The 210,198-nt window shown below is 41.3% G+C and carries 215 protein-coding genes, 4 tRNA genes and 2 riboswitches (1 of these 221 only partly in view); of the genes, 54 read left to right on the plus strand and 165 right to left on the minus strand.

Features of this window, described 5'->3' with window-relative positions; genetic code table 11:
- Positions 1-547, minus strand: the 5' portion of a protein-coding gene (locus tag AC0VYJ_RS21000; protein ID WP_194218337.1) for a dicarboxylate/amino acid:cation symporter. 686 nt of this gene lie to the left of the window's left edge; only the first 547 of its 1,233 coding nucleotides appear in the window; its start codon is at positions 545-547; the stop codon falls past the left edge of the window.
- A 409-nt stretch (positions 548-956) separates the two neighbouring features.
- Between AC0VYJ_RS21000 and lipL the strand changes: the two genes are divergently transcribed.
- Complete coding sequence (gene lipL, locus AC0VYJ_RS21005) at positions 957-1,793, plus strand: octanoyl-[GcvH]:protein N-octanoyltransferase (RefSeq protein ID WP_475366170.1); 837 nt, start codon at positions 957-959, stop codon at positions 1,791-1,793.
- A 43-nt stretch (positions 1,794-1,836) separates the two neighbouring features.
- Here lipL and pta read toward each other — a convergent pair whose 3' ends face one another.
- A complete protein-coding gene (pta, locus tag AC0VYJ_RS21010) occupies positions 1,837-2,811 on the minus strand; it encodes a phosphate acetyltransferase (protein WP_194218335.1) in 975 nt (324 codons plus the stop codon).
- Between the two features lie 430 nt (positions 2,812-3,241).
- Here pta and hemQ point away from each other — a divergent pair, with 430 nt between their 5' ends.
- The 3 genes from hemQ (at position 3,242) to gerQ (ending at position 5,057) form a co-directional block, all read left to right on the plus strand.
- A complete protein-coding gene (gene hemQ, locus AC0VYJ_RS21015) occupies positions 3,242-3,988 on the plus strand; it encodes a hydrogen peroxide-dependent heme synthase (protein WP_283153320.1) in 747 nt (248 codons plus the stop codon).
- Positions 3,989-4,155: 167 nt separating this feature from the next.
- Positions 4,156-4,587, plus strand: coding sequence for a cell wall hydrolase (locus tag AC0VYJ_RS21020; RefSeq protein ID WP_283153319.1), 432 nt, complete (start codon positions 4,156-4,158; stop codon positions 4,585-4,587).
- 20 nt (positions 4,588-4,607) lie between these two features.
- The gene (gerQ, locus tag AC0VYJ_RS21025; RefSeq protein WP_283153318.1) at positions 4,608-5,057 is read left to right on the plus strand and encodes a spore coat protein GerQ; all 450 of its coding nucleotides are present in this window, start codon (positions 4,608-4,610) and stop codon (positions 5,055-5,057) included.
- A gap of 199 nt (positions 5,058-5,256) precedes the next feature.
- On the opposite strand, the gene AC0VYJ_RS21030 is transcribed toward gerQ, so the two are convergent.
- From AC0VYJ_RS21030 to flgB, 33 genes are all read right to left on the minus strand, one after another.
- Positions 5,257-5,625: a DUF423 domain-containing protein gene (locus AC0VYJ_RS21030; RefSeq protein ID WP_194219551.1), complete on the minus strand. Its 369-nt coding sequence runs from the start codon at positions 5,623-5,625 to the stop codon at positions 5,257-5,259.
- Between the two features lie 98 nt (positions 5,626-5,723).
- Positions 5,724-6,971: an ABC transporter permease gene (locus tag AC0VYJ_RS21035; protein WP_475366171.1), complete on the minus strand. Its 1,248-nt coding sequence runs from the start codon at positions 6,969-6,971 to the stop codon at positions 5,724-5,726.
- The gene (locus tag AC0VYJ_RS21040; RefSeq protein ID WP_475366172.1) at positions 6,968-7,666 is read right to left on the minus strand and encodes an ABC transporter ATP-binding protein; all 699 of its coding nucleotides are present in this window, start codon (positions 7,664-7,666) and stop codon (positions 6,968-6,970) included. Before AC0VYJ_RS21040 ends, AC0VYJ_RS21035 begins: the two co-directional genes overlap by 4 nt.
- Positions 7,667-7,714: 48 nt before the next feature.
- On the minus strand, positions 7,715-7,957 hold the full coding sequence (locus AC0VYJ_RS21045) for a helix-turn-helix domain-containing protein (RefSeq protein WP_430245210.1): 243 nt from the start codon (positions 7,955-7,957) through the stop codon (positions 7,715-7,717).
- A 2-nt stretch (positions 7,958-7,959) separates the two neighbouring features.
- On the minus strand, positions 7,960-8,106 hold the full coding sequence (locus AC0VYJ_RS21050) for a YvrJ family protein (RefSeq protein ID WP_194218329.1): 147 nt from the start codon (positions 8,104-8,106) through the stop codon (positions 7,960-7,962).
- Positions 8,103-8,666 (minus strand): sigma-70 family RNA polymerase sigma factor, encoded by a 564-nt coding sequence (locus AC0VYJ_RS21055; protein WP_430245207.1) that lies wholly within the window; start codon positions 8,664-8,666, stop codon positions 8,103-8,105. The genes AC0VYJ_RS21050 and AC0VYJ_RS21055 overlap by 4 nt, the downstream gene beginning before the upstream one ends.
- A 156-nt stretch (positions 8,667-8,822) precedes the next feature.
- Positions 8,823-9,260, minus strand: coding sequence for a YaaR family protein (locus tag AC0VYJ_RS21060; RefSeq protein WP_194218327.1), 438 nt, complete (start codon positions 9,258-9,260; stop codon positions 8,823-8,825).
- Complete coding sequence (locus tag AC0VYJ_RS21065) at positions 9,257-9,694, minus strand: DUF6115 domain-containing protein (protein WP_430245205.1); 438 nt, start codon at positions 9,692-9,694, stop codon at positions 9,257-9,259. The genes AC0VYJ_RS21060 and AC0VYJ_RS21065 overlap by 4 nt, the downstream gene beginning before the upstream one ends.
- 14 nt (positions 9,695-9,708) lie before the next feature.
- The gene (locus tag AC0VYJ_RS21070) at positions 9,709-10,494 is read right to left on the minus strand and encodes a FliA/WhiG family RNA polymerase sigma factor (RefSeq protein ID WP_475366173.1); all 786 of its coding nucleotides are present in this window, start codon (positions 10,492-10,494) and stop codon (positions 9,709-9,711) included.
- Positions 10,495-10,524: 30 nt separating this feature from the next.
- Entirely contained in the window at positions 10,525-11,388 is an 864-nt protein-coding gene (locus AC0VYJ_RS21075; protein WP_475366174.1) for a MinD/ParA family protein, read from the minus strand.
- On the minus strand, positions 11,381-12,550 hold the full coding sequence (gene flhF / locus AC0VYJ_RS21080; protein ID WP_475366175.1) for a flagellar biosynthesis protein FlhF: 1,170 nt from the start codon (positions 12,548-12,550) through the stop codon (positions 11,381-11,383). The genes AC0VYJ_RS21075 and flhF overlap by 8 nt, the downstream gene beginning before the upstream one ends.
- The gene (flhA, locus tag AC0VYJ_RS21085) at positions 12,547-14,580 is read right to left on the minus strand and encodes a flagellar biosynthesis protein FlhA (protein ID WP_303532516.1); all 2,034 of its coding nucleotides are present in this window, start codon (positions 14,578-14,580) and stop codon (positions 12,547-12,549) included. Before flhA ends, flhF begins: the two co-directional genes overlap by 4 nt.
- 2 nt (positions 14,581-14,582) lie before the next feature.
- Positions 14,583-15,683, minus strand: coding sequence for a flagellar biosynthesis protein FlhB (gene flhB / locus AC0VYJ_RS21090; protein WP_475366176.1), 1,101 nt, complete (start codon positions 15,681-15,683; stop codon positions 14,583-14,585).
- A gap of 4 nt (positions 15,684-15,687) precedes the next feature.
- Positions 15,688-16,464 (minus strand): flagellar biosynthetic protein FliR, encoded by a 777-nt coding sequence (gene fliR / locus AC0VYJ_RS21095; RefSeq protein ID WP_475366177.1) that lies wholly within the window; start codon positions 16,462-16,464, stop codon positions 15,688-15,690.
- Between the two features lie 2 nt (positions 16,465-16,466).
- Positions 16,467-16,736 (minus strand): flagellar biosynthesis protein FliQ, encoded by a 270-nt coding sequence (gene fliQ, locus AC0VYJ_RS21100; RefSeq protein WP_098445458.1) that lies wholly within the window; start codon positions 16,734-16,736, stop codon positions 16,467-16,469.
- 11 nt (positions 16,737-16,747) lie between these two features.
- Positions 16,748-17,431 (minus strand): flagellar type III secretion system pore protein FliP, encoded by a 684-nt coding sequence (gene fliP / locus AC0VYJ_RS21105; protein ID WP_226615792.1) that lies wholly within the window; start codon positions 17,429-17,431, stop codon positions 16,748-16,750.
- Complete coding sequence (locus AC0VYJ_RS21110; protein ID WP_475366178.1) at positions 17,431-18,009, minus strand: flagellar biosynthetic protein FliO; 579 nt, start codon at positions 18,007-18,009, stop codon at positions 17,431-17,433. Before AC0VYJ_RS21110 ends, fliP begins: the two co-directional genes overlap by 1 nt.
- A gap of 15 nt (positions 18,010-18,024) precedes the next feature.
- Positions 18,025-19,155 (minus strand): flagellar motor switch phosphatase FliY, encoded by a 1,131-nt coding sequence (gene fliY, locus AC0VYJ_RS21115; protein ID WP_475366179.1) that lies wholly within the window; start codon positions 19,153-19,155, stop codon positions 18,025-18,027.
- Positions 19,145-20,128 (minus strand): flagellar motor switch protein FliM, encoded by a 984-nt coding sequence (fliM, locus tag AC0VYJ_RS21120; protein ID WP_475366180.1) that lies wholly within the window; start codon positions 20,126-20,128, stop codon positions 19,145-19,147. Before fliM ends, fliY begins: the two co-directional genes overlap by 11 nt.
- Before the next feature lie 22 nt (positions 20,129-20,150).
- Complete coding sequence (locus AC0VYJ_RS21125; protein WP_303532536.1) at positions 20,151-20,342, minus strand: flagellar FlbD family protein; 192 nt, start codon at positions 20,340-20,342, stop codon at positions 20,151-20,153.
- Between the two features lie 41 nt (positions 20,343-20,383).
- Positions 20,384-21,136, minus strand: a complete 753-nt coding sequence (locus AC0VYJ_RS21130; protein WP_226615797.1) for a flagellar hook-basal body complex protein — start codon at positions 21,134-21,136, stop codon at positions 20,384-20,386.
- A 73-nt stretch (positions 21,137-21,209) separates the two neighbouring features.
- Positions 21,210-21,572, minus strand: coding sequence for a TIGR02530 family flagellar biosynthesis protein (locus AC0VYJ_RS21135; RefSeq protein ID WP_475366181.1), 363 nt, complete (start codon positions 21,570-21,572; stop codon positions 21,210-21,212).
- Position 21,573: 1 nt separating this feature from the next.
- Positions 21,574-21,990, minus strand: a complete 417-nt coding sequence (gene flgD / locus AC0VYJ_RS21140; protein ID WP_430245173.1) for a flagellar hook assembly protein FlgD — start codon at positions 21,988-21,990, stop codon at positions 21,574-21,576.
- 10 nt (positions 21,991-22,000) lie between these two features.
- Positions 22,001-23,275, minus strand: coding sequence for a flagellar hook-length control protein FliK (locus tag AC0VYJ_RS21145; RefSeq protein WP_475366182.1), 1,275 nt, complete (start codon positions 23,273-23,275; stop codon positions 22,001-22,003).
- A gap of 14 nt (positions 23,276-23,289) precedes the next feature.
- Positions 23,290-24,135 carry a MotE family protein gene (locus tag AC0VYJ_RS21150; protein ID WP_475366183.1) on the minus strand — a complete coding sequence of 282 codons (846 nt, stop codon included), beginning with the start codon at positions 24,133-24,135 and terminating at the stop codon, positions 23,290-23,292.
- A 12-nt stretch (positions 24,136-24,147) separates the two neighbouring features.
- Positions 24,148-24,600, minus strand: coding sequence for a flagellar export protein FliJ (fliJ, locus tag AC0VYJ_RS21155; RefSeq protein WP_475367535.1), 453 nt, complete (start codon positions 24,598-24,600; stop codon positions 24,148-24,150).
- A 2-nt stretch (positions 24,601-24,602) separates the two neighbouring features.
- The gene (gene fliI / locus AC0VYJ_RS21160) at positions 24,603-25,922 is read right to left on the minus strand and encodes a flagellar protein export ATPase FliI (RefSeq protein ID WP_475366184.1); all 1,320 of its coding nucleotides are present in this window, start codon (positions 25,920-25,922) and stop codon (positions 24,603-24,605) included.
- Complete coding sequence (locus AC0VYJ_RS21165; RefSeq protein WP_475366185.1) at positions 25,912-26,709, minus strand: FliH/SctL family protein; 798 nt, start codon at positions 26,707-26,709, stop codon at positions 25,912-25,914. The genes fliI and AC0VYJ_RS21165 overlap by 11 nt, the downstream gene beginning before the upstream one ends.
- Positions 26,702-27,715 (minus strand): flagellar motor switch protein FliG, encoded by a 1,014-nt coding sequence (gene fliG, locus AC0VYJ_RS21170; RefSeq protein WP_430245159.1) that lies wholly within the window; start codon positions 27,713-27,715, stop codon positions 26,702-26,704. Before fliG ends, AC0VYJ_RS21165 begins: the two co-directional genes overlap by 8 nt.
- Before the next feature lie 9 nt (positions 27,716-27,724).
- Positions 27,725-29,365 carry a flagellar basal-body MS-ring/collar protein FliF gene (gene fliF, locus AC0VYJ_RS21175; RefSeq protein WP_475366186.1) on the minus strand — a complete coding sequence of 547 codons (1,641 nt, stop codon included), beginning with the start codon at positions 29,363-29,365 and terminating at the stop codon, positions 27,725-27,727.
- A gap of 21 nt (positions 29,366-29,386) precedes the next feature.
- On the minus strand, positions 29,387-29,677 hold the full coding sequence (gene fliE, locus AC0VYJ_RS21180) for a flagellar hook-basal body complex protein FliE (RefSeq protein WP_303532558.1): 291 nt from the start codon (positions 29,675-29,677) through the stop codon (positions 29,387-29,389).
- A gap of 22 nt (positions 29,678-29,699) precedes the next feature.
- On the minus strand, positions 29,700-30,143 hold the full coding sequence (gene flgC / locus AC0VYJ_RS21185; RefSeq protein ID WP_226615807.1) for a flagellar basal body rod protein FlgC: 444 nt from the start codon (positions 30,141-30,143) through the stop codon (positions 29,700-29,702).
- Between the two features lie 5 nt (positions 30,144-30,148).
- Positions 30,149-30,538, minus strand: coding sequence for a flagellar basal body rod protein FlgB (flgB, locus tag AC0VYJ_RS21190; RefSeq protein ID WP_430245157.1), 390 nt, complete (start codon positions 30,536-30,538; stop codon positions 30,149-30,151).
- A 243-nt stretch (positions 30,539-30,781) separates the two neighbouring features.
- Between flgB and AC0VYJ_RS21195 the strand changes: the two genes are divergently transcribed.
- Complete coding sequence (locus AC0VYJ_RS21195) at positions 30,782-31,603, plus strand: flagellar hook-basal body protein (RefSeq protein WP_303532564.1); 822 nt, start codon at positions 30,782-30,784, stop codon at positions 31,601-31,603.
- Between the two features lie 11 nt (positions 31,604-31,614).
- Complete coding sequence (locus AC0VYJ_RS21200) at positions 31,615-32,412, plus strand: flagellar hook-basal body protein (protein WP_475366187.1); 798 nt, start codon at positions 31,615-31,617, stop codon at positions 32,410-32,412.
- 49 nt (positions 32,413-32,461) lie between these two features.
- Here the strand turns inward: AC0VYJ_RS21200 and flgL are convergent, their stop codons facing one another.
- The 15 genes from flgL to fliW all read right to left on the minus strand — a co-directional run bounded on the left by flgL (position 32,462) and on the right by fliW (position 42,719).
- Positions 32,462-33,340 (minus strand): flagellar hook-associated protein FlgL, encoded by an 879-nt coding sequence (flgL, locus tag AC0VYJ_RS21205; RefSeq protein ID WP_475366188.1) that lies wholly within the window; start codon positions 33,338-33,340, stop codon positions 32,462-32,464.
- A 19-nt stretch (positions 33,341-33,359) separates the two neighbouring features.
- A complete protein-coding gene (flgK, locus tag AC0VYJ_RS21210) occupies positions 33,360-34,739 on the minus strand; it encodes a flagellar hook-associated protein FlgK (protein ID WP_475366189.1) in 1,380 nt (459 codons plus the stop codon).
- A gap of 30 nt (positions 34,740-34,769) precedes the next feature.
- Positions 34,770-35,243 (minus strand): flagellar protein FlgN, encoded by a 474-nt coding sequence (locus tag AC0VYJ_RS21215; protein WP_475366190.1) that lies wholly within the window; start codon positions 35,241-35,243, stop codon positions 34,770-34,772.
- Between the two features lie 14 nt (positions 35,244-35,257).
- The gene (gene flgM / locus AC0VYJ_RS21220) at positions 35,258-35,518 is read right to left on the minus strand and encodes a flagellar biosynthesis anti-sigma factor FlgM (protein WP_194218296.1); all 261 of its coding nucleotides are present in this window, start codon (positions 35,516-35,518) and stop codon (positions 35,258-35,260) included.
- Between the two features lie 111 nt (positions 35,519-35,629).
- Positions 35,630-36,061: a flagellar basal body-associated FliL family protein gene (locus tag AC0VYJ_RS21225; RefSeq protein WP_475366191.1), complete on the minus strand. Its 432-nt coding sequence runs from the start codon at positions 36,059-36,061 to the stop codon at positions 35,630-35,632.
- Between the two features lie 18 nt (positions 36,062-36,079).
- On the minus strand, positions 36,080-36,865 hold the full coding sequence (motB, locus tag AC0VYJ_RS21230) for a flagellar motor protein MotB (RefSeq protein ID WP_475367536.1): 786 nt from the start codon (positions 36,863-36,865) through the stop codon (positions 36,080-36,082).
- Positions 36,855-37,673 carry a flagellar motor stator protein MotA gene (gene motA / locus AC0VYJ_RS21235; protein WP_226615816.1) on the minus strand — a complete coding sequence of 273 codons (819 nt, stop codon included), beginning with the start codon at positions 37,671-37,673 and terminating at the stop codon, positions 36,855-36,857. Before motA ends, motB begins: the two co-directional genes overlap by 11 nt.
- A gap of 24 nt (positions 37,674-37,697) precedes the next feature.
- Positions 37,698-38,069, minus strand: coding sequence for a flagellar export chaperone FliS (gene fliS, locus AC0VYJ_RS21240; RefSeq protein WP_303532581.1), 372 nt, complete (start codon positions 38,067-38,069; stop codon positions 37,698-37,700).
- 11 nt (positions 38,070-38,080) lie between these two features.
- The gene (locus AC0VYJ_RS21245) at positions 38,081-38,461 is read right to left on the minus strand and encodes a hypothetical protein (RefSeq protein WP_303532584.1); all 381 of its coding nucleotides are present in this window, start codon (positions 38,459-38,461) and stop codon (positions 38,081-38,083) included.
- A 3-nt stretch (positions 38,462-38,464) separates the two neighbouring features.
- Positions 38,465-39,934, minus strand: a complete 1,470-nt coding sequence (gene fliD, locus AC0VYJ_RS21250; protein WP_475366192.1) for a flagellar filament capping protein FliD — start codon at positions 39,932-39,934, stop codon at positions 38,465-38,467.
- Between the two features lie 112 nt (positions 39,935-40,046).
- On the minus strand, positions 40,047-40,385 hold the full coding sequence (flaG, locus tag AC0VYJ_RS21255) for a flagellar protein FlaG (protein WP_475366193.1): 339 nt from the start codon (positions 40,383-40,385) through the stop codon (positions 40,047-40,049).
- A 32-nt stretch (positions 40,386-40,417) separates the two neighbouring features.
- Positions 40,418-40,594, minus strand: coding sequence for a YjfB family protein (locus AC0VYJ_RS21260; RefSeq protein ID WP_475367537.1), 177 nt, complete (start codon positions 40,592-40,594; stop codon positions 40,418-40,420).
- A gap of 70 nt (positions 40,595-40,664) precedes the next feature.
- Positions 40,665-41,795 (minus strand): flagellin N-terminal helical domain-containing protein, encoded by a 1,131-nt coding sequence (locus AC0VYJ_RS21265; protein ID WP_475366194.1) that lies wholly within the window; start codon positions 41,793-41,795, stop codon positions 40,665-40,667.
- Between the two features lie 225 nt (positions 41,796-42,020).
- Positions 42,021-42,269, minus strand: coding sequence for a carbon storage regulator CsrA (gene csrA, locus AC0VYJ_RS21270; protein ID WP_194218289.1), 249 nt, complete (start codon positions 42,267-42,269; stop codon positions 42,021-42,023).
- A complete protein-coding gene (gene fliW, locus AC0VYJ_RS21275; protein WP_427391409.1) occupies positions 42,270-42,719 on the minus strand; it encodes a flagellar assembly protein FliW in 450 nt (149 codons plus the stop codon).
- A gap of 197 nt (positions 42,720-42,916) precedes the next feature.
- Between fliW and pxpB the strand changes: the two genes are divergently transcribed.
- Genes pxpB through AC0VYJ_RS21290 form a run of 3 tightly spaced genes read left to right on the plus strand, consistent with a single transcriptional unit; the run spans position 42,917 to position 45,326 of the window.
- A complete protein-coding gene (gene pxpB / locus AC0VYJ_RS21280) occupies positions 42,917-43,642 on the plus strand; it encodes a 5-oxoprolinase subunit PxpB (RefSeq protein ID WP_475366195.1) in 726 nt (241 codons plus the stop codon).
- Positions 43,639-44,406: a LamB/YcsF family protein gene (locus AC0VYJ_RS21285; protein ID WP_475366196.1), complete on the plus strand. Its 768-nt coding sequence runs from the start codon at positions 43,639-43,641 to the stop codon at positions 44,404-44,406. Before pxpB ends, AC0VYJ_RS21285 begins: the two co-directional genes overlap by 4 nt.
- On the plus strand, positions 44,403-45,326 hold the full coding sequence (locus AC0VYJ_RS21290) for a 5-oxoprolinase subunit C family protein (RefSeq protein WP_475366197.1): 924 nt from the start codon (positions 44,403-44,405) through the stop codon (positions 45,324-45,326). Before AC0VYJ_RS21285 ends, AC0VYJ_RS21290 begins: the two co-directional genes overlap by 4 nt.
- Here AC0VYJ_RS21290 and AC0VYJ_RS21295 read toward each other — a convergent pair.
- Positions 45,323-45,601, minus strand: a complete 279-nt coding sequence (locus tag AC0VYJ_RS21295) for a hypothetical protein (RefSeq protein ID WP_194218284.1) — start codon at positions 45,599-45,601, stop codon at positions 45,323-45,325. The genes AC0VYJ_RS21290 and AC0VYJ_RS21295 overlap by 4 nt on opposite strands.
- A gap of 146 nt (positions 45,602-45,747) precedes the next feature.
- Here AC0VYJ_RS21295 and AC0VYJ_RS21300 point away from each other — a divergent pair, with 146 nt between their 5' ends.
- Both AC0VYJ_RS21300 and AC0VYJ_RS21305 read left to right on the plus strand, forming a co-directional pair.
- Positions 45,748-47,205: an aldehyde dehydrogenase family protein gene (locus AC0VYJ_RS21300; RefSeq protein WP_475366198.1), complete on the plus strand. Its 1,458-nt coding sequence runs from the start codon at positions 45,748-45,750 to the stop codon at positions 47,203-47,205.
- A gap of 167 nt (positions 47,206-47,372) precedes the next feature.
- On the plus strand, positions 47,373-47,885 hold the full coding sequence (locus AC0VYJ_RS21305) for a GNAT family N-acetyltransferase (RefSeq protein ID WP_475366199.1): 513 nt from the start codon (positions 47,373-47,375) through the stop codon (positions 47,883-47,885).
- A 38-nt stretch (positions 47,886-47,923) separates the two neighbouring features.
- Here the strand turns inward: AC0VYJ_RS21305 and AC0VYJ_RS21310 are convergent, their stop codons facing one another.
- A complete protein-coding gene (locus AC0VYJ_RS21310; protein WP_475366200.1) occupies positions 47,924-48,220 on the minus strand; it encodes a DUF5327 family protein in 297 nt (98 codons plus the stop codon).
- 93 nt (positions 48,221-48,313) lie between these two features.
- On the opposite strand from AC0VYJ_RS21310, the gene AC0VYJ_RS21315 reads away from it, so the two are divergent.
- Entirely contained in the window at positions 48,314-48,862 is a 549-nt protein-coding gene (locus AC0VYJ_RS21315; protein ID WP_404683744.1) for a beta-class carbonic anhydrase, read from the plus strand.
- A 44-nt stretch (positions 48,863-48,906) separates the two neighbouring features.
- Here AC0VYJ_RS21315 and AC0VYJ_RS21320 read toward each other — a convergent pair whose 3' ends face one another.
- Positions 48,907-49,428 (minus strand): type 1 glutamine amidotransferase domain-containing protein, encoded by a 522-nt coding sequence (locus tag AC0VYJ_RS21320; protein ID WP_475366201.1) that lies wholly within the window; start codon positions 49,426-49,428, stop codon positions 48,907-48,909.
- 179 nt (positions 49,429-49,607) lie between these two features.
- Between AC0VYJ_RS21320 and AC0VYJ_RS21325 the strand changes: the two genes are divergently transcribed.
- A complete protein-coding gene (locus AC0VYJ_RS21325) occupies positions 49,608-50,432 on the plus strand; it encodes a TerC family protein (RefSeq protein WP_194218275.1) in 825 nt (274 codons plus the stop codon).
- A gap of 37 nt (positions 50,433-50,469) precedes the next feature.
- Here AC0VYJ_RS21325 and AC0VYJ_RS21330 read toward each other — a convergent pair whose 3' ends face one another.
- The gene (locus AC0VYJ_RS21330; protein WP_475366202.1) at positions 50,470-50,850 is read right to left on the minus strand and encodes a DUF1499 domain-containing protein; all 381 of its coding nucleotides are present in this window, start codon (positions 50,848-50,850) and stop codon (positions 50,470-50,472) included.
- 194 nt (positions 50,851-51,044) lie between these two features.
- Here AC0VYJ_RS21330 and AC0VYJ_RS21335 point away from each other — a divergent pair, with 194 nt between their 5' ends.
- The gene (locus AC0VYJ_RS21335) at positions 51,045-51,392 is read left to right on the plus strand and encodes a YflT domain-containing protein (protein ID WP_475366203.1); all 348 of its coding nucleotides are present in this window, start codon (positions 51,045-51,047) and stop codon (positions 51,390-51,392) included.
- A gap of 56 nt (positions 51,393-51,448) precedes the next feature.
- Here the strand turns inward: AC0VYJ_RS21335 and AC0VYJ_RS21340 are convergent, their stop codons facing one another.
- Positions 51,449-51,937, minus strand: coding sequence for a pentapeptide repeat-containing protein (locus AC0VYJ_RS21340; protein ID WP_475366204.1), 489 nt, complete (start codon positions 51,935-51,937; stop codon positions 51,449-51,451).
- Positions 51,938-52,165: 228 nt separating this feature from the next.
- On the opposite strand from AC0VYJ_RS21340, the gene AC0VYJ_RS21345 reads away from it, so the two are divergent.
- Entirely contained in the window at positions 52,166-52,357 is a 192-nt protein-coding gene (locus AC0VYJ_RS21345) for a hypothetical protein (protein WP_098445502.1), read from the plus strand.
- Between the two features lie 413 nt (positions 52,358-52,770).
- On the opposite strand, the gene fumC is transcribed toward AC0VYJ_RS21345, so the two are convergent.
- The 6 genes from fumC to AC0VYJ_RS21375 form a co-directional block, all read right to left on the minus strand.
- On the minus strand, positions 52,771-54,159 hold the full coding sequence (fumC, locus tag AC0VYJ_RS21350) for a class II fumarate hydratase (protein WP_194218270.1): 1,389 nt from the start codon (positions 54,157-54,159) through the stop codon (positions 52,771-52,773).
- Positions 54,160-54,352: 193 nt separating this feature from the next.
- Positions 54,353-56,305 carry a TRAP transporter permease gene (locus AC0VYJ_RS21355; protein WP_475367538.1) on the minus strand — a complete coding sequence of 651 codons (1,953 nt, stop codon included), beginning with the start codon at positions 56,303-56,305 and terminating at the stop codon, positions 54,353-54,355.
- Positions 56,306-56,345: 40 nt separating this feature from the next.
- Positions 56,346-56,900: a DUF1850 domain-containing protein gene (locus AC0VYJ_RS21360; protein ID WP_475366205.1), complete on the minus strand. Its 555-nt coding sequence runs from the start codon at positions 56,898-56,900 to the stop codon at positions 56,346-56,348.
- Positions 56,901-56,938: 38 nt separating this feature from the next.
- Positions 56,939-57,913, minus strand: coding sequence for a TAXI family TRAP transporter solute-binding subunit (locus AC0VYJ_RS21365; RefSeq protein ID WP_226615837.1), 975 nt, complete (start codon positions 57,911-57,913; stop codon positions 56,939-56,941).
- 236 nt (positions 57,914-58,149) lie between these two features.
- On the minus strand, positions 58,150-58,509 hold the full coding sequence (locus AC0VYJ_RS21370; protein WP_475366206.1) for an SLAP domain-containing protein: 360 nt from the start codon (positions 58,507-58,509) through the stop codon (positions 58,150-58,152).
- On the minus strand, positions 58,493-59,554 hold the full coding sequence (locus AC0VYJ_RS21375; RefSeq protein WP_283153281.1) for an FUSC family protein: 1,062 nt from the start codon (positions 59,552-59,554) through the stop codon (positions 58,493-58,495). Before AC0VYJ_RS21375 ends, AC0VYJ_RS21370 begins: the two co-directional genes overlap by 17 nt.
- A gap of 100 nt (positions 59,555-59,654) precedes the next feature.
- Between AC0VYJ_RS21375 and AC0VYJ_RS21380 the strand changes: the two genes are divergently transcribed.
- Positions 59,655-60,281, plus strand: a complete 627-nt coding sequence (locus AC0VYJ_RS21380; protein ID WP_475366207.1) for a DUF429 domain-containing protein — start codon at positions 59,655-59,657, stop codon at positions 60,279-60,281.
- Between the two features lie 24 nt (positions 60,282-60,305).
- Here the strand turns inward: AC0VYJ_RS21380 and AC0VYJ_RS21385 are convergent, their stop codons facing one another.
- The 3 genes from AC0VYJ_RS21385 to AC0VYJ_RS21395 all read right to left on the minus strand — a co-directional run bounded on the left by AC0VYJ_RS21385 (position 60,306) and on the right by AC0VYJ_RS21395 (position 62,139).
- Entirely contained in the window at positions 60,306-60,500 is a 195-nt protein-coding gene (locus AC0VYJ_RS21385; RefSeq protein WP_194218264.1) for a hypothetical protein, read from the minus strand.
- Between the two features lie 55 nt (positions 60,501-60,555).
- The gene (locus tag AC0VYJ_RS21390) at positions 60,556-61,029 is read right to left on the minus strand and encodes a glutathione peroxidase (RefSeq protein ID WP_371017887.1); all 474 of its coding nucleotides are present in this window, start codon (positions 61,027-61,029) and stop codon (positions 60,556-60,558) included.
- 63 nt (positions 61,030-61,092) lie between these two features.
- Positions 61,093-62,139, minus strand: a complete 1,047-nt coding sequence (locus AC0VYJ_RS21395; protein WP_475366208.1) for a class I SAM-dependent methyltransferase — start codon at positions 62,137-62,139, stop codon at positions 61,093-61,095.
- Positions 62,140-62,296: 157 nt separating this feature from the next.
- On the opposite strand from AC0VYJ_RS21395, the gene AC0VYJ_RS21400 reads away from it, so the two are divergent.
- The 3 genes from AC0VYJ_RS21400 to AC0VYJ_RS21410 all read left to right on the plus strand — a co-directional run bounded on the left by AC0VYJ_RS21400 (position 62,297) and on the right by AC0VYJ_RS21410 (position 66,552).
- Positions 62,297-64,042, plus strand: coding sequence for a B12-binding domain-containing radical SAM protein (locus AC0VYJ_RS21400; RefSeq protein ID WP_475366209.1), 1,746 nt, complete (start codon positions 62,297-62,299; stop codon positions 64,040-64,042).
- Between the two features lie 143 nt (positions 64,043-64,185).
- On the plus strand, positions 64,186-65,634 hold the full coding sequence (locus AC0VYJ_RS21405; RefSeq protein ID WP_475366210.1) for an amidase: 1,449 nt from the start codon (positions 64,186-64,188) through the stop codon (positions 65,632-65,634).
- 24 nt (positions 65,635-65,658) lie between these two features.
- On the plus strand, positions 65,659-66,552 hold the full coding sequence (locus AC0VYJ_RS21410; protein ID WP_475366211.1) for a DMT family transporter: 894 nt from the start codon (positions 65,659-65,661) through the stop codon (positions 66,550-66,552).
- Between the two features lie 78 nt (positions 66,553-66,630).
- Here the strand turns inward: AC0VYJ_RS21410 and AC0VYJ_RS21415 are convergent, their stop codons facing one another.
- The 4 genes from AC0VYJ_RS21415 to AC0VYJ_RS21430 are packed head-to-tail and all read right to left on the minus strand — an operon-like array spanning position 66,631 to position 70,239.
- Positions 66,631-67,377 (minus strand): IucA/IucC family C-terminal-domain containing protein, encoded by a 747-nt coding sequence (locus AC0VYJ_RS21415; protein WP_475366212.1) that lies wholly within the window; start codon positions 67,375-67,377, stop codon positions 66,631-66,633.
- Entirely contained in the window at positions 67,367-68,167 is an 801-nt protein-coding gene (locus AC0VYJ_RS21420; RefSeq protein ID WP_475366213.1) for an ABC transporter ATP-binding protein, read from the minus strand. Before AC0VYJ_RS21420 ends, AC0VYJ_RS21415 begins: the two co-directional genes overlap by 11 nt.
- 15 nt (positions 68,168-68,182) lie before the next feature.
- Positions 68,183-69,232 (minus strand): FecCD family ABC transporter permease, encoded by a 1,050-nt coding sequence (locus AC0VYJ_RS21425; protein WP_371017893.1) that lies wholly within the window; start codon positions 69,230-69,232, stop codon positions 68,183-68,185.
- Entirely contained in the window at positions 69,229-70,239 is a 1,011-nt protein-coding gene (locus AC0VYJ_RS21430) for a FecCD family ABC transporter permease (protein WP_371017894.1), read from the minus strand. Before AC0VYJ_RS21430 ends, AC0VYJ_RS21425 begins: the two co-directional genes overlap by 4 nt.
- Positions 70,240-70,405: 166 nt before the next feature.
- Here AC0VYJ_RS21430 and AC0VYJ_RS21435 point away from each other — a divergent pair, with 166 nt between their 5' ends.
- The gene (locus AC0VYJ_RS21435) at positions 70,406-71,362 is read left to right on the plus strand and encodes an ABC transporter substrate-binding protein (protein ID WP_194218257.1); all 957 of its coding nucleotides are present in this window, start codon (positions 70,406-70,408) and stop codon (positions 71,360-71,362) included.
- 158 nt (positions 71,363-71,520) lie between these two features.
- Positions 71,521-72,438 carry a zinc dependent phospholipase C family protein gene (locus AC0VYJ_RS21440; RefSeq protein ID WP_194218256.1) on the plus strand — a complete coding sequence of 306 codons (918 nt, stop codon included), beginning with the start codon at positions 71,521-71,523 and terminating at the stop codon, positions 72,436-72,438.
- A gap of 174 nt (positions 72,439-72,612) precedes the next feature.
- On the opposite strand, the gene AC0VYJ_RS21445 is transcribed toward AC0VYJ_RS21440, so the two are convergent.
- The gene (locus tag AC0VYJ_RS21445; RefSeq protein ID WP_430245543.1) at positions 72,613-73,899 is read right to left on the minus strand and encodes an MFS transporter; all 1,287 of its coding nucleotides are present in this window, start codon (positions 73,897-73,899) and stop codon (positions 72,613-72,615) included.
- Positions 73,900-74,061: 162 nt separating this feature from the next.
- On the opposite strand from AC0VYJ_RS21445, the gene AC0VYJ_RS21450 reads away from it, so the two are divergent.
- The gene (locus tag AC0VYJ_RS21450) at positions 74,062-74,370 is read left to right on the plus strand and encodes a hypothetical protein (protein WP_194218254.1); all 309 of its coding nucleotides are present in this window, start codon (positions 74,062-74,064) and stop codon (positions 74,368-74,370) included.
- A gap of 93 nt (positions 74,371-74,463) precedes the next feature.
- Here AC0VYJ_RS21450 and AC0VYJ_RS21455 read toward each other — a convergent pair whose 3' ends face one another.
- Positions 74,464-75,339 carry an NAD(P)-dependent oxidoreductase gene (locus AC0VYJ_RS21455; protein ID WP_475367539.1) on the minus strand — a complete coding sequence of 292 codons (876 nt, stop codon included), beginning with the start codon at positions 75,337-75,339 and terminating at the stop codon, positions 74,464-74,466.
- A 77-nt stretch (positions 75,340-75,416) separates the two neighbouring features.
- Between AC0VYJ_RS21455 and AC0VYJ_RS21460 the strand changes: the two genes are divergently transcribed.
- Positions 75,417-76,373 carry a YndJ family protein gene (locus AC0VYJ_RS21460; RefSeq protein ID WP_475366214.1) on the plus strand — a complete coding sequence of 319 codons (957 nt, stop codon included), beginning with the start codon at positions 75,417-75,419 and terminating at the stop codon, positions 76,371-76,373.
- Positions 76,374-76,419: 46 nt separating this feature from the next.
- On the opposite strand, the gene AC0VYJ_RS21465 is transcribed toward AC0VYJ_RS21460, so the two are convergent.
- Positions 76,420-76,869 (minus strand): MarR family winged helix-turn-helix transcriptional regulator, encoded by a 450-nt coding sequence (locus AC0VYJ_RS21465; protein ID WP_276511785.1) that lies wholly within the window; start codon positions 76,867-76,869, stop codon positions 76,420-76,422.
- Positions 76,870-76,950: 81 nt separating this feature from the next.
- A complete protein-coding gene (locus AC0VYJ_RS21470; protein WP_475366215.1) occupies positions 76,951-77,397 on the minus strand; it encodes a MarR family winged helix-turn-helix transcriptional regulator in 447 nt (148 codons plus the stop codon).
- 162 nt (positions 77,398-77,559) lie between these two features.
- Here AC0VYJ_RS21470 and AC0VYJ_RS21475 point away from each other — a divergent pair, with 162 nt between their 5' ends.
- Together AC0VYJ_RS21475 and AC0VYJ_RS21480 are read left to right on the plus strand one after the other, a co-directional pair.
- Positions 77,560-77,982 (plus strand): organic hydroperoxide resistance protein, encoded by a 423-nt coding sequence (locus tag AC0VYJ_RS21475; protein ID WP_475366216.1) that lies wholly within the window; start codon positions 77,560-77,562, stop codon positions 77,980-77,982.
- Positions 77,983-78,306: 324 nt separating this feature from the next.
- The gene (locus AC0VYJ_RS21480; RefSeq protein ID WP_475366217.1) at positions 78,307-79,035 is read left to right on the plus strand and encodes an MBL fold metallo-hydrolase; all 729 of its coding nucleotides are present in this window, start codon (positions 78,307-78,309) and stop codon (positions 79,033-79,035) included.
- On the opposite strand, the gene AC0VYJ_RS21485 is transcribed toward AC0VYJ_RS21480, so the two are convergent.
- The 3 genes from AC0VYJ_RS21485 to msrB all read right to left on the minus strand — a co-directional run bounded on the left by AC0VYJ_RS21485 (position 79,032) and on the right by msrB (position 82,162).
- On the minus strand, positions 79,032-80,081 hold the full coding sequence (locus AC0VYJ_RS21485; protein WP_475366218.1) for a GGDEF domain-containing protein: 1,050 nt from the start codon (positions 80,079-80,081) through the stop codon (positions 79,032-79,034). The two genes, AC0VYJ_RS21480 and AC0VYJ_RS21485, sit on opposite strands and share 4 nt — an antisense overlap.
- 135 nt (positions 80,082-80,216) lie before the next feature.
- Positions 80,217-81,215 (minus strand): NAD(P)/FAD-dependent oxidoreductase, encoded by a 999-nt coding sequence (locus tag AC0VYJ_RS21490; protein ID WP_475366219.1) that lies wholly within the window; start codon positions 81,213-81,215, stop codon positions 80,217-80,219.
- On the minus strand, positions 81,212-82,162 hold the full coding sequence (gene msrB, locus AC0VYJ_RS21495) for a peptide-methionine (R)-S-oxide reductase MsrB (RefSeq protein ID WP_475367540.1): 951 nt from the start codon (positions 82,160-82,162) through the stop codon (positions 81,212-81,214). The genes AC0VYJ_RS21490 and msrB overlap by 4 nt, the downstream gene beginning before the upstream one ends.
- Before the next feature lie 265 nt (positions 82,163-82,427).
- Here msrB and AC0VYJ_RS21500 point away from each other — a divergent pair, with 265 nt between their 5' ends.
- A complete protein-coding gene (locus AC0VYJ_RS21500) occupies positions 82,428-83,660 on the plus strand; it encodes an aminopeptidase (RefSeq protein ID WP_475366220.1) in 1,233 nt (410 codons plus the stop codon).
- A 139-nt stretch (positions 83,661-83,799) separates the two neighbouring features.
- Positions 83,800-84,744 (plus strand): ATP-grasp domain-containing protein, encoded by a 945-nt coding sequence (locus AC0VYJ_RS21505; protein ID WP_475366221.1) that lies wholly within the window; start codon positions 83,800-83,802, stop codon positions 84,742-84,744.
- A gap of 31 nt (positions 84,745-84,775) precedes the next feature.
- Here AC0VYJ_RS21505 and AC0VYJ_RS21510 read toward each other — a convergent pair whose 3' ends face one another.
- Entirely contained in the window at positions 84,776-85,897 is a 1,122-nt protein-coding gene (locus AC0VYJ_RS21510) for an HD domain-containing phosphohydrolase (RefSeq protein WP_475366222.1), read from the minus strand.
- Between the two features lie 301 nt (positions 85,898-86,198).
- Here AC0VYJ_RS21510 and AC0VYJ_RS21515 point away from each other — a divergent pair, with 301 nt between their 5' ends.
- On the plus strand, positions 86,199-87,308 hold the full coding sequence (locus tag AC0VYJ_RS21515; protein WP_475366223.1) for a DUF2515 family protein: 1,110 nt from the start codon (positions 86,199-86,201) through the stop codon (positions 87,306-87,308).
- A gap of 52 nt (positions 87,309-87,360) precedes the next feature.
- Here AC0VYJ_RS21515 and AC0VYJ_RS21520 read toward each other — a convergent pair whose 3' ends face one another.
- The 3 genes from AC0VYJ_RS21520 to AC0VYJ_RS21530 all read right to left on the minus strand — a co-directional run bounded on the left by AC0VYJ_RS21520 (position 87,361) and on the right by AC0VYJ_RS21530 (position 90,077).
- On the minus strand, positions 87,361-87,816 hold the full coding sequence (locus tag AC0VYJ_RS21520; protein WP_194218241.1) for a hypothetical protein: 456 nt from the start codon (positions 87,814-87,816) through the stop codon (positions 87,361-87,363).
- 1 nt (position 87,817) lies between these two features.
- Positions 87,818-88,630 (minus strand): DUF3100 domain-containing protein, encoded by an 813-nt coding sequence (locus tag AC0VYJ_RS21525; protein WP_475366224.1) that lies wholly within the window; start codon positions 88,628-88,630, stop codon positions 87,818-87,820.
- 214 nt (positions 88,631-88,844) lie between these two features.
- The gene (locus AC0VYJ_RS21530; protein WP_475366225.1) at positions 88,845-90,077 is read right to left on the minus strand and encodes a dicarboxylate/amino acid:cation symporter; all 1,233 of its coding nucleotides are present in this window, start codon (positions 90,075-90,077) and stop codon (positions 88,845-88,847) included.
- A 225-nt stretch (positions 90,078-90,302) separates the two neighbouring features.
- On the opposite strand from AC0VYJ_RS21530, the gene AC0VYJ_RS21535 reads away from it, so the two are divergent.
- Complete coding sequence (locus AC0VYJ_RS21535; RefSeq protein ID WP_194218238.1) at positions 90,303-90,590, plus strand: hypothetical protein; 288 nt, start codon at positions 90,303-90,305, stop codon at positions 90,588-90,590.
- A 62-nt stretch (positions 90,591-90,652) separates the two neighbouring features.
- Here the strand turns inward: AC0VYJ_RS21535 and AC0VYJ_RS21540 are convergent, their stop codons facing one another.
- The 3 genes from AC0VYJ_RS21540 to AC0VYJ_RS21550 form a co-directional block, all read right to left on the minus strand.
- Positions 90,653-91,285 carry a class D sortase gene (locus AC0VYJ_RS21540; RefSeq protein ID WP_475366226.1) on the minus strand — a complete coding sequence of 211 codons (633 nt, stop codon included), beginning with the start codon at positions 91,283-91,285 and terminating at the stop codon, positions 90,653-90,655.
- 72 nt (positions 91,286-91,357) lie between these two features.
- Positions 91,358-92,266 carry a DUF6612 family protein gene (locus tag AC0VYJ_RS21545; RefSeq protein WP_475366227.1) on the minus strand — a complete coding sequence of 303 codons (909 nt, stop codon included), beginning with the start codon at positions 92,264-92,266 and terminating at the stop codon, positions 91,358-91,360.
- A 312-nt stretch (positions 92,267-92,578) separates the two neighbouring features.
- Entirely contained in the window at positions 92,579-93,616 is a 1,038-nt protein-coding gene (locus tag AC0VYJ_RS21550; RefSeq protein ID WP_475366228.1) for an aldose epimerase family protein, read from the minus strand.
- A 363-nt stretch (positions 93,617-93,979) separates the two neighbouring features.
- On the opposite strand from AC0VYJ_RS21550, the gene AC0VYJ_RS21555 reads away from it, so the two are divergent.
- From AC0VYJ_RS21555 to AC0VYJ_RS21570, 4 genes are all read left to right on the plus strand, one after another.
- The gene (locus AC0VYJ_RS21555) at positions 93,980-96,085 is read left to right on the plus strand and encodes a BglG family transcription antiterminator (protein ID WP_475366229.1); all 2,106 of its coding nucleotides are present in this window, start codon (positions 93,980-93,982) and stop codon (positions 96,083-96,085) included.
- 14 nt (positions 96,086-96,099) lie between these two features.
- Positions 96,100-96,375: a PTS sugar transporter subunit IIB gene (locus tag AC0VYJ_RS21560; protein ID WP_160918338.1), complete on the plus strand. Its 276-nt coding sequence runs from the start codon at positions 96,100-96,102 to the stop codon at positions 96,373-96,375.
- 4 nt (positions 96,376-96,379) lie between these two features.
- Positions 96,380-97,759 (plus strand): PTS ascorbate transporter subunit IIC, encoded by a 1,380-nt coding sequence (locus AC0VYJ_RS21565; RefSeq protein WP_475366230.1) that lies wholly within the window; start codon positions 96,380-96,382, stop codon positions 97,757-97,759.
- A 174-nt stretch (positions 97,760-97,933) separates the two neighbouring features.
- Positions 97,934-99,592 (plus strand): IS1182 family transposase, encoded by a 1,659-nt coding sequence (locus AC0VYJ_RS21570; protein WP_430247159.1) that lies wholly within the window; start codon positions 97,934-97,936, stop codon positions 99,590-99,592.
- A gap of 22 nt (positions 99,593-99,614) precedes the next feature.
- On the opposite strand, the gene AC0VYJ_RS21575 is transcribed toward AC0VYJ_RS21570, so the two are convergent.
- From AC0VYJ_RS21575 to AC0VYJ_RS21585, 3 genes are all read right to left on the minus strand, one after another.
- On the minus strand, positions 99,615-99,752 hold the full coding sequence (locus AC0VYJ_RS21575) for a hypothetical protein (RefSeq protein ID WP_475366231.1): 138 nt from the start codon (positions 99,750-99,752) through the stop codon (positions 99,615-99,617).
- A 73-nt stretch (positions 99,753-99,825) separates the two neighbouring features.
- Positions 99,826-99,993 carry a hypothetical protein gene (locus AC0VYJ_RS21580; protein WP_194218232.1) on the minus strand — a complete coding sequence of 56 codons (168 nt, stop codon included), beginning with the start codon at positions 99,991-99,993 and terminating at the stop codon, positions 99,826-99,828.
- Between the two features lie 198 nt (positions 99,994-100,191).
- Positions 100,192-101,616 (minus strand): aldehyde dehydrogenase family protein, encoded by a 1,425-nt coding sequence (locus tag AC0VYJ_RS21585; protein ID WP_283153259.1) that lies wholly within the window; start codon positions 101,614-101,616, stop codon positions 100,192-100,194.
- A gap of 199 nt (positions 101,617-101,815) precedes the next feature.
- Between AC0VYJ_RS21585 and AC0VYJ_RS21590 the strand changes: the two genes are divergently transcribed.
- Positions 101,816-102,538, plus strand: a complete 723-nt coding sequence (locus AC0VYJ_RS21590) for a 3-ketoacyl-ACP reductase (RefSeq protein WP_475366232.1) — start codon at positions 101,816-101,818, stop codon at positions 102,536-102,538.
- 71 nt (positions 102,539-102,609) lie between these two features.
- Here AC0VYJ_RS21590 and mmuM read toward each other — a convergent pair whose 3' ends face one another.
- The 5 genes from mmuM to AC0VYJ_RS21615 all read right to left on the minus strand — a co-directional run bounded on the left by mmuM (position 102,610) and on the right by AC0VYJ_RS21615 (position 108,621).
- On the minus strand, positions 102,610-103,554 hold the full coding sequence (gene mmuM, locus AC0VYJ_RS21595) for a homocysteine S-methyltransferase (protein ID WP_475366233.1): 945 nt from the start codon (positions 103,552-103,554) through the stop codon (positions 102,610-102,612).
- A complete protein-coding gene (gene mmuP, locus AC0VYJ_RS21600) occupies positions 103,529-104,932 on the minus strand; it encodes an S-methylmethionine permease (protein WP_475366234.1) in 1,404 nt (467 codons plus the stop codon). Before mmuP ends, mmuM begins: the two co-directional genes overlap by 26 nt.
- 82 nt (positions 104,933-105,014) lie before the next feature.
- A riboswitch (SAM riboswitch) is annotated at positions 105,015-105,117 on the minus strand.
- A gap of 85 nt (positions 105,118-105,202) precedes the next feature.
- Positions 105,203-106,435 (minus strand): SGNH/GDSL hydrolase family protein, encoded by a 1,233-nt coding sequence (locus tag AC0VYJ_RS21605; RefSeq protein WP_475366235.1) that lies wholly within the window; start codon positions 106,433-106,435, stop codon positions 105,203-105,205.
- Positions 106,436-106,848: 413 nt separating this feature from the next.
- Positions 106,849-108,024 carry a GNAT family N-acetyltransferase gene (locus AC0VYJ_RS21610; RefSeq protein ID WP_475366236.1) on the minus strand — a complete coding sequence of 392 codons (1,176 nt, stop codon included), beginning with the start codon at positions 108,022-108,024 and terminating at the stop codon, positions 106,849-106,851.
- Positions 108,025-108,039: 15 nt separating this feature from the next.
- Complete coding sequence (locus tag AC0VYJ_RS21615; RefSeq protein ID WP_475366237.1) at positions 108,040-108,621, minus strand: hypothetical protein; 582 nt, start codon at positions 108,619-108,621, stop codon at positions 108,040-108,042.
- Between the two features lie 180 nt (positions 108,622-108,801).
- On the opposite strand from AC0VYJ_RS21615, the gene AC0VYJ_RS21620 reads away from it, so the two are divergent.
- Positions 108,802-109,086 (plus strand): spore morphogenesis/germination protein YwcE, encoded by a 285-nt coding sequence (locus AC0VYJ_RS21620; RefSeq protein WP_194218224.1) that lies wholly within the window; start codon positions 108,802-108,804, stop codon positions 109,084-109,086.
- Positions 109,087-109,179: 93 nt separating this feature from the next.
- On the opposite strand, the gene qoxD is transcribed toward AC0VYJ_RS21620, so the two are convergent.
- From qoxD to qoxA, 4 genes are read right to left on the minus strand one after another with little or no spacing between them, the layout of a single operon-like run.
- On the minus strand, positions 109,180-109,506 hold the full coding sequence (qoxD, locus tag AC0VYJ_RS21625) for a cytochrome aa3 quinol oxidase subunit IV (protein ID WP_194218223.1): 327 nt from the start codon (positions 109,504-109,506) through the stop codon (positions 109,180-109,182).
- A 1-nt stretch (position 109,507) separates the two neighbouring features.
- Positions 109,508-110,116 (minus strand): cytochrome aa3 quinol oxidase subunit III, encoded by a 609-nt coding sequence (qoxC, locus tag AC0VYJ_RS21630; RefSeq protein WP_194218222.1) that lies wholly within the window; start codon positions 110,114-110,116, stop codon positions 109,508-109,510.
- Positions 110,117-110,130: 14 nt separating this feature from the next.
- Entirely contained in the window at positions 110,131-112,074 is a 1,944-nt protein-coding gene (gene qoxB / locus AC0VYJ_RS21635; RefSeq protein ID WP_194218221.1) for a cytochrome aa3 quinol oxidase subunit I, read from the minus strand.
- A gap of 17 nt (positions 112,075-112,091) precedes the next feature.
- Positions 112,092-113,027 (minus strand): cytochrome aa3 quinol oxidase subunit II, encoded by a 936-nt coding sequence (gene qoxA / locus AC0VYJ_RS21640; RefSeq protein ID WP_475367541.1) that lies wholly within the window; start codon positions 113,025-113,027, stop codon positions 112,092-112,094.
- A gap of 331 nt (positions 113,028-113,358) precedes the next feature.
- Here qoxA and AC0VYJ_RS21645 point away from each other — a divergent pair, with 331 nt between their 5' ends.
- On the plus strand, positions 113,359-114,150 hold the full coding sequence (locus AC0VYJ_RS21645; RefSeq protein WP_194218219.1) for an SDR family NAD(P)-dependent oxidoreductase: 792 nt from the start codon (positions 113,359-113,361) through the stop codon (positions 114,148-114,150).
- Between the two features lie 51 nt (positions 114,151-114,201).
- On the opposite strand, the gene AC0VYJ_RS21650 is transcribed toward AC0VYJ_RS21645, so the two are convergent.
- The 3 genes from AC0VYJ_RS21650 to AC0VYJ_RS21660 form a co-directional block, all read right to left on the minus strand.
- On the minus strand, positions 114,202-115,647 hold the full coding sequence (locus tag AC0VYJ_RS21650) for a glycoside hydrolase family 32 protein (protein WP_475366238.1): 1,446 nt from the start codon (positions 115,645-115,647) through the stop codon (positions 114,202-114,204).
- Positions 115,648-115,713: 66 nt separating this feature from the next.
- Positions 115,714-117,108 carry a sucrose-specific PTS transporter subunit IIBC gene (locus AC0VYJ_RS21655; RefSeq protein WP_475366239.1) on the minus strand — a complete coding sequence of 465 codons (1,395 nt, stop codon included), beginning with the start codon at positions 117,106-117,108 and terminating at the stop codon, positions 115,714-115,716.
- Positions 117,109-117,284: 176 nt separating this feature from the next.
- Positions 117,285-118,274: a LacI family DNA-binding transcriptional regulator gene (locus tag AC0VYJ_RS21660; RefSeq protein ID WP_194218216.1), complete on the minus strand. Its 990-nt coding sequence runs from the start codon at positions 118,272-118,274 to the stop codon at positions 117,285-117,287.
- A gap of 229 nt (positions 118,275-118,503) precedes the next feature.
- Here AC0VYJ_RS21660 and AC0VYJ_RS21665 point away from each other — a divergent pair, with 229 nt between their 5' ends.
- Complete coding sequence (locus AC0VYJ_RS21665) at positions 118,504-119,901, plus strand: MFS transporter (protein WP_194218215.1); 1,398 nt, start codon at positions 118,504-118,506, stop codon at positions 119,899-119,901.
- Between the two features lie 39 nt (positions 119,902-119,940).
- Here AC0VYJ_RS21665 and AC0VYJ_RS21670 read toward each other — a convergent pair whose 3' ends face one another.
- Together AC0VYJ_RS21670 and AC0VYJ_RS21675 are read right to left on the minus strand one after the other, a co-directional pair.
- Entirely contained in the window at positions 119,941-121,272 is a 1,332-nt protein-coding gene (locus AC0VYJ_RS21670; protein WP_475366240.1) for an NAD(P)/FAD-dependent oxidoreductase, read from the minus strand.
- 87 nt (positions 121,273-121,359) lie between these two features.
- Complete coding sequence (locus AC0VYJ_RS21675; RefSeq protein ID WP_430245475.1) at positions 121,360-121,725, minus strand: hypothetical protein; 366 nt, start codon at positions 121,723-121,725, stop codon at positions 121,360-121,362.
- A gap of 232 nt (positions 121,726-121,957) precedes the next feature.
- On the opposite strand from AC0VYJ_RS21675, the gene AC0VYJ_RS21680 reads away from it, so the two are divergent.
- On the plus strand, positions 121,958-123,034 hold the full coding sequence (locus tag AC0VYJ_RS21680) for a CotH kinase family protein (protein ID WP_475366241.1): 1,077 nt from the start codon (positions 121,958-121,960) through the stop codon (positions 123,032-123,034).
- A gap of 82 nt (positions 123,035-123,116) precedes the next feature.
- Here the strand turns inward: AC0VYJ_RS21680 and AC0VYJ_RS21685 are convergent, their stop codons facing one another.
- From AC0VYJ_RS21685 to AC0VYJ_RS21705, 5 genes are all read right to left on the minus strand, one after another.
- Complete coding sequence (locus tag AC0VYJ_RS21685) at positions 123,117-125,009, minus strand: cation:proton antiporter (RefSeq protein WP_475366242.1); 1,893 nt, start codon at positions 125,007-125,009, stop codon at positions 123,117-123,119.
- Between the two features lie 351 nt (positions 125,010-125,360).
- A complete protein-coding gene (locus AC0VYJ_RS21690) occupies positions 125,361-127,523 on the minus strand; it encodes a DNA topoisomerase III (protein WP_430245469.1) in 2,163 nt (720 codons plus the stop codon).
- 164 nt (positions 127,524-127,687) lie between these two features.
- Positions 127,688-128,596: an HD domain-containing phosphohydrolase gene (locus AC0VYJ_RS21695; protein WP_303532725.1), complete on the minus strand. Its 909-nt coding sequence runs from the start codon at positions 128,594-128,596 to the stop codon at positions 127,688-127,690.
- Between the two features lie 105 nt (positions 128,597-128,701).
- On the minus strand, positions 128,702-129,184 hold the full coding sequence (locus tag AC0VYJ_RS21700; RefSeq protein ID WP_475366243.1) for a hypothetical protein: 483 nt from the start codon (positions 129,182-129,184) through the stop codon (positions 128,702-128,704).
- Positions 129,185-129,400: 216 nt separating this feature from the next.
- Complete coding sequence (locus AC0VYJ_RS21705) at positions 129,401-131,062, minus strand: glycoside hydrolase family 13 protein (protein ID WP_283153243.1); 1,662 nt, start codon at positions 131,060-131,062, stop codon at positions 129,401-129,403.
- A gap of 210 nt (positions 131,063-131,272) precedes the next feature.
- Positions 131,273-131,374, plus strand: a riboswitch (purine riboswitch).
- A 40-nt stretch (positions 131,375-131,414) separates the two neighbouring features.
- Between AC0VYJ_RS21705 and ade the strand changes: the two genes are divergently transcribed.
- Positions 131,415-133,130 (plus strand): adenine deaminase, encoded by a 1,716-nt coding sequence (gene ade, locus AC0VYJ_RS21710; protein ID WP_475366244.1) that lies wholly within the window; start codon positions 131,415-131,417, stop codon positions 133,128-133,130.
- A gap of 47 nt (positions 133,131-133,177) precedes the next feature.
- Here the strand turns inward: ade and AC0VYJ_RS21715 are convergent, their stop codons facing one another.
- Together AC0VYJ_RS21715 and AC0VYJ_RS21720 are read right to left on the minus strand one after the other, a co-directional pair.
- Entirely contained in the window at positions 133,178-134,341 is a 1,164-nt protein-coding gene (locus AC0VYJ_RS21715; protein ID WP_475366245.1) for an iron-containing alcohol dehydrogenase, read from the minus strand.
- 66 nt (positions 134,342-134,407) lie between these two features.
- Positions 134,408-135,379 carry a Gfo/Idh/MocA family protein gene (locus tag AC0VYJ_RS21720; RefSeq protein ID WP_475366246.1) on the minus strand — a complete coding sequence of 324 codons (972 nt, stop codon included), beginning with the start codon at positions 135,377-135,379 and terminating at the stop codon, positions 134,408-134,410.
- 173 nt (positions 135,380-135,552) lie between these two features.
- Here AC0VYJ_RS21720 and AC0VYJ_RS21725 point away from each other — a divergent pair, with 173 nt between their 5' ends.
- Entirely contained in the window at positions 135,553-136,038 is a 486-nt protein-coding gene (locus AC0VYJ_RS21725; protein ID WP_194218204.1) for a CarD family transcriptional regulator, read from the plus strand.
- A gap of 346 nt (positions 136,039-136,384) precedes the next feature.
- Here the strand turns inward: AC0VYJ_RS21725 and gntK are convergent, their stop codons facing one another.
- Together gntK and gnd are read right to left on the minus strand one after the other, a co-directional pair.
- Positions 136,385-137,917 (minus strand): gluconokinase, encoded by a 1,533-nt coding sequence (gene gntK / locus AC0VYJ_RS21730; RefSeq protein WP_475367542.1) that lies wholly within the window; start codon positions 137,915-137,917, stop codon positions 136,385-136,387.
- A gap of 208 nt (positions 137,918-138,125) precedes the next feature.
- Entirely contained in the window at positions 138,126-139,025 is a 900-nt protein-coding gene (gene gnd, locus AC0VYJ_RS21735) for a phosphogluconate dehydrogenase (NAD(+)-dependent, decarboxylating) (RefSeq protein WP_475366247.1), read from the minus strand.
- A gap of 154 nt (positions 139,026-139,179) precedes the next feature.
- On the opposite strand from gnd, the gene AC0VYJ_RS21740 reads away from it, so the two are divergent.
- On the plus strand, positions 139,180-140,037 hold the full coding sequence (locus AC0VYJ_RS21740; protein WP_194218202.1) for a MurR/RpiR family transcriptional regulator: 858 nt from the start codon (positions 139,180-139,182) through the stop codon (positions 140,035-140,037).
- Positions 140,038-140,189: 152 nt separating this feature from the next.
- Positions 140,190-141,302, plus strand: coding sequence for an NADH-dependent flavin oxidoreductase (locus AC0VYJ_RS21745; protein ID WP_430245614.1), 1,113 nt, complete (start codon positions 140,190-140,192; stop codon positions 141,300-141,302).
- 42 nt (positions 141,303-141,344) lie between these two features.
- Here the strand turns inward: AC0VYJ_RS21745 and AC0VYJ_RS21750 are convergent, their stop codons facing one another.
- The 3 genes from AC0VYJ_RS21750 to AC0VYJ_RS21760 all read right to left on the minus strand — a co-directional run bounded on the left by AC0VYJ_RS21750 (position 141,345) and on the right by AC0VYJ_RS21760 (position 144,702).
- A complete protein-coding gene (locus tag AC0VYJ_RS21750; protein WP_475366248.1) occupies positions 141,345-141,662 on the minus strand; it encodes a DUF1330 domain-containing protein in 318 nt (105 codons plus the stop codon).
- Entirely contained in the window at positions 141,634-143,904 is a 2,271-nt protein-coding gene (locus AC0VYJ_RS21755; protein WP_475366249.1) for a molybdopterin-dependent oxidoreductase, read from the minus strand. The genes AC0VYJ_RS21750 and AC0VYJ_RS21755 overlap by 29 nt, the downstream gene beginning before the upstream one ends.
- A 102-nt stretch (positions 143,905-144,006) precedes the next feature.
- Positions 144,007-144,702: a helix-turn-helix domain-containing protein gene (locus AC0VYJ_RS21760; protein WP_194218199.1), complete on the minus strand. Its 696-nt coding sequence runs from the start codon at positions 144,700-144,702 to the stop codon at positions 144,007-144,009.
- A 135-nt stretch (positions 144,703-144,837) separates the two neighbouring features.
- Here AC0VYJ_RS21760 and AC0VYJ_RS21765 point away from each other — a divergent pair, with 135 nt between their 5' ends.
- The 3 genes from AC0VYJ_RS21765 to AC0VYJ_RS21775 are packed head-to-tail and all read left to right on the plus strand — an operon-like array spanning position 144,838 to position 148,506.
- A complete protein-coding gene (locus tag AC0VYJ_RS21765) occupies positions 144,838-145,728 on the plus strand; it encodes a R2-like ligand-binding oxidase (RefSeq protein WP_283153239.1) in 891 nt (296 codons plus the stop codon).
- A gap of 18 nt (positions 145,729-145,746) precedes the next feature.
- A complete protein-coding gene (locus AC0VYJ_RS21770; RefSeq protein ID WP_475366250.1) occupies positions 145,747-147,273 on the plus strand; it encodes an aldehyde dehydrogenase family protein in 1,527 nt (508 codons plus the stop codon).
- An 18-nt stretch (positions 147,274-147,291) separates the two neighbouring features.
- On the plus strand, positions 147,292-148,506 hold the full coding sequence (locus tag AC0VYJ_RS21775; RefSeq protein ID WP_475366251.1) for an iron-containing alcohol dehydrogenase: 1,215 nt from the start codon (positions 147,292-147,294) through the stop codon (positions 148,504-148,506).
- A gap of 33 nt (positions 148,507-148,539) precedes the next feature.
- Here the strand turns inward: AC0VYJ_RS21775 and AC0VYJ_RS21780 are convergent, their stop codons facing one another.
- Together AC0VYJ_RS21780 and AC0VYJ_RS21785 are read right to left on the minus strand one after the other, a co-directional pair.
- A complete protein-coding gene (locus AC0VYJ_RS21780; protein WP_194218195.1) occupies positions 148,540-149,157 on the minus strand; it encodes an NAD(P)-dependent oxidoreductase in 618 nt (205 codons plus the stop codon).
- A 77-nt stretch (positions 149,158-149,234) separates the two neighbouring features.
- On the minus strand, positions 149,235-150,431 hold the full coding sequence (locus tag AC0VYJ_RS21785) for a class I SAM-dependent rRNA methyltransferase (protein ID WP_475366252.1): 1,197 nt from the start codon (positions 150,429-150,431) through the stop codon (positions 149,235-149,237).
- A gap of 134 nt (positions 150,432-150,565) precedes the next feature.
- Here AC0VYJ_RS21785 and AC0VYJ_RS21790 point away from each other — a divergent pair, with 134 nt between their 5' ends.
- A complete protein-coding gene (locus tag AC0VYJ_RS21790) occupies positions 150,566-150,688 on the plus strand; it encodes a hypothetical protein (RefSeq protein WP_255622932.1) in 123 nt (40 codons plus the stop codon).
- A gap of 86 nt (positions 150,689-150,774) precedes the next feature.
- Positions 150,775-152,109 carry an MFS transporter gene (locus tag AC0VYJ_RS21795; RefSeq protein WP_475366253.1) on the plus strand — a complete coding sequence of 445 codons (1,335 nt, stop codon included), beginning with the start codon at positions 150,775-150,777 and terminating at the stop codon, positions 152,107-152,109.
- Between the two features lie 81 nt (positions 152,110-152,190).
- Here the strand turns inward: AC0VYJ_RS21795 and AC0VYJ_RS21800 are convergent, their stop codons facing one another.
- The 3 genes from AC0VYJ_RS21800 to AC0VYJ_RS21810 all read right to left on the minus strand — a co-directional run bounded on the left by AC0VYJ_RS21800 (position 152,191) and on the right by AC0VYJ_RS21810 (position 156,301).
- Positions 152,191-153,822: a hypothetical protein gene (locus AC0VYJ_RS21800; protein ID WP_475366254.1), complete on the minus strand. Its 1,632-nt coding sequence runs from the start codon at positions 153,820-153,822 to the stop codon at positions 152,191-152,193.
- Positions 153,819-154,613 (minus strand): ABC transporter ATP-binding protein, encoded by a 795-nt coding sequence (locus AC0VYJ_RS21805; protein ID WP_194218191.1) that lies wholly within the window; start codon positions 154,611-154,613, stop codon positions 153,819-153,821. Before AC0VYJ_RS21805 ends, AC0VYJ_RS21800 begins: the two co-directional genes overlap by 4 nt.
- A 161-nt stretch (positions 154,614-154,774) precedes the next feature.
- Positions 154,775-156,301: an RQC-minor-2 family DNA-binding protein gene (locus tag AC0VYJ_RS21810; protein WP_475366255.1), complete on the minus strand. Its 1,527-nt coding sequence runs from the start codon at positions 156,299-156,301 to the stop codon at positions 154,775-154,777.
- A gap of 165 nt (positions 156,302-156,466) precedes the next feature.
- On the opposite strand from AC0VYJ_RS21810, the gene AC0VYJ_RS21815 reads away from it, so the two are divergent.
- Both AC0VYJ_RS21815 and AC0VYJ_RS21820 read left to right on the plus strand, forming a co-directional pair.
- Positions 156,467-157,921, plus strand: a complete 1,455-nt coding sequence (locus tag AC0VYJ_RS21815) for a phospholipase D family protein (protein WP_475366256.1) — start codon at positions 156,467-156,469, stop codon at positions 157,919-157,921.
- Between the two features lie 265 nt (positions 157,922-158,186).
- Complete coding sequence (locus tag AC0VYJ_RS21820) at positions 158,187-158,555, plus strand: VOC family protein (protein ID WP_194218189.1); 369 nt, start codon at positions 158,187-158,189, stop codon at positions 158,553-158,555.
- A gap of 48 nt (positions 158,556-158,603) precedes the next feature.
- Here the strand turns inward: AC0VYJ_RS21820 and AC0VYJ_RS21825 are convergent, their stop codons facing one another.
- Entirely contained in the window at positions 158,604-158,834 is a 231-nt protein-coding gene (locus AC0VYJ_RS21825; protein ID WP_194218188.1) for an excisionase family DNA-binding protein, read from the minus strand.
- A 138-nt stretch (positions 158,835-158,972) separates the two neighbouring features.
- Here AC0VYJ_RS21825 and liaG point away from each other — a divergent pair, with 138 nt between their 5' ends.
- Entirely contained in the window at positions 158,973-159,827 is an 855-nt protein-coding gene (gene liaG / locus AC0VYJ_RS21830; RefSeq protein ID WP_475366257.1) for a LiaG family protein, read from the plus strand.
- A gap of 423 nt (positions 159,828-160,250) precedes the next feature.
- Here liaG and AC0VYJ_RS21835 read toward each other — a convergent pair whose 3' ends face one another.
- Genes AC0VYJ_RS21835 through nagA form a run of 4 tightly spaced genes read right to left on the minus strand, consistent with a single transcriptional unit; the run spans position 160,251 to position 163,689 of the window.
- Positions 160,251-161,000, minus strand: coding sequence for an SIS domain-containing protein (locus AC0VYJ_RS21835; protein ID WP_194218186.1), 750 nt, complete (start codon positions 160,998-161,000; stop codon positions 160,251-160,253).
- Between the two features lie 21 nt (positions 161,001-161,021).
- A complete protein-coding gene (locus tag AC0VYJ_RS21840) occupies positions 161,022-161,744 on the minus strand; it encodes a GntR family transcriptional regulator (protein WP_194218185.1) in 723 nt (240 codons plus the stop codon).
- A gap of 15 nt (positions 161,745-161,759) precedes the next feature.
- Positions 161,760-162,494 carry a glucosamine-6-phosphate deaminase gene (gene nagB / locus AC0VYJ_RS21845; RefSeq protein ID WP_475366258.1) on the minus strand — a complete coding sequence of 245 codons (735 nt, stop codon included), beginning with the start codon at positions 162,492-162,494 and terminating at the stop codon, positions 161,760-161,762.
- A complete protein-coding gene (nagA, locus tag AC0VYJ_RS21850; RefSeq protein WP_475367543.1) occupies positions 162,481-163,689 on the minus strand; it encodes an N-acetylglucosamine-6-phosphate deacetylase in 1,209 nt (402 codons plus the stop codon). Before nagA ends, nagB begins: the two co-directional genes overlap by 14 nt.
- 185 nt (positions 163,690-163,874) lie before the next feature.
- On the opposite strand from nagA, the gene nagE reads away from it, so the two are divergent.
- Positions 163,875-165,740 (plus strand): N-acetylglucosamine-specific PTS transporter subunit IIBC, encoded by a 1,866-nt coding sequence (nagE, locus tag AC0VYJ_RS21855; protein WP_194218182.1) that lies wholly within the window; start codon positions 163,875-163,877, stop codon positions 165,738-165,740.
- Between the two features lie 47 nt (positions 165,741-165,787).
- Here nagE and AC0VYJ_RS21860 read toward each other — a convergent pair whose 3' ends face one another.
- The 4 genes from AC0VYJ_RS21860 to mqo all read right to left on the minus strand — a co-directional run bounded on the left by AC0VYJ_RS21860 (position 165,788) and on the right by mqo (position 170,067).
- On the minus strand, positions 165,788-166,351 hold the full coding sequence (locus AC0VYJ_RS21860) for a hypothetical protein (protein ID WP_194218181.1): 564 nt from the start codon (positions 166,349-166,351) through the stop codon (positions 165,788-165,790).
- 12 nt (positions 166,352-166,363) lie between these two features.
- Complete coding sequence (locus AC0VYJ_RS21865; protein WP_194218180.1) at positions 166,364-167,551, minus strand: ParM/StbA family protein; 1,188 nt, start codon at positions 167,549-167,551, stop codon at positions 166,364-166,366.
- A gap of 482 nt (positions 167,552-168,033) precedes the next feature.
- On the minus strand, positions 168,034-168,294 hold the full coding sequence (locus tag AC0VYJ_RS21870) for a DUF4190 domain-containing protein (RefSeq protein ID WP_194218179.1): 261 nt from the start codon (positions 168,292-168,294) through the stop codon (positions 168,034-168,036).
- A gap of 210 nt (positions 168,295-168,504) precedes the next feature.
- Complete coding sequence (gene mqo, locus AC0VYJ_RS21875) at positions 168,505-170,067, minus strand: malate dehydrogenase (quinone) (RefSeq protein ID WP_194218177.1); 1,563 nt, start codon at positions 170,065-170,067, stop codon at positions 168,505-168,507.
- Positions 170,068-170,644: 577 nt separating this feature from the next.
- Between mqo and AC0VYJ_RS21880 the strand changes: the two genes are divergently transcribed.
- Positions 170,645-171,643, plus strand: a complete 999-nt coding sequence (locus AC0VYJ_RS21880) for a tRNA dihydrouridine synthase (protein ID WP_475366259.1) — start codon at positions 170,645-170,647, stop codon at positions 171,641-171,643.
- A gap of 394 nt (positions 171,644-172,037) precedes the next feature.
- Positions 172,038-173,483 (plus strand): DEAD/DEAH box helicase, encoded by a 1,446-nt coding sequence (locus tag AC0VYJ_RS21885; protein ID WP_475366260.1) that lies wholly within the window; start codon positions 172,038-172,040, stop codon positions 173,481-173,483.
- Between the two features lie 209 nt (positions 173,484-173,692).
- Here the strand turns inward: AC0VYJ_RS21885 and rlmH are convergent, their stop codons facing one another.
- From rlmH to AC0VYJ_RS22020, 27 genes are all read right to left on the minus strand, one after another.
- A complete protein-coding gene (gene rlmH / locus AC0VYJ_RS21890; protein ID WP_194218174.1) occupies positions 173,693-174,172 on the minus strand; it encodes a 23S rRNA (pseudouridine(1915)-N(3))-methyltransferase RlmH in 480 nt (159 codons plus the stop codon).
- A 108-nt stretch (positions 174,173-174,280) separates the two neighbouring features.
- Complete coding sequence (locus tag AC0VYJ_RS21895; protein ID WP_475366261.1) at positions 174,281-174,445, minus strand: CxxH/CxxC protein; 165 nt, start codon at positions 174,443-174,445, stop codon at positions 174,281-174,283.
- A gap of 81 nt (positions 174,446-174,526) precedes the next feature.
- Positions 174,527-175,738: a S1C family serine protease gene (locus AC0VYJ_RS21900; protein ID WP_371017936.1), complete on the minus strand. Its 1,212-nt coding sequence runs from the start codon at positions 175,736-175,738 to the stop codon at positions 174,527-174,529.
- A gap of 84 nt (positions 175,739-175,822) precedes the next feature.
- Positions 175,823-176,617, minus strand: a complete 795-nt coding sequence (locus AC0VYJ_RS21905; RefSeq protein WP_475366262.1) for an MBL fold metallo-hydrolase — start codon at positions 176,615-176,617, stop codon at positions 175,823-175,825.
- Between the two features lie 14 nt (positions 176,618-176,631).
- Complete coding sequence (locus AC0VYJ_RS21910) at positions 176,632-177,534, minus strand: two-component system regulatory protein YycI (protein ID WP_194218170.1); 903 nt, start codon at positions 177,532-177,534, stop codon at positions 176,632-176,634.
- Positions 177,521-178,906 (minus strand): YycH family regulatory protein, encoded by a 1,386-nt coding sequence (locus tag AC0VYJ_RS21915; RefSeq protein ID WP_194218169.1) that lies wholly within the window; start codon positions 178,904-178,906, stop codon positions 177,521-177,523. Before AC0VYJ_RS21915 ends, AC0VYJ_RS21910 begins: the two co-directional genes overlap by 14 nt.
- Before the next feature lie 2 nt (positions 178,907-178,908).
- Positions 178,909-180,711 (minus strand): cell wall metabolism sensor histidine kinase WalK, encoded by a 1,803-nt coding sequence (gene walK, locus AC0VYJ_RS21920; RefSeq protein ID WP_194218168.1) that lies wholly within the window; start codon positions 180,709-180,711, stop codon positions 178,909-178,911.
- Positions 180,712-180,718: 7 nt separating this feature from the next.
- Positions 180,719-181,426, minus strand: a complete 708-nt coding sequence (gene yycF, locus AC0VYJ_RS21925; protein WP_098445599.1) for a response regulator YycF — start codon at positions 181,424-181,426, stop codon at positions 180,719-180,721.
- 269 nt (positions 181,427-181,695) lie between these two features.
- A complete protein-coding gene (locus AC0VYJ_RS21930) occupies positions 181,696-183,102 on the minus strand; it encodes a peptidoglycan DD-metalloendopeptidase family protein (RefSeq protein WP_475366263.1) in 1,407 nt (468 codons plus the stop codon).
- Positions 183,103-183,395: 293 nt separating this feature from the next.
- Positions 183,396-183,471: transfer RNA gene (locus AC0VYJ_RS21935), tRNA-Phe, on the minus strand.
- A gap of 178 nt (positions 183,472-183,649) precedes the next feature.
- A tRNA-Asp gene (locus AC0VYJ_RS21940) sits at positions 183,650-183,725 on the minus strand.
- A 131-nt stretch (positions 183,726-183,856) separates the two neighbouring features.
- A tRNA-Met gene (locus AC0VYJ_RS21945) sits at positions 183,857-183,933 on the minus strand.
- A 171-nt stretch (positions 183,934-184,104) separates the two neighbouring features.
- Positions 184,105-184,180 (minus strand) — tRNA-Lys (locus tag AC0VYJ_RS21950).
- Positions 184,181-184,298: 118 nt separating this feature from the next.
- Positions 184,299-184,736 carry a PilZ domain-containing protein gene (locus AC0VYJ_RS21955; RefSeq protein ID WP_194218166.1) on the minus strand — a complete coding sequence of 146 codons (438 nt, stop codon included), beginning with the start codon at positions 184,734-184,736 and terminating at the stop codon, positions 184,299-184,301.
- A gap of 128 nt (positions 184,737-184,864) precedes the next feature.
- The gene (locus AC0VYJ_RS21960) at positions 184,865-186,151 is read right to left on the minus strand and encodes an adenylosuccinate synthase (RefSeq protein ID WP_194218165.1); all 1,287 of its coding nucleotides are present in this window, start codon (positions 186,149-186,151) and stop codon (positions 184,865-184,867) included.
- A 244-nt stretch (positions 186,152-186,395) separates the two neighbouring features.
- Positions 186,396-187,757 carry a replicative DNA helicase gene (gene dnaB, locus AC0VYJ_RS21965; RefSeq protein WP_194218164.1) on the minus strand — a complete coding sequence of 454 codons (1,362 nt, stop codon included), beginning with the start codon at positions 187,755-187,757 and terminating at the stop codon, positions 186,396-186,398.
- A gap of 48 nt (positions 187,758-187,805) precedes the next feature.
- Entirely contained in the window at positions 187,806-188,249 is a 444-nt protein-coding gene (gene rplI, locus AC0VYJ_RS21970) for a 50S ribosomal protein L9 (RefSeq protein WP_194218163.1), read from the minus strand.
- On the minus strand, positions 188,246-190,222 hold the full coding sequence (locus AC0VYJ_RS21975) for a DHH family phosphoesterase (protein ID WP_194218162.1): 1,977 nt from the start codon (positions 190,220-190,222) through the stop codon (positions 188,246-188,248). The genes rplI and AC0VYJ_RS21975 overlap by 4 nt, the downstream gene beginning before the upstream one ends.
- Before the next feature lie 15 nt (positions 190,223-190,237).
- Positions 190,238-191,164, minus strand: coding sequence for a YybS family protein (locus tag AC0VYJ_RS21980; protein WP_194218161.1), 927 nt, complete (start codon positions 191,162-191,164; stop codon positions 190,238-190,240).
- Between the two features lie 841 nt (positions 191,165-192,005).
- A complete protein-coding gene (locus AC0VYJ_RS21985) occupies positions 192,006-192,305 on the minus strand; it encodes an HPr family phosphocarrier protein (protein WP_475366264.1) in 300 nt (99 codons plus the stop codon).
- Between the two features lie 157 nt (positions 192,306-192,462).
- Positions 192,463-192,699 (minus strand): 30S ribosomal protein S18, encoded by a 237-nt coding sequence (gene rpsR, locus AC0VYJ_RS21990; RefSeq protein WP_048311135.1) that lies wholly within the window; start codon positions 192,697-192,699, stop codon positions 192,463-192,465.
- 63 nt (positions 192,700-192,762) lie between these two features.
- A complete protein-coding gene (gene ssb / locus AC0VYJ_RS21995) occupies positions 192,763-193,275 on the minus strand; it encodes a single-stranded DNA-binding protein (RefSeq protein WP_194218159.1) in 513 nt (170 codons plus the stop codon).
- A gap of 26 nt (positions 193,276-193,301) precedes the next feature.
- Positions 193,302-193,598 carry a 30S ribosomal protein S6 gene (gene rpsF, locus AC0VYJ_RS22000; protein ID WP_194218158.1) on the minus strand — a complete coding sequence of 99 codons (297 nt, stop codon included), beginning with the start codon at positions 193,596-193,598 and terminating at the stop codon, positions 193,302-193,304.
- A 276-nt stretch (positions 193,599-193,874) separates the two neighbouring features.
- Positions 193,875-194,975 (minus strand): redox-regulated ATPase YchF, encoded by a 1,101-nt coding sequence (gene ychF, locus AC0VYJ_RS22005; RefSeq protein WP_194218157.1) that lies wholly within the window; start codon positions 194,973-194,975, stop codon positions 193,875-193,877.
- Positions 194,976-195,170: 195 nt separating this feature from the next.
- A complete protein-coding gene (locus AC0VYJ_RS22010) occupies positions 195,171-195,368 on the minus strand; it encodes a DUF951 domain-containing protein (protein ID WP_430244397.1) in 198 nt (65 codons plus the stop codon).
- A gap of 13 nt (positions 195,369-195,381) precedes the next feature.
- A complete protein-coding gene (locus AC0VYJ_RS22015) occupies positions 195,382-196,266 on the minus strand; it encodes a mechanosensitive ion channel family protein (protein ID WP_475366265.1) in 885 nt (294 codons plus the stop codon).
- Positions 196,267-196,291: 25 nt separating this feature from the next.
- Positions 196,292-197,314 (minus strand): YkvI family membrane protein, encoded by a 1,023-nt coding sequence (locus AC0VYJ_RS22020; protein ID WP_194218154.1) that lies wholly within the window; start codon positions 197,312-197,314, stop codon positions 196,292-196,294.
- A gap of 125 nt (positions 197,315-197,439) precedes the next feature.
- On the opposite strand from AC0VYJ_RS22020, the gene yyaC reads away from it, so the two are divergent.
- Complete coding sequence (gene yyaC / locus AC0VYJ_RS22025; protein ID WP_430244392.1) at positions 197,440-198,069, plus strand: spore protease YyaC; 630 nt, start codon at positions 197,440-197,442, stop codon at positions 198,067-198,069.
- Positions 198,070-198,204: 135 nt separating this feature from the next.
- Here yyaC and AC0VYJ_RS22030 read toward each other — a convergent pair whose 3' ends face one another.
- The 13 genes from AC0VYJ_RS22030 to rpmH all read right to left on the minus strand — a co-directional run bounded on the left by AC0VYJ_RS22030 (position 198,205) and on the right by rpmH (position 209,462).
- On the minus strand, positions 198,205-198,918 hold the full coding sequence (locus AC0VYJ_RS22030; protein ID WP_475366266.1) for a DUF554 domain-containing protein: 714 nt from the start codon (positions 198,916-198,918) through the stop codon (positions 198,205-198,207).
- Positions 198,919-198,931: 13 nt separating this feature from the next.
- Positions 198,932-200,080: an aminotransferase class V-fold PLP-dependent enzyme gene (locus AC0VYJ_RS22035; RefSeq protein WP_430244388.1), complete on the minus strand. Its 1,149-nt coding sequence runs from the start codon at positions 200,078-200,080 to the stop codon at positions 198,932-198,934.
- 76 nt (positions 200,081-200,156) lie between these two features.
- Positions 200,157-201,005 carry a ParB/RepB/Spo0J family partition protein gene (locus tag AC0VYJ_RS22040; protein WP_475366267.1) on the minus strand — a complete coding sequence of 283 codons (849 nt, stop codon included), beginning with the start codon at positions 201,003-201,005 and terminating at the stop codon, positions 200,157-200,159.
- Entirely contained in the window at positions 200,998-201,783 is a 786-nt protein-coding gene (locus tag AC0VYJ_RS22045; protein WP_371017943.1) for a ParA family protein, read from the minus strand. The genes AC0VYJ_RS22040 and AC0VYJ_RS22045 overlap by 8 nt, the downstream gene beginning before the upstream one ends.
- A gap of 170 nt (positions 201,784-201,953) precedes the next feature.
- Positions 201,954-202,793 carry a nucleoid occlusion protein gene (gene noc / locus AC0VYJ_RS22050; protein WP_194218148.1) on the minus strand — a complete coding sequence of 280 codons (840 nt, stop codon included), beginning with the start codon at positions 202,791-202,793 and terminating at the stop codon, positions 201,954-201,956.
- A 118-nt stretch (positions 202,794-202,911) separates the two neighbouring features.
- On the minus strand, positions 202,912-203,625 hold the full coding sequence (gene rsmG / locus AC0VYJ_RS22055) for a 16S rRNA (guanine(527)-N(7))-methyltransferase RsmG (RefSeq protein ID WP_226615958.1): 714 nt from the start codon (positions 203,623-203,625) through the stop codon (positions 202,912-202,914).
- An 18-nt stretch (positions 203,626-203,643) separates the two neighbouring features.
- A complete protein-coding gene (gene mnmG / locus AC0VYJ_RS22060) occupies positions 203,644-205,527 on the minus strand; it encodes a tRNA uridine-5-carboxymethylaminomethyl(34) synthesis enzyme MnmG (RefSeq protein ID WP_194218146.1) in 1,884 nt (627 codons plus the stop codon).
- A 24-nt stretch (positions 205,528-205,551) separates the two neighbouring features.
- Entirely contained in the window at positions 205,552-206,928 is a 1,377-nt protein-coding gene (gene mnmE / locus AC0VYJ_RS22065; protein ID WP_430244382.1) for a tRNA uridine-5-carboxymethylaminomethyl(34) synthesis GTPase MnmE, read from the minus strand.
- Positions 206,929-207,215: 287 nt separating this feature from the next.
- Positions 207,216-207,836 (minus strand): RNA-binding cell elongation regulator Jag/EloR, encoded by a 621-nt coding sequence (gene jag / locus AC0VYJ_RS22070; protein WP_430244380.1) that lies wholly within the window; start codon positions 207,834-207,836, stop codon positions 207,216-207,218.
- Positions 207,833-208,600 (minus strand): YidC family membrane integrase SpoIIIJ, encoded by a 768-nt coding sequence (gene spoIIIJ, locus AC0VYJ_RS22075; protein ID WP_303532812.1) that lies wholly within the window; start codon positions 208,598-208,600, stop codon positions 207,833-207,835. The genes jag and spoIIIJ overlap by 4 nt, the downstream gene beginning before the upstream one ends.
- Positions 208,601-208,657: 57 nt before the next feature.
- Positions 208,658-208,879 carry a membrane protein insertion efficiency factor YidD gene (yidD, locus tag AC0VYJ_RS22080; protein WP_194218142.1) on the minus strand — a complete coding sequence of 74 codons (222 nt, stop codon included), beginning with the start codon at positions 208,877-208,879 and terminating at the stop codon, positions 208,658-208,660.
- Positions 208,876-209,250, minus strand: coding sequence for a ribonuclease P protein component (rnpA, locus tag AC0VYJ_RS22085; protein WP_430244375.1), 375 nt, complete (start codon positions 209,248-209,250; stop codon positions 208,876-208,878). Before rnpA ends, yidD begins: the two co-directional genes overlap by 4 nt.
- A 77-nt stretch (positions 209,251-209,327) precedes the next feature.
- The gene (rpmH, locus tag AC0VYJ_RS22090) at positions 209,328-209,462 is read right to left on the minus strand and encodes a 50S ribosomal protein L34 (protein WP_048311109.1); all 135 of its coding nucleotides are present in this window, start codon (positions 209,460-209,462) and stop codon (positions 209,328-209,330) included.
- Positions 209,463-210,198 lie beyond the last annotated feature (736 nt).

The following is a 210,198-nucleotide window of genomic DNA, read 5'->3' on the forward strand; positions in this document are numbered from 1 at the left end:
GATACATCATAACGTCGTTACCCTGTTCAAAAAGATTACTTAAGGCTTTCGTACGCTCGCCAAGAATCGCAAGGGCAAAACCTATGAAGATAGCAAATGCGATAATTTGGAGCATGTTTCCTTCAACCATGGCCGATATCGGATTCGTTGGGATAATATTAATAATGGTATCCAACACAGGAGGTGCTTCTTCTGCTTTAAAATCAGCATTTCCTGAGAATGAACCTTCAACACCCGGTTTAATTAAGTAAGCAAGCGCCATCGCAATGGAAATAGCAATGGTTGTTGTGACAAGGAAAAACGCAACGGTTTTCCCACCCATACGTCCAAGCTTCTTCGGATCGCTTATTCCAGCCGTTCCTACCACGATTGAGAAGAATACAATTGGTACAACAAGCATCTTAATTAAGTTAAGAAAGATTTGTCCAACAGGACCAAATAGATATTGATCGACAGGTCCAAATGCATCTGGTGCAAATAAGTTAAAGATAACACCAACAATAATACCTAGAACTAGACCTGCAATAATTTTAACTGTTAGCTTCATAAACATGTCCCCTTTCGTCAAATCGACGTAAATACCACCGTTTCCTGTTCATGAAGAACGATCCAACGCTGGTTGTTTCTCCTATATGTAGATTCTTCGTATGATCTTAGTCATATATGAAAGCTCTTACATACATTCCCATTTCTTTACTGTATATACCCGCTCGCTCGCTAACTTGAAACTACCGTAATTATGATTATATCATTTTAGACAATTCTCGCAATTTCCTTTTTTTCGTAATAGATATATTTCTTTATAAAATCAAAGTTTTAAAGGGAAAATAAGAAGTAAATTAGGAAAAAAGGACGAGTGTTTTGTCATCACCCGGGAAATACTGTCGGATGATGTCTTATGTCTCATTTCTTCTGCTATAATAAATACGATTAGTTAGTGAAGAAGGGATAAGAAAATGCCAACAAACGATTCCATACTTTTTCAGCCAAAATGGCGGATTATAGATCAATCAACACTAGGCCCATCCTTTGATGCGCTGCAATCTTTTGCGATGGATGATACCCTTTGTAATTCTGCTGGAAGTGGTGAATCCCCACCGATTTTGCGCTCATGGGTGCATCACAATACGATAGTTCTCGGCATACAAGATACACGCCTTCCCAACTTTGAGGAAGCCGTTCACTATTTAGAAAGTTTAGGTTATCGCGTAATTGTGAGAAACTCTGGAGGTCTTGCTGTCGTCCTTGATGCAGGGGTATTAAATCTGTCACTTGTTTTAGCTGAAAAGCAGCAGCATATTGACATTGATACGGGGTACGAAGCAATGGTCGATTTCATTCAGGAAATTTTGTCGCCATATAACCTGACTATTGAAGATAGGGAAATTGTAGGATCTTATTGTCCAGGTCGATACGACCTAAGCATTAACGGCAAAAAATTTGCCGGCATTTCGCAACGCAGACTTCGCGGCGGAGTCGCTGTTCAAGTTTACCTTTGTGTCGATGGAAGTGGATCAGAGCGCGCATCTGTCATTCAGGAATTCTATAAGCGGGGCGTGAACGGAGAACCAACAAAATTCACTTATCCTGAAATTGTTCCCGAAACGATGGCTTCGTTAAGTGAACTCATTGGGGAAGAGCTAAGCGTTTCCGACATCATGATGATAACTCTTAAAACACTTAAGCAGTATACCGAATCATTAACAACGGCACAGCTTTCCATTCCAGAGCTGTCTCTTTACGATTTCAACTACCAGCGAGTGTTTACTCGTAATGAAAAAGCACTTGGCTAATAAATAAAGCCCCTGAAGGCGTGCCTTCAGGGGCTTTCGTTTATTATAGGCTCTGCATTGCTGTAATCAATGCTAGCTTGTACACGTCTTCCTCGCTACATCCGCGAGATAGGTCGTTTACTGGTTTGTTTAATCCTTGAAGGACTGGACCAACGGCCTCATATCCACCAAGACGTTGAACCATTTTGTAGCCAATGTTACCTGCTTCAAGACTTGGGAATACAAATACATTTGCTTGCCCTTTAAGTGGTGATTCAGGTGCTTTCTTTTGTGCTACTTCTGGAACAAAAGCAGCATCGAATTGGAATTCGCCGTCGATCACTAGATCTGGCGCCATTTCTTTCGCTAAACGTGTTGCTTCTTCAACTTTCTCTGTTTCAGGAGATTTTGCAGAACCTTTAGTAGAGAAGCTTAGCATCGCTACTTTAGGGTCCATTCCAAACATTTTTGCAGTTTCAGCACTGCTTACACCGATTTCAGCAAGATCATTGCTGTCAGGAGAAATGTTAATTGCACAGTCAGCAAAAACGTACTTCTCATCACCTTTTACCATTACAAAAGCACCAGATGTTTTCTTCACACCTTCTTTTGTTTTGATGATTTGAAGCGCTGGACGAACTGTATCACCAGTAGAATGAGCCGCACCACTAACAAGGCCATCTGCTTTGCCTGTGTGAACGAGCATTGTACCGAAGTAGTTCACGTTAAGAAGAATATCCTGCGCTTGTTCAGCTGTTGCTTTACCTTTACGACGCTCAACAAATGATTCCACAAGGGCATCCATTTCAGAATACGTTGCTGGATCCATAATTGTAAGGTCGCTGTGCAATGTAAGGCTTAGGCTTGACGCTTTATCCTGGATTGCATTTTCTCCTCCAATAACGATTGGCTTAAGGATGCCATCCTCTGCTAGGCGGTTTGCTGCTGCTAATACGCGCTCATCTGTTCCTTCAGGGAAAACGATTGTCGGATAACCTGCTTTAACCTGGTCTTTCATGTTTGTAAAAAGATCACTCATTGGTTTCACCTCATTATTTTTAATATCCAACTCCTACGATAACCCTTTTTCCCGAAAAACGAAAATAAATCCGCAAGTGTAAGCCTTTGCATGCAAAAGTTCTATTTTTCAGACGAATCAAAAGGGACTATAGTAGTTTTCAATCTTAATTCTCTTCTAAATATAAGCTAACGTAATCGTATTTAAACATTGGTACTGATTTACCATCGGATTTCTGAATATCTTTTTCATTCAATCGTCACTCTCAATCGCTTTTAAAGAGGTACAAGTATTGGTATAGTAGGTAGTGGATATAGGGAAACTTCCATCAAAGTGGGCATTGTTTGATTTGCTCTGATGGTTAGTTGAACCAATCGGACCTTTAGGAGCAGTTGCTGTATAAACGTAACCTGCCTTATTGGTGTGATAAAAGATAAGGAGTGAATCAGATATGAATCAAGCAGCAGTTACTCTTGATGGCTGGTATTGCCTTCATGATTTCCGTACTATGAACTGGACGGCATGGAAACAGCTTTCAAGCGAAGAACGTGATCTTGCGATGAATGAATTTCTAACGTTCCTTGAAAAATGGGAAGTCACAGCAGGCCATAAACAAGGAAGTCATACGCTTTATTCCATCATTGGTCAGAAAGCGGACTTTATGTTAATGCTTCTCCGTCCGACTATGGAAGAGTTAAATGAAATTGAAAATGCTTTTAACAAAACGACTTTAGCTGAATATACGGTGAAAGAATACTCTTACGTATCTGTCGTTGAGCTTAGTAACTATATGGCTGGAAAAGATAGCGACCCTGATAATGACCCGCGCATTCAGGCCCGTTTGAAGCCAGAATTAGCAGAAGCTCCTTACGTGTGCTTCTATCCAATGAACAAAAAACGCGAAGGAAACGACAACTGGTACATGCTTTCAATGGACGAGCGTCGTGAAATGATGCGTAGTCACGGACTGATCGGACGTAGCTATGCTGGCAAAGTAAAGCAGATTATCACAGGCTCTGTTGGCTTTGATGACTGGGAATGGGGCGTTACGCTTTTCGCAGACGACGTGCTTCAGTTTAAAAAGCTTGTCTACGAAATGCGCTTCGATGAAGTAAGCGCTCGTTTTGGTGAATTTGGTAGCTTCTACGTTGGAACGCACCTACCGAAAGAGCGCCTGCCTCAATTCCTATACGTTTAATAGAGAAAATCCCTTCTGACACTTTATTGTCTGAAGGGATTTTTTGTGTATTTGAGTGGTCTATGTCAAAGTCATATTCCTTCAAATCGTACATACAATGAGTTACGTAGAGTCATGGCATCTTTCTTACTTCTTGCACATGGGTACAACTGAGATGAGGTGTTGTTATGGCGGTGATTCAGACGAACGAAAATGATGTAAACCTTTTGGCTCGCTTGATGCGTGCAGAAGCAGAAGGTGAGGGGCAGTTAGGTATGCTGATGGTAGGCAATGTAGGGGTAAACCGTGTAAAGGTGAGATGCCTTGATTTTAAGAACATCAACACGATGAACAACATGGTTTATCAGAGTCCCGGCGGTTTTGAAGCGACTCAGAAAGGCTACTTTTACCAACGAGCACGCGAAAAAGATAAGCGTCTTGCTCGCAAAGCCATCAAAGGGATGAAATACCATCCTGCCAGCAACTCTCTCTGGTTCTTTAAACCAGGCGGCACCTGCCCTGACCAGTGGTATAACCAGTGGAATGCAGGACGCTTCAAATCCCACTGTTTCTACAAGCCTACCGAAAGTGAATGTGCAGACGTGTACAACAGCTTCTAAGAGAATGCTTAAGGAGGGTTATGATGAACAATCAATACTGGAACACTTCACCGTCACAAAACCAGGGGGGCGGCTATGGTCAAATGCCGCAGCAAGGGCAAGGCGGACAGATGGCACAGTATCCTTCAGGCTATCCTCAAGGCCAGCAGGTTCAGGGAGCATCAACACAGGGAGGCGGAGGCTTTCCAGGACAGCTACCCGTCGAGCAATCATACATTGAAAACATCCTGCGCCTAAACCTTGGAAAAATCGCCACCGTGTACATGACTTTCGAGAACAATGAGAAATGGAACGCCAAAGTATTTAAAGGAATTGTAGAAGCAGCCGGAAGAGATCATATTATTCTATCCGATCCTCAAACAGGCAAGCGGTATATTCTACTCATGGTTTATTTGGACTATATTACATTTGATGAAGAGCTTGAATACAACTACCCTCTTCAACAAACGACGCAATATTCTCCGCGTTAGCGGGTATAGAAAAAGCTGCCGGATTTCCGGCAGCTTTTTGTTTTGGCCAATAAAAATGGAATTTGGCTAATATATTTTGATTTTGGCCAATATAATCAGTTTTTGGCCAATATCCTGAGATTTTGGCCAATAAACCGCACCGGCCTGCCACGGTTCGACAAATAGCTGGCGGTGACAGGCACCATCGACCGCCGCACCTCTACGCCTTAAACGCAGCCACAACAACCAAAATCCAGGCTGTAATAAACGCGACGCCGCCTAGTGGAGTAATTGCACCAAGGATCTTAATTCCGCTCAAGCTAAGCACGTACAAGCTTCCGGAAAAGAGGACGATCCCAGCAAACATGAGCCATCCAGCCCATTGCATGAGCCCTGCTGATTGAAGCTTGTCAGCAGCAATGGCTACACCAACTAAACCAAGAGCGTGATACATGTGGTATTGTACACCGGTTTTAAACGTCTCTAGCATTTTTTCTGATAGTCTTCCTTCTAATCCATGTGCCCCAAATGCGCCCAGTCCAACTGCAAGTGCAGCATTAATCGCACCAATAATTAAAAATACCTTTATCACATTATCCGCTCCTTCATCTGAATCTACTCTCCCATCATAGCGGAAAGCGCTTGATCGAAGCAACGAAATCTCGAATTGTTCATACACCTTTCGATTTATGATAAAAAACCTCTATGTGATTGCATGTTTCTATGAACGATCTGGAGACTCTCCTTAAATACAAACCATCCGCCTAGCGGAAAGAGTACAACTCCTAGCCAACCTGGGAAAGCAACCCCTGTCACGATACACAGTAGAAGAAAACTTGGCATCGACACTAGTTTTAATGCTTTTTTCCCCGCTTCCTCTTGGATCGATTGATGCCATTGAAATAGATTGGCATAGCAGCTAGATGAGAATTCACTCCAGTCTGCCCTTGAAAGGCCAATCAGCGCATAGAGCGCAAATAGAAGCACGACCACTTTGACAATAAGAGGTAACAGTAATATCGCCGCTGTACCCCAGCCAATGACTTGTATATAGTACTGAACCTTCCCCATTGATCGAAGAAGCCATTTCAAATAAACGTCTCTCATTCTAACTTCTGGAGACTTTTTCTTACTGATTCGCCCAGATCCTCTAAAAAGCATAGGCTGCTTTCGAGTGAAAAGGGGCATTGGCGCAACACCTACTCGCCCCATCAAAAATTTCGTCACGCTCTGCTTATGCCCGCGCTCCATCACCACATCATGGAAAAAAGTCCCTTGCATATTCATTCGTGCTCGTAACTGAACAAGTAAAAGGAGAAGCAAACTTCCTCCTCCAAGAGCAACTGCCCATTCATACCGCCATCCTATCCCACTCATGAGAAGCAATACGATGATCGAGATCAGGTTCACTAAACCAATCGGGAGCCATTTCACCCAAATAGAAGGAACAAATAACTCTATAAAATACCGGCTAGTTTTTATATTCCAACTGACTAAAAGGACAAATAGGCCTGTGACGGCACATTGCTCTATGCCCAACCCCCATCCTGTAATAAGCAAGGGTAAAACAAGGGTCATTCCAATGATCGTCGCGACCAGTCCTTTTAGAAGAGAATAGCATATTCCCCATTTCTTTAATCCGTCCATAAGACTCACATTTTGCAACAAATAGACTTGATCAGCTTCTTCTGTATACAGTCGTAATGTCCAGAAAGTTGCAACTATAAATAACGGCAGAACCGCCAACTGTTCCGGTACTTCCGCGAGCCATTCAGGCGGAAGAATCCACCAGGAGCGGTAGTACGCCACTCCAATCACGAGACCTGGGATAAGAATATACAGCCATACCGTCCAATCGAGTGCTGAGCGAAGATCTCGGATTTTATAACGCTGATCGTCACGTTCGCGTTGCCACCATAGCTGGAACGACGTCATATTCGTTGCTCCATAAAGGCATCAACACAATCAAGAAGTGAACTTTCCCGAGCGCCTGACTGCTCACGCATGTCTTCAAGCGTACCTTGAGCAAGAAGCGTTCCGTTTGCGAGCAGAACGAATTGATCACAAATTCGCTCTGCCGTATCAAGCACATGCGTACACATTAAAATACCTGCTCCACGAGACCGCTCCTTTTCAATAAGCGCGAGAAAATCCTTCGTAGCGCGCGGATCTAGTCCAAGAAAAGGCTCATCAATGATATAAATATCCGGCTTGAGCATAAAAGCCGTTATGAGCATCACCTTCTGTCGCATTCCTTTTGAAAAGCTTGACGGTAGGTTATGGATTACGTGCTCCAGTTGAAAATAGCGAATCAGTTCTTGAGCTCGCTCTTCCCATTCCTCGTCTCCAAGAACCGCCGCTGCAGCAAGCTCCAAATGCTCCCACAGCGTTAAGCTATCATAGAAGACGGGTTGCTCTGGCACATACGCATAGCGCGACCCTTTCTCAAACGTCACGCTTCCTTTCCACTCTTTCAGTAGCCCTAATATCGTCTTGATTGTTGTGCTTTTCCCAGCTCCATTTGACCCTAATAACCCCAGAAGTTCGCCGCCTTTCACTTCAAATTCGATCAGACGAATGGCGCTATCTTTCTTTTCATAACCTGCTTGTTCGATTTCAACCTTAAGCATCCGCTTCACCTCTACCTCTTTATACGGAAGAAAAAGGGAAAAAGTTTCTTACCCCTTCCCTTTTTGATCTTCAATAAATTGTTCAAAGTTTGGCACATCCTCCATATTGTATTTTTCCACCGCTTCAAGAACTTTTAATACTAATTCCTGACGCAAATCATCTCTGTTTTGAGGGGAAGTTTGCCTGAGCTCTGCTTCAATTTTCTTCTCAAATTGATGAATAATGGCGCCGAGTTCTTCTTTCTCTTCCTGCTTTGCCTGTTGTAAAAGCGTATATAGTCTTTTCTCCATAGTCATCCCTTCTTGTCAGTTTCCTGATCCGCCACCGCACTTGTTAAATCATCAATTTTCTTTTCTAGCCGCACGAGTAAATATAGTGAAACGACGATCGGAAATCCAAGATCTCCAATAATGGCATTAATCACCGTAGTTATGCTCATTTATCCCCCTCCTTTCCTGCTTCTCTTAGCTTCTCAAGCGCACGTTTACGCCTTCTGCTCGCTGCCTGTTGAGAAATCCCCGCCATTTTTGCAATCTCCGTATCAGAAGCTTCATATCGGTAAAAAAGTTCAAGAACTTCCTTCTGTTTTGGCGTTAATCGGGTATATCCTAAATAAAGTGATTTCTGCTGAAAACTTTCGGCAAATGAAATCGTTTCACCACACGTTTCCGTACTTTCAATGAAATCAATCCAGGCATCACCAGACATACCTACAGGCTGATCGAGCATAAGAGGAAAGCGAAGGTGCCCAAGTCTTCGCTTTCGGTCAAAGTTGATGGCCGTGTAGCGAATCAGCTTCGTGACGTAAGCAATAAAACGAATTTCTGTATAGTACTTTTGAAAAAGTGAATTGAGCTTATTTACCGCCTCACGATCCTCTGATGCATATGCCTCCATAAAGCTTGTCCAATGCTTCTCTTCTTGAATGAATGACTTAAATAGGAGATTTCCTTTTAAATCATCATACATTTGATTTGTTAAACGACATCCATTCTTCATCCTCACCTCTCCTTTCTCTGTCTGTAGGAATGAAAGTATCCTGGAAGCAAGAAATCACAACCATCATTTCGAACGTATGTTCTTGTTTTAATTATAGAAAAAACTCATGCAAATGACCATGAGTCAATACTTCCTTTTTTAGATGGGTCGTTTGAACTAGAGAGAAAGATCAACAAGTAGCCCCTTTATTTCACCAACAAGCGATAACAAGGTCATACCATTCTTCTCTTTTTCTCTCATCTCTTCTTGCAGTTCAACGAGCTTGTTCTCTACTGTTTCCACAAGCTTATACGTTCGATTTCTTCCATAATGGTCCATGCTGTTTTTCTCAGATAGCGTTAGCCCCTGACTTACTGCTTCCTCAAGAAACTGTTTCACCATTCGCTTGTATGCCGATAAGTTCTGAAACGTTCGTTCCTTTCCAAGCAGCTCCCCCTGACGATCAATTTGCTGTAGCAGTCGCTTTAGTTCTGCTCCCTTCAGTTCCTTTGATGCTTCCTGAATCACCGATTGAAACGCTACCTGCTTGTTACCTTTTGGGAGATCCATTTTTAAAGAGTCCAGTGACGTTTGGCCATGCTGCTGAATTTTCATCGCTGTTCAGACCTTCCGTGAATATTCACAATCAGCTCAACTTCGCCGACACCACAATTAAGGATTCTTGCAATATCCGTCACCGAAAAACCCTGTGAATGAAGCTGAAGAGCTTTTTGATTGCGTTCGTTGTTAGCAGAAGGGTGCTGGATAATGACCGGCTTCATTTGCTCCTCCACCTCAGGCGATACGGTCTTCCCATGTTCTAACACACGAAGCCGCGTATCAAGCTGGTTTTCACGTTTATCAACGTAAGATTTCACTTCAGTCATCAGTCGATCATTTTCTTCCTCTAGCTGTTCAATATACACTTCCATCCCCGTGGCGATCTCTTCACTTACATCTGAACTCTTCGTTTGCTTTAGAAACAAGAGAACAATACATAGAAAGCTCACGAGATGAAGGGCAATACTTATAAAGATGAATGGATACATGGAAATCACTCCGATTACATTGATTGAACGTGTTCTTTATTAGCTCGGAGGACACCCTTCATCCGAAGGAGCGCTCTCGAGTGTAGTTGCGAAATTCGGCTTGTCGATAAACCTAAGATTCTTGCAATCTCTGTAAGTGTTAACTCTTCAAAATAAACAAGAGAGACAACAAGTTTTTCTTTCTCAGGTAGACGTTCAATCGTTTCAGCTAGTAACTCTTTAATAAAATGTTGGTGCAAATGCTTTTCTGGTAAATCAGCTTGTTCATTTTCAATTACACTATAACGCTCAATTTGCTGCTGATCGTCATCGTGCACGGGCTCGTCTACGGAAACCATTGTAGACAGAGAAGCATCTTGAATCACCCGCTGTACTTCTTCAATTGTCATACCAAGATACTCTGCTACATCATGGTCGCTGCTTGACGTTTTATTTTGCTGTTCTAAAGCAGCGTAGGCTTCTTCAATTTTACGTGCTTTGTCACGAACGGAGCGTGGCACCCAATCATTCTGCCTAAGCCCATCAATGATGGCCCCTTTAATGCGCCAGCTGGCATAAGTTTCAAATTTCAAATCACGTTCTGGCTCGAATTTTTCAAGTGCATCAAGAAGCCCTTGATACGCGAAACTATTAAGATCATCACGCTGAACGGATGACGGAAGAGCTGCCGCATAGCGCTGTACAGCGAAATCAACGAGCGGACGATAAAGGGCAATCAATTTGTTACCAGCCTCTTCATTCTTCTCCTCTTTCCATGCTCTCCAATATTCGATTGTCTGTTTATCCATTTTGGGTTTCATGAAGTTCACCACCTGAAAAATTCTTCCCACTTATTTATGAAACAGCATCTTTGTTAGAAATCCTTTTACACCAAGCTTATAATTTGAAGGAAAATCTAGATAAGCATGAACTAAATCATCTATGGCCTTCGCTGCTCTGGAATTTGGATACTCTAGTAGATAAGGCGACTGAGCAATCACCGCTTTACGAACGATAGGATCATCCGGAATCCATCCGAGTACATCAATCGACTTATTCAAAAATTTTGCAGAGGCTTTTTGGAAATTGCGCGCTGTACGCTCTGCTTCCTCAGTATTAGTAGATCGATTCACAATTAACTTAACAGGTAACTGAGCATTTCTTGTATGTAATGCTTTTAGAACGCCATAGGCATCTGTAATAGACGGTGGCTCTGGATTAATCACAAGAAAAACGTCATCCGCTGCCTGCAAAAACCGGATCCCTTCATAGGAAAGGCCCGCTCCCGTATCGAGAATAATGTAATCGACTTTGCCTTGAAGAGAGCCAAATTCCTGGAAAAAGTGATTCTGCTGATTGCCTGTTATAGTTAGGATCTTTCCAATTCCGTTTCCACCAGCAATGTATTGAAGACCATTTACTCCTGTTTCAATGACAGCATTTAAAGAGAGTTTTTTTTCCAGCATGGAAATAAGCGTTTCTTTAGGCGTTACACCCATGAGCACATCAATATTCGCCATGCCAACATCTAAATCAAAAATCATCACTTTCTTATTAAGCGCTGCAAGACTGAGGGCAAAATTCAGTGATACATTCGACTTCCCTACGCCGCCTTTTCCACTTGTCACAGCAATAACCTTCGTCTTTTTCCCACTAGCATTCGGATGAATTCGCTTCATCACTTCTTCCCGCAATTGGTTTGCCTGATCAGACATTCACTCGCTCCCTCATGACCAGATCAAGAAGGAAATCCGGTGTTGTTGTCACCATATCATCAGGTACATTTTGTCCTGTCGTTAGAACCGAGATCGGAAGTTTGTATTCTTCCATCAAGTTAAAAATGGGGCCGCGAACTTTTGTTTCATCCATCTTTGTCATCATCACCTCAGAAATACCAAGAGAGTGAAAATTATCGGTGATCGATTTCATATCAGAATAGCGATGTGTGAGGCTTAACATAAGCGTGATCGATAATTCTTGACCGGATAGCAGTTCTTCAAGCTGTGAAACGTAGCTGTACTGCTGATAGTTGCGTCCCGCTGTATCCATTAGAATGACATCACATGATGAAAGGTTCGCTAGAGCTTGACCCAAATCCGCAGGAGACTGAACGACTTCTAGTGGAATACCGAGAATATCAGCATACGTCCGAAGCTGTTCAACTGCTGCAATCCGATAAGTATCTGATGTAATCAGTCCCACAGATTGACGCTCTTTTAATAATAAATGACCTGCTAGTTTTGCGATCGTTGTGGTTTTTCCTACGCCTGTTGGGCCAACGAAGCATCTTAGCTTCTTCTTTTTTATTCCTATATCAGGATAATTCTTGATTCGCTTTGCGAATTCCTGTCTTATCCACTCAAAAGCATCTTCTTTCGTGTAAGTAGGGTATGATTTTGATTTAATCAATAGTTCCGCCATCACTCCTGAACGAATCGCATGAGAGAATTCCTGTGCTTCTAAATACGTTTGAACTGGCTTTAACTGTTTTGGTAGCCGTTCATTTTCCATCAGCTGCATCATGATTTCTTTCATAGACTTCAGCTCATCAAGTACATTGGCTTCAAGCGCCTCCCGTCGTGGCGGCGTTTGTTTCTCTTGAATCACCTCTGGACTTTTTTCAACCCGTTCAGGCGTTTCTTCACGACGCTTTTTTTCAGATTGCAATAGCGTGGCAAATTCTCGAGTTTCTTCCTTCTCTACCTTTTTTTCATCAAGGGCAGCGAGCACTTCTAGACGCTGTTTTTGGAAAAAACCAAAGATCCCGCCCACTTTCACCTTTTTTGTATTTAAAATAACGGCTTCCTGACCAAGCTCCTGCCTTATCAGCGGCATTGCTTCGCGAAGATGGCTGACTACATAGCGTTTAATCTTCATGGTAGATTAATCACTCCTACACTTTGGACTTCTACATCGGGTTCTAATTCACTATAGGAAAGGATCATCAGCTCCGGCATGTAACGTTCGAGAAACTGACGTAAATACATGCGTATCGCTGGTGACGTTAGTAGAATTGGCTGAATACCTGACTGCTGCAGGCGGCTTACTTGTTGAAGTACTTCCTGGTAAATGGCCTGTGACGTTTCAGGATCAAGCGCAAGGTAGCTTCCCTGATCAGATTGCTGAACAGATTCTGCGAATCGCTTCTCCAATCTGGCCCCAGCTGTTAACACTTTAACCGCTTCGCCAGGCACGGCGACCTGAGATGTGATTTGGCGTGATAGCGACTGCCGCACGTATTCAGCTAGCACATCCGTATCTTTCGTTCGAACTCCGTTATCAGCTAACGATTCTAGAATCATATCGAGCGAACGAATGGATACTTTCTCCTTCAGTAGTCTCATCAACACCTTTTGAACATCCCCGATTGTAAGGATATTAGGGATTAGCTCCTCAAGCACTGCAGGAGACGATTCTCTCACATTATCAAGAAGATGCTTCACTTCTTGGCGACTTAACAGCTCATGCGCATGACGCTTAATAACTTCCGTTAAGTGCGTTGATACTACAGAAGGTGGATCCACGATCGTATATCCTGATAGCTCAGCGCGATCCTTCATTTCTTCTGTTACCCATAAAGCAGGAAGTCCGAAGGCTGGTTCAACTGTTTCGATCCCTGAGACTGTTTCATCTTCAAGTCCGCTACTCATCGCAAGATATTGGTTTAATAGCACCTCTCCACCTGCAACACGGTTTCCTTTGATTTTAATAACGTATTCGTTTGGCTCAAGCTGAATATTATCGCGGATGCGAATAACTGGAACAACAATTCCAAACTCAAGTGCGATTTGTCTTCGAATCATAATCACGCGATCAAGAAGATCACCGCCTTGCTTTTGATCAGCAAGAGGAATTAATCCGTAGCCAAATTCAAACTCAATCGGGTCGACCTGAAGAAGACTTGTGACGCTTTCAGGCTTCTTCATTTCTTCTACTTCTTCTTGACCAGCAGCTAGCTCAACTTCCTTCGTCTGATCAAGATTCTTCTGCATCGTCCAGCCGCCATAGACGAGTAATCCTGCGATTGGAAAGGTGAGAAGCGGGTTTATGGGAGTTGCAAGTCCAAGGAGCGTAATAACCGCTCCAACAACGTAAAGCAGCTTTGGATATGCAAAAATTTGTGCAGTAATATCTGAACCTAGATTGCCGTCTGATGCCGCTCTCGTTACGACGATACCTGTAGCAGTCGAAATAAGAAGAGCTGGGATTTGACTGACAAGACCATCACCAATCGACAGCAGCGTAAAAGTAGTTGCCGCATCACCAACTGGCATGCCGTGCACAACCATGCCGATAATCAATCCGCCAATAATGTTAATCAACGTAATGACGATTCCAGCAATCGCATCCCCTTTTACGAACTTACTGGCCCCATCCATTGCCCCATAAAAATCAGCTTCGCGCTCAATTTTCTGACGTCTTTCTTTTGCATCGCGATCTGATATCATTCCTGCATTTAAATCAGCATCAATGCTCATCTGTTTCCCCGGCATGGCATCAAGTGTAAATCGAGCACCAACCTCTGCTACTCGTTCGGATCCTTTTGTAATAACGATAAATTGAATAATAACAAGAATAAGAAAAACAAGGAGTCCGATGACAACACTTCCGCCAACAACGAAAGAACCAAACGTTTCAATAACCTGTCCACCTGTTTTATTCGTCAGAATGGATCTTGTAGTCGAGACGTTCAAACCAAGTCGGAAGAGAGTAGTCAGCAATAAAAGCGATGGAAAAATCGAAAATTGTAGCGCTTCTCTCGTATTCATGGCGACAAGGATAATTGTTAAAGCAAGACTAATATTCAGCATAATAAGAAAATCAAGTAGGAGCGGAGGGAACGGAATAACCATCATGATCACAATCATAATGACAGAAACGAGCACGGCATAATCTTTTATTTTCATTGTTAGTTCCCTCCTCCCGGGTAGCCTTTTATGCTATAAACGTACGCGAGCACTTCTGCAACAGCTTTGAAAAGATCCTCAGGGACGCCGTCACCTATCTCTACCTGGTGATAGAGCGCTCGAGCTAGCTGGACGTTCTCTGATGTTATGATGTCATGCTCTTTTGCTTTTTCTTTAATTTTTAGCGCAACGAAGTCCATTCCTTTTGCCACAACTGTCGGTTTATCCATTTCTTTTGGATCGTACTTAAGCGCAACAGCAAAGTGTGTTGGATTTGTAATGACGACGTCAGCATGGGGAATTTCCGAGATCATCCGGTTCATTCCAAGTGCGCGCTGCTTTTCTTTAATTTTTGATTTAATGAGCGGATCGCCCTCGCTCTTTTTATATTCATCTTTAATGTCCTGCTTCGACATTCGGATGTTTTTTTCGAAGTCATATTTCTGATAAACATAGTCTAATAGGGCAAGGAATAATAATAGAATTCCAACAGCTAAGCCCGTTTGAACGATCAATGAACCAACAAGTGCCATTGCTTCACCGATCGACTTTTGCGAAATGAGCATCACTTCGTCTCGTTTATTCCAAAGAACAATGAAGGTGCAAGCTGAGATAAACGTAATTTTTATTAACGACTTTAATAGTTCGACGAGCGTTCGAGCTGAGAATATTCGTTTCGCACCTTTTAATGGGTTAATTCTTTCAAGCTTTGCCTGAAGGGGATCTGTGGAAACGAGAAATCCCACTTGCATATAATTTCCTAGAACTCCCATGACGAGCGAAATTCCCATAAGCGGGGCTGCGATCATTGCCGCCTGCCACACATTTTCTTTCAGCATGCGATCAACATTCTGTTCTGTGAGCGTCCAATCTGTAATCTGAACAAGATTGCCTCGAATCATGGATTCGAGGCTTTCAATCATCCACCCATCAATGAAAGACATAAACAAAAACACACCAATCATCATAAAGGCGGATGGAATCTCAGCACTTCTCGCCACTTGACCCTTTTTACGAGATTCTTGCTTCTTTTGTGGTGTTGCTTTCTCAGTCTTTTCTTGTGAAAAGAATTGGAGATCCATTTGTAAGCGATAAGTTCGCATCGTACTACCCACCCAGTATTTGAATAAGCTGCCCCATCGTAGCGAGCATTTCTTGAAAAATCCCTCGCAGTAAAAAGAAAAATGTAGGAATCGTCACTAGAATAAGCACGAAACCGACAAAGATTTTTAACGGCAAACCGACAACGAAAATATTCACCTGAGGTACTGCTCTCGCAAGAAGGCCGAGCGCCACATCCACAAGAAAAAGGGAAGCAACGATCGGTAGCGCGAGCTGAAATGCTGAGAAGAACATCCCTGCAAATACTTCAGCGATAAACTTTGCAAGGGACTGACTATCCGCCTGACTCAGCAGCTCATCAGCTGGTAGAAGTTCATAGCTTCTAACAAGCCCGTCTAGCATCATGTGGTGACCATCAACGGAGACTAGAAAGAGAAGAGCAAGCATGTATTTGAAATTCCCGATAATCGGTACTTGAGCTCTTGTCTGGGGATCGATTACGTTTGCCATAACAAAGCCCATTTGAAAATCAATAAACGCTCCCGCAACCTGAACTGTATACAGGATAAGGGAGGCAATAAATCCAAGTGATAGCCCGACAAAAAGTTCTTTTAAAATAATGATCACGAACGCGAGATCAAGCGTTAGCTCTGCATCAGAACCTAATCCGGCCGTGACGATTAACGCAAAAAAGAAACCAAGTCCAATTTTGAAGCGGTTTGGAACGCTTCGTGTTGAGAAGATCGGCGCTGTTATAAAAAAAGATGTCGCCCTCATAAACACAAGCAAAAATAAGGGAAGGGCGTTAATGACACTTTCCATATCTAGCCGATAAACCTATAAAGATTTTGATATAAGTTCGTTGTGTAATCGAGTAGCGTTGTGAGCATCCACGGTCCAAACAGAACGATCGTTAACAGAACGGCAACGATTTTGGGAATGAACGCAAGCGTCTGTTCCTGAATTTGCGTCATCGCCTGAAACACACTCACGATTAACCCAACGCCAAGTGCGATTAAGAGAAGCGGAGCTGAAATAATAATCACGGTATAAACAGCATCTTCTGCAAGTGAAATGACCATATCCGGCGTCATCGTCGTCCTCCTTAGAAGCTTAATAGAAGTGATTCGACGACCAAATACCAGCCATCGACAAGCACAAATAGTAGAATTTTAAATGGTAGTGAAATCATGACAGGCGGCAGCATCATCATTCCCATCGCCATAAGCGTTGAGGCCACAACCATGTCAATAATAAGAAATGGAATGAAGATAATAAATCCAATCTGAAACGCCGTTTTCAGTTCTGAAATCGCAAAAGCTGGAACGAGTGCGGTTAACCGAATATCTTCGATCGACTCGGGCTTTTCAAGCTCAGCGTATTTATAAAAAAGGGCAAGGTCTTTCTCTCGTGTATGTCCTGCCATAAACTCTTTAATCGGAAGCTCTGCGGCATCGAGCGCTTCCTCCTGTCCAATCTCTTCGTTTATATAAGGCTGTAACGCCTCGCTATTAATCTCTGAAAGAACAGGGGACATCACGAAAAAAGTTAGAAAGAGTGCTAGTCCGACCAACACTTGATTCGGCGGCATAGATTGTGTTGCGAGCGCCGAGCGTACGAAGGAGAGGACAACTACAATTCGTGTAAAACACGTCATCAATACAAGAATGGCAGGAGCTAGCGATAGCACAGTTAGAAGCAGGACAAGCTGAATCGTAACGGAAACATCTTCTGTAGCGTTTGAACCGAAATCTAGTCCTGGGATCGTTAAGTTTATGAGTAAATCCATCACTTATCGTCCCTTCCGCTTCCGTCATCCCAATAATCCTTACGTTTGTTTCTTTGCTTCTTAAAACTTGCCTGAATCATCTCTTGAATTCCTGCTTGCTTTTGATTCATAAACGTAAAGCCCGACCGCTGTTCTTCAGCTTGATCTAAAATACGCTTCACTTCTTCACCCTGAATTTCCTTAAGAAGGTTCACGTTATCTCCAACCCCAAGCATGTAGAGGGAATCCCCGACCTTGACCATTTGAACGGATTTATTGTTACCAAGCGGTGTTCCACCAATTTGAGTGAAAACGGAATGGTGCTGAAGCTTTTGTTGGCGTTTGGACAGAAAGCGAATCAGCAAATAAATGAGGCCAACCACGACGATCGTATAGAAAACGAGCTTGATTAGTAGAAAGAAAATATTTGTGTTTGAACCTTCCACTTCAGCAGGCTGCTCTTCTATATCAGCAGGGTCTTCCCCGTTTTCCGTGAGCCAGTCTTTCACACTTCCATTATCTGCCGCTGCGATGGCGTTAAGCGGCATTACTAAGACAAGGCTGAGGAGTGTCATGATGCCAATCACAAGGTGTCTCACTTTTAAGCACTCCTTCTAACGCAGCTTTGATAAACGCTCTGCTGCACTTAATATATCCGTTACTCTAACACCAAAGTTTTCATCGATGACGACAACTTCGCCTTTGGCAATGAGTTTACTATTGATCAAAATATCAACTGGCTCTCCCGCAAGCTTATCAAGCTCAAGAATCGATCCGTGTGAGAGCTCAAGAATGTCTTTTACAATACGCTTTGTTCGCCCTAACTCCACCGTTACTTGAAGAGGAATATCTAGGAGCATGTTCAAATTTCTTTGTTCCCCGTACGGATGATCTTGCTGGCTAAAATTTGTGAACTGCACGTTTTGGATATTCGGTTCATGTTCTTTCTCACGCGTCGCAAATGAATCCATCGATTCTCTTTCTTCTTCCTCATGATTCTTTTGTTGATGTGACGATGGGTGCTGTTGCTGCAATTCAGCTTCATGCTCCTTTACCTGCTGTGTCTCTTGTTCCTGCACGGCTTCCCGAAGATCTTCTTCACTTATTAGTAATTCACTCACTTGCTTTGCTACAGATGCAGGTAGGACATGGTGTACAACCGTTTGAACAATCGATCCTATGGAAAGTTCAAACGAAACGTTCATATACACTGATTCAGCGGCTTTTTCCAATAACATAGAATTAGCAGGTTCTGAAACAACTTGAAGATTCATAAATGTTCCTGTAAATGAAGAACCTGATGCCATGCTCAGTCCTTTATGTATGCTCTCCATCATTCCTGTCATAACAGCAGTTAAACTCTTATCAACACTCTCGTCACCTTCATCACCCTTTGCCACAAGCCAGATGTCAGCCATATCTTGGGCATCAGGTGGATTGAGCATAATGATCGATTCGCCGGAAGATGCCCCTTCATAGCGAATCGCGGCCTCAACATAAGGAAGGGCTAATTCTTGTTTAAAGCGATCGTCAGGAAGGATGTTCATCTGAACATTTGATACAAAAACGTCCTGCATGAAAACGGAAGATAATGTTGTTGTAAGGCTTCCGATCGCAACGCTAAAAAGTTCATTTAATGCTTCTTCTTCAATTGAATGAAAATACACGTTAGGTTCCTCCCTTCCTGCTGCTGTCTCTTGAAATAATGCGTTGATTTCATCTTTTGAAAGGCGATTATCCGTCATGGCCTACTTCCTCCTCTTCCTTCACTTCTGTAATTTGTACGGCCATCCGACCTTTCGAAGTCCCTGGCTGTCCATGGAACTTCACCCGGTTATCGACCCTCACAATCAATGGATCTGAGACGGATTGATCCAACCGAATCACATCTCCATCTTCTAGATTTAAAAATTCTTCAATCGTGATTTCAGAGTGGCCTAGCTCAGCGATAATGCCTAAATTAGTTTTCTTAAGTCTCTTCTCAAGTTCCTTACTTTCCTGAGGCTCCCGATCCTTTTTCTGATTCGAAAGCCAGTGATGAGCTGAAAGCCTTGGCATAATCGGCTCAAGTACAACATGTGGAAGACAAAGACGGATATTACCTGTTACTTCGCCTACTTTTACATTCAGTGTCACGGTGACGACTGTTTCATTTGGAGATACGATTTGAAGAAAGTGTGGATTAACTTCAAGCTCTTTAAGCTCAGTTTTTAGCTTCAGTACCGATGTCCAGGCATCTTGAAAGCTTTCTAAGATTTTACCGAAAATCCGCTCAATAACAACCGTTTCAATTTCCGTTAAGTGTGTCAGTTTTTCAGGCTGATTCCCTTGACCTCCAAGCATTCGATCCAGCATTGCATAGGCAAGCTCCGGTGCTACTTCAAGCACCATCTGTCCTTGCAATGGTGAAGCAACAAAGAGACTAAGAATTGAATTCTCTGTAATCGACTGCACAAATTCTTCAAATGGCATCTGATCAACAGAATGAACGGAGGCTTGAATGATCGTCCGAAGCTGAGCCGATGAATACGTCGTCATGAGACGTGCGTAGTTCTCATGGATACGAGTTAAAATTCTGATGTGATCTTGAGAAAAGCGAAGCGCTCTTTTAAAGTCATATGTTTGCACTTTTCTATCCTTCATTGACTTCTTTTGCCCTTTATCGTCGATGGCAGAAAGAAGTGCATCAACTGTTGCTGGCGATAGCATATCAGACAACATGGTCACCCCCGTTCTTCTATTATTTCTCTAATACGTGAATATCACGATAGAATTCCGTAACAAGCTGTTTTACTTCCTCGACTGTCTCCATCACAACGTAGCGTTTTCCATTCGTTAATAGAATCATCGTATCCGGCGTTGACTCAATCGTTTCAATGTAAATGGCATTCAACATCATCGCTTCACGGTTTAATTTAGTTAACGGTATCATATGAACAGAGCAGGCCGAGGAAACTCCTCAGCCCTTACCCCCTATCGTTTTAAATTGACGATTTCTTGAAGGATCTCATCTGAAGTTGTAATCACTCTTGAGTTCGCCTGGAAGCCACGCTGAGCTACAATCATTTCAGTGAACTCTTCGGTTAGGTCAACGTTGGACATTTCGAGTTGACCAGCGACGACGCGTGAGTCTTGAGGAAGCCCTGGTACTGCATCCCCAGATTTTTCTGTTTCACGAAAAAGTGAGTTACCTACTTTATTAAGCCCACCTGGATTTGGCACTGTGCTTATCCCTAGATTCAAAGTTTGTTGTTCATTTCCTTGAGTATCTGTATAAGTGATAACCCCATTACGATCAATACTTTTAATTTCACCGATCTGCTGAATAGGGTTACCTTGATCATCTAACACTGCGTAGCCTTGTGTTGTCACAAGATTTCCTGTCGCATCAACCTGAAAAGACCCAGAACGAGCAAGGTAATCAGTTCCGTCACTTCTTACTGTAAAATACCCATCCCCCTGAATACTCAAATCCGTCTGTACCCCTGTCGTCATTGGTGATCCGGGACTATCTACCATATTAATCGCCGATACGGATGAACCAAGACCTACCTGTTTCGAATTTACGGAGTTTCCTGCCACGCTCTGACTGAGTAGATCTTCAAACAGCACTCTACTTTTCTGGTAACCTACTGTATTTACGTTCGCAATATTATTCCCGATAACATCTAGCTTTGTTTGAAAGCCTCTCATTCCTGAAACGCCTGAGTACATTGAATTTAACAAGTTGTTTCCCCCTCTAATTGTTTCGCTGCTTCAATCGGTCCACAGCGAATCGGCCTCCTGCTCGGTCCGGCCATTATAAAATAAGTGCTGAGTCAATGTTTGTGACGATTTGATTCTCCATACTATCCTGCTTCATAGCAGTAATGACTTTATTGTTTTTGACGCTAACAACAAAGGCGAGATCTTTCATTAACATAAGCGACTCGTTTGATCCTTTTTCTCTCGCTTTTTCTACTCCATCATTTAGCTTTTGGAGCTGATTGTCCGAAAGGGAAATCCCATTTTGCTTAAGTCGAACCTGTGCGTGGTGACTAAATGAAATCTGTGAATCGATCGAATGCTTTAGTTGATCAGCAAAAGAATTTTTTGAATTCTCCTGTTTTGTAGTTAGTTGAATCGGTTGCTTTGGATAATAAACTTGATTGATTTGAACCATACTATTCCCCCGTTTCGATACGCTCTAATAGGGAGATATCTACCTGTTTGCCACTATCAAGTTCTGCGAGTACTTTGCCTTCTTTGTATAAAACAGCTTCTACCTTACCTGCGTTCGCTTCGTTATTCTCCTGCCACTGAACGCTTTTACCAATTAAATGTGCGTAATCCTTCATCGAGCTTTGTAACTGACTATCGAAAAATTTATTCATCGACTTATTCATGTTTGTCATTTGCTCGAGTGAACTAAATTGCGCCATCTGCCCGATAAATTCAGTATCTTGCATCGGCTGCATCGGGTCCTGGTTTGAGAGCTGAGCAACGAGAATTTTCAAGAAATCATCTTTTCCTAACTGACCAGGTGCCTCTGTTTTTTGTGTTTGAACAGCTGATGTTGCTGTGACAGAACCTGTATTCATGTCACCCCTCCTAAATAGCGTAATTAATCCCACTAGATGCGCCTTCTTCTTGCTCATTCGTTACGAGTGGATTCTCTTCTAATTCATATTCACCTTTTCGCCCTTGTCGGTGCTTTCCTTGTTGAAACGCCTGACCCTGCTCCTGGCGACCATCCTGCATGAACGATTGTTGTGAGCCCTGCGGCTGTTGAACGACTTCCACTTTATCAAGTTGGATGCCCTGTTGAATGAGCGTATGACGTAGCTGGTGAAGCTGTGATTCAATCATGTCCTTTGCCCCTGAAGTCGCTGTTATAATGTGCGCTGTCACTTTCCCATCAGAAGTTGTTAGCCGAATATCAAGTTGACCGAGATTTTCTGGAGAAAGCTTAATTCTTATGTTTGTTTCATCTCCATTTTTCGATAGTTGCATGCGCTCGGTAATCATTTCACTTAGCTCCGATGCAACATAACGAGCCGGAACTGGTGTAGTCGATTCCTTGATGGTTGTTTGAGATTCATTACCTTTAGCTAGCGGAAGCGCTTCTGGCTTCTCGTCTATCTGAATTTCATCTCCAGACATTTGATCTGTCACAAGCTTCTCTTGATTATCAGCTACTTCTCCAGATACGCTCTTTTCGACGAGTGCCTTTGTTTCTTCTCCTTCAGGAACACTCTGTTTTGGAGTCTCTACTTGAACTTCAATAACTTCTCCATCTAACTGGACGTTTTGATCGGAGTCCATAACAAGTTTCTGATCTTGTTTCGGTTCAGTCGCCATTCTCTCCATCATTGAAAGAAGCTCTTTCGGCTCTTTCATCTTCAACTCTTGCATAAGCTTCATAACATTAGATGGAAGTTTCGTCTCTACCTCAAACGTTTCAGAAAGAACTTGTTCTTCATTTTGTAAGACTTGCTCGATTTCTACAAACTCACTTTTTGTAAAACCGGGTAGACTTACTTCCTCCTGTATACGATTAGCATTCACTTGTAGTGGTTCACCACTCATGTCAGTTCCTTGTTGGGCAAGCGATTTCGATAAAGAGTTTTGATCATGTTGAACTGGCGGAACATTGACAGCACCCATCATGAGAAGGTGCGCGGGGGCTTCACCACTACTATTTGTTGGCTTATTGTCTCCCTCTTCTAACTCGCTTTCGTTATGTGTCTCTGAATGCTCACTTTCACTCACATTAAGCTTTTTTCCTAAAGCACTTAATAACGTTGAAAATCCAGTTGGACTATTTTCAGTTCGAACCTTAGGCTGAACGATTATGTTTTTTCCAAGTGACTGGATAGCGTTCACTATTTCACCTCCTTTTAATTGGCTAAATCAGCTATGTAACTAGAAGAAATCGATTCTTCCATTTCTCCAAGTAACCCTGTACGCTTCTCTTCATCAAATTCTTTCAGAATGGAAAGCCCTACTTCTTTCTCCTCTTTAGACTGAGCCATCTCCGATAGGATTTGGGCCGCTTCTTCGTCAGTCATTTCTGACAAATTATGAGCTACGTCTGAAACAGAAAGCGAACTATCTTCGCGATCAATCGCATTCATCAGGAGCGTTACTCTCTCTTGCATTGCAGCAATCTCAGGATCGTCTGCTTTTTCAATATCTCTTAACGCGATCGTTAAATCTGCTGCTACAGCTGCATTCATTTTGCCTAGTACAGCGGCTTGCTCTGTGCTTCCCATTGCATCAAGCAGGAGAGCTGCCTCGTTTAACGTAAGGTTTTCCATAATCGTCGCGGACTTCGATGCTGACATTCCTTCATACGTTTTTGCTAACTCCTGAAGCTTCTTCTGACGCTCTTCCTTGTCAGCTAATTCGCTCTTCATTTCTTCAGCTAACGATTCCAGCTCAGACTGTTTTTTCTTCAGCTCGATTTCTTGCTCATCTAACTGCTTTTTCAAGTCTGAGATTTCGCCATCCTTTTGATTGATTTCTTGTTCTAGCACTTCATCTTGATTTTGATCAGTAGCCTCAGCGGTAAAATTATCTTCCACATATGCGATCGGCTTCTTACTAAGTGAAGTGGCCATTGCGAACAGATCGTATCCAAGAAACGGAAGAACAACAAGCATAACCGTAGCGATAAACGCGAGCGGCAAGAGAAAACCGTGGATGATGCGTTCTTTCCATGAACTCTTCTGTCGCTTTCGCATTCCCCTCACCCCTTAGCCGTTTCTTGCAAGCATATACGCACGTACGGTATTTAAATCATCTAGCTCATTTTGTTCAATCATTTTCATATCGTGATAAAACTCTTCTTTTCTCGTCTCTTTGATTGACTGCCACGTTTTCTCTTCTCTTACTTTAGAAGCAAGTGTGTCCTGCTGCTCACTCACTTGATGTTCAACTTGAATCAGCTGATTTCTTTTCTGGTGGAGCTGCCCCTCAAGATAGGTAATATGCTCTTCTTCCTTAAGAAGATCTATAATGGAAACCCCTTCTTGTTGACGCTCTTCCAGTCTCTGACGCATGGAAAGAACCGCTTGCTCAAGATCACGCATGGAATGCTCGATATCCACTTGTGCTTTGAGTGATTCCGCCATGTCTAGCTGTGCCTGTGATTTTTCATTTTCTTTTACATCCAAAATCCGTTGAAATGGGAATTGAAAAGCTGCGATGGTTAGTCATCCTTTCCAAATCGGGATAAAAGCCAGTCCTGACTTTCTTCAAATGAAGCCTGATCATCAATGCCCTGCTTAATATATTTCTCAATCTCCGGATGAATCGAGATCGCTTTATCAATATTGCTGTTCGTTCCAGCTTTATAAGCGCCAATATTAATAAGGTCTTCAGAAGAAACATACACAGCAAGAAGTCGCTTAAATTCTTCTGCAGACTTCATATGCTTTGGAGTCACAATTTCTTTCATCACACGGCTAACACTCTCTGAAACGTTAATCGCTGGATATTGGCCTTTTTGAGCGAGCTTCCGATCCAAAACAATATGCCCATCTAGAATCCCTCGCACCGCATCTGCAATCGGTTCGTTCATATCGTCACCATCAACTAGAACGGTATAAAAAGCTGTAATCGATCCCTGTTCAGCTGTGCCAGATCGTTCCAACAATTTGGGTAAAAGAGCAAATACGCTTGGCGTATATCCCTTACTAGTTGGTGGCTCTCCAATTGCCAGTCCAACTTCCCGCTGTGCCATGGCAAAACGTGTCACAGAATCCATCATTAGCATGACGTTCTTTCCTTGATCACGAAAGAACTCCGCGATCGCCGTTGCCGTAAGCGCCCCTTTGATCCGCTGTAGTGGAGGCTGATCAGATGTTGCCACAACGACAACCGATTTTTTAAGACCCTCTTCACCAAGATCACGCTCAATAAAATCTCTTACTTCCCGTCCTCGTTCACCGATCAAGGCGATCACATTCACATCGGCTTCTGAATTTCGAGCCGCCATTCCCATTAACGTACTTTTTCCAACGCCACTTCCGGCAAAAATACCGATCCGCTGTCCTTGACCGACTGTTAACAGCCCATCAATAGCGCGAACACCAAGCTGAAAGGGGGTCGTAATGCGGGGACGCGTCATTGGATTTGGTGGCTTTCGATTTGTGGATACAGCCTTCAGTCCACCAGGGAGATCCGAGTGATCAAGAGGTCTGCCGCGCCCATCGAGAATCGTTCCAAGTAGTGAATAGCCCACTTTCACTTCAAGTGGCTGTCCTGTCGCCACTACAAGGCAACCTGGACCAATTTCTGATAGGTCATGCATCGGCATGAGCAGAACACGATTTTCACGAAAGCCAACTACTTCGGCTTCAATTGGTTCTTTTGATGGTCCTGGATAAAGGTAGCAAAGCTCACCAATTTTAACCTCTGGACCAAGTGATTCGATCGTTAGCCCAATAACCTGTGTCACCTTGCCATACTTCTGGACCGTTTCCATCGAATGAAGCTGCGAAAGATATGGCTCAACATTAATGCTCATCGACAGTTCGCTCCTCAAACATAGCAAGCAGCTGTTTCTTCATCTCAGAAAGCTGGCTGTTAATCGAAATATCGTACGACCCGCTCGGCGTATGAACAAGTCCTGAACCGACTTCCAAGTCACTCATCGGCACAAGCTTTAAGCTCGCATTCACATCAAGTTGTTTTTCAAGCTCGTCAACCATTGGTATCACATGCTGATAATCTTCTGTTGAAACTTGAACAATGACTTCTCCACGATCCTTTATTTTCTTTAGCGTATCTTTCACCATGCCAAGCAGCGTCTCTGGTTTTTGTTCCATTTCTTTTAAAATGATTTTCTTCGCAATGGCTGTGCTTAGCGATAGAAGAAACGGTTCAGCATCCTGAATTAATTCTTCCTTCTTGTCATAAGCGCCCTTTACCAAGTGTTCCATTTCCTTCTTCTTTTCATCGAGCTCGAAATGAATTTGCTGCATGCCTGCTTCATAACCCGCTGCATATCCGCTTTCTTCTGCTTCTCGATACGTTTTCTTCGTGATTTCCTGCCACTCAAGCTCTTTTTGTTCCTGCTTTTTCTCAAGATTTTGATGAACGTTCGCTTCTTCATCTCCAAGTCTTGTTCGAATTGTATGATAAAGATCCTCTAGCCGGATCATCATCTCAAGAAGCTGCGATTTCTTTTCTTCAATTGTCGTAGTACGAGAAGGTAATATGCGATTTCGCTTTGGCTCTGCGACCGTTCGCTGCTCAATTACTTTCGGAACGGCTCGCTTCTCTCCAGAGGTTTTTCTGATGATATTAGACAATCAGATCATCTCCTCCACCGCGTGCAATCATGACATCACCTGTTTCTTCAAGGTAACGGATGACAGAAACGATGCGTGTTTGCGCTTCTTCCACTTCACGAAGCCTAAGTGGCCCCATCAATTCGATCTCTTCTTTCACCGTATCTACCCGGCGGTTAGACATGTTTCGGAAAATTGTATCCTTCACATCGTCACTCGCTACCTTAAGCGCTATAGAAAGATCTTCATCTTTCACTTCACTAATGACGAGGCGAATGGATCGGTCATCAAGCGTAACAATGTCTTCAAAGACAAACATCCGCTTCTTAATTTCTTCTGCTAGGCTTGGATCATCTTTCTCAAGCGAGCTAAGAATTGTTCTTTCCGTACTTCGATCAACACTGCTTAGAACTTGAACTATTGATTCCACACCACCAGTAAACGCATAGTCCTGCGAACCGCTAGCGTTAAGCTTACCTTCAATGATCTTTTCAAGCTGACTAATCACTTCTGGTGAGGTACTATCCATCAGCGCAATTCTTCTTGCTACATCTGCCTGACTTTCTTGAGGTAGCGAGGATAAAATTTTGGAAGATTGTTTCGCATCAAGATAAGATAAGACAAGAGCGATCGTTTGGGGATGCTCCTGCTGTAAAATGTTTAGAATTTGATCAGGATCTGCTTTTTTTGCGAATGCAAATGGCTTTACCTTTAAATTGATGCTTAAGCGAGACAAAATTTCTTCTGCCCTTTTCGGTCCTAGCGCTTGCTCAAGGATATGTCTTGCGTATTCAATTCCTCCGACGGCAATGTAATCCTTTGCTTTTACCATCTGGATAAACTCATCCACGACGGCTTCTCGCTCATCGGGCTCAACTTTGCGAAGCTCTGAAATGCCAAGCGCAAGCTGATCAATTTCCTTCTCAGATAAGTGTTTAAATGTTTGAATCGAAAGGTCAGCACCTAAAGAAGTGAGAAGGATCGCTGCTTTCTGAGTTCCTGTTAATTCTTCTAAACTACTCACCATCCAATCCCCCTACTCTTCGTTCATCCATAGTCTTAGTAGTTTCACAAACTCTTCCGGATCATTTTTTGCGAGAGTTTCAATTTCATCTTTTCCAATTAGTGCATCAGGGGTCATATCCACTTCACGTTCTTCTTTTTCCCTCGGCAAGTAGTGATCCTCTGGTACACTGTACGCCTGTTCAAATTCCATGAAGTCGTCCTCATCCTTATTTCCTTTTCGGCGGAAGAGAAGAATGATTCCACCAATTAGAAGAATACCAACGCCACCAGCTACCGCATAAATCACCCAGCTTGGAACACTGTCTAGAACAGAAGAAAAGATGTCTGGCTTTGGCTCTTCATAGTCCGTACGCCCTCTAAATTCATTCGCAAATACAGAGATACGTTCTTCAAGAGCAGCATCCTCAAGCGGAACATCACTTTCACTCAAAGACGTACGGACAACATTTTTGAGCACAGTGCGAATATCTTCTATATGAGCTGCTGTTAAACTAGTCATATCGTCAGCGACAGGTGGCTCTACACCAACGTTAATTGTAATATCATCAATCATATAAGGGCTTTCTTCGATTTCTTTATGAATACGATTCACTTCACGATTGATGCGATCTTCTACTTTTTCATAAGAGCCGTCGCCCTTGGCATCTGGGTCATCTGCATTATAGTTTGGAATCTCGCCTTCATCTGTACCCGTTCCATCCTGGGCAGCAGCTTGATCACCAGAATAGGATTCCATGATTTTCTCAACGCTAATATCAATGCCTTCACCTGTTTCTTCATCAACAGGTTCGACAAGGTCTTCCGTGCGCTTTTCTTTTGTGAAATCCACGCTAGCCATTACAGAAACAACCACTTTATCTTGTCCGAGAATCATGCCAAGCATTTGCTGTAATTCTTGCTGCATGTCTTTTTCGATGCCGTTACGAATGTCCTCTTGCTGCTGATAAGCGGATAAAGTTGTATCAACGCCGCCACTTTCGCCGTAATCAAAAGCAGTTCCGTTCTGGTCCATGATGACAATATTTTCAACAGGGAGATTCGGAACACTTTTACTTATAAGATGATAAAGGCCTGTGATTTGGCCCTGGTCAAGCTGAGCACCAGGATCCCTCGTAAGGACGATCGAGGCAGAAGCTGTCTCACCTGTTTCATCAAGCCAAACACTTTCAGCCGGTAGGGTAATCATCACTTTTGATTCCTGAATACCGCCAATTTGCTCAATTAAATAACTCAGTTCATTTTGCATCGCATCTCGCTCTACAACATCGAATTGGCGATCTGTCATCCCCATGCCCATGTTTTCACTAAAGATGCTGTAGTTAACGTTACCACTTTTTGGAATACCCTCAGCCGCTAGACTTACTTTTAAATCAGACGCCTGATTCTTTGGCACGCTGATCGTTGTTCCATCCGCTGAAACTTCTACCGGAATTCCCTTCTGCTCAATGGCCCCTTTGATCTCACCAGCTTCTGTCGGCGTTAAATTAGAATAAATCGGAGTTAAATTAGGTTTAGACATCCAAAAAACAAGGAATAGAAGCAGAAGAAGAGTGACCAGAAAAGTCCCTCCGATGAGCCATTTGGTTTTCGTTGAATAGCTACCCCATGTTTCTTTCCAGCGACTTGTAAAATTTAGTAGTTGTTGGTTCATCTCTTATCCATCCCTGACATACTACATTTGCATACGCATGATTTCTTGGTATGACTCAATAACCTTATTTCTCACTTCTACCGTTAAATTTAGAGATAGTGAGGCTTTTTGTGCTGCAAGCATAACCTCGTGAACATCCTGAACTTCTCCAGTCACAAGCTTATTCGTCATCTGTTCAGATGCCACTTGATTGTTGTTCACCTGTTTGATCGCATCCTGAAGCATCTGACCAAAATCAGCCGTTGCTTCACCCGAAGTAACCTGAGACTTCGCTTGTGTTGGAAGCTGCTGAAGTGCACTAATTGTGTTCATAAGATCCTCCTATGCCCGACCGTTATTTACCAAGTTCGAGCGCTTTCATATACATACTTTTGGTTGCGTTTAACGCTGTTACGTTCGCTTCATAGGAACGAGATGCTGACATCATATCAACCATTTCTTTCACCATATCCACGTTTGGCATTTCCACATAACCTTCTTCATTCGCATCGGGATGAGCGGGATTATAAACTAGTTTATTAGGAGCATTATCTTCTTTAATGTTCGACACTTTCACTCCTGTTGGCGCTTCGCCATTTCCCATTGCGGCTTGAAGCTTACTCTCGAACGAATTTTCCTTAAGCTCTACCACTTTTCGCTTGTATGGCTGCCATTCCCCATCGACGAGCTCAGAGCGAGTCGTTTCAGCGTTTGCGATATTGGATGAAACAACATCCATTCTAAGACGGTTTGCAGTTAAAGCTGAAGCACTCGTATTGAACCCATTAAATAAATTCATATGATTTAGCTCCCTCTAATTGCTTTCTGTAAATCACGGAACTGGCTGTTGGTCTTTTCAATCATCGCATTGTACCAGAGTTGATTTTTGGCAAGTTCGGCCATTTCAACATCCGTGTCGACGTTATTGCCATTTGATTGATTAAGTGTATTTTGATCCGTTTTGACAACGGTCTTTGATGCATTATTTTCGTTACTAAAAGGGACGTGTTTGGGGTTGGATTTGTAGCTCTGCAGATTCTTTGTTGCATCCTGCAGGGTGTCTTGAAATGAAACGGTTTGACGTTTGTAATTAGGGGTGTCAACATTTGATATATTTGATGTGATAGTACGCTGCTGCACCATCGACGCATTCAATGCTTGTTCAAGCGGTCTAATCGATTGAAAAACGTTCACGAAGCTTTTCACACTCCTTGTATAAAACTGTTTTTAAAGTTAAAAAATGGATACAAAACCATAGTTATACTCATTCGACAATTTTTTCGTTAGTGATAGCATAGCATTGTCAAAAATAATAGTAAATGAGTGTTTTAACCTAAAAAACGACTTTTTTCACTTAATTTTCCCATATTTAAACGGTATAATAGAGTTACAAAATTCAATGTACGCGTTCGATAGTACTACGATGGGAGCGAAATAATGTTTAAAGGCATGTATACGGCAACATCCGGTATGATGGCAAGCGAGCGAAAGCAACAATTCTTAACGAATAATTTATCAAATGCCGAAACACCGGGCTTCAAACAGGATGAAGCAACCTTCCGTTCCTTCCCTGAATATCTACTAAAAGAAAGAAATACGAACACACCTACCCCTAACTCTTCCATTGGCACTCTTCAACAAGGCGTCTATACACAAGAAGGCATTCCTAATTTCTCAAACGGTTCCCTTAAAGAAACGAGCAAACAAACAGACATGGCTCTCAACGATGAGAACCTTCCAATTGATGCAGAAACCGGTAAAAAAGGCCTACTTTTATTCGGTGTTCGCCTTGAAGATAATGACATTCGCTATACACGAAATGGAAATTTCTCAGTAAATGAAGATGGATTTCTAACAACGAGCGAAGGATACCAAGTTCTTGGGGAAGATCTTCAGCCAATTCAACTCAATGATGATTCTTTTACAATGACCGACGATGGAACAATTCGTGAAAGAAACGGAAATGAGCAACAAATATGGATTGGCTATACGGGCGATCCATCCAAGCTAGCACAGCAAGGAAATGGTGTCTTCGAATGGGAAGGTAATGAAAATGATGCACCGAGAAATATCCAGACGACAGACATCAACCAGTACGCCGTGAAGCAAGGATTTCTCGAAGGATCGAACGTTGATATGACGACCACGATGACCGATATGCTGAATACTTATCGTTTATATGAAGCAAACCAAAAAGTACTACAAACTTATGATCAAAGCATCGACAAGTCAGTCAATGATGTTGGTCGCGTTTACTAGGAGGGTTACGATTGAATATCCAGATGGCCACAGCCTCTTCTTCACTTAGTCAGACACAAAAGAAAATAGATACAATCGCAAATAATATTGCGAACGTGAATACAGCAGGGTACAAAAGCCGTGAAGCGACGTTTCAAAATCTATTAACTCAAACGTATGCGAACCAAACAGGTGAGGCGACGGAGCCTGGAAGAGAAACACCAGAAAATCTTCGCGTTGGTTTCGGCTCAAAAATCGGCTTAACAACCCTTCGTAATGAACAAGGATCAGCACAAGAAACTGGCAGAGATCTTGACGTCATGCTTGAAGGAGAGAACGTCTATTTCCGAACTCAAAATGGTGATAGTATTCACTACACAAGGGACGGATCATTCGAACTACAAAATCAGAATGGGACTTTGTCACTCGTGAATAGTAGCGGTAACCCGATTCTAGACACGAGCGGAAATGCGATTACATTTAACAGCGATCCGGCTAAACTTGCCATCTCTGATACTGGAGAAATTGTGGGGACGGATGCAACTGGAAATGAACAAACCTATCAACTTAGCATCGCCAAGATTAATCGGCCCGAGGCTCTCACCAATGTGGGAGGAAATGAATTCTCTCTTCAAGATAATGAGCAGCTTGAGCTTGTCGCTCCTGGGGAAGAATTTAAAACGAGACAGGGATTTCTCGAAATGTCGAACGTTGATCTAGCGAACGAAACGACCGAGATGATCTCAACCCAGCGGTTACTTCAATTCCAGAGCCAGGCGATAAAGATGGCCGATGAAATGATGGGACTGGCGAATACGATTAAGAGATAAATGAACTAGATAACCAAAACCCCTCTCACAAATGTGAGAGGGGTTTTGGTTATCTAAGAAAGTCTAATAGAGAAGGCTGAATGATCTTGGCACTTGCCGCAAGGGATGCCTGATAGACGCTTTCTTCCGTTTTAAGTTTCATGATGGATTCCGCAAGATCCACATCTTCATTTTTAGAAAGGAATGATTGAACGGCTAGATTCTCATCCTTCAGACGCTGGTTCATACTTTCCACTCGAGATTGACGAGCGCCCATACCGGTCCAGCTTGTCAGAACCTGTTCTGCGCCTTCTTCTATTTTTCCAAGGACGGTATTCATGCCTTCTTTATCTCCACTTGATAATGCCGTAGAAAATTCATCAAGTACTTTGAATAAATTCACCTGACCATCAAATACTTCCCCCGCATCAACGTTAATCTTCACATCGCTAAATGGAGAAATTCGCTGATTGATGGACTGGTTATCAAAAGATACATTCCCATCCTGGTCAATTCCGACGGGTTGATCCGTTTTCTGTCCATTAAAGATGTATTTTCCATCAAGCTTCGTATTGGCTAAACCTTTGAGTTCTTCCCTTAACTGCTTAAATTCTTTTGCCATTGTTTCCAGCTCTTGAGCTGAATTTGTGCCATTCGAAGCCTGTACGCCAAGCTCACTAGCTCGCTGCATCAAGTTCGAAATACTACTAAGCGATTGTTCCGTCATCTCCATCCATGACATCGCATAATCGGTATTCCTCTCATACTGTTCATTATCAGCCAGCTGCGACGATAGCTTCAGTGATTTTTCCGTACCCATTGGGTCATCAGATGGCTTGTTGATACGGGTACCAGTCGAAACCTGCTGATTGGCTTTTTCGAGATTGGTAAGGTTTCGATTCATTTGTGTCACCATGTTACTTGATAACATTTGTTGAGTAATTCGCATTCGATAACTCCTTCTCCGGCTAGACGCCCATCCGGTTAATAATCACATCTAGAAGTTCATCAGTCGTACTAACATATCGTGCTGCAGCGTTATAAGCATGTTGGAACTGAACGAGGTTGGCCATTTCTTCATCAAGTGAAACACCGCTGATTGACATTCGGTTGTTATTGATGGACTGAAGAACGGACTCATGATTATTCACCGTACGCTCAGAAGACTGCGCATTTGAGCCAAGACGTGAAACAAGCGTGCTATAAAAATCGTTGACATTCGTATGTACCTTATCGTTAGATCCAGAGATATCAAACGTAAAGCTCTGATCTTTCAAATTGCTGATCGCCATTGCAATGTCACCATTGCTCGGAGCATCGTTTCTTGAAGAGGCGCCAAGCGTAGCAGGATTCGCTTTCACGTCTTTCGTGATGGTCGTTTGTTCAAGAAACGTGTTTCCAGTCCCATTCGTGTCAAAGAGGGGCTTACCTTGTTGCATTGTTCCATCTGCATTTCTAACCAACGAAAACCCTGAAGATAACAATTCATTCATTCCTGAAGTATGAACGGTTTTCCCACTTGCATCGACCGTATCCTGTCCTTTAACTAGCTGCTCAAACATTCCGTTCAGGTCATTTTTAAGCTGATTTGTTGTCGTAAGGGAATCTTGAATGCCCTTCAATTTCCCGCCAGTAGGATTAGTTTGATCAAACGTAACCGACATTTCTCCATTCGGTTGTTTTTGAACATTAACGTTGATAAGGCCGGATAATTCATCAATAAGCTGATCGCGATGGTCCATTAAGTCGTTTGCGTTTCCGTTCTTCACGATCTCTTTATTTAAACTATCAATCTGAGAATTAATTGAGCTGATTTGGTCTTTTACAGCGGCTTGTTGTTTACTTAAACTATCTGCTACGTTTGTTAGTCCTGATTGAAACGACTTCGCTTGATCAAGGAGCTCTTCTGCTCGACTCACAACAACGGATCTGGCTGCGTTACTATCTGGATTCGAAGCGAGATCTTCCCACCCTGACCAAAATCGATCCAATGAAGCGCTTAGTCCATTTTTTCCTGGCTCACCCGATAACGCTTCGATCTGCTGCAGCGTATCTAGCTTCATAGATTCAGAACCTAGCATGGCGTTCCGCTCGCGGTATTGACCATCGAGGTACTCGGAACGAATTCTTTCAATCGATTGAACACTTACACCAGTACCAAGCTGAGAGGAAACACTTCCTGTTTGATAGGAATAAGGGAGGGCAGAAGTTGACTGCATATCAACACGCTGTCTTGAATACCCAGGTGTATTTGCATTCGATATGTTATGACCTGCCGTTGTTAAAGCAGCCTGCTGCGTATATAAACTTCTTTTCCCAATTTCTAAACCATGAAATGTTGATGTCATGCTTTCACGTCCCTTTCCTCACCTGATCTGTCAGGCCTTTGTATCAAAGTAACCTCTTGGTGCTGCTGTCTTCTTTTGATTGGGCCTGCCGTAAGTGATCGATTGTTCTCTCGGAGTCGTCAAATGACCGATCATATGGTGAATAAAAGCCATTGCATCTTTCAAAAGCTCCTCATTCTGTTCATTTAATCCTTTTAGCTTCTCCGCTTGCTGCTTTAACTCGTTGGCTCTACTTTCGACCATTCGTTTGACAGCTGGGCTAAGCTTACCCAATACTTCTTTGAGCGTTTGCTCCTGATCTCCTGCAAGTTCAGAGGTTAGCTGCTGGCGTTGTTCTTCTAATAAATTCAACTGGAAAAGAAGATCTTTTTCACTCTTCATAATATCTGTTAAGCTCTCCATGTCCCGTTCAATAATCGCTTCATGCTTCCGTTCAGATAGCGGTATTAATGTCTCATGCAATTGAATCATTTCGCTCAAAACCGTAATTAACTTTTGCCCCATCGTGCCGCCTCCTGTTAGAACCACTGATCAAACAGCTTCTCTGCTGTTTTCTGACTATCGACACGATACGTACCTTCTTCAATCTGCTTCTTTATTGCGGTTACTTTGGCTTCACGCTCTTGTTCCGTTTTCATGTCGTATAGTTCTCTCGCTTTGTTTGAGATTTGAAGCTCATCTTCTCGAGGAGCCTTTTTGACCTGCTCCACTTTCGTAACAGGATTATGCTTCTGGTAAGGGTTTACAATAGGTGGTGCTGACGGTTTATTGACATTCATATCCGGTCACCTCTTTCCGACAATTTATAATACTACTCCTATTCTATTATTCGTACCCTAATTTGAGGATTATACCGTTATTATCGGAAAATTTCTTAAAAAGTTAACCGCTTACTGAATTTTAAAGTCCGTTACAAGAACACGCTCTACTTTTCCATCTTGTAGAACAGTATTAATCTCTGCTTGAACTGCTAAGGTAAACCGCTTCAGACCCTCTGAACCCTTGAGATCTTCTTTCGATAAACCAGCCAGTATCGAAATAACGATAGCTTTTAATTCAGGGTTACGTACTTCTAACTCCTTGTAACTTTTTTCGTTATCCGCAAGTAAATTTAATTGAACAACCGCATAGTTTTCTGAAGATAAATTTGTTGTTAATGGTTCCATACTGTAACTTCTTTCTGCCAGTTCTTCCGCAGTTGGTTCCTTCTCCTGCTGTGCAATCACTTCTTTTAAATTGATATCAAGAAAAAGCACGGCTGCTATCGCTCCTGCACCAACGATTCCTAGTGCCGCTAGGAGGATAATTACGACTCGTTTCACCTTATCCACCCCATTATGTTAATTCTGAACATTATATGGAAGAATCAAAACCTCAACACGACGGTTCTTCGCTCTTCCTTCTTGTGTTTGATTGGTCGTCACCGGCCGATACTCTCCATAACCTGTAAAACTAAATAGCTTTGGGTTTAACTTATTATTTTCTAATAGCTCTGTCATAAAATTCAGCGCTCGTTCAGAGCTCAAATGCCAGTTTGATTCATATTGAGACGTTTTAATGGGCCGATCATCTGTATGACCTGTAACAGTAATACGACGAGGTGGGTCTGTCACAAGAAGAGAAGAGATTTCCTTCGCAAGCTCCTTCGCATTTCCTGTTAAATCAGCTTTCCCACTTTTAAATAATGCAGCTTCTTTAATCGTAATCAATAGGCCCTCTTCAGTTAATTTCGTTTGAAGGAACGAGTCGAGTTCTTGATCTGCGATATACTCATCAATTCGCCCTTTAAGCGCTTCAAGCTTATTCAGATCCTGCTCTAGCTTTTCTTCCTCCCGCTCTTCTTCCTTCTCGTCATTCTCATCCGGGTCTTCGTCTTCTGTTAACCCGACGAACGATCCATCCTGTGGCTGCATTGTAGAAGGCTCGCTTTCCATGACTCCAGTTCCGCCATTCAACACTTCTTCAAAAGATTGAGTAATCGCTTCATATTTCTTCACATCAACCGTACTTGCCGCAAAAAGAACGATAAAGAGCGCTAGAAGAAGAGTGAGCATATCTGCGTAAGGAATGAGCCAGCTTTCGTCAACATGTTCTTCATGCTCCTCATGCCGTTTCTTACGCATCAGCGCCTACCCCTTCTCCTACTCCGGCCTCGTTCCCTTTCTTTGGTTCTTCCAGATTACGATCTTTACTTGGTAAATAGACAAGTAGTTTATCCTCAACCATTGTAGGAGATGCGCCAGATTGCACAGCTAGCAATCCTTCTAACATAATCATCTTAATGTGCGCTTCTGCGCTTGATTTACGCTTCAGCTTATTCGCAAACGGATGCCAGAGCACATACCCTGTGAAGATCCCAAACAACGTTGCAATAAAAGCTGCCGCAATCGACTTACCAAGAAGCTCCATATCTCCAAGATGACTAAGCGCAGCAACAAGCCCAACAACAGCCCCGAGTACTCCAAGTGTAGGAGCGTATGTACCCGCTTGTGTAAAAATACCCGCTCCCATTTTGTGGCGGTCTTTCATTGCTTCAATGTCTTCTACTAGAATTTCCTCAATCGCTTCATGAGAATGCCCATCGATCACCATTTGAAAGCCACGTTTCAAAAAAGGATCCTCGATTTTCTCAAGACTATTTTCAAGTGAAAGCAGTCCTTCACGTCGAGCAACCGTTGCCCATTCACGAAACATTGGAATCAGCTCTTTTTCGGTTACAAGCTTTTGATTTGAGAAAATAATTTTTAATAGCGTTGGAAACTTCTTAATTTCATAGAATGGAAAAGCGATTAATAAGGCCGCTGCTGTCCCAACAAAAATGATGACGAGGGCAGCGGGGTTTAATAGAGCTGCTGGATTCGCTCCTTTTAGAATAAGTCCTCCTATCAGAACGAAAAAGCCAAGCAGTACTCCAAACAGAGATGTTTTTTCCATTGCATTCACCCTCTTTGTTTCTCGTTATTTCATTTGTTCCATTGCTTCTTTCCACGTGTTGCGGAAATCTTCAGCTAATCCCTCTATCTCTTTTAACTTACCTAAATCATTTGCTATATTAGCTGAAACGAGCTCCGAAATCATATACTCATAGAGTGGATCGAGCGACGACGATAGTTCAATTTCCATGTTCAACGAACTCCGAAGCTCTTGAAGAATGTTTTGCGCTTTAATGATGTTCGTATTCTTCGCTTCGATGTTCTTCTTTTCCATCGCCATCGCTGCAAGACGAATAAACTTAATGCATCCGTTGTACAGCATTAATGTTAATTCCTGTGGAGATGAGGTTGTCACTGCATTCTGCTGGTACGTTTGATAAGGATTTTTCATTGCCATATCCGTTCCTCCTATTTACGCTGATCGAAAAATGCGCCGTCGCTGTAAGCCTGTCCGCTCTTATACTTACTCGTAGCTGATTTGCTCTGCTGAAATCGTCTCATCTGATCTGAAAAAGCAGCATAGAGCTCAGAAAGCTTTGGTTGAATGGTTTCTTCAAGACCACTTAGTTGCTCAAGTAAATGCTTCTCATCCTCTGACCACTGATCTCCTTCATTTTTCATAGCTAGATCAAGCAATTTAATCGTCTCTTCTCGACGGTTAATCATATGATTAATCCCCTCAAGCTGATTTAGTTCATTATCATCCATCGAAGGATTCAATTCTTCAAGCGATTTTGCAATTTGATTTGTCACAACGTGCATCTGATTTAGTGCATCAATTCTTCTCATCTTCTACATCCCACCAAATAAGTTTTGTTGTACCCACATACTTTGTTGATTCATTTTATCCATTGCCGTTTCCATTGCCGTAAACTGTTTCCAGTAACGACTTTCAATTGTCGCAAGCTTATCTTCCCATGTATTCATTTGCTCATCTAAGTTTTTTAATCTCGTTGTTAGAAAACTACTATCAATGAGTGTTCCCGGGGTTCCAGCCTTCTTCCCAAGCTGATCGATGCCTTTGTTGACGCTATCGTAAAGCCGGTCACCAATGCCATCAGTCCCACTCGTAAACAAATTCATCACTTCTTCAGGCTTCTGTTCAAGCGCGCTCTTTAGCTTCGCATCGTCAATAAATAGCTTCCCGCCGTCTTGATAAGCGCCCGTGTTAATTCCGATTTGGGAAAGCATATTTAGCTCACCGGAAGGAACACCGCTTACAGGAGACATCCAGGCATTACGCATATCACTTACAATGCCTCGAACGGTTGAATCGCTTTGAAGTAAACCGCTTTTCGCTTTTTCTTCCCAAAGCTCAATTTCTTTATCCGTTAAATCTTCTCGCTGCGCATCCGTTAGTGGTGGAAAATCTCGATACTTCTTTTCCGTTAATAGCGTCTGCGTTTTATCAACGAACTCGTTGTATTTCTCAACGAACGATTTAATCATATCGAACGGCGCCTGCGTGTCACTTTGAACGGATACAGTTGCTGTTCCTTTCTGAACGAGATCGAGCTTCAGGTTATTAATCGTTGTCGCATTTGTCTTCAGGTTATCGACAGTAATTCCATCAAACGTAACGGAACCGTACTTCCCCTGAGCTGTATTCGCTGCACCGCCGAGAATGCGATTTTCTATATTTGTGTCGCTAAACCCGCTTAGCGTAAATGATTCATCTCCACCCATTGCTTTAGAAGAAATGAAAAAGCGCGACGTTGTATTATCGAAGCTCGCTCTCATACCGAGCGATTCGCCTGTGCCATCATCTACAGCACCAGCGATTTTTTCAGCAAGGCTTTTGAACGTATCAGAAGCGGTAATGTTGATCGATGCCGTTTGACCTTTGCTGTTCGTTATCTGAAACGATGCTGTCTCAGTTGATTTCAATACTTTATCTGTTCCTTTTGCTGCTGTGCCTGCATCATTCATAATCGCCTGTCCAGAAGTTAGCTTCGCACTTTGCGCTAGCTCATTCACCGTTACGTCATAGGAACCTGCTAGCGAGGCTGAGGTTGCCGTTGCTTTTACAGCTGTACTAGATGAAGTCGATTTATACGCATTGTAGCCAGACTGCAAACGCATCGATGAAGCTGCAGTTCGCATATCAGACATCATTGTATTTAGCTCACGGTACGAATCCTTTTGCCACTCGTACGTTTGTTTTTGTTGAGATAGCTTATCGAGCGGAACCCGCTCCGCCGTCATCAGATCTTTCACCATCTGATCGATATCCATTCCCGTCGCTAAGCCGGAAATCCTCATGAACATCTCCTCCGTTCATTCCTCTTATTCATACTATCGGCAGGGGAACCTAAGAGTTTAAGGTGTAATTAGACCTAAATAAAGAACTCTCAACTTGAGAGTTCCAGAGAAGTTATATTTTTTGATCGACTAGAAAACCGAGTAGTTCAGCTGTGGCCGCATAGCGATCAAGAAATTTTTTAGAAGGTATTTCTTTTAACACCTCGTCCGTGTTCGTGTCGATGACTTGGACGTAGTATTCATTTAATTTATCGTGAAGCTGGAATTTGAGGTTTGTTTTTGCAGGTTCAATAAAGTCATTCAGTTCTTTTAATCGAGTAACCAAAGCTTCTTTTGTAAATAAAATTTCTTCACTATCAGTGTTTTGGGGACTTTGGGGCTCAGTTGGAATTTCCGTTTGTTTTATGTGGGGTATCATCCCCGAAGTAGGTGGAATTTTGGATACTTCCATCGTGTTCTCTCCCTATCTTAGGAGGCCAGGTTCTACCCTTTGATGTTCACGTTGTTCCCAATATGCGGCTGAACCGATTGCTCCAGCATTTTAATAAGGTCATTGGATTGATTTTCAGCTTGATTCATAGCAGTTTTCGTCAGGGATGTTTGGACTTGCTGTTGGACTTTGGATTGGTTTAATACGATTGAAAGGGCAGCTATATCTATAGAGCGTCACTCCTTTTTATAGAAAAAGACCTTAGAAGAAGATCTAAGGTCTTTCGGTGAATTTAGTTAATTAACGAAGAAGTTGAAGAACTTGTTGTGGAGCCTGGTTGGCTTGTGCCATCATTGCCTGTGCTGCTTGAGCCTTGATGTTTTCCTTCGTCATTGTCATCATTTCTTTTGCCATGTCTACGTCACGGATACGTGATTCCGCAGCTGTTAGGTTTTCGGAAGATGTATTTAGGTTGTTAATTGTGTGTTCTAAACGGTTTTGATATGCACCCATTTTTGAGCGTTCATCTGAAACTTGCTTAATAGCATCATCGATAATTTGAAGTCTGGAATTAAAGTTTTGAGCTGAATCGGTAACATCTACATCAGATACATTTGCACCCGCCCCAGTTCCTAATGCTTCAGAGCGCATATCGTTAAATTGCAAATTAAGTGTCTGGTTTTTATTGGAACCAATTTGTAGTGTAGCTGAGTTACCAGTGGTTTCAATAGTATTTGAATCAATGGCAACAGCCGAGTAATCTACAGTAGCTGTTGAATTCAACTTAATACCTAACTTATCAAAATCTAGAGTTCCAGAATGACCAGTAGCGTCCGTCACTGAAATTGTTTGAGTTACTGATCCATCAGATAAAGAAATGGAATTAGATCCAGCAGTTGTATCAGCTGTAATAGTAAAGGATGCTCCTGTAGCGGCAGATGAGGCATTAATGCTTACTCCTGCGGCGGCAAGACCTACTTCCGCTGAACCTGTTCCAGCGTCTTTAACCCCTAGTGTTCCAGTTAATAATTTTTTTCCATTAAATTCAGCTCTATTAGAGAGATCTGTCATTTCTGTGGATAATTGATCAATTTCTTGTTGAATTTGTTGTCTATCTTCATCTGAATTTGTGTCATTGTTACCTTGAACAACAAGTTCTCTCATTCTTTGCAACATATCGTGAGTTTCTGTTAAAGCACCTTCAGCAGTTTGAATCATCGAAATTCCGTCTTGGGAGTTTCGACTAGCTTGTTCCAAACCACGAATCTGACCACGCATTTTTTCTGAAATAGATAATCCAGCAGCATCATCAGCCGCTTTGTTGATACGCAAACCTGAAGACAACTTCTCCATTGAACTACTCGCTGCATTTTGGTTTACATTCATCTGACGGTACGTATTCATTGCTGAAATATTATGATTAATAATCATTCTAAATCTACCTCCATGTAATTGGTTTTATCAAGAAAATCCACATCCGTTTGGACTTCCTAACACCACTATTATCGGCAGGGGTTTTTAGATGTTTAATAGTTTTCTGAAAAATAATTAGAAAAACTTGGATTGGTGTCAAATTCTAGCGATAGCCATCGTATTGCTAATGTTTTAGTCCTAAAATGGAGAGTCATTCTTAAAACATAAAAAAGAACCGCCGCCTTATGACTTCGGTCCCTTTGAACTGTTACTCTTCTGAAACTCCTTCAAATCCTCTAAGCTAAACTCCTGCATCGCCGCAAGCTTATTCTCCGATTGAATCGCTTCATATACTTCTTTTCGGTGGATGGCGATATTCTTTGGCGCTTCTACACCAAGCTTCACCGTGTCACCTTCAATGCTAATAATCTTGAGTTCAATCTCATCGTTAATGACAATCGATTCGCCCTTTTTACGTCCGAGTACGAGCATTTATTCACCCTCCTCTGTGGTGACTTGCTTCAATAGAGGTTCTTTGATGCCGTACTCCTGCTTCAGTACGAGCTGCTTTCCTGTGTGTTCCGCTGTATTAAAGATGAGCGGAGCTTTTAGATTCATTGTTGCGTCTTTTAATGATCCTTGAACAGTAAGAATCGAGAGCACCAGTGCATGGGCTGGATCGGTTAAATTGAGCTGAGCGAGCGTGCTGTCATCAAGGTTTACTTCATAATTTGGATAAAAGGAAAACGGATCTGCGAGAAAGAAGCAAAGACCGCTTTCTTCAGTTGATTGTAAAAAGTAAAAAGGAGACTCATCTTTGTCGTCGGCGGGTAAAAGACAGTAAGTTCTAAAGTGCTCAAGGCCGGGAATGCCACTTTCAAATGTGATCAGACGATCATCCGTGACGTCCATTTCTCCAAAGCGTGCAGTATGTAATTTCATAGCGATCTCCTTTGCTGATCAGTGTCTACCCTCATTATAAGGCTTATGGCGCTTTTTTCCATGGATAATTTGTTGTCTTTTTGAAATTTCGGTAAACTTAAAGGGACAGAAATCCGATCAACTGGTGTAAAAAATGGAATCTCTTCGAAGTTCTATTCTTAACTTATAAAAAGAGATTAACGAAAGGAGCACTAATCATGGAGATCACCTTTCAACCACTCGGTGAAGCGGCTGTGAAATGCTGTTTTCAGGAGGATATATCGCCTGCTCTTACTGATCAAATTCAAGCGTTTTGTCGGAAGCTACGTTCACAAAAAGGTACTGGTCTTATAGAATGGGTTCCTGCTTATGATTCTGTCGCTGTTTACTACGATCCATGGGATACTTCTTATGAGAAGATCACTGCATTGCTTCAAAACTTAGCGGTTGTAATTGACACAAAGAGCCATCAAGTAAAAAATGTGATCACCATTCCTACCTTTTATGGTGGCGACTATGGACCTGATCTCGAAAATCTCGCCAACACCAACTCCCTAAGTCCTACCGACGTCATTAACCTACATACAGGTGCAAGCTACCTTATTAACATGATTGGTTTTTTACCAGGATTCCCCTATTTAAGCGGGCTTGATGAACAAATCGCTATGCCTCGTCTTGAGAGTCCAAGGAAGTCTGTGCCAGCCGGATCTGTTGGCATTGCGGGGAGTCAAACGGGCATTTATCCGCTTGACTCTCCTGGAGGATGGAACTTAATTGGCCGCACACCGCTTCGATTGTTCGATCCTGAAGAAGACGAGCCATTTCTTTTTGAACAGGGAGATTATTTACGTTTTAAATCGATTAATGAAGAAGAGTACAAGCGGATTCAGCGGGAGGTTGAAGATGGCACTTACGAATTTGAACGCAGGGAGGGGTTCGAATGACGTTTCGCATTGATTTAAACAGCGATCTTGGAGAAAGCTTTGGCACCTATGTGGTCGGTCAGGATGAACAGGTTCTTGAGCTCGTATCGTCAGCGAATGTGGCTTGTGGCTATCATGCCGGCGACCCGCATATTATGAATAAAACAGTGGAGTGGGCGAAGGAACACCACGTTGGGATTGGGGCGCACCCTGGATTTCCAGACTTAGTTGGGTTTGGACGCCGACACATGAACATCACGCCAGAGGATGCTTACTCCCTTGTTCTTTACCAGATCGGGGCACTGCACGGGTTCTGCAGGGCGCATCAAGTGCCGCTTCAGCACGTGAAACCGCATGGGGCGCTTTACAATATGGCTTCGAAGGATCCTGAGCTTGCGAATGCGATCGCGCAAGCCGTAAAGGATTTTGATTCAGAGCTCATTCTATTTGGGCTTGCGAATTCAGAATTGATTCGCGCTGCGCAGGACGCTGCACTCCCTTATGCTTCTGAAGTTTTTGCGGATCGAACGTATCAGCCTGACGGGTCGCTTACCCCTCGCGTTGAAAAGAATGCTATCATTCGAGACGAGCAAGCGGCGATTGAACAAGTGATTCAAATGGTGAAAGAAGGAACGGTAACGGCTGTGGATGGTACAATCATTCCGATCGAAGCTGATACCGTTTGTGTACATGGAGATGAACCATCGGCGCTTGCGTTTATTAAAGCACTTCGGAAACGATTTAGTGAAGAAAACATCGTGATGGAAAGGATCGGAAACCGATGAAGTTATTTTCAGTCGAAAAGCCAGGATTGTATACGACGTATCAGGATTTAGGACGGGTTGGATTTTTGAAGTACGGGGTGCCCGCTTCCGGAGCTCTCGATCGCTTTGCCCTTCAGGTTGGCAATATTCTAGTCGGGAATAAGCGCGATGCGGCAGGACTTGAGGTTACGATGCAAGGACCTGAACTGATTGCAGAAGAGTCTTTTGTGGTCGCTGTAACGGGAGGGGATTTGTCTCCCATGGTGAACGGAAAACGGATTCCGCTCTGGAAATCTGTGCATATAAAAAAAGGACAGGTGCTAGAATTTGGTCAGCCGCGACATGGGGTTCGTGCTTATCTGACCGTTTCAGGTGGCTTCCACTCAGAAAAATATATGGGAAGTCGCTCCGTTTATGAGCCAGCTGGTCTCGGACGTCCCCTTCAAAAGGGAGAAGAACTCGTTGGTAAACCTGTGAAACAAAAAGCAGGAACCGGGCTTTTTTTCACCGAGATTCCTGATTATGATCGTGATATTGAAGTGCGCGTCGTGAAAGGACCACACCATGAACAGATTTCAGCTCACATTGTGGAACAATTTTTCGCTTCCACTCATGAAGTTTCACCTCAATCCAATCGAATGGGTTATCGACTTCATTCTGATTTGGAAACAAATCATGAAGCGAACGTCATTTCTGATGGAGTTCCGGTTGGCGGCATCCAGCTGCCTGGGAACGGTCAGCCGATTATCTTGCTTGCGGATCGACAGACGACAGGTGGGTACACACGGATTGGAACGGTGATTGGTCCTGATTTGCCACTTATTGCTCAGCTACCACCTGGTGGGAAGATCCGTTTTACAGAAGTAACGGTGGAAGAAGCACAGGAAGCGGCGAGACAGACTGAGCGAAAGCTTCGTATTTGGGAGCGAATCCAACGCTAGTGCAGTCGGAGGTAGCTGTGGAGCTCATCCTTCACAAGCTCCCCCTGATCCTGCTCGTTCATTTGCAGGTGGTAATGATCTCCTTCAACCTCCGCTTGGAAATTATAGAAGCCTTTTTGATTCAAATATTCGCTTAGATCTTCAATTTTCTCACAGTGAGAGAACAAAATTTTATCGCCCACATAATCGTCGTTTACATATACGTTATAAGCATCATGTGCATTTTTTATAGCATCAGCTTCTGCTGGATAAAAAAACGGGATTGGTTCCGGCATTCTGTCTCCCTCCTTTCTTTAGGGATTACTATCAATTTGTCCCTTCACGCCTTTTTTATGTTGGAAAAACATTCTTATACGCTAGTATGTTTAATCCTTTAAGCATTCGGGAACCTTCTCTAACGTACACTAAAGGAGGATGACTCATGGCTAACACATATACGAAGCAATATATTAACGGTGAATGGGTTAAAGGTTCTAGTGACAAAACTGTAACAAATTATAATCCATTTTCCGGCGAGGAAATTTTTACATTAAATTCAGCATCTGAAGAAGATCTAGATAAAGCTTATAAAACGGCAAAAGAAGCACAAAAATCATGGGCACAGACAACACCGGGCAAGCGCCAACAAATTCTTGATAAAGTAGCGGCGCTTATGACAGAACGAAAAGAAGAAATCATTGATTGGCTAGTGAAAGAATCTGGCAGTACGAAAATCAAAGCAAATGTCGAATGGGCAGCAGCCACTCGCGTTGTAAAAGAGTCTGCATCGTTCCCATATCGTATGAAGGGACAAATCGCGCCTTCAGATACGCCAGGTAAAGAAAACCGCATATATAAAAGCGGAAAAGGCGTCATCGGTGTCATAGGACCGTGGAACTTCCCTCTTCACCTTTCCATGCGATCTGTTGCACCAGCGATCGCAACAGGTAACACGGTTGTTCTAAAACCAGCATCTGAAACGCCAGTAACCGCTGGGTTCTTAATTGCTGAACTATTTGAAGAAGCAGGACTTCCGAAAGGCGTACTAAACGTCGTAGCGGGACGCGGTTCTGAAATTGGCGATGCGTTCGTCACACACCCGATTCCGAAGTTGATTTCTTTCACAGGTTCAACCGAAGTTGGTCAACATATCGGTGAGCTTGCAGGTAAGAACATTAAAGAAACGGCGCTCGAGCTTGGCGGTAACAACGTGTTTATCGTTCTTGATGATGCCGATATTGATCAGGCAGCTGAATCAGCGGCGTTCGGTAAATTCTTGCATCAGGGTCAAATTTGTATGGCGATCAACCGCATTATCGTGCATGAAAGCATCCACGACAAATTCGTTGAAGCTTTCAAAGAAAAAGTAGCTTCACTTCAAGTAGGCGACCCTTCTGATGCGAAAACAGCTGTTGGCCCACTCATCAACAATGACGCAGTTGAACGCATTCAAGAGTCACTTAACGCTTCTCTTGAACAGGGCGCTGAGAAAATTCTTGGTGGCGAAGTGGAAGGTAACGTGATGCATCCGGTTATTTTAACAAACGTAACGAATGACATGCCGATCGCAAAAGATGAAATTTTCGGTGCTGTTGCGCCAATCATTAAATTTAGCACAGTAGACGAAGCGATCGAAATTGCAAATGGCTCTCCATACGGCCTTAGTGGCTCTGTTCACTCTCGCGACTTAAACCGCGGTGTTCAGGTTGCTCAGCAAATCGAAACGGGCATGGTACACATTAACGACCAGCCGGTGAACGATGAAGCACATATGGCATTCGGTGGTGAAAAAGAGTCAGGTCTTGGCCGTTTCGGTGGTGAATGGGCACTCGATAAATTCACAACTGTTAAATGGATTTCTGTTCAACAAGAACGCCGTCAATATCCATTTTTCCAATAAGCACATGAAAGCCCTCAATTCGTTCGAGGGCTTTTTTTCGGTAGCGTAAATTTGTTTGAATTTGAATTGGTTCCCCGGGAAATAGTGGTAAGAAGATATGTACGGCAATATTGTTGCTTTTTATTTTCATTTTTGAAAAAATAAGATAGAGAAAAGGAGATGGAAACATGATTGAAGTTCGTGAAGAAAAGTTACAAGATCATGAGGACATCTCAACCATATTACAAAAAGCATTTGGTGGAGAAGATGAGGTTAAGCTAGTCAGTAGGATTCGGGAGTCTGCGCACTTTGTTCCTGAGCTTTCGCTTGTCGCGCTACATAATCGACGGGATCCGGTTGGTTACATCCTTTTTAGTGAAATCACCATTTCAACAGAAAAAGAAAAGCTCACGTCCCTAGCCCTTGCTCCTGTCGCAGTCGTTCCCGAATTACAGGGAGAAGGAGTTGGGAGCATGTTGATCAAAGATGGCATGATGAGAGCTACTTCGCTTGGATATCGTCACGTACTCGTGCTTGGCCACCAGGACTATTATCCACGATTCGGCTTCACCCCTGCTTCTGAGCAAAACATTTCTGGTCCATTTGATGCAGGAGATGCGTTCATGGTAAAAGAACTTAAGAAAGACGCGCTAAAAGATGTTAGCGGAGAAGTTATTTATCCGAATGCGTTCGGCATTTAAAAACGGCAAACAAAAAAGCCGCTCTTTGGCGGCTTCGCTTAAAAATCAAAAATCGAGTCCTCGTTCGCATCATCGTCCTTCATCGGCTTTGATGAAAGCGACTGTTGAACTGGTGCGGCAGCTTGCTGCTGAAGCGGTTTAACTCCAGCGTTGGCGGCAGGCTTAGGCCTATGACTTCCCGATGCTTGGAGCAGCATGTCACAATAAGTTTTAATGGCAATCAGCTCTTCTCGAATGCCATCGACATCTGCATCATTTTCTTCCACATTGTATGTGAGCTGTTTCATTCGTGCATTCATTTGTTGAACCAGCTGATCAATTGGTATATCTTTCATATCGATAAACTCCTTTAAGTGAAGGATCTTTATCACTAGTGTACCAAACTGCATGCCAAATGAAAAAAATTAAAAGGACAAGGAGATAATATTATGGATACCCTTCATGAAGTATTAAAATTTAATGAGGAATTTGTCGCTAATAAAGAGTATGTCCCTTATGAAACAACAGGTCTTCCCGATAAAAAGATCGTGATCCTCTCTTGCATGGACACGCGTCTTGTAGAGCTTCTTCCACGAGCGATGAATCTAAAAAACGGTGATGTGAAAATCGTTAAAAATGCCGGTGCTGTCGTGAGTCACCCATTTGGCAGTATTATGCGTAGTATTCTTGTAGCCGTTTATGAACTTCAGGCGGAAGAAGTTTGGGTTATTGGGCATCATGACTGTGGCATGGGCAAAGTAGATCCAGATGAGCTGCTACACAAAATGGAAGACAGTGTAACAAAAGAAGTTGTTTCTTCCATGAAGCACGTAGGGATTGACCTTCACTCATGGCTACAAGGATTTACAACGGTTCAAGATGGCGTGCGCGGTAGCGTATCGATGATTGAGAATCATCCGCTTCTTCCAAAGGATCTTCCTGTTCACGGGCTTGTGATTGACCCTGCAACTGGAAAGCTGGATCGCGTAACAGAATAATATAAAAAGCTCACTCCTATTTTATGAGGAGTGAGCTTTTTATATTATTTCGCTAAAATATCAGCAAAGGCTTTTCCGTACTGTGGAAGATCTGGCGGGCGACGCGCAGATACAAGATGTCCGTCAACAACAACGGGCTCATCAATCCAAGTCGCACCGGCATTTTCCATATCATCACGAATGCCTGGCGTACTTGTCACTTTTTTCCCTTCTAGTACTTTTGCGGAAATTAATACCCAACCAGCATGACAAATCTGGCCGATTGGCTTCTTATTTTCTTCCATATGCTGAACCATTTTCAATACTTCAGGGAAACGGCGAATCTTATCAGGCGCCCATCCACCAGGAACAAGGATCGCGTCGTAATCGGCAGGATTAATATCTTCATAAGCATAATCGGCAACCACGGGAACACCATATTTACCAATATACTTCTCTCCTGCTTTCTCACCAACGTAATGTACCGTTGCCCCTTCTTCAATTAAACGATAGTAAGGGTAAATAAGCTCCAAATCTTCAAATTCATGATGAACAAGACTGATTACTTTTTTATTTTCTAAACGCATGTTTCCACCTCCACTCTTTACCTTATACCATTTTGGCATCATTTCAAAACGATAAAAGATTTCAAAGGATTTTCCGAGTGGAATCGTATATAGGATAGATCTACCTTTTAAAGCATGTATTTTCTAGTATGGGACTGTCCAACTGGGAATACTAATGAGAAGGTAAAGGAGAGATAACCATGGATGTTGGTCTTTTACTGGAATACGGGTGGGTGCTCATTGTTCTAATCGGTCTTGAAGGTGTGCTGGCAGCAGATAACGCCCTTGTCATGGCCATAATGGTGAAGCATCTTGACCCACAAAAACGTAAAAAAGCATTGTTTTATGGCCTTGGAGGAGCATTTGTTTTCCGCTTCGGTTCTCTCTTCATCATTTCCTTTCTCGTTGATATTTGGCAAGTTCAAGCCATTGGAGCGATTTATCTTTTGTTTCTCAGTTTAAATCACATCGTGAAAAAATTTTTACTCAGCGATCGAAAAGAGAAGAACAAGGAAAATCAAAAGTCCGAGGAGGGACCTGGTTTTTGGACGACGGTTTTAAAAGTGGAGCTTGCTGATATCGCATTTGCCGTGGACTCCATTCTAGCTGCTGTAGCGTTAGCTCTAACGCTACCTCATACAACGCTACCAAAAATTGGAGGTATGGATGGTGGACAATTTCTCGTTATTCTAACCGGTGGAATTGTCGGGCTAATCATTATGCGCTTCGCTGCTAATTACTTTGTGAAGCTTTTGCACCGTAAGCCAGGTTTAGAAACCGCCGCTTTCGTGATTGTCGGATGGGTAGGGGTTAAGCTTGCGATTTATACGCTCGCTCATCCAAACCTCGGCATTCTTGCTGAGGATTTCCCGAAAGAACCCGCATGGAAAATCACATTCTGGGGCGTTCTTGTTGCGATTGCACTAGGAGGCTGGTTCCTTTCTTCAGAACGAGAAGAAGACGACCGAGAAGATGAGAATGAAGATACACTAGAAGAAGAAAATGAGGAAGCGAATGACTTCTGATAAATCAACAACAGGTGCCACATAGGCACCTGTTGTTTTATGCTTTTTGAAATTCTTCTCTGATTTCATTCATTCGCTTCTTATTAACTCCCATATCTGAGTATCCAGTCCGTGAAGCAGAACGAAAGTGAATGCTCTCATTTGCTGTATCAATGTAAAACTCAATATCATCGACAAATTTAAACAGCTTTGATTTCTCCTCCGCTCTTATGTAGTTTTTCCTCTCTTCAACAATTTCTGTTCGCTTTCGATTGGTTAGGATTGTTTTTAATTTTGCGGTTGCTTCCTCTGCTGTCCCATTGTATGAAATAGGTTCCATCCCATGCTTCTCATCTGTGCTTTGACTCGACACACAATTTGGTTTATCTGGACAGGGAGCAAGCTTCCCTTCTTTTACGCCTAATTGTTCTGAACTCATTTCGATCGCCTCCTGATTGGATTGTTCTATTCTTTCTATACCCTATCACAATACCTTTTGAACTTATTATGCCTTACATTGCTATAATCACGCAGCACATTGATGTGTAATTTTCCCGTTTAGAACTTTTTCTGAGCGTGTATAGTACATGTGAGATTAAAAAAAGCAGAACAATCTTTGAAGGAGGCAATATTGTGAGTAGACCAGTAGTACGCGAATACCAGAATGATGAGAAATTAAAAAGCGACATTGAAGAGTTAGAAAATATCGGTGTAGCTAACGATGATATTTACGTGCTTTCCCATGACGATGACCGCACAGAGCGCGTAGCAGACAGCGTTGATGCGAATACAATCGGCAAAAAGGAAATGGGTCTCAGCAGCTTGAAAAATGTCTTTAGTAAGAAAGGCGACGAACTGCGCACCAAAATGCAGGAAATCGGCTTTTCCAAAGATGAATCTGAACGCTATGAAGAAGAAATGGACAAAGGTAAGGTTTTCTTATTTGTAACAGACACTGATAAAGTGAAAGAGTGGAAGTAAGAAGTAATGATTGATATAGAAAGAGCCGTTAATCTCAGTTGAGATCAACGGCTCTTTTATTTTTCGTTCTTCTCCTCATAAACCTTCAACAGCTCTTCCACCGAAATCCCATCAATTGTCATACCTTCTACCTCAGATTTCTCGATCTTCACATTTTTTAAGTTACAATCTGTTATCGTACTCCCATGCAGATCACAGTTTTCGAAAAGAATTGGCATGTGCTCCTCTCTTCTTCCTGCCGCAAAGTGATCTTCAGGGGGTAATCCGATATTACGAAAAACAGCCCCTCCCATTTGTGCATCTTCGATTTTAAGATCGCTAAGGTCAATATCTCGGAAAGAAATACCGCTCATATTCATATTTGTAAAGGTCGCTTCTACCATATAAGCGTCAGAAAAGATTGATTGTGCTAAGTTCGAATTCATGAAGTTTGCGTTCGTTAATTCAACTTGATCGAAAAGCGCCTTACGGAGACGTATTTCCTTAAACACTTTTCGCTCAAATTCTTCCCCAACGTTTTGCTCGCTCATATTCTTTTCAACCATTTCAAACAGCTCCTTTTTCATTTTTGATCTAGCTCTTCGAATACAACTTTCAATTGCAGAGGTGGAGCGTTCTAACATCGAAGCAATTTCCCCATCGAATAGCCACCCATATAGTAAAGAACGACAGGGGTAAGCTCACAGACCCCAAAATAAAATAGTTCTTCGCTCGTCTCACACTGCATATATTTGTAGGGCACTAAAAATATTTCTTTCAAAGGGAGTGCTGATATGTTGGATCGAACATTGCTTTTCGTAGCCGCTATGATTGCTGGGTTTGCATTACTTCGTTTGTCTGAGGCAGATTCATTCCTCGAGAGTCTTAATCCGGTCTTCGAAGTTGTTGGCTTTCTAGCAGCGCTGCTATTTGCACTTGTCTTGATCTACAAAGGCATCATGGCCATTTTACCTCGGAAAGTGTAAACGCTTTCCACTCCTGAAAGAAAAGCGAAAGTGGCCCGCTTAAAACCGTAGGATGTTGGAGGCTTTTAGAATGAGACGCTTTTTGTCTCAATCTAAAAGGTGAAACAGCCGGAGGTTTTGGGCCACTGTAGCTAGACATGAAAAGCGAAAGCAGCCCGTTAAAATCCGTAGGATGTTGGAACCTTTTAGAATGAGACGCTTTTTGTCTCAATCTAAAAGGTGAAACAGCCAGAGGATTTGGGCTGCTGTAGCTAGACATGAAAAGCGAAAGCAGCCCGCTTAAAACCGTAGGATGTTGGAAGCCTTTAGAATGAGACGCTTTTTGTCTCAATCTAAAGGGTGAAACAGCCGGAGGTTTTGGGCTGCTTTCGCCGTACAAAAAAGCGGGATCAAAGAGATCCCGCTTTTTCCTATTATTCTTTTGGTGCAATCATATCTTCAGGACGTACGATATCATCGAACTGCTCCGCTGTGAGCAAACCGCTCTCAAGGGCAGATTCACGTAGCGTTGTTCCATTTTCATGGGCTTTTTTCGCAATTTTCGCTGCGTTCTCATAACCGATATGTGGGTTCAAAGCAGTCACAAGCATAAGTGAATTCTTCAAGTAATCTTGGATCACTTCTTCATTTGGCTCAATGCCAACTGCACAGTTATCATTAAACGACTTCATGCCGTCCGCAAGGAGGCGAGAAGACTGTAGGAAGTTATAAATAATGACTGGCTTGAAGACATTCAGCTCAAAGTTCCCCTGACTTGCTGCAAAACCAATTGTCGCGTCATTCCCCATCACTTGGGACGCTACCATTGTGAGCGCCTCACTTTGTGTTGGGTTCACTTTGCCTGGCATGATCGAGCTTCCTGGCTCGTTAGCTGGAATTGTAATTTCTCCAATACCACAGCGCGGTCCACTTGCAAGCCAGCGCACATCGTTTGCGATTTTCATAAGATCAGCCGCTAGAGCTTTCAACGTACCATGGACATGCACTACTTCATCATGACTTGTAAGCGCATGGAATTTATTCTCAGCAGATGCGAACGTCTTGTCCGTCATTTTGCTAATTTCCTCGGCCACCATATCACCGAACTTCGGATGTGCGTTCAATCCTGTTCCAACCGCCGTACCCCCGATCGCAAGCTCTTTCATATACTTAACGCTCTCAAGTAGCATGTTTTCACATTTTACAAGCATGCGATGCCAGCCGCTAATTTCCTGTCCAAGCGTTAGTGGCGTAGCATCTTGAAGATGAGTACGTCCGATTTTAATAATATGTTCATTATCCTTCATTTTTTGATAAAGCGTTTCTTTTAATTCAATAAGGGTTGGATAAAGATGATCCTCAACAGAAAGTACTGCCGCAACGTGCAGTGCTGTTGGAAATGTATCATTGGAAGATTGGGACTTATTCACGTCATCATTTGGATGAACACGTGCTTCGCTTCCTTGTTGTTGTAAAAGTTCATTTGCACGGTATGCAAGTACTTCATTCATATTCATGTTGGACTGCGTACCGCTTCCTGTCTGCCACACAACAAGTGGGAAATGTTCATTATGATCGCCGTTGATCACTTCGTCCGCTGCTTTCACAATGGCTTCAGCTTTCTCATCTTCAAGCTTGCCAAGACGCTGGTTTGCAAGTGCTGCGCTCTTCTTCAAAATCGCAAATGCCTTCACAACCTCAAGCGGCATTTGTTCGTTACCGATCTTAAAGTTCTGCTTGCTTCGTTGAGTTTGAGCACCCCACATTTTATCTGCTGGTACTTTGATTTCTCCAATTGTGTCTCGTTCAATTCGATAATCCATTGTGATCCTCCTTCAGAGTATAAGCTAACAGGTTCCACTTCGATAAAAAGAAGGGAACTCCTTTCTCTTCAAACGAATTTCTATTTATGACGACGCTTTCATCATATCACACTCTTCTTCTACCGGGAATCAGCAGACCTTAGCGTTTTTCACATAAAAAAAGTCGCTCTCTTAGTAGGAGCGACTTTTCGATTTATGCATTCGCAACTTCTTTCTTTCCACCGTCCTGCTTGATCAAGAACTGAAGAGCTAACAGAGTGATAAATAGCCCGAGTCCAATAAGATCTGTAGAACCTTCTGGATAAATAAGCATTACGCCTGCCGCAACAGCAGCGATCCGTTCAACTAAAACAGTTCGACGGTACCAATAACCAATCATACCTGCGCCGATGCTAATCATTCCCGTTAATGACGTGAAAAGTACCCAAAGAAGACTTTGCCACGTTGTATCAATCATCATGAGCTCGGGTGAGAGCACAAAAATGTATGGAATGATAAACGCCGCAATCGCCAGCTTAGCTGATTGAACCCCCGTCCGAAGCGGCTCACCCCCTGATACACCTGCAGCCGCAAAAGCAGCGAGTGCAACCGGAGGTGTAATATCTGCGACAATACCGAAATAGAACACAAACATATGCGCCGATAGCTCGGGGACAGATAATACAATCAAAGCCGGAGCTGCAATTGTTGACGTGATAACGTAGTTTGCGGTCGTTGGAGACCCCATCCCAAGAATAAGGGAGGCAATCATCGTAAAGAAAAGGGTGAGCAACAAATTTTCACCAGAAAGCGAAACAAGACTATTCGCAAGCTTTAACCCAAGTCCTGTTAGAGTTACTACACCTACGATCATCCCCGCTGCAGCGGTTGCAGCCGCCACTCCAAGTGCGGTTCTTGCCCCATTCGCAAGGGCATCAATGAAATCACCGATTCCCATACGAGTTTCCTTATTAATTGCTCCAACGATAATCGCTGACAAAATCGCATAAAGAGCTGCACGCGTAACGGACGTGCCTGACATTAAGAAGAAGATAACAGCGACGATTGGAAAAAGAAGATAGATCCGCGCAAGTACAGCTTTTCGGTTTGGCATTTCATCTTCCGTCAAACCTCTTAATCCAATGCGCTTTGCTTCAAAGTGAGTCATGATCCAAATACCCGTAAAATATAGGAGTGCAGGAATCGCAGCCGCTTTGGCAATTTCCCAGTAGGTGATGCCACCACCAATAAATTCGACCATTAGGAACGCCGCTGCGCCCATAATTGGCGGCATAAGCTGACCACCTGTAGATGCTGCTGCCTCTACTCCACCAGCAAATTCCTTCCGATACCCAAGTCGCTTCATCATTGGAATCGTAAATGAACCTGAGGTCACAACATTCGCAACTGAGCTTCCGCTAATGGTTCCTTGAAGCGCACTTGAGAAAATGGCTACCTTTGCCGGTCCTCCAACCCGTTTTCCTGCGATAACGAGAGCAAGATCATTGAAGTACTGACCAACCCCTGTTTTGACGAGAAAAGCTCCGAAGAGGAGGAAAAGGAAAATAAATGTGGAAGAGACCCCAAGCGGCGTTCCAAGAATTCCTTCTGTCGTGTAGTACATCGAGCGAATAATGCGATCAATACTTAATCCACGATGCTGCAAAAACCCCGGCATATAAGGTCCGAAATAAGAGTAAAGCAAGAAAATAGACGTAATCACGGTAATCGGAAGCCCTACCACTCGTCGCGTTGCTTCAAGAACAAGCAGGATAGCTAAAAGCCCTACAATTAAATCAAGCGTTGTAAGGCGTCCAATCCGATACACAAGTTCATCGAAATTTAAAGGCCAATACATCCCAACGTAAACACCAATAATGGCTAGTAAACCATCATACCAGGCAACTTGAAACTTCCCTTTTGTCTTATTACGCAGCTTCTTTTTGGAAGCAGGAAATAATAGAAAAATTAGTCCGAGCGCGAACGCTAAATGAATGGATCGCTGAAGCTGTGCTGTAAAAACGCCGAAAATAGCTGTGTATAATTGGAAAACGGAGAAGCCTACGAGACCAACAAGTGAGATCCATCCGATTATACCTGTCAGCCTACGATGACCTGCTTCGGGATCGAATTTCGCCATTAATTCCTGCGTTTGTTCATCTGTCATCTGCTCTTTGTCTTGCTTCGTTTTCGGAGGCTGATCTTTCTCACTCAAGCACGTTCACTCCTTTCATCCACTGCCATAAACTGATTGTATCTGATTCAAGGTGAAGCCATGAACCAGGCTCAATGATCCGACTTAATTCAATCTCTTTATCTTGGACAAGAAGGACGTGATTTGCGACGACCTGACCCGTTCTCATATCAATAAACGGAAATTTCCTGTTCATATCTTTAATCTTGTATCCATCCTTATCCTGGACAAATCGTTCCCCTGCATCCGCATTTGAAGGCATTCCGATGGCAAAATTCTCGTATGAGAGTTCGTATTGCACAATCTCACCAGATTCAGATACATAATAAGACTCCTGAACAGGTGTTTTGTGCACAGAATGCGTATAGCGAATGTCGAAGTTAGCCGCATCATCCTCAAAAGGAACATATGCCAGAACTTTGCCTGACTCTCCTTTTTCGAGCGCCATCACAGGAAAAAATGGGTAAAGAAATACGACTAAAATAAGGGCAACTGCAATTGTCGTTTGGTACATGAATTGTTTCGTTGAATCGGAAGGTTTCATAGTAAGAAGACGCAGGCTTTTCACCTGCGTCCATCACATCCTTTTTTTGTAGATTCGCTACTTTACTCGACACCTTTTTCATCAAAGTATTTCTTAGCACCAGGATGAAGGTCAATGCCAACACCCTCTAGCGCTGTATCAGCTGTAATAAACTCACCTTTAGCGTGAGTAATTTTATCAGAGTTATCAAAGATCGCTTTCGTTACTTGATACACATAATCTTCATCAAGGTCTGAACGAGCTACAAGCATCGCAAGAACTGCGACAGTTTTCACATCACTTTCAAGACCGTACGTTCCACTTTTGACTGTATCTTCTGCATAATACGGGTGCTCTTCAATCAGCTTATCAATTTTATCCTGCTCGATTGGAAGAATGTTCACTGGCTTCACTGCAGACAAACCTTCTACTGCACCAGTCGGTGTACCAGAAGTAATAAAAGCAGCGTCGATTGTGCCATCCTGGATGCCTTCAGTAGACTCATCAAATGCAAGATGCTGAGCATCGATGTCTTCCATCGTAATATCATGAGCAGCTAGCACTTGCTCCGCATTCGCATATGTTCCACTACCTGGTGCTCCAACGGAAACTTTCTTTCCTTTCAATTCATCCACAGAAGCAATTCCGCTCTCCTGAAGGGTTACGATTTGAATCGTTTCAGGATATAGTGTTCCAATCGCCTGGATGTTGTCCACTTTTCCATCTTCAAACATTAACTCACCATTTGTTGCATATGCCGCGATATCTGTTTGAGTAAATGCAATATCCGCATCTCCATCTTGGAGAATTTGCATATTTTCAACAGAAGCACCTGATGACTGAGCATTGGCGCTTTCAATATCAGTTCCATCTTGAATTATATTTGCTAGTTCACCGCCAAGTGGGAAATACGTTCCTCCCGTTCCTCCCGTTAATAAACTAAGCTCTGAAGGAGATCCGTTTGCTTCTCCGTCTGAATCAGAACCTCCACAAGCTCCAAGCACCATCGCTATAGATAGTACAATAACGAATAAACTAAGTCTTCTTTTCTTTCCCATGCAACTTCTCCCCCTTTAATAGTTAGAAAATTTCAAATTTACTATATCATATTGTTCCTTTAATTGGTACAGGTTATTAGAACACCCTCTAAAAAGGAAAACTGTTATAAAACAAAAAAAGCCACATTTCTACTCGTTTCGTTTGCATTCGACTTTACCGATTCAAATCAATAACGTCGAATGAAAACGAAATATAGTAAAATGTGGCCTAAAATTTGTTTTCGTTTGTAAAATAATCAGGAAATACTCCAGTTCTTGAGAGAAGCTTGTCGAATCATCGTCTCTGGCGGAAAAATAAACGTCCATGGTACAGCTGAATGAGATGGAACGGTTAACTTATGGGTAAACCGTTCTGTTGCCACTAAGCGGTTATTTTCAAAATAAGAGAGCAGGCGATCATCTAATTTCCAATCACCCATACCATTTAGAATACAAACAGAAGCCAGCAGTTCATTTCGATGATTAAAAGCCACTCGAATTGGAACAAACTGAAGCTTTCCTTCTTGGATCGGGTTCTCTTCATAAATTTCCTGGATTCGTTTACGATCTTTGTCAGCTATCGTACGGTCCCACTTTTCTTCAAAGATCAGCGTCACGTTTTTCACCTCTGTTCATGTACCTACTCTCTTTTTCTTCTAGAATCGACAAATCATCAATCACATCATTCAAGGAAAGCAACTCAAATATCACAATCATTTTTCCTGTAAAATGATGGCGGGGGTCTGTCGCTTCATCTCTTGAATCATCAAGATCATGAAATAGCTGATCGAGCTTTTCAATGCTATCGATATGCTCCTGTGTCAGCTGCGTAGAAGGGTTATGAAAAGCTTTGGAGATCGAACGACCGGCTTCAATAATGATGCGATGATCTTCGGGATCGATGCCATTTTTCGTATCGGTAAATAGCATATTTCCAAGATGGTAAAGGATCTTCTGCAAGTATTCCAGTTTTTTAAGAACAACAGAAAAGGTGCGAACTTCATGAATGCTATGCCTGCGGTATTTCCACTCTTCCCGCTGATAGGCAATTAATTTGTATGTTCGTTCAAGGTCACGACTTAAGCGCTGATATACGAGTGTTTGTCTTTTGGCATGCGGAAGATCTGCGATAATTTGATCTAGTAAATCACCAGCGTTGCGGTACAGTCGCTTTACACCTTGATTGATCATAGTATGGAATTTCGGTGGCATAACAAAGTAGTTTACTGCTGTTGAAACAACAATCCCAATGAGCGTCGTACTCAACCTTCCTACAAAAGATATCATATACTCTCCTGATGTATCGGGAATCATCGCAACTGCTGTTAGCGTTGCAACAAGCATACCGTCATCAAGTCCAAGCTTATGACAGGCAATAAGTGTGAAGGTTGCGGCTAGCGCATAAGTGAAGGGTGATTGATGGAGCATAGATTCAAATAGCATTGCAAATCCAGCCCCGATTGCAGCGGCTGGAAAACGCACGATACCCTTTTTAATGGAATCCGATGCGGTTGGTTCGACTGTTACAATTGCCGTGATCACAGCAAAGAGAACAGGAAGGCCGAGCGCATCACAAATCCACGCCGTCAGAAATGCAGCTAGTCCCGTCTTAAGAATTCGTCCACCAACAAATTTAAATACTTTGTGCTTGATATCTATCATACGAATCAGTCCGTTTCTATTCCTCCATTATAACGTACACTACTCGTTTACATGAACCCATTTTCCACTTATTGTTTAATTAAGCGAAAGGAGAGATGTTATGAAACGCTTTATCGGAATTGATTTATCAGGACCATCCAATACAAAGGATACCTCTATAGCGATCTTCCATGGAGATGATTCCGCGTTTTCCTTTCATCAGCTCATCGAAGGGGCAACAGATGAGGACATTTATCAGCAAGGAAAGCTTACACATAACACAATCATTGGAATCGACGCCCCGCTTTCTTACCAACCAGGTGGTGGCGATCGACCTGCAGACAGAGCACTCAGAAAAGCGATCGTTAAAATCGGGATGCGAAGCGGATCGATTATGACGCCAACGATGACGCGAATGGTTTATTTAACGCTTAGAGGAATCTCACTCTCGAGGACGCTTTCACCACATGCTACTATTGTGGAAGTGCATCCTGGAGCCGCGATCGGTTTGCGAGCAGCCAATATCGAATCTATTCTCGCTTATAAATCAGAAATGGAACATCGCTATCAGCTAAAGTACTTTCTCGAGCAAGAGGGGGTAACAGGAATTCCAGAAAAAGCACTCGAATCAACGCATTCTTTTGATGCGTGTCTTGCTGCTTATGCTACGTGGAGATGGGAGCATGGTCGATCGGAATTTCTATACGAAGCCAAACCACCTTTCCATCCATTCGACATGAGCTGTTAATAGGTAATTAAAAAACCCTGCGCACTAATTGCGTAGGGTCTCATCAAAGACTTTTGGAACGACGTCGCGAACGACAATATATAAAGTGCTTAAGAAAAATGCTGTAATTGCCATCGCAAATGAAGGAAACACATCCCATTCACGGTCCATGCTCCATCCACTGAGCATCGCTCCTGAAAACGTGCCAATCATATAGCAAAACGGAATCCACCATTTCATTTTGATTTATCACCTCAGAAATGATATACCCCGTTTCGACAAATTCCGAACCTTTTTAGAGCATTTCCTCAATATCTTTCTTAATAGCGGCTGGTTCTGTCTTTGGCTCATAGCGTTTCACGACATGACCATCTTGATTTACGAGGAACTTCGTAAAATTCCAGGGAATGTCGCCGTGTTCAACATCTGGCGCTTCGTGCGTTAAATAGCGATAAAGAGGATGAGCATCGCTACCGTTTACATCGATTTTCGCAAACATTGGGAAACTCACGCCATAATTAATGGAGCAAAATTCCTCAATATCATCCTTCGATCCAGGCTCTTGCTCTCCAAATTGGTTACAAGGAAAGCCTAGAATTTCAAACGGCTTGTCCTCAAGCGACGTATACAGCTCCTGAAGTCCTTCATACTGTGGTGTTAACCCGCATTTACTAGCCGTGTTGACGATTAAAAGAACCTTTCCGCTATATTCTGATAGCGGCATGTCTTTCCCTTGAAGCGTTTCTGCAGTGAATGAATGCACACTCATTTTATCCCTCCTATTCGTTGTCTCACCTCACTTTTATCATAGTTAAGCAAGAATCGCTAGTAATCAGCGCGCTCTTGCAATAATGCCGTTATGCACTTTAATATAGCCGTGCCTTACAATATCCATGCCGTTTTCATACGCATAGAGTCCCATTTGACGGATATCCATTAGCTCACGATACGTATGATTCATCATATCAGCCATCACATGATAATAAAGACGTGATTTCATCTGATTTCGAGGTGTTGTCATAATGACGTATCCATCATCTTTTACAAATTTGCGATGCCATTCTAAAATGGCTGGTTTATGTTCATCCGGCACATGTTCAAGCAAGCCTACACTTAGAACAATATCAAACTCTTTATGAAAATCGAGATCACGAATGTCTTTTACAAGATAGCTAATGTTCATTTGATCTTTGTACCAAACTTTTGGTCCGCCCGTTTGTGGATTTGTTCCAAGAAAGGGATACGTATTCGGAAAATGAGCAAAACGATCTGTTTTACAGAAGGCATCGTAATCTACCATGACAACTTCTCCACCCGGATACATCGCATGAAGCTGCATCGCTTCATACCCTTCGGCAGCACCAAGAAAGAGAATACGAGGATTTTTTACATCAAGTCCTTCAAAAAGCGCTCGCTTTCCACGCGGATCCCAAATCCCATCCTCGATGCGGTGCACATAATTCCAGAGAGATAAGCGTACCATCTCCCCCAGGCCATTCTTGACATCACGAAGATGAAAGCCTTTGAAGCTATCTTTTAGAGAAGACTTCAAGCGCTGCTGTTCGGCAGGTACATCTTGCATAAATAGATTGTGAAATGAGCGATTAAAAAACTCCCACGAGGTTTTCACAGGCATATCCTGCTTATGTTCAGACTCCCAATCTAGACGCTCTTTCGCGAGCTTCTTCACTTCAAACGGCCTTCCTACCTGTTTCCAAGACATTTGCGACCAGTCGCTTACCATATTTGCATTCACAAAGCGATCGAGCTGTTCATTCCTCGGATTCCTTAAATCGACACGATAACTCGGCAGTAATGCTGTGTATTCAAAGTCTTGTTCCGAAAAAGGGTGTTCAGGCGTTAATGAAGCAAGTTCCAATTAGCTCACTCCTTATTTTTTCACTTATTTTCTCACGGAAACGCTTTCATTACAAACATTTTACGAATATGCCGACAAATGATCACGATAACCTATCTAAATTATTTGTGATGAAGGTGATATAATAGAGAAATTAACGATCAGGAGTTGGAAAAGAATGAAGATTGTAGTAAGTACGTTAAATGCGAAGTTCATCCATACGTGTCTCGCATTACGGTATTTGAAAGCCTCTGCTGCCCCAGATTATGATGTACAAATGGCAGAATATACGATTAAAGATCCGATTATGAATATTGTAAGTGACCTCCACAGTATGAAAGCTGATGTCATTGGATTTAGCTGCTATATCTGGAACATTGAAGAGACGATTCCTGTCATTGAAATGTTAAAGAAAGTAAATCCATCGCTCACGATCGTACTTGGCGGTCCTGAAGTCTCATATGATGTGTATGAGTGGCTCGATCGTATTCCTCAGGCTAATTATATTGTTATGGGAGAAGGAGAAGTGACGTTTAAAGAACTGCTTCAATCAATTGAAACAGGAGAATCAGTTGAAAACGTAAAAGGGATTGTTTACAGAAAAGATGGAAGTAATCATATTAATCCACCAGCACCAAAACTAAGCTTAAGTGAGATTCCATCGCCTTTTCGATTCGAAGAAGACCTTGCTGATCTCGGTCGCCGCGTCACTTACGTTGAAACGAGTCGGGGATGTCCTTATTCCTGTCAATTCTGTTTATCCTCTATTGAAGTTGGCGTAAGGTATTTTCCTGTAGATCGAATGAAGGAAGAGCTGCGTTTCTTAATGGATAATGGGGCAAAAACGATTAAGTTCGTTGATCGAACATTTAACATTAGACGAAACTACGCGATTGATATGTTTCAATTCCTTATTGATGAACACCGCCCTGGCTGTGTGTTTCAGTTCGAGATCACGGCTGATATTATGCGACCTGAAGTACTAGAATTTCTCAATCGCGAAGCTCCGCCCGGACTCTTCCGATTCGAGATCGGTATTCAATCAACCAACGATGCAACAAATGAACTCGTGATGCGAAAGCAAAACTTCGAGAAGTTGGCACGAACGGTGACAATGGTGAAAGACGGCGGCAAAATTGATCAGCACCTTGATTTAATCGCTGGACTTCCTGAAGAAGACTACGCTTCTTTCCGAAAAACGTTTAACGACGTTTTCTCCTTCCGTCCGGAAGAGCTGCAGCTTGGCTTTTTGAAAATGCTACGCGGCACAGGTGTCCGTCTAAGCGCTGAGAAACATGGCTATCTTTACATGGATCATGCACCTTATGAAATTCTTGGAAATAACGTTCTTTCCTTTGATGACGTTATTCGCATTAAGCAGGTAGAAGACGTGCTAGAAAAATACTGGAATGATCATCGTATGGACGCAACAATTGAGTATCTTGTTACGGAAGTTTTCCAATCTCCATTTGATTTCTTCCAAGGTTTCGGCAGCCATTGGGAAGGAAAAGGCTGGTCACGAATTGGTCATCAGCTAGAAGATTTATTCCGACGCCTGGCTGACTTTATTGAGAAGCATGCTCCAGCTCATCATGACCGCGTCACATCACTTATGAAAATCGATTACTTATCAAAGTCCAAAAAGAAGCCTCGTACGGTGTGGTGGCGTGATCGCCTTGAGAAAGAAGAAGAAAACGCCCTATTGAAGCTTGTAAATGAACAACCAGCTTTGCTTGGAGAAGACTATCAAGTGTTAAACCTATCAGAACGAGAACTGTATAAGCATACAGTAATCGATCTGTTACCGAGCTCAGAAGACGGGCAAATACAGAAAACCATTTTACTCGTTTACTATCATCCGAAAACAAATGAGCGTAACGTGTTTTATGGTGTTCTTCCTTCAGAATCTTCCGTTGCGTTGTAAGACTGAAGGGAAAAGGCATTTCGACATAGATGAAATGCCTTTCTATTGAGTGACGTCTCGATTTAAAGGATTTTGTACGTTCAAGACGAATACAGTAATGTACTGATGCCGGAGGGTAGGCCGGTAAAATATGGAGGGATAGCATGAAACTATTAGAAATGGATGCCTTGTCCCTATCGAAGAAGATTTCCAACAGAGAAATTTCATCGTACCATGCCGTTAGAACGTATATTGAACACCTGAATGCCATTAACCCAGCCTTAAATTGCCTTGTAGAAGATCGCTTTGATCAAGCTATAGAAGAAGCTAGAAAAGCAGATTATACCCTCACTACAGGAGATGCTAAAGGGCGACTGTTTGGCGTTCCAATTAGTGTAAAAGAGTGCTTTCATGTAGCGAACATGACGACAACAGGTGGCCTCGGGTATCGTGCAGGATCTCGCGAGAAGAAAGATGCTGAGGTTGTCAGACGCCTTCGCGAAGAAGGTGCCATCATACTCGGAAAAACGAATACACCTTCCCTTTGTTTTTGTCAGGAAACGGATAATAAGCATTACGGCAGAACGAATAACCCGTGGGACACCTCAAGAACAGCAGGTGGATCCAGCGGTGGGGAAGGTGCTTTGATCGCTGCAGGCGGTGCCGCAGTTGGTCTCGGTGCTGACATCGGCGGCTCGATTCGATTCCCCTCACATTTTAATGGCATTATTGGCTTTAAATCCGGCAATCGTCAGGTATCTCAAGAAGGAAATTTTCCTTTTGTTGACAAGCCAGAGCAAGAACGCATGCTAGGAATTGGTGCGATGAGCAAGTCTGTTCAAGATGCGAGATTAATTAACCAGATTATCGCTCATGAACAACCACCTGAACGTAACCTTGCAGATTTTAAACTCGTCTACCCAGTTCCTCACCATCGCTATCCGATTAATCGTGAAACGTTTCAATTGATCACAACCATAAAGGATGCGTTTGATGGCGAGCTTTCTGAAGAGCAGGCAAATCCCCCATTTTTTGAAGAAGCCGCTCTTATGTGGCAACAAATGATGTCGATCGACGGGGGAGCCGATATGGCTAAGCTTATGTTAGAAAACGATAAAGCAAGTCCAATCGGTGAATACATGAAGGAAAAGCTTTTCCGTAGTTCAGATGTACATCCCTACTTATCGTGGGCGCTTATTGGAACGAAGCTTTTCAAGCCTAACCAAAAACAAATTAAACAAATCCATGCTTCGCTAAAGCGTGGAGATGAGATTTTAGAAGATTATTTGGACGACCGAATCTTAATTATGCCAGTCTATCATTCACCGGCACCGCTTCACGGAGAATTGTATCAAGAACTTTTCTCCATTCGTAAAACCTTCTTGAACTATATGCCTTACATTGCGTATGCGAATGTGTGGGGGCTCCCTTCTCTTACAATTCCAATCGGAACTAGTAAAGAAGGCCTTCCAATCGGTGTACAGCTAGTAAGCCGCGTTGGTCATGAAGAAGCGCTTTTTCAGCTAGGGGAGCAAATTGAACAGCGCATCGGCGGGTATAACCGCTGTGTGCAGCATGATCAAAAAGCCGAGGCTGAAGCAGAACTCGTTTAAGTCGTAATGGAGGATTGAATCCCATTGTTTAAAAACCAACATACGAAGCCATACATCGCCATTATAATCGCGATCCTATTTATCTCCACTTCCGCCGTCATCGTCAAGCTAGCAACTGCTCAAGCTTCGATTATTGCGATGTACCGTCTCGTTTTTGCCATACTTATTATGCTACCGATTATCCTACGAAGCTATCGAAACGCCTTTCGTCATATTAAAGCTTCTGATTGGGGATTCGGAAGTCTTGCAGGCGTTAGTCTCGCCTTTCACTTTATTCTCTGGTTTGAGTCGCTCAACTACACGTCCGTTGCAAGCTCTGTTGTTCTTGTCACATTACAGCCGCTGTTTGCCTTTATCGGTACGTATCTTTTCTTCAAAGAAAAACTCACCCTTCTAGCTATTGCTGGAGGGGTGACCGCTGTGACCGGCTCTATTCTGATCAGCTGGGGGGATTTCAAGATTAGTGGAATGGCTCTGTGGGGAGATCTTTTAGCCCTGACGGCATGTGCCATGGTAACTGGATACCTCTTGTTCGGTCAAAACATTCGAAAGCGGCTGGATCTGATGCCATACACCTTTATCGTTTACGGGATCGCTGCTCTTACGCTTATCATTTATAACGTTGTATTACGCTACCCGTTCTTTTCTTATCCAGCTCCAGACTGGGGATATTTCATCTTGCTCGCGATATTCCCAACGCTTCTCGGTCATTCTCTATTAAATTGGGCAGTGAAGTGGGTGAGCGTGAATGTCATTTCAATGAGCATCCTATTTGAACCGATCGGCGCTAGTATTCTAGCCTATTTTATCCTTGGCGAAACATTGCATACGATGCAATGGATTGGTGGCGGAATTATCATTACCGGTCTTTATCTCTTTATAAGAAGCTACACCTACAAAAGAAAACCGAAAAAATAGCTTGGCGTCCCCCTTTCGGGGGACGCCAAGCTATTTCGACAGCATTCGTGCTAAACCGGGTGGTGCCTGTCACTACTCCTAGCGCGCTTTAGGACACGTCTTACAGCACGCGCCACCTTCCGATACTTGATCGTACAAACAGCAAGTACGGCGGAAGCGGATCTCTCCATCTTCACGCTTCACTTTCTCTGAATAATACGGCATGAACGGGTTTGCGCCGCAGGTGAAACTTGTGCAGTTAAACTCCTTGAGAAGGAAATGAAAGTCTTCTTTAGCTCGACGCACTTGTTCCTCATTTCCTTCAGATGGGATCAGAGTTTCATAGAGCCAGAACAAGTAAATGGACACATTCTCCCATAGAATCGCCGCTGATAATTTCGTCGCTTTCACCATTGCTTCAACAAACGGAGCAAGGTTCTCGTTAATCAGTTTATTGGCAAGTGCTACTCTTATTTCAACACGATCTTTCTGATTAGTGGTGACGTCTACGCCGTTATCAATCATAAGATTCATCATCCAGGGCTCCGCATCTGTATTAACTTCATAGCAAAGCTCATCAGTTCCAGCCAGAATCGCTTTATCCCACATCGTAAAAGCATACAGTATCGGCACAACCGTCATAAAACCATATCTTTTCATAAACTGTGATCCCGCCACAATTATAGATGGAAAATGGCCATCCTCCACGAGCTTTTCAAGAAGACCTTTTAAGTGATGCTCATCGTGTAGCTGCACTAAACTTGCACTGCTTTCACCCACAGTGAGGCGAAACTGTTTCAGTCTTTCTTTCTCGTCTCTCGTAAACACCGGGTGCTCAGCGACCATTTACCTTCCTCCCTTTGCCATGTGGTACACAAAGCGGTGTACCGAATAGCGGATCCTCGATAATGTTACATTGAAGCCCAAACACATGCTTCACAAGCTCTTCATTCACGATCTCTTCAGGTTTCCCCTGATCATAAATGCCCTTATCCTTCACAGCAATAATATGGTCGGCATAGCGACAAGCGAGGTTTAAGTCGTGAAGAACCATTAGAATGGTCCGGTTATCCTCTTTATTCAATTCAAATAGTAAATCGAGTACCTCCACTTGGTGAGCGAGGTCCAAGTACGTTGTTGGTTCATCAAGTAATATAATATCCGTATCCTGAGCAAGGGTAAGCGCGATCCAGGCACGTTGCCGCTGTCCTCCAGAGAGGGAATCAACATTACGCTCAGCAAACTCTTCCATGTGCGTTGCTATTAGCGCGTTTTGAACGGCATCTTCGTCCGCTTCAGACCATTGACTAAACCACGTTTGATAAGGATATCGTCCTTGCTTAACGAGCTGCAGAACTGTGAGGCCTTCAGGTGCGACTGGTGACTGTGGAAGGATAGCCATTTTCCGAGCGATTTCCTTTGTTGGCTTATTCGCAATAGCCTCTCCATCAAGAACAATTCCTCCAGAATGCGGCTTTAGAAGTCGAGCTAGACTTCGTAATAGCGTTGATTTGCCACATCCATTTCCACCAATGAGAACGCTCATCTCTCCTTTAGGAATCAATAAGTTCAGCTGATCGATAACGGTTTGTTCTCCATATCCAAGCGTTAAATCTTTCGTTTGCAGTGCGTACACGTCGCCACCTCCTCATCATTTGTTTCTCGATCGAATCAATAAATAGATAAAATACGGTGCTCCAATCGCCGCTGTGAATACACCAGCCGGAACCTCCAAAGGTGAAAAAAGCGTGCGGCCAATTAAGTCAGCAATCATCACAAGTATACTACCAACAAGCGCAGCCACCGGCACAACTACACCGAAAGACGATCCGACGAGCTTTCTCGCAATATGCGGTGCCATTAAACCTACGAATCCGACTCCACCAGCAAATGCAACAGCCCCTCCTGCAAGCGCCGTGCTAATTAGCAGTAACGCAATGCGGTCTTTTAAAAGCATTGCTCCTGCACTTCTTGCTACATCATCACCAAGCTCTTGCAAATTCACCCGTCTTGAGTAAACCATTAAAATAATCATCAGAACGACTACCCACGGCAGCAGCGTCAGAACATCCTGGCCGTTCGTTCCGTGAACACTTCCCGTTATCCAGATGTTTGCATCAGACGCTCTGTAAATAGGACCGATAATCATCAATAATGTCGTTAGCGCCTGCAACAATGCCGTTAACCCTATCCCAATCAGCACTAATCGAATCGGTGAAATACCATTTTTCCATGATAATCCAAACACAAGAAATCCTGCTAAAATAGCGCCGATAAAGGAAGCGAGCGGCAACCATTGAATGCTTACCGTAAGGGCATTCGCTTTATCACTAAAGATCGTAAGAAAACCAATCGTCGCAAGTGCACCGCCCCAAGTGATGCCAAGAATATCAGGTGACGCAAGTGGGTTCCGAATCATTCCTTGAAGAATAGCGCCAGATACAGCAAGGGCCGCTCCAGCCAAAATGGACATGGCGATTCTAGGAAAGCGGAACTGCTTCACAACAAGCTCATTCATCTCATTCCCATAACCAAATAGCGCCTTCACCACTTCATCCGGGGTCATAAATATCTCCCCAAGGCCAATACTAAGTAATGCGATGATGATAACAGCGCCAGTCAGTCCTGCTATTACCCAAAGCGAGCGGCGATCTAGTAGAAAAGAAACAGCTTTCATTCGAAAGGAAGTGTATTTCATCATAGCTGTTTAAACTCCCTTCGAGCAATATAAATGAAAAATGGCGTTCCGATGACAGCCGTTAGTACACCAACCGGCGCTTCAAGTGGCATAATTACGTACCGAGCGGCAATATCAGCTGATAACAAAAGAATCGCCCCAATGATTGCGCTGTACGGAATGACCCAACGATAATCCGGTCCTGTAAAAAAACGAGCAACGTGTGGTACGACGATGCCAATAAAACCAATCGGTCCGGCTACGGCTACTGATCCTCCGGCAAGAAAAACGATAAAAAGTGCTGCGAAAGCTTTGACAAGCAGGGTACGTTGCCCAAGTCCTTTTGCGACATCTTCTCCAATCACCAGAGTGTTAATTTTCGGACTGATCAAAAGCGCACCGACTAAGCCAAGTCCAATGTAAGGAATAACCGAGTAAAGCATATTTAGACTGCGCCCTTCAATCGAGCCAGCAAGCCAGAAGAGAACATCTTCAAGCGCTTTCTCATTCAACACAAGCATTCCTTGCGTTAATGAGGAAAACATCGCCGCAATTGCCGCACCGGCAAGGGTCAGCTTCATAGGTGTAAGCCCTTCTCTACCAAATGAGCCAAGCACGTACACGACGATGGAGGCGAACGCAGCTCCAAGAAACGCTAACCAGCTAAATGCTGCAAGTGACGTAACAGAGAAAAAGGTGACCGCAATCACAATCACAAAACTCGCCCCCGCATTTACGCCTAATATGGACGGCGAAGCAAGAGGATTTCGAGTAATCGCCTGCATCAAAGCACCCGCGACAGCAAGACTTGCGCCTACGGCAGCCCCGATCAGTGCTCTCGGAACGCGATTTTCGATAATGATAATATGTTCATTGCTTCCATTAAACTGCGTAAAGGCTTGCCAGGCCGTTGTCCATGTAATACTTGTTAAGCCATAGACCACGCTCGCAAGCATCAGTATTATGACAAGCAACAAGCCAACTGCTAATCCGAACCATTTTTTATTCATCGAGTGTAATTTATGCGTCATAAAGGTTAATCCCTTTCTTTATCATCCTTTTTAAGTTTAAGAAAAGAATGAAAACGTGTCAATGAATATGAGAATCACTCTCATTTAACTGTTGACTAATTTGTGACAATTCAGTATGATTACATCGTAAATGAAAACGATTATCAATGACAAGGAGGATATACATATGTTAAAAAAAGGATGGCTCATCGTTAGTCTAAGTGTACTTATGATCCTTGCTGCGTGCGGCACAGGTGGGAATAATGAAAACGCTACTAACTCTAGTGGGCAAGAAGAAGAGTCTACTCGAACGGTTTCACATGCAATGGGTGAAACAGAAGTGCCAGAGAAGCCAGAAAAAGTTGTTATTTTAACTAATGAAGGAACAGAAGCACTACTTGCTATGGGAGTAACACCAGTTGGGGCAGTACAATCATGGCTCGGCGACCCGTGGTATGAGCATATTTCGGACGATATGAAAGATGTTGAAGTCGTTGGAACAGAAAGTGAAGTGAATCTTGAAGCTGTCGCTGCACTTAAACCTGATCTCATAATCGGAAATAAATTACGTCAAGAAGACATCTATGATCAGCTTAGCGCGATCGCTCCAACCGTTTACTCAGAAACGTTGAAAGGCGACTGGCAGGAGAATTTCAAATTCTACGCTAAAGCACTAAATATGGAAGACAAAGGCGAAGAAGTGATGAGTGCTTACACCGACCGCATTGACTCCATGAGTGAAGAACTTGGCGATCAGCTTGATCAAAAAGTGTCGGTTGTTCGTTTTCTAGCTGGACAAACAAGAATTTATTACAAAGACTCGTTCTCTGGCGTTATCCTTGAGCAGCTAGGCTTTGATCGTCCAAAATCACAGCAAAAAGAAGATTTTGCTGAAGAAGTAACGAAAGAACGTATTCCAGAAATGGATGGCGACGTGCTCTTCTACTTCACGTATGAAGCGGGAGATGGCGAAGCGAATTCCACTGCGGAAGAATGGACAAATGATCCATTATGGAACAATCTTCAAGTTGTCAAAGACGGTAACGTTCATGAGGTGAGTGATGCGATCTGGAATACGTCTGGTGGCGTCATTTCGGCTAACTTGATGCTTGATGATATTGAAGACGTTTTTCTAAGTAAATAAAGAAATAAGTGTAGCCCGGCCTGCGCCGGGCTTTTAATATGCTTGAATTTATGAATTTAAGGGAAAAAGAAAGAGAAATGTTTTCTGAAGATTATGGCAAGAAGACAGGTTCTCTTCAGGTATACTAATAGAAAGACATATAAGGAGGGGATAAATCGATGCCAAATGTCTGGACACATATTTTATTCGGAGAAGAAGCTGCGATGGAAGCCGGCATATGGAATACGATCAAAGGTGACCTGCCTTTCTTTCGACTTGGTGCACAGGGACCTGACCCTTTCTTTTATCATAATTTCTGGCCCTGGAAAAAGAATAAGCCTGTTCAAGAAGCGGGATCAGTTCTTCATCAAGATCATTGTGGTTCATTCCTCATGGAGATGATTGAATACGGAAAGCAGGACGATCCGATGCTTCGCGCATATATCCTTGGCTTTGTGACGCATCATATTCTTGATCGAAACACGCATCCTTATATCCACTATCGTGCCGGTCTTGAAGGCAACCGACATCAACAGCTTGAAATTATTATAGATACCATTTTGATGAAAGAATACAAAGATGTAGAAACGTGGAAAACACCCGTTTACCAAGAGATTCACATTGGCAAATCACTCTATCCTCCTATTGAACTCATGCTGTATGAATTGATCCAAACCTTTTATCCAGAAACAGCTGAACGTATGCCAGACGACTATATTACTCAATCTTATCGGGATATGGTACTTGCGCTAAAAATATTATTCGATCCACACGGATGGAAAAATCAACTTTTAAAGAAACAAGTCTCTTCCTTTTCCTATCGAAAACAAATTGGCAATGAAGATTATTTAAATCGTGAAGGCACCACTTGGATCCATCCAGCTATTAAAGACGAGGAATCCACCGCGACCTTTGAAGAGCTGCTTGAGCAAGCGGAAGAAGAAGCAACAAGTATCCTGCCTCTTATTCATGATTACTGGCACAACGAAGAAAACTGCCTAACTGAATTAAAAACACAAATCGGCAACCGCTCATATGACACAGGAAAAGATTGCACGCTTTCACTTGAGTTAAAGCACTTCGACCCCATTTTGTAAGGGGTTTCATGTCATAGGAAGGCTCTGAGCAGTGTTATACTGCTCAGAGCCTTTTTTGTGGTCTGTTACCTGGTGAACTGTAGAGAAAACCACTTAATTCCGCGATTTTCTCAATAATTCCGCGATATCTCACTTTTTCCGCGAAAACCATTATTAATTCCGCGATTCTGCTAATTACATATCCACCCCTTCATTCACCATCACAACCTTCGCCTGCTCTTTCCCTTTTTCGATATTCACTTTACTAAGTAAATAGATGCCTGCTAGAAAAAAGACAACTAACGATACGATCCCAAGTCGACTTGAGCCTGTTACCTGACCAACGAAGGCAAAGAGAAACGGACCGAATATCGCTGAAAATTTAGCTGAAATCCCATAGAAACCGTAAAATTCTGCATGACGATGATCCGGAACCATACTTCCAAAAATCGAACGACTTAATGCTTGGGCACCCCCCTGAACGAAGCCAACCATGATCGCAAGTAGATAGAAATGCGTAGCAGTTGTCATAAAGTATCCTAGTAAAACGATGCCCACATATATCCATAGTGCTAGCATAAGCGCTCGTTTCGGGCGAATTTTCTTCGCTAAGTAGCCAAACAAGAAGGCGAACGGTATGCCTACAAACTGCGTAATGAGGAGCGCTGCAATCAAATCATTCGCTCCTATTCCGATATCTCTTCCATAGATCGTCGCCATTTTAATAATAGTGGAAATGCCATCATTAAATAACCAAAAAGCGACTAGAAAAAGAAGCAGCTGTTTATAGTGGTTCAATTCCCTAAAGGTTGTGCGAAGTCTTTTAAAACCGATTGTCACGTAGGAGCCGCTTAATTTCGGCTGACTATGCTCAACTTCATGCACGTTTTTGAACATTGGGATCGAGAAAACAAACCACCAGACCCCAACACTTGCGAATGAAAGCTGCGTCGCGACAAGCGTATTCGGAAGAAAAAACCAGGATGGATTTAAGATCATCATCAGGTTAACGAGAAGCAGAAGCCCGCCGCCAATATAGCCAAAAGCGTAGCCTCTTGCTGAGATGCGGTCCATCTCCTCCCCTTTTGCGATCTCGGGTAAGAATGCATCGTAAAAGACGTTGCTACCTGAGAAACCGATTGTTCCAAAGATTAGTAGAATCGAAGCAAATAAATATCCGCCCTCACCAACGAAAGCCATTAAAACACTCGCAATCATTCCCATATAAGCAAAAAAGCGCAAAAATGTTTTCTTTGAATTAGAATAGTCAGCAATAGCACCAAGGATCGGGGCAAGAAAAGCTACGATTAGAACGGCAATGGATTGCGAATAGCCCCAATATGATGTGGCAAGGCTTTGGTCAATATTCTTGGCAGCGACATCGTAATAAAAGACAGGGAGTACTGCTGCCATCATCGTCGTTGCAAAAGCAGAATTAGCGAAATCATACATCATCCAGCTACGAATCTCTTTTTTTCTCATCTTTTTGCCTCCATGATGTTCAATTCCTTTCAGCATAGCAGGTCGTGACACCTCTTTCTTCAGGCTGGAACATTCTTCATGATCATTTTACAAATGACAGACTTGCTACATATTCTAGCTGCGAGTACACTAGCGGTAGAGTAATGAAACGGAGGTCGTCCTATGGACCAAAAAGAAATTCAAGACAAAGTTATTGAAAACTACCAGCGCGATGAAAACATGATGATTCTTGTTTTTGCTCAGTGGTGTGTAAACAATGACTTAAATCCAGAAACGCTTTACGCAAAAGCTTATCCAGATCAGGTGAATAACCCTGCTCTTAAACAAAGCATTGAACTCGTTGTACCAAAAGAAGAATCAGAGCATATCCCAGATCAAACGGTGATTGGCGTCCTTTCTCTTTTCGGAAATGATGATCTTGCATTTGTTGTAACAGAAGAAATCGACAAACGCCAAAAAGAAGATAAATAAGCGTTTACCACAGTTTATTCGATAGCAGAGGGAAACTTCCCTTTATAATCAACGAAAGACCCGGTGCATATGCTCCGGGTCTTTCGTTTTCAATTAGGCATCGCGAAATAGTTTCACAAGTGCCTGTGTACCACTATCTTCTTCTCCACGCTCAGCAAGATCTTCGTAGAGCTTTTTTGAAAGCTCAAGGCCAGGTGTCAGCATGCCCATTTGCTTGGCAGATTCAAGAGCAATCGTCATGTCTTTAATAAAATGCTTCACGTAAAAGCCAGGCTCAAATCGATTTGAAACCATTCTTGGCGCAAGGTTGCTTAGCGACCAGCTGCCAGCTGCGCCAGATTCAATACTTTCAAGAACTGTTGTCGGATTCAACCCTGCCTTTTCCGCATAAACTATCGCTTCAGTAACACCCATCATGTTACTTGCGATGGCAATTTGATTACACATTTTTGTGTGTTGTCCTGCTCCTGCTGGGCCTTGAAGAACAATATTTTGTCCCATTACTTCGAAAATCGGTCGAGCTTTTTCAAACACTTCTAACTCTCCACCGACCATAATGGATAGTCGCCCTTCCTTCGCTCCAACGTCTCCTCCTGATACAGGAGCATCAAGCGCGTAGAGCTGTTTTGATAGAGCATGCTGATAGATTTCTTCAGCAAGAGCCGGGCTAGAAGTTGTCATATCAATTAGAATCGAATGCGGCTTAGCATGTTCTAGTATCCCTTTCTCACCTATGTAGACCTCTTCTACATCTTTAGGATAGCCGACCATAGTGATGATTACGTCAGCATTCGCTGCCACGTCCTTCACTTCATCTTGCCATTCTGCCCCTTCTTGAATAAGCGGTTCTGCCTTGCTTTTTGTTCGCGTTGAGATAAGCGTGCGATATCCCGCTTTGATTAAGTTCCGAACCATGCTTTCTCCCATTACACCAATCCCCACAAAACCTAGTACTGGCTTTCGATCCATTTCAATCGCCTCTCTTCCCAGAATTTCCTTTTCTATCACTTCTCTTCATCGTACACTAAAAGAGAGGTGAAATCATAATGAAAACAAGCAGTTTTGCCGGTCTATTTCTTTGGGTAGCCTTCGTTGTCACGAAATTACTCACAACTCCAATCGATACACTTCAATATGTCATGATGTTATTAATGTTCGCTTATCTTGTACTTGTGCCGTTAACCTTAAATCTCGTCCCACAGAGAAAGAACTCCTTTTATCGTTATGCCACCTGGATTCAGCTTCCATCAGCTGTTTTTGCTGGTGTTTCCTTCTTTATTGAACAGGGAACGCTCGCTGTACTTCTAGCCGTTCCGTGGTTTCTTACGACGATTTTAATTGCGCTCTACGGATTTTCTCGTCTCCTCCAAACATGGAAGAGAAGCACAATTTTTGAAGTTCTCATTCAACTGGGGTTGATGTACATAAGCATTGGGGGACTCTGGCTCATTCTACATCGGTCAGGCATCCAGATTCTCCATTTTAGTGATGTAATCGTCCTGCTCACATCTATTCATTTCCACTATGCCGCTTTCATTACACCCATTACGATGGCGTTCATCGGGAAAATGCTTCTAAAAAAAGCACCTTCCATTCAGCCGTGGTTTAAAACGATTGCGAACTTTGTTCTATTCGGACCACCTTTCATTGCGGTTGGTATTACACTATCGGATTCGTGGCCCGTTCTTGAGTTTATTTCAGTCGTTGAATTCGTAACACCGCTCATCGTTTTTTCGATTCTTTGTCTCGTCTATTTAGTACCAACATTGGATTATTCCGTTCAAATGTTGCTCTCAATTTCATTCGCTTCTCTGCTATTCTCGATGAGTTCCGCTATGATTTATGGATTTGCTCATGTGAATGAAACCGTTATTCTCGGTATTCCTTTAATGGTCTTTTTCCATGGATTCGTGAACACATTTGGCTTCTCTTTATTTGGCCTGCTTGGCGTGACCGCGATGCAGGAAACAAAAGTACTCAAAAAAACCAGCCTCTCTACATAATGTGAGAAGCTGGTTTTTTGGATCATATTAAGAAATAAAGAGGAATTTATAGCTCCTCTGCATAGTGACCGAGTTTTTTCAGTAGTGTAATGGCCGTTTCTTTCTCAGACTCATCCAAACCGGCAAAGATCGACTGGACTTGTTTCTCATGGTTAGGAAAAATTCGATCCATTAACTTTTTACCTTCATCCGTGATAACAGCATGTGTGATCCGTCGATCATTCGGACATGGATTGCGCTTCAAATACCCTTTTCCTTCAAGCTTGTCGACAACGTAGGTGATGCTTCCACTCGCAAGTAGAATTTTCTCACCGATTTGCTGTAGCGGCTGATTTCCTTTGTGATAAAGCAACTCAAGCACGGCAAATTCCGTTGGATTTAATCCATAGCTTTGAATATCCGTTTTAATATGATCGGTAACAGAGCGATTCGATCTAGCCAGGACAATGAATAGCTTTAGTGAAAGCTCACGATCTTTATCATTCATAACGTTCACCCTTAACTTCTAATATCTTGAATTCGAGATAATTATACTTAATTCCAATAACTTATGTCAACTTAATCTGGAAAATTGCTACTATTTTTCATTCACGGAATGAATATGGTCCAACAGCTGTTGAAAGCCAGATAATGCCTTCGTGAATTCCTCTTTTGATAAACCACTGTTTGCCGCCAAAGCGTTTGGAATGATCGAAGCTTCCTCTCTCAACCCTTCCCCTTTTGATGTTAAACGAACCATCACTCTGCGCTCATCTTCTTTCGAACGCTCTCTCATCACAAGACCCGCTTCTTCCATTCTTTTTAGCAGGGGAGTTAACGTGCCTGAGTCCAAATAAAGCTCTGCGCCAAGCGCCTTCACGGTTGTTTCATGTTTTTCCCAAAGAACAAGGAGAACGAGATATTGAGGATACGTAATATCAAGCTGGTTCAAATAAGGACGATACATCTTCGTAATTTCCCTTGAACAAGCATATACAGAAAAACAGAGCTGATTCTCTAGTTTTAATTGTTCGTTATGGTTCATGATAACCCCTTCTTTTCAATAAGTTGTGCACAATCAACTTATCCCGATTTGACTGTTATGTCAACATGATCGCTTTCTGTTGACAGATAAATAACGATGAGATATATTTAATCTTGTAAAATTAAATTGTGCACAACTTAAATTATTAGGAGGAATTTTATTATGGAATCGTTATATACTGCAAAAGCATCAGCACACGGCGGCAGACAGGGTAAAGTAGAATCATCGGACGGCGTCATCAACATGGACCTTCGTATGCCAAAAGAACTTGGCGGTCAGGGAGGAGAAGCAACGAATCCTGAACAATTGTTTGCAGCAGGTTATGCAGCTTGTTTCGATAGCGCCTTAAATATGGTCGCACGCATGAAGCGAATTAAAATCAAAGATACGGTAGTAGAAGCGCACGTATCAATCGGAAAAGAAGAAGACGGCGCATTCGGACTTAGTGCGAAGCTACACGTTACAATTCCAGGTGTCGATCAAGAAACAGCAAACGAACTTGTTGAATCGGCACACCAAACTTGCCCTTATTCAAGAGCAACGCGCGGAAATATGGAAGTGGAGCTAGAAGCAATCGCGAAGTAAGCTTCAATCACTGGAAAGAGCTGCCGAGTGTCGGCAGCTCTTTTTACTGTTTGAGCGTTTTGGCCAATAAAAATGGAATTTGGCTAATAAAATCTATATTTGGCCAATAAATTTCGATTTCGGACAATAAAATCAAATTTTAGCCAATATCCACACCACTCCACCAGAAACACACCACTCCAACTAGGAGAGAAGGTTTTTTTCTCCTCAAAAATCGCTATACTAGAAGTAGATTAGCGGAAGGTGTGATGGATTGTGCTCACCGTTTCAGAATTCGAGGGGGTTAAGGCTGTAAAAGGGACTTTTCAGCTTGGGGGCGTTCGGATGAACGTATATATGTACCTTGTAGATGAGCTCTTGATCGACTGCGGACCTAGCCGCCTTCAAAAAGAAATAATGGATTTTCTCTCTAAGGAGAACTATACCCAAATAATCTTAACGCATCACCATGAGGACCATACAGGCAATGCTTCGATGCTTTCTTCAGGAATACCGATGTATATTCATCCTGAAGGCATTCCTTTGTGTCGTGCGAGACCTCACCTCCCACTCTATAGGCGCGTTTTCTGGGGCTCCCGAAAACCATTCGAAGCTAGGGGAATCGAGCACCGAGTCGTAACAAAGCATCATACATTTGATTTACTTCACACGCCTGGTCACGCGCCAGATCACTTGGCTCTTCTTGAGAAGGAACGAGGGTGGCTGTTTACAGGTGATCTCTACGTCATGAGTCAACCAAAAAGTATTTTCGCGTTTGAATCAATTCCAGACGTCATTCAATCACTCCAAAAAGTACTATCACAAGACTTTAAGACTGTTTTTTGTTCGCATGCTGGTATATTACAAAACGGGCGCAGACGATTAGAGGAAAAGCTTTACTATCTTCTTTCCATTCAAGACCAGGTTCTTGCAAAACATAAGGATGGCAAGCCGGCATCCGTCATTCAGAAAGAATTGTTTCCAAGTCGCCATGTGCTGAACTACTTCTCACTTTTCGAAAATTCATCTAAACATATCGTTACCTCGATCATAAATAAAGAAGGATCACGCTAGTAGACGTGATCCTTTTCAGTATATTGATCATACCAATAAATTCGATTTCTCCCCTGTTTTTTTGCGAGATATAACCGCTCATCTGCGAGTTTCATGCATGGAATAATGCCATTTTCTAAAGGATAAAGTGCTGTTCCAAAGCTCATTGTCACACTGAAATATTCGCCCTTTGCAGTGAAGGTCATGTTTCTGATGAGTACCTGAATATGTAGCAAACATTCTCTCGCTTCTTCTACATCCTCAGCATCCAACAAAAGCGCTAATTCCTCTCCGCCATATCGATATGCTCTGCCTTTTGTTCCAATTTGTTTCTTTAATACTTCGCCTATTTTACGGAGCACATTATCGCCAACTAGATGCCCAAATTGATCATTCACCGATTTAAAATAGTCTAAATCGGCAAGAACAACAAGAATTGGCTTCTCCTGCTCAGCACAGTAACGTAAATCTTCTTGAAAGGAGCGATGATTGTATAGATCTGTTAAAAAATCTTTCCGCGCAATGTCTTCTAATTGAGTATTCTTGGAGCGCATCTTCCGTTCTCTTGAAACGATAATCCCGCCAAGAATCCCCATAAATATAAGGAACATAAAATCTAGAAGATATGAAATCAGGTCCTCACCCGTAAACGAATAACCGCTAAAAATAAGAACTCCTGTATAACCAACACCTAGAAAAAGCGCTGCAATCATACCTCCGCTAAATTTCCAATACACTGCAACATGGAGGATAATTAAATATCCGATGGGAAAGAGTGGACTCCCTCCGCCTCCAGTTAACACAATAAGCCATAGAAAAGCGACGTAATCAAAAGCGACACTCACTTTCGTCATATAGTGGTATCGTTTTGAATTTAAAGGCGTTCGATGAAGCGCATATTCAGCGACTGCCATATAAACAAAACCAAATATAAGCAAACTCAAAAAAGCGATGCTATTTCCCTGTAATAAAATATAATAATATGCCCCTGCAATGAGGAGAAAAACCCATCGAAAAAGCGATAAAATCTTTTCAATTATATGGTCGTTTTCTGTTATCACATTCATTATTTCACCCTTTTCACCTTGATTTATTTCAAGTATGAAAATTTTTCCACTACATTTATTATAACGCAAAAGTTACGAAACAATAGGCTGTTTTCAAAACTTTCGAACAAGATGAATACAGAAAAAAGGAAGACTTCACGTGGAAGTCTTCCTGTTCATCAACTGCTTTATTTCTTCTGCTACAGCTAATCCTGATAATACAGCACTTTCGATTCGCGTTCGTCCGGTTTGATCATTTTCATGTAAGAATGCATCCCCTGCTACAAAGATAGCCTCTTTATCAGAAACGTTTAGAAACGGATGATTATGAACGTGAACTGCTTGAGCATATCGCCATCTTTTTAATTGTTGAGACACCAACGACTCAAGGGGAAGCAAGTGCTCTATCTTTTTCAGGATATCAGCTAAAACAGCTTCATCCTCATAATGATAAAAACTCTTTGAGAAATCAGGAGTTGCATAGACCGTTATAATACGTTCATCCGAAATACCTTTTACACGATTATCAACCATACGCTCGATGCCATCAGGCAAATCTGAATCCTTATGCCCTTCAGGAGGTAGCCTGGTTTCGTCTTCTTTTTTAAAAGTCAGAAGGCCAACTACCGCAGGATCGAATGTTATTTGGTTGAGCGATTGAAGCGATTGATCCGATACTTGAACATCACTCGCTTCAAGAAGCTGAAGCGTCTGGGGAGCTGGTGGAGTAAGTAGTACAAGGCTTGCCTGGACTCGCTCACCTTTCTCCGAAATAACGACGTACTCTTCTTCAGCCCGCTCAATTTGCTCAACTTTACTATTTAATTGATGCGGTACTCCACTAGCAAGATTCTTTACTAATTGATTCATACCGTTTGTTGCTTTGTATCTTGCATGTTTGTCTCCAAACCACCTTGATATCCATTGGTTCTGTTCCCATTCATCGACAAATTGCTGGAACTGATCTGTTCGAACGGTGAAAAATTGTGCCCCATGATCAGCTCGACCATCTCCTATTTTTCTCGTTGCGAGCCGGCCACCGACACTTTTGCTTTTATCAAGTACTAAGACATTAATCCCGTCTTCGGTTAATTTCCTTGCTGCAAGAATTCCAGCAACACCGCCGCCTACAATCGCAACATCAACTTTTCTCATTCAAATAGAACTCGGTATTCGCCGTATCCTTCTTCTTCAAGACTTTCTTTTGGAACGAATTTCATTGCTGCTGAATTAATGCAATAGCGAAGACCATTCTCTAAAGGACCATCATTAAATACGTGACCGAGATGAGAATCGGCTTCCTTGCTTCGCACCTCTGTTCGAATCATAAAGTGACTGAAATCCTTCTTTTCTTTCACAAAATGATTGTTGATCGGCTGCGTAAAACTCGGCCAGCCACAGCCAGCATCATATTGATCCGTTGAGCTAAACAGTGGTTCACCAGAAACAACGTCAACATAGATACCTGGTTTGGCATTATCGTAATACTCATTCTGGAACGGACGCTCTGTTCCATTTTTTTGTGTCACTTCGTATTGAATATCTGTTAAACGACTGCGAAGTTCGTCATCGTTTTTCTCATACGCCCAGTTTTTCTCTATGAAATCAGCGCGACCTGATCCTTTTTTGTAGCGATTGTAGTGGGCAGGATTTTTCTTATGGTAATCCTGATGATAATCTTCAGCCGGGTAAAATGGCTTGGCTGGGAGGATTTTTGTCACGATCGGTTTTGAGAAGCGTCCACTTTCTTCTAGCTCTTTTCGAGACTCTTCAGCCAGTTTCTCTTGCTCTTCGTTATGATAATAAATCGCTGTGATGTACGTGTCACCGCGGTCAAAGAACTGCCCGCCTGAATCTGTTGGATCAATTTGACGCCAAAATAGATCAAGTAGTTTAGTGTATGGAAAGACGTTAGGATCAAATGTAATTTGAACGGCCTCAACATGACCGGTAGTTTTCGAAATGACTTCTTCGTATGTTGGATAAGGCTTCTCTCCGCCTGTATAGCCAGATACGATGCTTTGAATGCCTGGCATTTCTTCAAATGGCTCAACCATACACCAGAAACATCCTCCAGCAAATGTTGCAAGCTCATAATTCATACTCATTCTCTACCACTCCAATATAGAAGATTTATTCTACCCTTAAGTGCTACTAAAGGTTCGATTGGTTCGTCTAACCATCAGAAGGAAATGAACCACCTCCTCCTGATGGAAGTATTCACTTTACATATAACATATCCGAAATGGACGGTTTATTGCCAGAAACTTGCTTTATGAGTAGGTAATCAGGGAATAATTTACTAAAAATCAAGAAATCTGCTACAATTTAGAAGTATAACTACGTGAAAAAAGGAGATCTTCGACTATGGCTACGTTTCAAGAGAATCTACAGAAATACGCAGATCTAGCGGTTAAAGTAGGAGTAAATATTCAACAAGGACAAACTCTTGTTGTAAACGCTCCTCTGACATCAGCCGAATTTGTTCGAAACATTGCTGAAAGCGCTTATGAAGCTGGAGCTAAAAATGTCCATGTTGAATGGAACGATGAAACCTTAACTCGTATTAAGTTTGACAAAGCACCTGACGAAGCATTCAAAGAATTTCCGACCTGGAAAGCGAAGGGCTTTGAAGAGATGGCAGAAAACGGAGCGGCTTTTCTCTCAATCACCTCTTCTAATCCAGACCTTTTAAAAGGTGTAGATCCTGAACGCATTTCGAATGCAAGCAAAACAGCAGGCAAGGCGATGGAAGGGTACCGCAACTATATGATGTCTGATCATAATAGCTGGTCAGTTGTTGCCGTTCCTTCTAAAGGATGGGCTCAGAAAGTGTTCCCTGACGCACCAGAGGAAGAACAGGAAGCCAAGTTATGGGAAGCTATTTTCCAGGCCACTCGTGTTTCAACTGGCGATCCGGTTCAGGCATGGAAAGAGCACAGTGCTAACCTTGAACAAAAGGTAGATTACCTAAACAATAAGCATTACAGCAAACTTCACTATCGTGCGCCGGGAACAGACCTCTCTATTGAACTTCCAAAGGCTCACCAGTGGGTTGGCGGAATCAGTGAGAATGTGAAAGGCGATCATTTTGTTGCGAACATGCCAACAGAAGAAGTGTTTACAATTCCGAATAAAACTGGTGTGAACGGTGTTGTGTCCTCAACAAAGCCCCTTAGCTACGGCGGAACAGTCATTGAGGACTTCACGCTTACATTTGAAAAAGGACGCATTGTAAAAGCAGAAGCGAAGAACGGCAATGAAACACTACAGCATCTAATCGAAACGGATGAAGGCGCTCACTATCTCGGTGAAGTAGCGCTCGTTCCTCATGATTCACCGATCTCGAATGCAGAAATCATTTTCTTCAACACGCTTTTCGATGAAAATGCTTCGAATCACCTTGCGATTGGGAATGCTTATTCCTTCTGTCTTGAAGGTGGAAAAAACATGTCTAAAGAAGAGCTTAAAGCGGCAGGAGCTAACGAAAGTGTAACGCATGTCGACTTTATGATCGGTTCAGAAGAAATGGATATTGATGGAATTAAAGAAGACGGGACAAGTGAACCAGTGTTCCGCAAAGGAAACTGGGCAATTTAGTTTTTAAAGCAGAGCAAACGAGCTCTGCTTTTTATTTTGGGACAGGTGATAGAACGTTTTCACTGGGATTATGATGAAAACTCCTTTATACTTGAGTAAAATGATAGGTTTTAACGGTTATAAAAAAGGAGGTTATTACATGAGCGCAAAAATATATATCATTCATGAGAACGAGGAATGGACAAAGCCCCTTAAGCATGAACTTGAACAGCTTAACGTCCCATATGAAGATTGGTTTCTGAGCGAAGGAAATTTCGACTTAAGTGACGTACCACCAGATGGTGTTTTCTATAATCGGATGAGTGCATCCTCCCACACTCGTGATCATCGCTATGCACCCGAATATACTGCAGCAGTACTATCATGGCTTGAGAGTCATGGGCGAAGAGTATTAAACGATAGCCGCGCACTAGCCCTTGAAGTCAGTAAAGTTGCCCAATACGCAGCCCTTAGAAAACATGGGGTCGTTACACCAAAAACGATTGCCGCTGTCGGAAAGGATCATCTTGTGAACGCAGCTGATGCATTTTCTGAGCCATTTATTACGAAGCATAACCGAGCTGGAAAAGGACTCGGCGTTCAGCTATTTAACAATCCAGAGACGTTGAAGGGCTATGTGATGAGTGATGCGTTTGAAGATTCGATTGATGGGATCACATTGCTTCAGCAGTACATTCAGGCTCCTGACGCTTCGATTACTCGCTGTGAGTTTGTAGGCGGAAAATTCCTCTATGCCGTTCGTGTCGATACATCTGAAGGTTTTGAGTTATGTCCAGCTGATGCTTGTCAGGTTGGGGATTCTTTTTGTCCGACAACAGAAGAACCCGCTCCTAAATTTGAAATCATTGAAAACTTCGATCATCCTGTTTTGAACAATTATGAAGCATTCTTAAAAGCGAACGGCATCGCCTTTGCAGGAATTGAATGCATTCAAAATGAGCGTGGCGATTTGTTTACTTATGATGTGAACACAAATACGAACTACAATGCCGATGCAGAGAAAAAAGCAGGTATTTCTGGGATGAAAGCCATCGCTGAAACGCTTGCACAGGAACTTTCTAACCTTCATTCTCTACAAAAATAAAGAAGAGCGCCGTGGGCGCTCTTCTTGCTTCTTAATCTTTGTATTGCTCTTTTATCTGGAGAAAATCGTCTATATTTGCTAAAAAAACGTCAATAAGATTGGGATCAAACTGGCCTCCTCGCTCCTTTTTAAAATGAGCGAGAATTTTTTCTGAGTTCCACGCTTTTTTGTAAGGACGATCCGTAGCAAGCGCATCAAAAACATCAGCAACAGAAACAATCCGGCCATAGATGTGGATGTCGTCGCCACTTAGTCCCTCTGGATAACCTTTGCCGTCCCAACGCTCATGGTGCTCCTTGGCAATAACGGCCGCTGCCTTTAGTATACTGCGATTAGAATTTTTCAAAAGGTTATAGCCGATATTAGCATGTTCCCTTACCGCATTGAACTCCTCTTCCGATAGTTTACCAGGCTTATTTAAAATCGCATCGGCAATGGCTACCTTCCCGATGTCATGCATCGGTGAAGCTACTTTAATGAGATCTGCTTCTTCTTCACTCAATCCGGATTTCATCGCCAGAAACTTTGCATACTCCGCTACTCGTTTAACATGAGCTCCTGTTTCCTGTGAACGAACTTCCCCAATTTCGCCCATTTTGAAAATGATCTCTCGTTGAGCCTCTTCCATCTCTATGTTCATTAACACAGCTTCGAGCGCTTGAGCTGTATAAGAAGCTGCAAGGCTCAAATACTTTACGTCCTGAGCTGTAAATACTTCATCAGCGGTTAATTTGTTGATGACCTGATAGACTCCAAGTCTTTGATTCTTCTTATTCGTAAGAGGAATGATCATGACTGACTTCGTTCGGTAGCCTGTCTTCACATCCAACTCTGCACAAAACCGCTTGTCCTCATAAGCATCATCGATTACGAGTGACTTTGTTGTTTGATAGACGTAGCCTACAAGTCCGCTCGTAGCAGGAACACGAATTTTTTCCATACCATGAGGAACTCTTGCCAACAATTCATCTGTTTTCTCATCATATAGCCAGAGCGTACATCTGTCAGCAACCGTCATATCCCTCCCCATATCAGCCATAAGCATCAGAAGTCGGTCCAGATTGTTCTCAATCGTGATACGAGACGCATAATCAAAGATAATTTCGAGAAGCTCTTCAGAATGAAGCTCTCTTTTTAATCGGCCATGAGACATGTAGCAATTAGGCCTCCTTCAACGTGCTCATTTCTACTCGTGTGAATGAGCCAAATAGTAAAATATGAACGTGCAATTGTTATGAATACTTCTATCATACACTTATCCAAAGTTTAGTGGTAGATAAAGGAAGATAGAAAACCCACAATCACACCCAGTTTTTGTGTTGCAAATAGGTACAATTTGATCTCACTCACCCAAGTAGGCATCCCTTGTTAACAAAACCATTCGAAAGACTTTCTTCTTTCCTGATTCTACATTCATACGTATATAGAAAGGCAAACAAGGGAGTGGAAAAGTTGTGAAGTCCTTAATATCATTCTTTCTACCACAAAAGAAAAAGAGTCTATCTGCTCCTCTCATATACGAGTTAAAAAACGCGATCAAAACTCATTCAACTCCCACCTCATTTTCGGCGGAGGATCAGCAGCTCGTTCAATTCATTCTTGAAAAAACAGAGCGTGCAAATGCAAATAACGTCACTCGAACCAAAGCTTATCTGAGTTTCTTTTTCCAACATCCAGAAATTCATTGGGCTTTCCTTGCCCATCTCGTATCTCGGAATGCAGGATGGACAATGACTGATCTACAAGGTGAATATCTCCCCCACCTATTATCAGTAGATCAGCAGATATCCTTCTTCTCTTTTTTGGAACGAGGAAACTGGCTTATTTTTCAGGATGCCTATCCTCAGCTTCTTGTTTATCAAGAAAGTATTAAAAGAAGGAAACCACTTTTTCACCTACTATCTGCTTTTCACGTCTCTTCTTTTATGAGTGTTGTATGGAGAAGGTTCTGGATTGAAAAAGACCGTGATATCCTTTCAACAGCCCTGATTATCAATGAACAACACTACATCGATTCACGCATAATAAAGGATGATGTCTTCCATAAATCAGTTTTTAAAACATTGCCTTTTCAACTACAAAATGTTTTCAATATGAACGTGATATTATTTCCGAGGAATGATAATACCTCTATTCAGCTAATTGGTGAAACTGCCAATCATTTTCTTTATGTTAAGGAACGAATCCATCTTGGAAAGCGTCTCTACCAGATTCTATTTTCTAAGCAAGAAATCCTCAACGACATTTTAGATTGGGCATCACATCATCCGCATACTGGTTCACGTAAAGACTTTTGGCCACATTTTTTCCATCCGGTAAAGGAAGGAATACCAGGAGAAAAGCGCACCATCGAAAAGTGCAAGGTAACAGAAGGCCCGCGTATTTATAGCCCTCTTTTATCTGTTTGGAAGGAAGTCAGTCACGAGCCCCCCAATCGAGAGGATTGGTTTACAAATGATTCAGCCCTGTCTCTATTTTCGTTACCCGCTCCCGATTTGACAGGAAACGTCGCGAAAACCTACTGTCACTCAATTGAATGCCTCGAAAAACTCTGTCGCATATAAAAGACCCGTTCTTTTCCAATAAAAAAACTTCCGCACGGGAAGCTTTTTCTGATTAGATAATGTTTTGCATTCTCAAAACTACTTCAGCAATGAGGGCAGAACCTAGAAACGTTCCTACCATGACAAACATAGCGACCACTACGCTTCGCCAGCCTAGCTTAACAAAATCTGTCCAGGAGCGTCCGATTGCTATACCAGCATAAGCTAATATAGGAGTCGCAAGGGCAAGGATATTAATATTTTCCGTCCACTTTACGACATATTCAGAACCTGGCATGATTGGCATCGAAAGAAGAATTCCAATAATACCAATGTAAGCAACACTTGGAATATTCACAGGAAGAACGTGCTGAAGAATAAGCCCAGCTAAACAAATGACAATTAAAACGAGCATACCAGGTAATGCTGAAACCGGAAACACACTATACCCAATCCAGTTTCCCACAGCTGCAATCAAGCCGAAAATCACTAATAATAACGTCCACTCTTGTACATTTTTTAATAGCATCTTATGCTCCTTTCCTCATGCTCGCCTTAGGTGACTTTTCTTTTGTTAGCAGCTGATACATTTTTTCTGTTAAAGGAAGACCTATGAAAATGCTCATGTATAAGCCTGTTGAGAGCGACAGCAAATTGCTCGCACCTGCAAATGCAATAATGTCGTCTGAAAATGCAGGAAAAGCAGCAACGAGCGAACCACTTGCCGCGGCCATCATACTTCCACTTCCAATACCAGAAGCCATTGCGAACGATAATGGATGGAGCGGTGTAATTGTCGCAAGGAACCCAGATATCACTCCCATAAATACAGCTCCAAAGACTGTACCAAATATATAAATGGCCATAACGCCTCGTCCTTCAGGTGAATTAAAGCCGTATTTATCAACAATCAGCCCAACGTTTGGCTCTCTTGCTACAGAATGCGCCATGCCAATGCTTTCTCTCTTCAGTCCAAGAAAAACAGCAATTGGCAAAGCAATGAATATCGTACCTAAATTTCCGAATTCCTGCAGAAGCAAAGCGGGACCTGCTTCGATTAATTTCGGTAAGGACGGTCCAATAATCACGCCGATTTTTGCGATAAGTAACGTTACCCCAAGCACAATTAACGGTTCAGCATGAAGCGCCTGCGTTTTTTTAACAACTGGTGTAAAAAACAGACCGAGTCCAATAAGCATGGCGTACAGCATTGGCAATAATAGAATAACGCCTGGCCCTACTGTAAATTGAAAAACGCCAATCCATTCTGTTAACGCAACAATTCCAAACACAAGTAAATGCAATCTCCAATCTTTCCAAATCCCCTTAAGTTGATCTGACACCCATATCCCCCATTTCCTTTTCTGCATGAAAGCTCTAAAGTTATTGTTATCTTAATATTTAGATTCTTAAAAGTAAATGGATTATTCTTACACACGGGGTGAGATTTAGCCTGAATTTTTTTAGGAAGCGGATACAAATACATGCACTATCGTCTTTATCCTTTTTAAGATAAAATTTAGCAGAAAAAAAAGCCAGGCATCGCCCGACTTTTTATTACTCAGCTGTCTTCCCTTTTGCCAATCTTTCTTTTCGATTAATAATCGAAGCACCAACAAGATCTCCCGTTACATTAAGACCAGTGGCACCCATTCCAACTAAGGCATCCACGGCTGTTAATAAAGCAACGGTTTCCATCGGTAACCCAACCTGAGCAAACACGGTGGCGATCATGACGATTCCTGCACCAGGGACACCTGCTGTACCAATTGAGGCAAGTGTTCCAACGATGACGACCATCAACATGTCTGTAAAGCTTAGCGGTGAGCCAACGACATTTGCAGCGAACACCGCAGATATCGCAATTCGGATTGCCGCTCCATCCATATTAATCGTGGCGCCTAGTGGCAAACTAAAACTATATAAACTTTTCGAAACCCCTAGCCCTTTCGCCGCGTTCATCGTAAGTGGCAATGTGCCAGAGCTACTTTGCGTAACAAAAGCGGTGATCATCGGCTTACTTGCATTACTAAAAAATTCTTTCGGACTTACTTTGAAGAATAGCAAGAACAGTACATATATTCCGATCTGTACAATTAAAGCAATATAAAGGACAGCTATCATGTTTCCGAGTGAGAGAATCGTATCCAACCCCTGGTTTCCAATTGTTTTCGCAATGATTGCAAAAATTCCGATTGGAACGTACTGCAGAATCACATTCATAATTTTAAAAGTCGCTTCATTCAAGCCTTCAACTACTTTATATAGATGCTCACCGAGCTGACCGTGTTCTTCTGAGTTTCGCAGCGCAGAAATCGCGATACCAAAAGCAAAAGCAGTAAAAATAATTCCAAGTAGGTTCATCTCGTTAAACGCTGTAACGATGTTTGATGGTACGATATTTAAAAGAACACTTACAATCCCAGGATTATCCGGAACGTCAAATGATTGGTTAGGATCGATTGATAATCCTGCACCTGGATTAAATAATGTCGCTACTGTTAGTCCAACGATGATAGCTAAAGCAGATGTTAAAACATAGTATAGAAACACCTTACCTCCCATACGGCCGAGATTATTCAATTTCGTTTGATTGACACCAACAATCAATGTAAATAGAATTAATGGGATAATAAGAAACGATAGCAATTTAATTAATAAATCTCCAAGCGGAGCGAGAATGGCCGCATCCTTGCCAAAAACAAGACCAACTATAATACCGAGAACTAGCGCAACGGTGATTTTTACTATTAACGAAGCATTCAAATAGCCTCTCATTACATTCTTCATAATTTCCCTCCTAATAAAGGAATGTTAATTATTCATATATAATTACTAGGGAATAAGATACAGCACTATAAGCTATAAGTCAAAATCTTAGCTTTAACCTCCAAATATCTGAGCATAACCCACTCTACAAAACTTTCATTCTTTAAATCTCTTTTTCATGTATAGAGAAGGATAAACTCGGATAGACTGCTTACTAAAATCTATTAAAATAGCTGGAGGATGAACATGAGTAAATTAGAAGTATTCCCCGTCACCCCTTTCGAAACGTATCTTGAGATGACCCAATACGGAACAGAGGTCCATTTTGAATACGATAAGTATGAGCTCTTATCCGGAACAGTTGAAGATGGAAAGATGTATTTTCTAATTGATTACAACACAGGGCTAACGTATGAAGTAGAAGAAAACATTGCGCATACTTTATTACAATTAAATGAATTAGGAAAAGGCGATCATCTTGTCCAAGAGATCAGACCGCGTTTACGACCATCTACATCCCTTTCCCGCATATAAAAAAGTCCTGCTAGACGGCAGGACTTTTTTATATGCTTCATTCGTTTATCTGGCGGGGTTACCTACATATCCATCACGTTCACTAGTTCAGATTGAATCACATATCGTTCAGGGGCGTGCCCAATGAATTCAAAAGGATAGCACGTCGTTAACGTTAATGTCGCCTCTTCTTTGTCGACAATAACCGTCCTGTCGTCCTCATCAACAACCTTTATTCCGACAACGATGTACTCATATCGTTTTCCATCGAATTCAAAAAAGATTGGATCATCTTTCTGAACATTATTCAAACCAGTGAAAACGGTGTCCCGATGTCCACTTAATACGGTATGGCGGCCCTGATCAGGTGTCGTTGTATACTGACTTACGTACATCCCAACACCTTGACTTAACGTTTCTTCATCTGTTCCCCAATAAGTAGTAAATCCTTTTTCAATTGCAGGGATAATTAGTCGACCAACTTCCTCGCCCTTCTCATTAGCATTTATTTCATTAGTCATTATCACGTCTTGCTCTTTTGATTGGCTACTAGTCGTTTCTATTTCCTGAACTGTGCTTGCTTCTTCGGTATTCCACTGCTCCGTCTCTTCAGCAGCTACTTCCTCAACTGCTTGCGTGGACTGCCACCACTCATAGCCATAGAAGGCTGCTATAAATAGACCTGCACACATCAAAACAACATAAACTTTGTTCATTTCTCCACCTCAATTGCTCGTCCTATAGAAAGGGAAAAAACCGCATCATGCTTTGCGGTTCTTCACAACAGATTATTGAGTACGTGTTTTCCTTCTGAAAACCAATAGGCCACCTGCTATTACAGCTAGAGACGCTCCACCTAAGGCAAGCATAGGATTGGCAGTAGCCGTTTCAGGCATTTGTCCGCCCTCCAATGGCTTCGCCGAATCAATCACATTAGCTGGAACGTTAATTTCATCAACACCGTTATAGTTGTCTACCGACATTTCCATCGATTGAGTCATATTCATGCTTTCTCCCTCGATTTCCATATCCATATCAATGTCCATTGTTAATTGCTTCATGTAATAAGTCTCTTTATCGATCGTCACTTCATAGTTAAAATCATTAATCGTCATCTGCCCCATAAGTCCTTTCATTGACCCGGAGTCTTCACCTGACATACTCTCTTCAAACATCTTCATAGATGCTTCCATTAACGTCTTGCCATCGCCCTCATATGTTAAAACGAATCCTTCGCCAGTTTCTTCAACGCTCATCTCTTCACCAAGTTCTTCGGCTTGCGACATCTGACCTTCCACCATCGTCATGCTTTGAAGCTCTTCTAAACCTTGCGTCAGTTCTTCAGGCATCTTAATCCAGCCCTTTTCAGGATCTTCCTGATAGAAACCTTCCTCTGTCCAATAAGACTCTAGTGAGACTTCACCTTCCTCAGGCGATTGTGTTGTCACAACCTGATGCGTTGCGAAAGGCTTCAGCGTTATGTCCGCTTCAGATTCGCTAGAAATGGACATCGTTTCACCTTTAAGAGGAATCGACTGTTCCATATTTGTTTTTGTAGAATAGCTCTCGATTTCAGTCATTGCTTCATTCGACTGCTTTAGAATGTCCGTCGCACTCATTTCCTTTGCAGAGGTGTGAAACGGGACACCTACAAAAACAACTGCCGCTAACGATAGTGGGGCTAACTTCTTTAACATCCAAACACTCCAATTCATTTTTTTGGCAAGAGAAGGCTAGGGATCTGACGTTGCAATATGTATGGAACTACCTGATGGTCTTTTGAATCACCAGTTTCTTTCACCTATACCTTAATTTCCCAGTTCAAATGAATCGAAACATTTTTTTATGAAAAAAACCAAGGAGCCTCCGAATAAAAGGCTTCTTGGTTTTGAGAGACAAACTATAACGAATCAGAAAAGATTCCAATAACATCAAGGTAGATCCTATATGAGATACAAATAGTACTTTTAACACCATTGTATATAAAAGGACTTGATGAGGATTTATGGTTACCTCGTTTGAAATTTATAGCGTGTTTTTGATTCATATGGTGTGTTTTCACTTAGCACAACAGACGGAAATTCTGGTTGATTAATAGCATTGGGATGTTTTTGCGTCTCGAGACATACCCCTAAATATTTTTTTGAAGGAACCTCTCTTATTTTGAAACCTTCACTTATGCTGTTGCCTGTATATAGAACAACACAAGGCTCGCTCGTTTCAACGGTCAGCTTCCGCCCTTCAGAACTTAATTCAATTTCTGGGTAATCTTCAAGAATAAAAGGATGATCATACCCTTTGCCTACTAATAAATTCTGCTCATGAGGATCATTCACACCCTCACTCAATTTTTTCCTGTCCCGAAAATCAAAAGACGTTCCCTCAACGTTTATTAGTTTTCCAGTCGGTATCATGTCGTGATTTAACTCAAGAAATTTGTTGCTTTTTAACTTTAAAGAGTGATTTAACACATCTTCGTTCAAATCCCCACTTAAATTAAAATAAGTATGGTTTGTTAAATTCATGATCGTATCTTTGTCAGAAGTAGCACTGTAATGAATCGTTAATTCATCTTGATTATTTAATGTATAGCGTACAACAACTTCAACATTGCCCGGATAACCTTCTTCTCCATCAGCACTATGATATTTAAATTCAATAGTCCCCTCATCATGATGATTTTCAATCACTTTGGATTTCCAAATTGCGCTATTAAACCCTCTACTACCTCCATGAAGATGGTTGTTAGCATCGTTTTTATGTAATTGAAATTCTTTTCCATCTAATTCAAAGAAACCGCCTTCAATTCTTCCAGCTACTCTCCCAATAACGGCTCCAAAATAATTGGAACAAGTTAGATACTCTTCCAGGGTGTCATAACCCAGTACTATATTTTCAAGTTGTCCATTCTTATTTGGGCTGAGAATGCGAGTAATAATGCAACCATAATCAATACAAGAAATTTCAAAACCACTTTTCGTTTGCAACTTAAATAATGTTACATCCTGACCATTTAACGTTCCAAAGTTTTCTTGGGATATGTTCATGTATTCCATCTCCTTATAAAGCGAAGTTATAAGACTATTATCTAAAAAGGTTCTAGGAAAATTGGGGGTGGAAAAACTAAAGAATGAATCGATTCTTTTAATACTTTGGTTAGTATATCACCTACCTATTTGTTAATCTACTGACTCCATACATATACGGTTATTTCTAAGAATTGATTCAATCTTCTCTCTTCAAACACGTTCCAATTCCACATCTGTTCACTTTTGCAAATTGACGAAATACAAAAACAACACATTGCAAACCCTTTCATATTAACTCTATCGCCTATATACTTAGCAATATCAAATCATGATTTGTTTCATCCGTATCATTTTGCAATTGTAAGGGAGTTGGAGATCTCCATGTCACTTGATGAAAGAAGCACATTTTTACTAACAAAGCTCGTGAATGCAACAGAGTTAGTTACGGTTGATCATGTCATTGACCAATTAGGAATATCAAAACGAACGGTTCATTATGACCTACAAAAAATTAACGATTGGCTAGATGAGAACAAGCTACCCATTATCCAAACAAAACAAGGAATGGGATACTATCTCTCTGAAGAGACCATACAGACCGTTCCTAAATTGATGAAGGAATTAAAAGAATGGCAGTACCACTATTCTCAACCGGAACGCATCACCTTAATTGGCGTTGAACTCTTAACAAACGATAAACCAGTCTTTATGCAGAACTTTATGGAACGTACTCAAGTAAGTCGCGGCACAGTCGCTAAGGACTTAAAGCTTGTGAAAAAAGTTCTGGCCGAGGAAACATTAACTTTACAATTTGAAAGAACAACCGGCTATGTTGTGGAAGGTAAAGAGGAAAACAAGCGGAGAATATTGAGTCGTTTTCTGTCCGAGGTTCTCACCAACGGACAATTAACCGAAATGACGAACTTTCTTTATCCGCTCTTAAAGAACGGTGATGAACACACCTATTCGCACCTCATACCGATGAAGCAAATCATCATGAATGCGGAGCCGATTCTAAAAGTAGAGCTAACGGACGATACGATCCATGTTCTAGCCATTCAGCTTGTCGTTCTTCTTCAACGTTTGAAAGGCGAGCATCGCATCCAGCTCGATCCAGATGAAAAACACGCTGTTTGTTCAACGAGAGAATTTGAAGCAGCAAAGAGCATTGCAAAAGAATTAGAAGTTCAATTCAAACTCTCACTATCAATGGATGAGATAGGTTTTATCACGATGCACCTTCTTGGCTCAAGGGTCAATTATTCTGAAGTAGGCACTGTTGGTAGTCTTGAAAGTAACAAGCTTAGAAAAGTTGTTAGAGAGATCGTTAATGAATTTCAAGTTTACGCTTGTGTCTTATTCGAACAGCGCAATGAACTAGAGGAAGCTCTTTTTCTTCACCTTAAACCAACGTACTATCGATTGAAATATCATGTTCCAATTACAAACGAACTAACAGAGTCGGTACAACAGGAATATCCAGATGTCTTTTCCATTACGAAACGTGCCGTTTGGCCGATCGAATTGATGATGTCTCAAAAGCTACCAGATGATGAGCTCGCTTATCTAGCGATGCACTTTGGAGCATGGATGCAGAAGGAAGAGCTTCCGGAAGTGACGTTCGGAAAAGCGATTATCGTTTGTGAAAAAGGAATTGGTACATCAAATATTTTAAGAGGACAGCTTGAAAAGCTTCTCACAAATGTGGAAGTCATCGGGACAGTATCAAGAAGACAATTCATACAAAACCACTACGACGTGGATTATGTCTTCTCAACATCATCATTGGAACATGACACGTTACCTGTCTTAACGGTGAATCCCATTTTGACACAGCAGGGAAAAGAGAAAATCCTTCATTGGATGGAGGAAGTACAAACAACTTCTCATGAAGAAACTGACTTGAACCCAGATGTGATCGTTGAAATCATGAAAAAACATGGCACGATTACGAATGAGAAAGAACTAAGAAATGAATTACATCAGTTATTTGCTCCATCACCAACCAGCTTATCAATAGAAAGGTTTGAACGACCTATGTTAAATGACTTACTACATGAAGAAACCATTCAATTTGCTACGCAGACAGCAGATTGGAAAGAAGCGATCAAAACAGCAGCTCTGCCGCTCCTTGCGACAGAGCAAATCACCTCTTCTTATATCGATGCCATGATCAAAAATGTAGAAGATTTGGGGCCTTATGTAGTCATCGCTCCAGGAATCGCTATTCCTCATGCCCGTCCAGAAGAAGGTGTGAATACGGTTGGTATGAGCTTGCTTCGATTAGATCAAGAGGTTCCCTTTTCATCTAAAGAAAAGCATCAGGTAAAGTTGTTAATCGTACTCGCTGCAGTAGATAACGAAACGCACCTAAAAGCTCTTGCTCAACTTTCGGAGCTGCTGTCAGAAGAAGAAAACCTAGAAATGATTTATGGTGCAGAGGAAAAAGAAGAAATTATTAAACTCGTATCAAAATACTCAAACTAAGGGAGAGAATAAAAATGAAAAAAATTCTTGTTGTATGTGGTAATGGACTAGGAAGCAGCTTTATCGTAGAAATGAACGTGAAAAGTATTCTAAACGAGCTTGGAATTGAAGCTGAGGTTGATCATACAGATCTCACAACTAGTAAATCTGAAAACGCCGATTACTTCTTAGGCTCAACAGAGATTGTTGAAAATCTAGAAGACGGCAAGCGAAATGTCATTAAGCTAAATAATTTGATGGATAAAAAGGAACTAAGGACGGCGATTGAAGCAAATTTGAAAGGGGCATAACATCATGGTCGATCTTATAATGAAAGATATTCTAGGAACACCGGCGATTCTTGTAGGGTTATTTGCCCTTATTGGTCTCCTTCTTCAAAAGAAAGACGTCGCAAATGTTATATCAGGAACATTAAAAACGATCATGGGATTTGTCATTCTGGGGGCAGGCGCTGGCGTGCTTGTCGCCTCCCTTGATAACTTTAGTAGTATGTTTGATCACGCTTTTGAAATTCAAGGAATCATTCCGAATAATGAGGCGATTGTTGCATTAGCACAGGATGCGTTCGGCGCAGAAACAGCGATGATTATGCTTTTCGGAATGGTAGCAAACATTCTTCTAGCACGCATTACCCCTTTTAAGTATATCTTCTTAACTGGTCATCACACCATGTTCATGGCATGTCTGATTGCTGTTATTCTTTCAACTGGTGGCTTTAGCGGCGTAACAATGATCGTCACTGGTTCAATTATTCTTGGTTCTCTGATGGTTCTCTTACCTGCCTTACTGCAACCTTACACAAGAAAAATTACAGGTAGCGATGATTTCGCGATCGGCCACTTTGGCTCATTCGGTTATCTAATCGCAGCTGCTGTCGGAAAAGCAGTTGGTAAAAACTCTAAATCTACTGAGGAAATTAAAGTACCTAAGTCTTTTAATTTCTTGCGAGACACATCTGTATCCGTTTCTCTTACGATGGCGATTCTCTTCTTCGTAGTCGCTCTTTTCACAGGGCCTGCGTTCATCGAATCCGAGCTAAGCGGTGGAACAAACTTCTTAGTCTTCTCATTTATGCAAGCGTTAACGTTTGCAGCTGGAGTGTACATCATTTTAGCGGGTGTAAGAATGCTCCTATCTGAGATCGTGCCAGCCTTTAAAGGAATTGCAGATAAAATCGTACCAAATGCGATTCCAGCACTTGATGCTCCATCTGTGTTCCCATTCGCAAACAATGCGGTCATCATCGGTTTCTTCTTTAGCTTTGTCGCAGGACTTCTCAGCATGTTCCTTCTACCGATCTTAGGTCTAAAAGTGATTGTCCCAGGTCTTGTGCCTCACTTCTTTACCGGTGCCGCAGCTGGCGTATTCGGTAATGCGACTGGCGGGCGTAAAGGAGCAGTATTTGGCTCGATGGCTAATGGTGTAATCATCAGTTTCTTACCAGCACTACTTCTGCCAGTGCTTGGTTCACTTGGATTTCAAGGAACGACGTTCGGAGATTCAGATTTCGGTGTAGTTGGACTCCTTCTCGGTGGCTTGATTGAACTGCTATCTTCTAACGTTCTATTCCTTGTGATCGTTGCTGCGATACTAATTGCTGTATTTGTAGGGACTGGCTTAATTAAACGTTCTTCAGCGAAGAATAATTTAGAAGAAAAACATGAAGCTATGTAGATGATTGAAAGAGGCTGGGACAAAACCCGGTAAATTAAAAAAAGAGTGGCCCGCGAACAACGTAGTTGTTCGCGGGCCACTCTTTTTATGTTTTTCATCTCATATTAATAAGAAAATAAGGACACCATCTGATAAAATTAAAGTTACCACACAATAACCATCGGAGGTGCCCTTATGTTTAAAGAGTATAACATGAATCAAGTGATTTTACCTATGGATTTAGGAATGAAACTTCAAGAAAATGATATTGCCTATGCCGTTCACGACCTGGTCGAACAGATTCCAGATGAAGCTTTCTCACGTTTTTTACGCGATACAGGATGTCCCTCTTATCATCCACGTATGATGATGAAAGTGATTCTATGTGCGTACACGCAATCGGTTTTTTCAGGAAGAAAGATTGAAGCCCTTCTTTACGATAGCGTTCGCATGATGTGGTTGTCTCAAGGTTATGAACCGAGTTACCGTACGATCAATCGCTTCCGTGTCCATCCCGAAGCTATGGAGCTTCTTCGCGAGTGCTTCGTTCAGTTTCGATGTCATTTGGTTAAAGAAGAGGCGATTGATCAGGAAGCGATTTTTATTGATGGAACCAAAATTGAGGCGAACGCCAATAAATTTACGTTTGTTTGGCGCAAGTCTGTTGAAAGGTATAGTGCCAGTCTGATCGAAAAATCGAACCAAATGTATGATGAGTTGGTTGAAAACGAAATCATTCCTGAGATCAAGCGAGAAAATCCGGAACAACTCTCCATTGAAGAGCTTTTAAAAATCGAAGAAAAGCTGGAAGATAAGGTGGAGGAATTGAGTGAGAAGATTGACGCCAGTGAAGAGGTAAACGAGCGAAAAAAACTTCGGTCCGAGCGAAAAGGGCCGAAGCAATCCCTCAAGCAGTTGAAAGATATCGTAGGGCGCAAACAGAAATACGAGACCGACATGGCCATTTTCGAAGAACGCAACAGTTATTCGAAGACTGATCACGATGCCACTTTCATGCGCATGAAAGAAGATCACATGAAAAACGGGCAATTAAAAGCTGGTTACAATCTCCAAATTGCGACAGAAGGACAATATACGCTCGCTTACGATATCTTTCCAAACCCGACGGATACACGTACATTACGTCCCTTTCTCGACCATATCGAGAACGACTTTTTTACACTCCCTGACTATATCGTCGCCGATGCCGGTTATGGAAGCGAAGAAAATTATAAGGATATTTTGAAGAATCGTGAGCGCAAGCCACTGATAACATACAGTACCTATCGCACCGAGAAAAAGAAGCGTTTCAAGCAGAATGAATTCAACACAGCCAACTGGGCCTACAACGAGGAAAGGGATTCGTTCATATGTCCGAACGGACAACAGTTGATGTTCCGTCACCTCTCTCATCGCACCGATCGTGGAGGTTTCACACGGGAATTCAGGGTTTATGAATGTGATGACTGTTCAGATTGTCCTCTTCGTTCGCAGTGTACCAAAGCGCAGGAAGGGAACAATCGAAAGATCTATTATAATGCCCAATGGGAAGAGCAAAAGAAAATCATTCGAGAACTGCTTTCAGAAGAAAAAACGGGAAAAATCTACGGTCAACGGAAAATTGACGTAGAACCAGTTTTTGGATTTCTGAAGGCTAATTTGGGTTTTACTCGAATGTCCGTTAGGGGCAAAGAAAAAGTCAAAAATGAATTAGGCTTTGCGCTCATGGCGGTGAACTTGAGAAAGTACACCGCCAAGATTACCGACAAAGCTAAAAAGAATAGGAACAAACACGCCAAAAAAGGTCCCGTTCATCAAAAACCGATGAACGGGACCTTTTTTTCAGTAATTTAGGCTATTTATGTCCCAGCCTCTTTCATACTACGCCAAATACTTTTCCGCAGTTACCATATAAACTAGCTGATCCTAGCCATTGGAAATACATTCTCTCTAACGTTGAAAAATCAGCCATTCCAATTTGCGTGCCAAAGATTAAACTCTTTCTAATGGACATCTCTAACTCTTGGATTAATAAAAACTTAGCACCTTTATAGTCGATTCCATTTAAAAGAATAGTTTACAGACTATTACATCTTTTCCCGATCAAGCTTACGATTAATTTCATGAAGCAAATAAAGCCCTCGGAGCAAGCAACCTACGATAATACCAAATCCAATGATGAGTCCGATCTCATTCAATGGCAACAATATAAGTCCAACTACGCTGCTCGCTACGATAAGAAAAAAGAGAAACATCTCGCACCTCCTAAATTCATACAAAACTAATTTATCATTTCTTACGTCTAACATGGAGTTGTGAGCAAAATTAAAAGGTTTTGTTGTTTCTTTACAGACCTTAATAAGTGATTTCCGCTACTTTTAACTACAACCCTACTAAAAAAAGAGCAGCTGCCATTATGGCAACTGCTCTCTTTCATAATTTATCAAATTCACTTAAGAAGGGAATCCTAGTACGGCTTTCGTTTCAAGGTACTCTTCAATTCCGAAGTCTCCCCACTCGCGTCCGATACCGGATTGCTTGTAACCACCAAATGGTGCTGCAAAGTCCATATCTGCATTGTTCACTTTAATTCGTCCAGCACGGATGCTTGTTGCAACTTTGCGAAGCGTTTCTTTATCTTCACCAAAGACATAACCTGCCAGGCCATATACAACGTCATTTGCAATTTCGATCGCTTCATCAATTGTTTCATATGTGATGATCGACATAACTGGTCCAAAGATCTCTTCTTGCGCAATGACCATGTCATTCTTCACGTCTGTAAAGATAGTTGGTTGTGCGTAATAGCCCTTTTCAAGACCTTCTGGCTTACCAGTTCCACCTGCGATGAGTGTCGCGCCTTCGTCAATTCCTTTTTGAATATAAGACTGCACGGTATTCCACTGCTTTTCAGAAACAAGTGGTCCTACATAGTTATTTCCATTCGGATCGCCAACTGGGAATTCAGGAAGAACATTTTTTACCGCTTCTTCAAATTCTTCTTTTCTAGAAGCAGGAACAATCATTCTAGTACCAGCTGAACATACTTGACCAGAGTTTGTTGCAATGTGGCTTACAGCAGCTTTAGCAGCTTTTGTAATGTCCGCATCTTCAAGCATGACAAATGGAGATTTACCTCCAAGTTCAAGTGCCACTGTCTTGATTGTTTCTGCCGCGTTTTTCATTACTTTTTCACCAACGCCTGCTGATCCTGTAAACGAAACAAAATCGATATCAGGGTGTGAGCTAATGCCGTCACCGATCGTTTCGCCTGTACCGTTCACAAGGTTAAATACGCCTTTAGGTACGCCAACTTTATCAAAGATCTCTGTTAAAATAATTGCAGCAAATGGTGTGATCTCAGCTGGTTTTAAGACAACTGGACTACCTGCTGCAAATGCACTCGCAATCTTAGTAGACGATTGGTTTGTCGGGAAGTTCCAAGGTGTAATAAGGCCACTTACACCAACTGCTTCTTTAAAGATTGTATGATCGCCACGATCTTCTGAGAAAGAATACTCTTTCAGTGCTTTCGCTGCTTCAGAGAAATGTTGATAGCCCATATTGTAATGAACTTTCTCTGAAATGGATCGAGGAGAACCTAGTTCTTGTGTAATCACGTCAATAATTTCTTCTTTACGGTTCGCGTATTCTGCCGCGATATCTTCAAGCATTTTCACACGTTCTTCTCGACTTGTTTGAGAAAAAGAAGGGAATGCCGCACGAGCTGCTTTAACTGCTTTATCCAAATCTTCTTTCGTTCCCAAACTAATCTTGCCGATGACTTCTTCTGTTGCTGGATTGATTACGTCATGTGTTTCTGAACCTGTAGATTCAACCCATTCGCCGTTAATGTAATGTTTTAATTGGTTACGCATGATGTAAAACTCCTTTTTATGTTTAATCGATTTATATCATTTAGCTTATCTCTGCTTCCACAGTAACTGTAACCGTTAAGGACTATAGTTAAACATACGGATGCTTTTATGAAGTTGAGTAAGCGATTGCTTATTTTTGAATTCTGGGTATGCTAGCTTTAGACTATTAGATAGAGACGTGAAGAAAGGATGATCAATTATGGGACAATCCATTAAAGGCAAAATCGCATATATTACTGGGGCGAGTAGCGGTATTGGACGTGCGACGGCTCTTCAACTTGCAAGTGAAGGGGTTCATGTTGGCTTGATTGCCAGAACAGAAAGCAAGCTAAAAGAAGTCGCTGCGGAAGCAGAATCTTACGGTATTAAAGCCGTTGTTGCTCCTGCTAACATTGCAGAGATTGATGAAGTTAATAAAGCCGTTGATCACTTAAAAAACGACCTCGGCTCGGCAGATATTCTGATCAATAATGCTGGTATGGGGCGATATGGCTCATTCTTAGAAATGGAGCCCGATGACTGGAAGGAAACTCTCGAAGTAAATGTTTACGGGACGTATCATGTAACGCGGGCTGTTCTTCCCCAAATGATCGATAATGATAGCGGTGATATTATCACAATCTCGTCAAGTAGCGGCCTAAAAGGAACAGCTGGCTCAACATCTTATAGTGCTTCTAAGTTTGCCATCCAGGGCATGACCGAAGCCCTCATGCAAGAAGTTCGCCGAAATAATATACGCGTCTTCACACTAAATCCAAGCCTTGTTGCTACTGAACTCGTCTTCGGCAACAAGCTCGACGAACAGGATAAGGAAAAGTATATGCAACCTGAAGATCTCGCTGAATATATGGTTGGCCAGTTGAAATTGCACCCTCGCATTTTCATCAAGCAGTCATTGCAGTGGGCGACGAATCCGTTTTAAGCTAAATTTATTAAGTAAAAGTCGGTCATTAAGCCACTCTGACCGACTTTTATTTCATTATGAAAAAAAGTTCAACCTCTCCACTTTCCATAAAGTCGTTCGATCTCTTCCGGACTTGTACGACAGCATCCTCCAATTAACCGCGCTCCTGCTTGAAACCATTCTTTTGATCCATCTACGATCTCATCACACGTTTCATTCCCCTGCCACGTTTTTGAATTCGATTCATAGACTTCTCCAGAGTTTGGATAGACAATAATTGGCTTATCCGTTTGACCAGCTATCTCCTTTACCACTCTTGTCACAAACGATGGAGAAGCACAGTTGATACCAATCGCAGCTATTTGTTCGTTCTCCTCAAAATATCTGGAACATTCTTTTAAAGCAGTACCATCGCTAATTTTTTCTTCATTTTGAATGGTGAATGACAGCCAGGCATGAGTATCAGGAAACTCTTGTATCAATGATCCTAAAACTTTCGCTTCTTGAAAAGATGGAATTGTTTCAAAAGCTACTATATCAGCTCCTGCACTGATCAATGCTTCTATTCTTGGTCGATGAAATGCGATAAGCATCTCATCGCTAACGTGATAATCGCCTCGATACTCAGATCCATCAGCCAGGTATGCGCCATATGGGCCTACGGAAGCGGCAATAAAAGGTTTGGGACGATTCAAATGAGCCTCTCGTTCCCAGAAATCGTCGCGTGCTTTACGGGCAAGAAGGACGGTTTTCTTAATTAGTTCTACTGCTTCCTCTTCATTCAGACCTCGAGATTTCAGCCCCTCGATCGTAGCCTGATAACTTGATGTTATCCCACAGTCAGCCCCTGCTCGAAAATAATCTAAATGAACCTGATAGATGAGCTCTGGATTTTCAAGCAAGACGCGAGCAGACCATAGCGGATCATTTAAGTCGCACCCATATTTTTCAAGCTCTGTCGCAAGAGCCCCGTCCAATATCACAATATTAAAATCTTCTAAAATAGCATTAATAGGATTGTGTTTTTGTAGCATCAATTATCCCCCTTTTCTTTACTCGTTTTGTTAAATAATAACTTCCATAGCACAGCGCAATGAACGGTATTCCACAATAAAGCGCTACTCGCTGGGTAGGATCAAAAGCAATGCCTATCAGTGAAGCAAGACATAGTAAGAAAGCTAGAGCTGGAACAACAGGATAAAAAGGTGTGCGATAACCGAGCTCTTTCAATGAATTTCCTTCTTTTAAGTACCTCTTTCTAAAAAGAAACTGTGAGACGCTAATACTCATCCATACGACAACAACGGCAAGTCCAGAAATAGAGACTAGAACAACATAAACAGTATCTGGTGCAATAATACTTGAAAATAACGCAAGTGCTCCACCCACCATACTAAAAATCACAGCGTTAAGAGGGACACCATTTTTGTTGAGCTTAGCAAAAACAGGTGATATCGTTTGCTTGTTCGAAAGTGACCAGAGCATTCTTGATGAAGCATATAACCCTGAGTTTGCAGCCGATAGAATGGCCGTTAGGATAACAAAATTCATAATATCAGCTGCAAATGGAACACCAATTCGTTCGAGCACAGCTACAAACGGACTTTCTAACACTCCTGCTTCCGAAGCGGGTAGAAGAGCTGATAAGATAAAAATTGAACCGACAAAGAATAGAATTAACCGAATTAATGTTGTGCGAATAGCCCTTGGGATGGTTTGTTCAGGATCTGATGTTTCTCCCGCTGCAATACCAATAAGTTCTGTACCAGAAAAAGCAAAATTCACTGCCAGCATCGTCATTAAAATGGCGAATGCCCCATTTGGAAAAATTCCTTCATCTGTAAAGTTCGAGAATAATGAAGCGTTTGTTCCAGAGTCCATTGGAATAAACCCTACGATGGACGCTGCACCTATGATAATAAACAGCACGATCGCCAACACTTTTACTAAAGCAAACCAAAATTCCGTTTCTGCAAAAAATTTAACTGTTAAGACGTTAACAACAAAGATCACGCCTGCAAACAACGCGCTCCATACCCATACGCTGATGAACGGAAACCATCGCTGCATTAACATTCCAGCCGCTGTAAACTCAGACCCTAGCGCTACTGTCCAGGTTAGCCAATACAACCACGCAACCGTATAACCGGTTCCTCCTCCAATATATTTAGCGGCATAGCTATGAAAAGCACCTGTTTCAGGCATATGTACCGAAAGCTCTCCCAAACATAGCATTACAAGGTAAACCACCAATGCTCCAACCAAGTAAGAGAGTATCGTTCCAATAGGACCAGCTTGCTGGATCGTATAACCAGAGCTTAGAAACAACCCTGTACCTATGACCCCTCCTAGTGAGAGCATCACCACATGTCTTGACTTCATTTCCCTTTGAAAACCATGCTTGCTTTCCATCTTATTTCTCCTTACTTTTCCATCCAGAAAACAAAAAAACGCACCCAAAATGAGTGCGTTGCTGACAAAATAAAACCGAAGGCTCTCATCTATCAGGTTTATCACCCGCTGGAGTTAGCACAGTATCCGATGGACCTGTTGCTGAGGTTTCAAAGGGCCAGTCCCTCCACCTCTCTGGATAAGAAAATATATTTTAATAAAAATATCAATTATTCAAGTTATTGTCAATGGCGTTAACTATTTATGTTAACTTAGATAAAAAGTCCTAATTCATTCAAGCATCGATAGATCAACCGTATCTGCCATCTTCTCGTACCCTTCATCATTTGGGTGCAAATGATCTCCAGAATCGTACTTCGAGAGATATTTCGCAGGATCGTTAGGATCTCTCAATGCTTTATCAAAATCAATTACATCATCGAAGGCTCCGCTTGTCCGGATCCATTCGTTAACTTCCTGACGTGTTTTCTCCCCTTCTTCTGTATACATATCGGAATCTTTATATGGTGTTAACGTCCCTCCATAAATATCAAGACCCTTTTCATGAGTTGCTTTAATAATTGCTTTCATTCGATCAATGATTTTCTCTGAATCATATTCAGGATAGTGTCTTAAATCATTTATACCTTCGTGCAATAGAACCGCTTTTATCCCTTCCTGGCTTAAAACATCTCGATCTAATCTAGCTAATGCGTTCTCGCCTTTTCCTTCTTCGCTATTAATTAAATGATTCGCAGATACCCCTGCATTCAAGACAGACATGTTCACTTGAGCTTCTTCTTCATTCATTCGATTGGCAAGATAGTCTGGCCATCTGTTATTCGCATTCATAGTTGAATAATTGCCATTCGCTATTGAACTCCCCATTATGACGAGTGCACCATCTACTGAATTATTTGAAACCACCTCTAATCGATCTAGCCAGAACCAGGCTTCTTCTTTTGAAGTGTATGATGTACCTTCCGTATCCCCAGCATGATTCCCTTCCTCCGACATGTACACCGTTTGGTTTGAACGCTGATGCCATGTTGTAGGTCCAGTCTCACCATCTACTGATAAACTGACAGCAAGATTCTGATCCGCACCAACAGGGAATTCAATCGAATCGCTATACTGCTTTTCACCTGGAGGAATTGTAACGGATTTCTCTCCGTTAAACGTGATAACTTGATCTGTCTCGCCGTCTACGCTCGCACCTTCTTTGGAGACAGCAACCCTTACTTCTTTCATAGATAAAGGTAATGAACCAAATTCATTAGATAGTCGAATACGCATTTGATCTCCATCCATATGGGGACGAAGTATTAAGCGGATTGTTTGATCCTTAAAACCTTCATGCGAGTTTCCATCCTGAGCAGGCGCCTGCATGCTTGCTGTCCAAGATCCGACCCACTCACTCTCTTCTGATGCACTATTATTTGATGAAGGCCATCCTTTTGCACTTACCAAACTGATTGATCCAATGAGTGCAATGATGATAAAGCCAATTCCTATTCGTGTCATTGTTTTCTCGCCTCTCATGTTGTTTTCTATTGAACTTGTGACTTCCAAAGCGCTTCCGATAAAAAAGCCTTCGCATATTTCCAATAATCTCAGTTGGTCGACCACTCTTTGTTTCCTATTCTTAATTAAGAAGCATACCCTTATTCCTATAGAATGAAGCCGCTTGAGCTTTAACGTAAAAAACATGCAAACAAACTGATATATAGATTACGAACAGTTAAAACGGAATAAGATGATAAGATTCGCACATTATCAATTTAAAAATCCGGTCCATAGGAAGATCAACAAAAAAATCCCCTCTTTCATTATTTGAAAGAGGGGATTTTTTAATGAAAAACGGTTCAATTAAACAAAAGCGATTATTAATTCATTTACCTCAACAATTGAGAAAGCAGCAGGCCAAGGTGGACTTATTAGAAGAAATCCATAAAATTCGTTTCTCTGTTCGGTATTGTTTTTTGCAGAATGGCTACTTCCTTCTCTGATCCTTGCAGTAAACCTGCTTCATAAAGCAATTCCGGCATCTGATAGCCAGTTAGAAGGGCTGTCAACGTATTAATATTACATCGTAGTCCACGTTTAGGTGGATGCGTACAAGCGGCATTTTCTTTATCTCCCTTGTACACATTAACTCCCTCCGCGCTAATATGATAGCTCCCATTATTCCATTGTGCATGTTCATCTGTAATATGTAGAAAGAATGATTCATTCTTATCTAACTTGAATGGATACTGTTTTAGAAAGTTCTCTACGTCTACGATTCGTGCCATGAAATAGGCTTCAACTATTGTTTTCACTTTAGGATTATTTAGCAAGAAAGGAAGTTGATCGGCTACATTCGTCAGAAGTGTTCCATCATCAATCATGGAATCATGCTGACAGATATAATTCCAAAGCCCTCGTCTCGCCTCACCATCCAAACAAACCAATTCCTCTACCTCAATCGAACGATCTTTTACTTGATAGTACACATATCCTGTTAATCTGCCTTCTTCGTTTCGATATCCCGCAAACTGAAATCCTTCTGAATATACCCGTTCCCGCCACCAGCTTTCCGTTCGAACAAGCATGCCATTAAATCGATTAGCAAATTCTTCATATACTGGATTAAGCGTTTCGTAAACGTGTTCTAGTGCAATTCGTCGAACTTTACCATTTACACGTGGTAACAGTTTGAAATCTTCCTTCTTAAAATTTAACTTTTTCCAGTCATTCAGAACTTCAAAACCAAACTTACGGTAAAAGGGAATTTGGAAAGGATGGAGAAAAGAGATTGTTTGTCCTCTATTCTTCATTTCCAATAGGGCGTTTTGTAGTAAACGTGCTACTCTCCCACCTCTTCTATGCTCAGGGTATGTTGCAACCGACGCAATACCGCCCATAGCGAACTTTTTCCCAGCAATCCTTGTTTCAAAATCAATTAAATGAAGCTTAGCGGCAAGCTCGTCGCCTTCAAAATCTCCCCATATTTCATGTTGACTATAGCCCCTAATTTTTTCTTCTAAATCTTTATCAGGAACTTTATATTGAAAAGCATATTCTGAAAGTCGTACGGCATCAATTACTTCGCTTTTTTCTAATCTTCGCATGTTAAGCCTCCTATTTTAATGTTTTCCTTTTATTACAATCATGAGTGGAACAATAATCGGTAGAACACCATGTATTCCTGACACATGGTCGCGTTCACGTAAAGCCAGAATAGAGAGTCCTGTTAAAACTAGAAAATCGATCGTCATCACATGAACAAAATTCGATTCTAGAAAAGCTTTTTGATAAATAGAAGCATCTCCAGCCACTAGTCCGTAAATCATTAAACCAAGAGCTATCATAATAAGGACAAGGGAAAGACCACGAGATTGAAGTAATATCCTCAACTTATCTGGCGTTCGATTGGGGGCATCCTTCTTCTTATTTAAAATAAAATATGGCATTAAGCTAAATGCCCCAGCTACAAATGAACCAAGTACAAATGGCCATGCTGGTATTGAACCACGGTCGCTCCGTAACAGCAATACAGCAAAAACAGCAGGAAATACTCCGAGTAGTGAAAACATGGCAAGCAAACTGGGATCGGGTTGATTCATCGTTAATAATTCAGAAAGATAAGGACCATTTCCTTCTGGCGCTAGAAAAACTGAATACAGTATAAACCCAAGCCATATGATAAGTAAGATGAATCTCTTCATCATGCACCTTCTTTCCTCTTTATCTTTCTAAATCATAAAGTTATCCTGAAAAAATCTCAAATATGTGTAGAATTTTCGAACAATTGTGGTATACTAATTGTAACAAAACATTCACAAATTATTCTTTATTTCGACATAAGTTTAGTTTGTAAGCGGTATCATAAAAAGGAGTTGTTAACTATGGATGTCTATATGGTCTATCTTTTCGTTATCACGGCTACACCGTTGTTTCTGTGGCAGGATTATAAGAAGCTTGCTTTCTTACACACACCGTTTATTGTGGCAATCTGGGCGCTACTTATTTTCTACATTGGTGGCGGTATGACTCCAGTAGCACATACACTCTTTATTACTCTTTTCGCGATTAATGTTCTTTTCGCTCATTTAGCGGCTTATCTCATCTTTGCTCGCCCATTCCTTAAGGAACGTTCACTTGCAAAGAAAATGTCACAAATAGAAGACTAAATTTTCAACAGTACTGTGGAGATTCATAAATCTCTACAAAATTTCAATTTAAAAAAAGCTGTTCACCTCTTGAGGTGAACAGCTTTTTTTGAATCACATATTCATATTGTGCATGCCGAATGACATAACCCAGATTGTACCGGCAACGACTGCAACCGCAATGAAAACTGCGTAAAGAATCGTTCCGACCTGAATTCGGCTACTATCACTCTCAGTAATATGCATAAACATTAAGAGCTGAATCGCTGCCTGAATCAATGCCAGGATGACAACAATAATCATAATCGTTCTAAAACTAAAGTCTGAAGCGAATCCGACCCATAAAGCAAGTAGTGTTAAAACGATCGATAGACCGAAACCAACTAAGTGGCTCCATGGGAAGTGGCTATGACTATTTGTCTGCTCGTTGTTTGAGGCCATCTTACATCACCATCCCATACAAGTAGACTGCTGTGAAGATAAAGATCCACACAACGTCAAGGAAGTGCCAGTATAAACTTGAAATAAAGACCTTCCTTGTTGTGTCAGGTGTTAATCCGCGTTGCTTCAATTGAATCAAAATAAGTGAAATCCATGCAATACCCATTGTTACGTGGGCACCGTGCGTTCCGACTAATACAAAGAAGCCAGACCAATAGGCACTAGTTGTTAGTGCAGCACCTTCATGAATGTAATGAACAAATTCATAAATTTCAAACCCTAGGAATCCTAAACCTAATGCGAGTGTAATACCTAACCAGAGAAACAATCCTTTAAGAGAATGATTTCTCATATAGTGAATAGCAAGTCCACATGTGAAACTACTTGTTAGTAGCAAAAATGTTTCAATTAACACACCACTAATTTCAAAAAGCTCTTCTGGTCCTGGACCGCCAGCTGTACGACCAACTAATACTAGATAAGTGGCAAACAGCGTTGAGAACAAAGCGATTTCGGCACCGAGGAAAATCCAGAAGCCTAGAATATTCAGTCGGCCAGTTTCCGACTGATATTCTAAAGGCGTGTTAGGAGAATATTCGACTGATTCCATGCTTCACGCCTCCTTTATAAAGTAGTTTTTTTCTCATCTTCTTCTATTTCTTCTACGCTAACGTAGAAACCTTTATCATAATCAAATGAACGGATCACCATTGTTGCAAGGACACCAATTAGCCCAAGAATAGACATCCAAGTCCAAGAGAATACCATACCAAATCCTGCAATAAAGAAGAATACACTCATCACAATCGGCACGCCAGAGTAACTAGGCATATGAATTGGTTTATAAGGTTTCTTCTCAGGTGTTTTCCCTTGTTTCTTCTCTTCTTTCATAATCCAGAATGCATCATGTCCTTTCGCTTCAGGAAGATGAGCGAAGTTATAATGCGGTACTGGAGCTGGTGTTGACCATTCAAGTGTTCTAGCATCCCAAGGGTCACCAGTTGTTTCACGTGGAGAGTAACGGAAGCTATAGTAGATGTTATAAACAAGAATCAAGAATCCGATTCCCATTAGCATACCACCGAACGTAGCAAGTACGTTCAAGCTCATCCATCCGTCTCCAATTCCATAAGTGTAAATACGACGAGGCATTCCTGCAAGACCTAGGAAATACATCGGGAAGAAACATAAGTTAAATCCTGCAACGAAAATCCAGAAACTCCATTTACCAAGACGCTCGTTCAAACGGTGATTGAACATTTTTGGATACCAGAAGTATAGACCTGCGAAACAAGCATACACAGTACCCGAGATGAGCACGTAGTGGAAGTGAGCAACTAGGAAGTACGTATTGTGGTACTGATAGTCAGCAGCTGCCATCGCTAGCATAACACCTGTTACCCCACCGATAACGAAGTTCGGGATAAAGGCAAGCGACCAAAGCATCGCTGTCGTAAATCGTATTCGCCCTTTGTACAGAGTGAATAGCCAGTTAAAGATCTTCACACCTGTCGGAACGGCGATTAACATCGTAGTGATGGAGAAGAATGAGTTAACTGCTCCACCTGCTCCCATCGTAAAGAAGTGGTGAACCCATACTAGGAAGCTTAGTCCGGCAATAACGACCATGGAATAAACCATTGCTTTATAACCGAAAAGTGTCTTACGTGCAAATGTACTAATAATTTCTGAGAACATACCAAACGCCGGAAGAATAACAATGTACACTTCAGGGTGGCCCCAAATCCAGAAGAGGTTTGCCCAAAGCATTGGCATACCGCCATCCATCATTGTAAAGAAGTGACTTCCAAACAGACGATCAAACGTCATAAGTGCAAGTGCCACGGTAAGAACCGGGAATGCAAAGATGATGATAACCATCGTAATTAATGAAGACCATGTAAACATAGGCATTTGCATAAGCTTCATAGATGGTACTCTCATTTTCAAAATCGTAACGAGGAAGTTAATACCCGTTAATAATGTACCGATACCTGCAATTTGTAAGCCGAGTAAGTAATAGTTCTGCCCTACTCCTGGGCTTAGTTCGAGACCAGCTAATGGAACATAACTTGTCCAACCAGCAGATGGAGATCCACCAATAACAAATGAAATGTTAAAGAGCATAGCCCCCATGAAGAAAGTCCAGAAACTTACTGCGTTTAAAAACGGATAAGCAACGTCTCGTGCACCAATTTGTAATGGTACAACAACGTTTATTAAACCAATTAAGAACGGCATAGCCATGAAAATAATCATGATTGTTCCGTGCGTTGTAAATATTTCATTATAGTGGTTCGCATCCAAAAAGCTTGAATCTGGAACCGTTAATTGCGCCCTCATGAGCATGGCATCTACACCACCGCGGAAAAGCATAAGAACTGCTGCGATGATATACATGATACCGAGTTTTTTATGGTCAACAGTGGTTAGCCATTCCGTCCATAACCATTTCCACTTTTTGAAATACGTTAAGGCGAAGATTGCGCCAATCAATGTTAGTGCAATTGATACATCCGCCCCATAGATCAGCGGATCCCCGGTGACAAAAAATTCATCCAATTTCATGGTGTCTTCCTCCTCTCTTAATGCGAGTGTTCCTCGGAATCTTTTTCAGAGTCTTCATGGTTCATTTCTGAATGATCCATTTCTGAGGACTCATCTTCATCAGTTGATTCGCCATTACGGACCTTTGTTGCGTATTCAGCGTCCATTCCATGATCAACCCACTGAAGGTGAGTTTCTGAGAATGTCTGCTCTTCTGTATGACCTTTAAGCATCAATTCATTGTATTTCTCTTGAGTAAGTTCAGGTGCGTCTTGCGCCTCTTCTACCCACTGATCGTAATCTTCTTGAGATTCAGCTGTTACAGTAAATACCTGCTCAGTAAATCCTTCACCAGTGAAGTTGGCATTACGTCCGCGATACTCACCAATTTCATCAGCTTGCAAATAAAGTTCTGTCATCATGCCAGACATTGTGTATTCCTGCCCACCAAGTGACGGAATCCAAAATGATCCCATTGAATCTGCCGATGCTAATTTAAATAGAATTGGGTGATCTTCCGGGATATGAAGATAGTTCACCGTTTCAATATTTTCTTCTGGATAGCTAAACACCCATTTCCAATCGACTGATGTCGCATGAATCACGATTGGATCTTTATGAGACGTCGCTTCCGGTGCCTCTTCTAGTGCAAAAATCGTTTGTACAGTCGGCACTGCAAGGACAATAAGAATAATTACCGGAATTACAGTCCAAACAATTTCAAGGAACACATTCCCCTCGATATGTGGAGGTTCGTATTCAGGACCACTCTTACGCTCACGATATTTAACAAGGATGAGTGTAAATAGCACGAACACGACCAAAACAATAAACAGCATAAAGCCAATAGAGAAAAGAATTAAATTCGCTTGTTGTTCTGCTACAGGTCCTTTTGGATCAAGAACGGTTAAGTTACTACAGCCACTCAATACCATCACTGCAAGAAACATACTGAGCGCAAAAAATGATTTCATTCGCTTCACCGCCAGGCCACCTTCCTTTCTTCCTATATATTAGTTAAGTAGATTTTAAACAAAAAATGACAGAAACAACTGTTACCATTGGCTATTGTAGCAGGTTCCTTTCATAAATGTGACAGGTGTCACAAGATGTCAAAAGTTGCTCATGTATTTATCACTTTTTTGTCACATTTCATACATATTTTGTTCAAATTTGTGGAATGATTTAACTTTAATGGATATAACAGCGCTTGCTTCATTTGTCTCTGCTTTTCTTCAAGCACGATCGTTGTCTGTTCAATAGACTAATTGATAAAGTATGACTGTATTTTGAAAGGAGCTTATCATGAACTTACAATTAACTGACAAACTAGCACTTGTTACAGGGTCAACATCCGGAATAGGTAAAGGAATTGCGGAAGTACTATTAAAAGAAGGTGCAGAAGTTATTATAAACGGACGTACGTATGAGCGTGTACAGGATGTGGTGAAGGAACTATCATCACTCGGGAATGTACACGGCGTTGTTGGAGATCTTTCAAAGCAAGGCGAAAGCAAGCAACTCATTGAAGAAGTAAACAAGATTGGTCAGCTCGACATCTTAATTAATAATATGGGGGCATTTGAAGTTAAGCCGTTCACAGACGTATCAGATGAAGAGTGGATGAGTTATTTCCAAACAAACGTCATTAGTGCCGTGAGACTGAGTCGCGAATTTCTCCCTACTATGCTATCAAGGGATACAGGACGAATCCTGAATATCGCGAGTGAAGCAGGAGTTAAACCACTATCCCAAATGCTTCCATACTCGGTAACGAAAAGTTCTTTAATTAGCTTATCACGCGGACTTGCTGAAATAACAAAAGGCTCAAATGTTACTGTTAACTCTGTACTACCGGGTCCAACATGGACAGATGGCGTAGCAAGCTTCATGGAAGGCGCAGCTGCCGAAGAAAAGAAAGATCTTGATAACTTTACACGAGACTACTTTAAAGACAACGAACCAACATCGTTAATTCAACGTTTTGCACGAGTCGAAGAAGTGGCAAACACAGTAGCCTTTCTCGCGTCACCATTATCATCAGCGATAAATGGATCAGCTCAGCGTGTAGAGGGCGGAATTATTCGCTCCGTTTAATAGCACCACCCAATATGAAAACCCCTCTGACTTGGTCAGAGGGGTTTTTTGCTATTTTGCTTCAAGTAGCCACTTTGTCGCTTGCACATCTACATAGCCGTTACTTTTAAAGGTAAGACTTACATCATGTTCTTCAGGGAAAAACCTTGATGTGAACACTTCCTCACCATCATTTACAAACACTTCAATCGAGGATGAATCGACATAGAATCGAAGGTTATAAACTTCATCGATGGAGCAGCTTCGCGACTCATCCTTTCCATCAACAAAACTCTTTCGTTTAAACGTTAATATTCCTTTATCAGCATCATAAATCATTTCGGCATTGTTTCGGAAGTTAACAGCAAACGAGTTTTCCACTTTCTGCACATGAAGAAGTAATTCATATGTGGTTCCGTGAAACTCCTCCCATTCCTTTTCTTCATTAGAAAGCGTGATTTCTTTTTTCACTTCATTCTGTCGCATCGCTTCTAATTCCTTCACAGGACGTTGGATAAGTTTATCCCCTTCGTAATAAAGCTCTCTTGGAATGGTTAGCATGTGTATCCATTTGTGTTCGATTGTTGGATGATGCTCTTCTCCCTGCTCAGGCACACCCATCCAACCAATCATCAGCCTTCTTCCGTTCTCATCAAGTGTCGTTTGTGGTGCATAAAATTCAAAACCTCGATCAAGCTCTGTAAACGATCCGTGATTCATCTTTCCACTCACATAATTCATTTCTCCAGAAAGGTACCCTGTTTGATAGACATTTTGGTACAAGTATCCTGTAGGCTTTAGCCCTTGTGGGGAAAAGAGAAGAATATCCTTCCCATCTAACTCAAATAAGTCAGGGCATTCCCACATGAATCCTAAATCACCAATCGGTTCTTCCCCAGAAGCTGTGACGTCCCCTTTCAACATCCAGTCCTTTATATTGGTTGATTCAAATAAGGCGACTCGACCTTCTTCATTTAGGTTCTGCGTACCAACCACCATGTACCATTTCTCTAAATGCTGCCACACTTTTGGATCTCGAAAATGGGGGGTATATCCTTCAGGCAAGTTTAATACTACACCCTTTTTATCAAAGTGAATCCCATCTTCTGATTCAGCCAGACACTGATAGGTTTCACGATTTCCCTGCTCATCTTTTACATTCCCAGTATAGAAAAGCATCAATTTATCTTCAGAGACGACCGCACTTCCCGAATAGCAGCCATTCTTGTCGTACCAGTCCCCAGGGGCTAAGGCAATTGGGGCAAGCTCCCAGTTAATGAGGTCTGTCGACGTATAATGTCCCCAGAATTTAGCGCCATGATCCGTTTTAAAAGGCATCCATTGAAAGAAAACGTGATAAACGCCCTTCCATTGTATAAAACCATTTGGATCATTTAATAACCCTGCAGGTGGCATTAAGTGAAATGCTGAGCGGCGGTAGTCACTTTCAACTGTTTCACGTTGTGCCTCTATTTCTTTCATTGCAAGATCCTTTAGCTGCTCGTTTCGATCCGTCATAAAAATCACCTAGTTCATTAAAATTTTGAAAAAGGGGATCCGCTTTATTGAGGATCCCCTTCGCTATTATTTATCTAGCATACCGTCTTTGTAGCCAAATGCCCATGTAAGACCAAAGGCAATCCCAATCGAAATGATGTTAACAAGTAGATACAATACAATCTGACTATTCAAGAATAGTAATGTACCTGGGATAACAGTAACTGCAAGGCCCGTCGCTTTTAACTTAAAGAGTGATGCGAGGAATCCCCCGACTGCACCACCGATTAATCCCATGATAAATGGCTTCATATACCGGAGATTGACACCAAAGATAGCCGGCTCTGTAATTCCAAGAAAAGCAGATAAAGAAGATGGAAGGGCTAATGCTTTCAATTTCTTAGACTTTGTTTTCAGGCCAACAGCAAGTGCTGCCCCACCCTGAGCTGCGATTGCCGCAGAAATAATTGGGTTAAATGGATTGTAGCCAAGGTTTTCAAACAACTGAATTTCAAGGAAGTTGAAAATGTGATGAACACCTGTAATAACAATAATTTGATGGAAGAATCCAATGATTAAACCACTTAGACCAAATGGAAGATCAAGAATATAAATCGTACCATCCATGATGTACTCTTCTACCGTATGGAAAATAGGTCCGATCGCAAATAGCGACAAAGTAATCATAATTAACAATACTAGGAACGGAGTTAAAATAAGATCTAGTGCTTCTGGTACTATTTTACGAATTCGTTTTTCTAACTTTGCTCCGAGTAAACCTGCAACAAAAGCGGGAATAACCGAACCTTGATAGCCTACTACTGGAATAAACCCTAGAAACTTAAGTGGCTCTGCATTTCCTGCCGCTACTTCCCATGCGTTCGGAAGAGCAGGCGTAACAAGCATCAATCCGAGTACGAGACCGATCGTCGGATTTCCTCCAAACACTCGGAAGGTTGACCATGCTACAAGCGCTGGTAGGAAGATAAATGCTGTATCCGTTAGAACTTGTGTAAATAGAATAAAGTTATCTGAGATATCCCCTGGTGTTAACCCGAATAGAGCAAGTATCTCTTCTTGAAGCACAAGACCGCGTAGTCCCATAAATAACCCTGTTGCTACAAGCGCTGGAATGATTGGAACGAACACATCACCAAATGAGCGGATCGCACGTTGAAACGCATTTCCTTGCTTCGATGATTCTTCTTTAATTTCGGACTTAGTAGAACCAGTTGCTCCTAGCGCTGTCACCTCATCATAAATTCGGTTAACAGTCCCTGTCCCAAAAATAACCTGATATTGTCCAGAATTATAGAAGGCACCCTTTACTTTCTCTACCCCTTCTACTCTTTCTTGATCAATTTTTTCTTTGTCGTGTACCATAATTCTTAGTCTTGTTGCACAATGGGCAACAGATTGAATATTCTCCTGTCCACCAATAGCATCAATGACTTCCTGAGCAATCTCACGGTTTGTAGCCATATCATTAACTCCCTTCACATTATATCTTGCGCATGGTATCGATTCCATATTTGGCGAAATAAGAGCGTTTTCATTTCCTCGCTCTTTTTAGTCTATCGTTAAGTAATTAAATAATGAGTGATATGTGAACGATTCCACATTGGTTAAAAAGAAATTGACATCGCTTTCACTAGTTACTATACACTATCCCTTTCAATAAGTCTATAGTTAAGTTTAAGCTTTTTCTTTTCCAAAACTTTCCCTGATAGCTGCTCTAAAATAAGCTGAGCCGTTTTCTGTCCAGCATCTTCATTAAAATAGTCCACAGTTGATAATGCCGGCGTCACGTGGCGGGATAAGTCAGAAGCACCGATACCGAATAATGCCATATCTTCTGGAATGCGAATCCCCTGCTCTTTCAACAAGCCAAGCGCTCCAATCGCCATGCGATCCGTTACGGCAAAAATAGCGGTTGGTTTTAATTCAGATTGCTCCACTAATTGTTTGGCAGCTTCATATCCGGACTCAAATGTAAAGTTCCCATATTGAATCCAACCTTTTTCCACTGTTAAACCGTGCTTTTTCATTGCATCAAGGTAACCCTGTTTCCTCACGATCCCAACAGCATGGTCTGTTTCTGGTACACCTATAAAACCAATGTGGCGGTGACCTTTTTCTATAAGTGACTCTGTCACACTATATGAAGAATGATAGTCATCGTATACGACAGACATGACGCCATTTAATTCCTGTCCAATTGCAACAAAAGGAATAGAAGCATCTGAAATGGTATCAAGTAATTCTTGGTTCCGATTTGTGGCAAGCAAAATAATACCGTCCACCTGACGACTTTTTAATAGCTTTATATTTTGTATTTCTTTCTCAGGCTGTAATTGGGTATTGGTTAGAAGAATCTGATAACCGTTGGCCGCAAGCTCATTCTCGATCCCATTAACAACACGACTGGCTGTTTCAGTACTGATTCTTGGCAGAATAACGCCTATAACGCCCGAACGCTTCGTACGCATTGTTTTCGCATGTGCACTCGGAATATATCCCATCTCTTCCACTGCTTCAACGACGCGCTGCCTTGCTTCATGACTAACATAACCATTGTCATTCAGCACTCGCGAGACTGTTGTTCGTGAAACACCTGCTCGTTTTGCTACATCCTTAATTGTTGGCATAACCGTTCCTCCATCATGACAGTCTTTCCTTAATTCATCATAATCGATCTCACTGCTGTTGTCTATAACTGGAAATATGTGTAGGGAGGACCGATTTTGTAAGTCTCCTCAGTTTACTTCTAATGTAATGCCCTCTATGATGTAGAAGAGTGTGTGTTATTTCGTGATACTAAATAAATAGCGTTAATAGATACTCCAAAAAAATAACTTTATTTAAAGGAGGGCTGCTATGACAGACCACTATGAACATGAAAATTTAGATGCATCAGCGCGGAAAAAGCTAATTATTCTTGTCTGTACGATTCTAGCTTTTGCCGTTATGAATGGAACGATGTTCAACGTTGCCATTCCCGATATTGCTGCATCTTTTAATCTCAGTCCATCAGAAGTAAGCTGGGTGTTAACTGGATATATTCTTGTATTTGCCATTGGCTCCCTTATGTACGGTAAGCTAGCGGATATCTATCCAATCAAAACTCTTTTTACTATAGGGATTAGTATTTTTGCTACAGGGGCCTTTATTGGTTTTCTTTCTCCCAACTATCCTACTCTTCTAGCAGCACGAATACTTCAAGCAATTGGTGGCGCAACAATTCCAGCGCTTGCCTTTATTGTTCCAATTCGGTTTCTCCCTAAAGAAAAAGGAAGAGTGTTTGGATTGATCTCTTCCACCGTTGCCTTTGCTTCAGGTGTCGGTCCTATAATCGGTGGTGTTGTAGGAGGTACGCTGAATTGGCGCTTCCTTTTCCTTTTCTCTGTTGCGACTGTATTTGCCATTCCGCTCTTTAGAAAATGGCTACCGAATGAAGAAAAGCGTTCAGGATCCATTGATTTACCAGGTGCTGCGCTTATGGCCGTATCGGTAGCATCATTGTTGTTCTATATTACAACGTTCCTTTGGTATTTACTCGTCCTCTTTACCGTCTTTTTCATTCTATTCTTATGGCGAACGTTTACGATTACACACCCATTTATCGATCCCGTTATATTGAAAAATACCAAATACACGATCACCGTGTTAACTAGTTTCCTTGGAACTTCCGCGCTCTTTGGATTGATCTTCGTCATCCCAATAATGTTGCGAGAGCTTAACGGGCTATCAACCTTAAATATCGGTCTTGTCTTATTTCCCGGGGCAATGGCTGCTGGGTTAATCGGCCAAATCGGTGGTAGAATCATCGAACAGCGTGGCGCAATACTTGTTGTAAAAATAGCGCTTCTTCTGATCGCAAGTGGAACATTTTTCATCTCAACGTTTTCAGGTTACAACGCATGGGTTATTGCACCGTGTCTATTAATAGCTTACCTTGGGTTTCCACTCATCCAGAGTTCAACAGCTGATCTCCTGTCTTCCATTCTACCTGATAACCAAAATGGTGTAGGTATGGGGGTTTTCAATTTATTGAACTTCCTTGCTGGCGCTTTTAGTTCAGCTATTTTCGGAAGGCTTCTTGAAATGAAAAACGTTACTTTTTCGATGAATCCACTTTCACGATCAGGAAGTAATCTCATTTTTAGTAACTTGTACCTTGGGTTAACCTGTATTGCTCTGCTCGCATTTGCCATCTTCACGTTGAAATTTCTATCAAAACGTGAAAAAGCACTATCCGAATCATCTGCGTCTTAATAAGCAATCAAAAGATCGGCCATAGAGCCGATCTTTTTCTTACATCAAATTTGCAACATATAAACCGCTTGCTGCTGCCTGTGATAGAGAATGCGTTTCACCAGAGCAATCTCCGATCAAAAAGAGACCTTCTACTTCTGTTTCAAAATGATCATTTGTCTGGATCTTTGCTTCGTAAAACTTTCCATCCATACCATATAGTAACGTCTCTCCATCAATTGGCTCACCGATCAGCTTTTCGAGGCAATAAAGAAACTCCTGAAGCGCACGAAGATAGATGTTCGGCACTTCGTCTATCAAGTTCCCAGCTTCTCCATCAAGGGAAGGAACAATTGAATTCGAACTTAGAATTGTCGAAGTTGTAGCCTCTTGTTTTTTTAATTCCCGCAGACGCTGGACCACAATTCGCTCCCCACCTCTATTAATCCCTCCAATAATTTGCTGTGCAGTGTTATCCGCTTCCTCTTTCGAAGAATAAAAAGAAGGAACAAATAAGGTGAAGTTCAAATTGTTTCCTGGCGCATTCTTTTCTCTTTTATTCTGTCCATCCGGCATAACAAGCCCGTGTTGATATTTCCTTATAATTCGCCCATTTGGGTTCATACAGTACGTCGTTCCTTCAAATGCCTCTCGTTGAATATGAAGCTTCGTTTCGAACGTATCCTTCAAGATGGATGTGAGCTGATCACCTCGCATTTCTACTCGAATACCCAAATCAAGGCGAGCAGGACCAGGCACGAGACCAAACTGTTCACATTGGGCATACATCCACTCACTTCCGCTATTGCCTGTCGAGATAACAACATTTTTTGTTTTCATGATTCCTTTTGAGGTATCTATGTCAAAGTATTCTGCTTTTTCAATCGAGTAAACGTCCGTTTCAAATCTTAAATCGATTCTTTCTAACAAATACTCATACAAATTTTGAAACACTTCAAAAGAAAGGTTTGTTCCAAGGTGTCTAACTGATGTCGTGAACACATCTAATCCTACGTTTTTGGCTTTCTCCTCTAACTCCGAACTGTATGTATGATAGAGCTCAGCCTTGTCCCCGCCAAAAGAACAAAGAATGCGGTCGACTTCCCACATCAATTTTTCCGACTGAGCAGTACCTATTTTTCTACCGAGACTTCCACCAAAATCATTCGTATAATTAAATTTACCTTCTGATTTACCTAGCCCAGCAAACCCTATGTATTGGTCACAAACGTCACAAGAACATTCTTGTTGTGAACGAGCCCTACAATTTCGGTCGGTAAGCTTCTTTCCTTTATCGATTAACATAATTTTATATTCTGGATGTAGCTCTGTTAACTGATATGCCATAAAAATACCACTAACTCCAGCTCCAATGATCGTGACATCGTACATGGCACTACCTCCACTCTTTTTATTTAAAAGCATACCACATCAAAAGGACTGATCTCTAAAAATCAGTCCTTTAAATGAAAGCAAATATTATCTAACGACGTCCTCTTGAACGTCTGCCACTTGATCGTCTTCCTGAGCTACATCTGCCGCTCGAACGCCTACCTGAGCGTCGGCTGCGTCGGCTGCGTCGGTTGCTACGTCTCCCTGTCGAGAAAAGTCCAGAGCGCACGCCGCACGAGCGTTTGCCTGAGCTACGTCTGCCGCTTGAACGCCTACCTGAACGTCTTCCTGAGCTACGACGTCCTGAACGTGAACGCTTCCCTGAGCTACGTTTTCCACTTGAGCGACGACTACGACAACCGCTTGAACCTTTACCTGAACGACGACCAGATTTCTTCCCTGACTTACGCTTTCCACCTCTAGCTTCGATCGGGTTTTGAATAAGAAACTCATCAAGACCTGCTTCCTGAGCTTGTTGTAATAGCACCTCTACATTCATTGAAACATTCTTCAACACTGTTTGCTCCCTTCCCTTATCTTCTGCTTTAGCATTACTATATGATATGAAGAAATGAAGAGCTTGTTCAGTTCCTACGGAAAATTCCACTCTCTCCCATTTAAGTGGCATGATCTCATATGACCTCATATCTTGTTATGAGTAGGAAAAGGATAAAGGAAGTGACGTATGAGCATTCCACACTATCATTTATCGATCGATAAAAAAGGTATGAAAAAGCTAAAGAAAGATAAATGGAGCGATCAACTTGTACCAGCTGTTTTACAAGTAGACCAAACGAATTATGAGGTGAAAACAACTTATCGTGGCGCACACACGCGTAAATTCAAAAAAAAATCCTATATGGTTGAGTTTAATGACAAGAACTTATTTCATCATCAAAAAACACTGCACTTAAATGCCGAATTCAATGATTATTCATTATTAAGAAGTAAGCTTTCTTTCAATTTATTTCATAAATTGAATGTACTAACTCCTAATGCTGAACACATTATGCTCACACACAATAACCTCTTCTCAAGCATCTATTTAAAACTGGATTCGATAGATGAATTTTACCTTAACAATCATAACCTACCAGATGGGCCCATTTACTATGCTCAAAATGATGACGCCAATTTTTCACTCCTTCGACCTGATGATTACAAACCGAAGAAATCATTGCTTGATGGATATATGAGAAAATATGGATTGGAATCAGACGATCATTCAGTTGAAATTCTTCTATATAAAATCAACACATTATCACAAGAAAAGTTTATAACTGAAATAAACAATTTAATAGACGTTGAAAAATATTTAAACTGGCTATGTGGCGTCGTTTGCACACAAAACTTTGACGCCTTTATTCAAAACTACGCCCTTTACCAAAACAGAGAAACCAATCGGTTTGAAGTTATTCCATGGGATTATGACGCTACGTGGGGGCGAGATATTAACGGAAGAATGATGGAACATGACTATATCCCCATCAGTGGCTACAATACGCTTACAGCGAGACTACTAGCCTGTCCTACCTTTAGAGCTCGATACAAATTAAAACTTGAGCAAACAATCGAAACATTCTTTACCACCAAAGAACTTGAAAAAGAGATCAATGAACTTCACCAGACTTTGAGACCTTATGCCCTTAACGATACTTTTCTAAAAAATAAACTAAGCTACTTTGATTCCGAACCTGACTTTATACTTCAATACATCCGAGACCGAGTGAATTTTATAAAGAAAGAATTGGCCGATTTTTAGAGGGATTTTTAGCCGGTGCCTGTCACTCTAATGAGCCTAAACACTAAATGAAAATAACCAAAAAGCCCCCAAATGGGGGCTGTTACTCATTTTCTTCCTTCTGTTTCTTCTGTTCTTTATCTTTTTCTAGTTTCTCATCGGATCGCTGCTTCTCAAGCTTTTCTCTAATCCGATTAAATTCTTTACTAGGTGGCATCAAACTAACAATAACATCACCTGCTTCAGCTCTCGTTTGAGAGTCATGGGCGAAGAACTCCAAACTTCCAGATGGCTTTTTCACAAAGAGCATGATCGTTTCATCGTCTCTTTCTTCAAGGTATTGATCATAAGCATATTGCTGAGTTATGTTTGTTTTACGGAAAACATACCCACTTTCTACCTTACGATTCAGGCTTTCCCATGTAGCTCCTTCTTTAAAGGCTACACGTCCACCGATCGTGTGAACAAGCTCCTCAAGGTCATCTCCTCGATCATTACGTAAGCTTAACTGGAAGAGGTTATTACGACCAATCTCCGGAACGAACGTCGTACAAACGAGCGCATTGTAAGAATCGAGCTCCGTAGCTGCAAGCATATACTCGTAAGGGGTGAGATCAAGGCGATACTCTGTTTGCTCAGAGAGTATTTCTCCTCTATAAAAAGGTACTCCTGCTTTTCTCGTTGTAAGCAGCCTTTGCCATGATGAGTCTGTAATTAATACAGGGATTTTAAGGTCTTTCAGCGTTTTGGATAATGCCGTAGAGAACGTACTACCCCCAACAATCAGAACGCCGGGCTGGCCATCACTCGCTAGTCCAAGCTTCTCAGCAGTCCAACGAATAGAAAAGCCGTGAACCACAACAGTAGCGAATACTAATGCAAACGTAAGCGACATTAATATTTTTGCATCCTCAAATCCTGCATCAAGTAAAACACTAGCAAAATAGCTCGCTACGGTTAATGCTACAATACCTCGCGGCGCAATCCAGCCAACAAGCGTTTTTTCTTGCCATGATAAATCCGTTCCAATGGTTGATAACCAAATGGATAGTGGTCTTACTACAAATAACATCAGAATTACGAATACTAGTATTTGCCAATGGAAAATTTCAAGCAAAGTGTCAACTGATAAAGAAGCTGTTAGCATGATGAAAATCGTCGAGATCAATAGCACTGATATATTTTCTTTAAAATGCCTCATATCATCAATCGAAGAGATATGCATGTTGGCAAGAGTAATACCCATTGCCGTAACAGCAAGCAGTCCAGTTTCATGCGTGATTTCATCAGCCACTGCGAAACAAAGAATCACCACTGCGAACACGACTGGAGATTTCAAGAATTCAGGTACATAACCTTTCTCGAACATCCAACCTACTCCGCGACCACATAAGAAGCCAAATAATGTCGCAAAAAGGGATCCTAAGAAAAAGACAAGTAGGACGGTTGCCGTTGCTTCTTCTACTTTTAAGAATTTAATAATTTCGAATGCAAATACAGCAAGAAGAGCTCCAAGTGGATCAACGATAATCCCTTCCCACTTTAATATTTTCGCGGGTCTTGGTTTTAGTTTGGCTTGCCTCAATAACGGCAAAATGACCGTAGGGCCAGTGACAATAAATAATCCACCAATAACAAATGCTACGCCCCAAGATAGACCTGCAACGTAATGGGCTGATAACGAACCAAGGAGCCACGCTAGAAAAGCTCCTATCGTTACAATTCTTCCAACCGGTCTTCCAAGCCCTTTAATCTCACGAAAATCAAGATTTAGACTTCCTTCAAATAAAATAATAGCAACTGCGATAGATACAAACGGGTCAAATAAGTCACCAAATACATCTTCTGGATGAAGTAATCCAAAAAGCGGACCGACAAGCAATCCAATGATGGACATAACGACAATGGCAGGGAAGTGAAAACGCCAGGCAATCCACTGTGAAAAGATGCCAAGGGCACCCACAAGCATAATATTAAATAAAATCGAATCGACCATGGATAGCCTCCTTATGTTTAACAACTGCTAGTTCTTCATTTCTATTCTGTCCTTTGTATATAACTTCACTATAATCGAAGTGAACAGAAATGTTTGAAAATATACTCTAATTTGTATATATTAGTAAAAAAGATGGAAAGTCTATTACCTGCCGTCATTTTATACGTAATTACCTGTTAAAGGCAACTATCTACTCTTTTATTAGTAATGAATTCCTACTGACAAGGGATGTACTGTGAATGGAGTATTACCCTCTAAACTACAAAACGAACCTATTCCCCCCATCTTATTATTTTGTCATTACAATATTAACATCGCTATGAAAAAAGAAGCAGGTCCCCCTGCTTCCTGTTATTTATCTTGATCAAGTTTTAATTTCGCTAAAGCATCAGCAAGAGCTGTATTAACTGGTTCATCCTGGCCCTGGTTTTTCATATATTTTGATACGTCTTTCTTCGTTGCTTTGGTATTCTTTTCCTTTTTCCGTCGTTCATTAAACGTCGATAGCTTTTCACGATGACCGCACTTGCATATAAATGTCTGTGCGTCTCCCTGGCCATGAAGCTCGAGCTTTTTCTTACACTTAGGACATCTAGCATTCGTTACTTTACTTTTCCCTTTACGGTACCCACATTCTCGGTCCTGGCAAACGAGCATTTTCCCCTTCTTACTTTTCACTTCGAGCATTAAATTACCACATTCGGGGCATTTCGTTCCCGTCACGTTATCGTGCTTATATTTCTTCGTACTTGATTTGATCTTCTGAACCGTTTCATTTGCGTAAGCCTTCATCTCTTCAATAAATGCCTGCTTCGATAGTTCGCCTTTTCCAATCGCTTCAAGCTTTTGTTCCCATTCTGCCGTTAGAGCCGGGGATTGTAATTCGTCTGGGACAATGTCTAACAATTGCTTTCCTTTAGATGTAATTGTTAAGTCTTTGCCATTCTTTTCAATCAAAAAGCTATTAAATAATTTCTCAATTATATCTGCACGCGTTGCAACGGTTCCTAGCCCACCTGTCTCACCAAGGGTTTGGGCTAGCTTCTTATCCTGATTACCAAGAAATTGAGCTGGCTTCTCCATTGCAGTTAAAAGAGTTCCTTCATTAAAACGAGACGGCGGATTTGTTTTTCCTTCGGTTCTTGTAAGAGAAAGAACTCGAAGTTCCTGTTTTTCTTTTAGCTCTGGAAGAATGACATCCGCTTCTTCAGTATCGTAAACTTCTTTCCAACCGGCTGAAAGAACACGTTTGCCTTTCGCATCAAAACGCTCTTGGCCAATCTTCGCAACAACCGTGACTTGTTCGTATTCAAATGGAGAGTATAGTGCTGCCACAAATCGCTTTACTATGAGATCATAAACCTTACGATCCTTATCGCTAAGCTCGCGAATAATGGGTGTTTGCTCCGTAGGAATAATGGCATGATGATCAGAAACTTTTCGATCGTCAACAATGTGCTTTCCAGTTTGAATTGGGTTCCCAAGTACTTTTCTAGCCGTTTTCTCATAAGGTGCCACTGCTTCTAGTCGTTCTTTTAACGTATCCTTCATATCAGAAGACAAAAAGCGAGAATCTGTTCGAGGATATGTGACGAGCTTATGCTGCTCGTACAGGCGTTGTGTAGCTGAAAGAGTCTCCTTTGCAGAGAAGCCATAGCGTTTGTGAGCGTCTCTCTGTAATTCCGTTAAATCATATAAACCTGGAGCGAACGTCTTTTTTTTAGCTTTTTTCACTTCTTCAATCTGAGCTGGTTTGCCCGATAAATTCTTGAGGTAAGTATCTATTCTGTCTCGATCAAATACGCGCGAATCATTCGATTTCGCATCGCGATAAGTTAATGTAAAACCATCTACAACAGCAGAAATCCCATAATAGCGTTCAGGCTCAAAGGCTTTTATTTCTTCCTCTCGCTTTGCAATAATCGAAAGCGTTGGTGTTTGTACTCTGCCACTAGAAAGCTGTGCATTGTATTTTGTCGTAAGCGCTCGAGTTGCATTAAGACCTACATACCAATCCGCTTCAGACCTAGCTGCAGCTGCCTGGTATAGGTTCTTGTACTGATTTGCCTCTTTCAAATTCTTAAAACCATCACGAATCGCTTTATCCGTTACAGAAGAAATCCAAAGTCTTTTTAACGGTTTTTGGACACGTGCTTTTTCAATAATCCATCGTGCCACAAGCTCCCCTTCTCGTCCCGCATCAGTGGCAATAACAATTTCGCTAACATCTTTCCGATTCATTTGCGTTTTTACAACGCTAAATTGCTTCCCACTTCTTTTAATAACAACTAGCTTCAGTGGGGCAGGAAGCATCGGTAAGTCCTCTAGCTTCCACGTCTTGTATGCTTCATCATAAACTTCTGGATCAGCTAGTGTCACAAGATGACCAAGCGCCCATGTGACGATATAACGGTCTCCTTCAAGAAAACCATTTCCACCTTTTGTACAATTCAATACCCTCGCAATATCTCGTCCAACAGAGGGTTTTTCTGCAAGAATGAGCTGTTTACCCACAATACCAATCTCCTCAAATATCGATTCTTTTCTATTTACTATCATACCAGCTTCGATGTTACACGTGAAACAATGGAAATATCATACTGTTTCTTTCACTATAAAATTTGTAGAAGATAGATGAACATACAAAAAAAGAAGATGTTATCCCATCTCCCCTTTTGTTAAACCTTATTAAGTATGCCATCTTCAATTAAAACCTCTTCAAGAGCATCAACGACTTCAGCGTCATATAAGACACCTGAAAGACGCTTTAATTCATTCATGGCGTATTCTGGCGTATACGCTTTTCGATAAGAACGATCGTCTGTCATCGCGTCGTAGGAATCGCTGACACCGATGATCTTCGCGCCAATCGTAATTTCTTCATCCTTTAAACCATCTGGATAACCAGAACCATTAAGTCTCTCATGATGTTGGTGAATAATGTTGCTGACATCAGCATAATATGTGTCCTTTATCATCTCTGCTCCATCGGCTGGATGCTTTTTGATAATGTCATATTCTTCATCGGTTAGCCCACCGGGTTTGTTGAGAATTTCTTCAGGGACATTAATTTTGCCTACGTCGTGGAGGATCGACGCAACAATTAAATTATCAACATTTTCTGGAGATAGATTCATCTTTTTACTAATTTTCATACTCATACTTTGTACACGTTCACTGTGTTCTTTTGTATATTTATCTTTTTCCCCTACGCTCTTAACATTTTGTATCAATTTAATGATGTCTTCACTAATCAATCTAAATGTAGGTTCATTAATAACCCAAAGAAGATGCGCTTCAGCTATAACCTCAAAGAATATTAATTCTGTTATAGCTTTAACTGAAAAATAATCTCCTTCATTTAAAACGAGGTCCTGATCCTCACACTTTATTTGTCCTTTAAGAATATAGAAAAACTCATATGCATCAGGGTTCTTACCAGGATAAATATAAAAAGCCGTGTTTTCATTTATTGTATGGATCATAAATTCAAGGCCTGCTCCCTTAGCTAGTAAACTTAGGGAGGCTGATTCTTGTTCTACACTTTCAAGATATGAATTCTTTCTTCCAACAACAAGACCATTCACCATTTACCCTCCTCGAGTGCGGAACAATAGATTTATATGTATTCATTATATAGTGCTTTTAAGATACAAAAAAGGTACATCATGAAATTGATGCACCTTTTTTGGTCATGGCCCGATAACTTTAATCGGATCAACCCATACCCAGCGGTCTCCAATTTGTACGTACACCCATGAACATTCAGCCTGAATGCCCTCTTTAGCAGCTTCTGCAATCATGTCTGCAGTCATTTTGTTTGTTTTATCAATTAGATTGTCAATTAGTTTATCAAGTTCTTGATTGTATTTAGAAGTAAGTTCAGCTTTCTTAGTCTTTACTTCTTTCTCAATCTTAGCAATTTCAGCGTCTGATTTCCCATCCTGACGAGCGGTAGCGAGTGTAGCATCAAGCTTAGTTGTTTCAAGAGAAAGCGTTGACAATAGTTTGTTACCTTTAACCTGTGCTGTTTGAATCTCTTCTTCAATCTTAACATTTGTTTCTTCAATTTTCTGTAAAATATCACTGTGATCATTTTCTGCTGCAAAAGTTCCAGTACCCATGAACATAAATAGTGCAACTACTGAGAATAAAGCTACGATTAACTTTTTCATTTTAATCCTCCCCTAGTAAACTCGTATTCTGTGAAAAGATAGAATTGGGTCATACTTCCCACTAATCAACACTATACGGTAAATTTTTCAAGAAATCTATTCTTTTTTACCCTCTTTATTCTACATTTTTGGAAATTATTAGATTGCATTTATCGTTTATAAATGTAAATGATTTCTATAAAATAAATAAACAGCCGATTGAATCGGCTGTCTGTATTAGCGATTTATTCGATAAACTCTCGCTTCATAAGGCTTTAAATTAATCGAATCATTTACTTCTTGCACAACAGGATAGTTATTCAGAAGCAATTGATCTTGCTCTAGAACCAGTCCTGTTTCAAATACAGCTGGCTCTATTGATAGGTTCGTCACAACAAGAACTTGATCTTCTTCTGTTGTTCTCGTATAGGCATAAAGCTGCGGATGCTTTTCAAGAAGCAAATCATAGGTCCCGTAAGTGAAAACTAGGTTTTCTTTCTTCAGCTGAATCATTTTTTTGTAGAAAGTTAGAATAGAGTTGGCATCATTCTCTTGCTTTTGTACATTAATATCTACAAAATTCGGATTGACTTTTAGCCACGGGGTCCCTGAAGAAAACCCAGCATTATAGTCGCTGTTCCACTGCATTGGTGTGCGACTATTATCACGAGAAGAAGCCCAAATCACTTTCATGATCGATTCGTGTGATACACCAGCTTCACGTTGGATGCGATAGCGATTTTTATCTGCAACATCGTCATAATCTTCAATAGAAGGGTATTGAACATTTGTCATGCCGATTTCCTGTCCCTGATAAATGAAAGGCGTTCCTTGCATGAGGAAGTACATCGCTCCCATTGAAGTCGCACTTTCTCGCCAGTATTCCTTGTCGTTCCCCCATGTTGATACTACACGTGGCTTATCATGGTTCTCAACAAACAATGCATTCCACCCTTTGTTTTCAAGCCCTTTCTGCCAGCGTGTCAGCACCGACTTGAGAGATACGATATCAAGTTCAGGTTTATCTACTGCATCCCATAATCCAAGATGCTCAAATTGAAAAATCATATTCATTTTCCCATTTTTTTCGTCGACCCATTGATCAGCTTCATCAATGCTTACGCCGTTGGCTTCTCCAACTGTCATCACGTCATAATTAGAATACGTTTCATCCTTAAATTCTTGAAGAAATTCTTGAATACCCTTCTGATTCATATGCATATCAAAGGAAGAGACGTATTTTTCATTTGCAGGATTGGGCATATCCGGGAATCCTGGGCGTTTTTTAATGTGACTAATGGCATCAATACGGAAACCATCAATCCCCTTATCAAGCCACCAATTCACCGCATCATAAAGCGCTCCACGAACAGCGGGATTTTCCCAATTTACATCTGGCTGCTTTGTTGAGAAAACATGGAGATAGTACTGATCTGTTTTCCTATCGTATTCCCATGCTGAACCGCCAAAGATGCTTTCCCAGTTATTGGGTTCTTTGCCATTCTTACCGTCACGCCAAATATACCAATCACGCTTCGGATCTTCCTTCGAGGACCGTGACTCGATAAACCATTGATGCTCATCACTTGTGTGATTCAATACGAGATCAATAATCAGCTTCATATCTCGCTTATGCACTTCCTCTAGAAGCGCATCAAAATCTTTCATTGTACCGAAATCTTCCATTATATCCTGATAATCAGAAATGTCGTATCCATTGTCATCGTTTGGAGATTTGTACATGGGACAAATCCAAATTACATCAATGCCAAGATTTTTTATATAATCGAGTCTTTGAATAACCCCTTGTAAATCACCTATACCATCACCATTTGAATCCTGGAAGCTACGAGGATAAATTTGATAGCCTACTGCTTCTTTCCACCAGATTCTATTCATGTCTCTACACCCTCATCTTTTAGTTAAAGTTAGTAAAGTGCAAACGTTTGCCTAATTTTCGATAAAAAAAAACGCTTTCTTTTGTCTATTTAGATGTTCTTACTTGTAGTTTACTTGTATTCCACCCATTTATCAATATGAATATGAAAGTATTTTTTCGAGATGATGACAGATGCTATTGACGAGAGTTCAAGAGATCTATAGAATACGCTAATAATGCGTACCAGGTTTCGTATAAATTTGGAGATAAGGTCCAAAGGTTTCTACCAAACTACCGTAAATGGTTTGACTACGATGACAATTCTGGCAATGTGAATATGTCATCCTCTGTCTAAATGAGAGGAGAATAATAATGGAGAAGTTAACCAGAAGAGTTCAAGCAGCTGCGGGGAAACGCCCTGCAGATCTTGTGATTAAAAATGGAATTGTATTAGATAGTTACAACCTAGAGCTGATTAAGACAGATGTAGCTATTGTTGATGGTGTGATTGCTGGACTTGGAGATTTCGAAGGTCATCATATTATTGATGCGGATGGGAAATACATCGTACCATCACTAATCGATGCTCATGTTCATATCGAATCCGCAATGGTCACCCCTTCCGAATTCGCCAATGCTGTTCTTCCTTGTGGAGTGACGACAATTGTCACTGACCCCCATGAGATAGCGAATGTCTGCGGATCCGAAGGTATTTCTTATATGCTTCAGGATTCTGAAAACGTTCCGATGGATATATTCTTTATGCTTCCCTCAAGTGTGCCTTCTACCTCCTTTGAGAATTCAGGCGCGGCCCTTTCTGCCGAAGATCTCAAACCTTTCTATGAGCACAGCCGCGTCCTTGGCCTAGCTGAAGTGATGGATTATCCTTCAGTCGCTCATACTTCACCTTCTATGATGCAAAAGTTATTCGATGCGCAAAACAAGAAAATAGACGGACATGCCGCTGGGCTCCATTCCAATGCTCTAAACATTTATAAATCAGCAGGAATTACGACGGATCATGAATGCATCACGGCTGAAGAAGCGCTCGAGCGGATAAAACGTGGGATGTATGTATTCATTCGCGAAGGGTCCGTAGCCAAAAACTTAAAACAACTCATTCCCGCTGTAACTGAACGAAATGCTAGAAGATTCATGTTTTGTACAGACGATAAACATATCGATGACCTGATCAATGAAGGAAGCGTCGATCATAATATTCGACTTGCTATTCAAGAAGGGGTAGATCCACTTCTTGCCATTCAAATGGCATCATTAAATGTGGCTGAATGTTTTGGGTTATCAACGAAAGGGGCTATTGCGCCCGGCCTTGATGCTGATTTTCTTATGCTCGATGACATCGAGTCCTTTTCTATCTCTCATGTTTATCGTGCTGGAGAACTTGTTGCAGAGTCTGGAAAGACAAAAATGGGAACAAAGGTTACTCCTTCGAATCGGATTACAAGCTCTGTTCACCTCCCCACACTAAGAAAAGATCACCTGAAACTAGCCGTTTCGAAGGAAGAAGCGAATGTTATTGAACTCATTCCTAATCAAATAGTTACAAAGGCCAGAAAATTAACGGTTGATCATGATGAAAATGGTGGGTTTGTTTCTTGTTCTAGAAAAGACCTTATGAAGCTTGCTGTGATTGAGCGCCATCATCATACAGGCAACATTGGCCTTGGGGTCGTGAAAGGTTTTCAATTTCATGATGGGGCAATAGCAACAACCGTCGGTCATGATTCGCACAACTTAATTATGGCAGGAACGAACGATGAAGACATGATTAAGGCTGCAGAAGTTATTCAGGAAATGCAAGGTGGGTTGGCTGTTATTCGAGGAAAGAAAGTGATTGGTAAGCTACCGCTGCCAATAGCTGGACTACTTTCGGATAAAGACTATCCTACTGTCATAGAGGAACTTGAAGAAATCGAAAAAGCATTAAAGGAAATTGGTGCTCCAGATCACTTCAATCCTTTTCTTACCCTTTCGTTTTTAAGCCTCCCTGTTATTCCGGAGCTAAAATTAACGGACCTCGGACTTTTTCATGTAGGAGAGTTTCGCCATATTAATATAGATGAATAGACGATATGAAGAAAGCAGCATGGCAAAATCGCCATGCTGCTTTTGAATTATAGAGAACGTTGTAAAATATCTCGAACGCTCTCACGATCCAGTTCTTTATAAGTGCCAACGCCTGGCTTAATAAATGTTTTTTCAACCATACCATCAAATTCAGCATCGTCAATTTCGTAATCAACAAGACGTGATGGAGCGCCAAGTGAATTCCAGAACTCACGAAGCGCTTTCGCCCCTTCAACTGCTACTTCTTGATCACTTTTCCCTTCTGATGAAACGCCAAGAACGTTTACCGCTAGCTGTTTCACGCGGGAAGGATCTTCTTTAAGAACATGTTCTAACCAGTTCGGGAATAGAATCGCCAATCCGCCTCCGTGAGGAATATCGTAAACAGCAGATACCGCATGCTCGATTCGATGTGTTGCCCAGTCCCCACCATCTGTACCATTACTTAATGTTCCGTTAAAGGCTGTTGTACTAATGTACATCATCGTTTCACGATGTTCATATGATTCAAGATCATTTAGTAGCTTAGGACCAGTTTGAATTGCCGTGCGAAGAAGTGATTCAATAAATCCATCGATCATTGGTGTATTGTTTGTACGATGGAAGTAATGCTCTAGCGCATGTGACATACTGTCAACAATGCCATACACCGTTTGATTCTCCGGAACCGAGAATGTATAAGTAGGATCTAGTACCGAAAACGTCGGAAATACATGAGGAGAACCCCAACCGAGCTTCTCTTTTGTTTCCCAATTTGTAATAACTGAAACTGAATTCATCTCAGATCCAGTTGCAGCAAGGGTTAATACCGTACCAAATGGGAGAGCTGATTCAATCGGCTCCTTCTGCGTAATTAAATCCCATGCAGAACCTTCGTAATGGGCACCTGCCGCGATCGCTTTCGTACAGTCAATTACACTGCCACCACCAACGGCTAGAAGGAAGTCTATTCCTTCTTTCTTACAGATGGCAGAACCTTTCTCAACTGTTGTTAAACGTGGGTTTGGTTCAACACCAGAAAGCTCATGCACCTCTGCATTTACTTTTTTAAGTTCTGACATGACAGCATCATATACGCCGTTTCGTTTAATACTTCCTCCACCATATACAACAAGAACTTTCGCACCATATTTAAGTTCACCTTGCAATTGAGTGATCTGATCTTTCCCGAAATAAAGACGAGTTGGATTGTATTGTAAAAATGTATTCATAAGACACCTCATTATCTTTAGTCGAAGTTAGTGTAACACATTCACTTCCTAAAAACGTACGTTAAACTATCGGTTAGTGATGACGACTTCACGCCTTTGCTCCTCCGCACGATAAGCAGCCTCCATCAGCACTGTTAATTCAAGGGCAAGTCCTAGGTTTTCATCAGTTTTGATATCCTTTTGAATGTGGTCGATCCACTGAAAGAATGGGGATGGGCGGTCATCTGGAACCGCTACCTCTTCCGACTGATCAGATACTTTCTTTAGTAAAACCTTCTCTGGCATGCCATATACCGCTGATCCTTTAGTGCCATGTATTTCAATGGTAAATGGGGAGTGATCATTTACAAACCCTGTTTCTGCAATACCGTAGGAACCGCTTTGATATCCAAATGTCACGACAGCCTGGTCCTCTACTTCTTTCTCCGTTACATAACCGAACTGAGCTGTGACACTTTGCGGCATTCCTTGGAATAGCCTCGTTAAGTACAATGGATGACAGCCAAGGTCGATTAATGCTCCGCCCTGACACTCTTCTTTCTGATAGAAATGCTGTGGAAGCCAATCAGCAGTCGCTCCATTATGAGCAAGGCGTACACGTGTCTGTGTGATGTCGCCAAGATCACCTGACTCAATCAACTGCTGAATAGCTTCCGTATAACCATCATAAACGCGGGGCAAAGAAACAAATAACTTTACCCCAGTCTCATTCACCGCTTCTAGAATCTCCAGCGCCTCATTTTCTTTAGCCGCTAGGACTTTTTCAGTAAAGATATGCTTTCCTGCCCTCGCTGCTCGAATGATGATCTCCTTATGCATGTTTGTAGGTGAGCTCACTACAACAGCATCGATATCTTCTCGATTAAGAAGGACGTCTAGATCACTTATGTACTCCACCGCTCTTTCCTGCGCTTCTTTTCTTCCACGTTCTTCGTTCTCATCCCAGATCGCTTTTATATCTGTATCAGGGTGAATCTGCGCCTCTTTGGCATAATCTTTTGCATGAACGTGCCAGAAACTAATCATTCCAATCCTCATTTTGTAAACGCCTCCATTATTAGTTAAACCCATATATGTCTATTATTGTAATGGAGTTTACACTGATCAATCAAACATACCGCTACAACGAAAAAAATATTACATTCGTACAAATTAATTGTTTATGTTATAATAGTAGATGTGCTATAATTTATAAATTTGGGGGTGGGCGCTTGTTTGAGGTAGGCGATAAGATTTTTTATCCCATGTACGGTGCAGGTATAGTCGAAGCAATTGAGGAAAAAGAAATACTGGGCGAAACTCAGATCTATTATATTCTTAATATGCCTTTTCGTGATATTCAGGTGATGATTCCAAAAGGTAAGACGGAAAACCTGAAGATTCGTGAAGTGTCTGATGTCAGTACGATGGACGAAGTGCTAACTTCTTTTAATGAAGAAGTTGACGTAGAAGAGCCCAGTGCTAATAGGAACCAGCGTTACCGGGATAATATGAACAAGCTTAAAACTGGAGACATCCACAATCACGTGGAAGTGATCCGTGAGCTCGTAGCCCTTAACAAGAAAAGACCGCTCGGAACTGACGATAAAAAACTACTGGAGAATGCCCAGCAGTTTCTCATAAGCGAGATCGTTTTGACGAAAGACGTCGAGTTAGATCAAGCAACGGTAATATTGAAGGAAGCCATTAAGCATTAATGCTTGATGGATAACAAAAGACAGCCCAATCGGGCTGTCTTTTTGTGTGGTGCTGAAAGGATTCCAGTGTCTGACGGGTCTAAACGGGGTTTTGCCGCTTTAGTTTCATCCAGCTACAACACACCAGAACCTCGGTCGCTTCACCATTCAACCTGAACACAAAAAACGTGTTCATATTGAAAGGCTCCAGCGCCTGCCGGTCCTAAACGGTGTGTTTCCGCTTTAGTTTTCATCCAGCTCCTGTGCCACAGACCCTCGGTCACTTCGGCCTTCAACCTGAACACAAAGGGCGTGTTCATTTTGAAGGCCTCCAGTGCCTGACGGGTCTAAGCGTGGCACATACGCTTTAGTTTTTCCCCAATTTTTTATTTTGGTAGTTGGCTATGGCTGTGTATTCTTCGGTTAGTTTTCTTGAGATTCTGATGTAGATTGGTAGTAGTTCGGCGTAGGTTTCTACGTTTTCTTTTTTTGGTTGATGGCTGAATGTATCTCCGACGAGGTCGGATACGATGCTTAGTGAATCGATTTCGCCGAGTGCTTTTTTACCGAGAACGATTGCACCGAGGCAGGAGCTTTCGTAGCTTTCTGGAACGGTTACTTCTTGGTTAAAGATATCAGCCATCATCTGACGCCATAGTGCGGATCGTGCAAAGCCGCCTGTTGCTTTAATTTGTTTAGGCTCTCCTATTAGTTCTTCTAATGCAAGAAGAACGCTATATAAGTTATAAATTACGCCTTCTAGTACTGCTCGAATCATATGTTCTTTTTTATGGTGCATGGCAAGACCAAAGAAGCTTCCGCGTGCATCGGAATTCCATAGTGGTGCACGTTCACCCGCAAGATAAGGATGGAATAGAAGTCCATCGGCACCAGGGTTAACCTGCTCTGCAATTCTTGTTAGGATTTCATACGTATCAATCCCAAGTCGTTTCGCCGTTTCTGTTTCGGATGCGGCGAATTGATCACGAACCCAGCGGAATGTGATTCCTCCATTATTCACCGGGCCGCCAACTACCCATTTATCTTCTGTTAATGCATAGCAGAAAATTCGTCCTTTAGGGTCTGTTACAGGGCGATCTGTTACCGCTCGAATCGCTCCGCTTGTTCCAATTGTTACAGCAACGACACCTGGCTCAATTGCGTTAACGCCAAGGTTTGAAAGCACACCATCACTTGCACCAACTACAAAGTTCGTTGAAGAAGTTAATCCTGTTTCTTCAATATAAGGCGCTTTTAAACCAGTCATCATATGAGTAGTTGAAACGGGTTTTGATAGTTGATCTGCTGTCACCCCAGCGATTTTTAATGCTTCAACGTCCCAGTCGAGCTGCTCCAAATTAAATAATCCTGTTGCTGAAGCAATGGAATAATCAATGACATATTCCTCGAAAAAGCGGTAGAAAACATATTCTTTAATGGAAATAAACTTTGATATTGATTGAAACAATTCTGTTTCATCATTTTTTAGCCAAACAAGCTTGGACAGGGGAGACATTGGATGAATAGGCGTTCCGGTGCGGCGGTAAATTTCATGACCGTCCATCTCATTTTTTATTTTCTCTGCCCACTTCGCACTTCGGTTATCTGCCCACGTAATACAGTTTGTAAGTGGTTTTCCTTTTTCATCTACCCCAATTAAGCTGTGCATAGCTGAGCTAAATGAAACAAACTTTACCTGTTCCCCTTTTAATGAGTTATCTTGAATCACTTTTCGAATCGACTCCACTACAGCTAACAAAATTTCTTCAGGATCTTGCTCAGCTGTTGCTGGTGTTGGTGTATACAATGGATATTCCACGTTATGTTTTGAAACGGGTTGCCCATTTTCTTTATATAGAACGGCTTTTGTACTCGTCGTACCGATATCTACACCGATCATATAATGCTTGTTCATCGTCATGAGCCATTCCTCCTACATCGTTATTGTAATCGACCTATTCACTGACTAGTATAGCTTTTCGTAGTCCTTATTACGAACTTGCCTAAGATGGTAATCTGTAAGCGCGTTCAATTAACGCAAGATGTTTTGGTAAGAAAAGATCAGGAAGCATGTTTATACAAACATGCTTCCTCCTTTATCTTCCAAATTAATTGCTTTTTTCAGTTGCGTGACCGCCGAACTCATTACGAAGCGCGGCTACAACTTTACCTGTAAATGTATCGTCTTCTAAAGAACGATAGCGCATCATTAATGCAAGAGCAATAACAGGCGTTGCTGTCTGAAGATCAAGAGCTGTTTCTACTGTCCATTTCCCTTCACCTGATGAGTTCATAACACCACGAATCTCATCAAGGTTAGCATCTTTAGAGAATGCCTGCTCTGTTAATTCCATTAACCATGAGCGAATAACAGAACCGTTATTCCATACGCGCGCTACTTTCTCGTAGTCAAAATCATATTCGCTTTTGCTTAATAGATCGAATCCTTCTGCAATGGACTGCATCATACCGTATTCCACGCCGTTATGAACCATTTTTAGGAAGTGTCCACTACCTGATTCTCCGGCATAAAGGTAACCATCTTCTACACAAATATCTTTAAACAGTGGTTCGATCGTTTTGAAAACTTCGCTATCTCCACCAATCATTGTACAAGCGCCATTACGAGCTCCTGACTTACCACCGCTTGTACCAACATCAAAGAAAGAAATTCCCTTTTCTAGGAGCATCTCACCTCGGCTTTTTGAATCTTTGTAGTGAGAGTTTCCTCCATCAATGACAATGTCACCACGATCAAGAAGTGTCGACAATTCTGTTGTCACAGCTTGAGTAATCTCACCTGCAGGAACCATCATCCAAAGAACCCGAGGCGTTTCTAGCGCTTCTACAACATCCTTAAGAGAAGACTTCCCATTAAAACCTTCTTCGTTCATTTTTTGTACTTGCTCATCATTAGCATCATTTACAACAACGTTATGTCCATGATCACGTAAGTTTAAAGCAAGGTTGTATCCCATTTTACCTAAACCAATTAATCCGACGTTCATATTAAAAACTCCTTAAGTGAATGAAATATTTTTTCCTATAATTTAATTATACATTAAATATTTTTTGTTTCAATTGGTTGAGTGGAATCTATTTTCATCTTAATTGTAATCGGTTACAATTATACAATCAGGATTGATAGAGAGGAGAATGTAAATGTCCGATACGGAAACCCGTCACTGCCTTCCAAGAATTCGCTCTTCCTATTCGCAATTTAGCGAAAAAGAACGACAGGTGGCGGATTATATTTTGAACCATTCTAATAAAATTATCCATAGTACCATTAATCAGGTGGCAGAAGATTTAAACGTTGCAGATGCAACCGTTTTCCGCTTTTGTAAGCGAATTGGCTTTAAAGGCTTTCAAGCGATGAAAATTGCCCTTGCTGCGGAAATCGTGAATCCCATTCAGGATATCCATGAGACCATCACAGAAACGGATTCAACGAAAGAGGTAGCAGAAAAGGTCCTCCGTTCCAACATACGAACGCTTGAAGATACGTATCACATACTCGATAACGCAACCATTGATCAAGCTGTACAGATTTTATTAAATGCAACTCATATTGAATTCTACGGAAATGGTGGTTCTGGGATTATTGCGATGGACGCCCAGCATAAGTTTATTCGAACAGGATTACGCTCCACATCATACAGTGATGCACATTTACAAATCATGTCCGCTTCTCAGCTATCAAGTAGCGATGTGGCTGTCTTAATTTCTCATTCTGGAACGAACAAAGATATGCTTCGTGTTGCTGACATCGCAAAAGAAACAGGTGCAACGACGATCGCCATCACAAACCTGGCGACATCTCCACTAAGTAAAAAAGTTGATATTCCTCTTTATACTGTTTCACAAGAAACCGATTTCCGCTCTGAAGCGCTCGCATCAAGAATTGCACAGCTAAGTCTCGTTGATGCGCTTTATGTGAACGTCATGATCGCTCGAAAAGAAAAATCTAAGCACTCTCTTCAGCTTATGCGAGAGGCAATCTCTTCTAAACGAATATAGCCTCATACTAAAACCCGCCATCATTGGCGGTTTTTTTATAAGTTTTACTAACACATCATAAAAGCACATTGAAAGACAAGAAATGAGCTGTCATGCTAAACTGTAAGAGTTGGAATTACAGTACGTGTATTAAAAGGAGGACAACAATGACTATGAATCGAAAAATGCTTCAATCTTATACTCTACCTTCTGGCGTAGAATTGAAAAACCGTGTCATGCTTGCTCCAATGACAAACTTCTTATCAAATGATGATGGTACAGTATCCGCACAAGAGCTTGCTTATTATGAAAAGCGTTCTGGTGGAGTTGGCGCAGTTATTACGGCATGTGCTTATGTGCTCCCACACGGGAAAGGCTTTGCTGGTGAAATTGGCGCTAACCGTGATGAACAGATTCCTGGTTTGAAGAAATTAGCTGACACCATTCATGCAGAAGGTGCAAAGGCGATTCTACAAATATTCCACGGAGGTAGAATGTGCCCTCCTGAGCTCGTTCCGAATGAAGAAATTCTTAGCGCAAGTGCTGTACCCGCTGAGCGGGAAGGTTCGAAAACTCCTCGTGCAATGACAGAAGACGAAATTCAAGAAACAATCCGTGCTTTCGGCGAAGCAACGCGAAGAGCTATCGAAGCTGGGTTTGATGGTGTTGAGCTTCATGGTGCCAATACGTACCTTCTTCAACAGTTCTTTTCTCCGCATTCTAACCGCAGAGAAGACACATGGGGTGGCAGCCTTGAAAATCGTATGAAATTCCCATTAGCTGTTCTAGAATCTGTTCAGGAAGCAATCAAAAAACATGCTAATGGCGCTTTCGTTCTTGGCTATCGGATCTCACCTGAAGAACGCGAAAATCCTGGAATCTCAATGGATGATACGCTTCAGTTTGTTGATGAACTTGCTTCACGGAACTTGGACTATGTTCACGTTTCACTATCCGACTTCTATCAAGGTTCAATGCGCGAAGAAGATGCTACACCACGCATGGAGATGATTAAAGAACGAATTGGTCACAACGTTCCTGTCATTGGTGTCGGCTCACTTCATACCCCTGTTGAAGTGGAAGAAGCGCTTGAGACTGGTGTACCTCTTATCGCTCTTGGCCGTGAAATGATTATGGAACCGAACTGGGTTGAGAAAGTTCAAAACGGTGACGAAGATAGCATTCGAGTGACGTTACGAAAAGACGCTCAGCAAGAACTTGTATTACCTGATCCACTTTGGAATGCCATTTTTAGCGTACCAGGCTGGTTCCCAATCGAAGAATAGAAAATAGCAAAGCCCCCGCATTTTAAAGTGCGGGGGCTTTGCTTATTTTAGGACGGGTCTCAAATCCTCTAACTTCTCAAATAAATGCCAGACAAAATCATCGACCCCAAGCTCACGATGTGGATGCAAATCCTCAAGATCTGGATCACTTACATATTTGTATATACCTTCTTTGGATTCCCATTCAACAAGCATCATCACTTGTCTCGGCTCGATATCCCCTTCTGGTGATGAATGTAGCTTGCCAATCGCAACAACCTTCCCTCCGTATTTACGTACTGGCTCCTCTGCCCTTTTTGCGTATTCAGCATATTCTTCTCCATCTTTTACGTTAAATAGATTCAGAGCGTACAAAGCCATGTTCACTCCTCCCACTTTTTGCTTTTCTAACGACAATCGGTATACCATTTAATACAGCTGTTCCTGAAACAGCATCAAGTCTTTTTTCATTACTTAATATATTCGTATTGACGCCTTTGTTTTCCTTAGCCACCGTCATTTTCGTCCCATCTAGGTTATGACCATATCCATGTGGGATGCTGCCTACTCCAGGCATAATGTCTTCTGTTAATGCTACATTTACTTCAAGACTACCTGTATCTGATAGAACTTGTGCGAGGTCACCATCTTGAAGGTCAAGTCGCTTGCCATCTTCTGGGTGAAGCAATAACGTACAGCGATCCTTCCCCTTCATAAGAACAGGCAAATTATGCATCCAGGAATTGTTTGATCGTAAATTTCTTCGACCGATCAATACCATATCTACTTGGTCAGACGATTCTTCTTTAAGCCTTGCCACGTCTTTTACAATGACTTCAGGGGCTAACTCAACCTTACCTGTGTGAGTCAGTAATACTTCAGGAATTCTTGGCTTTAACGCTCCTAAATCAATTCCGTGCGGGTTTTGTTCAAGTTTATTTAGGCTTAAACCACCTTGCTTTTTGAAATGGTCTCCATAAGGACCTGACCTAAGCATATAATCAAGCATTCTCTCTGGACCAATTCTGCCCTCAAGGACGCTAATAATTTCTTTCGGATCCTGGTCGAAAAGGGGCGATTGTTCATTTTGCACGTCTTTTTTAATGAGGTAATGAATCGATTTCTCATCTAATTTCGCTGCTGCATTGTCATCAGGCTCTTCTTCTCCAACTAATGTCGCAAGCTTTAGGAGGATTTCCCACTCATCCAGCTGGGATTCTTTCTTTTCGAAAACAGGAGGCGAGTAGTGAGAAATGTTTCGAACAGACAGTTGATAAAATGAAAGATCATAGTGTGAGCGTTCAAGTGGTGTAGGAGCTGGAAGAATCACGTTAGCATTTCTTGTTGTTTCATTCAGGTAACAGTCAATGCTTACCATAAAGTCGAGATTTTCAATGCCGTTTTGTAAGCGCTTACTATTTGGTGTTGACAAGATAGGATTACCAGCTACAGTTACAAATGCACGGATCTGTCCTTCCCCTGGCGTATCCATTTCTTCTGCTAAACACGCAACTGGAAGCTCACCGAGTACTTCTGGCAGTTCGCTCACTCTGCTTCTAAAGCGATCAAATCGGTAGCCTTTTTTCTTAGATGTCTTGCCACCGGCTGCAGGAGTTGTGAACATAACACCACCTTCGCGATCAAGATTACCTGTCACAACATTGATCACATCAATCAACCAGCTATTTACTGTGCCAAATGTTTGTGTACATGTCCCCATTCTTCCATACACAGCAGCACACGTTGCGGAAGAAATATCCCTTGCAATGGTGCGAATCGTTTCTGAATCGAGACCACATATCGAAGCAACCTTTTCAGGTGGAAAATCTTTCGCGAGCTCTTTCACTGTTTCAAGTCCATTCACATGACCCGATAGGTGAGTTTCCTTCGCTAACTTTTCATCAAACAACGTATGGAGGATACTAAACAAAAAATAACCATCTGTTCCTGGTTTAATAAAATGATGATCATCTGCTACTTTAGCTGTGGCTGTACGAATGGGATCAACAACAACAAGACGCCCACCGCGATCTTGTAATGCCTTCAGCCTTCCTCTCATATTTGGTCCTGTCATTAAGCTACCATTTGAAACAATTGGATTCGCTCCAATCACAAGAAAATACTGTGTTCGATCGATATCAGGGATCGGTATACTGAAATCACTACCATACATAAACTCAGCTGCTAGCTGCTTTGGAATCTGATCGACTGTGCTTGCTGAATATTGATTTCGACTACCGAGAGCACGAAGAAAGAGAGGTAAATAAAGTAAACCTGAGAGATTATGAACATTAGGGTTACCGAGGTAGACGCCCACTGCATCGCGACCATACTTTTCAATCACACGACGAAGCCCTTTCCTAACTTCCTTAAATGCCTCCTCGTAGCTTACTGTAAACCACTCTGTTCCTTTTCGAATCATTGGCTCTCGAATGCGCTCTGGATCATGATGAAGTTCTTTTAAACTAAATCCTTTCGGGCACAAATATCCCTTACTGAAAGGATCTTTCTTATCACCCTCAATATGCGTTACTTCTCCATTCACCGTGTGAATTTCTAAGCCGCATGTGGCTTCACAGAGCGGGCAAGTACGGTAGTGAATCTTCTCCTCCGCAGTGGTCATCGCATATTCCTCCTTATGTTCTTTTAAATACCAACTGGTTAGTATTTAAAGTTTACTGAAAATTCCATCACTATTCAAGCGAAAGTAAAAGGATTCCGTTAGTTACAGAATCCATTTTTCTCTTAATGCTTTTGCAACTGCTTCGGCACGATGATTAGCTTGTAACTTTCGAATCGCCGTACTTATATAATCTCTCGCTGTAAAATCACTGATTCGTAATAACCTGGCCATTTCTTTCGTACTGTAGCCATCAGCTGCATATTGAAGAACTTCTGTTTCACGTTTGCTTAAGGGATTGGGTGACTGAGAGATTGGTGGGAGCATATAAGCAAGTGCCTGTTGAAAATAAATCATCACATCATCAATAAGCCCTTGATGAACCGTAACACCCTCTTCGTTTTTATCAATTAGGACACAGCCAATAGCAATTCGCTCAATGCTTAATGGAATAATTAAGACAGATGTTAAATCATAAGCTTCGATATATTCTGTGGGGAAGAGCTGATGATGCTGATCCATCACCAGGAAAGAAGGCTTGTTACTTAGAAGGACTCGTTGAATGGGTGGGATGCGCCGTATATCCTCACGTATAGCGCTCATAGAAAACACTCCACTACGATCAACGCGAAGAATGCCTTCTCCAACACCTGTAAAATAGGAAAAAGTAAAGAGACTGGCACGCATGAATGGAAAATGGGCAAGACATTGTTTAATCATTACTTCGCAACGTTGGATCGGATCTTTCATCTCTAATATCCGATGAAAAGATCGCATCCACGTTTCCTCATGCATCGACATGATTCACCCCTATCTTTTCAGGAATCGAACTGCCGTACAAAAATCGTTAAACTGTATATGTAAGCGCTTTCTCTGATAGCTCCTTCATTATAAAATTTGCTAGATTAAATCGCAAGTATTGAAAGGTGGTCAAAGATGCGGAAAGAAATGATAACGACAAGCAACCGCGGACTTCAGGAAGATTCCCTGCCATTTCGTTTTTATCAAAAAGCGAAGAAATTTGGCGGATGGGACCCAAGAGAGATTGATTTTACTCAAGACGTAAAAGATTGGAAGTTTCTAACCGGGGATCAACAAGAAGAGATACTGAGACTTATTTCTCAATTTCAGGCTGGTGAAGAAGCAGTCACATTGGACCTTCTGCCATTAATCATGGTGATCGCAAAAGAAGGAAGATTAGAAGAAGAGATGTACTTAACAACTTTTCTTTTTGAGGAAGCAAAGCACACGGAGTTCTTTCGTGTATTTCTAAATGAGATTGGTCAAACCGGGGACCTGTCCCGTTTTCACTCCGACACCTATCGTGAAATTTTTTATTCTATATTACCGGAAGCAATGGGGAAACTCCACCAGGACCATTCTCCTGAAGCGCTAGCTGAAGCTTCTACTGTCTACAATATGTTTGTGGAAGGGGTTCTTGCTGAAACGGGCTATTTTTCTTTCTACGAATCTCTTGATAAAGCCAAGGTTATGCCAGGATTAATGAAAGGCGTTGGATTGCTTAAAAAAGATGAATCACGTCATATCGGCTATGGAACCTTCTTGTTACAGCGCCTGATTGCTGAACATCCCCACCTCTTTGAGATTGTGCAAAATAAGATGAATCAGCTCGCCCCACTTGCAGAGCAGTTAACACAGGAAGGAATAGGAGAAAAAACACATAGCGCATTCGGAAATACACTTGATGCCACAATGGCCTTTTCTATGAAACAGCTATCGATAAGGATGAACATCCTTGCACGCGCAAAAGGAAAAGACATCAACGAGATTTACCGTACTTCTGAATCCGATGTTGGCGTTCTTTAAAGTAAAGGAGGAAGAGCTATGTCAGTAAACGTAGAAATAAAGTCATTTCCGCTTTTTATTAATGGAGAATGGTCTCCTTCAGAAAGTGGTCAACTGTTCGAGGTGATGAATCCTGCTACTGGAGATGTAATCGCAAAAGTAACGAGCGGTAACGCTAAAGATGTTGATCGAGCTGTAGAGGCAGCATCCAAAGCATTCGATAATGAAGAATGGCGTGAGATGCCTCCAAAAGAGCGATCGAAAGTCCTTTATTCCATCGCTCAGAAAATCATGGAAAATGCAGAAGAACTTGTTGCCTTAGAAGCGCTCTCTTCAGGTGGCACCGTTAGAAGACTTGGATCCAATGACATCATTCAGATGGTGGATCTATTCCAGACTCTCGGTAAATTTGTGCTCGATTACACCTATTCAGAAACACTGCCATCTCCTCCGTTTCCAGGACCAGCTCATAACTTTATCTGGCGTGAGCCAATCGGCGTCTGTGCCGCCATAACGCCATGGAACATGCCTATGCTTATTGCAACGTGGAAGATCGCACCTGCCCTTGCCATGGGGAACACCATCGTTATTAAACCAGCGAGTTATACACCACTTACAACGCTCCGTCTCGCTGAAATTATTTCTGAAATAGTTCCCAGAGGAGTGATAAATGTTGTCACGGGTAGTGGAAAAGACGTTGGTGAACCACTCGCTACGCACCCTAAAGTCGATAAGATAGCTTTCACTGGTTCTACTGAAGTGGGACGTCACATTATGAGTCTAGCTTCTAAAACAGTGAAGAACACAACGCTTGAACTTGGTGGGAAATCACCTTCCATTATCCTGGATGATGCAGATCTTTCAATCGCCCTTCCTGGCAGTCTGTTCGGCGTCTTCCTTCACTCTGGTCAATTGTGCGAATCCGGAACGAGACTCTTTGTGCCAGATAAACTGTATGATCAGGTAATCGATGGACTCAAAGAGCTTTCTGAGAAGCTTGTGATTGGAAATCCAATTGATCCGGCGACAGATATGGGTCCGGTGGTTTCTGCTACGCAAAAAGAAGCGATCTTATCATACATTGAGAAAGGTAAGCGGGAAGGGGCTCGTCTTATTTGTGGCGGGAATGAAGTTAACGTGAAGGGCTGTGAGAAAGGACATTTTATTGCTCCAACAATTTTTGCCGATGTCACGAACGACATGACGATCGCCAAAGAAGAAATCTTCGGGCCTGTGCTTTCTGTTATCCGGTATAGCGATGTTGATGATGCCATCCGTATGGCGAACGATACGATTTACGGACTAGCAGCAGGTGTTTGGTCAACTGATGTGAATAAAGCCTATAAGGTCGTAAGAAAACTGCGTGCCGGTGTTGTTTGGATAAATGATTGGCATATGCTCAGAAATGATGCACCGTTTGGCGGATACAAACAAAGTGGCATTGGTAGAGAAATGGGCAAGCATTCTCTTGACGCATATACTCAGGTGAAGCATGTGCACACCTCCATGGTGCCAGAAATCGAACGGAGAAATTGGTACAGTCTTCTCTTTTCTAACCAATCTTAATAAAGGAGGTAAAACTGTATGACATTAACATATTCTCAATATATGCTTCGAACGGCCATTCATAGCGGGGCAGGAACTCGGGCACTTGTACCCGATCTGTTCAGAGGACTTCAAGCAAAGCGTGTGGTTCTCTTTAGTGACCACGGACTTGAAAAAGCTGGTGTCGTTGAAAAGATCAAAGAGATATTCGAGCTGACACCACATGGGACTGGCCCTGAACTTGCAGGGATTTATCTTGATATCAATCAAGATGCAGGGAGTCATGATGTTAATGCAGCGCTTCAATTTGCCAGGGAAGTAAGTGCGGATGGGCTACTCGCTGTTGGCGGTGGCAGCGTGATGGACACCGTGAAAGGGGTGAAATACGCCCTTCACAACGGATTAACAGATATTAAAGAAGCTACTCCAGGAGGACTTCTCTATTTATCCTGGCCAGAGGCCACTCATATACCAATTCCGCACATCTCGATCCCTACAACCGCTGGTACAGGATCAGAGGTATCTCCTATTGCCGTGATTTATAACGAAGAAATCAAGATGAAGACAAACATTATTCATCCATTTATTAATGCCGATATGGCTATATTGGATCCAGAATTGACAACGGGATTACCACCTATCATTACGGCTTTTACTGGATTTGATGCGTTAACTCACGCAATTGAAGCATTCGTCTCACCATCAGCCACATCGCTAACTGATGCTTATGCCCTCCAGTCTATTCGCTTGATTGAGTCACATCTCTCAACTGCCGTCAACCAGGGAGATAACCTCACAGCACGTATGGAAATGCTCCAAGCGAGTATGATGGGTATAACGGCATTTAGCTTCGCCCTTAATGCCATTCCTGTGCATAATTTTGCGCATGCGTATGGAGCTCTTTTCCGCATTCCACACGGCCTTGCGAATGCCGTTTTTCTTCCGGTTGTGATGGAAATGCTCCCTGATCTCTATCTTCCAAAAATAAAGGAACTTGCTCGTGCCCTTCATTTAGAGACAACCGGCAAGAATAATGACACGTTGCTACAAGCTGTCATTCATAAACTAAAAGAAATGCAGCAGAACGTTGGTCTTCCAGCTAATTTCAAAGATTATGACATTAAGCCTGATGCACTTGACGCTACAATCGCAGCGGTAAAAATGGATCCTGCTGCTCTCAATTATCCACTTCCACCAGAATTAATTCGTGCAGTTGGCGAGCGCGTCATTCATTCCCAGAAGGTATCCGTATAACGAAAGAACCGTGAAGCTTAAGCTTCACGGTTCTTAGTATGCAAGTCCGATCGATTCTCGAATGTAGAGATGATCTGTTACGGTATGAAGCATAAAATCAGCTACATCTGATCGAGCGATGCGACGTCCGCCTTTTGGAATGCCACTTCGCGCTTTCCGATACTCTCCAGTCCGATCATCATTCGTTAATCCCATTGGACGAGCCACTGTCCACTCTGCTTCACTTGCAGCAAGAAGGTCGACTGCTCTTCGATGATCAGCAAGGACGTTCTGCAACAGCTTGCCTGCAACAAACCCTGTCACTCCAGGAATCTCTTTATTAATCCCAGCAGAAGCCATATAAACGATCCGCTTTACATCATGAATGCTCATCGCATCGAGGATATTTGCCGTCATTGTAGAAAGATCTGTTGTTTTTCCAAGTCCATTAGCACCCAAACATGAAATAACGGCATCAACGTCAGAAGTTATCGCCTGCTTCACATCAGCAGACTGCATCGCATCGCCAATTTCAACTGATAAATTTTTGTGAGTCGTTTCAAGTTTTGAAGGTGTTCGAACAAATGCAGTGACGGTATGGCCCGCTGCAATGGCCAGTTTCACAAAAGCATTTCCTGTACCGCCTGTAGCTCCGAATACAATTAGTTTCATGAGTACGACCTCTCTCTCTATTCAACGATCTTTACCTTTTTATCCCCGTTAATAGATATCAGTGAAACGCGAATAACCTATTTTATTTTCTTTATGAAAACAACCTTAAGATAGTTTCCTTCACGAAACTCTTTGATTGTACGAAAATCTTCAGGTAGTGTAAATTCTTCAAGCAGCTCATATTTGCCGTTCGTTTCTTTAAATGCCTGATCAACAAACCCCTTAAATTTCTTCATATCATAGCCGCTATAGTTCGTTGAAGCGACAATCACACCATTATCTTCCGTAATTGAAATTGCATCTTTCAACAGATCTTTATAATCTTTAGCAGCACTAAATGTATGTTTCTTAGAACGTGCAAAACTTGGAGGATCAAGAATCACCATATCAAAAGATAAATTCTTTTTAACGGCGTACTTGAAGTATTTAAATACATCCATCACGAGGATGTTTTGCTCTTCATAATCAATGCCGTTGACGCTAAACTGCTCGATCGTCTTATTCAAGCTCCGATTAGCAAGATCAACGCTTGTTGTACCCGTCGCACCACCTTCAACCGCAAATACCGAGAAAGCACCTGTGTAGGAGAACGTATTTAATACTGTTTTTCCCTTCGCGTATTGATCACGGATTAGCTTTCGAACAGGGCGCTGATCAAGAAATACTCCAACCATGGCACCTTCATTTAAATACACTGCAAAGTTCACGCCATTTTCTTTCACAATTAGCGGAAATTCGCCGCGTTCTCCTTCAACAAAATCATCATCTTCTACATACTGACCTTTCGCATCAAAGCGTTTCTTCTCATAGATACCTTTAAAATCCACAAGCTGTTTTAACGCCTCTACTACAACATTTTTAAACGAATAAATCCCTTCACTGTACCAGTTAATAAGGTAATAACCGTCGAAATAATCGATGGTTACGCCTCCCAGGCCATCTCCTTCACCATTCACCACGCGAAATCCCGTTGTTGTTGGATCTTCAAAGAACGAAGTACGATGACGAAGGGCTTGCTGGATTTTCCTCACAAAAAAGTCCTGATCAATTGCTTCTTGTTCATTTTGTGAGAGCACCCAGCCATACCCCTTGTTTTGCCTTCCATAATAGCCTCTAGCAATAAACTGACCTTTCTCATCTTCTAGTCTTAGAATCGTCCCTTCTTCTTTCAAGACGTCTGCATTCACAATCGCTTCCTTGAATATAAGGGGATATCCTTTATAAAATTTCTTTTGATGCTTTGCTTGCACCTGCACGCTTCGTTCGTTCCTCATCGTGTCATCCTAACTTTTCGAGTTTTTTAATCTGCTTGCATTATATCACGTAACCTACCTGCTCCATAAACCGAACTTCCCTCTGGATAATTGGATTGATTCATTCAGAAACTAACGACGAAAGGTGGTGATGAATGGTGAAAACGAAAACAGGAACGGATATTGAGACAGTGAAACGTCTTAATGCAAATTCAGGGCTTACCTATAACCAGGCAAAAGAAATGTTGGCTAAAAAGATGAAGAAAGAAAAGAGTTAATTTCATTGAAACCGTGAAATGAGACGAATCATGCGCTTATCGTTTACAATAAGCTGGTGCTTTACTAACGCATCAGGAGGGTTTTAATGAACGAGAAAACAACTTCAAGCTATTTCAAAACCATTCTTCTTTTAAGTGTGGCGGTCTGGCTTGTTGTCATGAATACAACAATGTTTAATGTTGCTTTACCAAATGTATTAACTGAATTTAACCTTTCCCCTGCAGATGGCGCCTGGATTGTGTCTGGATACTCCATTATCCTCGCAATTTTCACGATTACGTATACTCGTCTATCGGATTATCTACCGATCAGACGCCTCTTAATTGCAGGGATTGTCATATTTGGACTCGGATCAGTTCTTGGCTTCTTTTCAGAGACATTTCCACTACTATTAGCTGCACGTCTTTTACAAGCAACCGGAGCAGCTGCCATACCTGGACTATCTATGGTTTTTGCAGGACGATTTATTCCATTTTCAAGTCGCGGACGGGCGATGGCCATGATTGCTTCAGCATCATCGCTCGGATTCGGACTTGGCCCTGTCGTTGGGGGAGTCGTAACGGAGTATCTTGATTGGAATTATCTTTTCACTGTAACTTTATTTGTAGTTTTACTCATACCAATTCTCTTTCGTCGTCTTCCGGAAGAGGAGGTTCGTAAAGGAAGCTTTGACATTATAGGAGGACTATTGACAGGGGCTACTGTTACAAGCTTTCTACTCTATATTTCAACTTTTAATTGGCTGTTTTTAGCTCTGGGCATTATCGTAGGCGGACTCCTCTGGCTTCGAATTACAAGAACAGATATCCCTTTTATTCAACCGTCTCTTTTTAAAAACAAAGGATATCGAAAGCTATTGTATATGAGCTACCTTGGGTTCACGACCCACTTTGCCATTTTACTTCTTATGCCACTCATGCTTCAGAACGTTTATGAAAAAGGACCTTCTGTCGTAGGGTATATTATTTTTCCAGGCGCCATGCTTTCCGCAGTTGCCGCTATTTATGTTGGTAGACTACTTGATCGATACGGAAACATTAAAGTGATTTATCTTGCTCACGGTCTGCTTCTCATCTCCACCGTGATTTTCTATTTCCTATCACCTCTAAATGAATACATGATTATGATTGGCTATATGTTCACAAGCTTTGGCTTCTCAAGCCTTTCATCTAGTACAACGAACGAGGTGTCGCGCATTCTTCCTTCTGAAGAGATCGCCACTGGCATTGGTATGAAACAGCTCATACAATTTGTCGGGAGCGCCTCAGGATCTGTAGCTGGTGGGATCATGCTTGAACTTAACGGATTAACATATAGCACAGAATCATTCCAGCTAACGTATATCTTCTTATTTATCTTAATGGCACTATCAGCCATCATCATGTGGATATACGCCCGCAAATTGAAAACCTCAGTATAGATCATCTAAGCACTAGGAGACTAAATAACCCACCTCATGATGAGGTGGGTTATTGATTCGACAGGAATCGGGGAGTGCCTGTCACTCGCTATGTTTCAATCCCTTATTCCAAATAAGCGGTAAGATAAGCGCGAGAACAAGGAGATACGCCCAGGTACCGAATGGAACTTTTGTTAGAATGAAGTGCACTCCCCAGAATACAGGGATCAATAACGCAAACGGGATAGTCTTCCAACCATCACTTTGCCCGGCTGATTCAAAAGGCTCCGAAAAAGGAAGCGTGCCTTTCAATATTCGAAAACAAATGACGCTATAAATAAGAGCGATTAAGCATACGATGATCAAATCTGGAATAATTCGAACACCGAATAAAAAGGTATAAATCGCACTGATAGCCACAAACACAGGTGCAAATAGGCGAAGTAGAAAAGCCTTTAACGTACCCTTAATAATCACTCCAGAATTTTGTATAGGTGTGACATGATAAATCCATGACCCTTTACTTTTACTCGAATATTGAAGCATGATCACTATTCCCGGAACCATCATCATGCTCGCATAAATCGTTAAATAGGAGTTACCTGAAGTAAGGGCTTCAAATGACTGCCCAGCAGAATAGCTATTATACAGAAAAACAAAAGGAAAGATCATAGCAAACCCAAGAGAAGGATAGATCTTCAGTTTTAAATCACGTTCATTCTTTAACATTCTCCCCGCAAATTGATAAAACGCATGCTCTTCTCTGCTTCGCGTGATAAATGAAGCCAAACGTTCCATTCCCTTAAATGTCTTCTTTTTCGATGGGCCAGTCTGATCGATGAGCTTAAGAAGGTTCTTCTCAAACGTAGGTAACAATGATAAATATAGCCACAGAGCGATTAGTGGTATCAAAATAGCTAATGCGATAAAGATATAGTAATAAGCTCCGTTAGCCCCATTCAACACTACAGCAAACGGTGCGCCAAACCAAACTGGCGGTAAAAGGAGATTCCACCATGTTGGTGAAAAGCCTACCTGTAATCCCGCAAATTCAAAAGCACGAGCAAGTACTTGATAACCGACTACGATGGTGATCGATAACCCTATTTGCACATAATTAATGACATCTCTTAAGCGTTCTCCGCCAAAAAATTTTAAAATGATGTAATACAGCAACGCTGTAAGCGCAACAATTAACAAATCACTAAAAAACACTGTAACGACAAATAACACTCCAAATAAAATTCCATACTGCACAGTTCCTACAATAAGTGGAACAGCAACAATCGCAGCCGTTAAGAAAAATAAATATATCGTAACGTGGACAGCCCGTGCTGCACTGATCGTACGACGATCGACAGGTCTTGTGCCAATAACCGTTTGGTCTCGTACGTCTAAAAGAACAGAAGAGAAATCTGAGATCATCGCCGTCATAATTAAAAACATTAAAACACCGAAAATCAAGCTCATCTGAAACATAAAATTGTCACCAAAAAACAGGATCGGAATCAACGTTAGGCCAATAAAAGCATAAAACCAGAGTGATTTCAGAAACTGGTTGGAATCTTTCTTTTTGTTCCCACTCATGTTCTGACTCATTATCGTAGTAGGGCGTCTCCCATCCATCGTTAGCTTTACCTGAAGTATTCGACGCAAGGTTGGATAATCAATATCCAGCCGCTCAAATAGGAACCGAAAGAGGTCAAGAATCTTTAGTGTTGGAAAGTTCTTCATACATCTTCACGCTGCACGATCTGCACAAAATCCTCCGCAAGATTTTGATGCTCATTAAAACCTGTTAATTGATTAAATATCTCCTCAAGTGAGCCCTCTTTATTTTTTTGACGAAGCTGTTCAAAGCTTCCATCCGCAACAATCTTGCCATCATTTAGAAGGAGAATACGGCTACTAATTTTCTGAACGACCTCCATAATGTGCGAAGAGTAGAAAATCGTTTTCCCCTGAGCCGCAAGCTGAGCAAGGATTTCTTTAAACACCATGACACTATTCGCATCAAGACCATTGATCGGTTCATCGAGAAAAAGAATATCAGGGTCATGAAGCAAGCTAGAAATCAGTAAGACTTTTTGCTTCATACCTTTTGAGTAGGATGAAATACGAGATTCATAAACGTCTTCAAGCTCAAACACTCTCATCAGCAATCTAGCTTTATATTCCGCTGTATCAGCATCTAATCCGTAGAGTTCACCTGTAAACGTTAGGTACTCCTGCGCAGATAAGTTATCATAAAGGTCCGCCGATTCTGGAACATACCCGATTCTCTTTTTATAATCAACGCTATTCTTTTTAATATTTTCTCCAAATATCTCAACTTCACCAGCGTAAGTAGCTTCTAATCCGAGCATGATTTTAACGGTGGTACTCTTACCAGCCCCATTCGGACCAATGTAACCAATAATTTGCCCTTCATAAACATCAAGATCAATATTATCTAGAACGAGCTTTTCTCCGTACCACTTCGTCAATCCTTTCAAAGAAAGTACTTTTCCCGGTCCGTGTTCCATACAATCCCCTCCATATGTAAACTTCTACTTATTTCTACGAAACTTACGATAAAAGGTTTCATCCTGTCCACAAACCCTTTAGGTAGTATAATCAGGTACTTTCCCACCGAAAATTCATTTCGTCAACAAAAAAGACGATGCTACTCACATCGTCTTTCCAGCTATTCGCCCTCTCTACTTAACATTCGATTGGCCTTCTCTGTCAGCCCATAGCCTTTGGAGATTTTAAGCAGCAAGCCGTCTTTCTCCATGTATTTGATCCCTTTGACAACATGTTTTTCTTGCCAATTCTGTAAAAGACCGAACACCTCATTTTCATGTAGTCTCTGTGCTCGTATCGCATTTGTTGCTTGTCCGGTAAAGACTTTTGAGAGCACATGAAGTGGCTCATTTTCATGCCTGATAATGAAGTGAAGCAATAACTTCATCTCGCCAATTGTCATCGTATGTTTCTTTACATTCATGTACTCTTCCTCATTCGAAGGGACATTTTGACTGATTGACTTTACTTTTTCCAGGTAGTCTCGAACAAAGGTGATTTCCCTTTGATCCAAATCCGGAAAAACTGTCCGAGGCTTAAAAGGTGCTATGGTATCGGTTAATACATGGGAAAACCAAATAAGTGGTGAGCCTGCTCGATCTTCTGGCAGTCTCACGCTTTTGAGCTGCTGATAAACCGTAACCGTAGATGGCGCTTCAAATAAAGCAAGTTCTTCTTCTGATAAAGTATGCTGAACTTGTAGCACTTCAGCATAAAGCGGTGCATACGGCTTGAATGCTTGAATCGCTTGAGACACTTCCTCTATTTTTTCTACTAAACGTGGAGTCTTGTCTACCATTTTATTGAATTGTCGTTCAATCGTTCCGATACGTTTCTTCGCACGGTCCATGTCAATTTCCTCTTTAAAATGGACATGGTTTTCCTCTATATCATAATAAATCGCATATCCGCAGGCCTCACAATAAAATTCAACATCACTACTAGAAGGGTGAAGCATCATCTTCTTCTCATGATGACAAACTCCCTTTTCGGTCCATAACCATTCATCTGGAACTTCGCGGTAAGGTCTCATCACAATGTCGACTCGGTGTCGCCAGTAAGCAAGATCTTCAGGAGAATTTAAAAGGGAGATAAGAGGCGAGTGATTCATCCTTTCAACCGCTTTTACAACGTTTTCTTTCTCTCTAGCCAATTGAATAAACGGATGAAGTTGATACGCCTCTATAATGCGCTCTTCCCATTCTACACGAGACTTTTCAGCTAACTCCGCGCAAAAAAGGTAATCTCGAATAACCCGATCGAGATGACGATCAAGATCTTCCGTTGATAACTGTAAATAAAACTCTTGATAAGTAGAATTGTTATGGATGGGGAGGCCATGCATCGGTGAAAAAGTTTGCCACAATAATTGCTCTGGTTTGATAAGATGTGGGTAAAGCTCATCTTCTTTATTTAAAGGAATAGGTAAAACGGCTTCGTTTTCCTGTTCAAGAAACGTTTGCAACTTCTGCTTCTCTTCCTGGATAAGAGCGCCAATCTTCCGTTTCACATGTTCGTGAAGACGATGAATCATGCCTTTTTGTACTTTCTGACCTACCGTTCTAATTCGTTTATTTTTCTTTCCCATTGGAACAAACGCAAACATCGGATAGGCATCAAAATGATAAGTATGATGTTCAACTGTCATTATGCAAAACCCGCTTTCTGTCTTTCAGCTGTTTATCCAACAGTATACGGCGGAAATTGGTATGGAAACAACCTTACAGCATGCAAAAAAACACATTCAGAGGAGGGATACATTTGTACGGCGCGGGGTATATAAAGAGAAAATAGAAATTGAGGAGCACTGCAATTGAAGAAACGATCATGGTATCGCAAAAAACGTTGGATGATATTCATTATATTTTTAGTTATTTATGTAGGCGTTATCACTTATCACCGCTTCAAGCCTTTACCTGAAGGCGTATCCTACGCAGGTGAAGTTCATCAAATAAATGATGAAGACATCGAGTTTCTTTTTGACTTAACTTACGACAAAAAGGAGAAAGAAGTTTATGATCATAGTATTTTTGATGAAATCAACAGTACGATTCAAGAAGCCGATGATTTCCTTATTTTAGACCTTTTCTTATTTAACGGATACACGGATGGGAAAAGAGATTATCCAAAAATCAGTGAAGACTTAGCGAATACAGTAGTTGAAGTAATGAAGGCGAAGCCTAACCTGAAGGTTGTCCTCATTAGCGATGAAGTGAACACAACATATGGATCTCACGAGGCTGACCAAATAAATAAAATTAAGGAAATGGGCGCCGAAGTTATTTTCACTGATCTTGATCGGCTGCGAGATCCAAACTTATTTTATTCAGGGCTTTGGAGAATGGGGATCACCTGGTTTGGGCAAGAAGGCAAAGGATGGCTTCCAAACCCAATGGCACCTTCAGCACCAAAAGTCACTGCACGATCTTATCTAGAATTGCTTAATGTGAAAGCGAACCATCGTAAAACGGTGACTACAGAAGATGCGGGTATTATCATGTCTGCAAATCCTCATGATGCGAGCGGTTTTCATTCTAACATTGCCTTTAAAGTGAAAGGCGAGATTCTAAATGACCTTATCGAAACTGAAAAAGCAGTTGCCGCCTATTCTGGAGGAAACGTATCGTCATTTCCAGACACTAAGTTGACCGATGAGAGTCCCGAGGCTGCTTCTAATGTTAAAGCTCAAATTGTGACAGAAAGTAAAATTCAGGATAGAGTTGTGACAGCTATTGATGATGCCAAAAAAGAAGAGCTTATCTATATTGGAATGTTTTATCTGGCAGACCGGGATATCGTTGATGCGCTTGTTGACGCAACCGAACGAGAGGTCGACGTACGTCTAGTACTAGATCCCAATCAAAATGCCTTTGGACAGCAAAAAATCGGCTTACCTAACCTTCCTGTGACAGCTGAGCTAGAGAAACAAGGAAGTGAGCATCTTACAATTCGCTGGTATGACACAAATAAAGAGCAATTTCACACAAAACTATTGTATATAAAAGGAAATAAAGAGAGCACAATCATCGGTGGATCAGGCAACTATACCTCTAGAAACCTGGATGATTACAATATGGAAACGAATATTCATTTAAAAGCACCTAACGATACTAAAGTCGTCCAGGATGTTGACCGCTATTTTGAGCGAATTTGGTCAAATAAAGATGGAACCTATACAGCTGACTACGAAAAATATCAAAACTCTCTTTCCCCCTATAAATATTTCATGTATATTCTTCAAAAATTATTCCAAGTAACCACTTATTAACTATCATTAAAAATCCCCGGGAAAAATTTCCCGGGGATTTTTAGCTTACCTTGTTCTTCTTTTATTTCGCATTTTCTTTACAATCGGATAAATAATGGGACCGTATTTAATCGCTTTTTTAATCAAATTTCTCATAAAAGGATACCCTCCTCTAGTACTATCCTTTATTCCCGATTTCTTATTACCTAAACGAAAGATTAGAGGAGATTCAATGGACTGGAGAGAACTAGAAAATAACCAGATAATTAGGAGGACGATTTCTCTTATGATCAAACAGGTGAGCCAAATAGCGATTCCCGTCAAAAAGATGGAGCGAGCGGTCCAATTCTACAAAGAGCATTTGGAACTTAAATTATTATTTGAAACAAATCAGATGGCTTTTTTTGATTGTAATGGGCTGCGCTTGCTACTAAGTCTTCCAGAGAAAGAAACTTTCGCACATGCAAGTTCAGTTCTTTATTTTGAAGTAAGTCATATTGAGAAAAGCTACGAACGTTTAATGAAGAATGGGGTGATTTTCATTAGTAAACCTCACCTAGTTGCGAAAACAGATGACGTTGAAACGTGGATGGCGTTTTTTGAAGATAGTGAGCAAAACACACATGCCATCATGAGTGAAGTGCTAACAAAATAAAGAAAGGATGCCGGTGGCATCCTTTCTTACTTGAGTTCTAAACCTTACTTAATCTTCATCTTTTACATCTGGATCTTCTGGAAGCGGCTCATTGGCTTCTTCTTCTAATCGTCTCTTCATTTTTTCCAACTGTTCAAAATGAGTATTAAACTGCTCTTTATATAGCAAATATTGCTCACCATCAAAAATGGTGCGAACGCGCTTCTCTCGAATGAGCGTTTCGATATAGGATTCTGGTAAAGATAAATATTCTGCCGTTTCTTTAATAGTGAGGTACATGCGCCTGCCTCCAATATACGTCATTACGTCTCAAGTCTTATTCCAATTTAATACTCTAGATGATGTTTAGATGACTTGAACTACTATAAGATTACCATAGGGAATAGCATAACGACGGAAACTCGGGGAGGAAATATAGTGAGAAGTGGATTTATGGTCATTGTTGGGTTGCTTGCAGTAGGGGCGGTTTTATTAATTTTATTTGAAAACACCTCTCTTTTTGCACGAGGAAGTGATGAGAACAGCATTGAGTTAAGTGAAAGAATTAATCAAGTTAGTATTTTGACGCACAGCAGTGATATGAACATAGTCACTGAATCACGTGATGATGTGAAAGCAACCTTAAATGGTAGTGGAGAGCTTTCGGTGAGAAAGAAGGGAAATGCGATTGAAGTTGAAGTGAAGCGAAAGTGGTATAAGTTTTTTAACTTTAACGGGGGATCAGATGTTACTGTTTACCTCCCAGAAGACTTTAAACACGATCTCAAGCTTGAGGTTGGCTCAGGAAGTGTTGTCTTCAATAATGAAGAAAATCCTACCATTTTAAACGAAGTAGATATTGATATGAGTTCGGGTGATGTTGAACTTTCCAACCTGGAAACAAAAAGCTTCGAGCATGACGGCTCATCTGGTCGTCTTATCATCGATCGACTTTCAACCGAGAAGGGAAGCTTTGATATAAGTTCTGGAGACGTGATTTTAACCCATTATTCTGGCCCACTTGAGGGAGAAATGTCATCAGGTGACATGAAAGTTCAAATGGATCAGTTAACAGGGGATGTATCGTTTGACCTTAGTTCAGGTGATGTCGATTTGGACCTTCCGGACAATGCTGATTTCACATTGGATAGTGAGGCAAGCAGCGGGGACATCTCAACCAAATTCACTTTAGAAGAGCAGACGATTAGCAATAAGGAAATATCAGGAGTACATGGTTCAGGGAAGTATCACGTGAAGATATCCCTTTCAAGCGGAAGCGCCAGCGTTTATTAAAAAGGAACACCTGCTTTCCAATAGGATGGCAGGTTATTTTTGAGTTTTCAATGGAAAATAAACGATTTGGTTTACTCGTCGGTTACTTTAACGGCATTTATCATTTCACATCACCAAATTATTTCCATGAAAATATTCCTTAACATGTTCTAGGTAATATTTATAGCCCTGCCTTCGTAATTATACTCGGTGGAACGCTCATTACCATTATAGGAATCTTGAGCATTCTCTTCATTCAGAAATCAGAAACAAAGCATACAAAGCAAGCTTACAAAATACCTCGCTATAAAGAAAAAAACCACTTTTCAGCTCTGCTGAAAGGGCGCCCTATGATGACCAATCCGATTGGTCACCACAGGGCGTAAATGAGTCTAATATCAACAACATTCAATTACATAGTCTTTAAAATAAGAGATTTTTTTGCTAAAAATCTTGATTGCCTTCGAGGAGCGGAATACGTGATTTGTATCTCTCAATCAATGCCTGATTCGATTCATCTGACCCGTCTACATTCCCGCTCTTAAACACAGGAGGAGTTATTCCCCGTTCAATCAACTGATGAATAGTTTCTACAGTAATACCGTTGAGGATCCCCATTCCTATAACGGTAGAGATTGAACCAAATGAGACTTGATTCTCTGTATCTTGAATCACCGCATCACCCACCTCAACATGGTTATCAATCACTTGATCTACTACATCGTACAAGTACTTTCCTTCTTTGTGACGAGATGATTGTCCATTTGAAGCTTTTCGTGAGGTTAAGCCGATAACGTACGCTCCTCTTTCTTTACTAAGAAGGGCAACATCAATCGGAACCGGGTTACGACCTGACGTCGATACAACGATCACTACATCGCCTTTTTGAATATCCTGGTCCGCCATGAATTCCCGGGCTAATCCATTCGTTCGCTCTAGAGCAGAAGATCTCGTTCCGCCTCTATGGAGCATTAAGTCTTCAATAAAAATAGGACGAATTGGCACAAGCCCACCTGCACGGTAAAAAACTTCTTCCGCCATCATGTGAGAATGTCCACATCCAAATACATGAATGATTTTTCCGTTTTCGATGCTATCAGCTAGAGCGACTGCTGCTCGCTCGATAGAAACGGCTTCTTTCTCTTCAATTACTTGAAGGGATGTTCTAATTTTGTTGAAGTAATCATGAAACAAATGAACGCCTCCTCAATGAAATTAACGCTTAAGTGTAATCATAAATTTATACCGATCTGCTCTGTACGAAGACTTCACTACTTCAAGCGGTGTATCATCCGCTAGTTTCGTATTCCTCTGAATGAGCAGTATCGGTGCTCCTTTTTGTATATTTAGGTATTCTGCTTCCTGCTGAGTTGCTACAGAAGACTCTAACACTTGGGTCGCTTCCTCAATCTTGATCGCTAGCTGATTTTCAATGTGATGATATAAAGAGTGCTGTACAGTTTCTTCCGTCAACCCTTTTACGAGGTTAGCCGAGATGTACGTCTTCTCAAGTGCCATTGGGATACCATCAGCAAGTCTGACCCGTTTAATTTCGTAAACAGGTGCGTGATCCTGTATTTTTAACTGCTCCGATATATAAGGTGGAGCAGGTACAATTTCAAACCCTACTAGTTTACTACTTGGTTCCATGCCACGTGATTTCATATCTTCGGTAAAACTTGTTAACCCCATCAGCTGTTGCTCAATTTTTTTCTCAGCAACAAAGGTACCTACTCCCTTTTGTCGATAGAGGTAACCCTCATTAACGAGCTCTGTAATGGCCTGTCTTACTGTCATGCGACTAATGCCAAAGCGCTCTGCATATTCTCGCTCGGATGGAAGCGAATCTCCTGGGGTTAACTCGCCTCTTTCAATCAGTCCTTTTATCCACTCAACTAACTGATAATAAATAGGTAATGGGGACGTCTTATCAATCATCGGAAATAACTCCTTTCAGCGCACTGTTACGCCTGATAACGCTTTTTTATCAGCAATAATTGTAACATGAGAATGCCTGTTTAACACCGATGCAGGAAAGGATTCGTCCACTTCACCTTCAACCAATTTCCTCATTGCCTCGTTCTTTGCTTCACCAGCAACAAGTAACAAAATCTCTTTGCTTTTCATAATGGTTGCAATCCCCATCGTAATAGCTTCATGTGGTACTTCGTTAATATCGTTAAAAAAACGAGCGTTGGCTTCTCTAGTAGATTGAGCTAGCTGAACTATTTGTGTTGTAGCTTCAAAAGAAGTCCCAGGCTCATTAAATCCGATATGCCCGTTACTACCCATTCCGAGTAGTTGCACATCAATTCCACCTGACTCTTTAATGCTTTCTTCATATGTTTTACATTCATCATTAAGATCAATCGCCGTACCATTTGGAAGATGTATATTCGCACTTGGAATATCGATTTCCCCAAAAAGTTTCTCATACATGAAAGCATGGTAGCTGTTCGGATTATCAGCTGAAAAACCGACATATTCATCAAGGTTATAAGTAGTAATCTCCTTGTAGGTAGTATGATTTCGTTGATGATCCTGAATTAAATGCTTATAAGTCCCTTGCGGAGTTCCTCCAGTCGCAAGTCCCAAAACCATACTTGGATTTGTATGGATTTTATCAATAAGATAATTCGCTGCCAGTTCACTCATATGCTCATAGTCATGTGCTTCAATGATTCTCATTTTCTACATCCCCTTTATTCGTATATGCAAGGTGTCCATTACAAAATGTCATCATCACTTCTCCATCAATGGATCGTAAGAAAAAGTCTGCATCTTTTCCCACGGCAAGGCTTCCTTTTCGATCAAAAACACCAAGCTGTTTCGCAGGATTTTCCGATGCCATTTTTATCGCGTTTTCAAGAGTACAGCCGGTAAAAGCCTGGATGTTAGCAAGTGCATCCTTCATTTTCAGCACACTACCTGCCAAAGTTCCATTATCTAATAGCGCTTTACCATCTTTCACTTCAACATCTTGTCCACCCAAATCATAGCGACCATTTTTTAGACATTTGGCTCTCATCGCATCGGTGATTAAAATCATCCCAGCATCTGATTTTTGAAAATAAGCTAACTTAATCATTTCAGGTCTCACATGATACCCATCTGCAATCACTTCTGTTTTCAATTGCTTACTTAACAGAGCAGCACCTGCTACACCCGGTTCACGATGATGGAGACCTCTCATCCCATTATAGAGGTGGGTAACGTGAGAGGCACCACATTCAACTGCCTTCATGACCTGCTCATATGTGGCATCGGAATGACCAATTGAAGCCACAATACCTCTTTCTGTTAAATATCGAACAAGTTCCATGCCACCTTCTATTTCAGGTGCCAGGGTAACTAGCTTAATCGTGTTGTTTGCTAGTTTATTCCACGTTTTAAATACATCCACATCTGGTCGCTGCATGGCATGTGGCGGCTGTGCACCTGCCCGCTTACTATTAAGGAATGGACCTTCTAAGTGAATGCCAAGTACTTCCGCATGTCCTGGTTGTTGTCTCTCCATTAAGTACTCGCCTGCATTCTGAATAGCACGCTCAATCGCCTTTGCTTCTTGAGTAATAGTCGTTGCTAGAAAGCTCGTTGTTCCTTCACCTGGAAGTGCTTTCGTAATAGTATCAAGCGCTTCAGTAGAAGCGTCCATCGTATCGGCTCCATTCACGCCATGAATATGGACATCAATCATTCCAGGAAGCACAGATACGCTTTCATTAAACGAATAGACTTTTTCTTGTCCTGCTATAGTACGTTCATCTGTATGTCCTATTTCAATAATTTTACCGTTATCGACTTTAAGATAGCCGTTTTGAATCGTTTGTTCTTCGCTATAAACTGTCACATGATCAATAACAAAACACGTTTCATTCACGATGAGACACTCCTTTTTTCGGTTCATCTTGTTATTAAAATCGTACCACCAATAAGTACAGTTGTCTATACCAGCATAAACCCAAATTCGTCCTGTGCGAGGAAATTGGTATAGACAACTATATTTAGTGCTGTTATGATGAACATGACAATAAAACGTTTTCAAATTTCGAAAGGGGTTGAACGTAAATGCTCGGAGCTTTACAACGTATTGGTAAGTCCTTAATGCTACCAATTGCTGTACTTCCGGCTGCTGCCTTGCTATTGAGGTTAGGGCAGGATGACTTACTTGGTATTCCATTTGTAGCAGCAGCAGGGGGAGCCATATTTGATAATCTCGCACTTATCTTCGCAATAGGTGTAGCCATTGGATTTTCTAAAGACAGCAATGGTGCGGCCGGTCTAGCCGGTGCCATCGGTTATCTTGTTCTTACACAGGGGACTCAAGCAGTTAATGAGAATATTAATATGGCGATACTTGGAGGAATCCTTTCTGGTATCGTTGCGGGACTTCTTTATAATCGATTTCATGATATTAAACTTCCAACCTGGCTTGGTTTCTTTGGTGGACGACGCTTTGTCCCTATCGTCACAGCCACAGCAATGGTTATTCTAGCAGGGATATTTGGATTTGTTTGGCCTCCGATTCAAGAGGGCATTAATTCGATCGGACAATGGATTATCGATGCAGGAGCACTTGGTGTTGGTGCATTCGGATTCTTAAATCGACTCCTTATTCCATTCGGACTACACCATGTCCTAAATAGTTTAGTTTGGTTTGTCTTTGGTGATTACAACGGAGCAACTGGAGACTTGAATCGATTCTTTGCTGGAGATCCAACCGCTGGTATATTTATGGCTGGTTTCTTCCCAATTATGATGTTCGGACTTCCGGCAGCGTGTTTTGCAATGATTGCAGCTGCTAAAAAGGATAGAAGAGCAGAAGTAAGCGGAATGTTAATCGGAATCGCATTTGCATCCTTCTTAACAGGGATTACTGAACCAATTGAATTTGCCTTTATGTTCTTATCACCATTATTGTATGGGATTCACGCTCTATTAACTGCCAGTTCGATGGTTCTGGCGTATGTGCTGGATATCCATCACGGCTTCGGTTTTTCTGCAGGAGCCATTGACTTTTTCCTGAATTACGGCTTGGCACAGAAGGCAGGTTTACTCCTTGTTATTGGGATCATTTACGGAGGAATCTATTTTGTTGTATTCTATTTCCTTATTAAAAAATTAAATCTCAAAACACCTGGACGTGAAGATGAAGACATGTCATATCCAACAAATGCACCAGCTACAAAAGAAGACAAATACGATGTAATGGCAGGTCACTTTATCCGCAGCATTGGTGGCATTGATAACATCTCATCTATTGATAATTGTACAACAAGACTCCGTTTACAAATGAATGACATGGCAAAAGTAGACGAAGCAGAATTAAAGCGTCACGGTGCTCGAGGTGTAGTGAAAGTTAACAACCGCAACTTGCAGATCATCGTAGGAACTGATGTGGAATTTGTTGCAGATGCAATGCGCGGAACAAATTCACATGCTTCTAAAGAGAGCAACGATACAACTATCAATCTTACAAAAACGCTAGCTGAGCAAGATTTCGTCATGCCAGTCAAAGGAAAAATTATTCCACTGCAGGAAGTTCCAGATGAAGTGTTTTCTGCAGGTATGATGGGGGATGGCTTCGCAATTCTTCCTGAAGACGGACATTTCGTTTCACCGGTTGATGGTGAGATTATAAGCATCTTCCCTACAAAGCATGCAATCGGCATTAAGTCGAATAGCGGCGTTGAGATATTGATCCATGTAGGAATTGATACCGTCAACTTAAAAGGAGAAGGCTTTACAACACTTGTAAACGAAGGGGATACAGTTAAGAGAGGCGATAAGCTTATGACGGTCGATTTAAGTAGCGTCAGACGTTCCGTACCTTCAGTTGCAACTCCAGTCATTTTCACGAATTTACAAAAGTTGAAAATCAAAAAATCCGGTAATATTAATCAAGGCGATAGTGGAATCATTTCGATTGATTAATCGCCAAAAACGAAGAAAGGCAGCGGATATCCGCTGCCTTTCTTTTTTTATTTATTCATTTTATCAAGAAATCCGCCGAGCAAATCATCTGCGCTTTCTTCTTCCTCTACCGCTGAACTTTGCTCCTGTTGCGCCTGATCCCAATCAAAATTCATCAAATCATCATCAGACGACTTGGAAGGTGCTTCAATCGGTTCATAAACGTCTTTTGGCATAGTCCTTTTCGAAACTTCATCTTGCAAATAAAGCGCCTGATCAATATCAATCGAGTTGCTGTTAAAAGATGCAAGGAGTGATGCAGCCCGCACTGGATCAGATAAAATTTGGTAAACGATGTTGCCAAGAAGCGCTTCTGAATGCTCATGCTTAAGCCAATCTCGTTGGGCTTTGCTTAATCCCTTAGGCAAAGGCACAGTAATAGCATCATTATCGCGCCTTATCGTTTGCGTGACACCATCTAACACATACTCCGCAACGCGGCTTGAGAAGTTACGCTTTTCTTCGTCCTTTAACTTCTGAAGCTGCTTTAGAATATGATCAGGTGTATCAGAGGGAAGACGAAATGTAATCGCCTGTCCTCTCTGAATCCCCGTCATCCCCGCCTTTTTCATCAAATCACCCTACTAGTTTTTGACCTTGTTCTTTTCTTCTCTCTTTTCCTGGGGCTTGTCTTTATTATTCTTACGATTAAAGTCAGAGATGAGCTTGTAGTAAGCATTCGACATCATCCAAATGCTTTCTTTTTCATCTTCAAAGAAATCAATATTGTAGCCATCAAGGTTGTTATTCAATGTTTTAAGGTAATCTTTTAGAACAATGGAGCCACCACCAACGAAATAGCAGATTTCAGATTGAGAGTTCTTCTGCCAAACGTTACGAAGATGGCGATATTGCTTCTTAGCTAGTTCTAGTAAAATGCGATCCGTAATATCATGAACGCTTGTACGACTTCCGCGAACCATAATATGATTACGATCGTTTTTCTTCGTAATAATATCTACTACGTCTCGACGGCTGTCGAGCTCCACACCATGCTTAGAGCGGATTTCCTCACGAATGGCTTCTAGTGACTCAGCAACTCCAAGATTAAAGCCCTGCGCCTTATCATCGTCGACATTACGATTCTTAATAACCGCGATGTCAGTAGAAAGACCACCGATATCTTGAATCAAAATACGCTTATCAATTAAGTCTTTATTAATAATGTTTAAATCGCTGTCCATTACAAGATTAATGTAAGCAGCAAAACCTTCAGGGTAGACCTTCACTTCATCAAATTTAATATTAACTTTCTTTCCTTGGTACTTAGGCGTTACAAGAAATTCTACCTGGTGGACGGATCCTAGAAGTCTTGAGCGATATCCAACGTCCTTTCCTTCTTTCACTTCACGTAGTGGAAGTCCTGTACCAAGCGTGTAATTCGCATCCACAACGCCGTTCTGATTTCTGAAATTTGCTGAGTTCTTTGGATCAACAGCATCTAGAGCAAGTGATGCAAACAACATTACAAGAGTTTGATCCTCTTCTGATTTTGCGCTTCCTGGATCTAATTCTGTTGGGTTGTCACTCTTAGTCGCCAGATTGCCAACCCGATAGATCGCGTTGTTATCTTGTAGAGCAGGGGAGTGTACACGAATATGAATGCCATCAAGCGGATCTTTAGTATCCAACTCTTCAATTCCAATTACAGGGCGATCTTCTATATCTCTAGCAATTACGTTTGGTATGTATAGATCAGATTCAAGTTTTCCATAGATTCCTTTTAACGAGTCGTTACCTACATCGACTGCTGCAATTCTTGAATTACTCATAAAATAATCCATCCTTTCATATTTGAAATCTAGTATTTCTACTATTAACTTAAAATTTATAGAAATTTGCAAATGAAGTCAATGAGTCATTCTATCTAGTTTACAAATTTGTGTACTTGTACACAAATACGTTTACATGTGTACATTTTCTGTATACACGTATACAATTATGTTTACATCCCTATAAATCAACATGCGTACACTTTTGTATACTTGTGTACATTTTTCGTTTACAAGTATACGATTTTGTTTTCATGTGTACGTTTTCTGTATACATTACTTTTTAAGTTCTACTCGTCTTTTTAAGTTCCCCTAATATTCTTTACAATCTATAGATTTTAAGCAGCAACACTAAATCAACTTATTGAAATCCTAAAGAAAGGAAGAGTAAAACAAACTAAGTCTTTTCTGTAAAGGTTCGGAAGTAGAAATTGAAAAAGGAAGATGAGAGAAACTAATCCCTCCCCTTCCCTTCAAACACGTTACATTAATGAGGCAACTCCTGCCCAAAACCATATTTTCAAACCTAACGTAACAATTCCCGTAACTAACCCTGTAACGGCAAATCCTTTCTTAAGAGGGTTTTTCTTCGCAATTACTCCAAAAATGATGGCCAATATTGCCAAAGGATAAGGAATAATTGGCACTAGAAAAAGCACAAGTCCAATAATACCTAACACCATCGAAGATACCGCGAGACCATTGCTCTCTGGTTGTGGAGCTACATTCACATTTCCTTCCATATCAATTCCCCCCTAAAAATCATCTCTTTTTAGAAACCTATTTTTTTACATAATTGAATTTATTAGAGTGGCATTGATTTTATTCCATTAAAAAAAGCATGTAGCAATTAATTGCTACATGCTTTTTTTGTGTATTTTTCCACTAAGCCAAATATAATCAGGGTTTCTCTAGCAAATTAGGCTACAAATCCTCCTCTATTTCATCACAACTTAACTATAAGCGGGCTCACTTTCATTGAGAGCAAGCGTCTGTACTATTAAGGCATTGATTTCCTTGAATAATTCAGGATTTTCTCCTAGTAACTTGCCATATGAAGGTATTATTTCTTTAATTTTGGGTTCCCAATCAGCCATCATCTCTGGGAAACATCGCTCGAATATCTCAAGCATAACGTGTACAGCAGTAGAAGCACCTGGAGAAGCGCCAAGAAGCGCAGCAATGGAACCGTCAGAGGAACTAACAATCTCTGTTCCAAATTGAAGCGTTCCTTTTCCTCCACCTTCCGTATCTTTAATTACTTGCACACGTTGACCAGCCGTTACGATATCCCAATCTTCACTTTTGGCAGTTGGAATAAATTCACGTACTTCTTCCATACGTTTTTCATCTGATAACATGACTTGTTGCACTAAATATTTTGTAAGGCCCATCTCTTTTAAACCAGCAGCCATCATTGTTAACACATTATTGGGCTTAACTGAGCCTATTAAATCCAAATTTGACCCGCCTTTTAAGAACTTTGGTGAAAAGCCCGCAAATGGTCCAAACAACAAGCTTTTTTTGTTATCAATATATCTTGTATCAAGGTGAGGAACAGACATAGGAGGAGCGCCAACTTTGGCTTTTCCATACACTTTTCCATGATGCTTCTCAATCACCTCAGGATTATTGCATACCATGAAGAGTCCGCTTACCGGGAATCCGCCAATATGTTTTGACTCAGGAATACCAGTCTTCTGTAGTAGTGGTAGACTACCTCCTCCACCGCCGATAAAGACGAAATCAGCTGTGTGATACTCAAGATTATCGTTGTCGATATCCTTTACCTTTACTTCCCAAATGCCATCACTATTTCGTTTAATATCTTCTACGCTATGCTTATAGTGAAGTTCTACATTTTCACCTTCTAAATGCTCAAACAGCATGCGCGTTAACGCTCCAAAATTGACATCTGTACCAGAGTCAATTTTTGTCGCAGCAATCGGTTCATCTGACGTTCTTCCATCCATGATGAGTGGAATCCATTCTTTCAGTTTCTCAGGATCGTCCGAAAATTCCATTCCTTTAAACAATGGGTTAGCTGACAACGCTTCCAATCTCTTTTTCAAAAATTTTACATTATCTTCCCCATGTACAAGGCTCATGTGAGGAAGAGGCTTGATAAAGTCCTGTGGTTTATCAATCAATTGATTGTTTACTAAATAAGACCAAAATTGTTTTGAAAGCTGAAATTGCTCATTGATTTTGACAGCTTTCTCAATGTCTATCGACCCATCGGTCTTTTCAGAAGTATAGTTTAGTTCACATAGTGCAGAATGGCCTGTCCCCGCATTATTCCATTCATTAGAACTTTCTTCTCCTGCACTTCCTAGTTTTTCAAATACTTTAACGTTCCAATCAGGTGCTAATTCTGTCAGTAATGATCCCAAAGTCGCACTCATGACTCCAGCACCAATTAAGATAATGTCTTTTTTTTGATTCTTGCTCATGATACCCTTCCTTGTCTCATTTATTTGTAATAAAAAGAATAGGCGCTCATGCTCACATGTCATAAAAAGCAAGGCGACTCTTAGGTACACAACATGTTCTATCTTAATTATACCTTATCATAGTCAATTGTTATAATTGTAGAAAAAATATCTAATAATCTGATGCGTATTTACTAATTTTTACACGTTATTTGAAGAAAAAGAGGCTTGAAAAACAATACAGAAACTAACATCGGAAATTATAAAGTTAAATAAGGTAGGATCATTCTTATTTAAAAAAATTTACTATCCCAGGTAGCTTAAAGACCAACTTCTACCATGAAAAATAAATATTATCCAAGATAGAATTCCTAACAAACCAAATTCTTATTTGGAATCACACTAACCATTTTCCCTTTTAGCCCCGTCATTAACCGTTTTGAAGTCTGTTTGTTCTTATCCAGAGGTTATAGAGTTTTGATTTGTTTCTATGTCGATTTACTTAAACACAAGACGACTCTTCCTCTTGCACTTTTCATTGAATGCTTTTAAAGTATATAATGGTTAAATTCAGTCTAACTAGTAATGGATAAGATAGAAACATTATTACTTTTTAATTTTGGGAACTTGTTTTCCCTTAAGGAAAGGGTTCAGATATACTATGAAAGATAATTTTTGGCACGAGTTGCCTCGACCATTTTTTGTTCTTGCTCCAATGGAAGCTGTGACGGATGTTGTTTTTCGACATGTTGTGAGTGAAGCAGCGAGACCTGACGTGTTTTTTACAGAGTTCACCAATACTGCAAGCTACTGCCATCCGAGAGGAAAAGACAGCTTAAGAGGACGATTGACATTCACAGAAGATGAACAGCCAATTGTTGCCCATATTTGGGGAGACAAGCCCGAATACTTCCGAGAAATGAGCATTGGCATGGCAGAAATGGGTTATCGTGGAGTGGATATCAATATGGGCTGTCCTGCTCCTAATGTTGCCACTAAAGGGATGGGATGCGGACTCATTCGTCGTCCTGATGTTGCAGCGGACATCATCCAGGAAGCGAAAGCGGGGGGATTGCCCGTCAGCGTAAAGACTCGCCTTGGTTATACGGAAGTGGAAGAATGGCGTCACTGGCTGAAGCACCTTCTAGAACAGGATATTGTTAATCTTTCCATCCATCTTCGTACGAAAAAGGAAATGAGTAATGTTGATGCGCATTGGGAGCTGATTCCGGAGATCAAGAAACTTCGAGATGAAGTTGCCCCAAATACGCTTCTGACGATTAACGGCGATATTCCAGACCGTCAGAAGGGACTTGAACTTGTTGAGAAGTATGGCGTGGATGGCGTTATGATCGGGCGTGGGATTTTCCATAATCCGTTTGCTTTTGAAACAGAGAAGAAAGAGCATACGAGTGAAGAATTGCTTGATCTTCTTAGATTGCAGCTCGATTTACATGATAAATATTCAGCAGAACTAGAAACGCGTCAGTTTATAACGCTTCGCCGCTTTTTTAAGATCTATGTAAAAGGATTCCGTGGCGCAAGTGAATTAAGGAATCAGCTTATGAGCACTGAATCCACTGATGAAGTGCGTGCTCTTCTTGATGAATTTAAAGAAAAAGAAAGATCAAACAAAAGTGAAAATTTTTCTATTTCTTGAGTAAAGTTTGAGTCATTTGAACCAAATCGTTCTTAGATTGTTACAGGAGAGGAGAGCCATTCGTGCTTTTCTCTCTTTTTTATAAGACTATGTTAATAAACCATTTTGATTTTTCCTCATTGAGACTCTGTGATGAGCAATCGCATTGAGCAAAAACCAAGAATCAACAGAAGAAAGCTGGTCTGGCTTCAATATGGAGGCTTGACCCCATTTCTTTAAAGCTTTATCAGATGTAATGTCAGACAATTTATATCTGTTACTTTTAAAAATTTAATATAAAAGCCGGTTTCTCCCGCACTTTTCAAGTATAATGGACCATATTCTGATAATGCATATAATATTTCTTGGAGAGAATTCTATACATATGACGAAAAACCAAAAACGAGGTTGAAAAATGAGTAAAAAAAGTTTTGCAGAATATCATCTAAGCGAAGAAATAAAAAGAGCACTAGCTGTGCTAAAATACGAAACGCCAACAGAAGTTCAAAGTGAAGTTATTCCATTAGCATTAGAAAATCAAGATCTTGTCGTAAAAGCTCAAACAGGAAGTGGAAAGACCGCTTCCTTTGGTATTCCTGTTTCCGATATGATTGAATGGGAAGAAAAAAAACCACAGGCCTTAATTCTTACTCCTACTAGGGAGCTTGCGGTTCAAGTCCGCGAAGACATTACGAATATCGGAAGGTTTAAACGCATTAAAGCAGTGTCCGTTTATGGCAAAGAACCTTTTACGAAACAAAAGGATGAATTGAAACAAAAAACTCATTGCGTCGTTGGTACTCCTGGACGGGTCATGGACCATATTGAACGAGAAACTCTAGCTTTGGATCAAATAAAGTATCTTATCATAGACGAAGCTGATGAGATGCTTAATCGAGGTTTTATCGATAAAGTAGAAGCGATTATGAAAGAGCTGCCTTCAAACCGAGTAACAATGGTTTTTTCTGCTACCTTGCCTAAAGATGTTGAAAATCTATGCCATAAATATATGAACGATCCGATTCAGATTGAGATTGAATCGGACGGGATGACAGCCGATACCATTGAACATTCTTTAGTTGAAGTGAGAGAAGAAGAAAAGATCTCACTCCTTAAAAACATCACGGTTGTAGAAAATCCAGACAGCTGCCTCATTTTCTGCAGAACCAAAGAACACGTTGATTCTGTGTATAGCGAACTAGAGAAATCTGGATACCCTTGCGAGAGACTCCATGGGGGGCTAGAACAAGAAGACCGGTTCTCCGTTATGGAAGGTTTCAAACTGGGGAACTTCCGCTATCTCGTGGCTACCGATGTAGCTGCGAGAGGTATTGATATTGATAATGTGACACTTGTTATCAACTACGACGTTCCTATGGAAAAAGAGAGCTATGTACACCGAACAGGAAGAACCGGTCGCGCTGGAAATAAAGGAAAAGCCATTACGTTTTCGACACCTTTTGAAGGAAAGTTCATTAAAGCAATTGAAAGATACATCGGCTTTGAGCTACCAGTTATAGAAGCTCCAAGCCATCTGGAACTGGCTGGAAAAAAAGCAGCTTTCGAAGAAAAACTTAACAGCAGACGCATTGTAAGAAATAATAAAACAGCCCGCATCAATCAAGATATTATGAAACTCCATTTCAACGGCGGTAAAAAGAAGAAAATTCGTGCTGTTGATTTTGTTGGAACGATCGCAAAAATCTCTGGAGTCACTGCAGAGGATATCGGCATTATAACCATCCATGATCATATGTCCTATGTAGATATTCTAAATGGCAAGGGCTCACTAGTTCTACAGGCCATGGAGAATGCGACTATCAAAGCAAAGAAGTTAAAAGTGAGCATAGCCATTAAATAAAATATTTATAGAAATCCTTAAATCCCCCTCACTTTAAAAGATGAGGGGGATATTTGCTTCTATATGAAATTAAAAGAGACATGATGACCCTAGGAGATTGTTTGGTCTAGCCAAGTTTAGCTCCTACTGTACTGAATACAATGAGAACAAAGTAATAAGTTTTCTCCGGAAAAACTTGAGATTTTGACTCTATTCTTTTATATCCACATTTACTTATGATACGGTTCGCCTCTATTAATCTTAAACGCACGATAAACCTGCTCAACTAGAATAAGCCTCATTAGCTGATGAGGAAAAGTCATCTTTGAGAAGGAAAGCGTGTCATTTGCTCTCTTGAGAACATCATCACTTAAACCAAGTGAGCCTCCAATAACAAAAGCTACCTTACTCTTTCCATATGTTGCGAGCTGGTCAAGGTCACGTGCTAACTGTTCAGAAGTTTTCATTTTTCCTTCAATAGCTAGGGCAATTACGTGAGCATCAGGTGAAATTTTGCTCATAATGCGATCACCTTCCGCCTTTTTCACCTGAAGCATTTCAGTGTCACTTAGGTTCTCTGGAGCTTTTTCATCGGAGACCTCGATCACTTCTACTTTTGCGAAAGGACCGAGACGTTTCGTATATTCCGCAATCCCCTGCTTTAAATATTTTTCTTTCAGTTTCCCCACAGTAACAATACTTATGTTCAAAAGTTATCCACACCTATCCTTTTTTCTTAAATCCACAGCAGATAAACAAGTTATCCACAGAAATTATCCACATATACACATTTTTCACCCACATGTCGTGACCGAATATTAGTTCGATACCATATATGTTGCGCTGTTTTTGCAATACTCACATGTTGTGGACAACTCATTTGATTCTTTCTCAAGCTCTTCTAATACAGGGAAACTTTCTGTTTCATCAACCATTACATCAAGAGCCAATTCAACATGATCTTTACAGCAATATATTTTCATTCTACCTCTCCTTCATTTCACTTATCCACTGTGCATAAGTTTCTCCAAAAAGAAACAGGAGAGTTCCCCCTCCTGCACTATTTAAGAGCTTTGCTGCTCGGCAAGTGTCACTTCTACTTCTTGTTTCGTACCTTCACGATAGACTGTTAATTTCACTCGGTCTCCAATTTCTTTTTTTGTGTAAAGAAATTTACGAAGGTCGATTGAATTCTTAATTTTTTCTCCATCCATTGCTGTTATAACGTCAAGCTCTTTTAAGCCCGCAATATCACCTGAAGAAGTAGGAAAAACACTCATAACTACGACTCCATAATCCACTTTATCTGGCAACTTTAGTGATTCACTCCAGTGATAGGTAGGAATCTCTGAGAGTGATTTTGTTCCTATTCCTATTTGAGGCCTTCTGACTTCGCCATACGACTCTAGATCATTAATGATAGGCTCAGCGATATTGATTGGAATCGAGAAGCCAATTCCCTCTACGCTTGATTGAGCGATCTTCATTGAGTTAATCCCTACTAATTGACCTGAGATGTTAATTAACGCTCCTCCACTGTTACCTGGATTAATAGAAGCGTCTGTTTGAATTACATCAGCATTCCAATCAATTGTCCCATTCTGATCGGTATCTACTGGAAATGAACGCTCAGGGTTGCTAATAATACCTTGTGTGACGGTCCCTTCAAGAAAGCCTAATGGATTACCGATGGCTATAGCTGGTTCACCTGGCTTGAGAGTATCCGAGTCACCAAATTCAGCAACCATTGTAACGGCCTCAGAAGGGATTTTAAGGACGGCAAGGTCCATTAGAGGGTCAGTGCCTACAAGCTCTGCAGAAACGCGCTTTTCGGCGTTTAAGCTCACTTCAAGCTGCCCTGCACCTTCAACCACGTGATTGTTAGTAACAACAAATGCCTCTCCGCCTTCTTTTTTATAAATAACGCCTGATCCTGCTCCAGCTTCTCCGTAATCCTCTGCCCAGAAATCTGTTTTTTGTAAATTAATCACTCCGACAACCGCTTCGCTTACATTCGCAACAGCTGACGTAATGTCATTTGTTACATCAATACTAATATCTTTAGTAATCGCCCGCTGTTCCGACTTCACTTCCGCTTCTTCATCTTGCGGTGGTTGAATATCAGGCAGCACGCCTACATCCGAGAGAGCAGGCACAGTAAAGAGAATAAGTAATGCGCCTAGAATGGCACCAATCAGTCCAGCCATAAATGCGCCGCCGCGATTACCTTTCTGTCGCATCGGTCGATTGTTTTCATCACCATCATAATAGCCCAAATCCTTCACCAATCCTTTCAGTTAAAAAAGGAGACCTCAGAATCAAGACTAATCTATCTTACTTGCCCTCACTCAAGCTTCTCGTTATAACTTCGTAACAAGTGTTGGCGCAGCAGGATCTGTATCATATAGAGCAATCTGCTCCCCGACTGCAAAGCCGTTTTGTTCAAGGGTTTGCTGGACAGAAAGTCTTGCCAGGTCTTTCATGTTATTATCTTTACTTAAATGGGCTAAATAAATACGCTTTGTTTGATCACCAATTATATCTGATAGGGCAGCTCCCGCATCTTCATTAGAAACGTGACCCATGTCACCTAAAATTCGTCTTTTCACATTCCATGGATAGCGCCCCATCATAAGCATATTGATGTCATGATTTGACTCAAATACAAGCATATCTGAATTGCGAATCGTTCCTTTGATTCGATCACTCACATATCCAAGGTCTGTCGCGATACTAAGTTTCTTACCTTCGTGATGAAAGGCATAAAACATCGGCTCGGCTGCATCATGGGAGACACCAAATGATTCGACATCAAGATCGTCAAAAGTTTTCATAGTATCCATATCAAACTGAAACTTTTGTTCTACTGGTATTGCACCAATTAGACCTGACATCGCTTCCCACGTTTTTGCATTTGCATATATAGGCAGCTTATACCTTCTTGCAAATATGCCAAGACCTTTAATATGATCGCTATGTTCATGAGTCACAAGCAACCCATCTAGATCCTTTGGATCGAGATGGGCTTTTGCGAACAGTTCTTCAAGTTTTTTTCCACTTAATCCAGCATCTACAAGAAGCTTATGCTTCTCAGTACCAACATAAATGGCGTTACCAGTGCTTCCGCTTGCAAGCACACTAAATTCAAGAGACATATTCCATTCCTCTCCTACTTATCGCTTGTTACCGTTTTAGGCTTAGAAGGATCCGGTTTCTCACTGTCATCTGAATCCTCCTCATCCTCTTGCTCATTGGTTTCGACCTCTTTAGGATCACTAAAGACTGTTTTCTCAATCGCATTGACATAATAGTTCTGAATTGGTTTATCCTTGTTTTCGTTCTTAACGACAACATGCCACGTTGGAACGAAAACAAATGTATCGCGGTCATCCTCGTTCGTAACCGTTGTGTAATAGCCAATTGACATGTCTTCTACTTTGTCATTTAAAGAAATATCCTGCTGATTCACAAGAAGCCCAATCGTTTCAGAAGCTGGATCGATTTTACGTTCTTTGCCGATTTTCTTTAAGTTCAAGTATGTTTGCGTATAAGAGACAACCTTGTCATCTTCAAGCGTAACAATTAGCATACCTGAATCCTGGCTATAAATAGGACGATCTTCAAAGGTTTCCGCGAAATAAATAATGTTTGGATTATTCTCATCACGGGCGTAAAACTGATACTTCCCACCTTCATACACATACGTCTCTAGAAATATTGAAAAGGCAGAAGGCTCGTCCGGATCGCTTATCGGGAACGGCTTCTTAAGAGTGGAGATTAACTTTCGTCCATCAAGCGTAATGTCCTGACTTGTTCCCTCTTCTAACGTTTTCTCTTCTTGCTCTGTAAATTCATGAACGTCTCCACTAATGAAAGACATCTTCTCCGTTTGAACAGGAAGGTTTTTCTCATACGTGACGTTTAAATTCTTTAATTGATCTTCAATCGTAACCTGCTCATACTGCTCGAGATCACTTAATTCGGTTTGCTTCTTAAATAAATCACTAGCTAGAAAGATATTAAACACAAGAAACGTTAATATTAATATCGTTTTCGTTCTATTCCAATCCAACTGATTCCCCTCCCTGTTCATTGCTAATGGATTGTAGCGGTGTCCAGGAATTGTTCAACTTCACATACCATTGGGGAATAAGCGTAAACTCATAATTTTGTTCTGCTGACCGATCAATTGTGAAACCCATTGTTATGTTTTGTATTTCGGTTTTCTTAAAACTTCCCTCGTCTAGTAGAGAAAGGACTTCTTCATAACTCGGTAGCTTACGATCTCCAATTTCTCTAGCGTATTGAATAACCTTCAACATTCGCTTGTACGTGCTAACATCATCATTTTCAAGAGTTACATCAATCTCATCAAGATCTTCTGTTGAAGAGCTATAGACTGGATAGCCACCCGTATATAGTCGGAAGGTAATTTGATCTGTATTGTTATCAGAAGATCTGATCCATTCGTTCAGCACATATTCATCATCATCGTAATCGGTGATACGAAAACCAAAATGCTTATTGATAAATCCATAGGCATCCAGAATAGGAGATTCATTCGATACATACCGACTTGTTGTAGAAGGTGGATTCTTAAACACCATAAATTCATTTTCATGACTAAACGTTAAGTCTCGGCTACCGTCAGTATAAAGATCAGAAATATTGTTGAATGAGTTCTTCTCAACACGATCTTGTTCAGGAAAAAGCGCTTCTTTAAAATCTTCTTCATTTGCTAGCTCATCGGAACTTCCTCCGAACGCCGCTAAAGAAGGACCTTGTATCGGAATATAAAAAGTCGGTAGCTCGTCAGAAACTTGAAACGATTTGGCACGAAAGATCTTATTTTCTTCAGCTTCACTACTATTAACCTCAAAAGAAGAGAAGACGTTTGAATACCATTCTTTTATATCATTCGAAGCTTCAACCGTAGCTCGCATTCCATCACCATTGGATGTATTGAGGAAAATGATTTCATTGTTTTTACCTGATGCAATAGACGGAATGATAATGCGATCGAATGTCGACAAAGGAATATCGTCTTTCGAAATGCTCACTAGTTTCTTCAAAACGTCATTTGAAAGCAATGTTGGAAAAATAAGCTCTACGCTATTGCCGGTCTCCCGTATACTTTTCATATCATTCTCCATCGTAAAGGACTTGATTTTCATTCCGGAGATAAATTCATTGTAAAAAGAATCAATGGTATTGGAATAAAAGGAAGTAAAATGTTGATTATCAATGTGATAAACGAGCTGATTTGGTTTTACAACTTCATTGATACTTACTTCCTTAATACCAACAGGACTTGCTTCTGTAGGAGCAGCTTCCTTTTCGTACTCAGGTTCGAATGTCCAAATCTGCCACGTTAGAAACAAGCTAGTTAAAACGAGAACATTTAGTAAAACGGTTTTAAAGTTCTCAAATTGTTTCTTCGTCATTCTCACTTGTCTTCGACCTCCCTTATTCGCTTATAAGGGAGAGTAAAGTAGATCGTTGTTCCATGTCCCCACTTACTCTCTGCCCAGATATCCCCATGATGGGCATGGATCATTTCCTTGGCAATAGCCAAACCAAGTCCAGTTCCTCCAAGCTGCCGTGAGCGAGCTTTATCTACACGATAGAACCGATCAAAGATCTTCGAAAGATTATTTTTGGGTATGCCAACACCTTCATCACTAATGCTGATTCGGATCTTCTTCCCAATCGTCCAGCATCTTGCTGTGATAGTACCTCCATCCGGGGAGTACTTAATCGCATTAGAAATAATGTTATCAAGCACCTGTGTCATTTTGTCCTTATCCACTTTTGTGTAAATCGCTAAACGCGGAAGCTGCCTTACAATTTCAATATTCTCTCGCTTCGACATCTCAAAGCGATCAAGCACATGATCAAACATCTCAACGAAATCGACTTCCGTAAACTCAAGATGATACTCTTTCTTATCCATTTTAGAAAGCTGTAATAGATCATTAACTAACCTGATCATACGCTCTGTTTCATTTTGCGTGACGCTTAAGAAGCGCGGAGCAATTTCAGGATCCTGTAATGCTCCCTCCTGAAGCGCCTCAAGGTAACTTCTCATCGTTGTAAGAGGCGTACGTAACTCATGTGACACATTCACTACAAATTCACGTCGTTCCTGTTCAAGCTGTTCTTGCTCGGTAATATCATGAAGGACAGCAATCAACCCATTAATTGGACCGTCTTCTTTATGGATAATAGAAAAGTTAACTCGAATAATAAACGTTTGTTGATCATCACTTAAATCTAGAATCATTGAGTCAGGACCATTGTAAACATCATCCCACGTCTTCTCTTCAGCGAACTGAAGAATTTTGTTTAGTGATGTTCCAAGAACCGTTTCACGTGAAACGTTCATCATTTCCTCAGCACGATCGTTCATTAGAATGATCATACCTTCTCGGTCTGTAGCAATAACACCATCCGTCATATAAGCAAGCACAGATGTAAGTTTACGTCGCTCACCTTCTGTAATGGCATTAGCTTCTTGAAGCCTTCTTGTTAAATCATTAAAGGCAAGCGCAAGCTGTCCAATCTCATCTTCTCCATACACCTTCACTTTTCGAGTGAAATCGCCTCTGGCCATCACAAGTGCTTGTTTTCTCATATCCGAAATTGGCCTTGTTATCGTACGAGAGATAATAATACCAAGTAGGCCTGTCAGTACCAGGGCAATCAAGGCAGATTGAGCCAATAAACTATTCACTTCATCTGCTTGTTCAAATACCTGATTCATATTTGCCTGAATGTAAACCGCTCCAACAGTAGTGTTTGTTTCACCTTTAATAGGATAGCCATAAGCTAAAAACCGCTCTCCTTCACTATCAAGAAGGATTTCTTGTTCAGCTACACCATTTAATGCACTATCCACGAAATCATTCGTTGCACGTGTTCCTTCTAGACCATCATCATTAAGCGTACCGACTACTTGACCTAATGAATCAACTACTAGAATTTGACGAATTTCATTTTGGCTAAAATTTCTAATCAAGTTATTAATCGTATCATCTTCTTCATCGCTCTTACTGTTCACCTGATCAGAGACATTATCAGCTAGAAGCTCAGCACGATCGCGAATGGAACTAGCGTAGTTACTCTGAAACTGCTCTTCTAACTTGTCGTTAAAATAAACAGAGATAAACTGGATGGCAACAAGAATAAGAAGGACATAAACAATCGCAAACTTAAAATGAATGGATTTAAAAAAACCGACCTTTCCCATCTAAAGTTTACTGCTCCTGTTCCGGTTCACGCATATAGTAGCCAACGCCACGTCTTGTAATAATCCATGTCGGATGGCTTGGATTATCTTCGACTTTCTCGCGTAATCGACGTACTGTTACATCTACTGTTCTAACATCGCCAAAATAATCATATCCCCAAACAGTTTGTAACAAATGCTCTCGGGTCATAACTTGACCTATATGTTTTGATAAATAATGTAGCAATTCAAATTCTCTATGTGTTAACTCAATTGATTCTTCACGCTTCGTAACAAGATAAGCATCTGGATGAATCGTTAGCGCACCCACTTTAATAAGCGAGTTCGGTGAAGATTCTTTCTCAGGCTCCTGCTGACGACGGCGCAAATTGGCTTTTACACGCGCAATAAGCTCACGTGTACTGAAAGGCTTTGTCACATAATCATCAGCACCAAGCTCAAGACCTAGCACTTTATCAATTTCAGAATCCTTTGCCGTTAGCATAATAATTGGCATTTCATATTTTTTACGAACTTCACGACAAACTTCCATTCCGTCACGTTGAGGTAACATGATATCAAGAAGAATCATATCCGGATTCTCTTCCTCAACTTTAGCAATGGCCTCGTCTCCATCGTAAGCACAAACCACCGTAAAGCCTTCCTTCTCAAGATTAAATTGCAGAATATCTGCAATTGGTTTTTCATCATCTACAACAAGAATTTTCTTGTCCATTATGAACGCTCCTTCTTTGATATGACAATATCAATTTACCGTTGATATGAAACATGCATACTTTTGTCTATTTTATCATATTATGTAGGTTTTATTACGATTCCCTACCGCTCTTCCCTTAACTTCTATAAGAGAAACGCTACGTCCTTTCTCTTTCGTCTTATAACACCGTTACCTAATGGCTTTATGAAGTCCTACTAATGCATTCGCCATTCAAACACATCTTTCGCCAGGAAGCCATAAAAGAAACCTTCAGTTTTCACTGAAGGTTATTTTTTCACGTAATTCATTGGATTTTCAAGATCACCGTTCTTATATACTTCAAAATGAAGATGAATACCTGTTGAATCCCCTGTAGTACCCATAACTCCAATTTTGTCACCTTTCTGAACCGTATCGCCAACTGAGACAGAAATGGACGCCAGGTGAGAATAAGTTGTTTTTAAACCGTTATTGTGATTAACAGTAACCTGGTTCCCATAACCACTTCGCGTACCTGCAGCTGTAACCTTTCCATTATCCACTGTACGGATTGTTTTATCCGATACCCCCGCAATATCGATTCCTTTATGGTAAGATCCCCAGCGATCGCCCTGCTTACTTGTAATTGTTCCTCCTACAGCAGGCCATGCAAATGAACCAGTTCCTTTTGATGGAATTACCTTTGTTCCAATTTTAATTACCTCATCTACAGGTTCCTTAGAAACGTCTTCTTTCACAACTTTCTTTTCAACGGCTTTTCCATTTTCACGTTTTACTTTATAAGTAACAGTCTTCTTACCCTTTTCTCCATCTTGCGTTACTTTCTTCTCACCCTTTAAGAGAGAATCACTTTTCTTTTTAGTAACTTGATATGGAATTTCTTTTGTTTTTTCAATTTCTACCGTTTCCATCACGTTTACAAATTTATTCTTCTCAAGAACGTTTAATTGATCACCCTTCTTTATCTCATCCTCACTAGAAAGGTTATTTTTCTCCATTAATTCTTTAACATCCATCTTAAACTTTTTAGCTACTTGTTTAAGAGATTGGTTTTCTGTAACTTTATATGTTACCTCTTCTTCAAAACCTGATTTAAGGAGGGACACTCCTTCCTCCTCCGTTAAAATATCCTCTGGGTTCACTTCATTCTTTTCAACTGTAAATGGTTGTGAGAGCTCAACAGCATCGATCGGATGAGGCTTATCACCTGATTCGAATACATTCAGACTTGTTCTCTCAATTTCCTTCACTTTATCATCAGTAAGTAAGGACTTAGCGTACTCCCATAGAGCATCTTTTGCTTGTTCCTCACTTACGAAGCTCCCTACCTGCTCTCCATCAAAAGAGAGGGTATACCCTTCACCAGTAAACGTAATTTCTTCATCTAATTGCTCGAGTGCTTCCTTATTGTCAACTGAAGGTTTAAATAAGCGTTCCGTCACAACCTCCACGTCATTCTCAACTGATAACTTCACACCATTTGCCTCTTGTTCGTTTTTTAATTCCTTTATATTTTCGTTCAATACCGCTCGACTATCTACAGTGCCTACGTTTTCTCCATCTATATAAACGTGATAAACAGGCTTCATGAGATTATAAACTGATGCACCAACTGGTTCTATCCAAAAAAGTGTACTAACACTCGTTACAATGACTGAAAGTTGTATAAAACGACGTACATTTATTTTTTTCATGCGACTTCCCCCTGCTATAGCTAAAACTATCTTTTTTACTCACGTTTCGCACTTTATCATATACAGGAAGTCACATGGGTACAAATACTCAACTTGTAATAAAAATGTAGTCATTTCGTCACGATCGTGGCAACTCATACCAGAAAACTGGAAGGTTCTTCATCGATTACCTTACACTTTAAATAAGGATCACGACTGCAGGAAATAGTTCGCTTTTAAAAATCAACAACAAAAAAACGCATACCCCTCAATGAGAGATATGCGATATATGTACGTTGTTAATTGAAAAATAATGGTGGCTCCGGACGGAATCGAACCGCCGACACGTGGATTTTCAGTCCACTGCTCTACCGACTGAGCTACAGAGCCATATAAGATATACTGTCCATCAGCTTATGCTGTGTAAAACCTCTGTCCCTTCCTCTACAAGCCTTGCTTTGAAGCTAGCTGTGTCGGGACAACTCGTCGGAAATTCGATTAAGCTTTGCTCGTTGCTCTACCGACTGAGCTACAGAGCCATATTACTAATTCCATTTAATAGATTAAATGGCGGTCTCGACGGGAATCGAACCCGCGATCTCCTGCGTGACAGGCAGGCATGTTAACCGCTACACCACGAGACCAAGTTATGAGTGTATTTTGCTCACTTACGTTAGAAAGTAGTTACATCTAGCAGTGAGTTTAGGTTGCCCCTAAAGGGACTACCATTAAATTTTATCATCGATGTTTAATCGACGTAGTTAAAATTTTTATTTGGTTGCGGGGGCAGGATTTGAACCTGCGACCTTTGGGTTATGAGCCCAACGAGCTACCGAACTGCTCCACCCCGCGACGATATGAATGAAAGATTGCTGCACCTGCTTCTTTATGCTGTGCACTGTTTCTTCCTCTGCAAGATTATGCTCCGAAGCGTATCCGTCGAAACAACTCGATGTTGATTCAATGATGTAACGCTCGTTGCTCCACCCCGCGACGATATGTATCATTTTCATCTAAAGAAAATGGTGAGCCATGAAGGACTCGAACCTTCGACCCTCTGATTAAAAGTCAGATGCTCTACCAACTGAGCTAATGGCTCGTCATAAGTATCTTGTAACGACGACAAGATTTATCATATCATTGGATTTCATAAAAAGCAAGAGATCTTGAAAAGAAAATAAAAAAACAGCCATGGAGTAAGTTAACCCTGTCTTAATTTACCCCTTTGCCTGTTTATTTAATCGCTCTTTCATCATTTCACGAATTTCTTGTTTCCGACGATGACGTTTAATGGCGAAACGATTGACCTCTTGAAAAATGAGTGAGGATTCCTTATCCGTTTTGAGATGAAACTTCACACCAAAAAAGTGGCTTGCTCTTGTGTTTGGATCATTAGGGTCGTTTGGCTTCCCCCACACCACTTCACCTGTAATGCGAAATGGTTCATCATTTAACTTAATCGAAAACTCCATATTCGTATGCATTGGCGCTTCAAAATCTACAGAAAAACCAATACCTTCGAGTCCGATATCATGAATATAAATTTTATGGTTAAAATCCGTAGCGACAGGTGTGTTCTTTTCAATAATTCTCATCCTTGCAGCAAAAGGAACGTCAAGCTGCTGACGAAAGACCTGTCTTTTATTCCGACTCATGCGAACACCTCATCAAAGTTTAACAATTTTGATAGTCCAAGTTTACCACAAAAATCGTTTTTCTGCAGAATTTTCCAACTTCTAATGTTCTAAAAAAAGCTGGCAGTCTCAGCTGCCAGCTCGATCAATTAAGCAAAAACGCCACGAATCATATTTGTTTGATTACGGTCTGGACCTACTGAGAAGATTGATAATGGAATACCTGTCAATTGTGAAACACGCTCAATGTAGTGACGTGCGTTAGGTGGTAAATCACCAAGGTTTTTCACACCAGTAATATCTTCTGTCCAACCAGGCATTTCTTCATAAACAGGTTCACATTCAGCAAGAACCTTAAGGCTTGCTGGGAACTCTTCAATAACTTCACCTTTGTACTTATAGGCTGTACAAATTTTAAGCGTTTCGATGCCAGTCAGTACATCAATGGAATTTAGAGAAAGATCGGTAATTCCGCTTACGCGGCGTGCATGTCGTACTACAACGCTGTCGAACCAGCCAACTCTGCGCGGTCTGCCAGTCGTTGTACCATATTCATTTCCTACTTCACGAATTTGGTCGCCTACTTCATCATGAAGCTCAGTAGGGAACGGGCCGTCACCTACTCGTGTCGTATAAGCCTTCGAAACACCAACAACATGATTAATTTTACTAGGTCCTACACCTGAACCAATTGTAACCCCACCAGCAATTGGATTTGAAGACGTTACAAATGGGTATGTACCCTGATCGATATCAAGCATGACACCTTGTGCACCTTCAAATAGAACACGACGCCCTTCATCAATGGCATCATTAAGGACCACTGAAGTATCTACAACATACTTTGCAATCTTTTGGCCGTATTCGTAGTATTCTTCAAGAATATCTTCTTTTTTAAAGCCTTCAACTTCATACATTTTCTCTAGAAGACGATTTTTATCAGTTAGGTTACGCTCCAGCTTCTCTTCAAATACTTCTCTGTCAAGAAGATCACAAATACGGATTCCCACTCTTGCAGCTTTGTCCATATATGCTGGGCCAATTCCTTTTTTCGTTGTGCCAATTTTATTTTCGCCTTTGTACTCTTCTTCCACGACATCAAGCTTCAAGTGATAAGGAAGAATAACATGTGCGCGATTGCTAATGCGCAGGTTATCTGTATTAATATTGCGTTCATGTAAATAGGCAAGTTCTTCAAGAACAGCTTTTGGATCAACAACCATTCCGTTTCCGATGACACAAATTTTATCGTCATAAAAAATTCCTGATGGAATCAAGTGAAGTTTGTACTTCGTATCATTAAATACAATTGTATGTCCTGCATTGTTTCCACCCTGATAACGAGCGACAACTTCTGCATTTTCCGAGAGGTAATCCGTAATCTTTCCTTTACCTTCATCGCCCCACTGTGTTCCTACCACAACTACTGATGGCATTTGAGCACCTCCAGATGCTTCCTACGATTAATTCATCAAGAAGCATACTTCTTTTTTTAAAAAACCCAGGGTAAGTGTACCAATTTGATGGTTGTAAGTCAACAAACCCGAACAATTATATAAATAAATATAATTATGTTCGTTATTTAGTTATTCCTTTCGAATAAAAATAAGACAAATGTAGTGCTTTTATTATGCTCATTTTTGTGAACTATAATAAAAAAGCCTCATAAAAGAGGCTTTTTTAGGCACCTGGTGGCATGTCACCTTCATCATGACGCCTTTCCAGGTTAACGAATTTATTGTATTCTTTCACAAATGCAAGCTCTACTGTTCCAACTGGACCATTTCGCTGCTTTGCAATAATAATTTCAATGATGTTTTTATTTTCCGATTCCTTATCATAATAATCATCTCGGTATAAGAACGCGACAATATCAGCATCCTGCTCAATACTTCCAGATTCACGTATATCAGACATCATTGGTCTTTTATCCTGTCTCGACTCAACTCCACGAGAGAGCTGTGATAGTGAAATGAGAGGTACTTCAAGTTCACGTGCAATGCCTTTTAAGGACCTCGATATTTCGGAAACTTCTTGTTGTCTGTTCTCCCCAGATCCATTACCACGAATAAGCTGCATATAATCAATTAGAATCATGCCAAGGCCCTTCTCCTGCTTCAAGCGTCGACATTTAGCACGAATATCACCAACTCGAATACCAGGAGTATCATCAATATAAATACCGGCATTTGAAAGACTACCCATAGCCATCGTCAGCTTCTGCCAGTCATCTCCTGTCAGTCCACCTGTTCGAAGACGTTGTGCATCAATATTCCCTTCAGCACAGAGCATACGCATGACAAGCTGTTCAGCACCCATCTCAAGACTAAAGATCGCAACATTTTCATCCGTCTTCGTAGCGACATTTTGAGCAATGTTAAGAGCAAAAGCTGTCTTACCTACAGAAGGTCTTGCTGCAACAATGATCAAGTCATTTCGTTGAAAGCCTGCGGTCATTCGATCAAGCTCAGAAAATCCTGTAGGAATGCCTGTAATATCTTCAGTACTGTTTTGTAGCATTTCAATATTATCATAGGCAGTTACAAGAACATCTTTAATAGATATAAAAGCTCCTGTATTCTTTCGCTGAGAAACCTCCATAATGGATTTCTCAGCTTCTGATAGAAGGTTTTCAATCTCATTTTCTTTCGCATAGCCATCGGAAGCTATATCTGTGGCGGCGCGAATAAGTCTTCTTAAGATTGATTTCTCTTCCACAATTTTAGAATAATACTCAACGTTCGCAGCCGTAGGAACTGAATTAGCCAGATCACTTAGGTAAGATACTCCACCAATTTCTTCAAGAATTTTAAGGTCCTGCAGCTCTGATGTAACCGTGACAAGATCGACAGGCTCACCCTTCTCGGAGAGATCAATCATGACAGAGAAAATCTTCTGATGTGCCGCTCTATAAAAGTCTTCTGGCTGCAATACTTCCGTTGCTGTTGTGAGTGCATCAATTTCTAAGAAAACAGCACCGATTACCGCTTGTTCAGCTTCTATATTTTGAGGTGGCGTACGATCAGCAAATAAATCACTCATGTTGTTTTCCCCCTGAGCATTTCGCTATTTTCCACCCGTGATCACCTATTATTGCTCTACCACATGTACTTTAACAGTTGCTGTTACATCATGGTGCAATTTAATGGGTACATTCGTGTATCCCAGTGAACGGATTGGTTCATCAAGCTCGATTTTACGTTTATCCACTTTGATGTCGTGCTTTTTCAGTTCTTCAGCAATATTTTTACTTGTAATGGATCCAAATAAACGGCCGCCTTCACCAGATTTTGTTTCCAATTCAACTTCAAGGCTTTCGATTGTTTCTTTCAGCGCTTTTGCCTCATCAAGCTCTTCCTGAGCCTTTTTATCATCACTGCGCTGTTTTGCTTTTAAAGTTTTCATATTTGCATTATTTGCTTCTAGAGCTAGATTATTCTTCAACAGATGGTTACGAGCATAACCGTCTGCCACATTTTTCACTTCGCCTTTTTTACCTTTACCTTTTACATCTTCTAAGAAAATCACTTTCATGATTCATCTTCGCTCCCTTCCAAATAGTTATCAATTGTTTCCTTAAGCAATTCTTCTGCTTCTTCGATTGATCCAGAATCAATTTGCGTCGCAGCATTGGTTAAATGTCCACCGCCATTAAGGCCTTCCATTATAATCTGAACATTAACATCACCAAGCGATCTTGCGCTAATGCTAATTTTACCATCAGTTCGTTTCGAAATAACGAAAGAAGCAATCACGCCGCTCATTGATAAGAGCGTGTCTGCGGCTTGTGCAATCAATACTTGATCGTATGTTTGGTCTCTTTCACCGAGTGCAATCGCAATACCGCTTCGATATATGTGCGATTTCTCTATAATTCTGGCTCTCCTAATATACTGTGCAATGTCTTCACGTAGAAATTCCTGTACAAGAACAGTATCAGCTCCATGTGCCCTTAAATAGGATGCAGCGTCAAACGTTCTAGAGCCGGTTCTAAGCGTAAAGCTTTTTGTATCCACAATAATCCCTGCCAAAAGAGCTGTTGCTTCCATAATGTCCATTTTGAGCCTTTTCGGCTGGTATTCAAAGAGTTCCGTTACAAGTTCAGCTGTAGAAGAAGCATATGGCTCCATATAAACAAGAACTGGATCTTCAATAAACTCTTCTCCACGTCTATGATGATCAATGACAACCACATGGTCAAGCTTTTGTAAAAGGCGCTCTTCCATTACAAGAGAAGGTTTATGGGTATCGACGACAACTAGAAGCGTATTCGGTGTACAATTCTCGAGCGCATCTTCAGGATCAATAAAGCGAGCCCAAAGTTGGTCATTCCCTTCAATCTCTTCCATTAATCTTGAGACACCACTTGTCCGCTGATTTTGATCAAAAACGATAGAACCTTCTTTTCCATTGGCCTGTGCTACTTTTAATATACCTATCGAAGCGCCGATGGAATCCATATCGGGATTTTTGTGTCCCATAATAATGACTTGATCACTATCCAGTACAAGTTCTCTTAAAGCGTGAGAAATAACTCGTGCTCGAACCCTTGTCCGCTTTTCAATCGGATTGGTCTTTCCTCCATAGAACTTCACTTTCCCGGTTGTCTGCTTAATCGCCACCTGGTCACCACCACGTCCAAGCGCTAAATCAAGACTAGACTGAGCTAATTGACCAAGTTCCGTAAGTGTACTGTGACCACTACCAATACCAATACTCAATGTAATGGAAATGTTCTCTTTCGAAGTAGCTTCACGCACCTCATCAAGGATAGAGAATTTATTTTTCTCCAAATCCTGAAGGATCTTTTGGTTTAATACAGCAAAGAATTTCTCAGATGAACTTCGCTTCAAGAATATTCCCTGCTCATCAGCCCAGTTATTCAGAATCGAGGTAACAGAGCTGTTTAAGTTACTACGCACCTGATCGCCAAGTCCCTGGGTTACTTCTTCATAGTTATCCAGATAAACAATCCCAACAACCGTTTTTTCTTCGCTATAAAGACGTTGTATTTCTACCTTTTCACTCACATCGAAGAAATAGAGAAGTCTTTCTTCTTGTTTGAAATACGTTTTGTACTTACGATCATGGATCGTTAAAATTTCTTCATTCGCTTCTGACTTCAAAAAGGGAATAATTTGCTCCGATATATCATTCAACGAAAGTCCTATCAATTGCTCTTTCTCCATCATGATAGGCAAATATGGATTGGTCCATTCGATGTGATAATCCTCATCATACAGCAATATTCCAAAAGGCATCTCCATCAGAGCCTCGTCTCCCACCTTCTTCACACGGTGAGACAGAGTTGATACGTAATCCCTGAGTGCAGCTTGAAATAAAGATTCAGCTCGAATCGCTGTATAAACAAGAAGCGTCATGACCACTACGCTTCCAACCCCTAATATCCAGTTGTAATAGGTGATGATGCCGATAAACAGGATGGAAATGACGAACAAGGCTACCACATGATAACCATGCCACCGTTTCGTTAAAAACTTTGGCATACTTTCAGCTCCTACCTATGATTTCATTCTCCTTCGCAATTCGAAACCAAGATCAATGATTCCAATAATAACAATAAATGATGTTAGTGCGAAGCCAAGAACCGTTAACAGAATTGGCACGACGATGGGCCACCCCTTTTGATGGCTAAAAAAGTAAATGACTGCAAGCCCCTGAACAAATATCAGTGCGTTGAGTATTAAGTAAACGTTAATGGATGCAACAAATACAGCAGATCCTTCTTCTAATCCTACCATCATAACAATAGTAACAACTAAATAATACCATAAAAAACTCTTCGGAAATGACCATTCTCGGATTGGTGGAAAGACTGGTGGATGAAAATTTCCTACCCTCTTTAAAATCGGCACTGAAATAAGTTGAGATATAAGCGCAATAACTGCCCCCATTAATACAAGAACAGTTGGGATAAGATATCGAATTAAACTAATTTGCTCCCTAGCCTGAGCAATTTGATCCGAATTCCCTCCTAAAGCTTTCGCCATTGACTCAGCCTGTTGAAAAGATTGATTCATCATTTCCATAGATAAATCTGCTGGATTTTGACCAATAAGTAAAATACTTGAAATGAAAATGATAACCAAACCAACAACATAGGCAATGGTACTTCCAAGTAAAACAGCAAGCGCAGATTTACGAAGATAATATAAGTACCCTGCAGTTAAACCACCAAGACTAAATACTAAGGTAAAAGCAAACGAAGGTATACCAGCTGTTAATACCCCAATAACAATAGTTACGGCCCACATCACCAATCCACTCTTCAACCCATTCCGAACTACCATTAAAATAAACGGCACTGGAAGAGCCCATAAAGTAATTACACCAACAACGGGTACATACATCGTTACCAAAAATAAAACAGCAAACACAGCCGCAAGCGCAGCCCCTTCAACTAACGGTACAACAGCACGATTCTTCATCATTAACTCCTTTTCTGTAAAGCGGAAGTGGGCGATTAGGCTCGATAAGCACTGTAACCTTTTCATTTGAACACGGTCTTTGTGTTCAGAGGAAAAGGTGAAGTGATCGAGAGACTGCCCACTGCAGCTGGATCAGTAAAGCGGAGCGGGCCTGCTAAAATCCGCAGGCTGTTGGAGCCCATGAGACTGAGGCGCTTTTTGTCTCATTCGATTGGGCGAAACAGCCGAAGGATTTGGCCCGCGCAGCTAGATCAATAAAGCGGAAGTGGGCGATTAGGTCCGACAAGCGCTGGAGACCTTTCATTTGAACACGGTCTTTGTGTTCGGATGAAAGGTTGAAGCGACTCGAGGACCTGCCCACTGCAGCTGGATCAATAAAGCGGAAGTGGGCGATTAGGTCCGACAAGCGCTGGAGACCTTTCATTTGAACACGGTCTTTGTGTTCGGATGAAAGGTTGAAGCGACTCGAGGACCTGCCCACTGCAGCTGGATCAGTAAAGCGGAAGTGGCCGATTAGGCTCGACAAGCACTGGAACCTTTTCATTTGAACACGGTCTTTGTGTTCAGAGGAAAAGGTGAAGTGATCGAGAGACTGGCCACTGCAGCTAGATCAGTAAAGCGAACGATAACGTTCGACTACTAAATAAATCTACATTCAGTCTCACGCCCTACCATACCAGTATTTACACGAATTCAATAAACTACCTTTTATGAAATTCAAAAAAACGGGTCGAAATCCCCTTACTACATTGTAAGAATTTCTGCCCGTTTCAGCAAATGTTTCATTAATTTGAATAGTAAGCATTAAGAAAAGGCTGTTTTCTCAACAGCCTACTATGTATTACATAAGAGATAAAGACTCTTCTTTTGCGCTATCCATTTCATTTTGAAGCCATTTTTCTAATTGCATAGATGCTTCGGTAGCATCCTCACCGTCAGCAATAAGAAGAAGTGAGTCATTTTCTTTCACCGTAAGATTGAACGTTATTAAGCTTGTTAAGTTCTTTGCGTTAATGCTATGACCATTACGATAGAGTGACACGTGACTGTTAAACGATTTCGCTTTTTTTACGAATGCCATAAGGGAGTTCATACTAAGCTGCTCTGTCAGATTAATTGTTGTTGTTTCCACATTCTTCATTATTGTGGTTCCTCCTTACAGATCTCTTGTAAGGTTCTTATTCCCTCAATATGTGAAGTCATAAACCACTTATTCTCCAACAATGTAAAAAAACATTATTTCAGAATAAACTTGTATAGAAAAAAAACAGTGGGACAATGTCCCACTGTTTTAAAACTTACTCACCAAGTACGTATGGTAGTAAAGCCATTTGACGAGCACGTTTAACCGCACGAGTCAATTGACGTTGATATTTAGCGCTAGTACCTGTTACACGACGTGGAAGAATTTTTCCACGCTCAGATACGAAACGCTTAAGAAGATCTGTATCTTTATAGTCGATGTAAGTGATTTTGTTTACTGTGAAGAAACAAACCTTTTTACGACGACCTCTGCGTCCACCTGGTCTTGCCATGGGTAGTTACCTCCTTTGCATTTAAAATTCGATCTCTGTTTTCACCGCTCGAAACAGAGAGTATTAGAACGGCAAGTCATCATCTGAAATGTCGATCGGCTTGCCATCGCTCGCAAACGGGTCATCTCCAAAATTGGAGTGATCACGGTTGTTATCACGATTTTGGTTCTGATTCCCGTAACCGCCGGTTTCTCTGTTTTGGTTGCCGCCACCGTAGTTGCTACTGTTGCCGCTTCCGCCACCGCCCTGGTTTGCACCTTTAGGCTCGAGAAATTGGACGCTTTCAGCCATCACTTCTGTCACAAACACACGCTGTCCCTGGCTATTATCGTAAGAGCGAGTCTGAACTCGTCCATCTACACCAGCAAGGCTGCCTTTTTTCAAGAAATTGGCTGCATTTTCTGCCTGTCTGCGCCATACAACAATGTTGATAAAATCAGCTTCGCGGTCTCCCTGCTGATTCGTAAACGGGCGATTTACAGCAAGTGTAAAGTTCGCAACCGCTACGCCACTAGGGGTATAACGCAATTCAGGGTCTTTTGTTAAACGTCCAACTAATACGACGCGATTCAGCATCAGAACCCCTCCTATTTATAAAACAATTACTTTTTAGCTTCTTCTAGGTTGATCGTCATGAAACGAAGAACATCGTCGTTGATTTTCATCAAACGGCTGAACTCTTCAATCGCTTCAGTATTACTGTTAATGTTAAGAAGCATGTAGATCCCGCTGTTGAAATTCTCGATTTCATAAGCAAGACGCTTCTTACCCATTTCTTTAGTTTCATTAATTTCCGCACCATTGTCTGTAAGGATACCGTTGAAACGCTCAACAAGAGCTTTCTGTGCATCCTCTTCAATGTTTGGACGGATAATGTACATAATTTCGTAGTTACGCATTCCGTTCACCTCCTTTTGGTCTAACGGCTCTCAATGGTAATTAAGAGCAAGGAGTAAGTATACAAAGATAATTACTCACAGCTTTAGATTATACCAAATTAATTCTTTATTAGCAAGTCCCGTAGAAATTGAATCTATAGACTGGTTGATTTCCGCTTCAGGATGCTCGCTTTCCGCGAAGCGGGCGGTGAGCACCTTCCGCTCCAATCAGCTACGTGTGGATTTTTTATACAAAACCCTTTCAAAACAACAATCTTTTAGAAAAGAACCTATATCTTAAACGTTAAAGCGGAAATGAATCACGTCTCCGTCTTTTACAATGTACTCTTTTCCTTCAAGACGAACTTTTCCTTTTTCTTTCGCGATAGCCATTGTCCCAGCTTCAACTAGGTCATCATAAGCTACAATTTCTGCGCGGATAAAACCACGTTCGAAGTCTGTATGGATAATACCAGCTGCTTGTGGAGCTTTCATTCCAAGACGGAATGTCCACGCACGAACTTCTTGCTCACCAGCTGTGAAGTAAGTAGCTAGTCCAAGAAGGTCATAGGAAGCGCGGATTAATTTATTCAATCCCGGCTCAGAGATTCCGATGTCTTCAAGAAATGCATCTTTTTCTTCGCCTTCAAGTTCAGCGAGTTCGGATTCAATCTTCGCACAAACGACGATAACTTCTGCGCCTTCTTTTGCAGCATATTCACGAACTTTAGCCACATATTCATTATCAGTTGGGTCCAGAAGATCATCTTCGTCAACGTTTGCTACGTAAAGAACAGGCTTTTTCGTTAATAGATGGTAGCCGTAAACAATTTTCTCTTCTTCTTCCGTTAGCTCTACGCTTCGAGCAGGCTGTTCTTCTTCAAATGCTTCCTTAAGCTTTGTGAGAACGTTAAATTCAGCTAGCGCTTCCTTATCTTTTTGCTTCGCCATTTTCTGAACACGGGCGATGCGCTTTTCTACTGATTCAAGGTCTGCAAGGACTAGCTCAAGGTTAATCGTTTCAATATCAGAAATGGGATCTACTTTACCAGAAACGTGTGTAATATTCTCATCATCGAAACAGCGAACAACTTGAGAAATCGCATCTACTTGACGAATATGAGAAAGAAACTTGTTTCCTAGGCCTTCGCCTTTACTTGCCCCTTTAACAATCCCAGCAATATCTGTAAATTCAAAAGCTGTTGGTACAGTCTTCTTTGGATTTACAAGCTCAGTTAGCTTTTGAAGACGCTCATCTGGAACTTCTACAATTCCAACGTTCGGATCAATTGTACAGAACGGATAGTTAGCTGACTCTGCTCCTGCCTGTGTAATTGCGTTAAATAAAGTTGACTTCCCAACATTCGGAAGTCCTACAATACCGGTGGTTAATGCCATCTCGGTCACTCCTTTAAAGTATCTGCCTCAGAAGGCGATTTTTATAAAAATAAAGATGGCTAAATGAGCCATAAATAGACTTTTTTGATCATCTTGTTCAACGAACGACATACCTTACCAATTATAGAGATGACGAAGCAAAAAAACAAGCATCCCCCTTTCTCTATAAGTAAAATGACCGCCCAAAATGGACGGTCAAGATTCTGCATGCTCAAGAACTTTTTTCAATTTTCTAGAGAACTCTTTTCTTGGAAGCATCACACTATGGTCACATCCGAGACACTTGATTCGGATATCTGCTCCCATTCGAATTACTTTCCAACGGTTTTCTCCACACGGATGCGCTTTTTTCATTTCGACAATGTCATTCAAGCCAAAGTCTTTATCAGACATAAGGATTCCCCCTTTATGCTTTTTCTTTTACTTCACTTTGCTCATCACGCTGATACATGACAACGCGTGGCAGAGCAATTTCAATACCAATTTCATCAAAACGTTGTTTAACCGCTTTTCGGATTTCTCGCCCTATGACCCAGTGCTCCATTGGATGCACTTCTGAGATAATACGAAGAACTACTTCTGACTGCCCTAAATCCTGGACTCCAAGATATTCCGGTTTCACAATCATAGCATCAAACTGCTCATACAGCTCGTCCATTAAATCAATGATCACTTTCTCGGCTTCTTGTATATGTTCTTCATACGCAATGTTCACATCAACAACGGCAATACTATTATGAATAGAATAATTCGTTACTTGATTAATGTTACCATTCGGTAGGATATGAAGTTCTCCTGTCCAACTTTTAATTTTCGTAACGCGTAGTCCAATTTCTTCAACAAATCCTTCTACACTAGAGATACGGACATAATCGCCTACAGAAAACTGTTTTTCGAAAATAATAAAGAAACCTGTAATAACATCACGCACAAGGTTCTGTGCCCCGAAACCTACAGCAAGACCAACCACTCCGGCTCCAGCAATTAGGGTCCGAACGTCTACGCCAAATTCACTCAAAATCATAACTAGTGCAACAAAATAAGTAACATAGGTTAGAACATTCTCAATCAACCTTATGAGAGTCGCTTCTCTACGTTCCGATAACCGGAGGGGGCTTTTTAAACGAATAGAGAAAATCTGACCTAATGCTGATTTTGCTATTCGCAAAAAGATCCATGTACCAATTAAAATAGCTAAAATAGTAAGTGCACTTTTGACCATATTCCCCCAAAGCTCACGATTGGATAAATACTGATATGTAGGCGTCCACAAAGAATCGAACCAATCCAATCCACATACCTCCCAGTTTTTAGTACTATGATAACAAATCATACCGTTTAAGAACTGGGAAAATCAAGATAGATGCTAAAATATAGAGATTTAGTACACCGTACAGAGGGTATAAAAAAGCAATTAGTGTAGAAAAACCAAACGCAGTAAACGGAAGCATAATCATGACAATAATAAAAGCGACAATCCATAGAGGAAGACCAAGCAAATCTCGAAATCTCGATGTAAGACCAAAGACTCCACTTACAGCTGTAGTGTATATGGCTAACCATAGTAAGACAGACATAATCAAAATCATATAGTACGGATACGTTTTTAAGATCGCAAACAATGGGATCTCGTATAAAAGAAGGTCATGAGCCACCTGTATGAGTGATTGATTATAAAGAAAAGACACTCCCCCGAGAATTAATCCACTTCCAAGGCTCGCAATCCAAATTTCTCCTTTATGCTTAATTTGATGACCGACGGCTGAAAGGACTGCGACAAGTGGTAAAATATTTAGCGCTGTGAACGTAAAAGCCGCTGGCCAGTTCGCTTGTTTTGTCCAATTAAAAAGCATAGCTGAGGGATTCGAGTGAATGAACAATCCAAGTACTGAAAGTAAGAGAATAATAAGCAAAGGAAGAATAATGGCATTCATTGATAACATCCCGTTGATATCCCAGAAGAAAAGGATAATAACTAATACAGCAAGAATACAAATACCTAACCAATAAGGTAGATGAACCACTTCCATCGTTGCCCCACCACCTGCAAACATTACAATCGTTGTTGTAAACAAATACAGGATAATGAGTAAATCATAGATTCCGGTTAACTTTTTGCCCACAAGTCGTTCCAAAATCGGCAAATAATGAGTGGATTTCGTTTCGTAACTTATTTTCATAATCACATAACAACAAATCGAGAACATGACTGTAAATAAAATGATAGCCAGTACGCTTTCATGACCAAAAAATTGCCACAGTTCTCTCCCTGATGCATAGCCTGCACCAATCATCGTTCCTAATATAAGAAACAACCATTTCATTCCACCGCTTATCATGGCATTCCCTCCTAGTCTTACTCAATACGAAATTGAAGTAAAATCCACGGCAGAAATGATCTTGTATGTATAGATCACGTCAAAATTCCGTATACTGTTACTACTATTACAAAGGAGAGAATCCTATGAATCTTCGAGACAAGTTTTTTCAAAAAAAACCTGCTGTATATCGAATCCATCATGAGGATGATCTTGCTATAGAAACACTTAGTGAGAGGATTTCGCTTCTGCTGCCAACGAGAAGAACAGATTCAATTGTGATCGTTTGCATCGGAACGGATCGTTCAACGGGAGACGCTTTAGGCCCGCTTGTTGGAAGCAAATTGCAGCAGCTTCAGCCAAAAGCAACAGTATACGGTACGCTTGAGTCACCAGTTCATGCTGTGAATTTAAATGAAGTGATGACATCAATTGAACAGACGCACACTCGTCCATTTATTATCGGAATTGATGCTTGTCTCGGACGTCTTCACTCTGTTGGAATTATTACGGCAGGAGAGGGCCCTGTGAAGCCAGGTGCGGGAGTAAAAAAAGAGCTCCCAGAAGTTGGGGATATTCATTTAACAGGGATCGTGAATGTTAGTGGATTCATGGAATACTTTGTTTTGCAAAATACACGATTAAATTTAGTTATGAAAATGGCTGATGTTATGGCTATAAGTCTTCATCAATCTATTGAAGCATATGGATCAGATATGTCACTCGAGAAGAACAATGCCTTAAATTGGGGAGATGACCTTCTTCAACTTCCATAACGTCGACAAAAAGACCCGTATCCTGGTCATTTACAAAACCAGAGTACGGGTCTTTTTAATATAGATCTCTGTTACTAAATCATATGGTTTCTTGATTTTTGACTGCTTAACAAAACCTGATTAAATAATCGCATTCTAAAACATCGAAGGCATCAGGTACAGACTTGAGACAAGAATAGCTGCAATTAATAAAGCAGGGAGAAAGTTAGCTACTCGAATTTTAACAATACCGAGCAAGTTCAATCCAATTGCTAGAATCATAATTCCTCCTGCAGAAGTTACCTCTGCAATAAACGCATCGAGAAGGGCTTGGGGGACAAACTGGTTTATCTGTGCAGCAAAGAGAGCAAGAACTCCTTGATACAGCATTACGGGTATTGCTGAAAACAATACACCATAACCTAGCGTTGTTGTAAACATAATTGCAGTAAAACCATCTATTAAAGACTTTGTAAATAATATTGAGTGATCATTTCGTAGGCCACTATCAAGTGCCCCAAGAATAGCCATAGCACCAACAACGTAAACGAGTGTAGCTGTTACAAAAGCTTGAGCTACGCTGCCTTCCGAAGCAGCACCAGTTTTTCTCTCAATCCACTTCCCTAAACCATTCAGCTTTCCTTCTAGATTCCAATACTCACCTAGTATACCGCCCAGCACCAGACTGCCAATTACAATTAAGAACTGCTCGCTTTTCATGGCCATTTGTAGTCCGATAACAGAAACAACTAAAGCTAGGCCCTGCATAATTGTCGTTTTCGTTTGTTCAGGGATGCGACTGCTAACCGTGCCAATCAGCGTACCCGCAATAATGGCTGCACCATTCACAACTGTTCCTAATAATACCATTTCCTACATCTCCTCAGCCAAAGTACCCCTCAACAATTTCTTCTACTGCTTGGATGGTTTTATTAATTTCATCTATTGAATTATAAGGTCCCACACTTAATCGTACCGCTCCAGTAGTGGTCGTTCCGATCGTTTCATGTCCAAGTGGAGTACAGTGTAGGCCTGCTCTTACTGCAATCTCGTAATGCTGATCAAGTATAATTGCAATTTCCTGAGCATCAATTCCTTCAATAGTAAAAGGGATAACTCCAAGGCGTTCTTTATTAGGTCCATACACCTTCACATAATTAATTTCTTTTAATCCATTTATTAGATGCTCAGTTAAATGCAGTTCATGCATTCTTATTTTATGAAGACCCATTTTCTTCACTGCATTGAGACCTGCTAATAACCCGGCAATTCCTGGTGTATTGACGGTTCCGCTCTCAAGGCGTTCAGGGTATTTTAGTGGCTGATCGACCAACTCAGAACTACTCCCCGTACCGCCATGATATATAGGATTAAGCTCAACCGCTTTGCTAACCATTAGTACACCTGTACCCTGCGGACCAAGTAAACCTTTATGACCTGGGAAAGCCAATAGATCAACGCTCATTTGCTCCATATGAATAGGAATAATACCAGCTGTTTGGGAGGCATCTACGAGAAACGTAATTCCCTGTTCTCTGGCTATTTTTCCAATCTCATCGATAGGAATAATTTTACCAGTTAGATTAGAGCCATGTGAAACAATAATCATTTTTGTAGAAGATCGTATGGCATTGCAGAATGCCTCGACATCAAATTCCTCAGTCGTCTCCAGATTAATGTAATCCACTTCAATTCCTGAAGTTTTCTTCATATATTCTAAAGGACGACGTACTGAGTTGTGTTCATAAGAAGTGGTTAATACATGATCCCCTTCATTGAAGGAAAAACCTTTTATTGCCTGATTAAGAGCTCCTGTAGCGTTTGCTGTAAAACAAACGCGTTCAGGTTGGTCAAAGCCAAAAAAATCAGCCAGCTGTTCACGTGCTTGTACAATCATGTTATCAGCGCGCTTGGATAAAGCATGTCCACCACGACCTGGATTTGCCGCGTATTCGGTCATACACTCAGTCATAGCCTGAACAACTTCAGGCGGCTTAGGAAAGGACGTTGCCGCTTGATCAAGATAAATCACATTACCACCCCATTAAGTTCGTTTCAAATTCTACTAAGCTAGAATAAAAGCATAAACTGAATGGCAGTTTATGCTTTTATTCGTTATCTTCTTTCTCTAACACTTCTAATATGCGATTTAGATCTTCTTCTGAGAAAAACTCAATCTCTATTTTACCTTTTTTCTTCATTCTTTTAATTGAAACCGACGTTCCAAATCGCTCACGAAGGTGATCTTCCTTTTCCTTAAGAAACGGATCTGACTTCTCTTTTCTCTTTGTTTCACGTGAAACATTCTGATTCAATTCCGTAATTAACTTCTCTAGCTGGCGAACGTTTAATTTCTCCTGAAGAACTCGATCCGCAAGTGGCTTTCTAGCTTCTTTATTTTTTAATCCAAGTATCGCCCGCCCATGCCCCATCGTGAGCTTTCCGTCTGAAATATACTCCTGTACTTCAGAAGGTAACTGTAAAAGACGAAGGAAATTAGCGAGATGCGGTCTACTTTTACCCAGGCGTTTTGACAATTCTTCCTGTGTCACATCTGTTTCTTCCATCAGTTTCTGGTAAGCATGCGCCTCTTCAATCGGATTTAGATTCTCACGCTGCAAGTTTTCAATTAAGGCAATTTCCATCATTTTTCGATCTGTTAAATCTTTCACAACAGCTGGAACGGTTGTAAGACCTGCTTCTAAAGAAGCCCTATACCTCCGCTCACCTACAACAATTTCATAGCCTTTAATGCTTTGACGAACGATTAATGGCTGGAGGACACCGAAAGTTTGAATCGAAGCACTTAATTCTTCAATCGCTTCAGTACTAAACTTCTTTCTCGGTTGATAAGGGTTAGGACGAAGCTCATTAACGGGAATATCCCTCACAGTCTCGTTCTCATTTTGGGAAGGGAAAAAGGCGTTAATTCCCTTACCCAAACCACGATTAGTCATTGACTAACACTTCCTTTGCAAGTTCTAAATAGCATTCAGCCCCTCGAGATTTTGGATCATAGACAATGATTGGCTTCCCATGACTTGGCGCCTCACTCAAACGTACATTCCTTGGTATGATCACTCGATAGACTTTTTCTTGGAAGTACTTTTTAACTTCTTCAATCACTTGAATACCAAGGTTTGTCCTTGCATCAAGCATTGTTAACAGTACTCCTTCAATCTTTAATTCTGTATTTAAATGCTTTTGGACGAGTCGTACTGTATTAAGTAACTGACTTAGTCCTTCAAGTGCATAGTATTCGCATTGGACAGGAATAAGCACTGCATCTGCGGCTGTAAGAGCATTAATTGTTAATAACCCCAACGATGGAGGACAATCAATTATAATATAATCATAGTTTTTTTCAACTTTATTTAGCGCCCTTTTCAATCTTACTTCCCGGGAAATGGTGGGAACAAGTTCGATCTCTGCTCCTGCAAGCTGAATTGTTGAAGGAATGACGTGCAAATTCTCAACAATCGTCTCCTGAATAATGTCTCCAGCATCTAGGTCATCTACGAGGATGTTATACACACATTTTTCAATATCGCCTTTCTCAATCCCAACGCCACTTGTTGCATTCCCCTGAGGATCAATGTCAACAAGCAAGACCCTTTTACCAAGATAGGCGAGACAGGCACTTACATTCACTGAAGTGGTCGTCTTTCCCACTCCGCCTTTTTGATTTGCTACAGCAACAATATTCACCAAGATGTCACCCCATTCTCCAACCATTCTTTCTTTCTATTTTATCACGTTTGTTATTAGCCGGACGGTATTCTCAATAAAATTCCATTTCCTCCCTGAAAGAGATAGAAACAGAAAACAGCTCAGCATATTTGAAGTTAATACTATCTGTTTAACGTTTTATATGTACAAAAAAAACTCATCCAGTTTGGATGAGTTTACTTCTTTTTAGGTATTCGGATCGTAAATTGATAGTATTCGTCATGGTCTTCTTCATCTGTATCAATCGTTAAACCAGTCTCTGTTACCATATCAAGCGATTGACGGATCGTATTGACAGCCAACCTCATATCTTTACTAACCGATTTTTTTCTAGGCTTCGGTTTAGGTACAGTGCCTTCTAGCATACGAACAACACGTTCTTCCGTCTGCTTCACATTCCATTGTCTTTCAAGAACTTCTGTGAGAACTTTTACTTGATTCTCAGGATTCTTAAGTGGAATCAAAGCACGAGCGTGTCTCTCCGTGATTTTTTTCTCGAGAAGCGCTCTTTGAACAGGCTCGGGGAGCTTCAGTAATCTAAGCTTATTCGCAATAGTAGATTGCCCTTTGCCAAGTCGCTGAGCGAGGCTCTCCTGAGTTAAATCATGTAGCTCAATAAGCTGGGCATAAGCCATAGCTTCTTCAACAGCTGTTAGCTCTTCACGCTGCAGGTTCTCGATAAGCGCAATAGAGGCTGTTTGAGAATCGTTAAATTCCTTAATAATGGCAGGAATTCGCTCCCAACCTAGCTTTTTCACTGCTCTCCAGCGTCTTTCCCCGGCAATAATTTCATACTTGCCTTCACGTTCTCGAACCACGATCGGCTGAATAACTCCATGGGTCTTTATCGTCTGAGATAGTTCAGTAATTCTCTCATCTATAAAAATTGTTCGAGGTTGGAAACGGTTTGGGATAATATCCTCAACAAGAAGCTGTTTCACTTCCTCTTGTTCTGCTTCCATCGTCTCGCTTTTTTCATCGTTCAAACCGAAAAGACGTGAAAACGTATGCTTCATCGCCTAACACCACCTTTAATCGACTCCTTAACTGATTCGCTGCTTCAAAACCGAATTCCTTCCGTCGTAGCAGCGTTCCATGTGAAACACCTATCCGTTCAAATGCAGTCCATCTTTATTATAAAGGATTTTTATTTGGTGTGCCTGGCTTTCTTGGATATTTTTTTGGAGTTGTTTTGATTTTTTTAATTGTAACGATATTACGCTCACTCTTTTCTTTAGGTAGTGTTAGCGTATCTCGTTTCACAACTTCTCCACCAAGAAGCTTAATCGCCTGTTTACCAGACTCTAATTCATCCTCTACACCTGGGCCTTTTAGCGCAACAAAATAACCGTTTGGTTTAACGAGAGGAAGACACAACTCACCAAGGACAGAAAGTCTTGCAACGGCTCTTGCTGTGACAACATCATACTTTTCACGATGATCTTTGTTTTTACCAAATAATTCAGCACGGTCATGATAAAATGACACATTTGTTAGCTTAAGTTTTGATGAAAGGTGTTCTAAGAAACCGATTCTCTTGTTAAGTGAATCGACAATAGTGATGCTTAAATGTGGAAAACAAATTTTAATAGGCAAACTTGGGAAACCTGCGCCCGCTCCCACATCGCAAATATGATAGTCAGAAGAGAAATCAAATGAGAACGCCGCCATGATTGAATCAAAGAAGTGCTTTTCGTAGACTTCCTCTTTATCAGTGATAGCTGTCAGATTCATTTTCTCGTTCCATTCAACTAGAATTTCATAGTATGTTTGAAATTGTTGAAGCTGTTCAGGAGAAAGAGTAATCCCTTTCTCCTCTAACAACTCCTGAAACTGTTGCTCGTTCATAGACCCTCCACTAGTACATTATTTTGCAATTTTAGCGATTTTCCCCTGTTCGATATACACAAGTAAGATCGATACATCAGCTGGATTAACTCCTGATACACGCGAAGCCTGACCAATTGAAAGAGGGCGAACCTCATCAAGTTTTTGCTTCGCTTCAGTTGCAAGACCACCAATCGCATAATAATCTATGCCCTCAGGAATTTTCTTTTCATCCATTTTCTTCATACGTTCCACTTGTTGAAGACTTTTATTAATATAGCCGCTATATTTAATCTGAATCTCAACTTGTTCTGAAACATCTTCAGGAATTTCAAAGTCTGCTGGTGCTAGTTGATGAATCTCTTGATAAGTTACTTCCGGTCTCTTCAATAAATTAGCTGCGTGAATAGCTTCCTTCAATTCAGTACTATTCTCCGGAAGAACATCATTAACCTGCTCGCCTGGTTTAATCACAATCTTCGCAAGACGCTTCATTTCTTGCTCGATCATTTCTTTTTTAGCAAGGAAACGATCATAGCGTTCTTTAGGAATCATGCCGATGTCATAACCGAGTTCTGTTAGTCTTAAATCTGCATTATCGTGACGAAGAAGAAGACGATATTCTGCTCGTGATGTTAATAGACGATATGGCTCGTTCGTTCCTTTCGTCACAAGGTCATCGATCATAACGCCAATGTACCCTTGAGAACGATCCAGAATCACCGCTTCACGCTCCTGTGCATTCCTTGCAGCGTTAATACCAGACATGATTCCCTGACCTGCTGCCTCTTCATATCCTGAAGTACCGTTTAACTGTCCTGCAGTAAAGAGGTTTTTCACTGTTTTTGTTTCAAGTGAAGGCCACAATTGGGTCGGAACAATAACATCATATTCGATGGCATAGCCTGCACGCATCATTTCAACATTTTCAAGACCAGGTACGGTTTTAAGAATTTGTTGCTGCAAATCCTCTGGAAGGCTTGTTGAAAGACCCTGCACATATACTTCCTTCGTATTGCGTCCTTCTGGTTCAAGGAAAATTTGGTGACGGGGCTTATCATTAAAGCGAACAATTTTATCTTCAATTGATGGGCAATACCTTGGGCCCGTCCCTTCAATCATACCTGAATACATCGGAGATCGATGCAAGTTATCATTGATGAGCTTATGCGTTGCTTCACCCGTATAAGTTAACCAACATGGCAGCTGGTCTGTAATAAATTCTGTTGTTTCATATGAAAATGCACGCGGTTTTTCATCGCCGGGCTGAATTTCAGTTTTACTATAATCAATAGATTTATTATTTACACGCGGAGGAGTTCCTGTCTTAAAACGAACCATCTCAAAGCCCAATTCCTCCAAATGGTGCGACAAATTAACGGAAGGCTGCATGTTATTAGGGCCACTTTCATATGAAAGATCTCCAATAATAACGCGACCGCGCATGAACGTACCAGTTGTTAAAACAACAGATTTCGCCTCGAACTCTGCACCCGTTTTCGTAATAACTCCTTTGCAGACGCCATCCTCAACGATTAGTTTCTCAACCATGCCCTGTAAGAGCGTAAGATTATCCTGTTCTTCAATGGTTCGTTTCATTTCACTTTGATACAGTACTTTATCAGCCTGTGCACGCAGTGCACGTACAGCAGGCCCCTTACCTGTATTTAACATACGCATTTGAATATGCGTTTTATCTATATTTCGTCCCATTTCTCCACCAAGTGCATCAATTTCCCGCACAACAATTCCCTTTGCAGGACCTCCTACACTCGGGTTACATGGCATGAAAGCGACAGAGTCTAAGTTAAGTGTAAGCATGAGTGTTTTCGCACCCATTCTTGCTGAAGCGAGTCCCGCTTCCACACCGGCATGACCTGCTCCGACGACTATAACATCATAAGAATCGGCTTTATAACCCATTGCCGTATTCCTCCTTTTATCATCTTATTTCCCAAGACAAAACTGTGAAAATAACTGATCGATCAAACTCTCAGATACTGTATCACCAATAATCTCTCCAAGAATTTCCCACGTTCGAGTAATATCAATTTGTACCATATCAACCGGCATTCCTGCTTCAACAGCGCCTAACGCATCATCAAGCGTTCTTCGCGATTGTTCTAACAAAGCAATATGACGTGAATTAGATACATATGTTAAATCCTGTGACTCTACTTCACCTGCAAAGAACAGTTCAGAGATGGATTGTTCAAGCTCATCAACGCCTTGTTCATGTTTTAATGAAGTCGTAATCATTGGATGCTCTTCTGCTAATTCTTTTACCTTAGTTAAATCTAGTTTCTCATCTAGATCCGTTTTATTCACGATAATAATAACATCCATGCCTTTTACCGCTTCGAACAACTTCTCATCTTCATGCGTCAACTCATCATTATAATTAAGCACAAGCAAGATGAGATCAGCTTGTTTCAAGCGTTCACGTGAACGTTCAACACCTATTCGCTCGACCAGATCTTCCGTTTCTCGAATTCCCGCTGTATCCACTAATCTTAAAGGCACGCCTCTTACATTAACATATTCCTCAATAACATCTCGGGTCGTACCAGGAACGTCTGTCACTATTGCCTTGTTTTCGTGAACAAGACTATTCAATAAGGATGATTTACCAACGTTTGGCCGTCCCACGATAACAGTAGATAAACCTTCACGCAAAATTTTTCCCTGTCGTGCTGTAATTAGAATACCTTCAATTTCCTTAGCCACCTGCTTTAATTGCGTGGTTAAAAGATCTTGCGTCATTTCTTCTGCATCATATTCAGGGTAGTCAATGTTCACTTCAACATGAGCAACTGTCTCAAGGAGTTGCTGTCTCAAGGTAGCAATCAGCGTCGATAAGCGACCCTCCATTTGATTTAACGCAACATTCATTGCTCGATCCGTTTTTGCTCGAATCAAATCAATAACAGCCTCTGCTTGCGACAAGTCAATTCGACCATTCAAAAAAGCTCGTTTAGTGAATTCACCTGGCTCTGCAAGGCGTGCACCACTACGCAAAACCAACTCAAGCACACGGTTTACAGATACCAGTCCACCGTGACAGTTGATCTCGACAATATCCTCTCTCGTAAATGTCCGGGGTCCTTTCATAATTGAAACCATCACTTCTTCAGCAACCTGCTCAGTATCAGGATCAATCAAATGACCATAATGAATCGTATGAGAATCAACGGATTCTAACGCCTGTTTGCCCTTATATAGCCGATCAGCTATCGCAACCGCCTCTGAACCACTAAGTCGGACAATCGCAATTGCCCCTTCTCCCATTGGAGTCGATATTGCAGCAATCGTTTCATATTCCAAAGTTATTCACCTCTCTAATCACACTTCTTTATTCTATTTATTTACGTTTTCTATATAATATAAGCTAGTATTAGTTTAACCAATTATCCACAGTGGATAACTTCATATCTTAAAGCTACAGACTAATCCACAATACCTTTTAGTGTAACCCATTTTCATAAAAAAAGAAATAAGTTTGCTTTCCATACAACCAGCCTAAGAAGGGTGAAAAGAATGGAGATTTCTAGTAAAGAAAACCCAATCTTTCCTCAAAAAAACCTTCGGGCAAAGTGCCCGAAGGTTTCATATCATTTATTACGTGGAACAATAACCACACGGCGATGTGGATCTTTTCCATCTGAGTGAGTGGAAATCCCCTTCTTTTCTTTCAAATAAAGGTGAATTACCTTACGTTCTAACGACGGCATCGGTTCTAGCTGTATATCCTTTTTCGTAACCATCGCTTTGTCTGCAAGACGATCGGCTAACTTTCTTAGCGTCTCTTCACGTCTTTCACGGTAGTTCTCAGCATCGAGTACTACACGGACAAATCGGTCAGAAAATCGATTCGCGGCAAGATTTGTCAAATATTGCAAAGAATTAAGAGTTTGGCCGCGTTTCCCTATCAATATCGCAATTTTTTCACCAGATAGAGTAAAATAAAGATCGCGATCCTCTCTTCTACCTTCTATACTGGCTTCTACTCCCATATTGCTAATGACTTTTTCTAAAAAAGCCCTTGTTTGCTCTATGATGTCAGGTTTCTCGCTTACTTTGATGCGGGCGGGCCTTCCTCCAAAACCTAAAAATCCTTTTTTAGGCTCTTCTAACACTTCAATATTAACATTCTCTTGAACAGTCCCGATTTGATTCAGCGCATTTTCAATGGCATCTTCAATCGTTTTTCCCGTTACCGTAACGCTTCTCACTTCTTCGCTCCCCCCGTATTCGTATCAGCGGTTTTAATGGTAGGTTTCGTAATAAAGTAAGTTTGCGCAATCATAAAGATGTTACCTACAACCCAATATAGCGCTAGCGCTGCAGGGAAGTTAATAGCAAAGACAATAATCATAATTGGCATAACGTATAGAAGCATCTTCATTTGAGGCTGCACCGTTCCACCGCTACCCATCATGATTTTCTGCTGAATGAAGGTTGTTATACCAGCAGTGACTGCCAGAATTATATCTGGAGAGCCAAGGCTAAACCAGAGGAAAGTATGTGTTTCAATTGCTTGTGTACGCATAATAGCATGGTAAAAACCTAAAAGAATCGGCATTTGCACTAAGATTGGTAGACAACCTGCAAGCGGGTTAACACCATTCTGTTGAAAGAGCTGCATTGTTTCTTGCTGAAGCTGCTGTTGCGTCTTCTGGTCTTTACTGCTGTACTTTTCTTTAAGTTTCTGCATTTCTGGCTGCAGTTCCTGCATCGCTTTTGAACTTCTCGTTTGTTTGATCATCAATGGAAGTAGTAGAAGTCGAATTAAAATCGTAACAATAATAATAGACAGTCCATAATTTCCATCACCAGTCAAATCAGCGAAAAATGTTAAGACTGCGGAAAGCGGATATACAATGTATTCGCTCCAAAATCCCGTGCTTTCTGCATCAATCGGCTCGTTAATGTTACATCCTGAAAGGACCGCAACGAGACCAATCAATAGAAATGCGAGGGTTATTTTTTTCCTCACGCTTCATCCTCCTTGCAATCATATCTCGACAATGATTTATGTAGTAAAAGCATGCCACTAGTCCCTTTTATCCGGTACAGGATCAAAACCGCCAGGATGAAAGGGGTGGCACTTTGAAATTCTTTTAACCGTCAACCAGGAGCCCTTAATAAATCCATGCTTCTGGTAAGATTCGAAACTGTAATGAGAACAGGATGGGTAGAAACGGCAAGATGGGGGAGTTAATGGAGAAATAAACTTCTGATAGACGCGAATTAGCATCAAAGCCACTTTCTTCATTTAGAATCCCTTCCTTTACTAACTTGTTTCACACCTCTCAACACACGAGCTCTATTAAGCACATGAGTTAAGCTGCTCTTCACTTCCTCGAAACTCATCTCTGAAGTAGGTTTTCGTGCAATTACGACAAAATCGTAAGGGAATTTGATTTGATCTGACAACTGATGGAATGATTCTTTCACAAGTCGCTTCACACGATTTCGTGTCACAGCATTGCCGATCCTCTTACTTACTGAAAGACCTAATCGAAATTGAGGCTGATCATTTCGCTTTAATACATACACAACAAATTGTCTGTTTGCAGTTGAGTTTCCATTTTTGAAAACGTTCTGAAACTCAGAATTCTTTTTAATCCGGTAGTTGCTATTCAATCCGCACACTCCCAGTGTTACTTGGATAAGCATATTATAAACCTTATCTTAAAAAAAGACCACTGATGATCAGTGGTCTATGCAGACAATACTTTTCTACCTTTACGGCGACGACGAGCAAGGACTTTACGTCCGTTAGCTGAGCTCATACGTGCACGAAAACCGTGAACTTTTTTACGTTTACGTGTGTTTGGTTGAAACGTTCTTTTCATTCTATTACACCTCCCTGAGGATAAACTGTATAAAGACAGTCCAAGTAATTATAAGAAAAGACATGGGGAATTGTCAAGTTTAATTAAAATATCAAACACACTTTAACTAAAAGCAATCATTTAAATCTACGATGATCTCCACCAAATAAAGATTGATCAAATCATTTACAAACCTCTTAAAACACCCGTGTGGATAACTCATTTCGACACTTTTCACTTATTCACATCACTTATCGACAGGTTCTACACAAAATCTAGTGCTGTGGACAGTTTTGATCCACAAGATATGTCCTCTGTGGATAACCTCCCGAAAAACATTGCAAACAAGCTATTCTTTTGTTATGATATTTGTGTTTTAACTCGTGAATAAGCTAGAGTGGATTAAAAAGAGTCCACAGTCTGTGGATAATTATGTGGACAGTTATTCAGGTATGTTATTCTTTATGTCCACAACCATGTGAACACAGTCAATAATTCGACTTTCTTCTATATTATATGATCCGCTTTGATATTGTGGACAGTATAATTATTCGTGAATATTCAAATGATTGTACAAAGGTTGTACGTTGGCACATTAGGCGACTATCGTCAGCGAATACAGCCTGTTTTTATTTTGGTGAAAAAACATAAGGGTCTGTTACAATGTCACCCGGTCTGATGATAAGAATCATTCAGAGGCCCGAACTAAGCTCACAATATTAATTTTATTTACTTTTGAACAAAAGGAGGGACTTCG

It is taken from the genome of Anaerobacillus sp. 63XJN7_5_ISO-PGPR-S23-430, from assembly GCF_056173695.1.

Excerpts from the sequence above, each read along its gene's own strand:
- AC0VYJ_RS21740 (WP_194218202.1), top strand. The coding sequence starts at position 139,180 with ATGTCCGATACGGAAACCCGTCACTGCCTTCCAAGAATTCGCTCTTCC.
- flhF (WP_475366175.1), bottom strand. The coding sequence starts at position 12,550 with ATGAAGATTAAACGCTATGTAGTCAGCCATCTTCGCGAAGCAATGCCG.
- AC0VYJ_RS21035 (WP_475366171.1), bottom strand. The coding sequence starts at position 6,971 with ATGACGTCGTTCCAGCTATGGTGGCAACGCGAACGTGACGATCAGCGT.
- AC0VYJ_RS21975 (WP_194218162.1), bottom strand. The coding sequence starts at position 190,222 with ATGCCAAAGTTTTTAACGAAACGGTGGCATGGTTATCATGTGGTAGCC.
- AC0VYJ_RS21485 (WP_475366218.1), bottom strand. The coding sequence starts at position 80,081 with ATGAATGTGATAACAGAAAACGACCATATAATTGAAAAGATTTTATCG.
- AC0VYJ_RS21885 (WP_475366260.1), top strand. The coding sequence starts at position 172,038 with ATGAGTAAAAAAAGTTTTGCAGAATATCATCTAAGCGAAGAAATAAAA.
- AC0VYJ_RS21050 (WP_194218329.1), bottom strand. The coding sequence starts at position 8,106 with ATGAGCATAACTACGGTGATTAATGCCATTATTGGAGATCTTGGATTT.
- AC0VYJ_RS21615 (WP_475366237.1), bottom strand. The coding sequence starts at position 108,621 with ATGAAGAGATTCATCTTACTTATCATATGGCTTGGGTTTATACTGTAT.
- ychF (WP_194218157.1), bottom strand. The coding sequence starts at position 194,975 with ATGGCATTAACCACCGGTATTGTAGGACTTCCGAATGTTGGGAAGTCA.
- hemQ (WP_283153320.1), top strand. The coding sequence starts at position 3,242 with ATGAATCAAGCAGCAGTTACTCTTGATGGCTGGTATTGCCTTCATGAT.
- AC0VYJ_RS21825 (WP_194218188.1), bottom strand. The coding sequence starts at position 158,834 with ATGTACCTCACTATTAAAGAAACGGCAGAATATTTATCTTTACCAGAA.
- AC0VYJ_RS21550 (WP_475366228.1), bottom strand. The coding sequence starts at position 93,616 with ATGAACATATCCCAAGAAAACTTTGGAACGTTAAATGGTCAGGATGTA.
- AC0VYJ_RS21840 (WP_194218185.1), bottom strand. The coding sequence starts at position 161,744 with ATGATTGATAAGACGTCCCCATTACCTATTTATTATCAGTTAGTTGAG.
- AC0VYJ_RS21020 (WP_283153319.1), top strand. The coding sequence starts at position 4,156 with ATGGCGGTGATTCAGACGAACGAAAATGATGTAAACCTTTTGGCTCGC.
- AC0VYJ_RS21590 (WP_475366232.1), top strand. The coding sequence starts at position 101,816 with ATGGGACAATCCATTAAAGGCAAAATCGCATATATTACTGGGGCGAGT.
- dnaB (WP_194218164.1), bottom strand. The coding sequence starts at position 187,757 with ATGAGTGATTTATTTGCTGATCGTACGCCACCTCAAAATATAGAAGCT.
- AC0VYJ_RS21450 (WP_194218254.1), top strand. The coding sequence starts at position 74,062 with ATGGACCAAAAAGAAATTCAAGACAAAGTTATTGAAAACTACCAGCGC.
- AC0VYJ_RS21455 (WP_475367539.1), bottom strand. The coding sequence starts at position 75,339 with ATGGATCGAAAGCCAGTACTAGGTTTTGTGGGGATTGGTGTAATGGGA.
- fliY (WP_475366179.1), bottom strand. The coding sequence starts at position 19,155 with ATGACGGATAATCGCCTTTCAAAAGATGAAATCAACGCATTATTTCAA.
- AC0VYJ_RS21810 (WP_475366255.1), bottom strand. The coding sequence starts at position 156,301 with ATGACAGTTGAACATCATACTTATCATTTTGATGCCTATCCGATGTTT.
- motA (WP_226615816.1), bottom strand. The coding sequence starts at position 37,673 with ATGGAAAAAACATCTCTGTTTGGAGTACTGCTTGGCTTTTTCGTTCTG.
- AC0VYJ_RS21245 (WP_303532584.1), bottom strand. The coding sequence starts at position 38,461 with ATGAGAAGAATTGATGCACTAAATCAGATGCACGTTGTGACAAATCAA.
- AC0VYJ_RS21425 (WP_371017893.1), bottom strand. The coding sequence starts at position 69,232 with ATGATGAAATACACTTCCTTTCGAATGAAAGCTGTTTCTTTTCTACTA.
- AC0VYJ_RS21610 (WP_475366236.1), bottom strand. The coding sequence starts at position 108,024 with ATGCGAAGATTAGAAAAAAGCGAAGTAATTGATGCCGTACGACTTTCA.
- AC0VYJ_RS21040 (WP_475366172.1), bottom strand. The coding sequence starts at position 7,666 with ATGCTTAAGGTTGAAATCGAACAAGCAGGTTATGAAAAGAAAGATAGC.
- AC0VYJ_RS21195 (WP_303532564.1), top strand. The coding sequence starts at position 30,782 with ATGTTTAAAGGCATGTATACGGCAACATCCGGTATGATGGCAAGCGAG.
- AC0VYJ_RS21070 (WP_475366173.1), bottom strand. The coding sequence starts at position 10,494 with ATGAAACCCAAAATGGATAAACAGACAATCGAATATTGGAGAGCATGG.
- AC0VYJ_RS21330 (WP_475366202.1), bottom strand. The coding sequence starts at position 50,850 with ATGAGTTCAGAACAATTAGGCGTAAAAGAAGGGAAGCTTGCTCCCTGT.
- fliP (WP_226615792.1), bottom strand. The coding sequence starts at position 17,431 with ATGGATTTACTCATAAACTTAACGATCCCAGGACTAGATTTCGGTTCA.
- yyaC (WP_430244392.1), top strand. The coding sequence starts at position 197,440 with ATGAATCTTCGAGACAAGTTTTTTCAAAAAAAACCTGCTGTATATCGA.
- qoxC (WP_194218222.1), bottom strand. The coding sequence starts at position 110,116 with ATGGAATCAGTCGAATATTCTCCTAACACGCCTTTAGAATATCAGTCG.
- AC0VYJ_RS21300 (WP_475366198.1), top strand. The coding sequence starts at position 45,748 with ATGGCTAACACATATACGAAGCAATATATTAACGGTGAATGGGTTAAA.
- fliS (WP_303532581.1), bottom strand. The coding sequence starts at position 38,069 with ATGGCAATGAAAAATCCTTATCAAACGTACCAGCAGAATGCAGTGACA.
- AC0VYJ_RS21960 (WP_194218165.1), bottom strand. The coding sequence starts at position 186,151 with ATGCCATCAGTAGTTGTGGTAGGAACACAGTGGGGCGATGAAGGTAAA.
- nagE (WP_194218182.1), top strand. The coding sequence starts at position 163,875 with ATGCTCGGAGCTTTACAACGTATTGGTAAGTCCTTAATGCTACCAATT.
- AC0VYJ_RS21310 (WP_475366200.1), bottom strand. The coding sequence starts at position 48,220 with ATGAAAGATATACCAATTGATCAGCTGGTTCAACAAATGAATGCACGA.
- AC0VYJ_RS21285 (WP_475366196.1), top strand. The coding sequence starts at position 43,639 with ATGACGTTTCGCATTGATTTAAACAGCGATCTTGGAGAAAGCTTTGGC.
- AC0VYJ_RS21865 (WP_194218180.1), bottom strand. The coding sequence starts at position 167,551 with ATGAGTAATTCAAGAATTGCAGCAGTCGATGTAGGTAACGACTCGTTA.
- gntK (WP_475367542.1), bottom strand. The coding sequence starts at position 137,917 with ATGATCGGTGTAGATATCGGTACGACGAGTACAAAAGCCGTTCTATAT.
- fumC (WP_194218270.1), bottom strand. The coding sequence starts at position 54,159 with ATGGATTATCGAATTGAACGAGACACAATTGGAGAAATCAAAGTACCA.
- mnmG (WP_194218146.1), bottom strand. The coding sequence starts at position 205,527 with ATGGGTTATAAAGCCGATTCTTATGATGTTATAGTCGTCGGAGCAGGT.
- AC0VYJ_RS21555 (WP_475366229.1), top strand. The coding sequence starts at position 93,980 with ATGTCACTTGATGAAAGAAGCACATTTTTACTAACAAAGCTCGTGAAT.
- AC0VYJ_RS21475 (WP_475366216.1), top strand. The coding sequence starts at position 77,560 with ATGGAATCGTTATATACTGCAAAAGCATCAGCACACGGCGGCAGACAG.
- csrA (WP_194218289.1), bottom strand. The coding sequence starts at position 42,269 with ATGCTCGTACTCGGACGTAAAAAGGGCGAATCGATTGTCATTAACGAT.
- AC0VYJ_RS21765 (WP_283153239.1), top strand. The coding sequence starts at position 144,838 with ATGCGGAAAGAAATGATAACGACAAGCAACCGCGGACTTCAGGAAGAT.
- AC0VYJ_RS21580 (WP_194218232.1), bottom strand. The coding sequence starts at position 99,993 with ATGTTTCTCTTTTTTCTTATCGTAGCGAGCAGCGTAGTTGGACTTATA.
- AC0VYJ_RS21930 (WP_475366263.1), bottom strand. The coding sequence starts at position 183,102 with ATGAAAAAAATAAATGTACGTCGTTTTATACAACTTTCAGTCATTGTA.
- AC0VYJ_RS21135 (WP_475366181.1), bottom strand. The coding sequence starts at position 21,572 with ATGGTTCAAATCAATCAAGTTTATTATCCAAAGCAACCGATTCAACTA.
- rpsR (WP_048311135.1), bottom strand. The coding sequence starts at position 192,699 with ATGGCAAGACCAGGTGGACGCAGAGGTCGTCGTAAAAAGGTTTGTTTC.
- AC0VYJ_RS21470 (WP_475366215.1), bottom strand. The coding sequence starts at position 77,397 with ATGAACCATAACGAACAATTAAAACTAGAGAATCAGCTCTGTTTTTCT.
- rpsF (WP_194218158.1), bottom strand. The coding sequence starts at position 193,598 with ATGCGTAACTACGAAATTATGTACATTATCCGTCCAAACATTGAAGAG.
- flgL (WP_475366188.1), bottom strand. The coding sequence starts at position 33,340 with ATGCGAATTACTCAACAAATGTTATCAAGTAACATGGTGACACAAATG.
- AC0VYJ_RS22045 (WP_371017943.1), bottom strand. The coding sequence starts at position 201,783 with ATGGTTGGAGAATGGGGTGACATCTTGGTGAATATTGTTGCTGTAGCA.
- rplI (WP_194218163.1), bottom strand. The coding sequence starts at position 188,249 with ATGAAAGTGATTTTCTTAGAAGATGTAAAAGGTAAAGGTAAAAAAGGC.
- qoxA (WP_475367541.1), bottom strand. The coding sequence starts at position 113,027 with ATGAAATCATTTTTTGCGCTCAGTATGTTTCTTGCAGTGATGGTATTG.
- mqo (WP_194218177.1), bottom strand. The coding sequence starts at position 170,067 with ATGACATGTGAGCATGAGCGCCTATTCTTTTTATTACAAATAAATGAG.
- AC0VYJ_RS21340 (WP_475366204.1), bottom strand. The coding sequence starts at position 51,937 with ATGGTTGAAAAGAATATGAGCGAGCAAAACGTTGGGGAAGAATTTGAG.
- AC0VYJ_RS21755 (WP_475366249.1), bottom strand. The coding sequence starts at position 143,904 with ATGACCACTGCGGAGGAGAAGATTCACTACCGTACTTGCCCGCTCTGT.
- AC0VYJ_RS21760 (WP_194218199.1), bottom strand. The coding sequence starts at position 144,702 with ATGTCGATGCATGAGGAAACGTGGATGCGATCTTTTCATCGGATATTA.
- AC0VYJ_RS21955 (WP_194218166.1), bottom strand. The coding sequence starts at position 184,736 with ATGAGTCGGAATAAAAGACAGGTCTTTCGTCAGCAGCTTGACGTTCCT.
- AC0VYJ_RS21430 (WP_371017894.1), bottom strand. The coding sequence starts at position 70,239 with ATGACGCATAAATTACACTCGATGAATAAAAAATGGTTCGGATTAGCA.
- AC0VYJ_RS21380 (WP_475366207.1), top strand. The coding sequence starts at position 59,655 with ATGAAACGCTTTATCGGAATTGATTTATCAGGACCATCCAATACAAAG.
- rsmG (WP_226615958.1), bottom strand. The coding sequence starts at position 203,625 with ATGAACGAGCAACAGTTTCAGGAGTTGTTAGAGGAGAAAGGGATTACT.
- AC0VYJ_RS21215 (WP_475366190.1), bottom strand. The coding sequence starts at position 35,243 with ATGGGGCAAAAGTTAATTACGGTTTTGAGCGAAATGATTCAATTGCAT.
- AC0VYJ_RS21650 (WP_475366238.1), bottom strand. The coding sequence starts at position 115,647 with ATGACGGATCGAAACGAGCAGCTAAAGGATCTTGCAATGAAAGAAATA.
- AC0VYJ_RS21480 (WP_475366217.1), top strand. The coding sequence starts at position 78,307 with ATGAACGTATATATGTACCTTGTAGATGAGCTCTTGATCGACTGCGGA.
- AC0VYJ_RS21500 (WP_475366220.1), top strand. The coding sequence starts at position 82,428 with ATGGCTACGTTTCAAGAGAATCTACAGAAATACGCAGATCTAGCGGTT.
- AC0VYJ_RS21560 (WP_160918338.1), top strand. The coding sequence starts at position 96,100 with ATGAAAAAAATTCTTGTTGTATGTGGTAATGGACTAGGAAGCAGCTTT.
- AC0VYJ_RS22020 (WP_194218154.1), bottom strand. The coding sequence starts at position 197,314 with ATGATAAGCGGTGGAATGAAATGGTTGTTTCTTATATTAGGAACGATG.
- AC0VYJ_RS21460 (WP_475366214.1), top strand. The coding sequence starts at position 75,417 with ATGAAAACAAGCAGTTTTGCCGGTCTATTTCTTTGGGTAGCCTTCGTT.
- AC0VYJ_RS21905 (WP_475366262.1), bottom strand. The coding sequence starts at position 176,617 with ATGTCTCTTGAATTTAGTGTGCTTGCAAGCGGAAGCACTGGTAACGCC.
- AC0VYJ_RS21390 (WP_371017887.1), bottom strand. The coding sequence starts at position 61,029 with ATGAGTGTGCATTCATTCACTGCAGAAACGCTTCAAGGGAAAGACATG.
- yycF (WP_098445599.1), bottom strand. The coding sequence starts at position 181,426 with ATGGACAAGAAAATTCTTGTTGTAGATGATGAAAAACCAATTGCAGAT.
- AC0VYJ_RS21675 (WP_430245475.1), bottom strand. The coding sequence starts at position 121,725 with ATGAGTTTCTTATTCAAAACCCGATCGAAGCTAGAGGTGGAAAGCGTA.
- AC0VYJ_RS21445 (WP_430245543.1), bottom strand. The coding sequence starts at position 73,899 with ATGAGAAAAAAAGAGATTCGTAGCTGGATGATGTATGATTTCGCTAAT.
- fliE (WP_303532558.1), bottom strand. The coding sequence starts at position 29,677 with ATGAACACAATTAGTGCACTTCAGCAGCTTCCAACACAAGCGAAGTCT.
- AC0VYJ_RS21745 (WP_430245614.1), top strand. The coding sequence starts at position 140,190 with ATGAATCGAAAAATGCTTCAATCTTATACTCTACCTTCTGGCGTAGAA.
- AC0VYJ_RS21520 (WP_194218241.1), bottom strand. The coding sequence starts at position 87,816 with ATGCTATTAAAAAATGTACAAGAGTGGACGTTATTATTAGTGATTTTC.
- flgC (WP_226615807.1), bottom strand. The coding sequence starts at position 30,143 with ATGAATTTATTTAATGGGTTCAATACGAGTGCTTCAGCTTTAACTGCA.
- AC0VYJ_RS21415 (WP_475366212.1), bottom strand. The coding sequence starts at position 67,377 with ATGGTCGCTGAGCACCCGGTGTTTACGAGAGACGAGAAAGAAAGACTG.
- AC0VYJ_RS21345 (WP_098445502.1), top strand. The coding sequence starts at position 52,166 with ATGTTGGATCGAACATTGCTTTTCGTAGCCGCTATGATTGCTGGGTTT.
- AC0VYJ_RS21365 (WP_226615837.1), bottom strand. The coding sequence starts at position 57,913 with ATGGGAAAGAAAAGAAGACTTAGTTTATTCGTTATTGTACTATCTATA.
- AC0VYJ_RS21665 (WP_194218215.1), top strand. The coding sequence starts at position 118,504 with ATGACAGACCACTATGAACATGAAAATTTAGATGCATCAGCGCGGAAA.
- AC0VYJ_RS21320 (WP_475366201.1), bottom strand. The coding sequence starts at position 49,428 with ATGCGTTTAGAAAATAAAAAAGTAATCAGTCTTGTTCATCATGAATTT.
- AC0VYJ_RS21510 (WP_475366222.1), bottom strand. The coding sequence starts at position 85,897 with ATGTCTCATGGCCGATTAAAAAGAGAGCTTCATTCTGAAGAGCTTCTC.
- AC0VYJ_RS21750 (WP_475366248.1), bottom strand. The coding sequence starts at position 141,662 with ATGGCTTTGTACGCTCTGAATCTATTTAACGTAAAAGATGGAGAAGAA.
- flhB (WP_475366176.1), bottom strand. The coding sequence starts at position 15,683 with ATGCGAACTTATCGCTTACAAATGGATCTCCAATTCTTTTCACAAGAA.
- AC0VYJ_RS21895 (WP_475366261.1), bottom strand. The coding sequence starts at position 174,445 with ATGAAAATATATTGCTGTAAAGATCATGTTGAATTGGCTCTTGATGTA.
- pxpB (WP_475366195.1), top strand. The coding sequence starts at position 42,917 with ATGGAGATCACCTTTCAACCACTCGGTGAAGCGGCTGTGAAATGCTGT.
- fliQ (WP_098445458.1), bottom strand. The coding sequence starts at position 16,736 with ATGACGCCGGATATGGTCATTTCACTTGCAGAAGATGCTGTTTATACC.
- AC0VYJ_RS21585 (WP_283153259.1), bottom strand. The coding sequence starts at position 101,616 with ATGCGTAACCAATTAAAACATTACATTAACGGCGAATGGGTTGAATCT.
- AC0VYJ_RS22010 (WP_430244397.1), bottom strand. The coding sequence starts at position 195,368 with ATGTCTGATAAAGACTTTGGCTTGAATGACATTGTCGAAATGAAAAAA.
- AC0VYJ_RS21545 (WP_475366227.1), bottom strand. The coding sequence starts at position 92,266 with ATGTTAAAGAAGTTAGCCCCACTATCGTTAGCGGCAGTTGTTTTTGTA.
- AC0VYJ_RS21305 (WP_475366199.1), top strand. The coding sequence starts at position 47,373 with ATGATTGAAGTTCGTGAAGAAAAGTTACAAGATCATGAGGACATCTCA.
- AC0VYJ_RS21775 (WP_475366251.1), top strand. The coding sequence starts at position 147,292 with ATGACATTAACATATTCTCAATATATGCTTCGAACGGCCATTCATAGC.
- qoxB (WP_194218221.1), bottom strand. The coding sequence starts at position 112,074 with ATGAAATTGGATGAATTTTTTGTCACCGGGGATCCGCTGATCTATGGG.
- AC0VYJ_RS21505 (WP_475366221.1), top strand. The coding sequence starts at position 83,800 with ATGAGCGCAAAAATATATATCATTCATGAGAACGAGGAATGGACAAAG.
- AC0VYJ_RS21805 (WP_194218191.1), bottom strand. The coding sequence starts at position 154,613 with ATGGAACACGGACCGGGAAAAGTACTTTCTTTGAAAGGATTGACGAAG.
- AC0VYJ_RS21150 (WP_475366183.1), bottom strand. The coding sequence starts at position 24,135 with ATGCGAAAGCGACAGAAGAGTTCATGGAAAGAACGCATCATCCACGGT.
- AC0VYJ_RS21490 (WP_475366219.1), bottom strand. The coding sequence starts at position 81,215 with ATGAGAAAAGTTGATGTTGCGATTGTAGGCGGCGGTGTTGCTGGAATT.
- yidD (WP_194218142.1), bottom strand. The coding sequence starts at position 208,879 with ATGAAGAAAGTGGCTTTGATGCTAATTCGCGTCTATCAGAAGTTTATT.
- msrB (WP_475367540.1), bottom strand. The coding sequence starts at position 82,162 with ATGAATTATGAGCTTGCAACATTTGCTGGAGGATGTTTCTGGTGTATG.
- AC0VYJ_RS21055 (WP_430245207.1), bottom strand. The coding sequence starts at position 8,666 with ATGAAGAATGGATGTCGTTTAACAAATCAAATGTATGATGATTTAAAA.
- AC0VYJ_RS21400 (WP_475366209.1), top strand. The coding sequence starts at position 62,297 with ATGAAGATTGTAGTAAGTACGTTAAATGCGAAGTTCATCCATACGTGT.
- AC0VYJ_RS21125 (WP_303532536.1), bottom strand. The coding sequence starts at position 20,342 with ATGATACCGTTAACTAAATTAAACCGTGAAGCGATGATGTTGAATGCC.
- AC0VYJ_RS21570 (WP_430247159.1), top strand. The coding sequence starts at position 97,934 with ATGTTTAAAGAGTATAACATGAATCAAGTGATTTTACCTATGGATTTA.
- AC0VYJ_RS22030 (WP_475366266.1), bottom strand. The coding sequence starts at position 198,918 with ATGGTATTATTAGGAACAGTTGTGAATGGTGCAGCCATTATTGCGGGT.
- pta (WP_194218335.1), bottom strand. The coding sequence starts at position 2,811 with ATGAGTGATCTTTTTACAAACATGAAAGACCAGGTTAAAGCAGGTTAT.
- AC0VYJ_RS21785 (WP_475366252.1), bottom strand. The coding sequence starts at position 150,431 with ATGAGGAACGAACGAAGCGTGCAGGTGCAAGCAAAGCATCAAAAGAAA.
- lipL (WP_475366170.1), top strand. The coding sequence starts at position 957 with ATGCCAACAAACGATTCCATACTTTTTCAGCCAAAATGGCGGATTATA.
- AC0VYJ_RS21685 (WP_475366242.1), bottom strand. The coding sequence starts at position 125,009 with ATGGTCGATTCGATTTTATTTAATATTATGCTTGTGGGTGCCCTTGGC.
- AC0VYJ_RS21540 (WP_475366226.1), bottom strand. The coding sequence starts at position 91,285 with ATGAACAAAGTTTATGTTGTTTTGATGTGTGCAGGTCTATTTATAGCA.
- AC0VYJ_RS21375 (WP_283153281.1), bottom strand. The coding sequence starts at position 59,554 with ATGATAGATATCAAGCACAAAGTATTTAAATTTGTTGGTGGACGAATT.
- AC0VYJ_RS21715 (WP_475366245.1), bottom strand. The coding sequence starts at position 134,341 with ATGAATACATTTTTACAATACAATCCAACTCGTCTTTATTTCGGGAAA.
- AC0VYJ_RS21265 (WP_475366194.1), bottom strand. The coding sequence starts at position 41,795 with ATGATTATTAATCATAATATTTCAGCAATGAATACGTACCGTCAGATG.
- AC0VYJ_RS21770 (WP_475366250.1), top strand. The coding sequence starts at position 145,747 with ATGTCAGTAAACGTAGAAATAAAGTCATTTCCGCTTTTTATTAATGGA.
- AC0VYJ_RS21440 (WP_194218256.1), top strand. The coding sequence starts at position 71,521 with ATGCCAAATGTCTGGACACATATTTTATTCGGAGAAGAAGCTGCGATG.
- fliW (WP_427391409.1), bottom strand. The coding sequence starts at position 42,719 with ATGAAATTACATACTGCACGCTTTGGAGAAATGGACGTCACGGATGAT.
- AC0VYJ_RS21530 (WP_475366225.1), bottom strand. The coding sequence starts at position 90,077 with ATGAAGAATGTAATGAGAGGCTATTTGAATGCTTCGTTAATAGTAAAA.
- AC0VYJ_RS21880 (WP_475366259.1), top strand. The coding sequence starts at position 170,645 with ATGAAAGATAATTTTTGGCACGAGTTGCCTCGACCATTTTTTGTTCTT.
- rpmH (WP_048311109.1), bottom strand. The coding sequence starts at position 209,462 with ATGAAAAGAACGTTTCAACCAAACACACGTAAACGTAAAAAAGTTCAC.
- mmuM (WP_475366233.1), bottom strand. The coding sequence starts at position 103,554 with ATGCTACAAAAACACAATCCTATTAATGCTATTTTAGAAGATTTTAAT.
- AC0VYJ_RS22040 (WP_475366267.1), bottom strand. The coding sequence starts at position 201,005 with ATGACTAATCGTGGTTTGGGTAAGGGAATTAACGCCTTTTTCCCTTCC.
- fliD (WP_475366192.1), bottom strand. The coding sequence starts at position 39,934 with ATGAGGATTTCCGGCTTAGCGACGGGAATGGATATCGATCAGATGGTG.
- fliF (WP_475366186.1), bottom strand. The coding sequence starts at position 29,365 with ATGAACCAACAACTACTAAATTTTACAAGTCGCTGGAAAGAAACATGG.
- AC0VYJ_RS21705 (WP_283153243.1), bottom strand. The coding sequence starts at position 131,062 with ATGAATAGAATCTGGTGGAAAGAAGCAGTAGGCTATCAAATTTATCCT.
- flgD (WP_430245173.1), bottom strand. The coding sequence starts at position 21,990 with ATGAATACAGGTTCTGTCACAGCAACATCAGCTGTTCAAACACAAAAA.
- AC0VYJ_RS21985 (WP_475366264.1), bottom strand. The coding sequence starts at position 192,305 with ATGAAGAATGTGGAAACAACAACAATTAATCTGACAGAGCAGCTTAGT.
- AC0VYJ_RS21385 (WP_194218264.1), bottom strand. The coding sequence starts at position 60,500 with ATGAAATGGTGGATTCCGTTTTGCTATATGATTGGCACGTTTTCAGGA.
- AC0VYJ_RS21075 (WP_475366174.1), bottom strand. The coding sequence starts at position 11,388 with ATGTCTGATCAGGCAAACCAATTGCGGGAAGAAGTGATGAAGCGAATT.
- AC0VYJ_RS21060 (WP_194218327.1), bottom strand. The coding sequence starts at position 9,260 with ATGAAAATTCAGCAGCATGGCCAAACGTCACTGGACTCTTTAAAAATG.
- AC0VYJ_RS21535 (WP_194218238.1), top strand. The coding sequence starts at position 90,303 with ATGAGTAAATTAGAAGTATTCCCCGTCACCCCTTTCGAAACGTATCTT.
- AC0VYJ_RS21660 (WP_194218216.1), bottom strand. The coding sequence starts at position 118,274 with ATGCCAACAATTAAGGATGTAGCAAAACGAGCAGGTGTTTCACGAACA.
- AC0VYJ_RS21980 (WP_194218161.1), bottom strand. The coding sequence starts at position 191,164 with ATGAAGAATCGTGCTGTTGTACCGTTAGTTGAAGGGGCTGCGCTTGCG.
- AC0VYJ_RS21680 (WP_475366241.1), top strand. The coding sequence starts at position 121,958 with ATGAGCATTCCACACTATCATTTATCGATCGATAAAAAAGGTATGAAA.
- flgK (WP_475366189.1), bottom strand. The coding sequence starts at position 34,739 with ATGACATCAACATTTCATGGTTTAGAAATTGGGAAAAGAAGTTTATAT.
- AC0VYJ_RS21645 (WP_194218219.1), top strand. The coding sequence starts at position 113,359 with ATGAACTTACAATTAACTGACAAACTAGCACTTGTTACAGGGTCAACA.
- AC0VYJ_RS21290 (WP_475366197.1), top strand. The coding sequence starts at position 44,403 with ATGAAGTTATTTTCAGTCGAAAAGCCAGGATTGTATACGACGTATCAG.
- AC0VYJ_RS21315 (WP_404683744.1), top strand. The coding sequence starts at position 48,314 with ATGGATACCCTTCATGAAGTATTAAAATTTAATGAGGAATTTGTCGCT.
- fliG (WP_430245159.1), bottom strand. The coding sequence starts at position 27,715 with ATGGTGAGTAGTTTAGAAGAATTAACAGGAACTCAGAAAGCAGCGATC.
- AC0VYJ_RS21355 (WP_475367538.1), bottom strand. The coding sequence starts at position 56,305 with ATGACAGATGAACAAACGCAGGAATTAATGGCGAAATTCGATCCCGAA.
- AC0VYJ_RS21435 (WP_194218257.1), top strand. The coding sequence starts at position 70,406 with ATGTTAAAAAAAGGATGGCTCATCGTTAGTCTAAGTGTACTTATGATC.
- AC0VYJ_RS21670 (WP_475366240.1), bottom strand. The coding sequence starts at position 121,272 with ATGTACGATGTCACGATCATTGGAGCTGGAGTTAGTGGTATTTTTATG.
- noc (WP_194218148.1), bottom strand. The coding sequence starts at position 202,793 with ATGAAGCATACGTTTTCACGTCTTTTCGGTTTGAACGATGAAAAAAGC.
- flaG (WP_475366193.1), bottom strand. The coding sequence starts at position 40,385 with ATGGAAGTATCCAAAATTCCACCTACTTCGGGGATGATACCCCACATA.
- AC0VYJ_RS21700 (WP_475366243.1), bottom strand. The coding sequence starts at position 129,184 with ATGAAAAAGTTAATCGTAGCTTTATTCTCAGTAGTTGCACTATTTATG.
- qoxD (WP_194218223.1), bottom strand. The coding sequence starts at position 109,506 with ATGGCCTCAAACAACGAGCAGACAAATAGTCATAGCCACTTCCCATGG.
- flgM (WP_194218296.1), bottom strand. The coding sequence starts at position 35,518 with ATGAATGTCAATAAACCGTCAGCACCACCTATTGTAAACCCTTACCAG.
- AC0VYJ_RS21325 (WP_194218275.1), top strand. The coding sequence starts at position 49,608 with ATGGATGTTGGTCTTTTACTGGAATACGGGTGGGTGCTCATTGTTCTA.
- ade (WP_475366244.1), top strand. The coding sequence starts at position 131,415 with ATGGAGAAGTTAACCAGAAGAGTTCAAGCAGCTGCGGGGAAACGCCCT.
- flhA (WP_303532516.1), bottom strand. The coding sequence starts at position 14,580 with ATGAAAATAAAAGATTATGCCGTGCTCGTTTCTGTCATTATGATTGTG.
- AC0VYJ_RS21655 (WP_475366239.1), bottom strand. The coding sequence starts at position 117,108 with ATGGCTACAAACCGTGAGATTGCTCAGGAAGTCATTGATGCTATTGGT.
- AC0VYJ_RS21620 (WP_194218224.1), top strand. The coding sequence starts at position 108,802 with ATGGATGTCTATATGGTCTATCTTTTCGTTATCACGGCTACACCGTTG.
- AC0VYJ_RS21295 (WP_194218284.1), bottom strand. The coding sequence starts at position 45,601 with ATGCCGGAACCAATCCCGTTTTTTTATCCAGCAGAAGCTGATGCTATA.
- AC0VYJ_RS21720 (WP_475366246.1), bottom strand. The coding sequence starts at position 135,379 with ATGAGGATTGGAATGATTAGTTTCTGGCACGTTCATGCAAAAGATTAT.
- AC0VYJ_RS21605 (WP_475366235.1), bottom strand. The coding sequence starts at position 106,435 with ATGACACGAATAGGAATTGGCTTTATCATCATTGCACTCATTGGATCA.
- AC0VYJ_RS21065 (WP_430245205.1), bottom strand. The coding sequence starts at position 9,694 with ATGTATCCATTCATCTTTATAAGTATTGCCCTTCATCTCGTGAGCTTT.
- AC0VYJ_RS21820 (WP_194218189.1), top strand. The coding sequence starts at position 158,187 with ATGATCAAACAGGTGAGCCAAATAGCGATTCCCGTCAAAAAGATGGAG.
- AC0VYJ_RS21790 (WP_255622932.1), top strand. The coding sequence starts at position 150,566 with ATGGTGAAAACGAAAACAGGAACGGATATTGAGACAGTGAAACGTCTT.
- fliR (WP_475366177.1), bottom strand. The coding sequence starts at position 16,464 with ATGGAAAGTGTCATTAACGCCCTTCCCTTATTTTTGCTTGTGTTTATG.
- AC0VYJ_RS21780 (WP_194218195.1), bottom strand. The coding sequence starts at position 149,157 with ATGAAACTAATTGTATTCGGAGCTACAGGCGGTACAGGAAATGCTTTT.
- AC0VYJ_RS21800 (WP_475366254.1), bottom strand. The coding sequence starts at position 153,822 with ATGAAGAACTTTCCAACACTAAAGATTCTTGACCTCTTTCGGTTCCTA.
- ssb (WP_194218159.1), bottom strand. The coding sequence starts at position 193,275 with ATGCTGAATCGCGTCGTATTAGTTGGACGTTTAACAAAAGACCCTGAA.
- mmuP (WP_475366234.1), bottom strand. The coding sequence starts at position 104,932 with ATGGAAAGCAAGCATGGTTTTCAAAGGGAAATGAAGTCAAGACATGTG.
- fliI (WP_475366184.1), bottom strand. The coding sequence starts at position 25,922 with ATGAGCATTAATGTTGAGCCATATCTTTCGCAGCTTCATTCGATGGAA.
- AC0VYJ_RS21565 (WP_475366230.1), top strand. The coding sequence starts at position 96,380 with ATGGTCGATCTTATAATGAAAGATATTCTAGGAACACCGGCGATTCTT.
- nagB (WP_475366258.1), bottom strand. The coding sequence starts at position 162,494 with ATGAGAATCATTGAAGCACATGACTATGAGCATATGAGTGAACTGGCA.
- AC0VYJ_RS21860 (WP_194218181.1), bottom strand. The coding sequence starts at position 166,351 with ATGAAAAAGGCGGGGATGACGGGGATTCAGAGAGGACAGGCGATTACA.
- gerQ (WP_283153318.1), top strand. The coding sequence starts at position 4,608 with ATGATGAACAATCAATACTGGAACACTTCACCGTCACAAAACCAGGGG.
- gnd (WP_475366247.1), bottom strand. The coding sequence starts at position 139,025 with ATGAACGTCGGATTAATTGGTTTAGGTAAAATGGGATACAACCTTGCT.
- AC0VYJ_RS21870 (WP_194218179.1), bottom strand. The coding sequence starts at position 168,294 with ATGGAAGGAAATGTGAATGTAGCTCCACAACCAGAGAGCAATGGTCTC.
- AC0VYJ_RS21915 (WP_194218169.1), bottom strand. The coding sequence starts at position 178,906 with ATGACGAAGAAACAATTTGAGAACTTTAAAACCGTTTTACTAAATGTT.
- AC0VYJ_RS21795 (WP_475366253.1), top strand. The coding sequence starts at position 150,775 with ATGAACGAGAAAACAACTTCAAGCTATTTCAAAACCATTCTTCTTTTA.
- walK (WP_194218168.1), bottom strand. The coding sequence starts at position 180,711 with ATGGGAAAGGTCGGTTTTTTTAAATCCATTCATTTTAAGTTTGCGATT.
- AC0VYJ_RS21575 (WP_475366231.1), bottom strand. The coding sequence starts at position 99,752 with ATGTCCATTAGAAAGAGTTTAATCTTTGGCACGCAAATTGGAATGGCT.
- AC0VYJ_RS21045 (WP_430245210.1), bottom strand. The coding sequence starts at position 7,957 with ATGGAGAAAAGACTATATACGCTTTTACAACAGGCAAAGCAGGAAGAG.
- AC0VYJ_RS21405 (WP_475366210.1), top strand. The coding sequence starts at position 64,186 with ATGAAACTATTAGAAATGGATGCCTTGTCCCTATCGAAGAAGATTTCC.